The following is a 229,927-nucleotide window of genomic DNA, read 5'->3' on the forward strand; positions in this document are numbered from 1 at the left end:
CACCGGCGGCTCCGACGTCTCGTCCGTCGCAGCCGGTTGGTCACTCATTAAACCTGCCTTGGATCCTTCATCAGGTCGACCCAGGACTCGCCTGCGTCGCCGTTACTCGAGCCGGCGTTGAACACTCCCGTACCGCCGGCAGGGTCAGCGAAGACCCCGGTATTCGCATCGTACGTCGTACTCTGCGGCCCCTTCGGCCCGCTTGCCTGCGGCTGGCCCTCGGGGCCGGGCGCCGGCGGGTTGTTGATCGCGTACGGCGGAGTCACCTGATCCGGCGGTGCGAAGAACGGCCAGGGCAGCGGCTGCGGACCCGGATCACTCGGCGGGTACGGCAGCGGGAACGGCGCGTTGGGCGCAGGTCCCGGCCCGGCGGGCACACCCGGCGGCAGCTGCACCGACGGCGGACCCGGGTCGTAGTCGGCTCCCGGCGGGATGTTCGGGAACCGGTTCGGCGGCGTGATGTTCCGCGGGTCGGTGACCGGGGTGTCGTACGGCACCGGCGGACCACGCCACGGGTTGCTGCCGATCGGCACGTAACCACGCGGGTCACGGCAGATCTGGACGGTGGGGGCACGCTTGCCCGGGTACTCCATGCACGGGTAGTTGCGGGCACCGCGGACCGTGCTCGGATCGTTCTGCGCGGTCTTGCAGTACAGATCCTTCGGCAAGTCGCGCAATGTGGTGTCGGCCGGCGTGCGGATCTCCGGCGCCGGGACGAAGCCCGTCATGCACGGCGGCTGGCCCAGGCTGATCTTGAAGTCCAGCTTGCCGCCTTCGTCGATGGGCAACTGGCCTGCGTCCGTCAGCAGTGCCGCGATCAGCGCCGGGAAGATCACCAGGGCCTGCTCGATCGACTTGTGGTAAATCACGCCGATCCGGCCGAAGTTGGCGAGATTGGCGGCGAGGACCGGGAACGTCGGCCGGATGCCGTCGAAGGTCTCGTTGACGGTTTCGACGGCGCCCGGGACGGTCTTGAGCACCGACCGAATCTGCGGGTCGGCCTGGGCGGCTTCACCGGTCAGCGTCGCGAGGCTGCTGGCCATGGTCTTGAGATCGGCACCGGCGCGGATCTGCGCCTTCAGCAGCGGGCCGGCCTGATCGAGCAGCTTGTTGATCTCGTTGGTATTGGCATTGGCCTCGTCCACCAGCAGACGCGACGACTGGATCATCCGCGACAGTTCCGGACCCGATCCGTTGAACGCCTTGAACGACTCGCGCAACAGGTCCTGCAAGCGGGTGTTGCTGATGCTGCTCACCAGACTCTGGGCCTGGTTGAGCAGGTCGACGATGTCCTGACCGACGGCGGTGCGGTCGACGCCGATGGTGGCGCCGCCCTTGAGCATGTTCTTCGACGGGTTGGTCGGCGGTACCAGGTCGATGTACTGCTCACCGATCGCGGACACGCTCTTGACCGTGGCGGTCACGTTGTCCGGCACCGGGGTGTCGGTGTTGAGCCGCATCTGGGCCGTCACACCGTTGTCGGTCAGGCCGACGTTCGTCACGCGGCCGACGGTCACGCCGCGGTAGGTGACGTTGGCGTTCTGGTAGATGCCGCCACCGACGACGAACTTGGCGTCCACGTTGTAGACACCGAGACCGACGGCGGCAGGCAGGTGCAGGTACGACGTCGTGATCAGCGCGAGGCAGATGACGGTGACGACACCGAAGATCGCCAGCTGGAAACGCGCAAGACGGGTCAACAACATTACGGCTTCACCCCTCCATGTTGCGTCGCTTGGCCTGCTGGAATCTTGAACGGATCGGCGGCCTGTCCGGACAGGTTCGCCAGCGCACCCAACAGGAAGTCCGGCGGGTTGACGATCTCGTCCAGGTGCCGCATGTTCGGGTCGAAGGCCCCCGAGGTGGTGAAGACCGTCTCACCGAGACGGCGCAGCGTCAGGTCGAACGTGACGTACACGTTCAGGTAGTCGCCACGTACCGCGTTGCGGAAGTACTTGTTGGAGAACGGGAACGTCGGCAACAGGTCCAGGTCGTGGATGAATTCGTCGGCGTTGTCGTTGAACGCCTTGATCACCGGGAAGATGTCCTTGAAGTCCGCCGCGAAGTCGTCCTTCGTGGCGGTCATGACCTTCGCGCCGACCACCGCGAGCTTCCGCAATGCGGTGAACGCATCGACGATGTTCTTGCGGTTGTCGTTGAGGACCTTGATCGCGCCCGGCAGCGTGTCCAGCGTGCGGCCCAGGCTGTCCTTGCTCTTCGCCAGGATCGAGGCGAAGCGGTTCAGCCCGTCCATGGCGCCGATGATGTCGGTGGTCTGCTTGTCCAGGGACTGGGTGAGCTCAGCCAACCGCGGGATGAAGTCGACGAACTGCCCGGCCCGCCCGGCGACCGCGGCGTAGGCCTCGTCGGTGATGTCCTGCAGCGCACCGAGATTGCCCTTGTTCACGACCAGGCCCAGTGACGACAGCACCTCTTCGGTGGTCGGGTACCGGCCGGTGTTCGCCAGTGGAATCTCCGAGCCCTGCTTGAGCCGGCCCTGCGGCGCCTCCCCGACCGGTTCCGACAGCTGCACGTGCTGCGAACCCAGCAGCGACGTCTGCGCGACCTTCGCCCTGGCGTTCGCCGGCAGCTTCACGTCGCCGTTGATCGACAGCTTCACCGCGGCATAGAACGTGCCGTCGGGGCGCTGGACAGCGTCCAGGCCCGAGACGCTGCCGACGGTGACGTCGTGGACCATCACCGGTGAGTTCTGCGGCAACGTCGCGACGTCGGGGAGCTGCACCGTCACGGTGTACGAACCGGCGCCGTGGCCCTGGGTGCCCGGCATGTCCAGCGAGTTCAGGCCGCCGAACTGGCAACCGGCGAGCACCACGGCACTCGATCCGAGTGCCAGGACCTTCACAACCGTCTTCATCAGTTGCCTCCAGCTTCGGCGGGCAGCGGTGCGCCCACCGGCGCCGGGGCCGGTGCCGGGGCGGGTCCGGGCAGCGGGCCCGAACCGTTCAGCGGCGTCGAACCGGGTCCCATCGGCGGCGCGGCCGGCGAAATCTGGCCGACGACGGCCGGCGGCGGCAGGATCAGGTCGCTGAGCGTCCCGTCCGGCTGAACCTTCGGCGGCACCACGCCGGGTGCGGCGTTCCACTGCAGGTACGGCACCGGAGTCTGCGCCTTGGCCTCGGTCTGCGGGGTGTCGTAGATGACCTGACCCTTGTACGCCGTGATGCTGTTGATCGGGTGGAACAGCACCGGCGGGTAGTTCATCGCGATACGACGCAGCACCGGCCCCATGCGCTGACGGCAGATCTCCGACCGCTTGTAGTTGTCCGGAGTGGCGCCGACGTCGAAGTTACCGCCGCACAGGAATTGCACCGGGTTGGAGAAGTTCGGCAGCGACAGCAGACCGTCCAGGGAGCCCTGGGCCGGGTTGTAGATGTTGTAGAAGTTGGCCAGGCCGTTCGGCGTCACGTGCAGAATCTGCTCGATGTTGTCGCTGTTGTCGGTCATGATCTGGGTGAACTCGGCCAGCTTGCCGACCTGGTCGATCAGGGCCTTGTTGTTGTCCTTCAGCAGGCCTTTGACGTCGCCGAGCGCCTGGTTGAGGGCACCGAGGGTCTGGTCGAGACCGGCCGAGCTCTCCGCGAGTACCTGCGAAACCGATGCGACGTGGTCGGTGAACTGCACGATCTGCTCGTTACTGTTGGACAGCGCGTTGACCAGAATCTGCAGGTTCTTGATGGTGCCGAACAGGTCGCCACGCGAATCGCCAAGGCGCCCAGCGGTTTGCGACAGCTCGCGCAACGCGTTGCGGAACGAGTCGCCCTTGCCGTCGAGGGTGTCGGCGGCCTGGTTGATGAACGCACCCAGCGGACCCTGCGGCGCACCGTCCTGCGGACCGAGCTGCGCGCTGAGCTGGGTCAGCTGCTTCTTGACGTCGTCCCACTCGACCGGAACACCGGTCCGGCTCAGCGGCACCTCGGCGCCGTTGGCCAGTGCCGCGCCGCCGTCGTAGACAGGGGTGAACTGCACGAACCGGGCAGCCACGAGGTTCGGCGAGATGATGATCGCCCGGGCATCGGCCGGGATCTTCACGCCGTCCTTCACGGTCATGGAGACCTTGACTGAATTGGGCTGCGGCTCAACCGAATCGATGGTGCCCACCGGAACCCCGAGCACCCGCACATCGTCGCCGGCGTACAGGCCGACCGCATTGGTGAAGTAGGCCACCACCTTGTGGCCACCACGTGACGGCCACAGCAGGTAGGCGCCACCGGCGACGAGCGCCACCAGTGCGACCACCAGGGCGACAATCGCCCCGCGCGACTTCATGTTCTTCATCATGGCGACTTCGGCCTCACGACGATCCGTTCAGAGATGTAGCCCTTCAGCATGTCGCCGAGGCTGGCAGGCAGCTTGCCCGGCTGGAAGTACGTGTCGAGCAAGACTTCCGACATCGTCGCCGGCGGCAGGCCGTACAGGTTGATGTTGAAGCCCGGGCCGTTACCGACCACCTCGCCCAGCGCGGTGGCGTAACCCGGCAACCGCTTGAGCGCCTCGCTGATGTGCTCCTTGCGCTTCAGCAATTCGTCCAGCACCAGGTTCAGCTGCTTGAGGGCCGGGCCGAACTCCCGCTTGTTGTCGGCGACGAATCCGGAAAGCTGTTGCGAGACGCCACGGATACCGGAGATCAGCGTGCTGATCGACTGCCTGCGCTCATCGAGCGCGGCGAAGAGCTGATTGCCGTCGATCACCAGCTTGTTCACCTGGTCGGCGCGCTGCGCCAACGTGTCCGACACCTTCTTGGCGTGGCCCAGAAGTTGTTCGAGCGCCTGGTCGCGCTTGTTGAGGCTCCGCGACAGGGACGCCACGCCGTCGAGCGCGCCACGAAGCTGCGGCGTCGCGTCGTGCAACGTGTCGGTCAGCACCTTGAGGGCCTGCTCCATCTGGGGCTTGTCCAGCTCGCTGGTGTTCTGCCCGAGATCCTGCAGCGCGGTGTTGATCGTGTACGGAGTCGTGGTGCGGCCCAACGGGATAACCGTCGATTCCTTCGTCCCCTTCGGGGTCACCCAGAGGGACTTCTGGCCCAGCACCGTATCGGTCTTGATCGACACCAGCGACTGGTCGCCGACCCGGATCTGACGGTCGACGGTGAAGTTCACCTTCGCGGCCGTACCGGCGAGCTCCACGGTGCCCACCTTGCCGACCTTGATGCCCGAGACCCGGACGTCACTGCCCGGCGTGATGCCACCGGCGTCGCTGAAGAACGCCGAGTAGTTCTTGCCCTGCGGGTAGAACGGCAGTCCGGTGTACCCGAACGAGATCAGCACGAGGCACGTCACGATGAAGACGCCGAGTATGCCCGTGCGGACCGGATCCTTTTCCGGCTTAGCCATTTTCGGAGCACCTGCCCTTCGACGGATCCGCCGGGCCACCGAACGGCACGATCAGGTCGCTGCCCGCGGGGCCGCTCATCTTGATCTTGACCGAGCAGTAGTAGATGTTGAAGAACGCGCCGTACGCACCAAGTGCGTTGAGCCGCAGGTAGTTCTCCGCGAGGTTCTCGATGACCGGGTTCACTTCAGCCCGGCGCTCATACATGCGCTGCGCGAACGGGCGGGCGTTCTCGATGACGCCCTGCACCGGGCGCCGCGACTTCTGCAGCATCTCGGTCAGGTCGTTCTCGGCCGAGGCCAGCGGGCCGATGGCACCGGCGATCGGGTCGCGTCCCTCGGCCAGGCCGGTGATCAGCTGCTGCAGCTGGTCGATGCTGGTGTTGAACTGGGACCCCTTGGAGTCGACCGTGGCGAGCACCGTGTTGAGGTTGGTGATCGTGTCGCCGATCAGCTGGTCACGGTCGGCCAGGGTCTGGCTGAACGAACCGGTGTTGGACAGCAGGTCGGAGAGCGCGCCGCCCTGCCCCTGCAGGGCCTCGATCATCGCGGCGGTGATCTCGTTGACCTTCTTGCCGTCCAGGCCCTTGACGACGGGCCGCAGACCGCCGAGCAGGGCGTCGAGGTCGAGCGCCGGCTGGGTGTTGGCGAGGACGACGGTGCCGCCGGCCGGCAGCTTGCGCAGCTCGCCCGGACCGGAGGTGATCTCCATGTACCGGTCGCCGACCAGGTTCTGGTAGCGGATGACGGCCCGGCTCGAGCTGTACAGCTGGTAGCGGTCGTTCAGCGTGAACTTGACGTCGACGGTGTTGTCGTTCTTGAGCTTGACGCTCTTCACCGAACCCACCTGCACGCCCGCGATACGGACGTCCTCACCGGCCTTGAGCCGGGACGCGTCGGCGAAGTTGGCGTGGTAGGTGTTCGACGAGGCGAACCGGAACTGGCCGAACACGACGACCAGACCGGCGGCGACCAGCAACATCACGACGGTGAAGATCGTGACGTTGATCATCTCGCGTTTGTGTCTCATGGGCGGCCCCAGTCACTCGCGGACATCAGAAGCGGTCCCTCTCTGCGTAGGCACCGGAGAACAGGAACTGCAGCGTCGAGGGAGCGTCGAACTGCAACTCGGTGTTCGGCTGGAACGGGATGTAGGCGTTGTCGGTCACCAGGAACGGCGAGTGGTACCAGGAGCCACCGAACTGCTTGGACGGCAGGTCCGGAAGGCCACGGCAGTTCGGGCCACCGGAGGCGTTCACCATCGGCAGGCTCTCCGGGTAGGTGTAGTTGGGCGCGCCGGGGAAGAAGTTCGAGGACACGAACAGACCCGGCTTGACGCCACCGAACACCGGACCGAAGCGGTCCACGGCCTTCGACACACCTTGCAGCAGACACGGCAACTCGGGCGAGTAGTCGCCCAGGACCTTCAGCGGTGCGCGCAGTCGCTGGATGGCGGCGATGTAGTCATCGGCGGCCGGTGAGATGGTCGCGTAGGCGTTGTTGGCGAACCCGGCGGATGCGAGCAGCGCCGCGTTCAGGTCGTCCTTCTCGTCGATCAGCGTCTTGCTGACGGTCGGCGCGTTGTCGAAGACCTTGGCCAGATCGGGCGCGGCATCACCGTAGATGCCGGCCACGACGGCGGTGTCCTTGAAGTCCTGCTGCAGGGTCGGCAGCTTGGGGTTGAAGTACTGCAGGTACTTGCTCAGCCCGGCCGCTGCGGCACCGGCGTCGTCGCCATGGCCACGCAGGCCTTCACCGAGCGCGGTCACCGTGGCGTTCAGGTTGACCGGGTCGATCTTGTCGAGCAGGTCCGTCAGCGTCTGGAAGACGGTGTTCATCTCCAGCTGGACATCTTTGGCCTGCACCTGCGCGCCGGGACGCATCGATTCCTTCGACGGATGCTCCGGCGGGAGGAACTCGACCGACTTGGCGCCGAACACCGTCGTGCTGCCGAGCCGGACCCGGGCGTTCGACGGGATGTACCGCATCTGGTCGCTCAGGACGGCGAGCTTCAGCTTCGCCTGGTCACCGGCGTAGTCGATCTGCTCGACCTTGCCGACCTGGATGCCGCGGTACTTGACCTTGGCGTCGGGATCCATGACCAGACCGGCGCGGGGCGCCATCACCGAAACGGTGTCGGTGGGGGTGAATGCCGCGGTGTACGACAAATAGGTGAACACCACGGCGGCGACGATGATGCTGATCAGCACCGCCGCTGCGAGTCTCACATGACTGCGTTTGGGACCACCGGAGGACATCGTCTACACCCCCTATCCGGAGAGGTTGAAGTTGCCGGACGCGCCGTACACGGCCAGGGAGATGAGCAGGACGATGGTGACGACCACGATCAGCGAGGTCCGCACGGCCTGACCGACCGCGATACCCACGCCGACGGGTCCGCCGCTGGCGTTGTAGCCGTAGTAGGTGTGCACCAGCATGACCGCGACGGACATGACGATGGCCTGCAGGAATGACCACAACAGGTCGGTGGGCACCATGAAGGTGCTGAAGTAGTGGTCGTACAGACCGGCCGACTGACCGTTGATGTACACCGTCGTGGCCCGCGCCGCGAAGAACGATGCCAGGACGGCCAGGGCGTACAGCGGGATGACGGCGATCAGGCCCGCGATGATGCGCGTGGACACCAGGTAGGACACCGAGTGGACGGCCATCGATTCGACGGCATCGATCTCCTCGGCGACGCGCATGGCGCCCAGCTGTGCGGTACAGCCGGCGCCGATGGTCGCGGCCAGCGCGATGCCGGCGATGATCGGGGCGACGATGCGCACGTTGAGGAAGGCCGACAGGAAGCCGGTCAGGGCCTCGATACCGATGTTGCCCAGAGAGGAGTAGCCCTGGACGGCGATGACGCCGCCGGAGGCCAGCGTCATGAACGCGGCGACACCGACGGTGCCGCCGATCATCACCAGCGCGCCGGTGCCCATCGTCATCTCGGCGATGAGCCGGATGGTCTCGCGGCGGTAGCGGGTCAGCGCGTTGGGGATGTAGCGGAAGGACTCCCCGTAGAACAGGGCCTGCTCGCCGATGCCGTCGACGATGCCGGGCAGTGCCCGGAACATGCGTTTGAAACGGAGTGTCGCGTCGTAGCTCATGGCCGGATCACCTCACCAGTACTCGGACGCCGATGGCGGTCATGATCACGTTGATGACGAACAAGCAGATGAAGGCGTAGACCACGGTCTCGTTCACCGCGATACCGACGCCCTTGGGGCCGCCCTTGACGGTCAGGCCGCGGTAGCAGCCGACCATGCCGGCGAGCAGGCCGAACAGCACGGCCTTGATCTCGGCGAGCATCAGTTCACCCAGGCCGGTCAGCACCGTCAGACCGTTGATGAACGAGCCCGGGTTCACGCCCTGCAGGAAGACGGAGAAGACGTAGCCGCCGGAAATGCCGATGGCGCACACCAGGTTGTTGAGGAGCACGGCGACGAACGTCGACGCCAGGACGCGGGGCACCACCAGACGCTGGATCGGGTCGATGCCCAGCACCCGCATCGCGTCGATCTCTTCGCGGATGGTGCGGGCGCCGAGGTCGGCGCAGATGGCCGTGGCACCGGCGCCGGCGACGACGAGCACGGTGACGACGGGACCGAGCTGGGTGACGGTACCGAAGGCGGTGCCTGCGCCGGAGAGGTCGGCGGCGCCGATCTCACGCAGCAGGATGTTCAGCGTGAAAGCCACCAGCACTGTGAACGGAATGGCGACGAGCAGGGTCGGCACGAGCGATACGCGGGCAATCATCCAGGTCTGTTCGAAGAACTCCCGGAACTGGAACGGCCGGCGCCACATCTTGGTGAATGTGTCGAGGGCCATTTCGAAGAACCCGCCAACGGCCCTGGCCGGAGCCGCAAGCTGTTCGATCAACCTTCGACTCCATTCTCGGTCCTGATTCTGCAGTCACGGCGAAGAGTGGGATTTCCCTCGTTCGCAGCGGCCTGACAACCACGGTGTAATGCGTAGCTCTTGTGAGCCGGCTCATAGTAGCTAGAACACGTTCGCAGTGGCAAAAGAACAGCAAAATCACTGGGAAACGACATATAATCGCAGCTCAGCATATATTTTGACGTTGTCGTCACTGAAACAGGTTCTAGTGCTGACGCGACGCTTTCTGCGCCGCGTCAGCACTGAATCCGGGACGTTCAGTCCCTCGACTCCATCAGGGCAGTCGCAGAGAAATTCCGCTCCGGATCGCGGTCAGCAAAATATCCGCGCAACGTCGAACTCAGTTGTGTCATGTCCCACTCAGCGGACGGCGCTGTGAACTGGCTCTCTGCCGTCGGCGCTGCTACCAGGGTCACAGTCGGACCATAAACGATGAAGAGCTGGCCATTCACGTTTTCCGACGCGGGCGAGGAAAGGAAACGCACCAATTTCACAACGTGTTCGGGCGACAGCGGATCGACCTCACCCTCACCAGGAGCCGCACCGAACACATCGGCCGTCATCGCGGTACGTGCCCGCGGGGCGATCGCGTTGGCGCGCACGCCGTAACGCTCCAGGCCGCGGGCCGCGGTCAGGGTCAGCGCCGTGATGCCGGCCTTGGCGGCGCCGTAGTTCGCCTGGCCGACCGGACCGGCCAGACCGGCCTCGGACGAGGTGTTGACGATCCGGCCGTACACCTTGCCGTCGGCCGACTCCTTGGCCTTGGCGCGCCAGTAGGTGGCAGCGTTGCGGGTCAGCAGGAAGTGACCGCGCAGGTGGACCGCGATGACGGCGTCCCAGTCCTCGTCGGTCATGTTGAAGAGCATCTTGTCGCGGGTGATGCCGGCGTTGTTCACGACGATGTTCAGCCCACCCAGGCTGTCCGCGGTGGCGACCAGTTCGTCGGCGGTGCTTCGGGCGCTGATATCCCCGGCCACCGCAATGCCTTTGGAGCCGGCAGCCTCGATCTCGGCGAGCACGTCCGACTTGTCCAGCGCGCCGGCCATGTCGTTCACCACGACGGTGGCGCCGGCCTGCGCCAGGCCGATGGCCTCGGCGCGGCCCAGGCCCGCGGCGGCACCGGTGACCACGGCGACCTTGCCGGAGAGGTCGGTGGAGTCGATTTCGCTAGTCAATTTATGAATACCTCTAGTCTTTACGGAGAAGGGCTGCCCGGGGGCATTCGGCGATGGACTGCTCAGCCAGCGCTTCCTGGTCGGCAGGCACCGGATCGGCCTTGACTACCGCATAGTCGTTGTCGTCCAGATCGAAAAGGTCCGGCGCAATTCCCACGCAAACCGCGTTTCCTTCACAGCGGTCGTGATCAACTTCAACCCGCATGACACCCTCCTGACAGCCCGGATTTCGACGGTGAGGCCAACATAACGACCCCGCCATGGCGATGCCAGTGTGGCACGCTCTGGACCGCAAGACTAGAACGTGTTACAAGTTTGAGTAGGCATGGGTCGCCGAAAGCGACCTCAGCAACGTGACAAACGGACCGAAGACCTAGCCCAATTCAACTGATAAAGGATGAGTTCGATGCGGATCGGCTACACGCCCGAGCAGGAGGAGCTGCGGCGCGAACTGCGCTCGTACTTCACCAAGCTCATGACCCCGGAGCGCGCCGAGGCCCTGGCGTCCAACGACGGTGAGATGGGACGCGGCAACGTCTACCGCGAGACCGTCGAGCAGATGGGCAAGGACGGCTGGCTGACGCTGAGCTGGCCGAAGGAGTACGGCGGCCAGGCCCGGCCCCCGATGGACGGCCTGATCTTCAACGACGAGGCCGCCATCGCCAACGTCCCGGTGCCGTTCCTGACCATCAACTCCGTGGCGCCGACGATCATGCACTTCGGCACCGAGGAGCAGAAGAAGTTCTTCCTGCCCAAGATCGCCGCGGGCCAGCTGCACTTCTCCATCGGCTACTCCGAGCCCGGCGCCGGCACCGACCTGGCGTCGCTGCGCACCACCGCCGTCCGCGACGGCGATGACTACGTCATCAACGGCCAGAAGATGTGGACGTCGCTGATCGCCTACGCCGACTACGTCTGGCTGGCGGCCCGCACCAACCCCGAGGCCAAGAAGCACCGCGGCATCTCGATGCTGATCGTGCCGACCACCGCCGAGGGCTTCTCCTGGACCCCGGTGCACACCATGTCCGGCGTGGACACCAGTGCCACCTACTACCAGGACGTCCGCGTCCCGACCTCCAGCCTGGTCGGCGAGGAGCACGGCGGCTGGAAGCTGGTCACCAACCAGCTCAACCACGAGCGTGTGGCCCTGGTGTCGGCACAGCCGATCTTCGTCGCGCTGGACGGCGTCCGGGAATGGGCCCAGAACACCAAGGACCACCACGGCAAGCGTCTGATCGACTCGGAGTGGGTGCAGCTGAACCTGGCCCGCGTGCACGCCAAGGCCGAAGTGCTGAAGCTCATCAACTGGGAGCTGGCCTCGGCCACCGACTCCGCGCCCTCCCCCGCCGACGCGTCGGCGGCCAAGGTGTACGGCACCGAACTGGCCACCGAGGCCTACAGGTTGCTCATGGAGGTGCTCGGCACCTCGGCGACCCTGCGCCGCGACACCCCGGGCGCGCTGCTGCGCGGCCGGATCGAGCGCTGGCACCGGTCCTGCCTGATCCTGACCTTCGGCGGCGGCACCAACGAGATTCAGCGCGACATCATCGGCATGGTCGCGCTCGGCCTGCCCCGAGTGAATCGCTAAGAGAGAGCGGCGAGTAATGGACTTCAAGACAACCGAAGCATCTGAGGACCTCGGCGGCCTGGTCCGGTCCATCACCGAATCGGTGGTGACCTCGGAGCGCCAGAAGGAACTGGACAAGCTCGACGAGCGGTTCGACCGTGAGCTGTGGGCCAAGCTGATCGACTCCGACATCCTGTCCACCACCGCACCGGAGTCGGTGGGCGGCGGCGGTTTCGGTCCGCTGGAGCAGTCTGCCGTGCTGGTGGCACTGGGCCGTCAGCTCGCGGCGGTGCCGTACCTCGAGTCGACCATCCTGGCCGCCGGCGCCATCGCCGAGTTCGGTTCGGCCGCGCTGCAATCCGAGTGGGCCACCCCGGCGGTCGCCGGCACCAAGATCGTCGTGCCCGCGCTCGACGGTGAGATGGGTCAAGGCCCGGTGCAGGCCACCGGATCCGATGAGACCGGCTACAAGCTGACGGGCACGCGTACCCAGGTCGCGTACGGCCCGGTCGCCGATGCCTTCCTGGTGCCGGCCGAAAGCGATTCCGGCGTCAAGGTTTTCCTGGTCGCCGCCGCTGATGCGGGCGTCACCGTCACCTCGCTGGACACCACCGGGCACGGCAGCGTCGCGCACGTGGATCTGCAGGGCGTGTCCGTCGCGGCCGACCGTATCGTCGGCGGCGCGGAGGTGCTCGCCTGGCTGCAGCTGCGGGGTGCCCTGGGCCGCAGCGCATTCCAGCTCGGCGTGGTGGAACGAGCGCTGGAGCTCACCGCGCTGTACGCGCGTGAGCGCGAGCAGTTCGACCGCCCGATCGGCAGCTTCCAGGCCGTGTCGTCCCGGCTGGCCGACGGCTACATCGACGTCAAGGCGCTGCGCCTGACGCTGACGCAGGCCTCCTGGCGCGTGGCCGAGGGTCTGCCGGCCGAGATCGACGTGAACACCGCGGCGTTCTGGGCCGCCGAGGCCGGCCACCGGGTGGCGCACACCGCGGTGCACGTGCACGGCGGTGTCGGTATCGACATGGATCACCCGGTGCACCGGTACTTCCTGGCGGCCAAGCAGACCGAGTTCGCGGTCGGCAGCGCCACCGGGCAGCTGCTGCAGATCGGGCGCGAACTGGCCGAGACGCCGGTCTGATCAGTTGATGTCCAACCGTCCCACCGTCAGCGACCTGCTACGTCCGCTCGTCGGCGTCACCGACCGCGGGTTGTACGACTGCGTTGCGGCACCGGACGATTCCTCACCCGACGATGACGGCGGCCCGGCTGATCTGATCAGCTGGGCCGACCACATCGCCGCGGGCGCACAGTTGGCCGCGGCGTTGAAGGCGCGACTGGACCCGGCCAAGCCACCGCATATCGGTGTGCTGCTGAGCAATACGACGTTCTTCTCGTCGCTGCTGGTGGCCGCCGCGCTGGCGGGGCTGGTTCCGGTCGGCCTCAACCCGACCCGCCGCGGGGCGGCGCTGGTCGGCGATGCCGAGCGCTCCGACTGCCAGCTGGTGCTCGCCGACAATCCCGACCTGGTCCCGGCCGGGCTCGACGCCGCGGGCATCGACGTCATCGACGTCGAATCCGCTTCGTGGGCAACCGAACTCGCCGGTTTCGCCGGCACGCCCGTGCAGTTCGCCGATGTCGATCCCGACGACCTGTTCATGCTGATCTTCACCTCGGGCACCAGCGGTGACCCCAAGGCCGTCCGCGTCACGCACGACAAGGTGGCGTTCCCGGGACAGATGCTGGCCGACCGCTTCGGCCTCGGGCGCGACGATACGTTCTACCTGTCGATGCCGCTGTTCCACTCCAACGCGGTGATGGCCGGCTGGGCGGTCGCACTGGCGGCACAGGGCTCGATCGCGTTGCGCCGCAAGTTCTCCGCGTCGGGCTTTCTCCGGGACGTGCGCCGCTACGGCGCCACCTACGCCAACTACGTCGGCAAGCCGCTGTCGTACATCCTGGCCACCCCGGCCCGCCCGGACGACACCGACAATCCCCTGAAGTTCATGTACGGCAACGAGGGCGCCCCGCGTGACCTGAACCGGTTCGCACAGCGTTTCGGCGTCATCGTCGTCGACGGTTTCGGCTCCACCGAGGGCGGCGTCGCGATCGCCCGCACCCCGGACACGCCGGCCGGCGCGCTCGGTCCGCTGACCGACGAGGTGGCCATCGTCGACGTGGACACCGGCCTGCCGTGCCCGCCGGGCGTGGTCGGCGAACTGGTGAACCCGACGGGCCGCGGCTGGTTCCGCGGCTACTACAACAACGAGGCCGCCGAGGCCGAACGCATGGCCGGCGGCATCTACCACACCGGCGACCTGGCGTACCGGGACGAAGCGGGATACATCTATTTCGCTGGGCGCCTTGGCGATTGGATGCGCGTCGACGGTGAGAACCTCGGCACCGCACCCATCGAGCAGGTGCTGCTGCGGCACCCCGACGTGGTCGAGGCGGCCGTCTACCCGATCCCCGACCCTGCCGTCGGAGACCAGGTGATGTCGGCACTCGTCCTGCTCGACGACGCGACATTCTCCGCCGACGACTTCAGCGCTTTCCTTGCCGCCCAAGAGGATCTGGGTCCCAAGCAGTGGCCCCGGTTCATCCGTGTCGCCACGAACCTGCCGCGCACCGAGACCTTCAAGGTCATCAAGCGGCAGCTGTCGGCCGAGGGCACCGACTGCGCGGACCCGGTTTTCGCGATCGCCCGCTAGTCGTGGACCGGGACGGCCTCGACGAGCGACATCGGCCCGGCCGTCGGGACCACGCGGGTCTGCCGAAAGCCTGCGCGCGCCAACAGTTCCGCGTATTCCGAACCGGTGCGCTCCCGGCCGCCGGCAGCCACCAGCATCTCCAGGTCCAGCAGCATGCCGGGGTGGTTCGGCGTGCCTTCCGGCAGCACCAATTCGACGAGGGCCAGGGTGCCGGCGGGGTCGATCGCCTTGCGGACGTTCCGCAGGATCACCAGCGCGCTGTCCTCGTCCCAGTCGTGGATGATCGTCTTCAGCAGGTAGGCATCCCCGCCTTCGGGGACCGCGTCGAAGAACGAACCGCCGCTGACGGTCACCCGGTCGGATACGCCGGCCGCGTCCAGCACCGGGCCGGCTCCGGCCACGACGGACGGTAGATCGAACAGCACACCGCTGGCGTCGGTGGCCTGCTGCAGCACCGCGGACAGCAGGGCCCCGTGCCCGCCACCGACGTCGACGATATTGCGGAAACGCGTGAAATCGTATGCGGGCATGAGGGTTTCGATCGCCATGGCGGACACCGCGGTCATGGCGTTGTTGAAAACCGCGGCCAGGTCGCGATCCTTCTCGAGGTACGCGAAGATGGGCATGCCGCGCAGCATCTCCGCGGACGTCTTGCCGGTCTGCACCGAGTACAGCAACTGGCCCCAGTGCTCCCAGTGCTTGGGATGGCCGATGAACAGCAGCATCGGTGCCAGCGAGCCCGGCGCATCAGATCGCAGGGCGTCCCCCAGCCGGCTCAGCGCGAACCGGCCGTCGCGCCCGTGCTTGAGCAGCGAGTTGCCCGCCAGTGCCCGCATGAGCCGTGCGGTGGCCCCGGGGTGCGAACCCACCCGGCGCGCAACGTCGTCGGCCGATGCGGGGCCGGCCGCCAGGGCGTCGAAGATGCCCAGCTTGGCGCCGACGTACATGGCCTGGGTCAGCCAGGCGCCCTGTCCCAGCTCGAAGAGCGCGACGTTCGCCGGGACGACGGACCGGCGCAACTGGCCCAGCCCGTCACGGACGCGGCCGATGCCGTCGATGAGCCAGGCGGGCGGTGGTTTCTGCGCGTTTGCCACGGGCACACAGTAATGCCACAGCTAACACCCACGCTAGAGCCGATTTCGCGACGGCCCCGGTGCGGCTCACAGGATCAGCCCGGGAATTGTGGATTAGTCTCGGCCGTATGAGATTGTCCGCGATCACCGGCCTCGTCGCGGCAGCGACCGCACTGTCTGTGGTGCTGGCCGGTTGCGACTCCGGCAGCGATGCGAGCGCGTCGTCCGACAACGCGACGAGCGCCGCGCCGACCGCGGCGGACGCGGGCAACAAACAGGCAGCCGACGGCCCCAACCCGACGATTGCCAGCTACATCAAAGACCACAAGATCACCGAACAGCAGGTGCACCGCACCGATCCGGGCGAGCCGAAGGTCGACCTGCCGAAGCCGGACGGCTGGCGGGCCACCGGCGACGACAATCCGCCGTGGGCGTACGACTCGATCATCTACAACGGACCCGTCGACGCGGCGAACTACGCGCCGAGCGTGGTCGCGCTGCTGTCGAAGCTCACCGGTGACGTCGACGCCAAGGCGCTGATGGCCACGGCGCCCGGGGAGATTCAGAACCTACCGGGCTTCACGCCGTCGGGCCCCGGAACGGAAACCAAGGTGCGCGACTACCCCGCCTACCGGATCGCCGGCACCTGGGTGTCCGACGGCAAGACGAAATTCGTCGCGCAGCAGACGGTGATCTTCCCGTCTGACGGGGCAACCTATGTCCTGCAACTGAATGCGGACGGCGCGGCGGACCAGACGCCCATCATCCAGGCGGCCACCGATGTGGTGGCGCGGCAGGTGAAGATCACGCCGTAGCGCTGAAGCTCACCTGCCGCGCGCGAAATCAGTTGTCGCGGATGGCGTCCAGGCGCTTGGTGGCGGCCTCGAACTCGGCGACCAGTTCGGCGATGATGGTCTCGACCGGACGGATCTCGTTCATCCGGCCGACGATCTGACCGACCGGCATCGCGACGGCGGTCGGGTCACCGGACTCGTTCATGCGCTGATGGGCCTCGCTGACCAGGATGTTCTGCAGCGGCATCGGCAGCGGATCGGGCGCGCCCTCGGCGTCCCAGGCGTCGGTCCAGCGGCTCTTGAGCAGCCGGGCCGGCTTGCCGGTGTAGATCTTGCGGCGGACGGTGTCGGCCGAGGTCGCGTTCAGCATCGCCTGCTGCACAACGGAAACGCCCGACTCCAGACGCACACCGAGGTCGTATTCGGCCGACGTCAGGAACGCCGAGCCCATCCAGACGCCCTGTGCGCCCAGTGCCAGGGCGGCGGCCAGCTGCCGTCCCGTGCCGATGCCGCCGGCGGCCAGCACCGGGGCCGAACCACCAAGGGCATCAACGATCTCCGGCCACAGCACCATGGAGCCGATCTCACCGGTGTGGCCACCGGCCTCGTGCCCCTGGGCGACGACGATGTCGACGCCGTTCTCCACGTGCCGCGCCGCGTGCTTGGCCGAGCCGGCCAGTGCGGCCACCGGAACACCCGCGGCGTGCGCCTGGTCGATGACGTCCTTGGGCGGCGAGCCGAGTGCGTTGGCGATCAGCTTGATCGGGTGCTTGAGCGCCACCTCGACGTGGCTGCGCGCCACCGAGTGCAGCCAGCCGAGCACGCCTTCGTTCTTCTCCTCGTCCGCCGGCAGCGGCGGCACCCCGAGCTCGGCGAGGGTCTTGGCGACGAAGTCCTTGTGCCCCTGCGGGATCAGCTTGTTGATGTCGACGCTGGTGCCCTCGGTGGGGACCTTGGCCGGCATCACGATGTCGACGCCGTACGGCTTGCCGTCGGTGTTGGCGTCCATCCACTGCAGGACGTTCTCGAGGTCGTCGGCGTCGTTGAACCGGACGCACCCCAGCACACCCATGCCGCCGGCACGGGTCACGGCCGCGGCCACCTTCTCCGACGGCGTGAAGACGAAGATCGGGTATTCGATCTCGAAGCGTTCGCAGAGTTCGGTTTTCATTTCTCGTTCCTGACTAGGCTTGTGCGCCTGCGTGTTTCGCGTGCACCTCATCGGCGGGACGCGCCTCGGTCTGCTCCTTGGCCCAGCGGTAGTCGGGCTTGCCGGCCGGGGACCGCTTGACCTCGTCGACCAGCCACAGGCTGCGCGGCACCTTGTAGCCGGCGATCTCGCTGCGGACGAACGCATCCAGGTCGGCCAGCGCCGGCTTGGTGCCCTCGCGCGGCTGCACGACGGCCGCGACGTGCTGACCGAAGCGCGGGTCCGGAACGCCGACGACCAGGGCGTCGAACACATCCGGGTGCCCCTTGAGTGCGGCCTCGACCTCTTCGGGGTAGATCTTCTCGCCACCGGAGTTGATCGACACCGAGCCGCGGCCCAGCATCGTCACGCTGCCGTCGGCCTCGACCTCGGCGTAGTCGCCGGGGATCGCGTACCGGACCCCGTTGTAGGTGCGGAAGGTCTCGGCGGTCTTCTTCTCGTCCTTGAAGTAGCCGACCGGGATGTGGCCGCACTTGGCGATGATGCCGCGCACGCCCGAGCCCGGAACCACCTCGTTGCCGTCCTCGTCGAGGACCTTGGTGTTCTTGTCGATGGTGACGCGCGGTCCGCCGGTGTGCGACTGGCCCTTCGCCACGATGCTGGTGCCACCGAAGCCGGTCTCCGACGAGCCGATGGAGTCGGTGATGACGCGGTTCGGCAGCAGCTCGAGGAACTTCTCCTTGAGGCTGGTCGAGAACAGTGCGGCGGTGCTCGCGAGCAGGAACAGCGACGACAGGTCGTACTGGTTGCCGGCTTCCTGGTGCGCCAGCAGCGCGTCCAGCAGCGGCCGCGCCATCGCGTCGCCGGTAAAGAACAGCAGATTCACCTTGTGCTCGTGGATCATTCGCCACGCGGCGTCGGCGTCGAACTCCGGCATCAGCACCACGGTGTGGCCGGTGAACAGCGCCATCCAGGTGGCCGACTGCGTCGCGCCGTGGATCATCGGCGGGATGGGGAGCCGGATCATCGGCGGGTTGGCGGCGGCCTGCTTGGACAGGTCGTATTCGTCGGCGATGGGCTCGCCGGTCGCGAAGTCGGTGCCGCCGAACAGCACTCGGTAGATGTCCTCGTGGCGCCACATGACGCCCTTGGGGAATCCGGTGGTGCCGCCGGTGTACAGCAGGTAGATGTCGTCCTCGCTGCGCGGGCCGAAGTCGCGCTCGGGCGAGCTGTCGGCGATGGCCGAGTAGAACTCGACGCCGCCATATCTGAGGTAGTCGTTGTCGCTACCGTCCTCCACGACCAGGATGGTCTTGAGCAGCGGCAGCTCGGGCAGCACGTTGGCCACCCGGTCGGAGTACTGGCGCTCATGGATGAGGGCGACCATGTCCGAGTTGTCGAACAGGTACTTCAGCTCGCCCTCGACGTAGCGGAAGTTGACGTTGACCAGGATCGCGCCGGCCTTGACGATGCCGAGCATGCCGATCACGATCTCGATGCGGTTGCGGCAGTACAGCCCAACCTTGTCGTCTTTCTTCACGCCCTGCGACTGGAGGTAGTGGGCCAGGCGGTTGGCCTTCTCCTCCAATTGGGCATAGGTCAGTTGTTCGTCGCCACAGATGAGTGCGACGCGGTCCGGCACAGCATCGATGGCGTGCTCGGCGAGATCTGCGATGTTCAGAGCCACGTTACATAAACTAGAACGTGTTACATTTTGTGACAAGTCTAACGATCTCGAGACCGGAAGTTGGTACCCGTGAGCGAACCCGGCGATAGCAAATTGGCTGGCCCCGACGCCCTCATTGAGCAGCGCGGACACACCCTGATCGTCACCCTGAACCGACCTGAGGCGCGCAACGCCCTCTCGTCCGAGATGCTCTCGATAATGGTCGAGGCCTGGGACCGCGTCGACAGCGATCCGGAGATCCGCACCTGCATCCTCACGGGCGCCGGCGGCTACTTCTGCGCGGGCATGGACCTCAAGGGCGCCGCCAAGAAGCCGCCGGGCGACTCGTTCAAGGACGGCAGCTACGACCCGTCGCGCATCGACGGTCTGCTCAAGGGCCGCCGCCTGACCAAGCCGCTGATCGCCGCGGTCGAGGGCCCGGCCATCGCCGGCGGCACCGAGATCCTGCAGGGCACCGACATCCGCGTCGCCGGCGAGAGCGCCAAGTTCGGCATCTCCGAGGCCAAGTGGAGCCTGTACCCGATGGGCGGTTCGGCGGTGCGCCTGGTGCGCCAGATTCCGTACACCATCGCGTGCGACATGCTGCTGACCGGCCGCCACATCACCGCGCAGCAGGCCCTGGACTACGGGCTGATCGGCTATGTGGTGCCGGACGGCACCGCGCTGGAGAAGGCGCTCGAGATCGCCGAGGTGATCAACAACAACGGTCCGCTGGCGGTGCAGGCCATCCTGAAGACCATCCGCGAGACCGAGGGCATGCACGAACTGGACGCCTTCAAGCCCGATACCGCCAACGGTATCCCGGTGTTCCTGTCCGAGGACTCCAAAGAAGGCCCGCTGGCGTTCAAGGAGAAGCGCGCGCCGCAGTTCAAGATGCGCTGATGCACATCGCGGTGACGGGCGGCACCGGCTACGTCGGTGCCCACACCGTCCGCGCCCTGTTGGCGGCCGGGCATACCGTCCGGCTGCTGGTGGTTCCCGGCGGCAGTGACGACGCGGCGCTCGACGCGCTGGGCAGTGTGGGTCCGCTCGAGGTCCTGACCGGCGACATCCGTGATCCCGCAACGGTTTCCGAGCTGCTGACCGGATGCGACGCCGCGCTGCACGCGGCCGGTGTCGTCGGTACCGACAGCCGGCGTACACAGCTGATGTGGGACATCAACGCCTACGCCACCGAGGCCCTGTTGACCCGGGCTTGTGAGTTCGGGCTGGACCCCGTGGTCTCGGTGTCGTCCTACAGCTCACTGTTCCCGCCGACCGACGGTGTCATCGGCCCCGACACTCCCCCGGCACCGGGCCGCAGCGATTACGCCCGCACCAAGGCCTACGCCGACAACGCGGCGCGGCGGCTGCAGGCCGCGGGCGCGCCCGTCGTCGTGACGTACCCGTCGTCGGTCGTCGGCCCGGCATTCCACACAGCAGTTGGTGTGACACAACGTGGTTGGGACCCGATCGTGCGGTACCGCGTCGCGCCGCGGCTGCGCGGAGGCATGCAGATGATCGATGTCGGCGACGTGGCGCGGGTGCACACGGCGCTGATGCGGCCGGGCCGCGGCCCGAAGCGCTATGTCTGCGGCGGGGTGATGCTGACGTTCGATCAGATGGTCGACGCGCTGCAGTCGGCGCTGGGCCGCTCCATTCGGCGGATTCCACTGTCGCCCGGCCTGTTTCGCGGCGTCGGCCGGGTATCGGACTTCGCCGGGCGCTGGCTGCCGCTGGCGGAGGGGCTGAGCTACGAAGCCGCCCTGCTGCTGACGGCCGCCGTCCCCACCGACGACAGCCTGACCCTGGCCGACCTGAGCCTGACCTGGCGCGACCCCCGAGAGTCAATCGTCGAATCTTTTGCGTGATTTGTGCACGATTTTCCGCGGTCATCGCGGAAAATCGTGCACAAATCACGAACGCCGGGGGGATCAGGATGCCAACCACCGACACCTCGCTGGTGCGTGGCCTGCTGCTGCAGTTCGCGCTACGGGTGCTGTTGGCGGTGTTCGTCGGGTTCGGCCTGCTGCTGGAGCCCCCGAACGCGAACCTGCCGCTGCATTGGGGCATCTTCGCGTGCTACCTCGCGATGGTCGCGGCATGGGGTTGGTGGGGACGACGCTCGGCCGACCAGTCCGACCGGCGCACCCAGCGCGTGGTGGCACTGCTCATGCTGTGCGCGGATCTGACTGTGGTGGCGGTCATTTCAGTGGACAGCGGGCTGAGTTCGCCGGAAACCTGGACGTCCGACGTCCTGCAGCACGGGCTGTTCCTGATCCCGCTGATCGCGGCGGCTCAGCTCGATCCCATGGTCAGCGCCATGATCGCCATTCCCACCGTCGCCACGTTCTTCGTCGTCAACTGGATCGACCGGGAAGCCAACGGTGACGAGCCCTGGGGCTCCATCCTGTTGCGGACCGCCATCGTGTTCGGTCTGGCCGCCGGTTCGGTCGCGCTGTCGTGGGTGCAGCAGTCCAAGACCAGGACCATCGCCGGGCTGGCGCAGGAGCGGACCCGTCTGCTCGAAGAGGTGATCAGCCTGGAGAAGCGCGAACGCCAATCCCTCTCGGAGCGCCTGCACGACGGCGCGCTGCAGTACGTCCTGGTGGCGCGGCACGACATGGAGGACGTCCGCGACGGGTCGGTCGAGGGGATGGACCGCGTCGACTTCGCACTCGCGGAATCCTCCCGGCTGCTGCGCGACGTGGTGCGCGAACTGCATCCCGAGGTGCTGGCCCGGTCCGGCCTCAAGGCCGCGATCACCGCACTGGCCGACGGCATTGCCGCACGGACCAGCATCACGGTTCATCTGGACGCCGACGGCTGGCCCGACAGCCTGCGCACCGCCGCCGACCACCTGCTCTACAGCGCGGCCCGCGAGTTCTCGACCAACGCGATCAAACACGCGCACGCCGACAACCTGCGATTCACACTGGCGCACAACGGAAGCCGGGCCGAACTACGCATCGCCGACGACGGCGTCGGCATCCCGCCGGACCGGCTCGCCCAGAGCGTCGAAGACGGTCACATCGGGTTCGCGTCGATCTGCACGAAAGTGCTTGCGACGGGCGGCGAATTCACGGTCACGGGCTCGCCGGGCACCGTCATCTCGATGGCGGTGCCGGCGGCGAGCACGGTCGGCAGCTAGCTCAGAGCACCCGCGGGGCCGGGGTGAACACCACCGGCATGGCCTCGGGGCCGCTGACGAAGTTGGCGGCGCGCAGTGGGATCTCCGCGCCGTCGGCCAAGCGCAGGTCGGGCAGGCGCTGCAGCAGCCGCTCGGTCATCAGGCGCAGCTCCAGCCGGGCCAGCTGGTTGCCCATGCAGAAATGGGTGCCGAAGCCGAAAGCCAAGTGGCTGTTGGGGTTCCGGTCGATATGGAACTCGTCCGGGTTCGGGAACTGGTCACCGTCGAAGTTCGCCGACTCGAACATCAGCATGACCTTCTCGTCTTTCTTCAGCTCAGTGCCGTAGAAGACGGTGTCCGCAGTCAAGGTGCGGCACATGTTCTTGATGGGCGACGTCCAGCGCAGCATCTCCTCGATCGCGCCGGGCATCAGCGACGCATCCGCGACCAAGCGGTCCCACTGGTCGCGGTTGCGCATCAGCTGCTCGGTGCCGCCGGACAGCGTGTGCCGCGTGGTCTCGTCGCCGCCGATCAAGATCAGCAGCGTCTCCATGACGATCTCGTCATCGCTCAGCCGCTGACCTTCGACCTCGGAGTTGATGAACACCGAGAACAGGTCGTCGGTCGGGTTGGCCCGCCGGTCCTTGATGACGTCCATGGTGAAAGCGGTATATGCCGCAAAGGTTTCCATCAGCTTCTGGATCGACGACTCGTCCAGGTGCGACGACAGCCCCGACACCAGCTCGTCGGACCAGTCGAGCAACATCTCACGCTCTTCGGGCACGACACCGAGCATGTCGCCGATGACGGCCATCGGCAGCGGGGCCGCCAGGTCGCGGACGAAGTCGGCCTCGCCCTTCTCACAGACGTTGTCGATCAGCGCATCGACCAGACGCCCGATCGACGGCACCTTGTCCATGACGCGCTTGCGGGTGAAGCCGGCGTTGACGAGCTTGCGCCGCACCAGGTGGGCCGGATCGTCCATGTCGATCATGTACGGCATGCCCGGCTGGTCGGGGCGGATGCCGCCGGCGTTGGAGAACAGCTCGGCGTTGCGCTCGGCGTCGAGCACCGACTGGTAGGTCGTCACCGCGGCTTGTCCGGTGCGGTCCCGGAACACCGGCTCGTTGGCCCGCATCCAGCGGTACGCCTCGTGCGCGGCTGCCCGGTCGGCATAGAACCGGCCGTCGGCCAGGTCAACGTCGGGGCGGGTGATAACACTGGTCACTTGATCTCCTGAGCATCGGCGAAGGTCATGTCTACGTTGTCAGCGGAACCCGAGAGCATGGCGCGTTTCGGCAATCCGAGGGCCGCCAATTCCAGGGCATACGGGTGGTCACCGAGGCGCACCGTCACGCCGCCGGGCCGGTAGCGCACCCCGGACGGTCTCATCACGCCGACGGTCTCCCGGGTGACACCGTCGAGGTGCGAATAGGTCGGGGGCGCCTGGGGTTTCGACGGCGCGGGCACCGGGAAGCCGGGCCGGAAGTCCATCCCGACGGCGAACCGGCCGTCGATGGTGACGTCGAAACCGAAGTTCTTCTCATCGCGAACGACAAAGTCCGCCATGACCTTCGGATATCCCCAGATCGATCGGCCGGCCTCCAGCGTGAAGGTCTGATCGACGGGCAGGTGATGGATGAAGGCACCGGCGGACTGCAGGGCGCGCAGGCCCGAGGCGTCCGAGCCGGGCGGGTTCACCATGATGTTGGTGCCGTACTCGTAGTACTCACCGAGGTCGCTGTCGACGTAGTGCATGAGCATCAGCACGGCCACCGCCCGGCGCCGGCGATACCGGCACACCTGCAGGCCGCTGTAGTCGATCATGCGCTGGGCGGCATCGGCGTCGACCGAGAACATCGCCATGTGCTGCGTCGCCTTGCGGACGCGCACGGGCATGGTCAGCACCGTGCCGGCAATGACATGCTGCGACGGTGCGGACTCGGTGGCGTCTGTCACAGCACAAATCTAGAACACGTTATAGACACTTTGCAATAAGTGTCTACTGCGGACTTCGCCAGCAGACGTAAACCTGCACGTCGACAACCCAAAACGACAGTTTTACGTCTGCTCGCGAGGGAAACTAGACCAATTCAGCCAGCTGGTTGATCTGCTCGACCGACTTGGCCCCGACGACCATCATCGTCACGCCCGAGGCCTCCCAGGCCTTGATCTGTTCCTTGACGTAGTCGAGGTTGCCGACGATCGCCGAGTCGTCGACCAACTCGTCCGGAATGACCTTGGCCGCCTCGTCCTTACGGTCGCTGCGGAACAGCTTCGTGACGTCGTCGACGACCTCGGAGTAGCCCATGCGGCGGTACACCTCGGCGTGGAAGTTGGTGTCCTCGGAGCCCATGCCGCCCATGTAGAGCGCCAGGTGCGGCTTCATCATCTCCATGACCATCGGCCGGTCGTCGGTGACGATGATCTGCGCGGTCGCACAGATTTCGAACGTCTCACGGGTACGACGGGCACCGGCGCGGGCGAAGCCCTCGTCGAGCCATTCGTTGTACATGCCGGAGATGCGCGGCGAGTAGAAGATCGGCAGCCACCCATCGGCGATCTCGGCGGCCAGCGCGACGTTCTTGGGGCCTTCGGCGCCCAGCATCACCGGGATGTCCGCGCGCAGCGGATGCGTGATGGGCTTCAGCGGCTTACCCAGCCCCGTCGTGCCCTCACCCGAGAGCGGCAGCGGGTAGTGCGGGCCGGCGCTGGTCACCGGCGCCTCGCGGGCCCACACCTGGCGCAGGATGTCGATGTATTCGCGGGTGCGCGCCAACGGCTTCGGGAACTTCTGGCCGTACCAGCCCTCGACGACCTGCGGCCCCGAGACGCCGAGGCCCAGGATGTGGCGGCCGCCCGACAGATGGTCGAGGGTCAGCGCTGCCATGGCACACGCCGTGGGCGTGCGGGCCGACATCTGGATGACCGAGGTGCCCAGGCGCATCCGTGTGGTTTCCCGGCCCCACCAGGCCAGCGGCGTGTAGGCATCCGAGCCCCAGGCCTCCGCGGTGAAGACGGTATCGAAACCGGCTTCCTCCGCGGCGGCGACGAGCGTCGCGTGGTCGGTGGGCGCCTTGGCGCCCCAGTATCCGAGCTGCAAACCGAGTTTCATGGGGTCGCCTTTCCGAGGGTGCTTGCCACGATTGTTAGAACCTGTTCTACTCGATGCCGTGAGCGTTAGCCAAAGCAGCCCAGCCCAGATGGCAGGCCATGAGCCGCCCCTTTCGGCTCCGCTGAAACTGTCATTCGACTACACCCGTTCAGTCGGTCCGGTCCTGAGTCAGTTCTTCACCGCGCTGCGCGGACGACGCATCGTCGGCACCCGCGGTTCGGACGGCCGGGTACACGTCCCGCCCGCCGAGTATGACCCTGTCACGTACGAGGCCCTGACCGAGGTGGTTCCGGTTTCCAGTGTCGGCACCGTGGTGTCGTGGACCTGGCAGCCCGAGCCCCTGGAAGGCCAGCCCCTGCAGCGTCCGTTCGCCTGGGCGCTGATCAAGCTGGACGGCGCCGACACCCCGCTGTTGCACGCCGTCGACGCCCCGGAGGGGTCGCTGAAGTCCGGCGATCGCGTCCGCGCGCACTGGGTCGACGAGCCTGTCGGTGCCATCACGGACATCGCGTACTTCGTGCCCGGGGAAGACGCTGCAGAACCGTTGCCGGCCGACGATCGCGACCCCGTGACCATGCTGGTCTCGCCGTCGTCCATCGAAATCCAGCACACCGCTTCACTTCCCGAGAGCACCTTCCTGCGCGGCCTGCAGGAGGGCAAGCTGCTCGGTGGCCGCACCAAGGTCGGCCGCGACGGCAAGCCGGGCCCGGTGCTGTTCCCGCCGAAGGAGGCCGACCCGGCCACCGGCATGGTCCTCGACGAGTTCGTCGAGCTGCCCGACCGCGGCACCGTCACGACCTTCGCGATCATCAACATCCCGTTCCCGGGTCAGCGCATCAAGCCGCCGTATGTGGCCGCCTACGTGCTGCTCGACGGTGCCGACATCCCGTTCCTGCACCTGGTCACCGAGATCGACGCGGCCGACGTCCGGATGGGCATGCGGGTCGAGGCGGTGTGGAAGCCCCGTGAGGAATGGGGCCTGGGCATCGACAACATCTCGCACTTCAAACCGTCCGGCGAACCCGACGCCGACTACGACTCGTACAAGCACCACCTGTAAAGGGCCACAATGACTTCCAGCGATGTAGCTGTCGTCGGGTTCGCGCATGCGCCGCATGTGCGCCGCACCGACGGCACCACGAACGGCGTCGAGATGCTGATGCCGTGCTTTGCCAAGCTGTTCACCGAGTTGGGCCTGCAGCAGACCGACATCGGCTTCTGGTGCTCAGGTTCTTCGGATTACCTTGCCGGCCGGGCCTTCTCGTTCATCTCGGCCATCGACTCCATCGGCGCGGTGCCGCCGATCAACGAGTCGCACGTCGAGATGGACGCCGCGTGGGCGCTGTACGAGGCCTACATCAAGATCCTGACGGGTGAGGTCGACACTGCGCTGGTCTACGGCTTCGGCAAGGGCAGCGCCGGCACCCTGCGCCGGGTGCTGGCCCTGCAGACCGACCCGTACACCGTCTCGCCGCTGTGGCCGGACGCCGTCTCGATGGCGGGCCTGCAGGCCCGGTTCGGCCTGGACGCCGGCAAGTGGACCGCCGAGCAGATGGCGCAGGTGGCGCTGGACTCGTTCGCCGTCGCCGAGCGCGTCGACCGCCTCGAGTCCGCGTCCAGCGTCAGCGAGCTGCTGTCCCGGCCGTTCTTCGCCGACCCGCTGCGCCGTCACGACATCGCGCCGATCACCGACGGCGCGTCCGCGATCGTGCTGGCCTCGGCCGACAAGGCGCGCGAACTGCGCGAAAACCCGGCCTGGATAACCGGTTTCGAGCACCGCATCGAGACCCCGATCCTGGGTGCCCGTGACCTCACGGTCTCGACGTCGACCGCCGCTTCGGCCGCCGCCGCCACCGGTGGGGACCCCGGCTCGATCGACATCGCCGAACTGCACGCGCCGTTCAGCCACCAGCAGCTGATCCTCACCGAGGCGATCGGGCTCAAGGACTCCACCAAGATCAACCCGTCGGGCGGCGCGTTGGCCGCCAACCCGATGTTCTCCGCCGGCCTGGAGCGCATCGGCTTCGCCGCCGAGCACATCTTCAACGGCTCGGCGAACCGCGTGCTGGCCCACGCCACGAGTGGTCCTGCGCTGCAACAGAATCTGATTGCCGTCCTGGAGGGTAAGAACTGATGGCGAACAAAGCTGCCGTCCTCGGTACTGGACAGACCAAGTACGTCGCCAAGCGTTCCGATGTCTCGATGAACGGCCTGGTGCGCGAGGCCATCGATAGAGCGCTCGCCGACTCCGGTTGCACCATGGCCGATATCGACGCCGTCGTCGTCGGCAAGGCACCGGACTTCTTCGAGGGCGTCATGATGCCCGAGCTGTTCATGGCCGACGCCACCGGCGCCACCAACAAGCCGCTGATCCGCGTGCACACCGCCGGTTCGGTGGGTGGCTCGACCGCGATCGTCGCCGCCAGCCTGGTGAAGTCCGGCAAGTACCGCCGCGTGCTGACCATGGCGTGGGAGAAGCAGTCCGAGTCGAATGCCATGTGGGCGCTGTCGATTCCGGTGCCGTTCACCAAGCCGGTCGGCGCGGGCGCGGGCGGCTACTTCGCCCCGCACGTGCGGGCCTACATCCGTCGCTCGGGCGCGCCGGAGAACATCGGCGCCATGGTCGCGGTCAAGGACCGGCTCAACGGCGCCAAGAATCCGCTGGCGCACCTGCACCAGCCCGACATCACCGTCGAGAAGGTGATGTCGTCGCAGATGCTCTGGGACCCGATCCGTTTCGACGAGACCTGCCCGTCGTCCGACGGTGCGGCCGCGCTGGTGATCGGCAACGAGGAAGTGGCCGACGCCCGCGTCGCCGAGGGACATCCGGTGGCCTGGATCCACGCCACCGCGCTGCGCACCGAACCGCTGGCCTACTCGGGCCGCGATCAGGTGAACCCGCAGGCCGGCCGCGACGCGGCCGCCGCCCTGTGGCGCGATGCCGGGATCACCAGCCCGATCGACGAAATCGATTGCGCCGAGGTCTATGTGCCGTTCTCGTGGTACGAGCCGATGTGGCTGGAGAACCTGGGCTTCGCGCCCGAAGGTGAAGGCTGGAAGCTGACGCAGGCGGGCGAGACCGCCATCGGCGGCAAGATTCCGTTCAACGCCTCCGGCGGTGTGCTCTCGTCGAATCCCATTGGCGCATCCGGCATGATCCGCTTCGCCGAGTCGGCCATCCAGGTCATGGGTAAGGCCGGCGACCACCAGGTCGAGGGCGCCCGCAAGGCACTGGGCCACGCGTACGGCGGTGGCGCACAGTACTACTCGATGTGGGTCGTCTCGAGCGACAAGCCTGGAAAGAACTGACATGACGGTTTCCGATCCGAATCATCCCGCGCACCTGGCCGGCAAGCGGTCACGCGATGCCGTCGCCGCCCGCGACAAGGAGGCCTGGCTGGCCAACTTCGCCGACGACGCCATCGTGCAGGACCCGATCGGGCCGTCGTTCCTCGATCCCGAGGGCAAGGGACACCGCGGCAAGGAAGCCATCTCGGCCTTCTGGGACAAGGCGATCGCGCCCACCGACAGTCTCGTGTTCAACTTCGAGACCACCTACCAGTGCGGTGACGAGGAAGCCAACGTCGGCAACATCGTGACCACCATCGGCGGGCACGACTTCACCACCCACGGCGTCTTCACCTACCGCGCCAACGAAGCCGGGCAGCTACTGGCACTGCGCGCCTTCTGGGAAGCGCCGCGTACCTCGTGATTTGTGCACGATTTTCCGCGCTGGCCGCGGAAAATCGTGCACAAATCACCGGTTAGAAAGTCCAGGAACCCGACGGCTGCAGGACGAAGCCGTGGCCGCCGTCGGTGGTGTCGATACAGGCGGTGACGCCACCGGCTACCACGCCGCATGTCGTGGTCGCCAGAGTCACCTTCTCCCCGGGCGCCAGTAGTGGCGCGCCGGCCAGATCGGCCGGGACGTCGCCGCGGTAGTTGCTGACCGTCCCCGCATTGGCCGCGTGCAGCTGTGCCACCCCGAAATCACGTGGCGCCTTGGCGGTGGGATCGACCGTGACGCCCAGACCCGCCATCCCCGGCACCGGCCCGTAGCACCGCACGACCGGCCCGGTGCCGGACAACGTGCTGAGCAGACACGCCAGTCCGTCGGGCGTGGAGAACTTCACCATCTGCTGATCGGTGCGCTGGTACGTCGTCAGGTGCGTGTTCGTGACGACGTTGAACCCCGAGAAGTCGGGAAAGTTGGGCGGCGGCGCGGCGTGCGCCAACGGAGCCGTCAGCGCGATGGAGGCACCGGCCAGGACGAAGAGCGGCAGCTTCATGCGCCCAGTCTTGGCCGAACGTCGGCCGGATTGTCCGATTTCGGCGAAATCCGGGCTCTACAGCTCTTCCAGCCCCGCCAGGTAGCGCTCGGCCAGCTCGCGGTAGGCCTGCGGGTTGGTGTTGATCCACGTCTCGGCGCCGGTCCCGGCGATCGGGCCGCGAATCTTGGCCGGCGAACCCACGACCAGCACCTCGTCGGGGATCTTGGTCCCGGCGACCACCAGCGAGTGGGCCGCGACCAAGCTGCGCCGGCCGATCACCGCGCCGTCGAGGATGGTGCTGTTGTTGGCGATCAGCGCTTCGGCACCGACATGGGCGCCGTGCACGACGCACAGGTGGGCGATGGTCGCGCCGGGCCCGATGTCGACCGGAATGCCCGGCGGGGCGTGCAGCACGGACCCGTCCTGCACGTTTGCACCATTGCGGATGACGACGGGCGCGTAATCGGCGCGCAGAACCGCGTTGAACCACACCGAGGCCCCGGCTTCGACACGAACATCGCCGATCAGGACGGCGGTGGGGGCGATGAACGCCGTGGGGTCGACGACCGGGCTTCGGCCCTCGAACGAGTAAAGCGGCATGACATAGATATACCGCAGGTCGGGACGCTTGCATTGCGCTGCACCGAGGAAAAACTGTAACGTGTTCTAGTTACTAGGCACAGATTGGGAGGCCAAGGTGAGCACCGAAACCGCGGGGGTTCGCGAGATCGATACCGGCGCGCTGCCGGACCGCTTTGCCCGTGGATGGCACTGCGTGGGTCCTGTGAAGAACTTCCTGGACGGCAAGCCGCATTCTTTCGAGGCGTTCGGCACCAAATTGGTGGTGTTCGCGGACTCGAAAGGCGACCTGAAAATCCTGGACGGCTACTGCCGCCACATGGGCGGGGACCTGTCGCAGGGCACCATCAAAGGGGACGCGGTCGCCTGCCCGTTCCACGACTGGCGCTGGGGCGGGGACGGCAAATGCCAACTCGTGCCCTACGCCAAGCGCACGCCGCGCCTGGCCCGCACCCGCGCCTGGCAGACCGACGTCCGCGGCGGCCTGCTGTTCGTCTGGCACGACCACGAGGGCAACGCCCCCACCGACGAGGTCCGCATCCCGGAGATCCCCGAAGCCGCCAGCGACGAGTGGACCGACTGGCAGTGGAACTCGATGCTCATCGAAGGCAGCAACTGCCGCGAGATCATCGACAACGTCACCGACATGGCGCACTTCTTCTACATCCACTACGGCCTGCCGACGTACTTCAAGAACGTCTTCGAAGGCCACATCGCCAGCCAGTACCTGCACAACGTGGGCCGCCCCGACATCGGCGGCATGGGCACCCAGTACGGCGAAGCGCACCTGGATTCGGAAGCCTCGTACTTCGGGCCGTCGTTCATGATCAACTGGCTGCACAACAACTACAGCGGCTACAAGGCCGAGTCGATCCTGATCAACTGCCACTACCCGGTCAGCCAGGACGCCTTCGTGCTGCAGTGGGGCGTCATCGTCGAAAAGCCCAAGGGCATGGACGAAAAGACCACCCAGAAGCTCGCCGACGCCATGACCGACGGGGTCAGCAAGGGCTTCATGCAGGACGTCGAAATCTGGAAGCACAAAACCCGCATCGACAACCCGCTGCTGGTCGAAGAAGACGGCGCGGTCTACCAGATGCGCCGCTGGTACCAGCAGTTCTACGTCGACGTCGCCGACATCACCCCGGACATGACCGACCGCTTCGAGTTGGAGATCGACACCACCGTCGCCAACGAGAAATGGCAAGGCGAAGTGGCCGAGAACCTGCGCCTGCAGGCCGAGGCCAAGGAATCCGCAGAGCAGACCAGCTGATGACCCAGCACAGCGGGCGGGATCAGGCTCGGAGCCCATTTGTCGGCACCGCCGACGAAGCCGAGAGCCTGGCCCGTTCGATGCTGCAGCTGATGGGTCATGGCGAAGACGACGACCACGCCCATCCCGCATCCGATGCACCGGCGAACGGATCCTGGTCCAAAGCACCGGATTTCGCCGGTGACCCGGTGCGGCTGGCCGCGGTTCGTGAAGCCACCGCGGCCGACCGTCAGCGGTACCTGACCTCGGGCCTGGTTCCGGTGGACTGCCGGTTCTGCCACTCGACGGTATCGGTGAAGAAGTTGGGTCCGGAACACACTGCGGTGCAGTGGAATTCGGAGGCGACGCAGCGGTGCGCGTATTTCAGCGAGATCCGTGCCGAAGGCGGCGACCCCAGCCGCAGCCGCTCGTGCCCGAAGATGTCCGACAGCATCAAGCATGCGGTCGCCGAGGGGTGCCTGGAAGAGTTCTCCACCGCCCCCTCCCCCGGCGACGGCTGAGTTTCTCTCGCGCAGAAACGCGAAAACCCCCTGAATCGCTTGATTCAGGGGGTTTTCGCGATTGTTCAGCTGTTACAGGTTGGCGAAGCGCTCCTTGACCTGTTCCTCGGTCAGCCCGTAGTCGGACAGCGAGTAGGTGTGCTTCGGTGCGCGCGGACCCTGCTGACTCTGGGCGTGGCTCTCGCTGATGGCCTCGCGTGCGGCGTCGGTGAACTCGATGTCGAACGTGCGGTAGATGCCCTCGACGGCGCCGACCGGGTCCTTGATGAACTCGAAGTAGTCGACATCGCAGAACTGCTTGGGATCATGCTTGGCCCGTTCGGCGTTGAACAGCTCCAGGCCCCGTGACCACGTTTCCATCGAGTCGTCGCCGATCACCTTGCCCGTGAACGTGTTCGACCAACCCTCTGTGGTGTGCTGCGCGAGTGAGCACATCGACGCCATGATGGTCTCGGCCGGCCGGTGGCATTGCACCACCAATGCGTCCGGGTACACCTTGAACAGCGCATCCAGCGCGAACAGATGGCTGGGATTCTTGAGCACCCAGCGCTTTTCAGGCTCGTTCAGCCCGATCAACTGTAGGTTCTTGCGGTGCCGCTGGTAGGACTTGGTCCAGTCCTGCCGGGCCAGCCACTGCGCGTACGACGGGACGTGCGCCAGCGTCTCGTAGGACACCGAGTGCAGCGACTGACGCAGCAGCTGCCAGCATTCCTCGACCTCGTCGGCCGTCATGAAGTGCAGGCCCGTGTAGTCCGGGTTCTCTTCGTGAGCCTGCTTGAACCGCGCATCGAGTGCACTGAAAACCGGGTTGTCGGACCAGGTTTCGCGCGGTGGCCGGGGCTGCGGGAACTCGGCCAGCCACATCTCCAGGCCCTGGTGCCGCGGGTCGGCCGTCAGCAGCCGGTGGATCACCGTGGTGCCGGTGCGCGGCAGGCCGGTGACGAAGATGGGCCGCTCGATCGGCACGTCGGCGTGCTGCGGGTACTGCTTGAACGCCGCGTTGGACACCAGGCGGGCCACCAGCGCGTTGCGGGTGAAGAACCGCTGCATCTTGCTGCCGAGCTCGGTCAGGTCGGCCTCGCGCCGGTACGAATCCAGCAGCACGCCAAGAGCTTCCAGGTAGTTGTCGTCGTCGCCGCCGAAGTCGTCCAGGCCACAGGCCTTGACGGCCGAGGCGTGCAGGTCCTCGACAGTGCCGACGTTGGTCCGAAGTGCGCTCATGCCTTGTACTCCCCGCAGTTGACGTCGAGCGACTGGCCGGTGATGCCACTGGCCAGGTCACTGGCCAGGAACAGGATGGCAGAAGCCACCTCGTCCTCGGTCGGCAGCCGCTTGAGGTCGGAGCCGGCGGCCGACGCCGCGTAGATCTGCTCGACGGTGGTGCCGTACTTCTGGGCTTGATGGCTGAAGTAGCCCTCCAGGGTTTCGCCCCAGATGTAGCCCGGCATCACGGAGTTCACCCGGATGCCCTTCTCGCCCAGCTCGGTCGAGAGGGTCTGGGACATGGCCAGCAGGGCCGACTTCGCCATCTTGTAGGCGCCGTACTTGGCCTGCGAATGCCGCACGACCATCGAATTCACGTTCACCACCGAGCCTTTGGCGGTCTCGAGCGCCGGGGTGAAGCCCTGGGTCATGCGCAGCGCGCCGAACACCGTCAGCTCGATCGCATCGCGCATGTGCTCAAAGGTGGTGTTCGCGAAGGGCTTCATCGACGGCACCCGGAACGCGTTGTTGATCAACACGTCCGCCTTGCCGAACTCCTCCGTGGTGCGGGCCACCACATTGGCGACCTGCTCCTCGTCGGTGATGTCGGCGCCCACCACCAGTGCGCGGCGGCCCAGCTCCGTCACCTCCTTGGCGACGACCTCGAGTCGCTCCACCGTGCGGGCCACCAGCACCAGGTCGGCGCCGTTCTCCGCACATCGGCGCGCCAGCGTCGTCCCGAGCCCAGGCCCGACGCCGCTGATCACCACCACCTTGCTCGTCAGCAGTCCGCTCACGGTCAGCCCACCATCCTCTCGCCAATAAGCCTCTGGCGCAGCGCAATCCGCGCACGCCAATCTTCTTCGGAAATCTTGTTGGTCTCGTAGAACGGCAGCTTCGACGCCACCTCATCGAGGCCCACGACCTCGCACGTCGGGCCGTCCTCGGCCGTCAGCTCGCGGGACACCCGCTGCCAACGGAACTGCAGGTAGCCCTTGGCGTGGCCGAGGGTCTCGCACCAGTTGGTCACGCCCGGGTTGTTCTCGGACACCACGATCCGGATCTTGCCGTCCGGATCCGCCTGTGCCTGAGTGCCGTTCAGTGACGTCTGGTGATTGATGTAGTCCAGCGAGATGTACCAGAGGCTGCCGAGCTGGAAGCCCAGGTAGGGCGCATCCGACACCGGCAGCGTGATAACCATGGCCTGGTCGGGCGTCATGTCGTAGTGCCCGACGGACGAGTACTGGGTGGCCAGCCCGCCCGGGGTCAGTCGCGGCGCGGTGAGTGTGTTGACCGGCAGGTTGTCGTAGAACCACTTCGGGAACTGCAGCCAGGTCTTGACGCGCTGTACCAGCTGCTTGCCGGCGACCGCGTACCGCTTCTCGATCAGCTCGCGGGTCAACGGCTCCGGTGCGGTGCCCGCGGTGTCGGTGCGGGAGATCGCGAACGAACCGCGCTGCGCCGACCAATCGTTGTAGACCTCGCGGATCACCAGCTGCGCCGGGGTGGCCGGCGTGAACCGCCACTCGAACGTGCCGTCGGCCGCGATGTCGAGCTTGCGGTCGTCGAACGCCGTCTCGCTGTCCGGCACGTTGGCGTCGGTGTACTCACCGCCGAGCAGCTGGAAGCTGACGTCGGTGGTGGTGCCGCGACGCCCGGTGACGACGTACTCGTGGCCCGGCTGCACGCGCGTCCCGAAGTACATGGTGTCGGGGTTGTCGAGGCCCATCTTCTCGAACGGGCCGGTGCCGCTGTGCAGGAACGGGTGGTCCTTGTCGAAGTCGAACGCGACGTGCGTGCACGATGCGATACAACCGGCGAGGTATTGCAGGCCTTCGAGCAGATCGGCCTCGGTTTCGATGAACGGCGCCGCGGCGACAAGGCGCTCCGCCTCGGCGACGGCGTCGACGAACGACTGCGTGAACATACGGTCAGCACCCTTCCGTTCCAATATTGGAACGCATCGGTAGATATTCCGACTGAAGAGTAGAACGTGTTGCAGTTCGTCGTCAATGCCGCGCAGGTCGGCAGGAACGGCTGAATTACCGGCCGCCGGTCCATATTTGGACCGATGTCGTACATTCCTTGCCATGACTGACACCGGCCGCTCGTCGCCGCCCACCGCCCGCGTCGTCGCGGTGCTGGATTTCCTGGCCAGTCACCCCCAGGAACAATTCGGGCTGTCCGAGTTGGCGCGCCGGCTCGACCTCAGCAAGCCCACCTGCCTGGGCATCGTCACCACGCTTGCCGATGCCGGTTATCTGGTGCGTGATGCCGCCGAGAAGACCTACCGGCTGGGCCCGCGGTTGATCACGCTGGGCCACACCGCACAGGAGTCCATGCGCATCAGCCCGGCCGCGCGGGCGGAACTGCGCCGGCTCTCGGAGGCGTTCAACGCCACGGCGGCGTTGTCGGCGGTCGTCGACGACCGCATCACCCTGCTGGAACTCGTTGCCCCGCACGGCAGTCCGGAGCCGGTGCAGGTCGGGCAGAGCTATCCGTTCGCGCCGCCGGTCGGCCTGATGTTCGTGCTGTGGGATGAGCGTGCGGTGCGCGACTGGCTGGCCAAGGAGCCGACGATCCCGCTGCGCACCGACAGTGCGCGGCTGGAACGGGTCATCACCGAGTGCCGCGAATCGGGTTATCTCGTGGAGCGGCTGACACCGGGCGGCCGGCGGCTGTACGCCATGATGGCCGGCATGTCGAGCAACCTGCCCGACGAATTACGGGTTCTGCTGGGCGAACTCGTCTCCGACATCGGTGAGCGCGTATATCTGCCCAGCGAATCGAACACGGCGGCGGGTGCCCGGGCCAAGCACGACATCAGCGTCATCGCCGCACCGGTGTTCGACCATCACCAACGCCAGGTGATGGTGCTGTCACTGCAGATCGGCCATGCCCTGACCGACGCGGAGATCAGTAAGCGAGCGCGCGGGCTGGTTGCCACCGCCGAGACGCTGACGGCGCAACTCGGCGGGTCCCAGCCCGGCCGAACGTGAGCTCATGCGCGAAACCCGTTGACGGATAGACACATTCGCTCACGTTCAGCCAGCGGCGACTAGACGCCGTTGAGGACGGCCAGCGCGTCGGTCGGCGCGACCTGCAGGCCGCAGCGGTCCTTGAACGCGGCCAGCGGGGCCTGGATGCCGCGCAGCGCGTCGGCCTCGTCGGGGTGGGCCTTGAAGTAGTTGTCGAACTGGCTCATGGCGGCGAACGCCGACTGCCGGGTGGCGTCGAGCAGTGCGGCATCGGCATCCGGGTGCGCGGCGAAGTAGTCCGACAGCTGCAGCGTGACCGAGCTGATGGTCTTGGCGAGCGTCGCGGTGCTGCAGTCGGCGACCGTAGCCGCGGGGGCGACGGTGGTCGTCGTCGTGGTAGACGGTGCGGTGGCGGACGTGGTCGGCGTCGCCGAGGTCGTCGGGGTCGCGGCGGTGGTCGCGGTCGTGGTCGGCGAAGCGGTGGCCGACGTCGTCGGCGACGTCGGGCTCACGGGATCGGCCGATGCACGCGGCACGACAAGGGCGGCACAGGCGGCACCCAGGGCAATGAAGCCGAGGGTGGAACGGCCGAACGTAACGGCACGAGTCATGGAATCCTCCTTTGTTCTGGCCGCATCCGTCTTCCCCGGCCTCTGGGTATGTTTCGCTCAGCCCGGTACAGCTGTTACACAAGCGGCCAAAGTTGCAGGTCAGCATGGCCCGAAGCGGCAAATATTCGCTTTCGTGAATTAGCTCGGCTGTGCTGGTATTGGGGCATGCGCGCTTCGCCCTGGCCACTGGCGGAACTGGAGGTGATCACTCCGGTTCTGCGGCTCTGCCATGTGACCGACGAACTGGCCGACCAACTCGCCCGACTGGCCGCCCAGGGCATCCACGATCCGGCCACCATGCCGTTCTCGGTCCCGTGGACCGACGCGGTCTCCCCCGAACTGGAACGCAACACCGTCCAGTACTTCCGGCAGACCCGCGCCGAGGTGTCGACGGAGCACTGGGACGTGCCGATGGCCGTCATCGTCGGCGACGCAGCCGTGGGCGTCTGTGTGGTGACCGCCGACGGCTTCCCCGCCCGCCGGACCGTGTCCACCGGTTCTTGGCTGGGTCGTCGATATCAGGGCCGCGGCCTCGGCCGGGAGATGCGCACGGCCGCACTGCAGCTGATCTTCGCCGGATTCGACGCCGACCTGGCGACCACCCGGGCCTGGCACGACAACGCGGCGTCACTCGGCGTCACGCGGTCGCTGCCGTACGTACAGACCGGCTCGTCGCGGCAGTCGCGGCGTGGGGTCTTCGACACCATGCTGGAGTTCACCATGACGCGCGACCAGTGGAAGGCCTTGCGACGCGACGACATCCAGTTGGTGGGCGTCGACGCCGTACTCGATCAGCTGGGGCTGCGCCGGAACTGAACCGATGGGCGCCAGAAAAATTGGTGTCCGGAACCGGTGCGCCAGGCTCATAGGCTCGAGTAGTGACGTACGACGACGCCGAGTGGCACTACGACAGCGTCGGGGAACTCGACCTCGATGTGAGCGCGGCGAGCACCCACATCGGGATGTTCATGGCCTGGTTGGCGTTGCACGGCCTCACCCAACCTGATTGCAATCCAACCGAATTGCAGAGCCGGACCGTCACGCCCGGCGAGTACCTGCGGCGATACTGCGTCAATCAGATCGATCCGTCGATGCTGACCGACACCGGAAACGCCTTCGCCGCTGCCGGTTACCGGACCTACCTCTCGCAGTATCGCAACGTGCCCGCTGTCGCTCGTCATGGCGAGCGGTACGGCGAACCGGACACCTGGGATACCTACGACGAGGTCGCCGCGATGATCGACGAGCTGTACGCCGAGTGGCGTTCCGCCGTCAGCTGACCGCTGCGATCGCGAACGGCAGCACCGCCGGCGCACCGGCGGTGCGCAGCACCTGCGTCGCCATGGTCATGGTCCAGCCGGTGTCGACGAGATCGTCGACCAGCAGCACCGGACCGCTCACGTCCAGCGTGGGCGCTTCCCATGAATCCACCAGCGCCGCAACACGGTACGCAGAATTGGCCGCCGTCACGGGACGCCGCTGCGGCCGGTAGTACAGCGTGCCCAGGTTCTGCAGCCGGCCCAGCTCCGCCAGCCGGGTGACGAGCGACCCGATCAGCTGCGGGTGCCGCTCGGAGTCCAGACCCATCACCGCCACCGGGCGGTCTTTCCAGTTCCAGGCCTTGAGAACCGCAACCGCCGCCTGCACCACGGCGTCGGGGACCTCGGCGTCGGGCCCGTCGAGCAATTGGCGCAGCCGGGCGCCCCACCCCAGGTCGGTCAGTCGCCCGATGACGCGGCCCGGCTCGGCGCCACCGGATATGCGTCCGGACAACCCGATTCCCAGGGAGCCCAGCCCCGTCGGCCACTGTTTACGCGGGGCGAGCTCCACGCCGGGCCGCATCAGCTGGTCCCGCACCGTCGACGCGGCCTCCGCATCGACGTCGGCGGCGTAGCGCGCACCCGCACAGTTGTCGCACCGGCCGCAGCCCCGGCCGTCGAGCTCGGGATCGTCGAGTTGGCTGCGCAGGAACACCATTCGGCACTCGGTCGTCGCCTGGTAGTCCAGCATGGCCTGCTGCTCGCGCTGCCGCGCGGCATCCAGATTGCGGTAGCGCTCCTCGTCGTACGACCACGGCTCGCCGGTACTGATCCAGCCGCCCTTGACGCGGCGCACCGCACCGTCGACGTCGAGCACCTTGAGCACCATCTCGAGCCGGGACCGGTTGAGGTCGACCAACGGTTCCAGGGCCGCGGTCGACAGCGCCCGGTCCGGTTCGAGTTCGCCGATCACCTTGCGTACCAAGGCTTCCGACGGGAACGCGACCGACGCGAAGTACCGCCAGATGTCAGCGTCCTCTTTGCCCGGCAGCAGGATCACCTCGGCGCTCGACGTGGCGCGGCCGGCACGGCCAACCTGCTGGTAGTACGCGATGGGTGACGACGGAGCGCCCAGGTGCACGACGAAGCCCAGGTCCGGTTTGTCGAACCCCATGCCCAGCGCCGAGGTGGCGATGAGCGCCTTGACCCGGTTGTTCAGCAGGTCGGCTTCCAGCTGTTCGCGTTCGGCGGCTTCAGTGGATCCGGTGTAGGAGGCGACGGTGTGGCCCTGCTCGCGCAGCAGCGCGGCGATGTCATGTGCCTGCGACACCGTCAGGGTGTAGACGATGCCCGAGCCGGGCAGCGAATCCAGATGCGCCGCAAGCCATGCCGCCCGCTGCGCCGGGCCCCCGGCATGCACCACCGACAGGCGCAGCGACTCCCGGTCCAGCCCGCCGCGCAGCACCAGGGTATCCCCGCCGCCGACGCCCAGCTGGGCAGCCACATCCTGCACCACGCGGTCGTTGGCAGTCGCGGTGGTGGCGAGCACCGGTATGCCCGAACCCAACTCACCGATCAGGGTGCGGATGCGCCGGTAGTCGGGCCGGAAGTCGTGGCCCCAGTCGGAGACGCAGTGCGCCTCGTCGACGACGACGAGTCCGGCGTCGGCGGCCAGTGCGGGCAGGACGGCGTCACGAAAGTCAGGGTTGTTCAAGCGCTCCGGGCTGACCAGCAGCACGTCGAGGTCTCCGGAGGTGACCCGCTGGTGCACCTCGTCCCACTCGGTGACATTGCTGGAGTTGATGGTGGCGGCGCGGACGCCCGCGCGTTCGGCCGACGCCACCTGGTTGCGCATCAGCGCCAGCAGCGGCGAGACGATGACGGTCGGGCCGCGGCCGGCGGCCCGCAGCAGCTTGGCGGCGATGAAGTACACCGCGGACTTGCCCCACCCGGTGCGCTGCACCACCAGCGCTCGGCGACCCTGGACCACCAGGGCCTCGATGGCCACCCACTGATCGTCGCGCAGCACCGCGCCGGGGCCGGCGAGCTGTTCGAGCAGGGCCTGCGCGTCAGTACGCGTAGGTGTTGCGGGGCTTGGGGATGGGCTCGGCACTGGTCACTTCCATGGTCGGGACGAAATTCGTGGACGGATTGGACGTCCCGGGTACCACCTTGCCCTGCACCTTCAGCCAGGTGTCCTTCGGGTGCGGACCGGCCGCGCCGGTCAGGTGGATGCGGGCCAGTTGCGCGTCGGCGGCGCAACACACGATCACGACGCGGGCCAGGTCGTCGCCCATGGTGAACCCGGTGACGGTGATGGTCCGTCCCTCAAGGCTTTTCGTGGAATCCGCGGCGGCCCGCAGCACGACCTCCGGTAGCGACACCACACCGTCGGCCGGCAACGGTGGAAATGCCCGCTTCGGCGGCGCCACCGCGGCGGTGACGGTCTCGGCGCCGACGGCACTCATCGGTGGCACGGCGACGAACGCGGTGAGCGCCACCGGGATGAGCAGCAGCCACGCCAGCAGCCCGCGATGGTGATGCCCGCCGGGCGGCCCATGACGCAGGTCCCGCACCAGGCACACCACAGCGAGCGCCACCAACAGGACGGCCGCCACCACCAGCCACGGGAACAGCGCCGGTTTCACGAAATTGAGGTAGGTGCCCTTCACCGCGATCAGGCCTGTGCTCAGCCCGATCAACAGCACCAGGATGTTCTGGGTCTCCCGGCTCACGACGCGCCCCCGAGCAGCAGCAGCCCGACGGCCGTCGCGCAGACCGTGGCGACCACCAGCGTCAGCGGCGCGAATCGCACGGCGAACGGCCGGCCGAACACACCGGCCTGCATCGCGAACAACTTGACGTCCACGGCCGGCCCGACCACCAGGAACACCAGCCGCGGCACCAACGGGACCATGGTCAGGCTCGCCGCGACGAAAGCGTCGGCCTCCGAACACAGCGCCAGCACGACGGCCAACAGTGCCATCGTCACCACGCCGACCACCAGGTTGCCGGCCACCTGCTCGAACACCCACGGCGGCACGGCCGCACGCAGCACCGCCGCCGCGCCGGCACCAACGACGAGGTAGGCCGCGGACTGCAGGAAGTCGTGCCGGGCCGCCTCGGTGAAGACAGTGAAGCGCGATGCCCCCTCGTCGTGATGGGTGGGCAGCGTGCGGGTCACCCATTCGGTGCGGCCCCAGCGCTGCCACAACAGCCCCATCACCACCGCGGTCAGGAGCGACGCCACGCAGCGTGCCACCACCATCTGCGGCTGGCCTGGGAACGCAACCGCCGTCGCCACCAGCACCACCGGGTTGATCGCCGGTGCGGACAGCATGAAGGTCAAGGCAGCCCCCGCCGTCTCCCCGCTGAACAACCGGCGCGCCACGGGCACCGAACCGCATTCGCATCCGGGCAGCGCGGCGCCGCCGACACCGGCCACCGCCACCGCGAGCGCCGGCCGGCGCGGCAGCCGGCGGGCCAGCCGCTCCGGGGTGAGGTATGCGGCGACCAGGCCGCTGACGATGACGCCCAGCACCAGGAACGGCAGGGCCTGCACGAAGACGCCGCAGAACACCGTGGCCGCGGTGGCCAGGCGGGCGTGGTCGGTCAGGACACCGCTGACCCACGAGCCCGACAGCGCCAGTGCGGTGAGGGCGATGAGCAACAGCTCCATCGACCCGGCCCGCCGCCGGCGCTCCGGCGCCAGTGTGGATTCGTCCCCGGCCATGCGCCCATCTTGCCGGGGAAGTCTGACAAGTCGCTCGCTACGTCGCTTGTGGCTGGGTGGGCACGACCGGGATCCGGCCCGCGCTCGCGCCGCCGTCGACCGCCAGGTCCGCGCCCGTCATGTACGACGACGCGTCCGACGCGAGGAACGCCACCACCTCGGCGACCTCCTCGGGCGCGCCGACGCGCGTGAGCGGCGCACCCGGGTGCCCGCCGAGCCCGCGTTCGATCGGCAGGTGCGCCACCATCGGGGTGTCGATCATGCCGGGGTAGACGGTGTTGACCCGAATTCCCATGGGGCCCAATTCGATTGCGGCGACCTTGGAGAAGCCGCGCAGGCCCCACTTGGAGGCGCCGTAGGCGCTGTAGCCGGCCAGCCCCTGCAGACCGGCCTGCGAGGACACATTGATGATCGAGCCGCCACCGACCGCCTTCATGGGTTCGACGACGGCCTTGGTGCCCAGGAACGGCCCGATCAGGTTGACGCGCAGCTGCCGCTCCCACGACTCGGCGGTGTGGTCCATGAGCGGTTCGACGGTGCAGATAGCCGCGTTGTTGACCAGCGCGTCGATGCGGCCGAACGCACTGAGCGCGAGTTCGACCGTTGTCCGCCAATCACTTTCGTTGCCGACGTCGTGCCGCTGGAAGCGGGCGGCGGCGCCGATCGACGCGGCGACCGCCTCTCCCTCGTCGACCAGGACATCGGTGAGCACCACCTGCGCGCCGAGTGCGGCGAACAACCGCGCCTCGGCCTCACCCTGACCACGCGCCGCGCCGGTGATGATCGCGACCTTGCCGGCCAGGTCCATGACTAGTCGCTGTCCTGGTCGATGCCGGTCAGCATGAGCTCGGAGACCCGGCGCGGGGTCTCGGTGAGGTACGCCATCGCCGCGATGCGCTTGGGCAGGATGACGTGCTTCTTCTCCTTCTCGACGGCATCGGCGATGGCCTCGGCGACCATGTCGGCGTCCAGCGGCTCCTGCGGGATCATCCGGAACTTGAGCGACCGTTCGATGGTGCGGCGCGCCGGGCCGAACGACCGGATGTGATCGATCATGTCGGTCTTGACCTCACCGATCTGCACCAGCGTGGTGTTGACGGGCTTGTTGCGCAGCTCGGAGCGGATGCCGGCGGTGAAGTGGCTGAGGCCGGCCTTGGAGGCGCCGTACAGGGTGACGCCCGGTCCGGTGGAGATGGCGCCCATCGAGGACACGTTGACGATGTGGCCGCGGCCGCGCTTGATCATCCCCGGCATCACCTGGCGGCACAGCTCCATGGGAGCAATCAGGTTGACCTGCAACAGGTCTCGCACATCCGCCGACGACGCCTCGTAGAAGCGGCCGACGCGGTCCACACCGGCGTTGTTGATGATGACGTCGACGGGGCCGTCGGCCTCGACGCGGCCGATCAGCTCTTCGACCGCCGCCGGATCCATCAGGTCAGCGGGATATGCCTTGCCGCCCAACTCCTTTGCGAGCTCTTCGAGCTGCTCGGCGTTGCGGGCGACGAGTGCGACGTCGGCGCCGCGGCGAGCCATCGCCTGCGCGATGTTCCGGCCCAGGCCACGGCTGGCACCGGTGACCAGAACCCGGCTGTTCCTCAGTTGCATATCCCTACTCCATTCAGTCAGACACCGACCCGGCGGAGCCCTCGGGCTCCGCGTCGCGACGCCGAGTCAGCTCATGGTGAGCACGCTAAACGGGGTGTGAGCCGAAATTCAGAGGTAGTTCCCGATCACCGAGACAACATGTCCGCTGGCTCACATTTTTGGCCTCATAGTGATGTATGCGACGTTTATCGGGCGAGGACAACAGCTTCCTGGCGTGGGAGAGTGCCGTCCAGCCGCAGCACACCATCAAGGCCGTCGTACTCGATCCGGCCCAGGGCCACGAGCCCATCACCTTCGAAGCCGTGCGCGCCGCACTGCCCGGTCTCGTCGACCGCGTCGAACCCCTGCAGTGGCAGCTGATGTCGCCGCGTTTCGGCGCCGGCCGGCCGTGGTGGATCACCCGTGCCCGCGGCGACCTGAACTACCACATGAAGCGCGCCACCGCCGCCGCACCGGGAACCGATCGCGAGCTCGGCGCGGAGATCGCCAAACTCTTCGAAGAGCCGCTCGTCCGGGACCGCCCGGCCTGGCAGATGTGGTACATCGACGGCCTGGCCGACGGCCGCGTCGCACTCGTGCTCAAGATCCACCACGCGGTGGCCGACGGTATGGCGTCGCTGAACCTGCTCGAGCAGTTCTACAGCCAGGACCCCGCCGACCGGCTGCCCGAGCCGTCGGCCCGCCCGGCGCCCGACGAGCACCGCCCGCCGACCGCCGAGTGGCTGCCGATGGTGGCGCGCCAGCAGGTCAAGTCGCTGACCAAATTCCCGAAGGTCTTGGCCCGCACGGCGAAAGTCACGCGCACCATCCAGAACCGGCAGAAGTCGGGCAAGCCCGGCTACGCCGAGGCCTTCATCCCGCCGGCCCTGCCGTTCAACGAGCCGCTGACCGCGGGCCGCGGCTTCGCGTTCGTGAACGTCGAGATGGATCAGATCAAGCGGGTGTCGAAGGCGTTCGGCGTGAGCGTCAACGACGTCTTCCTCGCCATGTGCAGCACCGTGCTTCGCGAGTACCAGGCGTCCCGCGGCCCCGTCGGGGACGACACCATGACCGCCGTGGTGCCGGTGTCGATGCGCCCGCAGGACGGCGACCGGTGGGGTAACAAGGTCGCCCGCTGGAACGTCGAACTCGCGACCAACATCGCCGATCCGGTGGCACGGCTGAAAGCCATCTCGGCGAACACCGCCACCGCGCGCGAGGTGCAGAGCGAGCGCGATGCCTGGCTGCAGCACGACTGGATGGAGTACTGGCCGCTGTTCAAGGTCTACTCGCGGGTGCTGCCGACCATCGGGGCAAAGGTCAAGAAGCGCCCGATGTTCAGCATGATCGCGTCGAACATGCGTGGCCCGCAGAAGACGTTGTACTTCGGCGGCGTCCCGGTCGAGAAGCTGATCTCGACCGGCCCGCTGGTCTTCCCGATGGGCATGAACATCACCGGCTGGAGCTACGAAGGCGGCATGCAGATCTGCGTGCTCACCTGCACTGACCAGGTCAAGGATCCGCACGCTATCGCCGACCGGCTGCCCGCGGCACTGGCCGAGCTGGTGGTCCGCTGCGAGACCGCGACGGATTCCGTCACCAGCTGATCCGGCTACGCAAAACGCCGGCCGCCCCTTTCGGGACGGCCGGCGTTTTCGCTTGCGGCAGTTAGGCTTTGCCGTCGGCACGCTCGCGCTGGATCTCGAGCGCGATGTCGATCAGCTGGTCCTCCTGGCCACCGATCAGCTTGCGCTGGCCGACACGGAGCAGCAGCTCGTGCGCAGGCACGCCGTAACGTTCGCCCTGGCGCACCGCGTGCTTGAGGAAGCTCGAGTACACGCCCGCGTAGCCCATCACCAGTGCGTTGCGGTCCAGCAGGCACTCGGCGGGCATCGCCGGGGCGACAACCTCTTCCGCGGCGTCGGCGATGTCAAAGAAGTCGATGCCGGTCTTGACACCGATCTTGTCGAAAACGCCGACCAGCGCCTCGACCGGCGCATTACCGGCACCCGCACCAAACCGGCGGCACGAGCCGTCGATCTGCTTGGCACCGGCACGCACGGCCTCGACCGAATTGGCAACGCCCAGACCGAGATTCTCGTGTCCGTGGAAACCAACCTGCGCATCCGAACCCAATTCGGCGACCAGAGCGGCCACCCGGTCGGCGACACCTTCGAGCACCAACGCACCGGCGGAGTCCACGACGTAGATGCACTGGCAGCCGGCGTCGGCCATGATGCGGGCCTGCGCGGCCAGCTTCTCGGGAGAGATGGTGTGGCTCATCATCAGGAAGCCCACGGTCTCCAAGCCCAGTTCGCGGGCGAAGCCGAAGTGCTGGATCGAGACGTCGGCCTCGGTGCAGTGGGTGGCGATGCGGCAGATCGAGCCGCCGTTGCCCTGCGCGATCCGGATGTCTTCCTTGGTGCCGACACCCGGCAGCATCAGGAAGGCGATCTTGGCGTTCTTCGCGGTCTCGGCCGCGATGGTGATCAGCTCCTGCTCCGGGGTCTTGGAGAACCCGTAGTTGAAGCTCGAACCACCGAGTCCGTCGCCGTGGGTGACCTCGATGACCGGGACGCCGGCGTTGTCGAGGGCGCCGACGATAGCGCGCACCTCGTCAGCGGTGAACTGGTGACGCTTGTGGTGTGAACCGTCGCGCAGCGAGGTGTCCGTCATCCGGACGTCCCAGGCGGCGTCGAAGAAAATGTCTCCGGGTTGCAGTGCGGTGCTCATGCCTTAACTCCCACGATTTCCTTGGCGATCTCCTCGCCCACCTTGGTGGCCGCGGCGGTCATGATGTCCAGGTTTCCAGCGTAGGTCGGCAGATAGTCGCCGGCACCTTCCACCTCGACGAAGATGCTGACGACGTGCTGGCCACCGTTGACCACCGACGGCTCGTCGAACTGCGGCTCGTTGAGCAGCCGGTAACCGGGCACGTACGTCTGCACCTCGGCGACGACGTCCTTGACCGACTGCGTGATCGCAGCGTGGTCGGCATCTTCGGGGATGGCGCAGAAGATGGTGTCGCGCATGATCATCGGCGGTTCGGCCGGGTTCAGGATGATGATGGCCTTGCCGTCGCGGGCGCCACCGATGTTGCGCACGCCGGCGCTGGTGGTCTTGGTGAACTCGTCGATGTTGGCCCGGGTGCCGGGGCCGGCCGAAGCCGACGACACCGACGCCACGATCTCGGCGTAGGGCACGCCGCCCTGCGCCTCGACCGCACGCGACACGGCGTAGACCATCGGGATGGTGGCCTGGCCACCGCAGGTGACCATGTTGACGTTCATCGAATCCAGGTGCGCCCGCAGGTTGGCCGGCGGGATGACGCCAGGGCCGACGGCAGCCGGGGTCAGGTCGATGGCGCGGATGCCGGCTTCCTCGTACCGCGGCGCGTATGCCTTGTGCACGTAGGCGCTGGTGGCCTCGAAGATGAAGTCCGGCTTCTCGCTCTGGGCCAGGAGCCAGTCCGCCCCTTCGGCGCTGGTCTCCAGACCCAGCTTGCGGGCGCGGGCCAGGCCCTCGCTATCCGGGTCGATACCGATCATCCAGCGCGGCTCGAGCCAGTCCGACCGCAGCAGCTTGTACAGCAGGTCAGTACTGATATTTCCCGAGCCGACGATCGCGACGCTCGCTTTGGACGGCATGCTCACTCCTCTACAGAAACTTTGGGTATTACGCGAAAGACAGGTGGACGGAACCCAATCCGGCGAATTCGGCGACGAAGTCGTCACCCGGCTTGGCATCGAACGCCCGCATGCAGGCCCCCGGCAGCACCACGTCGCCGGCCTTGAGACGCACGCCGAACTGGTCGACCTTGCGCGCCAGCCAGGCCACCGCCGTCACCGGGTTGCCGAGCACCGCGTCGCTGCGGCCCTCGCCCAGCACCTCGCCGTTGCACTTGAGCACGGCGTCGATGTTGCGAATGTCGATGTCCTTGGGCGACACCCGCTCCTTGCCGAGAACCCAGCCGGCCGAGGACGCGTTGTCGGCGATGGTGTCGCACAACTTGACCTGCCAGTTGGTGATGCGGGTGTCGATCAGCTCGATGGCCGGCGCGAACGCGGCGGTGGCGGCCAGCACGTCGTCCTCGGTGCAGCCGGCGCCGGGCAGATCGTCGGCCAGCACGAACCCGACCTCCACCTCGACCCGCGGCAACAGGTACTTCGAGGTCAGCACGGGCTTGTCCTCGAATACCTGCATGTCGTCGAGGAGGTGCCCGTAGTCGGGTTCGTCCACATTCATCATTTTCTGCATGGCCTCGCTGGACAGACCAACCTTGTGTCCCACCACGCGGGCACCTTCCGCGACCCGCTGACGAATGTTGAGCAGCTGGATCTCGTACGCGTCCACGACGTCGATGTCGGCGTAGGTGTCGGTCATCGGCGACATCGCGACCCGGCTGCGCTCGGCTTGGGCCAGCGCGGCGGCGAGCTCGGCACGCACGTTGTCGGACAGCATTCGTGAATTCCCCTAACTTCATGGACCGGCGCAGTTGTCCACAGGCCGGGCAATTCTATAACGTGTTCTACATGACTGGACAGGAGTACGACGTTGTCGTCGTCGGCAGCGGTGCAGCCGGTATGGTCGCCGCCCTCACCGCAGCCCATCAGGGCCTTTCGACAGTAGTCGTAGAAAAGGCCCCACACTATGGAGGTTCCACTGCGCGGTCAGGTGGCGGCGTCTGGATCCCGAACAATGAGATTCTGCAGCGTGCGGGGGTCAAGGACACCCCGGAAGCGGCCCGCACCTACCTGCACAAGATCGTCGGCGACGTGGTGCCCGCAGAGAAGATCGACACCTACCTGCAGCGCGGCCCCGAGATGCTGTCCTTCGTTCTGAAGAACTCGCCACTGAAGCTGTGCTGGGTGCCGAACTACTCCGACTACTACCCCGAGGTCGAGGGCGGCCGCGCCGGCGGACGGTCCGTCGAGCCCAAGCCGTTCAACGCCAAGAAGCTCGGCGTCGACGAAAAGGGCCTGGAGCCGGCGTACGGCAAGGTCCCGCTCAACATGGTTGTGATGCAACAGGATTACGTCCGGCTCAACCAGCTCAAGCGCCACCCGCGCGGCGTGCTGCGCAGCCTCAAGGTCGGCATCCGCGCCACCTGGGCCGGCGCCACCGGCAAGAACCTGGTCGGCATGGGCCGCGCCCTGATCGCCCCGCTGCGCATCGGCCTGCAGAAGGCCGGCGTCCCGGTGCAGCTGAACACCGCGCTGACCGACCTGTACTACGAGAACGGCCGGGTCGCCGGCATCTACGTCCGTGACACCAACGCACCGGAAAGCGCTGAGCCGCAACTGATCCGGGCCCGCCGTGCGGTGATCCTGGGCAGCGGTGGCTTCGAGAAGAACCAAGAGATGCGCACCAAGTACCAGCGCCAGCCGATCACGACCGAGTGGACCGTCGGCGCCAAGGCCAACACCGGCGACGGCATCCTGGCCGCCGAAAAGCTCGGCGCCGCACTGGAAATCATGGAAGACGCCTGGTGGGGCCCGACGGTGCCGCTGCCCGACAACCCGTGGTTCGCGCTGTCCGAGCGCAACTCCCCCGGCTCCATCATCGTGAACATGAACGGCAAGCGGTTCATGAACGAGTCCATGCCGTACGTCGAGGCCTGCCACCACATGTACGGCGGCCAGTACGGCCAGGGCGAGGGCCCGGGCGAGAACGTGCCGGCGTGGTTGCTCTTCGACCAGCAGTACCGCAACCGCTACATCTTCGCGGGTCTGCAGCCGGGACAACGCATTCCGAAGAAGTGGACCGAGGCCGGTGTCGTCGTCAAGGCCGACACCATCGAGGAACTGGCGGAGCTCACCAACCTGCCCGTCGATGAGCTCAAGGCCACCATCGAGCGCTTCAACGGCTTCGCCCGCAGCGGTGTCGACGAGGACTTCGGCCGCGGCAACAGCGCCTACGACCGGTACTACGGCGACCCGACCAACAAGCCGAACCCGAACCTGGGCGAGATCAAGCACGGCCCGTTCTACGCGGCCAAGATGGTGCCCGGCGACCTCGGCACCAAGGGCGGCATCGTCACCGACATCCACGGCCGCGCTCTCCGCGAGGACGGCTCGGTGATCGAGGGCCTGTACGCATCTGGCAACGTCAGTGGACCGGTGATGGGTCACACCTACCCGGGCCCCGGCGGGACCATCGGCCCCGCCATGACCTTCGGATACCTCGCGGCACTGCACGTGGCAGGAAAGGGCTGACATGCCGATCAATCTCGATGAGGCCATCGGCGCCGAATTGGCGCCCGTCGAATTCTCGTGGAGCAGCAGCGATGTGCAGCTGTACCACCTGGGCCTGGGTGCCGGCGCGGACCCGATGAGCGAGCGCGAGCTGCGCTACCTGATCGACGACAAGCCGCAGGTGCTGCCGACCTTCGGCAACGTGGCGCAGAGCTTCCACGAGACCAAGGCGCCGACGGTCAAGTTCCCGGGCATCGACATCGAGCTCAGCCGGGTGCTGCACGCCAGCGAGGCCATCTACACCGACGCGCCGATCCCGCCGTCAGGCACGGGCCGTGCCGTCACCAAGTTCACCGAGATCTGGGACAAGGGCAAGGCCGCGGTCATCTGGTCGGAGACCACCGTGACCACCCTCGACGGCGCTCCGCTGTGGAAGCAGAAGCGGTCCATCTTCGCCCGCGGCGAGGGCGGCTTCGGCGGCGACCGTGGTCCGTCGACCTCGGCTGCCGAGCCCGACCGGGCGCCGGACCTGCAGATCGCGCTGCCGACGCTGCCGCAGCAGGCACTGCTGTACCGGCTCTGCGGCGACCGCAACCCGCTGCACTCGGACCCGGCGTTCGCCAAGGCCGCCGGCTTCGACCGCCCGATCCTGCACGGCCTGTGCACCTACGGCATCGGCTGCAAGGCCATCGTCGACAACGTGCTCGACGGCGACGCCGGCCGGGTCCGGTCCTACGGCGCGCGCTTCGCGGGCACCGTGATCCCGGGTGAAACCCTGCAGGCCAACCTTTGGCGTGACGGTGAACGAATCACCGGCGTGCTGACGGCACCGAGCCGGGACAATGTCGTCGTGCTTGCTGGAATCGAGCTCACCGCGTCCTGACCAGGACGTATTCGGAAGCGGCCGCTCATCCAGCGGCCGCTTTCGGCAAACCAGGGCCGGCGGTCGGGTCGCCGCCGGCGCGTCCGCCTCTATCCACAGCAGACGCTTAACCTGCTAGCTTTCGTAGTAGTCAGTAATTATCCAATTACTCGTGACTCAACTTCCGTGGGGGAAGCCGCCCGTCGGACGACTTGGAGACAAAGGAGCCACATCAACATGAGTACCCGCAAGATCACCATCGCCATCGGCGCAGCCGCCGCGTGCGGCCTGATCGCGACACCGTTCGCAGTGGCCGACCCCGCCCAGCCCGCAGGGGTGACGTCCGCACCCACCACGGTGGCGTTCGGCGCGGACGGCAAGCTCGTCGACGGGAACACCGTCGCGGAATGGCAGATCAGCAACCTCAAGCCCAGCACCGATGTGCTCTCGCAGCACCTCAACGGCACGCTGTGGGAAGCGACAGCGGAGTACACGGCCGAGCGCGGCAACTCGCAGCCGTTCGTGCCGAACCTGAACGCCCGCACCGCGGCCGGAGAGAACTACCGCGTGCTGTGGGGCGCTGCCACTCCGCAGGGCATCAACCCCGCCGGCCTCGCCGAAGGGCAAGAGTCCAAGGGCAAAATCTACTTCGACGTGACGGGCGCCGCTCCGACCAGCGTCGTCTACACGGACGGTGACCGCGAAGTGATCAAGTGGCAGGGCACCGAAGCCGCCACCGGTACCGCTCCCGCCGCTGCCCCGGCGCGTGGCACTGCTCCGGCCGCCACCACCCCGGCCCCGGCTGCCGCTCCCGCCGCCGCTCCTGCTGCCGCCCCGGCTGCTGCTCCCGCCGGTCTCGGCAGCGCCGTGCCCGGCGCCACCCCGGCCGGCGCTGTTCCGGCCGCCACGGGCACGCAGCCTCCGGCCGGCACCACCACCGGTGCGGTTCCGGCGGCTACGCCGAACGGTGAGACCCCTGCCGCGACCCCGGCCGGTACCCCGGCTCCGGCCGGTACTCCGGCAGTTGCTCCGGCCCCGGCCGGTACTCCGGCGGCGGCTCCGGCCCCGGCCGGTACTCCGGGCGCTGATGCTCCGGTTCCGGCAGGTGCCCAGGTTCCGGCAGGAACCCCGGCCGGCACCCCCGCGGGTACCCCGGCGACGGCTCCGGCCGCCGGCCCGGCTCCCGAGGCCGCTCCGATTCCCACCGCCGCCGAAAGCGGCCCGGGCACCGCTGCCACCGCCGGTGGCGCTGTCTCGCAGGCTCCGCTGACCCCGGCACCGGCTCCGGGCCCGAGCCAGGCCATCGCCGGCCAGCCCGCCTCCAGCGCGGGTCAGGGCACCGCCACCCCGGCCGGTAACCAGCAGGCCGCTCCGGCTGCTCCGGTCACCCCGACCCCGGCCCCGGCACCGGCCTCCTAACGGTCAACCATCGAATTGGGGCCAGTCGCGAGCATCGCGACTGGCCCCAATTTCGTTGTCCGGCTTGTTGTTTCAGGAACTACATCTGACGGCCGACGTCACCGCCACGCTGCGGCGGCGGAGCCACCGGGGCGACGGGCGCCGGACCGGCGTTGTGCGAACCGGCGCTGGGACCCGCCGCCGGCGGCGCCGCCTGGGCCGGAGCGGACGTGTGCCGACGGGAGTCGCGGGCGTCCTGCTGGGCCTCCCGGCGATCCTGCTGGGACTGCCGGTTGTCCTGCTGTTGCTGACGGGCGTCCTGCTGGGACTGCCGGTCGTTCTGCTGGTTCTCCCGGGCATCCTGCTGCGCCTGGCGCTGCTCTGGCGACATGGGGGCGCCACCGCCGCCCGGCCCGCCGGGCTGGCCCTCCGGCGGTTCCCCGCCCGGCATGCCGCCTTCCTTGCCGCCGCCCTTGCCCATGGCCTGCTGGATCATCTGACCGAACTGGCCGGCCTGCTGGCCGAGTTGGCCCATGCCGCCGCCCTGGCCCGCCATCTGACCAGCCTGCTGACCCATCTGCCCGAGCTGGCCGAGCATCTGCCCCATCTGGCCGACGCCCTCGCCGCCCTTGCTGTCGGCATTGTCGTAGGCCGACTGGGCCATGCCGACCTTGCCGGAGAACATGCCCTCCTTGGCCTGCAGCGACGCCACATTGGCGGTCATGTCGGCTGCCATGGCCGGCAGGATCGCGGCGATGGTCGCGCTCATGGCGTCCTCGCCGGGCTGGATCATCGGCATGTCAGGCAGCTCGACGGAAGCCGTGTTCCAGCTGATGTTGTCCGGTGTCTGCATCATCGACATCAGATATCCCCCCTATTCATTCACCAGTCGTCGTCGACGTCTTCGTCATAGGAACCGTGGTCGAGCGCTTCGGGCACCGCCAGCTGCGTGATACGGCCCCCGCCGCCGCCTTCACGGTGACCCATGCCGCCCATGGCACCCATCGCGCCACCGGCACCTGCGGCAGCTGCGACCGGAGCCAGGCCACCGGCGCCCATGCCGCCCGCGGCGCTCGCCGGCATCACGCCGGGTCCGGCCGCGCCAGGGCCGACCATCTTGGCCAGCAGCGGCGTCTGCACGGAGGCCGCACCCACACCGCCACCGCCGCCGGGCATGCCGCCCTTCATCAGGCCCGCGCCATGAGCCGCGCCGGAACCGCCGGCCAGCGGATGGTTGGAGAACGCACCGAACGGTGAGGCGCCGAGGCCGGCCTTGCCCTGCCCGCCGCCCTGGAACAGGGACGTCAACTGCTGCAGTGGCTGCGAAAGTTGTTGCAGCGGTTGCATGGCCTGCTGCGGCAGCTGCCCCAGCATCTGCGGGAGCTGACCGGCCATCTGCATCATCTGGCCCATCATCTGGCCCATCTGGTCGCCGCCCTTGCCCGCCGACTCCGCGGTCTTCTGCGCGGTCTGCGCCACCTGCGGCGGCACACCGGCCGTCGGGATGCTCGGCGGCGCACCGACGAAGTTGGCCACCTCGGTGGCACTGGCCGTCACCGCGGCGATGTTCTGGGACAGGCCCATCTTGATGCGGCTCTGAATCAGTTCCTGCACGTTGGGGAACGGCGCCGCCGACAGGGCCATGCACTCCGCCTGGACTTCCTCGGCGGTGGCGTTGACCAGGTTCTTGGTCTTGATGACCGCGGCCACCATCGACTGCAGTTTGGCGGCGATGGCCGCCGCCTGCGCGCCGTTGGCCTCATGGCCGCCGATGATGGTGCCGGCCTCGCCTGCCGCCGCCAGCGACGCCGCGCCCTGCCACTGGTCGGTGAGGTTCATCAACTGGCTGGTCTGCTGGGGCACCACTGATCCGCTGATCTTGGTGGCCAGCTTCGTGTAATGCGCAGCCGCTTCTTCGAGCTGCTCCTCATTGACGTTGGGCCACCCCGGGCCCGTCACCGTCTGCGATCCGAACGGACTGCTGTCCGGCTGAATCCCCATAGACACGGCCCCCTTCCCCAGACATACCGCGTCGGTTCGAGCCTACCGCCCCGACAGCTACCCACCCGACGCAAACTGACGGTCCGGATGCGGCTGATCCTGCCGGGCGAGCAACCGGGCATAACCGGTCCCCATGGCCAGCAGCACGAGGCCGACGACGATGAACACCGCCACCCGGAACATCCCGTTCAGGGTCCCGAGATCGAACAGGAACAGCTTGGCCATCGCCGCCGCCACCAGCGCCAGACCGCCGCCGATGGGCAGTGACCGCTGCGCCTTCGGCCCGCGCGCCGCGTACCCGAACAACGCTGCCGCGACCGCGATCCAGCCGATGGTCGCGACCATGTGGCCCGCGAAGAACCCGCCCTTCACGCCGCCGATCAGCACGCCGGCGGTCACGGTCGCCATGGTGGACGCGTACGCGGCGACCACGACCGCACCGGCCCACATCAGCCGCACCTCGTCGTCGTCACGCCGGCCGGCCCACGACCAGACGACGGCGACCGCACTGCCCACCGCCAAGATGCTGGAGACGATGGTGGACACGGCACTGTGCGTATTGAGCTCCACCGCGCGGAACAACAGGTCCGGCGGAGAGTAGCTGAGGTAGACGGCACCGCCCACGGCCCCGAACCCGGCGGCCACCCAGCGGGCGATGGCGTCGCGACGCCCGGCGACGGCCACCACGACGGACATCGCGAGCAAAACTGCACTGCCCGTACGGCCATCGAAGGCCACCAATACCGCGACCAGCGCGCAGACCGCGGCCGTCGCCGCCCAGATCCGCCGCACCACGTCGACGACGCCGGGCAGCCGATTGCCGGCCAGCACGATCGCCAGGAACACGGCCGCCACCGCGGCGATGATCGACGCGGCGATCAGCGGGCGGACCACCGCCGTGACGAACAGCACCGGCACCGCACCGCCGGCGGTGGCCAGGGCCAGCAGCGAACGGTTGACCGTCTTGGGCAGCAGGATCAACGCACCCACAACGGCCAGCACGGCCGCCGCCGCGCAGGCAGCCGCGAGTCCCGGATTCCGGTGCGTGCCGAATGTCGCCGAGGCCAGTGCCACCAGCAACGGAAAAGTGCAGACGGCGGTCCGGGCCACGAACATCGCGACCCAGTCCTTGCCGATCTGCACCGGCAACGACGCCGCGGACAGCGCCAGCATGAACCCGATCAGCAGCAGCGAGACGCCGTCGGCCACCACCGGCGCCAGCACGGCCAGAGGTACCAGCACCAGCAGCGCGAGCTGCTGGGAGTCCCAGCGCCGCGCCAAGGTCAGCCCGCCGCCGCCGATGACTGCCGCGAGCACCAAACCGACCGGCGCAGAAAGCCATTCGTAAATCGTGGTGACCGCGACGACGTAGATGTACGCCGCGGCGATGCCGGTGGCGGCCAGGGCAACTGCGCCCACCGTGCCGCCGGGCCGCGTCTTCAGGCGAGTCGCCCCGACCACCAGGCCGGCTGCCAGGACCGCCCCCGCGCCGACACGGAACTCGGGCCGCAACAGCCCGGCCTGCGCGGCGAGGACCAACAGCAGGGCGACGCCGATCAACGTCACCGCGACGCCGGCGGCGGCCAGTGCCTTGCCGATCCAGCCGTCCGAGCGCTCGGGTCGCGGCTGCGGGTACGGCGCCGTGGGCGGCTGTGGTTGAGGTGTCGGTGCCGCGACCGGCGGTGCCTGAGGCGGCTGCCAATACTGTTGCGGCGCAGCGTATGCGACGGGCTGCGCGGCCGGCTGCTGGTACGCCATCGACCGATCGAGTTCGGTGAGGCAGGCCGACACCCACGCCAGATGATGGGACATCGCGGCGACATCCTGCGAGAGCCGGGCCACCATCGCCCGCTGCGGTTCGGTCATGCAGGTCATCATCGCGCCGAGCCACGCGCGTCCGGATGAGTAGGACTACCTCTATTAGCCCGAGCAGACGCAAATGTCCCCGACACGCCGGGCGTGCGGGGACATTTGCGTCTGCTCGCGAGGGGAACTCAGCCCAGGATCAGACCTGACGTCGGGACGCCGGTGCCGGCGGTGACGAGCACGTGTTCGACATCGGGTACCTGGTTGACGGAGGTGCCGCGCAGCTGGCGGACGCCTTCGGCGATGCCGTTCATACCATGGATGTAGGCCTCACCGAGCTGACCGCCGTGCGTGTTGATCGGCAGCTTGCCGCCCAGCTCGATCGCACCGTTCGCGATGAAGTCCTTGGCCTCGCCCCGGCCACAGAAACCGAGCTCTTCGAGCTGGATCAGGGTGTACGGGGTGAAATGGTCGTACAGGATCGCAGTCTGAATGTCATTGGGCGTCAAGCCACTCTGGCCCCACAGCTGCTTTCCGACCAGGCCCATCTCGGGCAGGCCGAGCTCGTCGCGGTAGTACGAGTACATGGTGAACTGGTCCTCGCCTGCCGCCTGCGCCGCCGCCTCGACGACGACCGGACGCTGCTTGAGGTCCTTGGCTCGCTCCGGGGTGGTGACGACGATGGCCACGCCGCCGTCGGTCTCCTGGCAGCAGTCGAGCAGCCGCAGCGGCTCGGCGATCCACCGCGAGTTCTGGTGGTCCTCGATGGTGATCGGCTTGCCGTAGAAGTGCGCCTTCGGGTTGGTCGCCGCATGCTTGCGGTCGGCCACCGACACGACACCGAAATCGGCACTGGTGGCGCCGTATTCGTGCATGTATCGCTGCGCAACCATGGCGACCGAGGCGGCCGGCGTGCTCAGACCGTGCGGGTATGACCAGCTGTACTCGACACCACGGGAGTCGGCGTTGACGGTCAGCCCCGTCATCACCTGGCCGAAGCGGTGCTCCGAGCGCTCATTGAAAGCGCGGTATGCCACAACGACTTCGGCGATGCCGGACGCCACCGCCAGCACGGCCTGCTGCACGGTCGCCGCGGCGGCGCCGCCGCCGTAGCCGATCTGGCTGAAGAACTTCAGCTCTCCGATGCCGGTGGAGCGGGCCACCGCGGTCTCCAGGTTGGAGTCCATGGTGAAGGTCACCAGACCGTCGACGTCCTTGGGCGACAGGCCCGCGTCGTTCAGGGCGTCGGTGACGGCCTCGGCGGCCAGCCGCAGTTCACTGCGGCCGGAGTTCTTGGAGAAGTCCGTGGCGCCGATGCCGGCGATGACGGCCTTGCCGGAGATGCTCACTGCGCGACTCCCATCGTGAGCGTCGAGGTGGCGATGACGTGGTCGCCAAGGCTGTTGCTGCCCACCACTTTCAGCGTCACGAGGTCGCCCTCGACAGCGGTCACCTCACCACGGAAGGTGATGGTGTCGTAGGCGTACCACGGCACACCGAGACGCAGCTTGATCGACTTGATGATGGCGTTCGGGCCGGCCCAGTCGGTGACGTAACGCCCCACCAGACCGGTGTCGGTCAGGATGTTGACGAAGATGTCCTTGGAACCCTTGGCCTGTGCCTTGTCCCGGTCGTGGTGCACATCCTGGTAGTCCCGGGTGGCGATGGCGGTCGAGACGATGAACGTCGGGTCGCCGTAGATCGACAGTTCTGGCAGCTTGGTGCCCACGGTGGCACTGACGGTGGCGGTCACTTCGCTGCCTCCCATGCGTACAGGCTCCAGGCCGGACTGACGTCGCTGTCCGGGAAGTCGAGGAACGTTGCGCTGACCGGCATTCCGATCTTCACATCGTCGTGCTCGACGCCGCGCAGCTCACCGAGCATGCGCACGCCCTCTTCGAGTTCGACGAGCGCGATGATGAACGGCAGGCTGCGGCCGGGCACCTTCGGCGCGTGGTGCACGACGTAGCTGAACACCGTGCCGCGGCCCGAGGAGACGACGTAGTCGATCGGAGCGTCCTTGTCCTGCCAGATCGCCGGCACCGGCGGGTGCTGCAGCGAACCGTCGGGCCGCTTCTGGATCCGCAGTTCGTGCGCGTTGACGCCGTCCCAGAAGAACTGGGTGTCGCGCGACGACGACGGCCGCATCAGCTTGTCCGGGTCCAGATCCGATAGAGCGGAACCGGTTACATCCTTCTCCTCGGCCTCCTTACCCTGCTTGTTGGCGGGCAGGAACTTCATGATGCGCCAGTCCATGTCGGCGACTTCCTCGTCGCCGACATGCCAGCGGATCTTCTGGTTGACGAAGTAGCCCTCGCCCAGCGCCGTCTGCTTCGGACCCACCACGTCGGTGACCTCGGCGCTGATGCTGACGCGCTCACCCGGCTGCAGGTAGCGGTGGTAGGTCTGGTCGCAGTTGGTGGCGACGACGCCGACGTACCCGGCCTCGTCGAACAACTTCATGATCCGGGCCAGCGGATCGTCGTCGGACCGGGTGCGGCCCAGGCCCATCATGGTCCAGACCTGGATCATGGCGGGCGGCGCCACGATACCGGGGTGCCCAGCGGCCTTGGCCGCCACCTCGTCGACGTAGATCGGGTTCTTGTCGCCGATCGCGTCGGTCCAGTGGTGAATCATGGGCTGGTTCACCGGATCCCGGCTCAGGGTCGGTTTGCTGCGCCCGGATGCGACGATCTCGTCGATACCGGCCTGAAGATCAGTCATCGATCGCCCTCCTACCGCGAAACCCGCGGAACCTTGAGGCCCGATGCGGCGATCATCTCGCGCATGACCTCGTTGACCCCGCCACCGAAGGTGATGACCAGGTTGCGCTTGGCCATGGTGTCCAGCCACTGCAGCAACTGGGCGGTATGCGTGTCGGCCGGGTTGCCGAAGCGCCCAACGACCTCTTCGGCCAGCCGGCTCACTTCCTGAATGCGCTCGGTGGAAAAGACTTTCGTCGCGGCCGCATCGGCGACGGCGATGTTCTCGCCGGACGAGGCGACCTGCCAGTTGAGCAGTTCGTTGAGCCGCATGATCGTCTTGATCTGCCCCAGCAGCCGCTTGGCCTCCGGATTGTCCAGCGGGACAACGCCGTCGGAGCCCGGCTGAGAGGCCCAGCTGTGCACCTGCTCGTAGATGCCGGCCACGCGACCGGCCGGGCCCAGGCCGACGCGCTCGTGGTTGAGCTGCGTGGTGATGAGCTTCCAGCCGCCGTTCTCCTCACCGACCAGCATGTCGGCGGGCACCCGCACATCGTTGTAGTACGTCGTGTTGGTGTGGTGGGCACCGTCGGACAGGATGATCGGGGTCCAGGAGTAGCCCGGGTCCTTGGTGTCGACGATCAGGATCGAGATGCCCTTGTGCTTCGCCGCAGTCGGGTCGGTGCGACAGGCCAGCCACACGTAGTCGGCGTCGTGGGCGCCGGTGGTCCACATCTTCTGGCCGTTGACGATGTACTCATCGCCGTGCCGCACCGCGGTGGTCCGCAGCGACGCCAGGTCGGTGCCGGCTTCGGGCTCGGAGTAGCCGATCGCGAAATGAACCTCACCGGAAAGGATTCCGGGCAGGAACTTCTTCTTCTGTTCCTCGGTGCCGAGCAGCTGCAGGGTGGGTCCCACGGTCTGCAGCGTGACCATCGGCAGCGGGATGTCGGCGCGGTTGGCCTCGTTGATGAAGATCTGCTGCTCGATGGGCCCGAAGCCCAGGCCGCCGTACTCCTTGGGCCAGCCCACACCGAGCTTGCCGTCGCTGCCCATGCGCTTGATGACGGCGCGGTAGGCCTCGTTGTGCCGGTCGGTCTCCATCGCCGCCGCCTCTTCGGGCGTGATCAGCGTCGAAAAGTACTCGCGCAGTTCGGATTGCAGCTTGCGCTGTTCCGCGGTCAGGTCGATAAACATCAGGCTCCCACCAGATCGAGACGGTGCGACGGACCCCCGAGCAGGCGGTTCAGGTCCTTGATCGAGGAGTAGTAGCGGTCCATCGGGTAGGTGATGTCCATGCCCATGCCGCCGTGCAGGTGATGGCACAGCCGCATGGCCGGCGGGGCCTGCGAGGTCAGCCAGTAGCCCAGGATCGCCAGGTCCTCGGCTGCGTCGAGCCCCTCCGACAACCGCCACACCACGGAAGTGGACACGAGATCGATTGTCCGCGAGGCGATGTAGACCTCGGACAGCTGCGCCGCCACCGTCTGGAACGTGGACAGCGGCCGGCCGAACTGCTCGCGGGTCGCGGTGTAGTCGGCCGTCAGCCGCAGCGCACCGGCCACCAGGCCGGCACCGAACGCCCCGATCATGGCCAGCGCCAACTCGTTCACCCGCGCCACCGTGGCACCGGCCAGCACGTCGTCGTCGGCCACTGCCACGTCGGTGAAGGTGACGACGTATTCGTCCGAGCCGTTGGCGGTCGGGGTCTTCTCGACCGTCACACCGGCGGCCTTCGGTGACACGACGACCACACCACTGTCGGTGGTGACCAGCAGCCACTGCGCCGTCTCGGCATACGGCACACCGATTTTGGTGCCGTTGAGCTTGCCGCCGGCGTAGCTGGTCGACGGCTTCTCCGGCAGCTGGTTGCCGGCTTCGTTCAGTGCGGCGGACAGCACCGCGCCCTGCGCGACGCCCGCCAGGTACCGGTCCTGCTGCGCTTCGGTGGCCAGGTCGACCAGCGGCACCAGGGCGAGCCCGATGGTGGCGAGTGCCGGTCCGGTGGTGCCGCGCCGACCGATCTCGGTCAGCGCGGTGGCCGCCTCCGGCAGCCCCAACCCGTCACCGCCCAAGCGGTCCGGCACTGCCAGTGCCACGACGCCACCGGAAACCAGTGCGTCCCAAGTGTTTTCCCGCTCGAGCACAGAGGTCACCACATCGGCGACAGCCTGCTGCTCGGGGCTCGGTGTGAAATCCACCCGAATCCTCCTTGATTCGTGTTACCGGACTACTGCAGTCAGTCGCCGTCAGTGCTGGACGGGGCACTTACCCGTGTAGTCAACCTGCCAGTGCTTGATGCCGTTGAGCCAGCCCGACATGAGCCGCTCGGGCTCACCGACCGAGGCCAGGTCCGGCATATGGTCGGCGATGGCGTTGAACATCAGGTTGATGGTCATGCGCGCCAGGTTGGCGCCGATGCAGTAGTGCGCGCCGGTGCCGCCGAAGCCGACGTGCTGGTTAGGCGAGCGCAGGATGTTGAAGGTGTGCGGGTCCTCGAACACCTCTTCGTCGAAGTTGGCCGAACGGTAGGACATGACGACCCGCTCGCCCTTCTTGATCTTCACGCCACCGAGCTCGGTGTCCTCCAGCGCGGTGCGCTGGAATGCGGTAACCGGTGTGGCCCAACGGACGATCTCGTCGGCGGCCGACTCCGGACGCTCCTTCTTGTACAGCTCCCACTGGTCGGGGTTCTGGGAGAAGGCGATCATGCCGTGCGTGATCGAGTTACGGGTGGTCTCGTTACCGGCCACGGCCAGCATCACCACGAAGAAGCCGAACTCGTCGTCGGACAGTTTCTCGCCGTCGAGGTCGGCCTCGATCAGCTGCGTGACAATGTCGTCGGTCGGGTTCTTGGCCCGCTCTGCGGCCATGTTCATGGCGTAGGTGATCAGCTCGAACGACGATGCGGCCGGGTCGATGTGGGCGTACTCGGGGTCCTCGCCTGCGGTCATCTCGTTGGACCAGTTGAACAGCTTGTCGCGGTCTTCCTGCGGCACACCGAGCAGTCCGGCGATGGCCTGCAGCGGCAGTTCGCACGAGACCTGCTCGACGAAGTCACCGGTGCCCGACGCGGCGGCGGTCTCGGCGATCTTCTGGGCCCGCTCGTTCAGCTCGGCCTGCAGGCGGCCGATGGCTCGCGGGGTGAAGCCGCGGGAGATGATCTTGCGCAGCCGGGTGTGCTGCGGGGCGTCCATGTTCAGCAGCACGGCGCGCTGCACGTCGACGGCGTCACGCGTCATGGCCTGCGGCCACACCGGAATCGCGCCATCGGGCGCGCTGCCGAAGATGTCGTTCCGCTTCGACACCTCTTTGACGTCGTCGTAGCGGGTGACGATCCAGTAGCCCTTGTCACCGAAGCCACCGGTGCCGCCGGGCACGTCCACCCAGTGGATCGGCTCGGACTTGCGCAGCTCCGCGAGTTCCTCGACAGGCAGCCGCTCCAGGTTGAGGTTCGCGTCCAACAAGTCGAGATCGGACGGGATGGGGCAGGGCATGGTGTCTCCTTGGGGAATCCAACGCCTCAGAACAGGGTTCCGAGACAAATCCTTCTAGTTCGGCGTTGCGACCATTGAAACACGCCTTCACCGCAGATAAAAGGCACGTCCCGATGATTGCTTGTCAGAGTAATGAAACGTGTTCTAGCCTGAGGCCATGGGTAATCCTGTCATCGTTGAAGCCACTCGTAGCCCCATCGGCAAGCGAGGTGGCTGGCTGTCCGGCCTGCACGCGACCGAGCTTCTGGGCGCCACGCAGAAGGCTCTCGTCGAGAAGGCCGGGCTCGACGCCGGCGACGTCGAGCAGCTCATCGGCGGCTGCGTCACGCAGTACGGCGAGCAGGGCAACAACATCACCCGACAGTCCTGGTTGGTCGCCGGATTGCCCGAGCACGTCGGCGCCACCACCATCGACTGCCAGTGCGGCAGCGCGCAGCAGGCCAACCACCTCATCGCGGGTCTGATCGCCACCGGCGCCATCGACATCGGCATCGCCTGCGGCATCGAGGCCATGAGCCGGGTGCCGCTGGGCGCCAACGGCGGTGGCGCCCGCGCCGCCTCGTGGGACATCGACCTGCCCAACCAGTTCGAGGCCGCCGAGCGCATCGCCAAGCGCCGGGGCATCACCCGCGACGACATCGACGCGCTGGGCTTCGCCTCGCAGGCCAAGGCCAAGCAGGCCTGGGCCGAGGGCCGCTTCGACCGCGAAATCTCGCCCATCGAGGCGCCGGTCATCGACGAGAACAAGCAGCCCACCGCCGAGCTGAACCTGGTCAGCCGCGACCAGGGCCTGCGCGACACCACCCTGGAGGGCCTGGCGTCGCTGAAGCCCGTCATCGAGGGCGGTATCCACACCGCCGGCACCTCATCGCAGATTTCCGACGGTGCCGCCGCGGTGCTGTGGATGGACGAGGACAAGGCCAAGGCGCTCGGCTTCACGCCCCGCGCCCGGATCATCGCGCAGGCCAACGTCGGCGCCGAGACCTACTACCACCTGGACGGCCCGGTGCAGTCGACCGCCAAGGTGCTCGAGAAGGCGCGCATGTCGATGGCCGACATCGACCTGGTCGAGATCAACGAGGCGTTCGCGTCCGTCGTGCTGTCCTGGGCTCAGGTGCACAAGGCCGACATGGATAGGGTCAACGTCAACGGCGGCGCCATCGCGCTGGGCCACCCGGTGGGTTCCACCGGCTCGCGGCTCATCACGACCGCGCTGCACGAGCTGGAACGGACCGGCAAGTCGACGGCGCTGATCACGATGTGCGCCGGCGGTGCGCTGTCCACCGGCACGATCATCGAGCGCATCTAGAGCGAGGAGCAGGGTCGCCACCATGGCCGACGGGGAAATGAGCGACAGGCAGCTGAAGATCCTGAATTCCAAGGGAATGCAGGTCGGCTTCAAGTGGATGTCGCGGATCAACACCTGGGCATTCCGGGCCACCGACGGCCGGATCGGCGCCAAGTGGCGGCTGGGCTCCAAGCCCGTCGCCACTCCCCCGCCCGTCGGGATCCTGACCACGATCGGCCGCAAATCCGGCGAGCCCCGCGACAGCCCGTTGTTGTACCTGCGTGAAGGCGACCGCATCGTCGTCGTCGCCTCGCAGGGCGGCCGCGACACGCACCCGATGTGGTACCTGAACCTGGTTGCCAACCCGAAGGTGAAGTTCCAGGTGCGCGGCGAGAAACTGCAGCTGACCGCCCGTGAGGCCACCGATGCCGAACGCGACGAGTACTGGCCCAAGCTCGACGCCATGTACCCGGACTTCGTCGACTACCGCTCGCACACGGACCGGAAGATTCCGATCATCCTGCTCGACCCGGCCTGAGCACAGACCGAAAAAAACTCCCCTGGACGCCCGTCGTCCCAGGGGAGTTTTTTCGTGATCGGTGAACCGATCAGGCCCGGCGATCGTGATCCGAAAGGGGCTCTCACGATCGGAGAAATCTCATGAACCGCTCCATCATCCTCCCGTGTGTGGTCACCGCATTCGTCGCGCTGTCGCCCGCCGGCGTCGCCCTCGCCGACAACCCACACGCCCCCGGCACCACCGGCCAACCCGGCAAGGAGGCCAGCGACAACCCCGCTCTGAAGCCGCCGGGCTTCAGCAGCCAGGGATTCGCCAACGCTGAACAGCATTACGCGGGAAGCGAATTGAACCCGAACAGGGGAAACACGGACAAGGCCGTCAGCCAATACGACGTCGCCGGATTCCAATGGGAGCAGCACCACCCGGCAGGCTAGGCGCGGCGCCCTGTGCGCGCCAGCAAAGTTCATCCGGTAATTGACGGAAGAGACTAGACAGATTCATAGATGTGTACATAGTGTGGCCCTGCACACATCCAGGGCCAACACTATGGAGCCGTCTATGTCATCAATGGTCCGGCTGAACCACAGCCGAACATTCAAACGCGGGGCTCGAGCCGCGGCCGTTCTGGTCGCCGCCGTCTTCATGTTCCTCACCTCGGCCTTTTCGGCCTGGGCCACAACGAACATCACCATCACGTTCGTCCGGCACGGCGAATCCGAGGGGAACGCCTCGGGCCTCATCGACACCAAGATCCCGGGCCCCAACCTGACGACGACGGGCCAGACCCAGGCCCAGACGGTGGCCGGCGTCCTCGCCAATGACGGCCTGGCACACGACGCCATCTTCGCCTCGGACATGGTGCGCACCCAGCAGACCGCAGCGCCGTACGCGACCGCGACCGGCATGCCGGTGACGGTGCTGAGCGGTCTCCATGAGGTGCAGGCCGGCATCTTCGAAGGCCAGTCGCAGGACTCCGGCTTCGCCCGCATCCTCTACGCGCTGATCCCGCTGTCCTGGGCCACCGGCAACCTCCTGATGCCGATGCCCGGTTCGCCCGATGCCAATGGCGCGGTCTTCCAGGACCGGTTCAACGGCGCGGTCGACGACATCTACAACAGCGGCGCGCAGAACCCGGTGGCCTTCGCGCACGGCATGTCGATCATGGCGTGGACCCTGATGAACGTCGAGAACCCCGACCTCACCCTGATGCTGAAGCACCCGCTGGGCAACACCGAGATCGTCACCGTGACCGGCAACCCCGAGGACGGCTGGACCCTGGAGAACTGGGGCGGTATCGCCGTCACGCAGAACCCGGCCCTACCCACCAAGCTGTTCGTCAACGTACGCGACGCCGTCAAGGTGCCGCAGATGGCGCTCTACAACGTCGCGAAGGCCCTGCGGACCGGCAACATCGCCAACGTCGCCAACGCTATTCGGGACGGCGTGTTCGATACCGCCAAGGCCGTCGTGAACCTTCCGATCAACGTGGTCAAGAGCGTCGTGAAGTCCATCCAGACCGGCACCGTCTTCAAGGCGGCACCCCCGCCGGCGTCGGTGCAGGCCGTCACCCCGAATACCGCCGCAGCGAAAGAGGCCGACAGCGCCGACAAGCCCGCGGTGACGCCGACGCTCGCCAAGCAGGTCTCCGCCCTGAAGCCGGCCACCACCGGCACGAAGGACAAGACCGTCAAGACCACCAAGGTCGACGACACCCCGGCTGACACCACCAAGGCCGACGACGTCAAGGCCGGCGATACGAAGGCCGGTGATTCCAAGGCCGAGGACACCCCGAAGGCCGGCACCGGCGACAAGGGCGCCGAGGACAAGGGCACCAAGGTCAAGAAGGACAAGCCGAAGAAGGACAAGTCCGATAAGGCCGACAAGCCCAAGGCCGAAAAGCCGAAGAAGGCGGAGAAGCAGCAGAAGGACAAGGCCGCCAAGGCCGACGCCGCCAAGTAACAACAGCAAAGAGGCTCCCCCAGAACGAGTTTCGTTCTGGGGGAGTTTTTCTTTCCGCGCCGGAATCGGCGGCCGGGCCCCGTCGTTGTCGTTGATATGCCGACCGGAGTTGTGCTGGACCCCGACCGTACTTCCGCCAATCATGTCGCTGCCGCGATCGACCAGGCCCGCCGCGCCTACAACGCCGGCGTCGGCCAAGTGTGGATAGCCCAGCAGTTCGACCACGACGCGATCTCGCTCGCCGGATACGTCGGTGCCGCGGTGCCGGGCCTTGGCGTCGGCACCTTTGTCGTACCGGTCAACCCGCGCCACCCGCTGACGCTCGCCTCCCAGGCGCTGACCGCTCAAGCGGCCACTGGCGGAAACTTCAGCCTCGGCCTCGGGCTGGGTGCGCACGCTCCTGAACAGGTGGCTTTCGGTACCGCGTGGCCGAACACCATCGGCCGGCTGCGCGAACACCTGCAGGTGCTGCGGTCGATCCTGGATACCGGCACCGTCGACTTCCACGGCGAAGAATTCACCGCAGCCCCAGAGTTTCCGGTGACGGTCGCCGGTGGCACGCCCCTGCCCGTCTATGTCGCGGCCATGGGGCCCAAGGCATTACGTGTGACAGGGGAATTGGCGGACGGCACCCTGCCCTATCTGGCCGGGCCGCGCACCATCGAGGAATTCATCGTGCCGACCATCTCCGAGGCGGCAATCGCGGCCGGCCGACCCGCGCCCAAAGTGATTGCCGCGGTACCCGTTCTGGTGACCGACGACGTCGACGAGGGCCGCAACCGCGCGGCGGAGGCTCTCGAGTTCTACGCGACGATCCCGTCGTACGCCAAGGTGATCGAACGCGAAGGCGTCGACTCGGTCATCGATCTCGCGGCGGTCGGCACTGCTTCGCAGGTGTCCACTCAACTGCGCCGCTACCTCGCCGCAGGCGCGACCGATGTCGTACTCAGTCCGCTCGTCCGCACCGGCATCGCGGCGCTCGAACCGATCTGGGATGTCGCCGCCACGCTGTGATGCAGACCAAAAAAGCGTCCCCGCAACGTGATTCGTTACGGGGACGCTTTTGCGATCGCGGCTGTTACGAGCCGTAGACGGGCACCGCGGGACGCGCCTTGGCCAGCAGATCGGCGACCACGGGGCCCAGCTCGGCCGGGTCCCACTTGGCACCCTTGTCGATCTCGGGGCCGTGCGCCCAGCCCTCGGCAACACGAATCTTGCCGCCTTCGAGCTCGAACACCTTGCCCGTGACGTCGCGCGACTCCACGCTGCCCAGCCACACCACCAGCGGGGAGATGTTGTCGGGGGCCATGGAGTCGAACGCCTGGTCCTGGGTGTTCATCGCATCGGCGAAGACGGTCTCGGTCATCCGGGTACGAGCCGACGGCGCGATGGCGTTGGCGGTGACGCCGTAGCGGCCCATCTCGGTCGCGGCGACCAGCGTCAGCGCGGCGATGCCGGCCTTGGACGCACTGTAGGTGGCCTGGCCGACGCTGCCCTGCAGGCCGGCGCCCGAGCTGGTGTTGATGATGCGGGCGTCCACGGTCTCGCCGGCCTTGGCCTTGGCGCGCCAGTACGCGGCGGCGTGCTTCATGGTGGCGAAGTGCCCCTTGAGGTGCACCGCGGTGACGGCGTCGAATTCGTCTTCGGTGGCGTTGGCGAACATACGGTCGCGCACGATGCCGGCGTTGTTCACCAGCACATCGAGGGTGCCGTAGGTATCGACGGCCTGCTGGATCAGGGCCGCGGCCTGCTCCCAGTCGGCGACGTTCGAACCGTTGGCCACGGCCTCACCACCGGCGGCGACGATCTCGTCGACCACATTCTGCGCGGCGCTGCCGCCACCGGCGGGCGAACCGTCCAGGCCGACGCCGATGTCGTTGACCACGACGCGGGCACCTTCCGCGGCGAACGCGAGCGCGTGCTCACGCCCGATGCCGCCACCGGCACCCGTCACGATGACCACACGGCCGTCGAGCAATCCCATTGATCTCTCCTTATTTGTTGGCGCTAGACGTTTCCAGGTATTGCGGCGGCTCTCCGCCGCCGTGCACTTCGAGGGACGCACCGCTGACGTACGACGCGGCCTCGGAGGCCAAAAATGCTGCGGCCCAGCCGATGTCGGTGGGCTTGGCCAGCCGCTTGAGCGGCACGGTCGCGGCCACGGCGGCGACCGACTCGGCGTCGCCGTAGAACAGTTCGGACTGCTCGGTCTCGACCATGCCGACGATGACGGAGTTCACCCGGACCTTGGGCGACCACTCGACGGCGAGCGTCGTGGTCAGGCTGTCGATGCCGGCCTTGGCGGCGCCGTACGCACCGGTGCCCGGCGTGGGCCGGTGCGCGCTGACGCTGGAGATGTTGACGATCACGCCGCCGGTGTCCTGCTGCTGCATCACCGCATTGGCGTGCGTCGAAACCAGCAGCGGCGCAATCAGGTTGAGCTCGATGATCTTGGTGCTGAACTTGGCCGACGCATCGGCGGCCAGCGCGAACGGCGAGCCACCGGCGTTGTTGACCACGACGTCCAGCCGGCCGTGCTTGGCGACGATGGCGTCGATCATGGCCTTGACCGCCGCGTCGTCACGAACATCGCAGGCGTGGAACTCGTAGGGCAACCCCTCGACCTCGCGCCGCGCGCAGGTGATCACAGTGGCACCCTGCTCGGCGAACACCGCGCTGATGCCGGCGCCGACGCCGCGCACACCGCCGGTGACCAGCACCACGCGACCGGCCAATTGCAGATTGATTCCAGCAGTCACTGTGCTAGCGTACCAAGCAAGTGCTTGCTTAGGTACCCGTCCCCCAGGAAGTGACTGATGACCATCACCACCAAGACAGTCGAACCGGGCATCGTCTCGGTCACCGTGAACTACCCGCCGGTCAACGCCATCCCGTCGGCCGGTTGGTTCGAACTGGCTGACCAGATCACCGCCGCCGGGCGCGACAAGAGCACCCACGTGGTGATCCTGCGGGCCGAGGGACGCGGCTTCAATGCCGGCGTCGACATCAAGGAAATGCAGAACACCGAGGGCTTCGGCGCCCTGATCGATGCCAACCGCGGCTGCTACGAGGCGTTCCGCGCGGTGTACGAATGCCAGGTCCCGGTCATCGCGGCCGTCAACGGCTTCTGCGTCGGTGGCGGCATCGGCCTGGTCGGCAACGCCGACGTCATCGTCGCCTCCGACGACGCGAAGTTCGGCCTGCCCGAGGTCGAGCGTGGCGCGCTGGGCGCCGCAACCCACCTCTCGCGCCTGGTCCCGCAGCACATGATGCGCCGGCTGTTCTTCACCGCCGCGACCGTGCCCGCCTCGACGCTGCAGCACTTCGGTTCGGTGCACGAGGTCGTCCCGCGCGAGGAGCTCGACGAGGCCGCGCTGCGCGTCGCCCGCGACATCGCCAGCAAGGACACGCGCGTCATCCGGGCCGCCAAGGAGGCACTGAACTTCATCGACGTGCAGCCCGTCAACGCGCGCTACCGCATGGAGCAGGGCTTCACCTTCGAACTGAATCTGTCCGGCGTGTCCGACGAGCACCGCGACGAGTTCGCGGGGACCAACAAGGGGTCGAAATAATATGGCAGACAAGACAACAACTCTCGAGGCCGCAGTAGCCGAGATCGAAAGCGGCATGACCATCGGCATCGGCGGCTGGGGTTCGCGCCGCAAGCCGATGGCATTCGTGCGCGCGCTGCTGCGCACCGATGTCACCGACCTGACCGTCGTCACCTACGGCGGCCCGGATCTCGGACTGCTCTGTGCCGCAGGCAAGGTCAAGCGCGTCTACTACGGCTTCGTGTCGCTGGACTCGCCGCCGTTCTACGACCCGTGGTTCGCGCGGCGCCGCACCGAAGGCGCCATCGAGGCCCGCGAGATGGACGAGGGCATGCTGCGCTGTGGCCTACAGGCTGCCGCACAACGTCTTCCGTTCCTGCCGATCCGCGCCGGCCTCGGCAGCGACGTCCGTGCCTTCTGGGGTGACGAGCTCAAGACCGTCAAGTCCCCGTACCCGACCGGCGACGGCTACGAGGAACTCATCGCCATGCCGGCGCTGAACCTCGATGCCGCATTCGTGCACATGAACCTGGGCGACGTGAAGGGCAATGCCGCCTACACCGGCATCGACCCCTACTTCGACGACCTGTTCCTGATGTCGGCCGAGCGCCGGCACCTGTCGGTCGAGAAGATCGTCTCCACTGAAGAGCTGGTGAAGTCGGTTGTGCCGCAGCAGCAGATCATCAACCGCATGATGGTCGACACCGTGGTCGAGGCCCCGAACGGCGCCCACTTCACCACCAACGAGCCCGACTACCGGCGCGACGAGAAGTTCCAGCGCCACTACGCCGAAGCCGCCGGCTCGGACGAGACCTGGGCCGAGTTCGTCAAGACCTACCTGTCCGGAACCGAAGCCGACTACCAGGCCGCGGTCCGTAAGTTCGCCGAGGCTCAGAAGGAGGCCAACAAGTGACGATCGAGGCGAGCGGAGCGACGGGGAATGACTCAGTAACCCGCTCCGAAATTTGTGCCGTCGCCTGCGCCGAATTGTTCCGTGACGCAGGGGAAATCATGGCCAGCCCCATGACGACCGTCGTGCAGATCGGCGCCCGCCTGGCCCGGCTGACCTTCTCGCCCGACATCGTGATCACCGACGGTGAGGCCCGCATGCTGGCCGACACCCCGGCGATCGGCGCCCCGTTCGCCGTCGAGGGCTGGATGCCGTTCAACCGCGTCTTCGAGACGCTGGCCTGGGGCCGTCGGCATGTGGTCATGGGCGCCAACCAGATCGACCGCTACGGCAACCAGAACCTGTCGGCCTTCGGCCCGATCCAGCAGCCGACCCGCCAGATGTTCGGTGTCCGCGGCGCGCCCGGCAACAGCATCAACCACGCGACGAGCTACTTCGTGGGCAACCACACCAAGCGCGTGTTCGCCGAGTCGGTCGACATCGTCTCCGGAATCGGTTGGGACAAGGTCGATCCGGCCAACCCGGCGTACCGCTTCCTGAACGTGTACCAGGTGGTCTCCAACCTGGGTGTGTTCGACTTCAACGGCCCCGAGCACCAGATGCGCGCGGTGTCGCTGCACCCGGGTGTGACGGCCGACGAGGTCGCCGACAACACCTCGTTCGAGGTGCACGGCCTGGACACCGCCGGCGAGACCCGCCTGCCAACCGCCGACGAACTGCAGCTGCTGCGCGAGGTCATCGACCCGAAGTCGTTCCGCGACAAGGAAGTCAAGGCGTGAGCAAGCTCAAGACGCCGCTGACCGAACTGGTCGGCATCGAGTACCCGGTCGTGCAGACCGGTATGGGCTGGGTGGCCGGCGCGCGACTGGTCGCGGCCACCTCCAACGCCGGTGGTCTCGGCATCCTGGCGTCGGCGACGATGACGCTGGACGAGCTGCAGACCGCCGTCACCAAGGTCAAGGCGGCCACCGACAAGCCGTTCGGCATCAACATGCGTGCCGACGCCGGCGATGCGGATGCCCGCTGCGACCTCCTGATCCGCGAAGGAGTCAAAGTCGCCTCCTTCGCCCTGGCTCCCAAGCCCGAGCTGATCGCGAAGCTCAAAGATGCCGGCGTCGTGGTGATCCCGTCGGTCGGCCTGGCCAAGCACGCCAAGAAGGTGGCGAGCTGGGGCGCCGACGCGGTGATCGTGCAGGGCGGCGAAGGCGGTGGCCACACCGGCCCGATCGCCACGACGCTGCTGCTGCCGTCGGTGCTCGACGCCGTCAAGGACACCGGTATGCCGGTGATCGCCGCGGGTGGTTTCTTCGACGGCCGTGGCCTGGCGGCCGCGCTGTCCTACGGTGCCGCCGGCGTCGCGATGGGCACGCGGTTCCTGCTGACCTCGGACTCGACGGTGCCCGACGCCGTCAAGCAGCGCTACCTGGAAGCCGCACTGGACGGCACCGTGGTGTCGACCCGCGTCGACGGCATGCCGCACCGGGTGCTGCGAACCGGGCTGGTCGAGAAGCTCGAAAGCGGTTCTCCGGTGCGCGGTTTCGTCGCCGCGGTCGGAAACGCCCAGAAGTTCAAGAAGATGTCCGGCATGACGTGGCGTTCGATGATCAAGGACGGCCTGGCCATGCGCCACGGCAAGGACCTGACCTGGTCGCAGGTCGTCATGGCGGCCAACACCCCGATGCTGCTGAAAGCCGGTCTGGTGGACGGCAACACCGAGGCGGGCGTGCTGGCCTCGGGTCAGGTGGCCGGCATCGTGGCGGATTTGCCAGCCTGCTCCGAACTCATACCGCGGATCGCCGACGAGGCCATCGCCCACCTGCAGGCTGCGACGAGCTACATCGTCTAGGTCACGTTCTCTGCGCGAGCAGACGTAAGCCCCCCAAATCTCTTTGGATTTGGGGGGCTTACGCATGTGCGTGGCAGCGAGGTTCGCGTCGAGGGTGTGTACAGATCGTCAGATCCACTCTTGAGACGCGCTGGCGGCACAGTCGCGAGCCTCTGCATGCTGGCACCTGACAAGCAAATGCCTTGTGGGCGTCGAGTGTGCGCTTACGCAGACAAAGTTCGAGTAGCGAGGATCCTGGGCGCACGATCAACGCGAGCAGCAACATTCGCCCGGGCTGTCAACCCTGGCCGTAGACGTTGGCTTCTCGCGACAACATATCCGCGGAATTGCGCCGAATCTTCGGCTGCCGGGGATGTCGAAACTCCTCTCTGCGCTCCGTAGCGTAGCCATCGACCACAGCGGCAAGGTTCCTACCTGCTACAACAGGCTCGACAAACCGCACCAGAGAGGTAATCGGTCGGATGACTGTCATCGGTGGTGTGGCCTACATCGTCGTCACCTTGCTCCCCGTTCTGACCCTTGCCGCGATCAACGCCATAGTCCGCGCGGTCGGTAGGCGCCGCGGACGGCCCGACCCCGCAAACGAGGACTCATGACCACGCTGACCGCCGCCCCGCCTGCTCCCCCGAGCGTCCCCAACCCGACGTTCATGCGGTACGTCCAGAACCCGATCTGGAACTTCCTGTGCGACCACTATTTCCGGCTCGAGATCGACGGCTGGCACAAGGTGCCCGACGAACCGTCGCTGTTGATCGGTATCCATTCCGGCGGCTCCCTGACCATGGACGCCTGGACGCTGGTGCACTCCTGGTACCGGCACTTCGACGGGCAGCGTGTCCTGCACGGCACCGCGCACGACGTGCTGATGGGTGCCCCCGGTCTGGGTGACTACTTCCGCGCCGTCGGCGTCATCCCCGCGTCGCGTGACGGTGTGACGAGCGCGCTGGCCGCGGGGCATGACGTCGTGGTGTGGCCGGGCGGCGAGCTGGACGCGATGCGCAACTGGCGCGACCGTGACAAGGCGATCCTCGCCGGCCGCAAAGGCTTTGTGAAGCAGGCGATCCGGTCCGGTGTGCCAATCGTCCCAGTGGCCACGGTCGGTGGGCACGACACCGTCTTCGTGCTGAACGAGGGCAAGTTCCTGGCCAAGTGGAGCGGCCTCGGTAAGCGGTTGCGCGGCGCCAACATGCCGATCATCGCCGGCTTCCCGTTCCCGCTCGCCGTCGAGGTGCTGCCGATGCACCTGCCGCTGCCTGCGAAAATCCGCACCGAGCTGCTCGACCCCATCTACGTCGACAGCGACCCCGAGCGTGCCAACGATGTCGCCTACGTCGACAAGGTGTACGACGAGGTGCAGTTCGCCATCCAGTCCGGCATGGACCGGCTGGCCAAGCGCCGCAGCTTCCCTGTGCTGGGCTGACGCGGTCAAGCCGCGCGCTCGATAGGCGCCGCCGATCACTTGCTCGGTATTTCCACTTTGACGGTCACTCCCCGGGTACGACAACCTGTTTGAGTAAGTCGTTCATCGATCGGAGTGGGCCCATGCGCACCGTCTATATGCGCGTGCGCCGGGCCATGACCCCGCCGACGGAAGACCACCGGCCCGCGTTGCGGGTCGCGCTGGGGTTGGCCATCCCGGGTGTCGCACTGCTGGCCGCCGGACGCCCCGACCTGATCATCTACGCGGTGTTCGGTGCGATCACCGGCATGTACGGCCGCACCGAAACCCGCTCCCGGCGGTTCGCGCATCAGACCCAGGGCGGCGTGATCCTGGTTCTGGGCGTGGCCATCGGTGTGGCACTCGCCAATTCCCATGTGCCACGGGCTGTCCTGGTTGTCGCCGCGGTGGCGTTCGCGTCCGTCGGCTCGGTGGTGACCGACTACCTCGCGCTCAAGCCCGAGGGACCGTTCTACGGCGTCTTCGCGCTCGGCGCCATCGCCACGGTGCCGGCGGGCCGGGTCGCGCCCTCTTCGGCGATATTGCTCTGTGCCGCAACGGCTTTGTTGTGCGTCCTGTTGGGTGTGCTCGACGCACCGCGGGCCGTGAGGCCGGCCGCCCGGCTTTCCCCGCCGAACCGGCGCGACGTGCTGATCCACGCGGGCCGCTACGCGCTTGCCATCACCGCCGCCGGCACCGCCGGCCTCGCTTTGGGCGTCGACCATGCCAACTGGGCCATCGCCGCGGCAGCCGGGCCGTTGGCGGCCGCCGACGCCAGCGGCCGGATCAGACGCGGAATCCATCGCCTGGGTGGCACTTTCATCGGCCTGGCCGTGGCGGCCGCACTGCTGGTGCCGGGACCCAGTGAGTATGTGCTGGCGATTTGCGTCATGGTTCTGTTGTTCCCCACCGAGTTGTTCATGGCCCACCACCACGCGGTCGCACTGGGGTTCTTCACGCCGTTGATCATGCTGATGACCGACCTCGCGGCACCAACCGAACCGCTGGTGTTGCTGACCGCTCGTGGCATCGACACCGTCATCGGCGTCACCGCCGCGATCGTGGTGTCGATGCTGTTGCCGGGCACCCGGGATTAGAGGCCAAGGCGCCAGTTCTGTTGCCACCCGGCCTAGTTGGCAGGCGGTCTAGGTGGTGGTTCGAAGGGTTGGTACCACCACCATTGGGCGCGTTCCCCGGTGGGGCCGGGGCAGGGCGGCACATCAGGGCGGGCCGTGGTGGGTGGTCGGGCGAGGGATCCGCCGTCGAGTTGGCGGCCCGCTGCATCGGTGACGACGAGTCGGTCAGCCGGGCCGGTGATGGTGATGACCCGCTTGTGATGTAGGCGGTGGTGGTACGGGCACACCAGCACCAGGTTGTGCAGTTCGGTTTCCCCGCCGTTCTCCCAGTGAATGATGTGATGCGCATGCAAGCCGCGGGTGGCCCCGCACCCCGGTACCCGGCAGCACCGGTCCCGGTGCTCCAGCGCGCGGCGCAGCCGGCGACTGATGGTGCGGGTGCTGCGCCCGACGCCGAACGGCTGCCCGTGCTTCTCGAGCCACACCTCGCACGTCGCATCGCACAACAGCAGTTGGCGTTCCTCCTCGGTGAGCACCGACCCCAGATGCAAGGCGGCCGTGCGCTGTTCGAGGTCCATATGCACCACGACGGTGGTGCGCTGCCCATGCGGCCGCAGTGCCACGTCGGCATCCCAGCCGGCCTCGACCAGACTCATGAACCCATCGACCTGATTCGGGAACGGCGGCGCCTGCTCCGACACTTCCCCTTCGGTGTCCTCGTGGTCACGCTTCCAGTCCGCGACCAACGCATCCTGATGCGACGCCATCGCAGCATCGAACTTGGCGGCCTCCAACTTCGGCAGCCGAATCTTGTACGTCGTGGACCCGTCCTCATGCGTGGTCTTGCTGATCGACCGCGCCGGCTCTGGCTTCGCCTCCGGCTCAGGGTCCGGGCGCGGCTCCAGCTTCACTGCCGTCCGCAACTGCGTGACCGTGGCGCTGTCGGCGAACTGCGCGTAATGCTCATCAGAACCCTCGCCGGCATGCTCGGCGACCACCCCGACCTGATCCAACGACAACCGGCCCGCCCGCATCGCTTCAGCGCAGCGCGGGAACTCCTCCAGGCGGTGCGCCACCGCCACCATTACTTCCGCATTACGCGGCGACACCCCGGTTTTCCACGCCACCAACGACGCCATCGACCGGGCCCCTGTCGCGCCCCACAGTCCGTCGCGGTCGATCTCGGCCACGATCTCCACTAGCCGTGCGTCGATCGCGTTGCGCTGACCGGTCAACTCACCGATCTCCGCGTGCAACGCCTCAAGGCGCTCACACGGCGACACCTCAACATCCAAAGGTGTTGCGGTGGTAGACATGACACCATCAAAGCAGAAGGGTATGACAAATTTCGGACCCGAAACGCCAGCCGCCGAAAAACCAGAACCCGTCCCCCTAACCCGCCGACTTCGTCACCGTCACCTTGACGTTCTTCATGATGGGCTGGTCGCTCTGCGAGCTGAAATCGCCGATGGCACAGAGCACATTCATCTCCGGCATGTAGCCGGCCGCGTTGCCGCGCGGGATGCCGTACGGCACCGCCTTGTAGCGGTGCAGTGAGCGGACGCTGCCGTCGCGCGCGGTGGCGACGATGTCGACGTCGTCGAACTCCTTGATGCCGCGGTCGGCCATGTCGTGCTCATTCATGAAGATGAGCGTGCGCAGGTTCTTGATGCCGCGGTAGCGATCGTTGTCTGAGTAGATGGTGGTGTTCCACTGGTCGTGCGAGCGCAGCGTGGCCAGGATCAGCGTGCCTTCGCTGACGGTGTCGTCGGGCAACTCGACGGCCGAGAACTCCGCGCGGCCCGACGGGGTCAGGAAGATCAGTTCCCGCGCGGGCTGCTTGATCCGGAAGCCCAGCGGCAACCGGACCCGGCGGTTGAAGTCCTCGAACCCGTTGAGCACCTTGGCCATCGTGTCGCGGATGCGGTCGTAGTCCTCGACGTACCAGTGCCACGGTGTCTGGCTGTTCGGCAGCGCGGCCGCGGCGATCCCCGCGATGATCGCCGGCTCGGACAGCAGGTGCGGCGAGGCCGGCTTCTTCATCCCGACCGACAGGTGCACCATGCTCATCGAGTCCTCCACCGAGGTCGACTGGATGCCCTCCTTCTGATGGTCCTTCTCGGTGCGGCCCAGGCACGGCAGAATCAGCGCCTGACGGCCGTGAATCACGTGGCTGCGGTTCAGCTTTGTGCTGACCTGGACGGTGAGCTCGCACTTCTGCAGGCCCTCGAACGTGTACGCGGTATCCGGTGCGGCGCTGGCGAAATTGCCGCCCATACCGATGAACACCTTGACGTCACCGCTGTGCATGCCCTCGATGGTGTGGACGGTGTCGAGCCCGTGCGCGCGGGGCGGGTCGATGCCGCAGACCTCACCCAGACGGTCCAGGAACTCCTCGGTCGGCCGGTGGTCGATACCGCACGTGCGGTTGCCCTGCACGTTGCTGTGCCCGCGCACGGGCGACGGTCCGGCGCCTTCGCGGCCCAGATTGCCGCGCAGCAGAAGCAGATTCACGATCTCCCGGACGCTGTCCACACCGTGCTCGTGCTGGGTGACGCCGAGGCACCAGCTGATGATGCTGCGGTCCGCGTCGCGGTAAATCTTGGCGGCCCTGCGGATATCGCGCTGCGACACCCCGGATTTGTATTCGATCTCATCCCACGACGTGGCCTCGACTGCGGCCCGGTAGGCCTCGAACCCGGTGGTGTACCGCTCGATGAACTCGATGTCGAGCGCCTTCGGATCCGTCTCTGCTTGTTCCAGAACGGCTTTGGCGATGCCACGGATCAGGGCCATGTCGCCGCCGATCCGGGGCTGCAGGTTCAGCGTGCTGGTCTTGGTGGACTTGAACGTCGCCATCCGCAGGAAGTCATGCGGGATGATCGTCTTCGTGGCACCGGCCTCGACGAGTGGGTTGATGTGCACGATCTGCGCGCCGCGGCGGTAGGCCTCCGACAGCGCGGTGAGCATGCGGGGCGCATTGGAGGCGGCGTTGACGCCGATGACGAACAGCGCGTCCGCGGTCTCCCAGTCCTCGAGGTCGACGGTGCCCTTGCCGGTACCGAGGGACGCCTGCATGGCGCGGCCGCTGGCCTCGTGGCACATGTTGGAGCAGTCGGGCAGATTGTTGGTACCCAGCTCCCGGGCCAACAGTTGGTAGAGGAACGTCGCCTCGTTACCGAGCCGGCCCGATGTGTAGTACGACGCCTGGTTCGGGTCGTCGAGTTCCGCCAGCGCCCGGCCGATGAGGTCGAAGGCGTCGCGCCAGCTGATGGGCTTGTAGCGGTCGGTCGCCGCGTCGTACACCATCGGTTCGGTGAGCCGGCCGGTGTCTTCGAGCGCGAAGTCGCTCCACTCCGCCAGTTCCGAAACCGTGTGCTGGGCAAAGAACTCCGGCCCGCAGCGCTTGTGCGTCATCTCCCACGTGACGTGCTTGATGCCGTTCTCGCAGATGTCGAGCTTGAGGCCCTTCATGTCGTCGGGCCAGGCACAGCCCGGGCAGTCGAAGCCACCGTCCTCGTGGTTCATCTTCATGATCGCGTGCGGTCCGCTGATGGGCTCACGCTCGCGCGCCAGGAACTTCGTGACGCTGATGGCCGCGCCCCAACCGGCCGCGGGATGGTGGTAGGGATGGAACTCGGGCTCGCCATGACTGTCGGGCTGGCCCTCGGTATCGACTCGCTGCTCAATGCTCCGGTCGGTCATGCGACAAGTCTGCTCGGCGGAGGCCTCCTGAGTCCAAGGGCAATTTCCGTGAGCCTGATAGGCATCGCCTATCAACCATGGTCGAATAGTCCATGCTGTTTCGCCAGCTCGAATACTTCGTGGCGCTCGCCCGCGAGAAGCACTTCGCGCGCGCCGCTGCCGCCTGCTACGTCTCGCAGCCGGCGCTGTCCGAGGCCATCCGCAAGCTCGAGAACGAGCTCAAGGTTCCGCTGGTGCGGCGTGGGCAGAGCTTCGAGGGGCTGACGCCCGAAGGCGAACGGCTGGTGTTGTGGGCGCGCCGGATTCTGGCCGATCACGATGCCCTCATCCACGAGGTCACCGCGTTGCAGACGGGTCTGACGGGCGAGCTGCGGCTCGGCGTCATCCCGGCCGCGTCGGGCACGGTGGCCCTGCTGACCGATCCGTTCTGCCTCGAACATCCCTTGGTGCGAGTGCAGTTGGAGAGCAGCCTGCGCTCGGCGGGCATCATCGAGCGCATCCGCCGCTTCGAACTCGACGCGGGCATCATCTACCCCGACGGCATCGACACCACGGGCCTGACGGTCACACCGCTCTACGAAGAGCGGCAGGTGCTGATCGCCGGCGCCGAACTGCTTGCCAGCCAGCCGAATCCGCTGACCTGGTCCGACGCGCTGGAACTACCGCTGTGCCTGCTGAACACGGGGATGCGGGGCCGGCAACTGCTCGACGACGTCCTGGCGGCGCACAGCCTGACGGCGACGCCACGACTCGAAGCCGATTCGGTGGTGTCCCTGCTGGCGCACGTCAGCGGTGGCCACTGGGCGAGCATCGTCCCGCAGACCTGGCTGCACACGTTGCGCCCGCCCGACGGGGTGCGGGTGGTGCCGTTGGACGAACCTCAGGTGACGGCGACGGTCGCGCTGGTCAACAGCGCCGCCGAACCCGGCTCGGTGCTGGCGCGCGCGCTCGTCGCGACGGCACAGCGCGCGCCGATGAACCCCGACTAGCGATACCACTCGGGCAGCTCGGTGGGCCGCAGATCGGTGGTGTCACCCGGCCGGGTCAGGGTCAGCACGGCCCGCACGATCTCAGGGCGGTCCGCCAACGCGTCGGCGATGGCGTTGAGCCGCGCGGCGACGTTCGATTCGGCCGCGTCACCGATGAGGTCGACGGCGGCGACGAGATAAATCCGGTTCGCCCCAACCCATTCCATGTGCAGGTAGCTGACCCGCTCGATGTCGTGATGGTCGAGCAGCGCCAGCAGTGCGTTGTTGCGCGCGAGCGGGGTGACGGTCTCCCCCGTCAGGAAATCCATGTTCCGCCCGATGAGGAACAACGCCACGACCCCGAGCAGCAGGCCGACCAGGATCGAGCCGATGGCGTCCCAGACCGCATTCCCGGTGAGCTGGTGCGCCAAGATGCCGCACGTCGCGATCACGATGCCGATGAGGGCCGACAGGTCCTCGGCGAAGACGGCGCGCAGCATCGGGTTCGACGTGACGCGGATGTAGCGCAGTGGATGGATCCGCCGTTCGAGCGCGCCGGACTTCGTCTGCGAAAACGCTTGCAGGAACGACGATCCCTCCAAGATGAACGAGACCGCGAGCACCGCATAGGCCCAGCCGTACGACGTCGCCTCGGCTTCGCCCTTGAGGGACTGGATGCCGTGCCAGATCGACACCACGGCACCGACGGTGAACAGGCCGAAGGCCGCGAACATCGACCAGATGTAGCCGGCCCGGCCGTAGCCCAGCCGGTGTTCGGCATCGGCCGGCTTGTCCGACTGCCGGGTACCGATCAGCAGGAACACCTCGTTGCCGGTGTCCGCCCAGGAATGCGCGGACTCGGCGAGCATCGAAGCGCTGCCCGTGACGACGGCGGCGACGGTCTTGGCCACCGCGATCAGGGCGTTGGCGCCGAGCGCGACGACGACTGTCAGCAGACTCTCGTCGCCTGAACCACTCATGCCCTGAACACTAGAGCCCGTCAGTAGGCGTCGCCGGGCTGAACCACCCGGACCGGTCCGCGCCGCGGTGCCGCCGGTTGGGGCTCCTGCACCCATTCGGCGCCGCTGGCCTCCATCAGCCGGCCGATCTCGTCGATGTGCATGTCGGCCAGGTCCCACACGTCGGGCACCAGCTCGCGGTCGACGATGAAGCCGAAGTCCAGGCGGTCCAGATAGCTCACCACGGTGATGTTGAGCCCCTGTCCTTCGGTGACGATCGACACCGGGAACTGATGGACGAGTTGCGCGCCCGCGAAGTACAGCGGCTTGCGCGGACCCGGAACGTTGGAGATCACCAGGTTGAACGGCGTGGCCGCGATCCGGTGCGCCAGCCCGAAGCGCGACGCCAGCCGCATGGCGGACGTCGACAGCACGGGAGCCGAAACCTGCGCCATGTCGCCGAGTTGGCTGGCGGGCACCAGATCCAGCAGGCGCTTCGCGTCGAGCATCGCCTCGCGGCAGCGGGCCACGCGCTCGAGCGGGTCGGCGCAGTCGGTCGGCAGTTCGGGGAAGATCGCCGACACCCGGTTGGTCCACGGGTCCTCTTCGTCGCCGGTACGGATCGACACCGGCACCATGGCCCGCAGCGGGCCGTCGGGCAGCGCGTCGTGGGCCTGCAGATAGCTGCGCAGACCGCCGGCGCAGATCGCCATCACGATGTCGTTGACCGTGCCGCCCGTCGCGGTCTTGAGCTGCTTGACGTTCTCCAGCGACGCGGTGCGCATGGCAAACCGGCGATGCCCGGTGATGGGCTTGTTCCACGGCGTGGGCGGTGCGGCCGAGGTGGGCAACGGAATCTTCGGGCCGTCTTCTTTGCCAAGGCGCGCAATGGCTTTGATGGCCGAGCCGGCCTTGCTGGCGGCACTGCCGATGCTGTCGATGCCGGCGGCGTCGGCGAGCTGGCCGACCAGCCGGGTCTGGAATCGTAGTGCCTTGACCGGATGGCCCGCGAGGTTGATGACGGCTTTGCGCAGCAGGTCGATGTCGCTGGGCAGCGGTTCGGCTTCCCAGGCCGGGCTGGGTCCGGGTGGCGCGGCGTCCGGTTCGGTGTCGGTCAGGATGTTGAGCATCAACTGTCCGGCGGCACCGTCGATGGTGGCGTGGTGGTACTTCGTCAGCATCGCCCAGTTGCCGTCGTCCAGACCGTCGATGACGTAGACCTCCCACAGCGGCCGGCTCCGGTCCATCGGGCGGCCGACGATGCGGGACACCTGGTCGGCCAGCTGGTCGACCATTCCCGGCCGGGCCAAATGGATTTCGCGGATGTGGAAGTCGAGATCGAAGTTCGGGTCGTCCACCCAGTACGGGTGGTCGAGCCCCAGCGGCACTTCGACGAGCCGCCGGCGCAACGGTTCGAGTTCACCGATGAGCGACGCGTACTTCGCATGGACCGCGGTGTAGGGGTCGAACTCCTCGCTGGGCCGCTCGAAGATCATCAGCCCGGTGACGTGACCGAATGTCGTCGGCGTCTCCAGGTAGAGGAAGGTGGCGTCCATGCCGCTGAGCTGCTTCACGAGTGTTCTTCTCCTAGATGGGTTTTGGCGCTCAGGTGGTGAGCAGGCCGCCCTCGACGGGCAGGGTGATTCCGGTGACATAGCTGCTGGCATCACTGGCCAGGAAGATCAGCGCCGCGCTGAGTTCCTCTGTGCGCCCGAGCCTTCCGGCCAGGGTGCGTGGCAGGACGGTGGTCTCGAAGTAGCCGTCGTCGTACTGATCGGTCATCTCGGAGGCGAAGAAGCCCGGCGCCAGGGCGTTGACGCGGATACCCTTGCGGCCCGTCCACTGCTGGGCAAGGTCGCGGGTCAGGCCGATCAGGCCCGCCTTCGATGACGCGTAGGCCGCCTGCGGGAGGCCGGCGGTGGTCAGGCCGAGAATGCTGCTGACGTTGATGATCGAGCTGCCCGGCTGCATGTGCGCGGCACACGCCTGCGCCATCCAGTAGCACCCGTTCAGATTCAGGTCGATGACGGACCGGAACTGCTCGGGCGTTTCGCGCGTCGCCGGGACGGCTGTGCCCACTCCCGCATTGTTCACCAGAATGTCGACGCGCCCGAAGGAATCGACGGCAGCCTGCACGAGGGCTTTGCAGTCGTCGGGATCGGTGACGTCGGTGCGCACGGCGACGGCCCGGCGACCGGCGGCTTCCACCAGCGCCTTGGTGTCGGCCAGCCGGTCTTCGCGGCGCGCACCGAGCACGACGTCGGCGCCGGCCTGCGCCAATGCCTGCGCGAATCCGACGCCGAGGCTGCTCGAGGCGCCGGTGACGACCGCGACGCGGCCATCGAGACGGAAGAGATCAAGGATCGAAGCTGCGTCGCTCTGGGTCACTCGTGCATCATATCTAGATATGTTGCACAGACGAGACTGATCGAGATATATCTCACTCAGACATCAGCCGCTACCATGATGCGAAAGGCGGCGGATGAACAGGAGGTGCGCCATCAGCGAGACACCGTTGGGTCGCATGCTCGCGTCGACAGACCGACGCCCCGACCCACTCGAGGCGTTCCGCATCGCGCGCCGTTGGTTCATCGAGGGCCGTCGCATCGAAATGCAGGAATTGGCAACCGAACTCGGCATCAACCGGGCCACGCTGTTCCGCTGGGTCGGCGGCCGCGACGAACTGCTGGCCGAAATCCTGTGGTCGCTGGCCGAGCCCACACTCAAGGCCTCCATCGACGCGGCACCCGGGCACGGCGCCGCGCACATCGCACGGGCCGTCGGCCACTACGCCACCGTCATCGACGAATCCGGCTTCTTCCAGGCGTTCCTGCGGCGCGAACCCGAACGCGCCCTGCGGATTCTGGCCACCCGCGCCGGGACGTTGCAGGGCCGCCTCGTCGCCGCGATCGAAGAGCTACTCAACGACGAGATCGCCACGGGTCAACTCGATCCCCCACTGCCCCCGCGCGACCTCGCGTTCCTCATCGTCCGCATCGTGGAGTCGTTCCTCTACGCCGACATCATCACCGGCGAACCGCTGGAGGTCGGCAAGGCCGAGCAGGCCATCGGCGCACTACTGGGTCACCGACCCGCGTAGTTCCCTACCGCCCGGGGCCCATGGGCCCCGGCACAACCGGCACCGGCGGCGGATTCGGAACCGTCACACTGGGCGGCGGCACCGTGACCGTGACGGTGCTCGTGCTGGCCCGCGTCGACGGGGTCGTCGGCGGTGTCGACGGGCCGACCGGAACTCCCGGGATGATCTCCGTCGAAGTCACCGTCGTGCTCGTGCTGGAGGTGGGCTTGGACGGCGGCGGCGACTCGTCCGAGCAGGCGCTTGCACCGAGAGCAGCCGCTGCTGCCACGGACATCACGACGAGGGACTTCAGCATGATTGCCGAATGCCCGTTGATCCGAACCGGTAAACCCGCACAGACACAGAACTGCCCCTCTCCCGGAGGAAAGGGGCAGTTTCGCGTGGTATCAGAGGCGCTCGATGATGGTGACGTTGGCGGTGCCGCCGCCCTCGCACATCGTCTGCAGGCCGTAGCGACCGCCCGTGCGCTCCAGCTCGTTGAGCATGGTGGCGAACAGCTTGGCACCGGTGGCGCCCAGCGGGTGGCCCAGCGCGATGCCGCCGCCGTTGGGGTTCACCTTGGCCAGGTCGACGTTGAGTTCCTTGGCCCAAGCCAGCACGACGGACGCGAACGCCTCGTTGATCTCGACGACGTCGATGTCGTCCATGGTCAGGCCGGTCTTCTCCAGCGCGTACTTGGTCGCCGGGATCGGGCCGGTGAGCATCTTCACCGGGTCGTCGCCGCGGCAGCTGATGTGGTGGATGCGGGCCCGCGGCTTGAGGCCATGCGCCTTCACGGCAGCCTCGGAGGCCAGCAGCGTCGCCGACGCGCCATCCGAAATCTGGCTGGCCAGCGCGGCGGTCAGCCGGCCACCCTCGACCAGCACCTTCAGCGAGGCCAACTTCTCCAGAGTGCTCTCACGCGGCCCCTCGTCGACCTTGAAGCCGTCGATCGGGATGATCTCGTTGTCGAAACGGCCCTCACGGATCGCGGTGAATGCACGCTGGTGGCTGTTGAACGCGAACAGCTCCATGTCCTCGCGGGAGATGTCCCACTGCTCGGCGATCATCTCGGCGCCGCGGAACTGCGAAATCTCCTGGTCGCCATAGCGTTCCACCCAGCGCTTCGACTCGTTGGTCGGCGAGGTGAAGCCGAACTGCTCACCGACGATCATGGCCGAGCTGATCGGAATCTGGCTCATGTTCTGGATGCCGGCGGCCAGGATCAGGTCTGCGGTACCCGACATGATCGCCTGCGCACCAAAGGAAATGGCCTGCTGGGAGGAACCGCACTGCCGGTCGACGGTGGTGCCGGGGACGCCCTCGTCGTAGCCGGCGGCGAGCCAGGTCAGACGGCCGATGTTGCCGGCCTGCCCACCGATGGCGTCGACACAGCCGACGATCACGTCGTCGAACGCAGCGGGGTCGACGTCGTTGCGAGCGAAGATCCCGCGGTACGCCTCCACACCGAGATCGATCGGGTGGTAACCGGAGAGGCCACCACCCTTCTTGCCGACGGCGGTGCGCACAGCGTCGATGACGTACGCCTCAGATGCGGCCATTTCTCATCTCCTTCTTTGGGTGAAACTCATTTGGCGGCAAGGCGTTACGGGGCTACCGCAACGCCGCCGAGCACGATGGTCAGGTAGTGCTGACCGACGTCTTCCGCGGTCAACTTGCCGCCCGGCTGGTACCAGCGCACCGACACCCACGTGGTGTCACGGATGAACCGGTAGACCAGATCAACATTCAGGTCGGATCGGAAGACGCCTTCGGCCATGCCCTGCTTCAGGACGTCGACCCACATCTTGCGCTGCTGGCGATTGCGTTCGTCGACGAAGGCGAACTGGGGCAGGACGCCGAGGCGCTTGGCCTCGTCCTGGTAGATGACGACCTGCGCGTGCCGGTGCTCGATGGCATCGAACGACGCCATGAACAGACCTTTGAAACGCGCCAGCGGATCGGGCTCGGTGGCGATGATCTGCTCGTACCGGGCGAACAGCCAATCGAGGAAGTCACGCATGACCTCTTCGACCATCTGTTCCTTCGATTTGAAGTGATGGTAGAGACTGCCTGACAGGATTCCTGCCGAGTCTGCGATGTCCCGGACAGTGGTTGCCTTCAGCCCACGCTCAGCGAACATCGCCGCGGCGAGCTGAAGAAGCTCGTCGCGCCTGGTCGCCGGTTGACTGGGCGATGGAGACGCCATCGACACAGCATAGCAACCAAGCGCTTGTTAGGTCGATTGTGGAGGCTGGTGACTGTCACCACTTCGCATTTCCCCGCCGAAACTGCGCTTGTGTGCCACGAACCGGCGATTTTTCGCACACAAGCTCAGGGTCGGCGGCCCGCTAGTAGCGGGAGGACCAGTACTGATCGCAATACTTGGGCAGCTCCGTTCCCACCGGCCGGTCCGCGTTCGAGCGGGACAGGTTGAACAGGTACCACGGGTCGTCATGCGAGTAGTTCGATCGGACGCAGGCGCGGACACGCTCAGGTAGCCGATGCAGCGCCGGGTCGATGTCCGACGACAGCCGGGACAGGTACTCCGCATCGAGTTGGCCGGTCTGCTCGAAGCGGTCGATGTTGCGATCGGCGACGAGGCGCTCGGGATTGAGTGCCGCCAACCCCAGCAGCGCCACGACCCCAGCCGCCAGCACGGCGTGCGGCAGCCAACGCCCCGACATCCGCACACCCGCCACCGCGACGAGCAGGAACACCGCACCCAACCACAGTTCGATGGTGATCACCATCAACCGGTCGGTGCTGAAGCCGTACGCCTGCTGATAGAGCCACATGCGGTGGATCGCAGAGATGACGACGACAACCGAAGTCGCGCAGAGGATTCCGGCCAGCACTCGGAGTACACGGCGGTCACCCGCAGTGACACGACCCGCCACCCGGATCACGCCGCTCAGCACCAGCAGCGTCAGCGCCGACACCCACAACAACTGCCAGAAGCCCTGGCGCGCGTACTCGGCGTACGTCAGCCCCTCGGTTTCCAGCACGTGGGTATGACCGCCGAACAGCACCGCCGCCTGCACCGCGACGAACGCAATGAACAGCGCATCGAGCACCCCCAGCGGAACGGCCCACTCCCAGCGCGGCACCGGCTTCATCGGCTTGGGCGCGAGGACATCCAGCCGCGGCGCGAACCGGGTCAGGTAGGCACCACCGAGGACGAACGCGGCGACCATGCCGAAGACGACGACGCGGGCGACGACGTCGACACCGTCGAACCGCGGGACCAGCTTGCCCACCAGATGCGCGAAAGCCGCGTCCGCCGAGGCGAACAACGCGCCGAACACCAGAGTCAGCAGCACTGTGAGACCGCCAACAACGGCAACGCGAACCGGGTTTGTGATACCCACCCGACCGGACAATCCACGCCGCGTCCAACCGAGGACACGGGCCGGCAGCGCCCACGCCAGGAACGGCGCGGTCAGGACCGCGGTCCAGGTACGTCCGCCGAACAGCGTGCACCACCCGACGATCCAGGCCGCCATGATGCACAGCACGCCCAGCCAGTCGGCGGCAAGTAAGGCGGGAACTGCCAGCAGCGCCAACGTCAGTGCGATACCGGCCCATTCGGTGCGCGTCGGCCGGCGCTCGGCGGTGCCGTAGACGACAGCGAAGACCATCACCCCGACGGCCAGGTAGCCGGCGCTCAAAGACGACGGCCGCCACAGCGCAGTACCGAGCAGACCGGCTACCACGGCGAGCGCCACCACCCGGTGTGGCGCTGTCGCCAGCGGACTGATCGGCCACACCCGTCGCGGCAACATCGTCCAGCCGGGCTCACCGCGGCGCGGCAGTGCCGGCCCGATCAGCGGAGGGACCATCGGCGGCCCTGGATATCCCATCAACATCGTCATGCGGACCGCTCCTCTGATTCCGGAATGCTCACCCTGAAGCGGCATCCCACGTTCGTCTCCACCACGTCGATAGCTCCGCCGTGCAACTCGACCGCCCAGCGGGCGATCGCCAAACCCAGACCGGTGCCACCGTCAGAGGTGGCCCCGCGGGTGAACCGTTCGAAGACCCGCTCACGCTCAACCGGCGCGATGCCCGGCCCTTGATCGGCGACCTCCAGGCGCAGGCCCGCGGCGTCACGCGTCGCTCGCACCGTCACACTGCCGCCGGGCGGGCTGTGCCGAATCGCGTTGTCCACCAGATTGACCACCACCTGCCGTAGCCGCGCCGGATCGGCCAGCGCCGTCAGACCGGGTGGTGACACCTCGACCGCGACTGGCACGTCATCGGCGGAAACCGAGACGTGCTCGACGGCGGCACGCAGGAAGGCCTCGACGTCGAACCGGTTGATCCGCAAGGGAATTGCCCCGCCTTCGAGGCGAGACAGGTCCAGCAGATCGGTCACCAATTCGCCGAGGCGTTCGGTCTGCGACAGCGCTAACCGCATCGTCTGCGCATCGGGTTCAACGACTCCGTCGACCACGTTCTCCAGGACCGCCTGCAATGCGGTGATGGGCGTGCGTAGTTCATGGGACACGTTGCCGATCAGTCCGCGCCGGTATTCGTCGGCGGCACCGAGGTCGGCTGCCATCTGATTGAATGCCGTTGCGAGTTGGCCGACTTCATCACGCGACGTGGCGCGGACCCGAATGCTGTAGTCGCCCTTGGCCATCGCGCGGGCCGCGGCGGTCATCTGCCGCAAGGGTGACGTCATGCCGTGGGCCATGAACTGGGTGAAGAGCAGTGAGGTCAGCAGAGCGGACAGCAGCGCGTATCGGAACTGCCAGCTCGCGCCGATCCAGAAGGTGAACGACGCCAACAGGATTGCTCCGCCGACCAGCAGTCCCATCTTGATCTTGAAGGACGCGAACGGATCCAGTGGCCGGGGCAGCCGGTCCCATAGTTCGCCGAAGGTGCTCACCGTGGTACCTCTAGGGCATAGCCGACCCCATGCACGGTCCGGATGAGCTCGGCACCGAGCTTGCGGCGCAACGCCTTCACGTGGCTGTCGACCGTGCGCGTCTCGGCGCCCGACCCCCAGCCCCAGACGTGCTCCAGCAGCGTCTCGCGGTCCACCGCGGCTCTGGGACGACCGGCGAGGAAGGCCAGTAGATCGAATTCGGTTCGGGTGAGGTGGATTTCGATGTCACCCTGGTGCACCCGGCGCTCGGCGAGATCGATGCGGTACTCCCCCACCGACAGCGGCTGGTCCCCGGCCGCCCGGTCCACCCGACGCAGCAACACCCGCACCCGCGCAACCAACTCGCGCATGCTGAACGGTTTGGTGAGATAGTCGTCGGCCCCGATCCCCAGACCGATCAGCATGTCGGTCTCGTCCGTGCGGGCGGTCAACATCAGCACCGGCACCGGACGCTCGGCCTGGATGCGCCGGCAGACTTCCACCCCGTCGAAGCCGGGCAGCATGACGTCCAGCACCACCAGGTCGGGCCGTGTCGCTGCCGCCGCGGCCACTGCCGAAGGCCCGTCGACGGCCGTCTCCACCTGGAACGACTCGGCCCGCAGGCGGGTGGCGACCGAGGACAGGATGGTCGGCTCGTCGTCGACCACCAGGATTCGCTTCACGCTTTCCGACTGTAAGCGCGGTTTGTGGGGCTTACCGGCAGTGATTGTGAAGAAACTGTGGAGACTTCTCGCGAGCTTTCCGTCAGCTGCACTCAGCCCTACGGCGCTGGCGTAACCACCCCAAGGCGTGGTGGCAACTGCTGCTCGCGGTCGCGATATTCATGTACCCCGTGTTTGCGTTCGCGACAGGAAGAAGCGGACCGGGCCAAACGGCGGTCTCCGCCGGCGTGGCGATAGCGGCTGGAATCAGCTTCGGCTACCGGGATCGGTTCTTGCACAACCCGATTGCAGCAGGCCAACGCATCCAGTTCGCTCTGGTCTCCCTGATCACGCTCGGTGTGTTCCCGATCTGTTATCTAGGCGCGTACCACGCGAGCAGGCGATTCATCTCGAAAACCGAAGCGTACGGACGACATTCGCGTCGCCAAACGTGAGCGCGCTGGCTGGACGCCGAGATAATCTCGCCGGCCAGGTAGCTGGAGTAGTCGCCGGCCAGGAATGCGATGGTCGACGCGATCTCCCACGGCTCGGTGGCGATGATTTCTTCGTACCGGCTGAACAACCAATCAAGGAAGTCCCGCGTGACCTCTTCGACCATCTGTTCCTTCGACTTGAAGCGATGGTAGAGACTCGCCGCGGCGAGCTGAAGTAGCTCGTCGCGCCTGCTCGCGGGTTGACTGGCGATGGAGACGCCATCTCAACAGCATGGAAACCAAGCGCTTGCTAGGGTAGGTCGGGCCGGTGTTGACTTGGCCACTACGTACACAAAGATCGAGTGCTCACAGGGGTCGCGCACGTTGAGGCGATCGCGGCCCTGAGAGCGGGCGAGGTCACACGCGCGGTTCTCGACCGCGACCGATAGATGGGATGCGTAAAGCGTCGGGCGCTTCGATTCGAGCCCTATGCTTGCGCGCAGCACGACTCGAAATGGATGAGTAGCAGGAGATCATGAGCACGACACAGCGTGCCCTGGAGGGTATCCGGGTCATCGACATGACCCGCGTCTTCGCCGGCCCGATCAGCGCGCAGATACTGGGCGACCTCGGCGCTGACGTCATCAAGGTGGAGCGACCGGGCAGCGGTGACGAAGGGCGCGGTTACGGTCTTGCCTCGGTCGAGGGCAAGGACGGCAAGGACCTTCGCCAGTCCGGCTTCTTCACCGCGTCGAACCGCAACAAGCGGTCGATCACGGTCAACCACTCCAAGCCGGAGGGGCAGGACATCCTGCGTGCCCTGGTCAAGACCGCGGACATCCTGATCGAGAATTACAAGGTCGGCGACCTCAAGCGGTTCGGGCTGGACTACGAGAGCCTGAAGGCGATCAATCCCCGCCTCATCTACTGCTCGATCACCGGCTTCGGCCAGACCGGGCCAATGGCGGCGCGCGCGGGCTACGACGGGTTGTTCCAGGCGAGCGGCGGCATGATGGCCGTGACCGGCATCCCCGAAGGCCAACCCGGCGCGGGGCCAGTGAAAGCCGGTCCCAGCCTGGTCGATTTCGTGACCGGCCACAACAGCGCCATCGCGATCCTCGCCGCGCTGAACCATCGCAACAACACCGGCGAGGGCCAGTACATCGACATGGCGCTGCTCGACAGTTCCGTGGCGATGATCTGCCACATCATGCAGGACTACCTGATCAGCGGCGTCCAGGCGGAGCGTCTGGGCAATGGCGGCAACGGCGGCGGCCCCGCCGACCTCATCCATGCGCGCGACGGCATGACGTACATCACGGCCGGGAGCGACGCTCACTGGCGGCGCATGTCGGAGTTGATGGGCCAGCCCGAGCTCTACGACGACCCGCGCTTCGACACCAACGCCAAGCGGGCCAAGATCAATCGCGCGGAGTTGATCGACATCATCAACGTGTGGAGCCGGCAGTTCACGACGGAGGAGCTCCAGGCGAAGTTCGACAGCGTGGGCATCCCGGCCGCGCGCTATAACGATCTGGCGGAGGTCTGGGAAGATCCACAGGTGCAGCACCGGGGCCTGCGCGCGACGACGCCGCATGCATGGGCCGCCGCCGGATCGGTCGACCTGATCGGCAGCCCGCTGGCGGGCATGGGTGCCACGCCAGCGACGATCCGCCTCGCGCCGCCAGTGATCGGCGAGCACAACGCGGAGATACTCGGTGAACTGGGCTATGACGCGGCGCGGATCGCGGACTTGCAGGAGCAGGCGATCATCTGATCGAGAGGGTCCGCCACCAGGTCAGGCTTGCGAGATCGCGAGCCAGCCACACATGAAAATGCCCGCCTAATTGCGACAACGTTGTCGCAATTAGGCGGGCAAGTGCACATATCCGAACCTCGCGGCCGGATGAAAACTACGCCCGCTGGCTCGACACCGAAATGATCTCGCCGGTCAGGTAGCTCGAGTAGTCGCTGGCCAAATACGCGATGGTGGTGGCGATTTCCCACGGCTCGGCGGCACGGCCGAATGCCTCGTCCGACGACAGCCGGTCCAGCAGCGCGGCATCGGCCGACTTCTCCAGGAACTTGTGCCGCGCGATGCTCGGGGACACCGCGTTGATGCGGACGCCGTACTCGACGGCTTCGATTGCGCTGCAACGGGTCAGCGCCATGACGCCGGCCTTGGCGGCGGCGTAGTGCGACTGCGAGTGCTGCGCGCGCCAGCCCAGGACGCTGGCGTTGTTGACGATCACGCCGCCGTGCTCGACGCCGCGGAAGTACCGCAGGGCGGCGCGGGTCGCGCGCATCACCGAGTTCAGGGTGACGTTGAGGACGCGGTCCCACTCGTCGTCGGTCATGTCGACCAGCGGGGTCTCCCCGCCCAGGCCGGCGTTGTTGACCAGCACGTCCAGCCGGCCCATCTTCTCGACGGCCGCGGTGATCAGGGCGTCGACGGCCTCGGTGGAGGTGACGTCGCAGACGACGGCCTCGACCTTGCCCAGGCCGAGTGCGGCCAGCTGGTCACGCGTTTCGTTGAGGCGACGCTCGTGGTAGTCGGACACCACGACGTCGGCGCCTTCCAGCAGCGCGCGACGGGCGGTGGACGAGCCGATGCCGGTGCCGGCGGCGGCCGTCACGAGGACGACCTTGCCCTTCAGCAGGCCGTGGCCCTCAACCTCGGTAGGAGCAACTGAAAGATCCATCAGCCCTTGGCCTCTCGGGGTAGGCCGAGCACGCGCTCGGCGATAATGTTGCGCTGAATTTCGTTGGAGCCGCCGTAGATGGTGTCCGACCGGGAGAACAGGTACAGGCGCTGCCACTCATCGAACTCGCCGCCGGGCAGCGTCAGCCCCGCCATGCCCTGCACGTCCATGGCGATCTCACCGAGCTCGCGATGCCAGTTGGCCCACAACAGCTTTGACACGTTGTCCTGGCCCGGCTGCTCGACGTCCATGGTGGCCATCGCGTAGGACCGCATGGCCTGCAGGCCGGTCCACGATTCAGTCAGCTTGTGCCGGATCAGCGGATCGTCGATGGCGCCGGTGGTCTTCGCGACACCGATCAGACCCTCGAGCTCGCGCTTGTAACGAATCTGCTGACCCAGCGTCGAAACACCACGCTCGAAGGTCAGCGTCGCCATCGCCACGCCCCAGCCCTGCCCGGGCTCCCCGACCACCAGCGATGCCTCGGTGCGGGCGTCGTCGAAGAACACCTCGTTGAATTCGGAGTCGCCGGTCAACTGAACGATCGGGCGGATCTCGACGCCCGGCTGGTCCAGCGGCACCAACAGATAGGAGAGCCCGTGGTGACGCTTGGAGCCCTTCTCGGTGCGGGCCACCACGAAGCACCACTGCGCCCAGTGTGCCAGCGAGGTCCAGACTTTCTGACCGTTGATGACCCACTCGTCGCCGACGAGTTCGGCCGCCGTCGAGACGTTGGCCAGATCGCTACCGGCGCCGGGCTCGGAGTAGCCCTGGGCCCACAGCTCGGTGACGTTGAGGATGTTCGGCAGGAAGCGCTTCTTCTGCTCTTCGGTGCCGTACGCGATGAGCGTCGGCCCGAGCAGTTCCTCACCGAGGTGGTTGACCTTGTCCGGGGCGTCCGCCTTGGCGTACTCCTCGTAGAAGGCGACGCGGTGCGCGACCGACAAGCCGCGGCCACCGTGCTCCTCAGGCCAGCCCAGGCAGGTCAGGCCTGCCGCGGCCAGGTGCTGGTTCCACGCGCGTCGTTCTTCGTATGCCTCGTGCTCACGGCCGGGGCCACCAAGACCTTTGAGAGCTGCGAATTCACCGACGAGATTGTCTGCGAGCCATTGCCGGACCTCAGCCCGGAACGTCTGGACCTCTATCACCCTTATAGGCTAACCTACCAAGCACTTGCTTTGTTAGAGGGAGTTCCAATGAGTGGGTCCGACGGCACCCAGCAGCCCGGTCGGCAGACCCCACCGCAGACCTACACCAAAGAACATTTGGCTAACTTCAAGGCGCCGCGGTCGGTGGCGTTCCTGGACACCCTGCCGCGCGACCCTGGAGGCAAAGTGGTCAAACCACAACTGCGAGAGATGAATCGGTAACGCATGGACCTGACATTCGACGACGAAACCGAAGAATTCCGGGCCGAGGTCCGCGACTTCTTGGCGTCCAACAAGGACAAGTTCCCCACCAAGTCCTACGACACCCTCGAGGGCTTCGAGCAGCACCGTGTCTGGGACAAGGTGCTTTACGACGCCGGCCTGTCGGTCATCGCGTGGCCCAAGGAGTACGGCGGCCGCGACGCCACCATGCTGCAGTGGGTGGTGTACGAGGAGGAGTACTTCAAGTCCGGTGCCCCCGGCCGCGCTTCGGCCAACGGCACCGCGATGCTGGCGCCGACGCTGTTCGCGCACGGCACCAAGGACCAGCTGGAGCGCGTGCTGCCGAAAATGGCCTCCGGCGAGGAGATCTGGGCCCAGGCCTGGTCCGAGCCCGAGTCCGGTAGCGACCTGGCCTCGCTGCGCTCGACCGCGACCAAGGTCGACGGCGGCTGGAAGCTCAACGGCCAGAAGATCTGGAGCTCGCGCGCCCCGTTCGGTGAGCGCGGTTTCGGGCTGTTCCGCTCCGACCCGGAAGCGCAGCGCCACAAGGGTCTGACGTACTTCATGTTCGACCTCAAGGCCGAGGGCATCACGGTCCGGCCCATCGCCCAGCTGGGTGGTGAGACCGGCTTCGGTGAGATCTTCCTCGATGACGTGTTCGTCCCCGACGAGGACGTCATCGGTCAGGTGCATGGCGGCTGGACCGCCGCCATGAGCACCTCGAGCAACGAGCGCGGCATGTCGCTGCGCAGCCCGGCCCGCTTCGTCGCCCCTGCCGAACGCCTTGTCGCGCAATGGAAGGTCGAGCAGAACCCGGCCTACGCCGAGCGCGTCGCCGACGCCTGGATCAAGGCCCAGGCCTACCGCCTGCACACCTTCGGCACCGTCACGCGGCTGGCCAACGGTGGCGAGCTAGGCGCCGAGTCCTCGGTGACCAAGGTGTTCTGGTCCGACCTCGACGTCGCCCTGCACCAGACCGCACTGGACCTGCGCGGCCCCGACGCCGAGCTGTACGACCACTGGACCGAAGGATTGCTGTTCGCCCTGGGCGGCCCGATCTACGCCGGTACCAACGAAATTCAGCGCAACATCATCGCCGAGCGCCTGCTGGGCCTGCCCCGCAAATAAGAGGGATTGTTCACGTGTTCTTTGAATTGGACGAATCGCAGCGCGATTTCGCTGCGAGCATCGACGCCGCGCTGGGCGCGGCAGACGTGCCCGCCGCCGTTCGGGCGTGGGGTGGAGTCGAGAAGGCGGCCGACGCCGCACCCGGCCGCAAGGTCTGGTCAACGCTGGCCGACCTGGGTGTCACCGCGCTGAACGTGCCGGAGGAGTTCGACGGCATCGGCGCGCACCCGGTGGATCTGGTTGTCGCACTTGAGCGTCTGGGCTACTGGGCCGTGCCCGGTCCGGTCACCGAATCCATTGCGGTCGCCCCTGTGCTGCTGGCGTCAGATAAGCGTTCGGAAGGCCTGGCCTCGGGCGAGCTCATCGCCACCGTCGCCCTGCCGCCGCTGGCCCCGCGGGCCGTCGACGCCGACACCGCCGGTCTGATCCTGCTGGCCGGGGATGGTCAGGTGCAGGACGCCACCATCGGCGCCGAGCACCAGTCCGTCGACCCGGCCCGTCACCTGTTCGACGTGACCGCCACCGGCGAAGCCCAAACCGCGGACACGGCACAGGCTTTCGAGTTCGGCGCGCTGGCCACCGCCGCGCAGCTGGTGGGCGCCGGCCAGGCGATGCTCGACATGGCTGTCGAGTACGCCAAGCAGCGCACGCAGTTCGGCACCGTGATCGGGTCGTACCAGGCCATCAAGCACAAGCTGGCCGACGTGCACATCGCCGTCGAGCTGGCCCGCCCGCTGGTCTACGGCGCGGCCTTGGCCCTCGCCGACGGGTCGCCCACGCTGGCCCGCGATGTCAGCGCCGCCAAGGTCGCGGCCAACGAAGCCGCGCTGCTGGCCGCCCGGTCGTCGCTGCAGACGCACGGCGCCATCGGTTTCACGCAGGAACACGACCTGTCGCTGTTGCTGCTGCGCACGCAGGCGCTGCGCTCGGCGTGGGGCGACTCGGCGTGGCACCGGACCCGCGTACTGGAAGGGCTGTGACGATGAGCGAAGAACGGGACATGCTGCGCGCCACCGTCGCAGCGCTGGTCGAGAAGCACGCCAGCCCTGAAGCCGTCCGGGCTGCCATCGAGTCCGAGAAGGGCTACGACGAGAAGCTCTGGCAGATGCTGTGCGAGCAGGTCGGCGCCGCGGCGCTGGTCGTGCCCGAGGAGCTCGGCGGTGCCGGTGGTGAATTGGGTGACGCCGCAGTGGTTCTCGAGGAACTGGCCAAGGGCCTCGTCCCGACGCCGCTGCTCGGCACCACGCTCGCCGAACTGGCTCTGCTCGCCGTCGGCGACGAAGAGCCACTGGAGGGCCTGGCCGAGGGAACGTCCATCGGAACCGTCGTTTTCGATGCCGGCTATGTCATCAACGGCGACGTCGCCGACGTGGTGATCGCCGCGCAGGACGGCCAGCTGACCCGCTGGACCGACAACACCGTCACCCCGGCGATCGCGATGGACCCGACGCGTCGTCTCGCCGCGGTAGCTCCGGGCAGTACCACCGCCCTGGGCGCCGACCCCGGCCTGGCGGACACCGCGGCCATCCTGATGGCCGTCGAGCAGGTCGCCGCCGCGAGCCGCTGCCTGGACCTGACCGTCGCGTACTCGAAGGACCGCGTGCAGTTCGGCCGGCCGATCGGCAGCTTCCAGGCGCTCAAGCACCGCATGTCGGATCTGTACGTCAAGGTCTCGGCCGCCCGCTCGATCGTCAACGACGCCATCGCCGACCCGACGCCGACGAATGCGTCGCTGGCCCGCTACATGGCCACCGAGGCGTTCAATGCCGTTGCCGGCGAAGCGATCCAGATGCACGGCGGCATCGCGATCACCTGGGAGAGCGACATCCAGTTCTACTTCAAGCGTGCGCACGGCAGTGCGCAGCTGCTCGGGTCGTCGCGGGAGCACCTGCGGCGACTGGAGGCTCAGATCCTCTGACCGGCGTGCACCACATCGCGGATCAACGGCACCCCCGGCCGGTACGCGAGATGGATGTACGACGGCGCGTCGAGACACAGGAAGTCGGCGCGCTTACCGGGCGCCAGCGTTCCGACGTCGTCCCGGCGGAGCGCGGCCGCACCGCCGGCGGTCGCCGCCCACAATGCCTCCGCGGGAGTGAACTTCATGTCGCGAACGGCCACCGCGATGCAGAACGGCATGCTGGTGGTGAAGGAGCTCCCGGGGTTGCAGTCGGTGGCGATGGCGACCGTCACGCCGGCGTCGATCATCCGGCGCGCGTCCGGCCACGGTGCGCGCGTGGAGAACTCCGCTCCCGGCAGTAGCGTGGCGACCGTGCTACCGGAGGCCAGTGCCTCGATATCCGCGTCGGTGGCATACGTGCAGTGATCGACCGAGGCCGCCCCGAGTTGTACCGCCAGCTGAATCCCCTCGCTGGGGCCGAGTTGACCGGCGTGCAGCCGCGGTTGTAGGCCGGCCGCCATGCCCGCGGTGAGGATGGCACGGGATTCGTCGACGTCGAACGCTCCCCTGTCGCAGAACACGTCGATCCAGCGGGCCAGCGGTGCGCAGGCGTCCAACATCGGGCCGGTGACGAGGTCGATGTATCCGGCACGATCGTCACGGTATTCAGCAGGAACCACATGGGCTCCGAGAAATGTTGTCTCTCCGGTGTATTCGCGGGCGATGCGCAGGGAACGGGCCTCGTTCTGGATGTCGAGGCCGTATCCGCTCTTGCATTCGAACGTCGTCACCCCCGCGGCAGACAGTTCACCGGCCAGCCGGCGCACGCCCGCCGACAGAGTGGAATCGTCGGCTGCGCGGGTCGCCGCCACCGTCGTCGCGATACCGCCGGCGGCATAGGGCTGTCCGCTCATCCGGGCTGCGAACTCCGCCGACCGTTCACCGGCGAACACCAGGTGGGCATGACTGTCGACGAATCCGGGCACGACGCTCACGCCGCCGCAGTCGACGCGTCCGTCCGCAGCGGGCGCATCGCGGCGCCGGCCCACCCACTCGATCGTGTCACCGGCCACGAGCACGGCCCCGTCGCTGACCACACCGAGAGCGCTGCCGTCGCCCTGCGCCGGGTCGTTGGTGACCAGCTCGGCGATGCCGTCGTACAGGATGGTCATGAGTCCCCCAGCAGGTTCTCGATCGCCTTGCTCAATTCCGCGGCCACGTCGACGCGGACATGTCTACGGTCGGCGACCACCACCTGTCCGTCGATCACCACGTCGGTGACATCGGCGGCGGTGGCGGCGAACACGATCGTCTCCGCGGTGGCCCCGCCACCGGCAGTGCGTACCGAATTCAGGTCCACCGCAACCAGGTCGGCGCGCGCGCCGACCTGCAGCACGCCCGCATCCGCCCAGCCGATGGCGTGTTGGCCGTCGACGGTGGCGGCGCGTAACAAGGTCGGTGCGCCGATGATGCCGCGCTCCTGTCGGGCCAATCGTTCATCGAGTTCGACGGCGCGGGCCTCCTCGAACATGTCGATGACAGCGTGGCTGTCGGATCCCAGACTGAACAGTCCCGGTGTGTTCAGCAGGGCCGGCGCCGGGCCGATCCCGTCACCGAGATCCCGTTCGGTGGTGGGGCAAAAGCAGACACCGGTGGCCGAGGCACTCATGTCGGCGATATCGCCGGCGGTCAGATGGGTGGCATGGACGGCGGTGGTCCGCGGGCCGAGCGCGCCGGCGTCACGCAGCACCGCGGTGGGCGTGCGCCCGTGCACGGCCTGGCACTGCTCGATCTCAGCGCGCTGTTCGGACGAGTGCACGTGCAGCGGCGCCGAGTGCGCGGACGCCCACTCGACCACATCGGGCATCTGGTCGACGGGGACGCCACGTACGGAATGTAGCGCGGCGCCGACGAGAATGCCGGGCCTGGAACGTGTTTGGTCACGCAGGATTTCGGCGCGTTCGGCCCAGCCGGCCCCACTGCCGTCCCCGAACCGCTGTTGCGGCCCGTCCTGCAGCGCCGTGCCGTCCGGTGCGGAACTCAGATAGCAGGTGTCCAGCAGCGTCAGCCGCGGCCCCGCGTCTGCAGCGGCATCGATCAGCGCATGCCCCATCGCATTCGGGTCCGAATAGGGACGACCGCCGGTGCCATGATGCAGGTAGTGGAACTCCCCGACGGAGGTGATACCGGCCAGCGCCATCTCGGCGTACACGGCGCGGGCCAAGGCGCGGTAGCGATCCGGATCCAAGCGGTCGGCCACCCGGTACATGAGGTCACGCCACGTCCAGAACGATCCCCGATCGCGCTGGGTGCGCCCACGCAGTGCACGGTGGAAGGCATGCGAATGAGCGTTCGCCATACCGGGGATCACCAAGCCGGACAAGCGGTTCGACGCGCCGGTGGCCGGCGCACCCGCCACGATCGAGGTGATTCGGCCATCGTCGACGGTGATCAGCACGCCCGCCTGCACCGTGTCGCCGAGCCAGGCGTGCTCACACCACCAGGTGACCGTCACCGCGAAACCCACTCGGCCATCACGTCGGCAAGAGCAACCGCACCGCGGTTGCAGTCGGCGGGTTCCGCGTGCTCGACAGGCGAGTGCGACACCCCCGTCGGGTTGCGGACGAACAGCATCGCCGTCGGCACCTGAGCCGCGAGGATGCCGGCGTCGTGGCCGGCCGCCGTGGGCAGTACCGGGATGTCCCCCAGGTGGCGCAGGGCCTTGGTCAGCCGGCTGCGCGGCCCTTCCGGGAATTCGACGATCGGTGTGATCGATTCGGCGATGACGTCGAGGGTCACCGACTCGTGTTCGGCGTGCCGCCGTGCTTCCGCGGAGATGGCATCGACCAGTGCGCCGAGGGTGACCTCGTCCGCGGCGCGGGCGTCCAACCATGCCCGAATCTGCGACGGTATCGCGTTGGCTCCGTTGGGGGCCACGATCACCTTGCCGAACGTGGCCACCGCCTGATGTGCGGCGGCCTGCGCACGCGCGGTGTGCACCGAGGACGCGAAGGCCAACATGGGGTCACGGCGATCGACCAGACGTGTGGCACCGGCATGGTTGGCCTCACCGTCGAACGTGAACTCCCAGCGGCCGTGCGGCCAGATCGATGAAGCGACCGCGATGGGGGCGTCGACCAGATCGAGCGCCCGGCCCTGTTCCACGTGCAACTCGACGAACACGCCGACCCGCGCGGCCAGGTGCGGATCCGGGCCCAGGTGCCCGGGATCGCGCCCGGCGCGAATGAGGGCCTCCGCCAACGTGATTCCGTCGATGTCGCGCAGCCCGCGCGCCCGGTCGGCACTCAGCGCACCGGTCGACAGCTGCGAGCCCACGCAGGCCACCCCGAACCGTGCGCCTTCCTCATCTGAGAACGCCGCCACCCCGACCGGGATGGCGGGCACTACACCGCGCTCCCGCACGATATCGATCGCGGCGAAGGCCGAGACGATACCGAGCGGCCCGTCGAAGGCGCCACCGTCGGGCACCGAGTCCAGATGCGAACCGGTCACGAACGCGTCGCGCGGATCACCGGACCAGCCCGGCGGCAGCCACCAGGCCCACAGGTTGCCGTTGCGATCGACCTCGACGTCCATGCCACGCCGCTCGGCTTCGCCGATGAACCACTCGCGCAGGGTCAGATCGGCGTCGGTCCACGCGAACCGGCGATATCCGCCGTTGGCCGGGTTGCGGCCGACGTCGAGGATGGTCGGCCACAACTTGTCGAACGACGTGCCGGGCGATGTCACGCGTTCTCCCACATCGGGATCCGCACGCCCCGTTCGCGTGCCACGTCGGCGGCATGCTCGTAACCGGCATCCACATGCCGGATGACGCCCATCCCCGGATCGTTGGTCAGCACCCGCTCGAGCTTCTGTGCGGCCAGTTCGGTGCCGTCGGCCACGCACACCTGGCCGGCGTGGATCGAGCGCCCGATGCCCACGCCACCGCCGTGATGGATGGACACCCATGACGCGCCGGACGCGGTGTTGACCAATGCGTTGAGCAACGGCCAGTCGGCGATCGCATCGGAACCGTCGAGCATGGACTCGGTCTCGCGGTAGGGCGATGCGACCGATCCCGAATCCAGGTGGTCACGGCCGATCACCAGCGGCGCCGAGAGCTCACCGGAGGCGACCATCTCGTTGAACCGCAGGCCGGCCCGGTGCCGCTCGCCGTACCCGAGCCAGCAGATGCGTGCGGGCAGGCCCTCGAACGCGACCTTCTCACCGGCCATGGTGATCCAGCGCCGCAGATGGTCGTTGTCGGGGAACAGCTCCAGGATCGCCCGGTCCGTCGCGGCGATATCGGCGGGGTCTCCCGACAGAGCGGCCCAGCGGAACGGTCCCAGGCCCTCCTCGAACTGCGGGCGAATGTACGCCGGCACGAATCCCGGGAAAGCGAAAGCGCGGTCGTAGCCGGCCTTGCGCGCCTCGTCCCGGATCGAGTTGCCGTAATCGAACACCTCGGCGCCACGGTCCATGAAGCCGACCATGGCGGCGACGTGCTTGGCCATGGACAACTCGGCCTGCTCGGTGAAGTACGCGGGATCCTTGTCCGCCATCTTCTTCATGTCCTCGAAATCGACGCCCAACGGCAGGTAGGACAACGGGTCGTGGGCCGAGGTCTGGTCGGTGACGATATCGATCGGGGCTTCACGTTCCAGGAGTTCGGGGAACACCGCCGCCGCATTGCCGACGAGCCCGATCGACAACGGCCGCTTGGCATCCCGCGCTTCGATCGCCATCGCCAGGGCTTCGTCGATGTCGGTGGCCTTGGTGTCCAGGTAGCGGTGTGCGATGCGCCGGTCGATGCGGCTCTCGTCGCAGTCCACGCAGATCGCGACGCCCTCGTTCATGGTGACCGCGAGTGGCTGTGCCCCGCCCATGCCGCCCACGCCGGCCGTCAGGGTGATGGTGCCGGCCAGGGTGCCGCCGAATCGTTTGCGCGCCACCGCACCGAAGGTCTCGAACGTGCCCTGCAGGATGCCCTGGGTGCCGATGTAGATCCAGGAGCCGGCCGTCATCTGGCCGTACATCATCAGCCCTTCGGCTTCCAGCTTGCGAAACTGCTCCCAGGTGGCCCAGTCGCCGACCAGGTTCGAATTCGCCAGCAGCACACGAGGTGACCAGACGTTGGTCCGGAAGACGCCGACCGGTTTCCCCGATTGGATGAGCAGCGTCTCGTCGTCGGCCAGCGACCGCAGCGTGCGGACGATCGCATCGAAGGCCTCCCAGTTCCGGGCCGCGCGGCCCGTGCCGCCGTAGACGACGAGGTCCTCTGGATGCTCGGCCACCTCAGGATCGAGGTTGTTCATCAGCATGCGCAGGGCAGCTTCCTGTTGCCAACCGCGACAAGAGATTTCAGAACCGCGGGGGGCGCGGACGGGACGTGGGCCGGTGGTCACCGAATTGGTCATGAGAATGCAGATCCTTTGCCGAGAGAGTCGTTCACTGTCCGCCGATGCCGGCGCTCGCCAGCCACTTCTTGGCGATATCAGCGAGGTTGGCGCCGGTGGCGGCCTGGGCGTTCATCGAGATCAGGTCGTCTGTGGTGAGTTTCGCCGACACCGCGTCGAGGGTCTTGGTGACGGTGTCGTTCTGCTTGCCGGCCTTGATCAGTGGCACCACGTTCTCCGCCGCGAACAGATTCTTGTTGTCCTCCAGGGCCACAAGATGATTCGCCTTCAGGCCCGGGTCGGTGCTGAACAGGTCGCCCGCTTGGATCTGACCATTGGTGAGAGCTGTCATCGTCAGTGTTCCGCCTGCGTCGAGGCTGACGAAGTCCTTGAAGTTGAGTCCGTACACGTCGCGCAGGCCGACCACACCCTGCTGGCGGGTCTTCCATTCCGCAGGGCCGCCCAGCACCAGTTCCCCAGCGACCAGGCCCAGGTCGGAGATGGTCTTGAGCTTGTACTTGTCGGCCGTCGCCTGGGTGACCGCGACGACGTCCTTGTCCTCGGCGGCCGACGGGGTCAGCATGGCGATCCCGGCGGGGAGCTTGCCCTTGAGTTCGGTGGTCACCGCATCCTGCGTCGCGGCGGTCGACTTGGGGTCGAGATGGCTCAGCAACGCTCCGGTGTATTCGGGAACCAAGTCGATCGACCCGTCCTTCAAGGCCTGGAGGTAGACCTCTCGGCTGCCGATGTTGAACTGCTCCTTGACGCTGACGCCCTTGGCCTGCAACGCCTGCGAGTAGATGCTGGCGACGAGCTGGCTTTCGGTGAAGTCGGCGGATCCGATGATGATCTGCGATCCCGCGGAGCCCTTGTCGCTCCCGCCGCCGGAGAGCGGGTCTCCCCCACCTCCGCCACACGCGCTGAGCGCGAACACGGCAGCGGCGGCGACGATCGAGAGGATGCTGCGCTTCTTCATGGTGCTTTCTCCAAGGTGAAGGTGGTTACTGAGGTTTCGATGGGTGAGGCGGATTTGCTTGCGGCCCGGCGCAGGCCGGGAGACACGATGAGCCTGCCGATCCAGGCGAAGGTGAACTCGAGCACGATGGCGAGGAGGGCGACCAGGATTGCGCCGCCGGCCATTTCGCTGAAACTTGCTGTTGCCCGGCCGTCCAGGATGAACCGGCCGAGGCCCTGCAGACCGAGGTACGCAGCGATGGTGGCCGTCGAAACGATCTGCAGTGTGGCGCTTCTGACGCCGGACACCAGCAGCGGCAACGCACACGGCAGCTGCACACGCAGCAGGATCTGGGTTCTGGTGAACCCCATGCCGCGCGCTGCGTCCACCGCGTGCTGATCGGCGCTCTGGATGCCGGCGTAGGTGCCGGTGAGGATGGGTGGCACGGCCAGCAGCACCAGCACGACGATGGTGGGCAGGATGTACACCAACTTGCCGGCCACCACCGGTGAGATGATCAGGAACAGCAGCACGAGCAGACCGAGGGATGGCAAGGCGCGCAGCGCATTTGCAAATCCGGCGACCACCGCCTCGCCACGGCCGGTGTACCCGATCACGATCCCGAGCGGGACCGCGATCGCAAGTGCGGCCAGCAGTGCGATGCCGGAGTAGAGCAGGTGGTACCCGACCTGCACGGGGATGCCGCCCGAGCCGGACCAATTGGCCGGGTCGGTGAACCAGCCGACGATGTTCATGACGTCACCGTCCGCTGCCGCCATGGGGTGAGCAGCTTGTTCAGCCAGATGATCAGCCCGTCGAAGATGATCGCGAGCACCGCACACAGGACCACGCCGGTGATCAGCGGAACGTACAGCCGCAGCTGAAAGCCTTGTGTGAAAAGCGATCCGAGCTGAGGAATGCCCAGCAGGGCGGCCATGGTGACGATGCTGACGTTGGACACCACCGCGACGCGCAGGCCCGCGGCGATCACCGGCACCGCGACGGGAAGTTCTACGAGCAGTAGGCGCTGCCAACCGCGGTAGCCCATCGCCTCGGCGGCGGCCACAGTGTCGTGCGGTACCGAACCGAGACCGTCGGCGACGACGCGCACCAACAACGCCAGGGTGTACAGCGTCAGTGCGACAACGATATTCACCGGATCAAGGATCTTGGTGCCGAGGATCACCGGCAGGATGATGAACAGGGCCAGCGACGGGATGGTGTAGAGCAGGCCGGCGGTACCGACGATGGCGGCGTACCCGCGACCGGAGCGGTGCGCCCACCAGCCCAGCGGCAGAGCCAGCGCCAGCCCGATGACGGTCGGGACCAGAGTGAGCCAGGTGTGGCTGACGGTCAGCGAGACGATGCGGTCGATGTTCGACGAGAGCCAGTTCATGCCGACACCGACCTCGCGTCCTTGGCCCGTCGGATCGCGTCGATGATGTCGTGGTCGGTCGCGGTGCCGAGGAGCACACCCGATTCGTCGGTGATCACACCCCGCCCACTCGGGCTGGACAGCGCGGCGTTGAGCAGCTCGCGCAGCGGGTCGCCGCGGCGGGCGGTGGTACACAGTGTGATGTCGCCGTCGAGCACCGTGTCGCCGGACAGCGTCGTGGTGTCGACCCAGCCGAGCGGGGACCCGTGCGCGTTGACCGCGAGCACCCACCGCCCCGAGTCGGACGGGATCGCCGAAATCGATTGCCCCACAGCGATCGTCGGCTCCCGATGCAACGGCAGCCGGTCGTCGCCGGTGTGGAAGCCGAGCGCCCGGTAGCCGCGTGCCGACCCGACGAAGTCTGCGACGAAGGCGTCGTTAGGGGCCGCCAGCAGTTCGGCCGGCGTCGCCGCCTGGGCGAGGGTGCCTCCTTCGCGAAGCACGACGACCTGGTCACCCAGCTTGAGCGCCTCGTCGATATCGTGGGTGACCATCACGATGGTCTTGGAGATGTCGGCCTGCAGGCGCAGGAATTCGTCCTGCAACTGGTTGCGGACGATCGGATCCACGGCGCTGAACGGCTCGTCCATGAGCAGGAAGGGCGGGTCGGTCGCCAGCGCGCGAGCCACGCCGACCCGCTGTTGCTGCCCGCCGGACAGTTGCCACGGATACCGGTGGGCGAACTTGGCATCGAGGCCGACGCGTTCCAGCAGTTCCATTGCCGCCGAACGTGTTTCCTTCTTGCTGCCACCGAGCAGCCGGGGCAGTGCGGCGACGTTGTCGACCACCGTGCGATGCGGAAAGAGCCCCGCGTTCTGGATGACGTAACCGATCTTGCGCCGCAACGCCACCCGGTCCAGCGACTGGGTGTCGACACCGTCGAGTGCGATGGTGCCCGAGGTGGGTTCGATGAGCCGGTTGATCAACCGCATGGAAGTCGTCTTCCCGCATCCTGACGGGCCGACCAACGCGGTGATCTTGCCGCCCGGAGCAGTGATCGTCAGGTTGTCGACGGCGACCGTGCCGTCGGGATACACCTTGGAGACGGTGTCGAATGTGATCATGACTTTCTTTCCGGCGAGCCTTGTTTCGTGGGTCCGCTCAGCCGGGCGGAGACGTCCGCGGCGGCCGAGACCAGCATTTGGCCGTACCGCGCCGTTTCGGGCGCGGTGAGCCGATAGCTCGGGATCACGAGGCTGAGCGCCCCGACGATGCGAGCCTCCGAGAGCACGGGAGCCGCGATCGCGGTGACATCGGCTTCGACACCGCGTTCCACCACGACGTAGCCGTCGGCGGGGACGTCACCGCGCAATGCGTGCCCGGCTGCCGAGGCGTCCAGGGGTACGGTCCGACCCACCCAGTTGGCGTGCCGAACCGAATGCGTGCCCTCGACGATGTTGAGATAGAGCGCCGTTTGGCCGTGTCCTCGGACCGACAGATAGGCGGACTCGCCAGTTTCGGCAACCAGCGCGTCCATGGCCGGTTCGGCGAGATCGATCAGGAACTCGTTGCTCAGGGCCTGTGCGCCGAGCTGGATGATCCGCCCACCGGGCCGGTAGGTGCCGGACTCGTCCCGGCTGACGAAGCCGGTTGTTTCGAGCGTCCGCAACAACCGCAACGCCGTGCTCGGCGCGAGTTCACATTCCCGTGCGCTGTCGACGAGGTTCGTCGCACCGGACTCGCAGACCGTCGCGAGTAGTGCCAGTGCCCGTTCGACGGTCCGAGTGGACGCTTCCGCCACTGCGACCTCCTCTCCTTGACGACGAAATGTAGGAGCTCAACGTTTCGACCAACGCACTCAGCGTTGCCACTAAGTAAAATTCACTTTCCATCTAGCGGAAAGATATGGCTTTCGGCGATGATAGGACCGATCGCGCGCCTGCGGTAGAGAACGAGGAGAATTACATGATTGAGCTGACCGGAGCGGGCACGATTGCCGACGTCGTGACGCTCGCGGACCGGCGCGATCAGGTCTGCGTTGCACCGGCCGTGCTCGACGGGGTCACCGGGGCACACCGGCAGGCGGCCGACCTGAGTGCGCGGTTCGCCACCTACGGCCGCACCACCGGAGTCGGCGCGAATCGCAGCACGCCGGTGGCACCGGATGATGACGACTACGGGCTGCGCCTGTTGCGCAGCCACGCCGCCGATGCGGGTGATCCGCTCGACGACCGCACGGTGCGCGCCATGCTGGCCGTGCGGCTGATCCAACTGTGTGTCCCGGGCGCGGGCCTGGATCCGCGCATCCTGGGCGGCCTCGAGCGCATGCTCAACGACGATGCCCTGCCCGAACTGCGGCACTACGCGTCGATCGGCACCGGCGACCTGGCAGCACTGGCCGGCACCGCCCTCACGTTGATGGGCGAACGCCCGGCCAGCCGCCCGCTGACCCCGATGCCGCGGTGGGGCGCAGACAGCGCACTGCCCTTCATGAGCAGCAGCGCCCTCACCGTCGGCCGCAGCTGCCTCGCCGCCGACGAGCTGATCCGGCTGGAACGCGCATCGAGCGTCATCTACATGCTGAGTTTTCTTGCGCTGGAAGGTAATCCGTCGGCATTCGCCGCGGCGGCCGCACGCGCGGCCGCCGCACCGGAGGTGGACGCGCTGGCCGCCCGCCTGCGCACGTTGTTCGCCGGCGCGGGGCACCCTGAGCACCGTCCGGCACGCATCCAGGATCCGTATGGCCTGCGGGTCTACCCCGTCGCTCAGGCCAGCGTCGTCGCGACGCTGAATTCCCTTGTCGCACAGTTGGAGCGGACGCTCAACACGGCGCAGGAGAATCCGCTGTTCGACATCGAGGGCGACCAGGTGGTGCATCACGGCGCCTTCTACCAGGCGGCGCTGTCCCTGGAACTCGACGGCACCACGCTGGCGCTGGCGCTGACCGCGCCGATCACCCACTCCCGAATCCGGATGCTGAACGACCCGGAGACCAACGGCCGCAACGCTTTTCTGGCAGCGGCCGAAGACGGCTCATCCGGGCTCATGATGGTCGAGTACGTCGCTGCCGGGGCGATCGCCGAAATCCGGGCCGCCGCGCAACCCGCATCCGTCGGGACGCTCGTGCTGTCGCGGGGTATGGAGGAGGACGCCACGTTCGCCTCGCAGAGCGCGCTTCAGCTGGAGCGGTCGGTTGCCGCCTACCGGGTGTTGTTGTGCTGCGAGCTGGTCGGGGCCGTGCGCCTGTTGCGGCAGCGCGGCCTGCACCACCGCTTCACGGGTGTCGCCGGAGAGGCCATCGCCTTGGCGGCAGATCTGCCGTGGGACGACACCGACCGGGACCTGCGGGGTGACCTGGCCGCGGCCGAAGCGCTGCTCGACGACCTCGGCCGCCTCGTCACCGATCGGGTCAGCTGAGGCGGCCGATGACCGCCTCGGCCGCAGCCACCAGCGCCCCGTCCCCGGCCAATTCGACGACCGCTTCGATCTCGGGGGCCAGGTAGCGATCCGGGCCGGGGCCGGGGACCCGGTCCCGCACGGCGGCGATCACCGCCGCCGTGCCCGGCGCCGGCCGCAGCGGTGCCCGCATCTCGATTCCCCGTGCGGCGGTGAGCACTTCGATCGCCAGGACCCGGGTGAGCCCGTCGATGGACTTACGCAGCTTGCGGGCCGCCGACCAGCCCATGGAGACGTGGTCCTCCTGCATCGCCGACGATGGGATCGAGTCGACGCTCGCGGGCTGTGCCAGGCGCTTGAGTTCGGAGACGATGGCGGCCTGCGTGTACTGCGCGATCATGTGACCGCTGTCGACACCGGGATCGTCGGCCAGGAACGGGTTGAGGCCACGGCTGCGGGCCGCGTCGAGGAAGCGGTCGGTGCGCCGTTCGCTGATGCTGGCCAGGTCGGCGACGGCGATCGCGAGGAAGTCCAGCACATACGCGACCGGGGCGCCGTGGAAGTTGCCGTTGGACTCGACGGTCCCGGTATCAGTGATGACGGGGTTGTCGACGATGCTGGCCAATTCCCGGTCGGCGACCGTACGGGCGTGCGTCACCGTGTCGCGAACGGCGCCGGCAACCTGGGGTGCGCAGCGCAGCGAGTAGGCGTCCTGCACCAGCGGGCAGTCGGGTCCGCTGTGGCTGGCGACGATGGGCGATCCGGCCAGCACCCGCGTCATGTTCGCGGCGGCGACGGCCTGCCCGAGCTGGGGCCGCAAGGCCTGAAGATGCGCCGCGAAGACCCGGTCGGTACCGAGCAACCCCTCCACGCTCATCGCCGCAGCGATGTCGGCGAGTACCAGCAGCCGATCGAGATCTGCCAGCGCCAGCACCAGCTGGCCGAGCATTCCGTCGGTCCCGTTGATGAGCGCCAGGCCTTCCTTCTCGGCGAAGGTGACCGGCTCCAGCCCATGCTCGCGCAACGCGTCGACGGCCGGTAGGAGGGCGCCGTCTACGGTGCGGACCTGGCCTTCACCCATGACCGCGAGCGCGACGTGCGACAGCGGCGCGAGATCCCCCGAACAGCCGAGGCTGCCGTATTCGTAGACAACCGGCGTCAGTCCGGCCGACAGCAGTCCGGCGTAGGCCTGGGCGACCTGCGGTCGGACCCCGGTGCGACCCGTCGCCAGCGTCGACAGCCTGAGCAGCATCATCGCCCGGATGACCTCGCGTTCGATCTCAGGGCCCGACCCCGCCGCGTGCGAGCGAATCAGGCTGCGCTGCAGCTTCGTTCGCAGCTCATGGGGAATATGGCGGGTGGCCAGCGCACCGAAGCCGGTGGAGATTCCGTACGCCGGGGTGGGATTCCCCGCGAGCGCCTCGATGTGGGCCCGACTGGCCGCCATGGCGGCCACCGCATCATCGGCGACCATCACTTCCGCGCCGTCACGGGCCACCCGCACTACATCATCGGCACTGACGGGGCCGACACCCACCGCAACCTGGACCATCCGACGATTGTGCCTGCCGCCACCGGCCGGCCGGTATTGCCGCCGGGTGTTCTAGCCTGACTCAGGTGACCAACCCCGTGGCGCTGCGCGCAGGCATTCCACCGTTCTATGTCATGGACGTGTGGCTGGCCGCGGCCGAGCGGCAGCGCAGCCACGGCGACCTGGTGAACCTGTCCGCGGGCCAGCCCGCCGCGCAGGCACCGGCGCCCATCCGGGCGGCCGCTGCCGAGGCGCTCGCCAATGACAACCTCGGATACACCGTCGCGCTGGGCATTCCCGAGCTGCGTGAGGCCATCGCGAAGTCCTACCTCGACCGGCACGGCGTCGAGGTGGAGCCGGACGCCGTCGTCATCACCACCGGATCCACCGGCGGATTCTTGCTCGCGTTCCTGTCGTGCTTCGACGTCGGCGATCGCGTCGCAGTGGCGAGCCCCGGCTATCCCTGTTACCGAAACATCCTGTCGGCCTTGGGTTGCGAGGTCGTCGAGGTGCCGTGCGGACCCGAAACCCGTTTCCACCCAACCATTTCCATGTTGGAGCAGCTCGACCCGCCGGCGAAGGGGCTGATCATCGCCAGCCCGAACAACCCGACGGGCACCGTGCTGCCGGCCGAGGATCTGGCTGCCATCGCCACCTGGTGCGACGCCAACTCCGTGCAGCTCATCAGCGACGAGCTGTACCACGGGCTCATCTATGACGGCGCGCCCGCGACCAGCTGCGCCTGGGAGACCTCGCGCAATGCCATTGTGGTGAACAGCTTTTCGAAGTACTTCGCCATGACCGGCTGGCGGCTGGGCTGGCTGCTGGTGCCCGAACCGCTGCGCCGGGCCGTCGATTGCCTGACCGGCAATTTCTCCATCTGCCCGCCGACACTGCCGCAGTACGCGGCCGTCGCGGCGTTCACGCCCGAGGCCATCGCCGAAGCCGACGCCCTGGTGCACCACTACGCGGAGAACCGCGCGCTGCTGCTCGCCGGGCTGGCCGACGTCGGGCTCGACAAGCTGGCGCCCGCCGACGGCGCGTTCTACGTCTACGCCGACATTTCGGACTACTCCACCGACTCGCTGACGTTCTGCGAGAAGTTGCTGACCGACACCGGTCTGGCGATCGCGCCGGGCGTGGATTTCGACACCCAGCACGGCGGATCGTTCGTACGGTTGTCGTTCGCCGGACCGAAGTCCGACATCGAAGAAGCGCTGCGTCGGCTGGGTCCCTGGCTCGCCGCGTACCGACAGGGGTAGCTGTCGGGTTTGCCACACAAGGGGCGAGAACAAACGGCAGGCCGGTACCATCGGTCCGCAATGTCCCAGGAAACCGACAACCCAGAACCGGAAGTTACCGACGACTTACCGGTGAACCGCGAGGGCCTCGAACGGCACGGCATCAAGCTGTCCACGCCCATCGGTGAGATCGCCATCGCGATCTCGACGCCGCGTGGTGGTTTGGCGATCCCGAAGCGATTCGACCCGCTCGGCCTGGCCAACCGCGCCCTCGGCGTCGCGAAGTTCGGTTTCAAGCTGGCCGCCTGGGGTGGCGAGCAGATCGCGATCGCGACCAAGACCACCGTCGAAGCCATCGAGATGGCCCCCGAGCGCTCGCCGGCTCCCGCCCCGCAGAAACAGCCCGCCAAGGAGTCCCTGCACGGCAAGCTCGGTGGCCTGCTGGACCGCGCCCTCGACCAGAGCACGGCCGACGGGAAGACCGAGCTGTACCACCGGCTGCTCGATCAGCTGGTTGCCGACGAAGCCCGCATCATCGGCGCGCTGTCCGACAACGAGTCGTCACCGCTGGTGAACATCTACCCGCGGAACCGCAGCGTCGCGACGCTGGAGAACGCGTGCCTCATCGGCCGCACCGCCAACGTCGCGCTACCGCAGATGGTGCCGCAGTACGTCAGCCACCTGCTGGCGCTCGGGCTGGTCGAGACCGTCCCCGAGGATCCCGACCTGAAGGCCGACTACGAGATCCTCGGCGCGGAGTCGATGGTGCTCAAAGCCATCAAGGACGCCTCGCGGGGCCCCTTCCCGGCGCGCGTCGAGAAGCTCGCGCTGCGGCTGTCGGAGCTGGGCCGCGGCTTGTGGCAGGCCGCGATGCAGGACGGGTCGTAGTCGACCTTTTCCCGGTCGGCCTCGCGTTGATCGTGCGCCCTGGGTCTTCGCTTCTCGCACTTTGCATGCGCCCGCGCACGGTCAACGCCCACAAGGCGTTTGCTTGTCAAGCGCCCAGCATATTCACGTACACGAATGTGCAGTCAGAGCGGAGCAACCGCAAATTTCACTATCTGTATGCACATTCGTGGCGCGACCATCACGGACGGGGCACTCCGGCGGCAACCGCACGCTCACTATCCGCGAGATCCACGTCGGCCAGGTCGATGCCCTTGGTCTCGCGTGCGAACGCCAGCGCCACCAGCGTCACCACGCACGCGCCGGCCAGGTACAGCGCGATCGGCACCGACGAGTGGTAGTCCTTCAGCAGCCGGACCGCGATGATCGGCGCGAGTGACCCGGCGAAGATCGCCGTCACCTGATAGCCAAGGGAGACACCGGAATAGCGCATCCGGGTCGGGAACATCTCGGACATCAATGCCGGCTGGGGCGCGTACATGAACGCATGCGCGACCAGGCCCGCGGTGATCGCCGACATGATGACGAAGTAGTGCTTGCTGTCCATCATCGGGAACGCGACGAAGCCCCAGGCCGCGGTGAGCAGCGTCCCGATCAGGTAGACGGGGCGACGGCCGATGCGATCGGAGAGCCTGCCCACCAACGGGATTGCCACCAGGTGCGCGGCGTGGGCCACCAGCAGGTACCACAGGATCAGTGAAGTACCCACGCCCGCATGCACTTTCAGATAGGTGATCGAGAACGTGACCACCAGGTAGTACATGATGTTCTCGGCGAACCGCAGACCCATGGCGGTCAGCACCTTGCCCGGGTAGTACCGGAGCACCTCGACGACGCTCATCGACGACGCCTTGACGCGCTCGGCTTCTTCTTGTGCCGCAACGAAAATCGGCGCATCGGTGACCTTGGTGCGAATGTAGTAGCCGACCAGCACCACGACCGCCGACAGCCAGAACGCCACCCGCCAGCCCCAGGACAGGAACTCCGATTCCGGCAGCGTTCCCGTCAGCGTCAGCAGGACGACGGTGGCCAGGATGTTGCCGACCGGCACCCCGGCCTGCGGCCAGCTGGACCAGAATCCGCGGCTCTGCGCGGGACTGTGCTCGGCGACCAGCAGCACCGCGCCACCCCACTCGCCGCCGACCGCGAACCCCTGGATGAACCGCAGCACCACCAACAGCGCCGGCGCCCAGTAACCGATCTGGCCGTACGTCGGTAGGCAGCCCATGAGGAACGTGGCCGAACCGACCAGCAGCAGCGAGAACTGCAGCAGCGTCTTGCGACCGAACTTGTCGCCGAAGTGACCGAACACCACGCCACCGAGTGGTCGCGCGACGAAGCCCACCGCGTAGGTGACGAAGGCCGCGAAGATGGCATCGAGATCGCTGCCGCTCTGCCCGAAGAACACCTTGCTGAACACGATGGTGGCAGCGGTGCCATACAGGAAGAACTCGTACCACTCGACGACGGTGCCGGCCATGGAAGCCAGGACGACCCGACGCAATCCGGACCGGATCGGCGCGCTCATTGCGCGACTATAGCCAGGTGTCCTCGGTCGTCGTGGTGAGAAACGCATCCAGATCGTCGCGCCATTGCGCCGGGGTGTTCTTGTCCGGCTCGATGCCCGTGTACTCGCCGCGGTAGAACAGCAGCGGACGCGGCTTGATGGCCTGCGGCTCGGACATCGACTGCACCGCGCCGAACACCACGAAGTGGTCGCCGCCGTCGTGCACGGAGTGCACCGTGCAGTCGATGTGGGCGAGCGTGCCGTCGAGCACCGGCGAGCCCAATCCCGAAGGACTCCAATCGATCCCGGCGAACTTGTCCTCGGCCCTGGAGCCGAACTGCGCCGAGACGTGCTGCTGGTTCTCGTGCAGCATGTTGACGCAGAACTTGCCACTGGCCTCGATGGCCTTCCAGGCCCGCGATTGCTTCGTCGGGCAGAACAGCACCAGCGGCGGGTCCAGCGACAGAGCAGCGAACGACTGGCAGGCGAAACCGACCGGCACACCGTCATTCACGGTGGTGATGACGGTGATGCCGGTACAGAACTGCCCGAGCACATTTCGGAATGTGCGGGGGTCGATCTGCGGGGTCTGAGTCATGCCGCGCGAGCCTACTTGAACCCGACGCTGAAGTCGTGACCCCAGAGGCTGATGCCGACGCTCTCGCGGGCGATCCAGCTCTCGTCCTCGACTTCGAGTCCCTCGCAACCGAATTCCATGTCGAAGCCACCCGGCGTCTTCATGTAGAAGGACAGCATCTTGTCGTTGATGTGCCGGCCCAGCGTGGCCGACATCTTGACCTTCTTGCGGTTGGCGCGGTCCAGGCACAGGCCGACGTCGTCGGAGTTCTCCACCTCGACCATCAAGTGCACGATGCCCGTCGGGTTGGGCATGGGCATGAACGCCAGCGCGTGGTGGCGCGGGTTGCAGCCGTAGAACCGCAGCCACACCGGGTCGCCGTCGGCCGGGCGGCCCGCGATCTGCGGGGGCAGCCGCATCGAGTCGCGCAGCCGGAAGCCCAGCACATCCTGGTAGAACGCCTGCGCCGCGGCGTCGTCATTGCAGGTGAGCACGACGTGGCCGAGGCCCTGCTCGGCGGTGACGAACTTGTGGCCGTAGGGGCTGACGAAGCGACGACCCAGGTACTGGATGCCGTAGTAGACCTCGAGGGTGTTGTCGGCCGGATCCTGGAAGCTGATCATGCCCTCGACCTTGCGGTCGAGCAGTTCTTCCTTGGTCCCTTCCTTGAACGGGACGCCGTGGGCGCTGAGGTTTTCCTTCAGCTGCTCGAGGGCAGGCGCGTCCGCGACCTCCCAGCCCGAGGCCAGCAGCCGGTCCTTCTCGCCGGGCACGATCACCAGACGCGCCGCGACGTCGTCCATCCGCAGGTAGAGGGCATCCGGGTTGGTGCCCTCGCCCTCCATCATGCCGAGCACCTTGAGCCCGAACTCGCGCCAGGCCGCCACATCGGTGGCCTCGATGCGCATGTAACCAAGGGCCTTGATCGTCGTCATGCCATGTCTCCTCTAGCTGCCCAGAAAGTCGAGGGTCAGCTTGTTGAACTCGTCGAACTTCTCTAGTTGTGCCCAGTGGCCGCACTGACCGAACACGTGCAGCTGGACCCGCGGAATCTGTTTGAGCGCGACCAACGCGCCGTCGAGCGGGTTGACGCGATCCTCACGGCCCCAGATCAGCAGCACCCGCTGCCGAAGCTTGTGCACTTCGCGCCACATCATGCCGAGCTCGTAGTCAGGCCCCGCGAAGGACTTGACCATCGCGCGCAGCGCGGCGAGCGACTCGGGTGTGCTGGCGATGGCGAACCGCTCGTCGATCAGCTCCGGGGTGACCAGGCTCTGATCGAAGACCATGATCCGCACGAACGCCTCGAGGGTCTCGCGCGTCGGTGCGTAGGCGAACTTGCCGAGCAGCTTGACGCCCTCGGTGGGGTCGGGCGCGAAGAGGTTGACGCTCAACCCGCCCGGGCCCATCAGCACCAGCCGGCCGGCCCGCTCGGGATGATCCAGCGCGAACCGGACCGCCGTCCCACCGCCTAGCGAATTGCCCACCAGCGCAGCCCGTTCGATACCGAGGTGGTCGAACAGCGCCAGCAGCGCGGTGGCGCTGTGGCGGTGGTACTGCACGTGGTCGGTGGGCTTGTCCGAATATCCGTAGCCCGGCTGGTCGACGGCCAGCACATGGAACCGCTCGGCCAGCACCGCGATGTTCTTCGAGAAGTTCGACCAGCTCGACGCACCCGGGCCGCCGCCGTGCAGCAGCACGATCGTCTCGGCGGCCGGGTCGCCGGCCTCGTGGTAGTGCAGGCGCAAATCATCACTTACCTGCGCATACCGCGAGGTGGACTCGAAAGTGACCTCGGATACCGCGGCGGTCATCAGACCATGGTGTCGGCCGGGGGCAGACCGAACTCGTTGTTACCGAAGATCAGGTAGGCGCGCTCGGGCTCGTTGGCGGCGTGCACGCGGCCGGCGTGGGCGTCGCGCCAGAAACGCTGCAGCGGGGTGCCGTTGGCCAGCGCGGTGGCGCCGGCGGCCTCGAAGAGCCGGTCGACGGACGCGATGGCGCGGCCGGTGGCGCGCACCTGGTCACGGCGGGCGCGGGCCCGCAGCTCGAACGGGATCTCCTTGCCGGCGACCAGCAGGGCGTACTCGTCGGCGACGTTGCCGATGAGCTGGCGCCAGGCGGCGTCGATGTCGCTGGCGGCCTCGGCGATGCGGACCTTGGCGAACGGGTCGTCCTTGGACTTCTCGCCGGCGAACGCGGCGCGGACGCGCTTGCCCTGGTGTTCGACGTGCGCGGCGTAGGCGCCGTAGGCCATGCCGACGATGGGGGCGGAGATGGTGGTGGGGTGCACGGTGCCCCACGGCATCTTGTAGACCGGGGCGGTGTTGGTCTGGTAGCCGCCGGCGGTGCCGTCGTTCATCGCCTTGTAGGACAGGAAGCGGTGCCGGGGCACGAAGACGTCTTTGACGACGATGGTGTTGCTGCCGGTGCCGCGCAGGCCGACGACGTTCCAGACGTCGTCGATGGTGTATTCGGTGCGCGGGATCAGGAAGCTGCCGAAGTCGACCGGGTGGCCGTCCTTGATGACCGGGCCACCGAGGAACGCCCACGTGGCGTGCTCCGAGCCGGAGGACCAGTTCCAGGCGCCGTTGACGATGTAGCCGTCGCCGGTCTCCGTCACCACGCCCGCGCCCATGGGGGCGTAGGACGAGGAGATGCGGACGGTCGAGTCGTCGCCCCAGACGTCTTCCTGGGCCTGCTGATCGAACAGCGCCAGGTGCCAGTTGTGCACGCCGATGATCGACGCGACCCAGCCGGTGGAACCGCAGGCGCTGGCGATGCGGCGGACCGCCTCGTAGAACACGGTGGGGTCAGCCTCGAGGCCGTCCCACTGGGCGGGCTGCAGCAGTTTGAAGAAGCCGATCTCGTTCAGACTGTCGATAGACTCCTGCGGCACCTGGCGCAGGTCCTCGGTCAGCTGTGCGCGTTCGCGCAGCACCGGCAGCAGGTCGTCGATGCCAGCCAGCACGGCCTGCACGTCGAGTTGTTCAATTGACGTCACGGATTGCCTCCCGGGGAGTGGTCGTCTAGACAGAAGATTAGAACACGTTACGATTTGTGTCGAGCATGGCGGTGCTACAGCAGGTAGACCCGCATAACTGCACTTTTGTAACCTGTTCTAGTTACTGGCCGTCAGGCCGGTTCGAACGAAGGGTGATGGTTGTGGACGAGCCGCTGGGCAGCCACGTACTGGAACTTGTGGTGGCCGACGTCGTCGCCGAGACCAACGACGCGCGCGTCTTGGTGTTCGAGACGCCCGACGGCAGCGACATCCCGCCAGAGCGACTGAAGTACTCCCCCGGTCAGTTCCTGACCCTGCGCGTCCCGAGCACCCGCACCGGATCGGTCGCCCGCTGCTACTCCCTGTGCAGCTCGCCGCATGCCAACGAGGCACTGACCGTCGCGGTCAAGCGCACCGCGGACGGCTACGCGTCGAACTGGCTGTGCGACAACGCACATGTCGGCATGCGGATGCACGTGCTGGCCCCGTCCGGCACGTTCGTCCCCAAGAACCTCGACACCGACTTCCTGCTGCTGGCCGGCGGTAGCGGCATCACGCCGATGCTGTCGATCCTCAAGTCCGCGCTGTCCGAGGGCACCGGCAAGGTGACGCTGTTCTACGCCAACCGCGACGAGAAGTCGGTGATCTTCAGCAAGGCGCTGCGCGAACTGACGTCGCTGTACCCGGACCGGCTGTCCGTCGTGCACTGGCTCGAGTCGGTGCAGGGCCTGCCCAACCCGACCATCCTGGCCACACAGCTGGCGCCCTACACCACGCGCGAGACGTTCATCTGCGGCCCGGCCCCGTTCATGGCCGCCGCCGAAGAGGCGCTGCTCAAGTCCGGCGCCGACAAGAGCAATGTGCACCTCGAGGTGTTCCAGTCACTGGACTCCGACCCGTTCGCCGCCGTCGTGCTCGCCGAAGATGACAGCGATGAGGGCCCGGCCACCGCAATCGTCACGCTCGACGGCGAGACGCACGAGCTGCAGTGGCCGCGCAAGGCTGTACTGCTCGACGTGCTGCTCGACAAGGGACTGGACGCACCGTTCTCCTGCCGAGAGGGGCACTGCGGGGCGTGTGCGGTGCTGATGAAGAAGGGCGACGTCGACATGGCGATCAACGACGTGTTGGAGCCGTCCGACCTCGAAGAGGGCCTCATCCTCGGTTGCCAGGCGGTGCCCAAGACGGATTCCGTCGAAGTCACCTACGACGAGTAGCGAAGGGATACGTTCTTGAACGTGAAAGTGACTGTGCACGGGCTTACTGCAGCAACCGCGGCCGCTGTGCTGACCGCGACCGCGCTGATGTCCCCCGCGACGGCTGCTGCCGCAGTCAATTCGGCCGACGCCTTCGTGCCGGTCGACGACGCCACGAAGATTCAGATTCACGTGACGGCACAGTGCTCGGGTGGTGCGTGCACCTTCAACACCGCCGCCAACCTGGTGGTCGGGGGCAATCCGGTTCCGCTGCCGCCGAACACCTGGGCGCGCGAGAACATCACGCTGCGCAGCTCGAACCGCAATGTGTACCAAGACGTCTCGTACAGCGCGCCAACCGGAGCGCCGCCGATCAACCGCGGTTCCTGGAACGGCCCCGTGAACTCGCGACAGCTCAAGTCGCAGAACAGCGCTCTGGTCTCGGTCACGTTCAACGGTGGCGGCACGTTCGAGGAGTTCGCCGTCGACGGCACCTCGCTGACGCTCGACGTGCGCACCGGTAAGCCGAACACCGAGGCGAATTTCATCGCCTGCGCCGACATTCAGGTCACCTACCCCGGCGTGAACCTCACGACGCCGACGGCCTGCGCGACGACGCACTACAACTGAGCGCCGCATCGCCGAAAGTGAAGTAGATCGCGAACTTTCGGGCTGATGTGTCGCCATCGAATTCACGCTCGACCGTCAGTGAGTTGGTCCAAGCGTGCGAGCGCGGCGTCGAGGTTCGTCTCATCGTAGATTTCTCCACGACTGATCAAGTTGCCTTCGGTCGCGAGAACGTCGATGACTCGCCATTCGGCGGAAAGGCCCTCTGGCGAGGTTCCTTCCACAGCCACAGTGACGACGGCTCCGCAACCACTCAGTCGATGCACCGCCTCGATGCAGATTCTGACGTCCGGGATCATTTCCAGAACCGAATGAAGGGACGCAGCGAGCCCAACTGCCTCCATCGAGACGAGCGATCGCCGATCGATGTAGGCCGGATCCGGCGTCGTCGTGGGAAGTTCGTGCCGATTGAATCCGGCGACAGAGTCGGCAATCGTCGACCAGATCTGCGCATGGGCAGCGGCTTCACCCACGAGGTAACGAGCCTCGAGTTCTTGGAACGCGGCGTCGAGGTCGTCGATGTCGAACGAAACGACTGCGGTAATAAGGCCGCTCATATTGATCTCGACGACGGTCAACGTCTCGACGATGATCTCTTGCGACCGGTCACTGCCCGAAAACCGGTTACGACTGAGAACCAGGCGTTCACCGCGAATCGCCATGACCTCGGCCGTCAGGCTCCCCCCGAGATCGGCGATCACGCGCAAGTTCTCGATATCGGCATCCCGGCCGCGGCGGAGTCCGGCCCCGACCACGCGCCGCCAATCGTCGCCGCAGTGCTCTTCGCTCAGCACCGACACAATGCCGTCCCAGTCGCGGGCGGCGAAGTAGGCGATGAAGCGTCCATTGGCCCGGCTCGCCGCGTTCTCCAGTCGCGGTGTTGGCCGGCTCAACTCGTCGAAGCGTGCGAGGGCGGCTTCTAGGTCCGTCTCATCGAAGATCTCGGCGCGGCTGATCAACTCACCGGCGGTCAGGTAGATGCAGACCATCCGCCATTCGGCGCAAAAGCCCTCTGCCGAAGTCCCTTTCAGGGTTTGGGTCACCACCGCGCCGAGTCCGTTCAGTCGGTACACCGCGTCAATGGAAGCGCGGGCATCGGATACGACATCGAACACCGCACCGACAGATGCTGCCATTTCCACCGCCTCTGTCGACACCAGAGATCGCCGGTCGATGTGTACCGCATCCGGTGTGGACGTGGGTAATTCGTGTCGATTGAAAGCGCCGTTGGCCTGCTCGATCACCGACCAGACCGCGGCATGAGCGCCAGCGTCACCGGCCAGGAAACGAGCCTCAAGTTCCGCGAAGGCGGCGTGGACCTCTTCAGGATCGAAGGTCACAAAGGCCGCAATCCGTTCGGCAACATCGATTTCGGCGACGATCAGCATGTTGGCATAGAACGGCTCGGCTTCGTCCATGGTGCTCGCGAAGCGAGCCAAGATCAGCGCGAGCCGCTCGCCACGGGTAGCGATGATGCGCGACGTCGACAGTGTCACCGCGAATTCGGCGATCGCCCGCATGTTGCCCGTGGTGGCTTCGCGTCCTCGAAGCACCCCGGTACCGATCAGCGCGCGACGATCGTCGAGTACCACGTTCTCTGCACACATTTCGGCCATCGCCGCCCAGTCGCGGGCCCCGTACGAGCTGAAGTAGCGCGCATAGACGTGGCTGGCCGTGTTCTCCAAAGGTCTTGTCTGCACATGTAATTCCGCGAAGCGCGCCAGTGCGCCGGCGAGGTTGCCCTCATCGAACATCTCGCTCCGGTTGAACAGTTCACCATCGATCGTCATGAGGTGGATTTCGCGCCACTCGGCCTCGAAGCCATCGCGGGATGTGCCGCTCAACGCGTGGGTGATGACCGCCCCATCGTCAGCCAGCTGGTGTACCGACTCGATGCGGAAACTGATGTCCGGCACCTGTTCCCAGGCGAGGACGGTGTACTCCTTGATGCCGCCCGGGACGAATGACGCGATCAGCCTGTTGTCGATACTCACCATATCGACTGTCGTGTCGGGTAATTCGTGCCGATTGAGCGCGTCGTACGCACGGAGAACTGTCGACCAAGAGTGCGCGTGCGCAGCCCCTTCACCGGCAACATAGCGGGCATCGAGTTCAGCGGTTGCAGCGTCGACATCCTCGAGGTCGAAGGTTATCTTCGCCACTATCAATCCGTCGTCGTCGACTTCGGTGATCTCCAGTGTTTCGACGCAGAACGCCGCAGGCCCGGTGCGACGTTCTTCGAATCGCATGTGGCTGAGGCAAAGACGATCACCGCGCAGGGCGAGCGTCGTCTTCGTGACAGTGACATCGAAAGCTGCGATGGAACAGATGTTCTCGACCGCAGTCGAGCGCCCCTTGAACTCGCGTTGAACACCACGCCGTCTGTCATTGAGCAGGGTGTCCTCGGTGAACAGCGCATCAATCTCGTCCAGGCGACCGTCACCGAATAGCAGGATCAGTCGATCGTCCGCTTTGGTCGCAGCGTTCCCCTGCACAATGCCGGGTCGGTACCCCTCACGCCGGGCGTACCGGGCGTCGAGTTCGGCAATCGCGGCGTCCATGTCCTCCGGGTCGAACCACACCTGGAATATGACCCGACCCTCGGAGTCGACACCGTAGACCTGAAGAAACTCGTCTTGCGGCGCCCCAGCGCTCACGTCGGCGGTGCCCGCCCGCACGCGCGCGAGCGCCAGACATTCACCACGCACAGCGATGACATCGTGGGCCACCCGCATGGCCCCTGACTCGAGATCGCGCCGCGTCTGGCGTGTCACCTCAGGCAGGGTGAAGTCACCGCGCTTGAAACCGACAAGTTTTCGCCGGCTCTCAACAGACGCGTCGGGGGCGACCAGCCTCTCGAATTCGTCCCAGTCCGCACGGTCGTGAGCGGCCATCACGCGTTCGCTCAGGAGGACCGCTGCCGTGCGCACCCCGACAGTGGGCGGTTCAGGTTCGGCCGGAGCACTCGGGCGGCCAGGGTCGTCAAGGAGCCCGCGTGCTCTTTCGGCAAGCACCGCAGCACCTTTGCGCTCGTACAGACCTGCCGCCCGTTCAGCTGCCGCGCGCGCCCCCGCGGTATCACCGGCAGCCTTCAGAACCCCTGCCAGGCAATCGCACGCATCACCGTGATCCACCAATGCGTCGGTGCGTTGGGCGAGCGCGACAGCGGCCTCGGCCGTTTTCCGAGCCTCGGCGTGCTCCCCGCAGCGCGACAGCAGCTGCGCCCGCAGGGTCCGCCAGGCGATCGACGATTTGAATGCGTGGCCGGCACGCCGCTCGCTCTCCGTGCATAGTTCGTCAGCCTCGACAACTCGGCCGAGCATCAGGCAGGTGCGGCCCAGCAGGGCAGCCGTCTCGGCGATGTCGAGGTCCAGCCGCAGACGCCGAAATCCGTTGTAGGCCTTACGCAGAAATGGCTCGGCAGCAACCGGATCGCCACTGACCAGCTCGACGATACCGGCATGGTGCTCGACCTCTAGGCCCGCATGACGCAGCCCCAGTCCGTTAGCGGTGCGGCGGGCAGAGTCGATCATGCGCCGTGCTGCAGCGCTCCGCCCACGGAACGCCTCGAGCACTGCCTGACACCGCATCGAGGTGGCCTCGACCGCGGGCGATTCGGTCGTGATGCGCAGCAACCGAATCACATCCAGACACCGTCCACCGGCCCGCGGGACGGGGTTGGGCCCCCACAGCGCGGCCAGCGGCGCACCCGCCAGGACCGCGTTGACCCGGCGGTGATCACCTGAACGACGGGCCGCGGTCAGCGCCTCGTCAAGTGCCACCTCGCTGTCGCCGATCCGGCCAAGTCGGGCCAGGCACGCGGCACGGACGGTGTGCGCCTTGGCTTCTCCGGCGGCGTCGTTCAGTTCACCCAGCTTTCGGGCCGCCCCGTACAACGCCGATTCAATCTCGTCCAATCGCTCGGGGTGCGTCAGCATGGACAGCTGACCGTCGAAACACGTCGCCCAGGCCGCCCGGCGCGGGGAATCGACTGTAGCCGAATGCAATTGGGGCACCACGCTGGCGGCCGACGCCACGTCCCCCGCCGCCAGCAGAGCCTCGCAGCGAGCGATCAACAGGTCGGCAACCTGGTCGTCCCGGTCCGCCACTTCGTCGTCGAGTTCTTCCAGGGCGTGCAGGGCACGGTCGTACAGGTCGGCGGCACCCTCATACGCGAGCCGGGTCATCGCCTGGTCCGCCGCCAGACGGCAGTATTCAATGGCCTTGACGGCGTTGCCCGCCCACGCACATTCGAAGTAGTGGTGCGCCAGTTCGCCGAGCAGTTCGTCGTCCGCGCCAGGCTGGTCCTCCAGGGTGACGGCGATGCGCTGGTGCAACCGCATACGCCGCACCGACGGCAGTTCGGCAAGCAACGACTGCCGGACGATGGCGTGGTTGAACCGGTAACAACCGCCTGGCTCCTCGATCACGATGCCGGCGTGGCACGCCTCGTCGAACGCATCGATCAGGTCGTCTCCGACAACCTTCTCGACAAGATTCACGTGAAACCGACTCCCGATGACGGCGGCCGCGGCAAGCGCTTTGTTGGTCTCCGCGGGCAGGCGGGACAGCCGGCGGCTCACCGCTTCACGGACGCCCTGTGGCAAGGTACTCGGATCCCAATGGCCGCCGCTCTCCTCGACATGCCGTAGTGCCTCGATGAGGAAGAACGGATTGCCGCCGGTTACCGAGGCCAACGCCCGAGCCAGTTCTTCATCGTCGTAGCCGGTCTCGGCGACGTACGCCGTCACCTCGTTCACATCGAGACCACTCAGCGACAGGCGACTGGCCGTCCCGTCCCTGTTGAGGTCGGCGAGCATTGCCGCCAGCGGGTGAGACCGGTCCAGGTCGGTACTGCGATACGTCCCGACAATCTGCACGCGGGCGTGGTCGCCGAACCGCAGGAGATGCCGCAACAGCAGCAGCGTGGGCTTGGCCGCCCAGTGCAGGTCGTCAAGGATGAGCACCACCGGCGTACTCGCCGAGGCCACACCCATCACCGCGACGACAGCGTCGAACAGCGCGTAGCGCTCGGTGTCCGGGTCGGCACGGGTCGGCGCCGCCACATCGGGCAACACGTCGGCCAGACCAGGCACCAATGCCAGCAGCGCTTCCACGCCACGCAGCCCCCGTAGCCGGTCGGCCCCGAGACACGGCACCAGCGCGCGCAGGGCTTCGGCGAACGGCTGGTACGGCGCGCCGAGGTCCTCATCGCAGCGGCCGTAGATGACAAGGGCGCCTTGGTCATACGCCTGGCGTGACCACTCCCCGGCCAGGCGGGTCTTGCCGACCCCGGGTTCGCCGGCGATCAGCACCGAGTTCGCGGTCCCGGCGAGTGCGGTCTGCCACGCCGTGAACAACCGCTCCAGTTCGACGCCGCGCCCGACGAACGGACCGGAACCGGTCAGCACCGCAGGTAGCGCCGGGCGCTCGATCGAGGTCTCGGTGGTCGGCGGTTCGGGCGTGCCATCGGTGACGTCGCGACGGAGCTCGAAGACGTGCTCGGGGCGAGCCAGGTTCTTGAGCTGTCGCATTCCCAGATCGGCCAAGGCCACATCATCGGACAGCGAATCGATCACCAACTCGGCCGTCGCTCCGGAACACAGGATTTGGCCGCCCTCGGCGATCGACCGCAACCGGGCCGCCCGATTCACCGCCCGGCCGAAGTAGTCGCCATCGCGAAGCTCCGCCTCCCCGGTGTGCAGCGCCACCCGGATCCGCATCGGATCGACCAGCGCCCAGCCCTCGGCGGCCATGGCCTGCTGCAACTCGATGGCGGCCGCGGCAGCCGCCGATGGGCGATCGAAAACCGAGAACGTGGCGTCGCCCTCGCCGCGGGTCTTGATCAGCCGCCCGCCGTGCGAGGTGACGATCTGCCCGACCAGCTCGTCGTGCCTGGCCAGCGCCACCGCCATGGCGTCGGCATCGGTCTCCCAGGCGGCCGTCGACCCCTCGATGTCCGTCAACAGAAAGGTGACCGCCCGCGTGACCGACGGAACATGCTGCACCGCAGGCACTTCCAGTGAGCCGTCTTGCGCGACGATCGCCGCTTCGAGTCGGCGCAGGCCTGGTCCGGGGTCCACTCCGAGCTCATCGGCAAGCAGGGCCCGCGCCCGCCGGTAGGCACCGAGGGCTTCGCCCTGCCGGCCTGCGCGGTAGAGCGCGAGCATCAGCTGTCCCCAACGCCTTTCACGCAACGGCGCCTCAGCGACAGCGGCCTCGAGCTCGCCGATGATCTCGGCGACGCGGCCCGCGGCCAGCAGTGCATCGGCCCGATCCTCCACCAATGCGGCGTGGCTCTCGATCCATCGCGTCTTTTCCGATGTGCCGCGTCGGCCGTCGGGCAGTTCGGGGATGCCACGCCAAAGGGCGACCGCCTCGTCGAAACGGACGACGGCCTCGACGATGTCGCCAGTGGCCACGGCGTCGCGGGCCGATCGGGCGGCCGATTTGTACCGGGCGGCGTCGACTTCCGACTCGGCCAGCGTCCACCCTGCGCCCTCCGTCAGGATCAATCCGACGCCCAGTACGCGGCGCAGGGCCGAGATGTGGGTCTGCAGGGCCTTCGCGGCGGTACGCGGGGACTCGTCTCCCCAGAGCAACTCGAAGAATGCGTCAGCCGACACGACGGAGCCGCAGTGCAGCCCGAGCATCGTGAGGATCGCGCGCGGCTTGGCGCCCGGGATCGTGACGGGCGTACCGTCCCGCCGGACCTGCAGAGGTCCCAAAACCCCCAGCTCCACGGCTTGAAGCGTAATCACATCCGTCATCGTCGGTGCGGCGATTCAACGCGGAGTCAAGGTTTGGTCAAGGCTTATCGATCGTCGAGCAGATCACTCAGCCGCTGCAGTGCATCGACGACGCCGTCGACCTCGTCGACCCCGATGGCCTCGTCGATGTAACCGTTGACGGTCGCCAGCGCGGCCTCCAGTCGCCGGAGCGCGTCGGTGCCGGATTCGGTCGGCCACAACTCCCAGGCCCGGCCGTCGCTCTGACTGGCCCGGCGTTCGATGAACCCTGCGGTCTCCAGCCGGCCGACCATGGCCGTGACCGCCGATTCCCGCTGGCCGAGTTGTGCCGCGATGAGCGACTGTCGACACCCGGCGTGGTTCTCGATGAGCATGAGCGCGGCGGCCTGTGCCGTTGTGATGCCGGCTTCCTCGGCGAACAGCCGGTCGGCCGTGGTGCGCAGCCGCTGCGCGACGGTCTGCAGCTGGAAGTACGCCCGCCGCTTGCCTGCCGGTGACCTGTGTTTCGAAACCACCCTTGCATTATTACTTCACTAGTGAAGTAATTGAGGCATGACACGAGTAATCGACGCGTGGTCCCAGCAGCCGAACGAGTTGTTCATGCGTCAGCCATGGCTGCGGCCGCTGCTGCGCTGGACCCGCCAAGAAGACCTGCCGGCCCTGCCCATCGACGTCACACTGAAGGCGATGGATGACGCCGGCGTCGAGAAGTCGTTGCTGTGCGCGTGGTTCGGGCCGCATGGCGCATTGATCGACAACGACGAGACGGCGGCGCACGTGCGCGCGCATCCCGACCGGTTCGCCGGCGTCGCCTCCGTGGACCTCACCCGACCGGTCGACGCCGTCCGCGAATTACGCCGGGCGGTAACCGATCTGGGCATGGTTGCGCTGCGCGTGGTCCCCTGGCTGTGGAACCTGCCACCCAACGACCGCCGCTACTATCCACTGTTGCAGGCCTGCGTCGAACTCGGCATCCCGTTCTGCACACAGATCGGGCATACCGGCCCACTCTGTCCGTCCGAGCCCGGCCGGCCGATCCCCTACCTGGAGACGGTCCTGCTCGAGTTCCCGGAACTCGTGGTCATCGGGGGCCACGTCGGCGCACCGTGGATCGACGAAGTCCTGTTCCTGGCCAAGAAGTTTCCGAACTTCTACATCGACACCTCGGCCTACGCCACGCATCGTCTACCCGCGGCGCTCGTGGACTACATGCGCGGATCCGGCCGCAGCCGAGTGCTTTTCGGGACCAACTGGCCGATGTTGTCGGCCGAGCGGTGTCTGGAGCGACTGGACGATCTATGCCTCGACGCCGAGGCGCGCGACCTCTACCTCGGCGGGAACGCGGCGCGGGTTTTCGGGGTGTGACAGTTCGGCCGAGGCGGGCGAGATGATCTGCGGCAACGAATCACCCGCTGCCGCAGATCAAATGCCTCGCGTCAGGACTTCGCGTCGGTTCCATCGAGCGACCGGACAGCGCCCACCAACGCATCTGCTGCCAAGATGCCGAGATTGTTCGATGCCAACGGGCTGTCACCGGTGAGCAGCTTGCGGTCCTGGTGGACCTTGCCCGTCATATCCTCATTCACGATGGTCAGCCCCTGCTTGGCGAGCAGGTCGGCGACCAGCCACCGCAAATGCCCTGGCAGGTAACCGATCTCGAGATTGGGACCCTCATCGAGCGCATCGGGGAACACACAGACCGAATAGCCCTTGAACGGCGAGACCTTGCCGCCCTGCCCGACGGACAACAATGCGGCCGGGCCGTGACACAGGGTGACGATGAACTTGTCATTGGCCAACGCCCATTCCAGCGTTTGTGCGACCGCCTCGGCGGCCGGCAGGCCGACAACGGCCCCATGCCCGCCGGGAATGAAGACCGCGATGTAATCCGAGTCCGCGCCCAGCTCGTTGGCGACGACGTCGGCGAGCTTCTTCGGTTGCTTGAGCTTCGGCTTGAGCGCTTCGTAGGTCCGCAGGACCGCCTCATCTTCGCCCGGCATTGCCCACAATTCGAGTTTCGCCGGGTACCCGGCGACCGTGGCGACGTCGACATCGAAGCCGGCCGCCATGATGTGATGCAGAGGAAGGAGCATCTCGACCGGATGATTGCCGGTGGAGAACATCTTGTCGTTCTCGCACAGCACATAGCGTTCCTCGGTGGCGATCATGAGCACCTTCCACCTGCCCCCGGTGTAGGCGTTTTCATGCTTCACGCCGTCGAAGTCCGTCTTCGACTGGGTGTATTGACTCAACGAATACGGCGAGGGCAGAAATGCGTTGTCCTCGACCGGATCTGGCGTGGGGTCCTTGCTGAGATCAGCTGGATTGTGCGGCATGTCGTGTACCCGTTTCCTTTGCGGTATCGCGGATCCTGGGACCGGTGCCGGCCCCAGTTTCAGGTGCGGCGGCTATTTCTCAACCGCCGACCTCTCGGTACCGGGTCGCCTCTAATCTCAAACGTCTTCGCTGGAAATGGCGCGTACGCTGGTCTCGTCGCGCGCCTGGCGGGCCACCCGCGACAACAGCGACCTGAACAGCGACTGCTCCTCAGGATCCAACGCCGATAGCACGGCTTGTTCTGCCGGGCCGACCTCGTCCCGTAACCGCTGGAACGTTTCGACTCCGCGCGCAGTGGCGACGACCTTCCTGGCCCGACGGTCCGCCGGGTCCGGCTGCCGTTCGACCAGTCCGGCCTTCACCAAATCATCGATGACGTACGGCAGAACCGTACGGTCGATGCCCAGGTACTCCGCCATCTGCAATTGATTGGGCAAGCTCTTGCAGATCACGGTGTAGAGCACCTGGTACCCACGCTCGCCGCGGGGCAGGTCGGCAACACGCGGCTGAACCTGCGCCCGGTAATGGCGCATCAGCATCGCCGCCGACCAACCCAGATCGCAATCGGCCTCCTCGCCGTTTACCGCATCTTCCGTTGAAGCCATGGCCTCGACATTAGAGGCCCCGGTAGAACGACCATAACCCAATAATGAGTTGTGATGCAAATCAGTTGTAGAACATACTGTTTTTTATCCGGCGACAGCTATCGGTTCCCAGGAGGTTATTCACTCGCGCGGCACACCCGAGCGTGCCGCTGCTGGTATCAGCGCTGCGCGGCCGCGAGCTCTTCTTCCGCCGCCTCGGCGTCGGCCTGCCGCCCCCACCGCCCGGCCAGCATCGCGCAGGTGATGAGCTGAATCTGGTGGAAGATCATGAGCGGCAACACGATCAGGCCGATCGGATGTCCGGCGAACAGCACAGTGGCCATCGGCAATCCGGTGGCGAGGCTCTTCTTCGATCCGCAGAAGACGATCACGATGCGGTCGGCGCGATCGAACTTCAGCAGCCGCGCCACCCCGGCGGTGATGCCGAGCACCACGGCGAGCAGCACCACGCTGACCGCGATCACCGCGAGCACGTTGGTGACCTTCATTCCCGTCCAGATGTGTTCGGCCATACCGGCACTGAACGCCGCATAGACGACGAGGTAGACCGAACCGCGGTCGACGACCTTGGTGAGCGTGGTGTGCGCCAGCACGCGGTGCAGCCTGGACCGCAACAGCTGGCCGGCGACGAACGGCAGCAACAGCTGCACGACGATCTCGAGGACCGAGTGCACCGACACCGTGGCGGCGCCGGTGGTCTGCATCAGCAGGGTCACCAACAACGGGGTGAGGAAGATGCCCAGCAGGTTCGACGCCGATGCACTGACGACGGCCGCCGCGACGTTGCCGCGGGCGATCGAAGTGAACGCGATGGATGACTGCACCGTGGACGGCAGCAGGCACAGATACAGCATGCCGACGTAGAGATCGTCGGTCAGAACCGACGGCACGAGCACCTTCATCGCCAGCCCGAGCAACGGGAACAGCACAAAGGTCGCCGCCAGCACCGTGGTGTGCAGCCGCCAGTGCTTCAGCCCTTCGAGCGCCTCGCGCGGCTCCAGGCGGGTGCCGTACAGCAGGAACAACACCGCGATCGCGACTTTTGTCGCCGTCTCGACCGCCTGGCCGGCGTCGCCGCGGGCGGGAAGCAGCACGCCGATGGCCATCGCGGCGAACAGCCCGAGCAGGAAGCCGTCGATGCGGAGCTTGGCGAGCAGGTTCACCGGAAAAACGTACTGCCGCCGCAACTCATAGCGCCAGGCGATATATCCGATATCTCTGAACGGATATTGTGATCAATATGTTGGACCCCGAACTGCTGCGCACCTTCCTCGCGGTAGATCGCGCCGGCGGATTCACCGCGGCCGGCCGCCTGCTGGGCCTGCGCCAGTCGACGGTGAGCGGGCACATCGCCCGTCTGGAGCAGGCCGTCGGCCGCGAGCTGTTCCGGCGCGACACCCGTAACCTGGCCCTCACCGCCGACGGCGCCGCGATGGTGGGGTTCGCGCACGACATCTTGGACGCGCAGACCAAGGCCGACCGCTACTTCTCCGAATCCCAACCCACGGGCCTCATCCGGCTGGGCGCCTCGGACGATCTGGTCGGCCGCATGCTCTCGGATGTGCTGGTCGAGTTCCGGCGGTCCTACCCCGGCGTCGACCTGGAACTGGTCGTGGGCCTGAGCGAGAACCTGAAAACCCGCATGGCGGCAGGCGAATTGGACCTCATGGTGGCCAAACGACTGCCCGGCGAACAACACGGCGAACTGCTGTGGCGCGATCGCCTCGTGTGGGCCGGCCGCCCCGGGCCGACCGACATCACCGACCCGGTGCCGATCGTGACGTACCCGCCGCCGAGCCTGACCCGGCACATCGCACTACGCGAACTGGAACGCGAGCGCCGCAGTTGGCGCGTCGCGTGCGTCAGCGACAGCCTGCTCGGCCTGCAGGCCGCGGCACTCGCCGGGCTCGGCATCATCGCGCACTCCGAATCGGTTCTGCCACAGGGACTTCAACCGATCACCGACAGCCGGCTACCGAACCTCGGCCACCTGGAATTCGTCCTGCTGCACCGGCGGAGCACGCCATCCGACGCCGAGATCGCGCTGCACGACGCCATCGTCGCCGGCGCGCACCGCATGCGGCGCTAGCAGACTCGACGCGGTCAGGGCAGGATTTCGAGTGCGTCGGCAAGTGTTTCGTAAGTCCGAAATATCGCGTCGTCATACACCTGAAGCAGCACATCCGGCATGGCGTCATACGGGGTTGACTGCTCGCCAATGACCTGAATCTGCACGTGGTCAGCACCCGCATCCAGGTGCGCTCGCAGGCCACGAACAATCTCGGCCGGTGTACCGTGCAGCGCCAGAGCGTCGATCAGACGGTCACTGCCGTTCGCGGCAAGGTCCTCGTCGGCAAAACCCAACCTACGCAGGTTGTTCCGATAGTTCACCAGACCCAGGTACGGATGCTTGATGCGAGGCCGCGCCAGGTCGCGGGCATGGGCTGCGTCGGTGTCGAGGACCACCTTGTGTTCGGGTGCAAGGAATTTCCGGGGACCGAGTGCCGCACGGGCCCGACGAGTATGCTCCGCCGTCACCAGATAGGGCACCGCGCCACCGGCACGATCATGCGCGAGCTGCATCATCTTCGGCCCGAGAGCGGCCAGGGCGCGCCGATCCCGGGGCAACGAACAGGCGTCCAACTCATCGAGGAAGGACCGCATCGCCGCCATCGGCGTGCCATAGCCGACGGTCTGCTCGGGATGCCCGACGCCGATCCCGATCAGCAGTCGATCCGGGAATTTCTGTTCGATACGTCGATACGCTTCGACAAGCCGCTTCGCATCCCCGTTGTAGACGTTATAGATGCTGGTGCCCACGACCAGGCGTCGCGTTGCCGCCAGAAGGTCGTCGATCCCGCTGAGATCTACATCCGGGCCGCCGAGCCACACCGCTGAATACCCAAGCTGCTCAATCTTTTCCGCCATTTCCGGTGTGGTTACGTGGGCGGGCTGCCACAAACCGAATTGTCCGATGTCCACGTCAGCCTTTCGATTCGATGAGGTCGCCTGGACATCTTGGCGTGTATTTTCTGGACTTACGAGTCCATTACCTTACGTCGCCGAATCTGCAGATCCGAGCGCTGACAGGCGCGCCGCCGCCACTGGGGACTCGCCTCGAGGTCACCGTGAGTGCGTCTGCGCGTGCTCGCGAAGGTTGTCGCGCAGAGTGACTACAGCCTTTTGCAGCTTGTCGAACTCTTCGGACGGCAAGCCGGTCGCTGCCACCAGGTTCATCGGCAGGGCCTTCTCACGCAGCGCCCGGCCCGCGTCCGTGAGGCTGACGATGACCTGACGCTCGTCGGACGGATCGCGCTGGCGGCGCACGTACCCCTGGGACTCGAGCTTCTTGAGGATCGGCGTCAGCGTGTTCGACTCCAGGAACAGGTTTTCGCCCAGGCTGCGGACGGTTTGATGATCGTTCTCCCAGAGCGCGACGATGGCGATGTACTGGGTATATGTGACGCCGAGCTCGTCGAGGATCGGCTTGTACGCCTTGCCGTAGGCGAGATTCGCCGAATAGATCGCAAAGCACATGAAGTCGGCAAGCCGGGGACCGGCGGCCTCAGTTGGGCGCTCGACAGTCATCGACAACTCCTGACGCTTTCAGTGACATCCGAAGCGATTCTATCGGATGCGATTCAATCGGATGGGTTGACATCTCGACGCCTTGCGATAGTCTCATCGCATCCGAGTTAATCGGATGCGATTAATCTTCGACCTTCGTCCCCAAGGAGCCACACATGAGCACCAGCACCCACGACGCCGTCCTCTACACCGGCAAGACCCACACCACGGGCGGCCGTGACGGACACGCCCAGAGTTCCGACGGACGGCTCGATATCCGCCTCGATCCCCCGGGCAGCAATCGGGCCGGCACCAATCCCGAGCAGCTGTTCGCGGCGGGATGGTCCGCATGCTTCATCGGCGCAATGCACATCGCGGCCGGCAAGACGAACGTCAAACTGCCCGCCGATACCGCTGTCGACGCCGAAGTCGACCTCTGCAACATCGACGGCGACTACTTCCTACGGGCGCGCCTGAACGTCAGCCTGCCCGGCGTCGAGCGGGACACGGCCCTGGCCATCGTGGAGGCCGCACATCAAACCTGCCCGTATTCCAAGGCCACCCGAGGCAACATCGACGTCGCGCTCAGCGTGGCCTGACCAGACTCGGCCCCACACCGAAATGTCAACTCCACCAACGGAAGCCGCACTGACCAACCACCAGGAGACACACGTGAGCATCACCTCAACCGGCACGGCCAGAATGCCCGCGATCCCGTTCCACTCCATCACGCTGGTAGTCGCCGGCGTCGCGGCCGTCGTCACGTTCGGTACGAATTGGGCGATGCTCTCGGCTCCTGCGATGTTTCTCGGCTGGGTCGCCTACGGCGTCACCGGCGAAACCGTGCGTCACCGCTATGCCAATCTGGCGTCGTACGTGGTCGGCCTGGCCTTCGGCGCCGGAACGACCTTGGTGATCAATCGTCTGCAGCCATCACTCGGTCTGGCCGCCACCGGCATTGCGATATTCGCCCTGGTCGCCATCGTCATGTGTCTGCGAGCGCTGCCCATGTTTCAACTATCCGCCCGCATACTTTCTCGGCATCACCAGCTTCTTCTATTCGGGGCACCCGCCGACCGTCGCAACGGTGATCGTGCTCGGCACGGCGGGAGCGGTCGGAGCAACCGGCGCAGCACTTTCCGACTACTGTCAGAGCCGCTTTCTCGCCCGGTGAATCACCGCATCCGCCGGTGTCAGAAAATTCAGAAGGGAAACGAATGACGAAGCTGCCGCGCCTCATTGGCTGTGCGGTCATCGCGGCCACTGCGGGGCTCATCGCATCATGTGGCACGACCGTCGAGAGCTCGGACCACGCGAGTCACGAGAGTTCTTCTCCCCCCACGACTTCGCGCGCCGCCGGAGGACCCAGCGCCGCGGACGTGCTCGGCCCTCCGGGAGTGGTGCCGCTGACCGAGCCGCAGCCGCCAGCCAAGCTGATCGTCGATCCGCCAGTTCCCGAGGCTCTCGCCAAAGGGCAGGTATTCATCCAATACCGCGCCGAAAACCTGCGCATCGAACCGGTTTTCGGCCCCGAGGCACTCAAGGTGACTCCGCGCATCGGCCACATCCACGTCGTCGTCGACGGGGCCCCGTGGCACTGGGCGGACGCCAGCGGTGAACCGGTGATCCTGGTCGGCTTGCCGCACGGACCGCACAAGGTGGAGATCATCCTCGCGGATGCCAACCACCATCCGCTCGACCACGTGGTCACCGATTTCGTGGTCCCCTGACCTGAGGCGCGGCTGGTGCCGCATGCGACACCAGCCGAGATCGACGAAATGGTCGCTCACCGAAGGGCTTTCGCAACCATTTCGCCGATCTCGTCCCCCCATCTAACCCGCGTTGGCTGACTGCTGCGTCGACGACGCCTTCTTCGGCTGCTTGGCGACCTTTGGCGCCTTCGGGGTCTTCTGCGCCTTCGGTGCCTTCTCGGCCTCCTGCCCATTCCCGGCCGGCTTGTCCGACTTATCCGACTTGCCTGCCGCATCGGCGTCAGACGAGGTTGAACCTGCCGCCTTGGTCCCCGACTCGGACGTGGTGGTGTCGTTGTGAACCGGTTTCGTGGTCTCGACCTTGACCGGTTCGGCCGACACCGGGTCGGCAGCGGGCGTCGACACCTCCACCTTCACCGGCTCCGTCTTCACCGGCTCGGCAACCTTCACCTGTTCCGTCTTCGGAGTCTCCGCCTCGGTCGCGACCGGGGTTACGGTCTTCGGATCTGCCTTGGCCACAGGCGCTTTGGCTTTCTCCGGAGCTTCCTTCACTGTCGCAGCCGTGTCCACCGCAGCGGTGGTCTCCGACGCCAGCGCCTTGCTGGCCGAGGCCGGCACCGCGGCCGGGCCATCCACGGTCGCCGCCACCGGAGCCTCCGGAGCCGGCGGCTTGATGGCATCGGCAATCGTCTTGAACCCCTGCATCACCGCGGCGACGACCCCGAACGACCCGAAGATGCCGTACACGCCCTTACTGCCTTCGCCCCACCCGTTCAGCACGGCCCCTGTCAGGTTTGCCGGAGCATTGATCAATTCGCTTGCGGCGGTGACGATATCCCCGACCTTGGCGGCGTTGTAGAAGTTCTGAGCGATGTCACCGAAGGCGTCGGTAGCTTGGTACATGGTGTTCAGCACCGCAAACCCCACCTGGGCGATAACCGGGGTGAGCGCCTTGACCACGTTGGCGACGTTCTGTGTGACCTGCTGCGGGATGTCGAGCCCCAGAACCGGGAACATGACGCCGACGACGCCGTTCACGAAGATGCCCCAACCCGACATCACCGCATCGGAGACCTGGCCGGCAGCCAGCTGCTGTGCCATGGTCCGCAGGGAATCAGGGACGGTGTTCGCCCAGTTGATCAGACCCTTGGCCATGCCCTGGCCGATCGTCAGGATCTGGTTCGCGTACCGGATCTGATTGGCGATCACCTGTTTCGCGAGGGGGAACGGGTCGGCAGCGAACGCCTGCCCCAGCTTCCCGATGTCAGTGAGCGTCGTCGTCAGCACGTCACCCCACACCGCGAGCGGGTTGACGAACCCGGTGAGGTCCACGGTCCGGGTCGATGCGACGGTCGTCGGCGCCGGTAGGTGAAGGTCCGGCGACGGAATCGTCAGCGGACTTAGAGCGATGACGCCGGCGGATGCCAGCGCGATCCCCGCAGTCGAATATCGGCGCAACTCGAATGCCATACGTTCTCCTTGGACTCTGAGGTGTCAGCACTTCTGGCCGCGCAGACGGTAGTGACCAAGCCGAAAACAAACATTCAAAATCTGCAACAAGTTCTAATTTCTGCTCACCACGGTATTGACGCTCTCGACGATTTCTCACAGGATTTTCGGAGAAAACTCTCCTGAGCCGCTGGCCCGGGGCGCATGATCATGGCCAAGCTGGACATTCGGAGGTTCGGCATGGCACTCAAGCCATGGAATGACGACCGCCCCATGACGCCCCGCATCGTCGTCGGCGAGAGGTCCGTCGACAGTCGCGGCATGTCGCTGCGATTCGCCACCGAGCGCATCGAGCAGCCCGCCGACTGGTGCTGTCACGATTCGAGTCGCCATCTGATCTACGTCCACCGACATGGCGAACTGCGATCCATGGAGACCAACCTGGACTGGGGCCCGACCGATCGCACGCTGCCGCGCATCGGCGATACCTGGGTGGTACCGGCGGGCGTGCGCTGCACCTCGGTCGTCACGGGAGACATCTCGGGCTTCTGCGAAATCTCGATACCCGAGAACGCACTCGGCGAGGTGGTGCACGTCCCGCGGCGCAAGCATCACGATCCGCTGATCCTGCAGCTGGTGACCAAGATTCGCAGCGTCGCGGGCCGCGACGACGCGCTCGCCCGGCTGCTGCTCGACTCCGCCGGCGAGACACTGCGATTGCTGATCCGGGACACCTACACGACGACGCCACCGGCCACGGAATCCGAGCGTGACACCCTGCCCCCGTCGGCGCGCGAGTCGATCGTCGAATTCCTGGAGACCAGCCTCGAAACCGACATCAACCTGGAATCGCTTGCGCACCTTGCCCAGATGTCCGTGGCGACGTTCATCAAGGCATTCCGCGGTGCGTTCCACACCACGCCGTACCAGTTCCTGCTCGACCGCCGCATCGACCGCGCCAAGACGCTACTGTCGTCGACCCGGTTGTCGATCACCGAAATCAGTGCGGCGGTGGGGTTTTCGACGCCCAACCACTTCGCCACCACATTCCGGCAGCGCGTCGGCCTGACCCCGAGGGACTTCCGCAGGGGCCGCTAGCGCGGCAGGCCCAACAGGCGCTCGCCGGCCACGGTCAGCAGAATCTGTTCCGTGCCACCGGCAATCGACAGGCAGCGGGTGTTGAGGAAGTACCGGACGTCGGGCGAATCCTCGATGCCCGAACCGTCGTGGGCATCCATGATGGTCTCGGCCAGCGTCTGGCGGTAGCGCACGCCGATCAGCTTGCGCACGCTCGACGGCGCACCCGGATCGTGGCCACCGACGGCCATCTGCGCCGTCAACTGATCCAGCAGTGAACCCACCTGGGCCGCAACGATAAGTGCGCCAAGGCGTTCCGATTCGGCGGCGTCCAACTCGCGGTCACCGAGCACGTCCAGCAGGTGCTCCATGCCCTTGTCCAGGGCGCCACCGGCGGCCATGGCGACGCGTTCGTTGGCCAGCGTGGTGCGGGCCAGGGCCCAGCCGCCGTCGACGGGGCCGATGACGCAGTCGTCCGGCACGAACAGGTCGTCCAGGAAGACCTCGTTGAACAGCGCCTCGCCGGTGATCTCGCGCAGCGGACGGATGTCGATGCCGGGCGAGCTCATGTCGACCACGAAGTAGGTGATGCCCTTGTGCTTCGGCGCGTCAGGGTTGGTGCGCGCCAGGCAGATCCCCCAGTTGGCGCGGTGCGCGTTGGAGGTCCACACCTTCTGGCCGGTGAGCTTCCAGCCACCGTCGACCTTGACGGCCTTGGTGCGCAGGGCCGCCAGGTCCGAGCCGGCGCCGGGCTCGCTGAACAGCTGGCACCAGTACACGTCGCCGGTCAGCGTGCCGGGGATGAAGCGGTCGATCTGCTCGGGGGTGCCGTGCCCCAGGATGGTCGGCGCGGCCCACCAGCCGATCGAAATGTCCGGGCGCACAACGCCTGCGGCGCTGAGCTCGTCGTCGATCACGAGCTGCTCGCCCGGCGACGCGGCACGGCCGTACGGCGCGGGCCAGTGCGGCGCCATCAGCCCGGCCTCGGCCAGCGCGGCCTGATGCTTCTCGACGGGCAGCGCGGCGATCTGGGCGACGGTGGCGGCGATCTCGGGACGGATCGTCTCGGCCGCACCGGTGTCGACGTGCAACTGGCGACGCAGCCCCGAGCGGGTCAGCGCCGCCACGCGGCGCAGCCACGTGCCGTGGCCACCGAGAATCTGCGCGGTGGCGTACGCGCGCCGCAGGTACAGATGGGCGTCGTGCTCCCAGGTGAAGCCGATGCCGCCCAGGACCTGAATGCAGTCGCGCCCATTGTGTTTCGCGGCGTCGATGGCGGCCGCGGCAGCCACCGCGGCGGCGATGGAGAGTTGCGTGGCGTCGCCTTCGACGGCGGCCTCGGCGACGTCGCTCGCGGCGACCGCAACCTGCTGCGAACGCAGCAGCATCTCGGCGCACATGTGCTTGACGGCCTGGAAGCTGCCGATCGGCTTGCCGAACTGCTCACGCACCTTGGCGTAGTCGGCGGCCGTCTCGAGCTGCCAGCGGGCCAGGCCCGCGGCCTCGGCGGCCAGCACCGTCACGGCCAGATCGGCCACTGGCGCGTCGAGGGCGGTCGCCGCGGCGCCGGCCAGCTCGACGCGGGCCAGCGGGCGTGAGAAGTCGGTGGCCTCGAGCGGCGTGACGGTGACGCCGGCCACGGTGGCGTCGACGAGCAGCCAGACGTCGCCTGCGGGCAGGATCAGCAGGCCGTCGGGCAGGGCGCCCAGGACAAACTTGGCGGTGCCGGTGGCGGTCTGCCCGTCGAAGGCGATGTCGGAGCTCAGGGCCAGGCCTGCGGTGCGCTGCCCGGAGGCCAGCGCCTCCAACAGCCCGGCGTCGGTGATGACGAGAGTTGCCAGGGCGGTGGTGGCGACGGGGCCGGGCACCAGCGCCGCAGCGGCTTCGTCGACCATCACGCACAGGTCGGCGATGGACCCGCCGGCGCCGCCGAGGTCCTCGGGCACCGCGACGCCGAAGGTCCCTAGTTCGACAAGACCGTCATACGGGCCCCGCCAGGCGTCAGCGCTATTCTCCTCGGCAGCGCGGACCGCGGCGATCGAACCCGACGCGACAGCCCAGCTACGGACCATTTCGCGAACCTCGGCCCGCTCCGCATCGACGGTTGTGGAAGTGATGGACACCATGCGCTCCTAGCGTTTGGGCGAGAAGAACACGCTTCTCACTAGAACGTGTTCTAATGGTGACAGCAATCAGACGTCAAGTCGATCGCCATTACAGCAGGACACTTGGGTGTCCCGGGGCGCCTGGAGGTGGGAAATTACCGATCACTTTGCGTATCGTTTTCACCCAATGCGCTACCCGAAGGAGCTGACCGCCGCATGCCGACGCCAGCAACACCCGAGTCCGATTCCGCTGTTCGCCCGAGGGAGGTGACGACCATGGCTGTACTCGCCGAATCCGAGCTCGGCTCCGAAGCGCAGCGCGAGCGGCGCAAGCGCATTCTCGATGCCACCCTGGCGATCGCCTCCAAGGGCGGCTACGAGGCAGTTCAGATGCGTGCGGTGGCAGAACGTGCCGACGTCGCCGTCGGCACGCTGTACCGCTACTTCCCGTCCAAGGTGCACCTGCTGGTGTCGGCGCTGGGCCGCGAGTTCGAACGCATCGACGCCAAGACCGATCGTGCCGCGCTGACCGGTGGCACGCCGTACCAGCGGCTCAATGCGATGGTCGGCAAGCTGAACCGGTCGATGCAGCGCAACCCGCTGCTGACCGAGGCCATGACGCGTGCATTCGTGTTCGCCGACGCCTCCGCGGCCGGTGAGGTTGATCACGTCGGCAAGCTCATGGACTCGATGTTCGCGCGCGCCATGAGCGAGGGCGAGCCCACCGAGGACCAGTACCACATCGCCCGCGTCATCTCCGACGTGTGGCTGTCGAACCTGCTGGCCTGGCTCACCCGACGCGCCTCGGCCACCGACGTGAGCAAGCGGCTCGATCTGGCGGTCCGGCTGCTGATCGGTGACGGGGAGCACCCTAAAGTCTGACCGGTGCTCCCGGCTGATCTGATCGCGGCGCTCGACACCGTCGCCGCCACCCCCCGACTGCTCGTCACCTCGGATTTCGACGGCACGCTGTCGCCGATCGTGAACAACCCTGCCGACGCGCGGGCTCTACCCGCCGGATCGGCCGCCCTGCTCGACCTGGCGGCCCTGCCGGACACCTTCGTCGCGCTGGTGTCAGGACGTGCCCTCGACGTCCTGCGCGAGCTGTCCGGCATGCCAGACTCGGTGCACCTCGTGGGCAGTCACGGCGCGGAGTTCAACACCGGCTTCACGCAGACCGTCGACACCGCGCTGCTGGCCGAGATCGTGGATTCGCTCACCGAGATCGCAAGCCGGTACCCGGGCACGGCAGTCGAGACCAAACCGGCCAGCGCCGCCCTGCACGTACGCAACGCCACGGCGGCCGACGGCGAGGCCGCCCTCGCCGCTGCGCGCAAGGCGGGGACGCAGTGGGCCGCCGAGCCCACCGAGGGCAAGGCGGTGCTGGAGTTCGCGGTGGTCACCACCAACAAGGGCTCGGCCATCGACGTCCTGCGGGAGCGCGACGGCGCGACCGCCGTGGTCTTTCTGGGCGACGACGTCACCGACGAAAAGGCCTTCGCCCGGCTGCGCGACGGCGACGTCGGCGTGAAGGTCGGTCCGGGGCCGTCGGCCGCGCAGTACCGCGTCGACTCCCCTGAGGACGTCGCGGAGGCGCTGGCGTACCTGGCGGCGCGCCGGGCGGGTTAGGCGGGCGGGCCCGAGGTGCGGCCGCGGACCAGTTCGGTGTCGAGCACCTCGATCACCGGGATCCCGGACCGCGGCGGATTGTTCAACAGGTATCCGGCCCGGCGGCCCTTCTCCAGGCTGGGCTGCGCGACGGTCGTCAGGCCGCGCGCCAGTGCCTCGGGGACACCGTCGAATCCGGTGACGGTCATCTGGCCGGGCACGTAGATACCGCGCGATCGCAGGTGGTCCATCGCCGAGAGCGCCAGCACGTCGGCAGTGCACATCAGCGCCGTGATGCGCGGATTTGCTTGCAGTGCAACGGCCGCCGCCGCCCCGCCGGAACTCGGCAGGTGCTCGAAGGTCTCGACCACTGTGAGGGCACCGGGATTGAGGCCGGCATCGGACATCGCGTCGCAGACGCCGAGGATGCGCTCGCGCTGCACGTGGAAGTGCGGCGAGGTGAGCCGCTCGGGGTCCGCGACGGCCGACTGCGCGTCGCCGTGCGGCCACTGCCGCCCGAGCCGCATGGTCAGCAGGCCGATCTCCCGATGACCAAGGCCGACAACGTATTCCGCGATCCCGCGCATGGCCGCCCGGTCGTCGATGCAGACCCGCGACGCGCCCTGGACGTCCTTCGGCTGGTCGACGACCACGATCGGCACGCCCCGCTGCTGGACCACGGGCAGGTACGGATCGTCGTCCGAGGCCGCGTACACCGCGAAGCCGTCGACCCCGGCGGACAGTATCGCCGCGGTGCCGTCCTCGACCGACCGGTTGGGCCCGGCCGCCACCAACAGCAGACCCTGCCCGGCCTCCTCGCACGATTCGGCAAGTCCGGCAACGAAATCCAGCGCCGCCGGGTCGCGGAACGAGTAGTTGAGCGACTCGGTGATCATGAGCCCGAAGGCACCGGCTCTGCGGGTGCGCAGAGAACGCGCCACCGGGTCGGGGCCGGGGTAGCCCATCTCCTTGGCCGCGGCGAGCACGCGCTCACGCAGCTCCGGCGAGAGCTGATCCGGCCGGTTGTAGGCATTCGAGATCGTGGTGCGCGAGACCTTCAACTCAGCAGCGAGCGAGGCCAGCGTGGCCCGACGCCTCGGGTTGGGGCTCCTCGGCATATTTGTGACGCTAGCGCATCCGATTCGCGCTGCACGGCTACGGTGCACTAGATTTATTGCAAACGGTTTTCATTAACACTAGCCCACAGGAGCACACATGACCCGGACCAGGCTCATCGCACTGTCCGCCCTCACTGCGCTGGCCTCGGTCACCGGGTTGGCCGCCTGCGGGTCGCAAGGCGACTCCGGCCACGCCAACGGCGCCGCCAAGGTCGTCACCACCACCAACGTCTGGGGCAGCGTCGCTACGGCAGTGGCCGGCGGACACGCCGACGTCAAGGCCCTCCTGACCAGCGACGTCGACGACCCGCACTCGTACGAGGCCACCCCGGCCGACGCCGCCGCCATCGCCGACGCGTCGCTCGTCGTCATCAACGGCGGCGGTTACGACCACTGGGCCGACGACGTGTTGAAGAACCACAAGAACGTCACCACCGTGGACGCGTACTCGCTGCTGCCGCACAGCGCGCCCGGCGAGGCCAACGAGCACGTCTTCTACAACATGGCCGTCGCCAAGGCCGTCGCCGCCAAGATCGCCGAGGACCTGGCCAAGTCCGATTCCGCAAACGCCGACGCCTACCGGGCCAACGCCACGGAATTCGGCAAGAAGACCGACGCGATCGCCGCCACCGAGCACGCCATCGGACAGAAGCACCCGGGCGCAGCGGTCGTCTCCACCGAACCCGTCGCGCATTACCTGCTGGCTGCCGCGGGCGTCGTCGACAACACCCCACACGGCTTCGCCGCCGCCGCCGAAGAAGGCCACGACCCCGCCCCGGCCGACGTGGCCGCGGTACTCGACCTCATCAACGGCCACAAGGTCGACGCACTGGTGGTGAACAAGCAGACCGAGACCGCCGTCACCAAGCAGCTGCAGGACGCCGCGCGTAAGGCCGCGGTGCCCATCGTCGAGGTCACCGAGACCCTGCCCGCCGGACAGGACTTCCTGACCTGGCAGCGGCAGACCGCGGAGGCATTGGCCCACCAGCTCGATAGCGCCGCGGCGCCGGGTCGATAATCAGTAACCGTGCCTTCTGAAGCGGTCGCCGAACTCACCGGCGCACGACTGTCGTTCGGCGACCGCGTGCTGTGGGACCGGCTGGATCTGACGGTGCGCCGCGGCGAGTTCATCGCGGTGCTCGGCCCGAACGGCACCGGCAAGACCTCGCTGCTCAAAGTGCTGCTGCGCCAACAGTTGCTGACGGCCGGCCGGATGACCACCACCGGCGCCATCGGCTACGTGCCGCAGCACCGCTCACTGGACACCGGGCTGACGCTGCGCGGCCGCGACCTCGTCGGCCTCGGCTGCGACGGGCACCAGTGGGGTTTCGCCGGTCCACGGAAGCGCGCGCAGCGCCGCGCCGTGGTGACCAAGGCACTCGGCCAGGTCGACGGCGCCCGGCTGGCCGACGTCCCCGTCTCGGTGATGTCCGGCGGCGAACTGCAACGGGTCCGCATCGCGCAGGCCCTGGCGTCCGACCCCGCACTGCTGCTGTGTGACGAACCGCTGCTGAACCTCGACCCGGCCAACGCGAAACTGGTGTCGAGCCTCATCGACCAGCGCCGCAAGGACGCCGGTACCGCGGTCCTGTTCGTCACCCACGAGGTCAATCCCGTGCTGCCGTACGTCGACCGCGTGCTGTACCTGGTCGACGGCCGCTTCCGGATCGGCACCGTCGAGGACGTCATGACGTCCGAGACGCTGTCCGCGCTGTACCGCGCCGACATCCAGGTCGCCCAGATCGGCGGACAGTACGTCGTCGTCGGTCAGGACGGTGCGGTCGTGGACAACTCCGAGCATGCGAGCGGACACTGCTGTGAATAACTTCGTCGACACGGCACTGACGGCCGACCTGCTCGGCCGCGATTTCGTCCAGCAGGCCGTGCTCGCGGCGGCGCTGCTGGCGCTGCTCGGTGGTCTGATCGGACCGTTCATCGTGATGCGGCAGATGTCGTTCGCCGTTCACGGCTCGAGCGAGCTGTCCCTCACCGGCGCGGCCTTCGCACTGCTGACGGGGCTCAACGTCGGCCTCGGCGCCCTCGTCGGGAGTGCCCTGGCGGCAATCCTTTTCGGCATCCTCGGGCAACGCTCGCGCGAGCGGGACTCGGCCATCGGTGTCGTACTGGCTTTCGGGCTGGGCCTGGCCGTGTTGTTCATCCACCTGTATCCCGGCCGCACCGGCACCAGTTTCGCGTTACTCACCGGACAGATCGTCGGCGTCGGCTATTCGGGTCTGGCACTGCTGGCGGTGGTGACCGTGTTGGTGGTCGCGATCCTGGCGGCCTGTTACCGGCCGCTGCTGTTCGCCACCGCCGACCCGGAAGTGGCTGCCGCCCGCGGCGTTCCGGTGCGGGCGCTGGGCATCGTGTTCGCCGCACTGGTCGGTGTCGCGGCCGCGCAGGGCGTGCAGATCGTCGGGGCACTGCTGGTGATGTCGCTGTTGATCACCCCCGCCGCCGCGGCCGGACGCGTGTTCAGCTCCCCCGTCACGACGATGGTGGCCTCCGTGGTGTTCGCCGAGATCGCCGCGGTCGGCGGCATCGTGCTGTCCCTCGCCCCAGGCGTCCCGGTCTCGGTATTCGTGACGTCGATCTCGTTCGGCATCTACCTGCTGTGCTGGGGCGCGGGTCGGGTCCGTCGCCGGTAACAGGATCAACCACCCCGTCGCTACGCTCGCCCCACCGGTCGCCCCGGCTCGTTGCTCCACTGCGACCACGAACCGGGGAACAGCGCCACGTCCCGGCCGGCGGCCGCCAGCGCGGCCACCGCCACCGCGGCGGTGACACCCGACCCGCAGTACACGCCATCCACGTCGGCGCCGTCGGTGCGCAGCGTGCCGTCGGCCGCCAGCACGCTGGGCAGGTTGATCGCCCCCGGAATGTGCCCGGCGATGGGATCGATGGGTTCGACGTCGCCGCGGAACCGTTCCGGCGCGCGGACATCGCCCAGGCGCGGGCCCAGGGCCGCCGCCTCGTCGGCGGTCAGCGTCGGCATGGCACCGGCGTACAGGTCCTGATGCGTGACGGTGATGTCGCCCGGCGCCGGTTCGACGTCGCCGCGGTCCAGCGGACCGCCCGAGGTGGTCCACGCGGCCAGCCCACCGTCCAGGATGCGCACGTTCTCGACGCCCGCCGCGCGCAGCACCCACCAGGCGCGCGCCGAGCCGGCACGGTTCCAGTCGTCGTAGATGACCGTCGGCACGCCGACCCGCACGCCCCAGCGACGCGCGGCCTCCTGCACCGCGGCGCCCGACGGCAGCGGATGACGGCCGCGCCCCGTGACGGTGTGATCCGACAGGTCGTCCTCCAGCGAGACGTACACCGCATCGGGGATGTGCCCGGCCAGGTACTCGTCGCGACCGTCGGGCTTGGCCAGCTGCCAGCGCACGTCGAGCAGCGTCACGTCGCCGGCGGCGATCAACTGGGCGAGGCCGAACGCGGTGATCAGAATGTCGTCACGAGTGGACATGGCGGCCAGCCTAGGCTGGCTGACATGTCAGCGGTGGACCTCAATGCCGATCTCGGCGAAAGCTTCGGGGTGTGGAGTCTGGGTGACGACGACGCGATGCTCGATCTGGTCACCAGCGCCAACATCGCCTGCGGGTTCCACGCCGGCGACCCGGCCGGGCTGCTGCGGGTCTGTCACGCGGCCGCCGAGCGCGGCGTGCGCATCGGTGCTCAGGTGGGCTACAACGACCTGGCAGGCTTCGGCCGCCGCTACATCGACGTCAGCCCCGAAGACCTGACCGCCGAGGTGATCTACCAGATCGGCGCGTTGCAGGCGCTGGCACAGGTCGCCGGGTCGACCGTCAGCTACGTGAAACCCCATGGCGCCCTTTACAACACGATCGTCACCGATCACGTGCAGGCGCGGGCGGTGGCTGCCGCGGTGCACGCCGTGGATCCGGCGCTGCCCGTGTTGGGACTGGCCGGTTCGGCGTTCTTCGCCGCCGCCGACGAACTCGGGTTACGCACCGTTCCCGAGGCCTTCGCCGACCGCTCCTATCGCCCCGACGGACAGCTGGTGCCGCGCACGCAACGCAACGCGGTGCTGCACAACGTCTCGACCATCGCCGACCGGGTGGCGTCCATGGTGACCGCCGGTCGCGTCGGCGCCGTCGACGGTTCCACCATCAAGATCACCGTGAAATCAATTTGTGTACACGGCGATTCGCCCGACGCCGTCGACATCGCCCGGGCGGTCCGCGAACGGCTGACCACTGAGAACGTACAGATCGAGGCATTCTGCTGATGCGACCGAAACTCGGACGGCCCGACCTGGCCGCATACACCCGCTACTTCGACCAGCCGGCCGCCGGCTCCGACTCCCCACTGACCGTCACCTGGGCCGGCGTCACCACCATGCTGGTGTCCGACGGGTCGTCGGCGCTGCTGACCGACGGCTTCTTCTCCCGGCCGAGTCTCTTGGCCGTCGGGCTGGGCAAGTTGAGCCCCGCGCTACCACGCATTGATGGCTGCCTGCACCGGCTCGGCATCGACCGGCTCGACGCCGTGCTGCCGGTCCACACGCACTTCGACCACGCCATGGACTCCGCGGCCGTCGCCGCGCGGACCGGTGCCCAACTGGTGGGCGGCACCTCGGCCGCGAACATCGGCCGCGGCGGCGGACTCCCCGATTCGCAGTTGACGGTGGCCACTCCCGGCGAGTCGATCACGTTGGGCGCCTTCGACGTAACGCTGTTCACCGGGCACCACTGCCCACCCGACCGTTTCCCCGGCACCATCACCGCACCGGTGGTGCCGCCGGTGCGGGCGTCGGCGTACAAGTGCGGCGAGGCGTGGTCCACGCACATCCATCACCGCAGCAGTGGCCGCCGTCTGCTCGCCGTCGGCAGCGCCGGGTTCGTGCCGGGTGCCCTCGCCGGACAACGCGCCGAGGTCGTGTATCTCGGGATCGGTCAGCTCGGTCTGCAACCCGAGCAGTACCTCGTCGACTACTGGAACGAGACGGTCCGGACCGTCGGTGCGCGCCGGGTGGTGCTGACGCACTGGGACGACTTCTTCCGCCCGCTGCACGAGCCGCTGCGCGCGCTGCCGTACGCCGGTGACGACCTGAACGTGTCGATGCGGGTGCTGAGCCGGCTGGCCGCCGAAGACGGCCTGCCGCTGCACCTGCCGACGCTCTGGCAACCCGCCGATCCCTGGCTGTGAACACCGCACTCCACGAGATCGGCCGATTGCTGCCGGTCGTCGGGTTCCTGGCCGCCGTCCTGGTGCTGGCCAAACTCTGCGACGACGAAGGGCTGTTCCACGCTGCCGGTGTCTACATGGCCCGGCACAGTTGGGGCGCCGGACAGTCGGCGGCACGCCGGCTCCTGGTCACCGTCTTCGTCATCGCGGCCGGGACGACCGCCGTGCTGAGCCTCGATGCCACCGTCGTGCTGCTGACACCCGTCGTGCTGTCGACCGCACGGACCCTGGGCGTACCGGCACGGCCACACGGCTATGCCGCGGCCCACCTGGCCAACACCGCGTCGCTGCTGCTGCCGGTGTCGAACCTGACCAATCTGCTGGCCTTCACGACCGCCGGCCTGAGCTTCACCAGATTCACCGCGGCAATGTCCCTGCCCTGGCTGTTCGCCGTCGCCGCCGAATATGTGTTGCTGCGGTGGTACTTCCGGCGTGAGCTGCAGGCCGGCGCCGCCGACCGGCCGGCACCACCCGCACCCGAGATCCCCTATTTCGTCCTGACCGTGCTGGTGCTGACGCTCATCGGCTTCGGCGCCACCTCGCTGCTCGGTCTGGAACCGGCGTGGGCCGCGTTCGCCGGTGCCGCGGTACTGGCGGTGCGCGCCGTCGTGCGCGGTCACGAGACGATCCTGGGCATCGTGCGGGCGGCCAACGTGCCGTTCCTCGTCGCCGTGCTGGCGCTGGGCGTCCTGGTGAGCGTCGTACTGGACCTCGGCCTGGGCCGGGTCATCTCGCAGGTGTTGCCACACGGCGCCACCCTGCCGGCGTTGCTCGGTATCGCCGCCATCGCGGCGGTGCTGTCGAATCTGATCAACAACCTGCCCGCCGTGCTGGTGCTGCTGCCGCTCGTCGCGGCCGGCGGGCCGGTCGCGGTGCTGGCGGTCCTCATCGGCGTGAACATCGGGCCCAACCTGACCTACCCCGGATCGCTGTCGAACCTGTTGTGGCGCAAAGTCGTCCGCGACGAGATGCCGGCAGGGGCCCGGGAGTTCACCACCGTTGGACTGGTGACGGCGCCGGTCACCCTGATTCTGGCCGTGACCGGATTGTGGTTGACCTGTTCGATGTTGGGACTGCGATGAGCGGGGAAGAAGACCGACCGGCCATCTCGGTCGTCGAGTTGCAGCGGCGCTGAACCAGCGCGGTTACCGCAGCGAGAACAGCACACGTCGATTCGTGGCCGGGCGGCGTCGCCGCCGGGCCGGCGGTCCGCATCACAGGCAAGATGGCTGTCGTGGACGTGAGCCGCAGATCGTTGATCGTGGGAGGCACGTCGGCTCTCGTCGGCGCGGGCCTCGGAGCCGGCGCCACCGGATACGTCACGACCAGGCGCACCGGTCCCATGCTGTGGCAGCGGGCCGACCGCGGCGGCGCGCCACCGGTCACCGGTTTGCACACCCAGTTCGGCTCCGACGCGGCCACCGAGGTCGTGGTGTCCTGGCACACCGCTGCCGCCGTGCAGAACCCCCACGTCATGGTGGGCACCCCGGACGACGGGGTCGGCAATATCGTCACGGCCGAGACCGTCACCTACCGGGATGCGTTGTCACGCAGCGAGATTCGCGTCCACCATGCCCGATTGACCGGCCTCGCGCCAGACACCGACTACATCTACGCCGCCGTACATGACGGCGCGAGTCCCGAACTGGGCTCGGTGCGCACCGCACCCCGCGGCCGCGCACCCATCCGGTTCACCAGCTTCGGCGATCAGTCGACTCCCATGCTCGACGCCAAGGTGGCGGCATCCTTCGGCAGCGATCACGTCGGATCGCCGGCCGCCGGTGACATCACCACCGCGGTCGAACGGCTGGCCCCGCTGTTTCATCTCGTCAACGGCGACCTCTGCTACGCCAACCTCGCGCACGACCGGGTTCGCACCTGGTCGGAATGGTTCGAGAACAACACCCGCTCCGCGCGGCACCGACCGTGGATGCCGGCGCCGGGCAATCACGAGAACGAGCTGGGCAACGGCCCGATCGGCTACGGCGCCTACCAGGCCTACTTCGGGCTGCCGGACTCCGGTGCCGACCCCGAACTCCGTGGACTCTGGTACGCCTTCACCGCCGGCTCGGTCCGCGTGATCATCCTGGCCAACGACGACGTCTGCTACCAGGACGGCGGCAACTCGTATGTGCGCGGCTACTCCGGTGGCGCCCAAAAACGTTGGCTCGAACAAGAACTCGAGCGCACCCGCAGCAACAAGGAGATCGACTGGGTGGTGGTGTGCATGCACCAGACGGCCGTCTCCACGGGCAACAAGACCAACGGCGCCGACCTCGGCATCCGGGAGAACTGGCTGCCCCTCTTCGACCGGTTCAACGTCGACCTCGTGGTCTGCGGGCACGAGCACCACTACGAACGCAGCCATGCGATCCGCGGCACCTTGCCGACCGACACCCTCACACCGAATCCGGTTGACGCACAATCGGGTTCGATCGACACCAGCAAGGGCACCGTGCACCTGGTCATCGGCGGGGGCGGCACGTCGATTCCGTCGAACACGATGCTGTTTCCCGAGCCGCGGTGCCGCGTCCTCATGTCCGTGGGCGAGGTGAATCCCGGCACCGGCAGGAAGACGCCGAACTACATCGAGGAAGCCGCGCCCTGGTCCGTCTTCCGCGATCGGGAGAACCCCTGCGGCTTCGTGGCTTTCGATGTCGACCCGGGCCGGCCGGGCGGCAATACCTCGATGGACGCCACCTACTACGCGGTGAGCGGTCCGTTCGGCGAGGTGCGGGCCGTCGACAGCTTCAGGCTGACGCGGCCCCGCACCGACCGCTGAATCAGCGCCGCTGCCGGGCGATCTCGGCCAGCACCACGCCGGCGGCCACCGACGCGTTGAGCGACTCGGTGGGCCCGGCCATCGGGATCGAGACGATGTGGTCGCAGTTCTCCCGCACCAGTCGTGACAGGCCCTTGCCCTCGGAACCCACAACGACGACCGTCGGCCCCGAGGCGTCCAGTTCGTCCAGGGTGGTGTCGCCGCCGGCGTCCAGTCCGACGATGGTCAGGCCGGCGTCGGCCCAATCCTTGAGCGTCCGATTGAGATTCGTCGCCCGAGACACCGGCAGCCGGGCCGCGGCACCGGCGCTGGTACGCCAGGCCACCGCACTGACCGACGCCGAACGCCGCTGCGGGATCACCACGCCATGCCCGCCGAACGCCGCCACGGACCGCACGATGGCGCCCAGGTTGCGCGGGTCCGAGATGTTGTCGAGCGCGACGAGCAGGGCCGGGCTCGAGTCAGAGGTCGCCGACTTCAGCAGATCGTCCGGGTGCACGTACTGGTACGGCGGCACCTGCAGCGCGATCCCCTGGTGCATGCCATTGCTGGTGATGCGGTCCAGATCGTGGCGCTGCACCTCCATGATGGCGATGCCGGCATCGGCCGCGCGCGTCACCGATTCGGTGAGCCGCTCGTCGGCTTCGGTGCCCAGCACGACATAGAGCGCGGTGGCCGGGACGCCGGCGCGGAGGCATTCCACGACGGGGTTGCGGCCGACCACGACCTCGACGTCATCGGTCTTCTTGTGCCGTCCCTGATTCGACCGGGCCGCCTTCTGCGCGACCTTGTACGCCTTGTGGTTGGGGCGCTGTTCGGCGCGCGGCGTCGCGCCCTTGCCCTCCAACCCACGCCGGCGTTGGCCACCGGAGCCTACTGTCGGGCCCTTCTTCGTGCCCGCCTTGCGAATTGCGCCGCGGCGCTGGGAGTTTCCGGCCATGGTCAGGCCCCATCAGTCAGGGCCCATTGCGGGCCATCAGCGGTATCGGTGACCTCGATGCCGGCCAGCTTCAGCTGGTCGCGGATCGCGTCGGCGGCAGCCCAGTCCCGGTTCTCCCGGGCCTCGGCGCGGCTCTTGAGGGCCCACTGCACCAGGGCGTCAACAGCATTCAGCGCTGCCGATGTCTCGTCACGGGTTTCCCAGCGCTCATCGAGCGGATCGCACCCGAGGATGCCCATCATGGCCCGGATCGACGTCGCTGCGGCCATCGCGCCGGCGTGGTCGCCGGCGTCCAGTGCGCGGTTGCCGTCGGCGCGGGCGGCGTGCACCTCGGCCAGTGCCGCGGGCACCGCCAGGTCGTCATCCAGTGCGGCCGCGAACTTCTCGGTCCAGGTACCTACCTCGACGGCACCCACCCGGGTGCGGACCCGGTGCAGGAATTCCTCGATGCCGGTGTAGGCCTTGGCCGCATCCTGCAGCGAGTTCTCGGAGAACTCCAGCATGGACCGGTAGTGCGCACTGCCCAGGTAGTAGCGCAGCTCGGCGGCACGAACCCGTTGCAGCACAGCCGGGATCGCCAGCACATTGCCCAGCGACTTGCTCATCTTCTCGCCACCCATGGTGACCCATCCGTTGTGCAGCCAGAACCGCGCGAACTCGTCGCCGCAGGCGTTGGCCTGCGCGGTCTCGTTCTCGTGGTGCGGGAAGATCAGGTCCATACCGCCGGCGTGGATGTCGAACACGGAGCCCAGGTACTCCTGGCACATCGCGACGCACTCGGTGTGCCAGCCGGGGCGGCCCCGGCCCCACGGCGTCGGCCACGACGGCTCGCCGGGCTTGGCACCCTTCCACAGGGTGAAGTCCCGCGGGTCGCGCTTGCCGGTCGCCAGGCCCTCGCCCTGGTGGACGTCGTCGATGCGGTGGCCCGAGAGCTTGCCGTAGTCGGGCAGGCTCAGCACGTCGAAGTAAACGTCGCCGTCGGCCGCGTAGGCGTGCCCGCGCTCGATCAGCTTCTCGATGACCTCGACCATCTGAGTGATGTGCCCGGTGGCCCGGGGCTCGGCCGACGGCGGCAGGACGCCCAGCGCGTCGTAGGCGGCCGTGAAAGCCCGCTCGAAGGTGGCGGCCCACTCCCACCAGGGCCGGCCGGCTTCGGCGGCCTTGTTGAGAATCTTGTCGTCGATGTCGGTGACGTTCCGGATGAACGCGACGTCGTAGCCCTTGGCCGTCAGCCAGCGCCGCAGCACGTCGAACGCGACGCCACTGCGGACGTGGCCGATGTGGGGCAGGCCCTGCACGGTTGCGCCACACAGGTAGATGGATGCGTGTCCGGGCCGCACCGGGGTGAAGTCCCGCACGGCACCGGTCATGGTGTCGTAGAGCCGCAGGCCCTCGAGACGGTTTTCGGTCACGACGGGCCAGCTTACCGGCCTAATCCAGCGAGACCACCAGCGCCGTCGCAATCGCCGCCAGACCCTCGCCCCGACCGGTGAGCCCGAGCCCATCGGTGGTGGTCGCCGAAACGGAGACCGGAGCATCCAGAAGCGCCGACAGCACCTGCTGGGCCTCTTCCCTGCGGGGCGCGATTTTCGGGCGGTTGCCGATCACCTGGACCGCCGCATTGCCCACCCGAAAACCGGCAGCCGTCAGCAGCGTGGCGACATGTTTGAGCATGTCGGTACCGGTGACGCCGCGCCATTCGGGACGGTCGGTCCCGAAGACGCTGCCCAGGTCACCGAGGCCCGCAGCGCTCAGCAGGGCATCACAGAGTGCATGCGCGGCGACGTCGCCGTCGGAATGCCCGGCGCAGCCGTCGGCATCGTCAAAAGACAGGCAGAGCAGCCAACACGGCCGCCCTGCCTCGATGGGATGTACATCGGTACCAAGACCGATACGGAAGTTCACTGCTCCGTTGGAGATGGCGTTCAGGACGCCGCGGCGAGAACCTCGTCCAGGATGGTGGCGGCCTTCGCGTCATCGGTGTTCTCGGCCAGGGCCAGCTCACCGACAAGGATCTGACGAGCCTTGGCCAGCATCCGCTTCTCGCCGGCGGACAGACCGCGCTCCTGGTCACGACGCCACAGGTCACGAACGACCTCGGCGACCTTGTTCACATCACCGGAAGCCAGCTTCTCCAGGTTCGCCTTGTAACGACGGGACCAGTTGGTCGGCTCCTCGGTGTGCGGGGCGCGCAGCACCTGGAACACCTTGTCGAGGCCTTCCTGACCCACCACGTCGCGAACACCGACGTATTCAGCGTTTTCTGCGGGTACTCGAACGGTCAGATCGCCCTGCGCAACCTTGAGGACGAGATATTCTTTCTGCTCGCCTTTGATGGTCCGGGTTTCAATCGCCTCGATCAATGCTGCACCGTGGTGTGGGTAAACGACGGTGTCTCCGACCTTGAAAATCATCAGATTCGGGCCCCTTTCACATAGCAATGTTAGCACGGGCGTCAGACACCCGCGGATCAACAATGCAGGTCAGGGGCCATACAGATGCGTGAAAGGGGTTGACAGCGCAGCGTTTACGTGCAGTGGCGGGGGCCACAATCCGGCCGAATTCCCCCGGATTCACGTCCCATTCACCGGTCATTCGCGGCCGGAAAGACGCCCGAACCAGGCAGATGGCGGGCCTCCGCTACCGCCGCCAACCGCCACCTACTACTCTGCATAGTCGAACGCCGGACCAGTCCGGGGACACAGCAGGACATACCCAAGGCCGTCACGCGCATCGCCGCTGGCGCCCAAGCAGGAGGCTTGAGTGAACCGCATGAAATCGCGCACTTCTGCCGTCACGCTGGCCGCCTTCGGGCTGGCCACCGCGGTGACGCTCACCGGCTGCAGCAGCGGCCAGGTCTCACAGAGCGCGAACCAGCTGCCTGCGGTCAACGGCACCGCCACCACCATCGGCAACGAGAAGGCCGGCGTGGACCTGCGCAACGTCTACCTGCGCGCCCCGCAGACCCGCGACTTCGTCAAGCCCGGAACCATGGTCGAGCTGCTGTTCGTCGCGACCAACAAGTCGCCCGACAACGCCGACAAGCTGGTCGGCATCACCTCCGACACCGGCGAGGTGCTGGTCAACGGCGGCACCACGGTGCCCGCGGGCGGCGTGCTGCTGGTCGGCACCCCGGACGGCCAGAAGCAGACGCTGCCGCGGTCCGAGGACGCCACGACCTCCATCGCGATGGTGGCGCTGACCAAGCCCATCAGCAACGGCCTGAACTACAACTTCACGTTCAAGTTCCAGAACGCCGGCGAGAAGACCATCTCGGTCCCGATCTCCGCAGGCGAAGCCCCGCGCCGCGAGGCCGGCGAAGCCGCTCCGGCACCTGCCGGCGGCGGCGAGGGACATCACTAGCCTCGTTTCGTTCCTCGCAGCCACCACCGGTCGCGCTGCGGGATGCACCGTCGTCGAACTCGGAACGGTGCAGGTCAGCACCGGCGCATTGATCGCGCGCGATCCGTTCGGCCCGAGAAGCGGCGGTTGCGTACTTGCCGTCCCGAATGGCTCGTACCGGGTTTGGGCAACGGTGGTCGACGTGAGCGACGACGGCATCCCTGAACCCCGCCAGGCATATTTGAGCGTGGCGATCGGCGACGGCCAACCAGCCCTACTCGGTTCCGCCGACGAATTACTGGTGCCGCCCGTCCCAAGCTTCGGCGCGTTCACCGGCACCGACCACGGGCTGCTCGCGGTTCACGATGCGGCGGTCGAGGATTCCGTGCTCGCAACTCGCACCGAGGCCGTCGACCGCGGCCTGTGGGCACCGGATATCGGCCCGGGCTACGCCAATGTGCCACTCGACCCGGCCTCCGGCGCCAATATCGTCGTCAGCGGATCCGGTTGGGGCGACGGCGGTTTCCCGGTCCTTGCGACGTACGACCGCGACGACAGGCCCGTTGCCGTACACGTGGATTTCGGTGTCATCGGGGACCACCCGGATGATCAACCCGGCTTGATGCGAAAACTGGCCAGGCGTCTCGGATTCGGACGCCGAGCCTGACGCAATCTGTCGGTACCAGCGACTAAGTTCGCGGCATGGCCAGAACCGGTTCGAAAGTACGTTCGCAGTTTCGCTGCTCGGAGTGCCAGCACACCACGGCGAAATGGGTGGGCCGCTGCCCGGAGTGCGGCACCTGGGGCACGGTCAACGAAGTCGCCGTTCTGAGCTCTCTGACGCCAGCGACGCACCGCGCTGTCGCGCCGGCCTCCCCCGCGGTGCCGATCAGCTCGATCGATCCCGGCACGACCAGGCATTTCCACACCGGGATCAGCGAATTGGACCGCGTGCTGGGCGGTGGTGTGGTGCCGGGTTCGGTGACGCTGCTGGCCGGTGATCCCGGCGTCGGCAAGTCGACGCTGCTGCTCGAGGTCGCACACCGCTGGGCCATGTCCGGGCGGCGTGCGCTGTATCTGTCGGGCGAGGAATCCGCCGGGCAGATCCGGTTGCGCGCCGAGCGCACCGGCTGCACGCATGACGACGTCTTCCTGGCCGCCGAATCCGACCTGCAGACCGCACTCGGCCACATCGAGGCGGTCCGGCCCACGCTGGTGGTGGTGGATTCGGTGCAGACCATGTCTACCGCCGAGGCCGACGGCGTCACCGGCGGCGTGACGCAGGTTCGGGCCGTCACCACCGCCCTCACCATGGCCGCCAAGACGACGGGCATCGCGATGGTCCTGGTCGGCCACGTCACGAAGGACGGCGCCATCGCCGGGCCGCGCTCACTGGAGCACCTGGTGGACGTCGTGCTGCACTTCGAGGGCGACCGCGCCTCGGCACTGCGCATGGTCCGCGGCGTGAAGAACCGCTTCGGCGCGGCCGACGAGGTCGGCTGTTTCATGTTGCACGACAACGGAATCGAATGCGTTGCCGATCCGTCGGGGCTCTTCCTCGACCAGCGGCCGGCACCGGTGTCCGGCACTGCGGTGACCGTCAGCCTCGACGGCAAGCGGCCACTCATCGGCGAGGTGCAGGCCCTCATCGGCTCGCCGTCGGCGGGATCGCCGCGCCGCGCGGTCAGCGGTATCGACTCGGCCCGCGCGGCCATGATCACCGCGGTACTCGAGAAGCGGGCGCGGCTGCCCGTCGGCACCAACGACATCTACCTGTCCACGGTGGGCGGCATGCGGTTGACCGATCCGTCGTCGGATCTGGCGGTGGCGCTGGCCATCGCATCGGCGTACACCGACCTGCCGCTGCCGGCCACCGCGATTGCCATCGGCGAGGTGGGTCTGGCGGGCGATCTGCGGCGGGTGACCGGCATGGACCGCCGGCTCGCCGAGGCCGCCCGGCTCGGATTCACGACGGCCGTGGTGCCCACCGGAATCGAGTCGCCGCCGCGCGGGCTTCGGGTGCTGCCGGCCGACAACATCACCGCGGCGTTGCGGGTGTTACGCAAGATCACAGAGAATGTGGACCGGACCGGGTAGAGCCCGGCCGGAAAACCACCGAGGAGTGCACCGATGTCGGTGAAAGCGGGAACCCGGGCCGGGCGCGGCAACGTCGTGCATCTGACCCGACCGACACTGCGTGAGACGTTGGGCAAGCTGGCGCCCGGCACCCCACTGCGGGACGGCCTCGAGCGCATCCTGCGCGGCCGTACCGGCGGGCTGATCGTGCTGGGCTACGACGACAGCGTCGAGGCCATCTGCGACGGCGGCTTCCCGCTGGACGTCCGGTTCGCGCCGACCCGGCTGCGGGAGCTGTCGAAGATGGACGGCGCCGTGGTGCTCTCCAGCGACCTCACCCGAATCCTGCGGGCCAACGTGCAGCTCGTGCCCGACCCGTCGATCCCGACCGACGAATCCGGTACCCGGCACCGCTCCGCCGAGCGCGCCGCCATCCAGACCGGTTTCCCGGTCGTGTCGGTCAGCCACTCGATGAGCATCGTGACGGTGTACGTCGCCGGCGAGCGGCACGTCGTACCGGAAACTCCGACCATCCTGTCGCGCGCCAACCAGACCGTCGCCACACTGGAGCGCTACAAGTTCCGCCTCGACGAGGTCAGCAAGCAGCTGTCGATGGCCGAGATCGAGGACTTCGTGACCCTGCGCGATGTCATGACCGTCGTGCAGCGCATGGAGATGGTCCGCCGGATCAGCCTGGAGATCGACGCCGACGTCGTCGAGCTCGGTACCGACGGGCGCCAGCTCAAGCTGCAGCTCGACGAACTGGTCGGCGACAACGACGCGGCCCGCGAACTGATCGTGCGCGACTACCACGCCAACCCCGATCCCCCGACCGCCGATCAGGTGACCGCGACGCTCGAGGAGCTCGACGCGCTCAGCGACAACGAACTGCTCGACTTCACCACGCTCGCCAGGGTTTTCGGTTACCCGTCGACGCCCGAGGCGCAGGATTCGGCGATGAGTTCACGCGGCTACCGGGCGATGGCCGGCATCCCGCGCCTGCAGTTCGCGCACGTCGACCTGTTGGTGCGGTCGTTCGGATCGCTACAGGGCCTGCTCGCCGCGAGCGCCGACGACCTGCAGTCGGTGGAGGGCATCGGGTCCATGTGGGCCCGCCACATTCGCGAGGGTTTGTCGCTGCTCGCCGAGTCGACGATCGCTGATCGGCTGGCCTGAGATCAGTTGGCGGGGCCGGGCAGCGTCGGCTCGCCGGGCGCCGGGGCCGCCGGCGCCGGGGGCGGTGCCTCGCCCGCCGGCGGTGCACCCGCGCCGGGCTGCTGCGCCTCCGACAGTACGAACGGCACGGGAGCCGATCGCAGGTTGCCCAGCTGGACGACCAGGTTGTAGGTGCCGGGACCGATCGCCTGGCGCGGCAGCGGGCAGTTCGGCGCCGAGCCCATGCCGGTCCAGGTGACCTCGGTGGTCACCTGCTCGCCGGGCTTGAAGCCCCGGACCAGGGTCTCGTTCGACGGCGCGCAGTCCAGGTTGGACCACAGCCGGTTGTTGTCCAGTGAGTAGACGTAGGCGGCCAGTACGGCGGCACCGACGTCACGCTTGCACTCGACCAGACCGATGTTGGTGACGACCATGGTGAACTTCGGCTGGTCACCGATCACATAGGTCGGCTGGTTGGTGATGCCCTTGGCCGCCAGTGTGGTGTCCGGGCAATCGTCGCCCGCCTTGAGCACCGGCGGCGGCGTGACCGCCGTGGTCGGGGTGGGCGTCGGGGCCGGAGCCGCGTTCGGCGGCGGCGCGATCGGGCTCTTCACCCCGGGCGTCTCACCGGGTAGTGGGGTCGCGGACGTCGACGTCTTGGCGGTGGGCTGAGTCTCTTTGGAATCGCCCGTGCTGTTGCTGAAGACGACGACCCCGATGATCACGACGAGGAGCAGGACGACTGCGGCGACACCGATCGCCAGCATCCGCCGACGGAAATAGATCTGGGATGGCAGCGGGCCATGCGGTTCTAGATCCGGCACATTGTCACGGTAAGGGCACAAAACGCGGTGGGCTCTGACCTGGTGCGGCGTGTCGTCTGTGAACTGGGGTGGTGTTCGCCACCCCAGCCCCACCGACTATTCGCCGATATCGCCGACGTGGTCGCGCTTGGTGACCCGGCCCTCGGCCAGGTGGTAGGTGGCGCCGACGATGGCGACCTTGCCCGACTGCAGCTTCTCGGCCACGATGCTGGATCGCGTGCTCAGCAGGTGCACCGTCTCGTTGACGTGCCGGGCCTCGAGTTCGTCGACCTCGGTGAGGCCCTCACGGCGGCCGACCAGGATCGACGGCGTGACCCGCTCGACGATGTCGCGGACGTAGCCACCCGGCACCGCGCCGTCGTCGAGAGCGGTGATGGTGGCCTTGACCGCGCCGCAGCTGTCGTGGCCGAGCACGACGATCAGCGGCACTTCGAGGACCGCCACGGCGTACTCGATCGAGCCGATCACGGCGGAATCGAGAACGTGGCCCGCGGTGCGCACGACGAACATGTCGCCGAGGCCTTGATCGAAGATGATCTCGGCGGCGACGCGGCTGTCAGCACATCCGAACAACACGGCGGTCGGCTTCTGGCCACCGGCCAACTGCGTCCGACGCTCGATGCTCTGGCTGGGGTGCGCTGGTTCACCGGCAACGAATCGCTCGTTACCCTCTCTCAGTGCTTTCCAGGCATTTATCGGGTTTGAGTTGGGCATGCCGCCCATTGTGCCCTGCTTGCATAGTGGGTGTGCAATGAGTTCAGGGCAAATTCTCATCCCGGCCGGCGAGCTCCTGGAGTGGTACCGCACGGCGCAGCGCGACCTGCCGTGGCGGGCGCCGGATGTCACCGCGTGGCAAATTCTGGTCAGCGAATTCATGCTGCAGCAGACCCCGGTGTCGCGGGTCGAACCGATCTGGCGGGACTGGATCGCCCGCTGGCCGACACCGTCCGCCACCGCCGCGGCCGGGGCCGCCGACGTGCTGCGCGCGTGGGGCAAATTGGGCTACCCGCGGCGCGCCAAGCGATTACACGAATGCGCCGAGGTGATCGCCAATGAACACGGCGACGAAGTCCCCCGCGACGTCGAGACGCTGCTGACGCTGCCGGGTGTGGGCGCCTACACCGCGCGGGCTGTCGCCTGCTTCGCCTATCAGCAGGACGTCCCCGTCGTCGACACCAACGTGCGCCGGGTGGTGGCGCGCGCGATTCGCGGCGTGGCCGACACCCCCGCACGCTCGCGCGACCTCGACGACGTCGCCGCGCTGCTGCCCGAAGATGGCACGGCACATGTGTTTTCGGCCGCGTTGATGGAACTCGGCGCGATCGTCTGCACCGCCCGCACCCCGAAATGCGGAGTCTGCCCGTTGACCGTCTGCGCGTGGCGCAGCGCCGGCCATCCGGAGCTGGACGCGCCGACCCGTCCCGTGCAGAAATACGCGGGGACCGATCGACAGGTCCGCGGCCGGCTGCTGGATGTGTTGCGCGGCAGCGCAACTCCGGTGACGCGGGCACAATTGGATGTGGCGTGGCTCACCGATACCGCGCAGCGCGACCGGGCGCTGGACTCGCTGCTTGTCGACGGCCTGGTCGAGCAGACCGCCGATGATCGGTACGCGCTGGCGGGTGAGGGCGAGCGCTAAAAACCCCGTTTCAATGAGAACGGCATGAAATCGCATGCTTTCCGATGAGAACGGCATGAGTCAGTACCACATGCGGTGATGCTCGGATAGAACGGAAGCATGACCGCATACCGAATTTCAGGTGAACAGAAAGCAAACAACAAGCGACGCGGCCTCGTTATCGTCGGAGCCGCCGCAGCAGCAATCGCTGCCGGGGCACTCGCCCCGGCCACGGCCTCCGCGCTGCCGACCGGCGGCGGCTCGGCCGTCGACACCGTCAACGAGCTGCAGTCCCGCGGCTATCACGTCCAGGTCAACACCAGCACCTCCGGCCCGCTGTCCGCGTGCTCGGTGACCGACGTGCACGGGCTGACCGGCTCCAACATCGACGGCCGGGGCCAGCGCATCAACTCCGGCCAGTTCGACACCGTGTACGTCAACGTGCAGTGCAGGCCGCAGGGCTAGTCAACCGGTTGCGGCGCAACCAGATTGGGACACGCGAAGCGCCGCCGATAGTCGGACGGGTTGACGCCGACAACGCGCCGGAAATGGTGCCGCAGCAAGGTTGCGGTACCAAATCCGGCCTTGTCCGCCACGCGATCGACATCGAGATCCGTCTCCTCCAGCAGCGTGCGGGCGTACAGCACGCGCTGGTCGGTGACCCACTGCATGGGCGTCCGCCCGGTCTCCTCGACGAACCGGCGTGCGAACGTGCGGCCCGACATGCTGGCCCGTTTTGCCAGGCTCGCCACCGTGTGTGGCTGCCGCAGGTTGGTCAGAATCCAATCCAGATGCGGCGCAAAGCCTTCCGAGCACCGCACCGGGATGGGCTGCTCGATGAACTGCCGCTGACCACCGTCGCGCTGCGGCGGTACCACCATGCGGCGCGCGATCTTGTTGGTGATCTCGCTGCCCATCTCGCGGCGCACCAGGTGTAGGCAGGCGTCGATACCGGCGGCGGTCCCCGCGCTGGTGATCAGATTTCCGTCGTCGACGAACAGCACGTCACGGTCGACGCGGGCGGTGGGAAACATGCGCGCCAACTTGTCCGCGTGCATCCAGTGCGTGGTACACGCACGGCCGTCGAGCAGCCCCGCGGCGCCGGCGACGAACACCCCTGAGCAGATGGTCAGGATCATCGAACCCGAATCCGCGGCATTGCGGACGGCGTCCAACGCCGCCTGCGGATAGACCGGACCCGCCACTGCCGGAATGGCGACCAGATCGGCCCCCAGCAGCTGGTCGATGCCGTGGTCGGGGATCAATGAAGCGCCCACCGACGTGCGCACGGGCCGTCCGGCCTCCGGCCCGCACACCTTGAAATCGAAGTTCGGCACACCGTCGGCTGACCGGTCGATGCCGAAGACCTCGCACACCACGCCGAACTCGAACGGCGCCACTCCGTCCATCACCAGGACCGAGACACTGTTGATCATGGCAGTATTTTATCGAATGCCGTCCGAACTGCCACTGTTTATTCAGTTGCCCCGGATTCGAGAATTATCGGTATGAACACCATCCTGACTCTCGTCGCGATGGTCGCGATCATGGTCGCCCCCTTCGCACTCGGCGCCCTGTTGAGCGCCATCACCCGAAATCCCGGTGCACGCAACGGCTTCGGCAACTTCAACTGGACCGACGTGGGAGACTCCCGCGACCTGGACCGCGTCGCGCACGACCTCGCCGCGGCACGGTCCCGATACGAATAGTCAGACGGACGCGAGGAAATCCTCGACCGCGCGGCGGTAGACCTCGGGCGCGTCGTCGTGCACGAGGTGACCGGCCCCCGGAACTTCCACATACGTTGTCCGGTACCCGATCTCGGCCATCTTGCGCATCTGCCCCGGCGGCGCGACCCCGTTGCCGGCCTCGATGAGCAACGTCGGCGCCCGCACTGCCGTCCACTGCTGCCAGTAGTCCCGGGTGCCCCACTCGGCGGCGATCGCCACCCAGTGCGCCGCCTCGCCGTGCAGCCGCCAACCGGTCTCGGTGCGATCGAACGCGTCCAGGAAGTACTGGCCGGCGACCGGGCCGAAGAGATCCAAAACCTGTTGCGCCGAATCGAATTCGACCGGAATCGAATGGGTCCAGGGATCCCAGGCACCGATGGTGAAGCCGACGAAATCCGCTGCCATGTCCTCGACCACCAGCGCGGTGACCAGTTCCGGATGCTCGGCGGCCACACACCAGCTGTGCAGCCCACCCATCGAGTGCCCGATCAACCGCGCCGGACGCCCCAACGAGCCGACCGCGTCGGCCAGGTCAGCGACGAACCGTTCGGTGCTGATCGGCTCGGAATCATGGACACCGCGCCCGCGGTGCCACGGCGCGTCGTACGTATAGACCTCGCCCAATTCGGTCAACCACGGCAACTGCCGCTCCCACGTCGTCCCGCGGCCCATCAATCCGTGCACCAGCACAATCGGCTCGCCGGTGCCGCCCCGGGCGGTGAGCAGGTCGGTCGTCATGGCCCCATCCTGCCTGTCGAGTAGCGCGGTAACCTGAACCACATGCCTGTGGTGAAGATCAATGCGATCGAAGTTCCGCCCAACGCCGGCCCGGAATTGGAGAAGCGGTTCGCCAACCGCGCTCACGCAGTGGACGGCCAGCCCGGCTTCCTCGGATTCCAGCTGCTCCGCCCGGTCAAGGGCGAAAACCGCTACTTCGTGGTGACGCAGTGGGAGTCCGACGAGGCATTCCAGGCCTGGGCCACCGGCCCGGCCGTCGAGGCCCACGCCGGGCAGCGGGCCAACCCCGTCGCCACCGGAGCGTCACTTCTCGAATTCGAGGTTGTGTTGGACGTTGCTGGTTCCGGCCAGCAGGCATAAGACCCGGGCTGCGCTGGCCACGGCCGGCGCAGTCATCGTCGTCTTAGGCGGCTGTAGCAGCACGCCCGCAGCCGTCGCGCCACCATCGAGCGCTGCCTACGGCGCCCTGATCGACATGAGCACCCCGCAGGGCATGCGGTCCCGGCAGACGATGGACATGCTCAACTCGGACTGGTCCATCGAGCCGGCCGGGGTGAAGACGCTCGCCGCACCCGACCAGGTCGACGACATCACCTACCGGATGAAGTGGATCTGGTGGGACCGCCCGTTCAAGCTCACCGGCATCGACATCGGCGCCGGGCAGTCCACGCTGCACGTCACCAACTCGTACGGCGTGAACCAGGACATCCAGCTGCACGTCGACGGCAAGGGCACCGTCGACCGCATGGAGGTCTCGCTGCGTCCGCCGCCCGTCAAGTCCTGGGCTGACGTCGACGCGGCCATCGCGAAGTCCGGCGCCCACTACTCGTATCAGGTCGCCAAGGTCGTCGACGGCAAGTGCGTCAAGGTCGCCGGCACCAACGTCGACGAGCCGATGCCGCTGGCGTCGATCATGAAAATCTATGTGCTGCTTGCCGTTGCGCGAGCGGTGTCGGCCGGCACCCTCAGCTGGGACGACAAGGTCACCGTCACCGCCGAAGGCAAGAAGCTCGGTTCGGCCGGCATGGACAACCTGGCCCCGGGCACACAGGTGACGGTCCACGAGGCGGCCCAGCAGATGATCTCGGTCAGCGACAACATGGCCACCGACATGCTGATCAACAAGGTCGGCCCCGCCGCGGTGGACGAGGCACTCGTGGTCGCCGGGCACCACGACCCGGCGAGTCTGACGCCGTACCCGACCATGCACGAGCTGTTCTCCATCGGCTGGGGCAAGCCCGATGTGCGTGACCAGTGGAAGAACGGCGACAAGGCGCAGCGCACGGCGCTGTTGCAGCAGGTGAGTTCGCGGCCGTACGAGCCCGACCCGTACCGCACCCGCACGCCGGCCTCGAGCATCGGGGCCGAGTGGTACGGCAGCGCCGCCGACATCTGCCGCGAGCACGTCGCGGTGCAGGCCGCCGCTGTCGGGCCCGCCGCTCCGGTCCGGGACATCATGTCGAAGGTCGCCGGCATCGATCTGGACCGTGCCAAGTGGCCCTACCTGGGCTCCAAGGGCGGCAATCTGCCCGGCGACCTCGGCTTCAGCTGGTACGCCGTCGACCACACCGGCCAGCCGTGGGTGGTGAACTTCCAGCTGACCTGGCCGACGTTCAAGGGTCAGACCGCGGCGCAGTGGCTGCTGAGCATCATCAAGCAGGCGTTCGATCTGATCCCGGTGCGGTGAGCACGCAGTCGCCGCAGCACGCCGCCCTGTCGCCTGCCAGCTGGTAGATCAGGCAGCAGCTGCTCCGCCGAAAATCCGGCCCTGAGCGCAACACTCCCCCGTCGACCCTGGGGTCCGCGAGCACGACGTCGGCCGCTTGTCGCGCCTGCTGTCCCAAGTCCGGCCGGGCCCGGCTGATCTGCTGGGCCGCACTGTTGGCCGCTGATCCCACGTTGCCCCACAACACTTTCGGGCTGACGCCGAATCGCCCGAACGCGTTCGTGAGCGCCTCGACGGCGGGTGGGCCACCCGTCGACTCGGTGGAGACCGACAGCGGATAGGGGCCGCCCAACTGGTCCTGCCAGGCGAGGTCGCCCAATGACCACGACACCGGCTCGCCGAGGGCAGCGGTACCGATCATCGGCGCGATCAGCCGGGCCACCAGTCCCAGGTGTGCGACGGACGCGGCAACGCGAATCTCGGGCTCGCCGTTGCCCATCAGCGCCGACCTGACCTTGTGCACGCGCGCGGTCAGCGCGTCCGGATCGTCGATGAGCTCGGACATCGGCCGCCACGGCTGCGTCGGCGAAACCTGGTGCCGTGCAACGGCAAAGAACGGGCCGAACCCGTCCAGGTCGTCACTCACCGGCGGGCTGCTGAACCAGCCGGCGCGCGGCCTCGGCGACGGCGGCACGCCGGACGGCCGCGGTTTCCGGCGACAGCGGCTGATCGACGATGCGGTCGATGCCGAATCCGCCCGCGGCGAGCGCGTAGGTCATGTCGTTGAGCAGCACCAGCAGATCCATCGGCCGCCACGACGCGTCGATGATCCCGCTGCGTTGCGCATCGGCGATCCGGTCCAGCTTGGACTGGAAGATGCGACGCAGCACGTGGTCACCGAACATCCCCTCGGCGGCCTCCAACTCGATCCAGCGCTGCAGCCGGGCCCCGACCGGGTCGGCCACCATGTAATCGAAGAGCGCGACCGCGTACGCCGGGACGTCGTCGGGCTTGAAGATCGCGTCGTACGGCGCGTCCTGAATCCACTGCTCGACGACGGCCTCGAACAGGTTCTGCTTGCTCTGGAAGTAGCTGTACAGCCGCTCCTTGCTGGCATTGGCTTCGGCAGCAATGCGATTCAGCCGGGCGCCGGCAAATCCGAGGGCGGAGAACTCCACTTTGGCGGCAGCCATGATGCGCTCGCGTGTCGCATGTCCGGCTGCTCTCATAGCATCCGCCAGGGTAACAGCCAGCTACCTCACTGGTCGCGTTCGAGAAGGAAGTAGAACAGCTTGTCGTCGGTGCGCTGCCGCTTGCCGTTCATGATGCCCATCAGGGTGTCGCTGTCGACCCGCTTGAAGTGGTCGAACACCGGCTGCCCGTCGTAGACCATGGTCCCGGTCACCTCACCGCGAAACTCGATGTCCCACAACGTCGCGCCGCCACGGCTCAGGTCCCTGTTCGAAAACAGTTGCCCCGCTTCGTCGTAGCAGACGATGGGCTCGACTTCGTTGATCGATTTGAAGATTTTGCCGTACCACCGGGCCGCCTGCAGCTGGCCGTTCATCTTGTGGCCGGTGTCGAACTCGTCGCCTTTCCAGTTGCCGACCATGTCGACGGCGCGGACCGGTTCCAGCGAGGCCCAGATTTCGTCCAACTCGGCCGGATCGACATGAGCCTGACCCCGCAGTTCGGCGAAACGAGCGCGGGCGGTATCGACGTCCACAAGGACCTCCCAAGTCAGTTGGTTCGGAAACTGACTGTAGTCCCGAACCAACCGGTTCGGCAAGCCTCAATATTGACGTCTGCAGATATTCATTCAGCCGCCCTACGGCGACGACGAGTAGGGCAGGTCGCTGCTGGTGTGCCGGTCGACCTGCACCGGACGCCCGATGTAGGGAAACGCCCGCTGCGGACAGGCGGGGCGATCACAGATCTTGCAGCCCGCACCGATCGGCACCGCGGCCTCGGGGTCGGCCAGATCGATGCCGGCCGAATAGATCAGCTTGTCGGCGTGCGCCAGGTCGCAACCGAGACCGATGGCGAATCGCTTCCGCGGCCCCCGGAACCGGCTCGGGGTCGACGTCGTCGTGCGCGCGATCCAGAAATACGACCGCCCGTCGGGCATCTGCGCCACCTGGGTGATGAACTCCCCCGGTCTCGCGAAGGCGTGGTGCACCACCCACAGCGGGCAGTTGCCGCCCACCCGAGAGAAGTGAAAGGCCGTGGCGGACTGACGTTTCGAGATGTTGCCCGCACTGTCGGTGCGCACGAAGATGAAGGGCACGCCCCGGGCATCGGGGCGCTGCAGCGTCGAGAGCCGATGGCACACGGTCTCGAATCCGACCTCGAACCGGCGCGCCAACCTGTCGATGTCGTACCGCAGTTCCTCGGCCGCCGCCAGGAACAGCCGGTACGGCATCAGCAGCGCGCCGGCGAAGTAGTTCGCCAGCCCGATCTGCGCGACTTCCCTTGCCTCGGAACTCAATTGGTCGTCGCCGGCCACCAGCGCCGCGATCAGGTCGGCATACATCAACAGCGCCACCTGAGTGGCCAGCTGGAACGCGCGCTGCCCCGGATGCAGCCAACGGGCCAGATGCAGAACGCCGACGTCCTCCCGGTAGAACCGTTTGACGTTGGGGCCCAATACATCCCCGTCGTCGATGACCACAGTGATGCCGAGCTCTGCGGTCAACAGGTCGGCAAGTTGCGCGTCCAGACCGCCGAGCCGCATGCCGGACCGGTCGAACAACGACTCGGCCGCCGCGTCCAGTTCGCCGACGTGGTTCTTCCGGTCGTAGAAAAAGTCGCGGACCTCTTCGAACGGCATCGGCTGCGGCAACGGCGCCGACGTGTCGACAGTGGCGCGGGTATGCATGGCGTCGAGTTCGGTTGTGGCATCAAATAATCGGCGGTTCATGCTGACCAGCATCTGACCAACCGCCGGCATTCTGGCCACCAGCTCCTCGATCTGGCCGGCAGTCGCCGAGGTGTCGGCGAGAATCTCGCGCAGGTCGGAAACCAGCCGCGCATCGGAATCGGGGGCGAAGTAGTTGGTCGGCAGATCGAAGCGCTCCGCCAGGGTGAGCAGCACCGGTACCGTCACCGGGCGCTGGTCGTTCTCCAGCTGGTTGACGTAGCTCGTCGACAGATCCAGGGCGCGCGCCAGCGCGACCTGCGTCAGGCCCTGTTCCTCGCGCAGCCGTCGCAGACGGGCGCCCACGAATGTCTTTGCCACTGCCGCGAGCCTAACCCCGGCGGCTTACACAAAGTTCGCAAACCACGGCCACCAAGGACGCAAAATTACGCAAATACAGGGTCTTTCCGGCTCGCGACCAGCTGCGTAGCGTGCGAATCATGCAGACACACGAGGTACGCACCCGACGCAGCGCGGAGGAATTCCCCCGCTCGGAACACCTGGCGTGGAAGATCGCGGAGGTCGCCGCCGATCCGGTCGACGTGACGCCCGAGGTGGCGGCGATGGTCGTCAACCGGATCATCGACAACGCCGCGGTCTCGGCCGCATCGGTGATCCGGCGTCCCGTCACCGTCGCCCGGACCCAGGCACAGGCGCACCGCACGCCGCGCGGTGCCACGGTATTCGGCATCGACGGCACCTACTCGCCCGAGTGGGCCGCCTGGGCCAACGGGGTGGCCGTCCGCGAACTCGACTTCCACGACACCTTCCTGGCCGCCGAGTACTCGCACCCGGGGGACAACATCCCGGCCCTGGTCGCGGTGGCCCAGCAGCTCGACGTCCGCGGCGCCGACCTGATCCGCGGCATCGCCACCGCATACGAGGTGCAGATGGACCTGGTCCGCGGAATCTGTTTGCACGAACACAAGATCGACCACGTTGCGCACCTCGGCCCGTCCGTCGCGGCCGGCCTCGGCACCATGCTGCGGCTGGACCCCGAGACCATCTATGCCGCGGTCGGCCAGGCGCTGCACCTCACCACCGCCACCCGCCAGTCCCGCAAGGGTCTGATCTCCAGCTGGAAGGCCTACGCCCCGGCGCTGGCCGGCAAGGTCGCCATCGAGGCCGTCGACCGGGCCATGCGCGGTGAAGGCTCCCCGGCCCCCATCTGGGAAGGCGAGGACGGCGTCATCGCCTGGCTGCTGTCCGGGCCCGAGCACACCTACCAGGTGCCGCTGCCGGGTCCCGGCGAACCCAAGCTCGCCATCCTGGACAGCTACACCAAGGAACACAGCGCCGAATACCAGAGCCAGGCCCCCATCGACCTGGCGCGCCGGATGCGTTCGCGGATCGGCGATCTGGACCAGATCGCCACAATCGTGCTGCACACCAGTCACCACACGCACGTGGTGATCGGCACCGGCTCGAACGATCCGCAGAAGTTCGATCCGGATGCAACACGAGAAACCCTCGACCACTCCGTGATGTACATCTTCGCGGTCGCACTGCAGGACGGTGCGTGGCACCACGAGCGGTCGTACGCCCCCGAACGCGCACACCGGCCGGACACCATCGAGCTCTGGAACAAGATCTCGACCGTCGAGGATCCGGAGTGGACCCGGCGATACCACTCGAATGACCCCGCCGAGAAGGCATTCGGCGCCCGGGCCGTGGTGACGCTCAAGAGCGGCGAGGTGATCGTCGACGAGCTGGCCGTGGCCGACGCCCACCCGCTGGGCGCGCGCCCGTTCGAGCGGGCGCAGTACCGCCACAAGTTCACCGCGCTCGCCGACGGCGTGATCGCCAACACCGAGCAGGAGCGTTTCCTGACCGTCGTCGATGGTCTGGCCACCATGAAGCCGGGCAGCCTCGACGCCCTCAACCTGCGGGTCGAACAGGTCGTGCTGGACAAGGCTCCGACCATCCCGTCGGGGATTTTCCGATGAGCGCCGGCCTGCTCGGTTCGCGGGTCTCGGCGGCCGACAAGCGGGCGGCGTTACGGGCGGCACTGAATTCCGGCCGGCTGCAACGCTATCCGGGCGCATTCTCGCCACTGGTGGCAAAGCTGGTGTCGGAGATCGGCTTCGAGGGGGTCTACGTCTCGGGCGCGGTCCTGTCGGCCGACCTGGGCCTGCCCGACATCGGGCTGACCACCTTGACCGAGGTGGCCGGACGCAGCGCCCAGATCGCCGCGGCAACCGATCTACCCACCCTGGTGGACGCCGACACCGGCTTCGGCGAGCCGATGAGCGCCGCGCGCACCATCACGGTCCTGGAGGACGCCGGGCTGGCCGGCTGCCACCTCGAGGACCAGGTGAACCCCAAGCGCTGTGGCCATCTGGACGGCAAGGCCGTCGTGCCGGCCGCCGAGATGATCAAGCGACTGCGTGCCGCCGTCGCCGCGCGCCGGGACCCGAACTTCGTCATCTGTGCCCGCACCGATGCCGCCGGGATCGAGGGCATCGACGCCGCCATCGACCGCGCGAAGGCCTACGCCGACGCCGGCGCCGACCTGATCTTCACCGAGGCACTCTCCACCCCGGAGGAATTCGAGCGCTTCCGGGCGGCCGTCGACACTCCCCTGTTGGCCAACATGACCGAGTTCGGCAAGTCGGAACTCGTGACGGCTCAGCAGTTGTCCGACATCGGCTACGACATGGTGATCTACCCGGTCACCACCCTGCGCCTGGCGATGCACGCGGTCGAGGCCGGCCTACGCGAAATCCATACCGCCGGAACCCAAGCCGGCCTATTGGACCGGATGCAACACCGCAGCCGGTTGTACGAACTGCTGCGCTATGCCGACTACAACCAATTCGATTCAGACATCTTCAATTTCACCCTCCAGGACGTGAAATCATGACCACAGAAACGCCCCACATCCACAAGGGCCTGGCCGGTGTCGTCGTCGATACCACCGCCATCTCCAAAGTCGTGCCCGAGACCAACAGCCTGACCTACCGGGGCTATCCCGTGCAGGATCTGGCGACGCACTGCACGTTCGAGCAGGTGGCCTACCTGCTGTGGCACGGCGAGCTGCCGACCGAACACGAGCTGGCGATGTTCTGCCAGCGCGAGCGGGCGTCCCGGCGGATCGACCGGTCGATGTACTCGCTGCTGGCCAAGCTGCCCGAGAGCTGCCACCCGATGGACGTGGTCCGCACCGCGATCAGCTATCTCGGCGCCGAGGACCCGGAAGAGGACGACAGCACGGTTCCGGCCAACTACGCCAAGTCACTGCGCATGTTCGCCGTCCTGCCGACCATCGTCGCCGCCGATATCCGCCGCCGGCAGGGACTTTCGCCCATCCAGCCGCACAGCCAGCTGGGATACGCCGAGAACTTCCTGAACATGTGCTTCGGATCGGTCCCCGAACCGGCGATCGTCGACGCCTTCTCCCAGTCCATGGTGCTGTACGCCGAGCACAGCTTCAACGCATCCACGTTCGCGGCCCGGGTGGTGACTTCCACGCAGTCGGACATCTACAGCGCGGTCACCGCGGCCATCGGCGCCCTCAAGGGCTCGCTGCACGGCGGCGCCAACGAGGCCGTCATGCACGACATGCTGGAGATCGGCTCGGCCGAGAACGCCCCGAAGTGGTTGCACGGCAAGTTGTCCCGCAAAGAGAAGGTGATGGGCTTCGGACACCGCGTCTACAAGAACGGTGACTCTCGGGTGCCGACGATGAAGGCGGCACTCGACCGGGTGGTGGCTGCTCGCGGCGGCCAGCGGTGGCTGGACATCTACACCGTGCTGGAGCGCGAGATGTTCACCGCCACCAGGATCAAGCCGAACCTCGACTTCCCCACCGGGCCGGCCTACTACCTCATGGGCTTCGACATCCCGGTCTTCACACCGCTTTTCGTGATGGCCCGCATCGTGGGCTGGACCGCGCACATCATGGAACAAGCGTCGTCGAACGCACTGATCCGTCCCCTGAGTGAATACTCGGGCCAACCACAGCGTTCCATTGCCTGAGCGCGCCATCACCAAAGTCCTCGTCGCCAACCGGGGTGAGATCGCGATCCGGGCCTTCCGGGCGGCCTATGAGCTGGGTATCGCGACGGTGGCGGTGTACGCCCACGAGGACCGGAACTCCCCACACCGACTGAAGGCCGACGAGTCCTACCAGATCGGCGAGCCGGGCCATCCCGTTCGCGCCTATCTGTCGGTGCCCGAAATCATCCGGGTGGCGCAGCTGTCCGGCGCCGACGCGGTGTACCCGGGATACGGATTCCTGTCGGAGAACCCGGAACTCGCGTCAGCGTGCGCCGCGGCGGGCATCACGTTCGTCGGCCCGAGTGCCGGCGTCCTGGAGTTGACCGGCAACAAGGCCAGCGCCATCGCCGCGGCCCGAACCGCCGGCCTGCCGGTGCTCGCATCGTCGGAGCCGTCGGCTTCGGTCAGCGAATTACTCACGGCCGCAGCCGGTATGGAGTTTCCGCTGTTCGTCAAGGCCGTCTCGGGTGGTGGCGGACGTGGCATGCGGAGGGTGACCGAGCCGGCCGCCCTGGCCGAGGCCATCGCGGCGGCGTCGCGCGAAGCGGAATCTGCTTTCGGTGACCCGAACGTCTACCTCGAGCAGGCGGTCCTCAACCCACGCCACATCGAGGTGCAGATACTGGCCGACGGAACCGGCGAGGTGATCCACCTCTTCGAACGGGACTGCAGTGTGCAACGCCGGCACCAGAAGGTGGTCGAGCTGGCCCCCGCCCCGAACCTCACCGACGAACTGCGGAACCGAATCTGTTTGGACGCGGTGACATTCGCGCGCCAGATCGGTTACTTCTGCGCCGGAACCGTCGAGTTCCTGCTCGACGAGCGCGGGCACCACGTGTTCATCGAGTGCAATCCGCGCATTCAGGTCGAGCACACGGTGACCGAGGAGATCACCGACGTCGACCTGGTGGCCGCCCAGTTACGGATCGCGGCCGGCCGGTCGTTGGCCGAGCTCGGGCTGAGCCAGGATCGCATCAGAATCCGTGGCGCCGCCATGCAGTGCCGCATCACCACCGAAGATCCCGCCAACGGTTTCCGCCCCGACACCGGCCGGATCACCGCCTACCGTTCTCCCGGTGGTGCCGGCGTCCGGTTGGACGGCGGCACCAACGTCGGTGCGGAGATCAGCGCCCACTTCGACTCGATGTTGGTCAAACTCACCTGCCGCGGTCAGGATTTCGCGACGGCGGTCAGGAGGGCCCGACGCGCTCTCGCGGAGTTCCGCATCCGCGGGGTGTCGACGAACATTCCTTTCCTGCAAGCGGTTCTCGATGATCCGGACTTCGCCGCGGGCAAGGTGTCGACATCGTTCATCGACGAGCGTCCGCAACTACTGACGGCCCACACTCCAGGGGACCGCGGCACCCGCATCCTCAACTACCTCGCGGACGTGACGGTGAACCAGCCGCACGGCGGTCGTCCGTCGACTGTGTATCCACGTGACAAGCTGCCGAAGATTGATCTCGACGGTCCGGCGCCGGCGGGCAGCAAGCAGCTGCTGACCGAGCTCGGCCCAGAGCGCTTTGCGGCCGCCCTACTGGAGTCGCCGCGGCTGTGGGTCACCGACACCACGTTCCGCGACGCCCATCAGTCGCTACTCGCCACGCGAGTGCGTACCTCGGGCCTGGTCAAGGTGGCACCGTACGTGGCCCGCATGACGCCGCAGCTGCTGTCGGTCGAGTGCTGGGGCGGCGCGACTTATGACGTGGCGCTTCGGTTCCTGAAGGAGGACCCGTGGGAGCGGCTGGCCGCGCTGCGGGAGGCGATGCCCAACATCTGTCTCCAGATGCTGTTGCGCGGCCGAAACACCGTGGGTTACACACCCTATCCGGCATCGGTCACGTCGGCATTCGTGCAGGAGGCCACAGCCACCGGCATCGACATCTTCCGGATCTTCGACGCGCTGAACAACGTGGAATCGATGCGGCCGGCGATCGACGCAGTGCGTGAAACCGGTTCCGCGGTGGCCGAAGTCGCGATGTCCTACACCGGCAACCTCTCCGACCCCACGGAGACGCTGTACACGCTCGACTATTGGCTGAAGCTGGCCGAGCAGATCGTCGATGCCGGTGCCCATGTGCTGGCCATCAAGGACATGGCCGGTCTGCTGCGACCGCCCGCGGCGGCAGAACTCGTGTCGGCGTTGCGATCCCGGTTCGACCTGCCTGTACACGTCCACACCCACGACACCCCGGGTGGACAGCTGGCCACGTACGTCGCGGCCTGGCAGGCCGGCGCCTCGGCAGTCGACGGGGCGGCGGCACCGCTGGCCGGCACCACCAGCCAGCCTGCCCTGTCGTCGATCGTTGCGGCAGCCGCGCACACCACGCACGACACCGGTCTGTCGTTGGCGAACGTCTGTGAGCTGGAACCGTATTGGGAGGCGTTGCGCCGCGTCTACGCGCCTTTCGAGGCGGGCCTGCCCGCACCGACCGGCCGCGTGTACACCCACGAGATCCCGGGCGGGCAGCTCAGCAATCTGCGTACCCAGGCCACCGCCCTCGGGCTGGGCGGCCGCTTCGAGGACATCGAAAACGCCTATGCCGGAGCAGATCACGCTCTCGGCAGGCTGGTGAAGGTGACGCCGTCGAGCAAGGTGGTAGGTGACCTTGCGCTGGCGCTCGTCGGCGCCGGGATGAGCGCCGGGGAGTTCGCCGCCGACCCGCACCGCTGCGACATCCCGGATTCGGTGATCGGCTTCCTCCGCGGCGAGCTCGGCGACCCGCCCGGCGGCTGGCCGGAACCCTTGCGCAGCAAGGCCCTTCACGGAAGGTCCGACACCAGGCCGACGGCAACCCTCACCGTCGAGGACTACGCCGAACTGGCGGAGCCCGGACTTACCCGCCGAGCCGCCCTGAATCGGCTGCTCTTCCCCGGTCCGACCCGCGAATTCCTGACGCATCGAGAACAATTCGGCGACACCTCCCGCCTGAGCGCCAACCAGTTCTTCTACGGGCTGCGCCGCGGCGAGGAGCACCGCGTCAAGTTGGAGAAGGGCGTCGAGCTGCTCATCGGTCTCGAGGCCATCTCCGAGCCCGATGACCGCGGCATGCGGACGGTGTTGTGCCTGTTGAACGGTCAGCTGCGCCCGATCCTGGTGCGGGACAGGTCGATCGACAGCGCAGTCCCCGTCGCGGAGAAAGCGGACCGCGGCAACCCGGACCACGTTGCGGCGCCGTTCGCCGGTGTCGTGACGATCGGGGTGACCGTTGGCGAGCGGGTCAGCGCGGGCCAAACGGTCGCCACCATCGAGGCGATGAAGATGGAGGCAGCCATCACGGCGCCGAAGGCCGGTACCGTCACGCGGATCGCGTTGGCGCCCACCGCGAGCGTCGAAGGCAATGACCTGCTCGTGGTGGTCAGCTGACCAACGCCGTGTTCACGGCACGACGACGAGCTTGCCGTGCACGTGGCCCGCCGTGCTCGCCGAGAGCGCGGCACCGGCTTCGGTCAGCGGGTACGTCTCGCTGATCGAGATGGTGAGGCGTCCCTGCGCGACAAGCGTCGCCAGTTCCCGCAGGGCGGCGCCCAGTTCGCTTCCGGAACCACCGACATGCACCTGGATTCCGGTGGCGGCCTGGTCGAAGGCGACCAGCGTGAGAACGCGCGCCGGGTCGCCGGTGAGCTCGATGGACAACGGAATCTCGCCGCGGCCGGAGGCGTCGAGAACGGCGTCGACCCCGTCGGGTGCGACGGCCCGGACCCTGTCGAGCAGACCATCGCCGTAGGTGACCGGCGTCGCGCCGAGCGAACGCAGGTATTCGTGGTTGGATTCACCCGCCGTGCCAATGACATTGACGCCTTGCGCCTTTGCGAGCTGGACGGCAAAAGTACCGACGCCGCCCGCGGCCGCGTGGATGAGCAGGGTGTCGCCCGCCTTGACGCCGAGCTTCCCCAGCACCGTGTACGCAGTGCCGCCCGCGCCTGCCAGCGAGCCCGCCACTTCCCAGCTGACGCCCTCAGGCTTACGGACGAGCTCGGCAGCTTCCGCCAGCGCGAGATCCGCGAACGAACCTGTCGTCGACCGTCCCAGAACCTCGTCGCCGACCGCCCATTCGGTCACCTCGGACCCGACAGCGTCGACGACACCTGCCACGTCGGACCCCACACCGGCGGGCAGCTCGAGCGGAATCAGTTCGCGCATGTACCCGGCGAGGATCTTCCAGTCGATCGGGTTGACGCCCGCGGCGCGCACCGCGATCCGCACCTGAGTGGGTCCGGGAGCCGGCGGCTCGACGTCGACCACTCGCAAGACCTCAGGTGTGCCGTATTCGGCGAACTGCACTACTCGCGACATCGGTTCGTCTCCAATCGGTTTCCGGGCACTGGCCCAGCAAGGTCAAGGCCCGAGGAGGCGGTTTTATTTCAGTGGGCGCGCCGCTGCGTGACCTCGAAATGAACTGCGCCCCGGAACCTGAACCAGATTCCGGAGCGCAGTCATCGGAGTACTACCCGGCGCGAACCAACTGTGCCGCCTGCACCATGTGCCGCAGCGACTCGGTCACCTCATCGGTTTTGCGGGTCTTCAGCCCACAGTCCGGGTTCACCCAGAGCCGTTCTGCCGGAACGGCATCCAGCGCACGGCGCAGCGATGTCGCCATCTCGCCGGTGGTGGGAACCCGCGGTGAGTGAATGTCGTACACACCGGGGCCGACGCTGTTCGAGAACCCGATGCCGTTGAGGTCGTCGAGGACCTCCATGTGGGAGCGGGCCGCCTCGATCGACGTCACGTCGGCATCGAGATCGGCAATGGCACCGATCACCTCACCGAACTCCGAATAGCACAGGTGCGTGTGAATCTGCGTGGCGTCGCTGACGCCCGACGTCGAGAGCCGGAACGCCTCGACCGCCCACTGCAGGTAGGCCGCCTTGTCGGCATTGCGCAGCGGCAGCAGCTCTCGCAGTGCCGGCTCGTCGACCTGGATGATCGCGATGCCGGCGGACTGCAGATCGACGGTCTCGTCCCGGATGGCCAGCGCCACCTGGTTGGCCGAGTCCGCCAGCGGCTGATCGTCGCGAACGAACGACCAGGCCAGGATCGTCACCGGACCGGTGAGCATGCCCTTGACCGGCTTGTCGGTCAGCGTCTGCGCGTACGTCGCCCACTCGACCGTCATCGGCTGCCGCCTGGTGACGTCACCGAAGAGGACCGGCGGGCGCACGCAGCGGCTGCCGTACGACTGCACCCAGCCGTTCTTGGTGGTCAAGAAGCCGTCGAGCTGCTCGGCGAAGTACTGCACCATGTCGTTGCGCTCGGGCTCGCCGTGCACCAGCACATCGAGGCCGAGTTCCTCCTGCAACCGGATCACCGTCTCGACTTCGGATTTCATCCGGCCGGTGTAATCGGCCTCGTCGATCTCGCCGGCGACGAACGCCGCCCGGGCCTTGCGGATCTCGACGGTCTGCGGGAACGAACCGATCGTGGTGGTCGGCAGTGCCGGCAGGTGCAGCCGGGCATCTTGTGCCTTACGCCGTTCGGCGGCCGGCCCGCGGCTGATGCCACCGGACAGGACCGTGTCGAGCCGGGCTCGGACGGCGGCGTTGTGCAGTCGCGGGTCGTGCGTGCGCGACGCGACCGCCCGGTTCGACGCCTCGAGCTGCGCAGTCACCGAGCCCCGGCCGTTGCGCAGCGCCGTCGCCAGCGTCGCGACCTCGCCGACTTTCTCGGCACCGAACGCCAGCCAGCCGCGGAGCGCGTCGTCGAGCCCGTCCTCAGGTTCGAGCGAGTACGGGACGTGAAGCGTCGAGCACGACGTGGACACAGCCACCGAACGTGCCGACTCCTGCACTGACTCCAGCCGGACCAGTGCGGCCTCCAGGTCAGTGCGCCAGACGTTGCGGCCGTCGACTACGCCGGCCACCAGCAGCTTGTCCGCGAGGCCTGGAACACCGGCCACCGGCTGGTCGCCACCGGAAACGAAATCGACTGCGACGCCGTCGATCTGGGTACGAGCCAGTGCCGGCAGCACGGGCCCCAGTTCGCCGAAGTAGGTCGCGACCAGGATCGCCGGGCGCTTGGTGGTTGCCGCGAGCGTGGCGTAGACGTGCTCGGCCAGTTCGGCGGCGTTGGCAGCGTCGCCCAGGATGTCGGTGACCAAGACGGGTTCGTCGATCTGCACCCACTCGGCACCGGCCGCGGCGAGCCGGCCCAGCAGTTCGGCATACAACGGCAGCAGCTCACCGAGGCGCCCGATGGGCGCCTCTGCGCCGTCGACGGCCTTACTCAGCGCCAGGAACGTGATCGGCCCGACGATCACAGGCCGGGCCGGAATACCCTGCGCCTGAGCCTCTTTGAGCTCGGCCAGCACCTTGTCCGGATGCAGCGCGAACGTGGTGTTGGGGCCGATCTCCGGGACCAGGTAGTGGTAGTTGGTGTCGAACCACTTCGTCATCTCGAGCGGTGCAATGTCCGCCGTCCCGCGAGCCGCCGCGAAATAGCGGTCGAGATCGTCGGCAATGCCGCTCACGCGACTCGGCAGGGCGCCGAGCAGCACCGCGGTGTCGAGCACCTGGTCGTAGTAGGAGAACGTATTGACCGGAACGGAATCCAGTCCGGCGGCCGACAACGCGGCGACGGTCTCGCGGCGCAGGCCCGCGGCGATTTCCTCGAGCGCGGCCCGGTCGATCCGGCCCGCCCAATAGCGTTCGACGGCCCGTTTGAGTTCACGGTTCGGACCGATGCGGGGCGCGCCGAGAATGGTTGCGGTGAATGGTGTTGACAACTGACGTCCTTCAAATGCGACGGAAGTGCGCACCGCCCAAGGACATTCATCGAGGACAGCACAAACCGCCCTCGGCGATCAGCCCATTCCACGAGGCGATGCACCGCCGGACGCGGCGCATCCGGCACAGCTGGCAGGTCTTCGGACTCGCGGGCACGCACCCTCGGGTGCACCTAGTGGCCGTCGCTTCCCAGTTCGATACGAACCAGTGCCGATGACGGCGGTCGTTCCTGCTCACCGCTGCGGGACAGTCCCGGATTCTCACCGGGTTCCCTCTCATGGCGGATTTCCGCCATTCGATGCCGCAGACGCCGAAGCGTCATTGGCAAACCAGCTGCGCCGTGGAGATTACCCTGTCGTGCCCGGACCGCCGGGGCCAACCGGGCCGGCCGGGCCCGGACCGCCGCCGTAACCCAACTGCTGTGCGGTGTAGCGGGCCGCGTCGGTGACCGGAACCGCTTGTACCGCAGTGCCGTACGCGCAGATCTCGGTCCACACATCGCCGATCTCGGTGGTGTCGAACCGCATCCCGATGATGGCATTGCCGCCGCGGGCGTGACACTCCTGGAGCAGCCGGCCCATGGCTTCGTTGCGGCTCTCGGCGAGATTCTTGGTCATGCCCTGCAGCTCGCCGCCGAACATCGCCTTGAAGCCGGCGCCCATCTGCGCGAAGGCGTTCCGGGACCGGACGGTGAGGCCGAACACCTCACCGCAGACCCGCTGAATCTCCCACCCGGGCAGGTCATTCGTCGTGACAACCAGCATGCTGCCGCCTTTCTGTGTCGGTATGCCTCGAACTGTAGTGCGCGGCAACCGCAATCGTCAGAGCGCGGCTGCCACGTCCTGCATCGGTGCGGCCTTCCTGGTGCCACCGAGGTAGCGCTCGACGAGCCCGCCGAACACCAGCCCGATGACCGTCCAGATCAACGCCTGGTCGATCAGCGAGTACCACCGGAACTTCCACAGCAGGTCGGCGTCGAATCCGGGGTAGATCAACTGCCCGGGGGCATAGACCTTGCCGTCGACTGTGACCGGCGTATCGAATGTGTTGGTGATCGGCTGCGGCGTCTCGGTCGCGGCGCGCGCGAAGCCGAACTCGCCCGCGTGCTCGACGTTGGCGGCCAGATCACCCAGCGACGGCAGCGCCGCCAGCAGACCGCCGTACACCACGAAGAATCCGAGCACCGAGATTCCGACGGCACGCGCCCAGCCGACCTTCGCGGACAGCTTGCGCGCGGCGAACACCGCGAGGCCCAGCAGGGTCAGCGATCCCCACACCATGCCCAGGTACAGGAAACCGCGGGCCTCCATGGTGAATTCGTGGCCGATGGCAGGCGGGTTCGACGGGTATTTCACGAACGGCAGCAGGTACACACCCAGGAAGCCGAAACCGGCGACGGTCCAGCCCAGCACCTTGGGCCGCACGCCGAACCGGCCGTGCAGCACCAGATACGCGACGGCGACCAGCGCGCCCATCGCCACGGAGAACGCGATGATGCCGGTGGCCGCACCGATACCCGACTGGATGGACCGGCTGAACAGCTCCGGCCCGTCCGGCTCGACCGGATGACCCATGGCCGTATGAACGGTCGAGAGCACGTTCATGCGGCCGGATTCGTAGTCGATGGCCTTGTCGATGGTGGGTTCAGCAAAAATCCGGGCAAACAGGAACCCCAGAATGCCGGCGATCAGACCGGCGAGGGCTCCGCGCCCGATGACGCGGATTTCCACAAGAAGTCCCGTGGATCAGTGGCAGGGGAAGCCGAGGAAGTGCCGCGAGTCGTGCACCCACTCGTGGACCACGACGGTCTTACCGAACATCGACATCATGCCCTCGTCGATGCCGACGAGGTAGTACGCCAGCATCGCCAGGAAAATCGTCACCCCGAGCAGCACTGCCACCCGGGTGGCCGAAAGCGCCTTGGTCGATACGCCCGGCTTGGAAACCGCAATACTCGTCATGGTCAAACCTCCTACGGGGTCACGCGCCCCTACATTGTTCGGTTCTGCACGACGGCGAAAGATCTGACTCGCCGCAGAGGGCTCACAGTGGCGCAACCGTGCCGGATTTCCACCGGCTTCCATGCACCGTCGTACGGGATGAACATACACGCCCAACGAAAAATACCCTCCCCCGATGTTCGGGGAAGGGTATTTTTCGTGATCGATTACGGCACGTTTACTCCGAGGCAGTCGCAGCGGCCTCGGCCAGGTCGGCCGATTCCTTGCGGCGGCCGGCGAAGGTGAACACCGCATCCTCGGTGTTGTTGCTCTCGCCGTCCCAGTTCTCGACGTCCACGGTGACCAGCTGACCAGGGCCGACCTCCTCGAAGAGAATCTTCTCGGAGAGCTGGTCCTCGATCTCGCGCTGGATGGTCCGGCGCAGCGGGCGGGCACCCAGGACCGGATCGAAGCCGCGCTTGGCCAGCAGTGCCTTGGCCTTGTCGGTCAGCTCCATCTCCATGTCCTTGGCCTTCAGCTGCTTGCCGACCCGGCCGATCATCAGGTCGACCATCTGGATGATCTCGTCCTGCGTCAGCTGGTGGAACACGATGATGTCGTCGATACGGTTCAGGAACTCCGGGCGGAAGTGCTTCTTCAGCTCGTCGTGCACCTTGAGCTTCATCCGCTCGTAGTTGTTCTCGCCGCCGCCCTGGGTGAAGCCGAGGCCAACCGCCTTGCTGATGTCGCTCGTACCGAGGTTCGAGGTGAAGATCAGCACGGTGTTCTTGAAGTCGACGGTGCGACCCTGACCGTCGGTCAGGCGGCCGTCTTCGAGGACCTGCAGGAGGCTGTTGTAGATCTCCTGGTGGGCCTTCTCGATCTCGTCGAACAGCACGACGCTGAACGGCTTGCGGCGCACCTTCTCGGTGAGCTGGCCGCCCTCTTCGTAGCCGACGTAGCCCGGAGGGGCACCGAACAGCCGCGACGCGGTGAAGCGGTCGTGGAACTCGCCCATGTCGATCTGGATGAGCGCGTCGTCGTCACCGAACAGGAACTCGGCCAGCGCCTTCGACAGCTCGGTCTTACCGACACCGGACGGGCCGGCGAAGATGAACGAGCCCGACGGACGCTTCGGGTCCTTCAGGCCGGCGCGGGTACGCCGGATGGCCTTCGAGACCGCCTTGACGGCGTCGACCTGGCCGATGATCCGCTTGTGCAGCTCATCTTCCATGCGCAGCAGGCGCGTGGTCTCGGCCTCGGTCAGCTTGAAGACCGGGATGCCGGTCCAGTTGCCCAGGACCTCGGCGATCTGCTCGTCGTCGACCTCGGCGACCACGTCGAGATCACCCGAACGCCACTGCTTCTCCCGCTCGGCACGCTGGGCGACCAGCGTCTTCTCCGAGTCGCGCAGCCGGGCTGCCTTCTCGAAGTCCTGCGCGTCGATGGCCGATTCCTTCTCCCGGCGGGCATCGGCGATCTTCTCGTCGAACTCGCGCAGGTCTGGCGGAGCGGTCATCCGGCGGATGCGCATGCGGGCGCCGGCCTCGTCGATGAGGTCGATGGCCTTGTCCGGCAGGAACCGGTCGTTGATGTAGCGGTCGGCCAGGGTGGCCGCGGCCACCAGCGCACCGTCGGTGATGGAGACGCGGTGGTGCGCCTCGTAGCGGTCACGCAGACCCTTGAGGATCTCGATGGTGTGCTCGACGGTCGGCTCACCCACCTGCACCGGCTGGAACCGGCGCTCGAGGGCGGCGTCCTTCTCGATGTACTTGCGGTACTCGTCGAGCGTCGTCGCACCGATGGTCTGCAGCTCGCCACGGGCCAGCTTCGGCTTCAGGATGCTGGCGGCGTCGATGGCGCCCTCGGCGGCACCCGCACCCACGAGCGTGTGCAGCTCGTCGATGAACAGGATGATGTCGCCGCGGGTGTTGATCTCCTTGAGGACCTTCTTGAGGCGCTCTTCGAAGTCACCGCGGTAGCGGCTGCCGGCGACCAGCGAACCCAGGTCCAGCGTGTAGAGCTGCTTGTCCTTGAGGGTCTCGGGGACCTCGCCGTGCACGATGGCCTGCGCCAGGCCCTCGACGACGGCGGTCTTACCGACACCGGGCTCGCCGATCAGCACCGGGTTGTTCTTGGTGCGGCGGCTCAGCACCTGCATGACCCGCTCGATTTCCTTCTCGCGGCCGATGACCGGATCGAGCTTGCCCTCGGCGGCGGCTGCGGTCAGGTTGCGACCGAACTGGTCGAGCACGAGCGACGTCGACGGGTTGCCCGTCTCGCCACCGCGGCCACCGGTACCGGCTTCGGCGGTCTCCTTGCCCTGGTAGCCCGAGAGCAGCTGGATGACCTGCTGACGCACGCGGGTCAGCTCGGCGCCCAGCTTCACGAGCACCTGGGCGGCGACGCCCTCACCCTCGCGGATCAGGCCGAGCAGGATGTGCTCGGTGCCGATGTAGTTGTGGCCGAGCTGCAGCGCCTCGCGCAGCGACAGCTCGAGCACCTTCTTGGCGCGCGGCGTGAACGGAATGTGGCCGGACGGCGCCTGCTGGCCCTGGCCGATGATCTCCTCGACCTGGCTGCGCACACCCTCCAGCGAGATGCCCAGCGATTCCAGCGACTTGGCAGCTACGCCCTCGCCCTCATGGATGAGGCCAAGCAGGATGTGCTCGGTGCCGATGTAGTTGTGGTTGAGCATCCGGGCTTCTTCTTGAGCCAAGACGACGACCCGGCGGGCCCGGTCGGTGAATCTCTCGAACATCGGTGTTACCTGCTCTCCCTCGTAGCGCAGCTCCTGCCACGTCACTTCGCGTGTCGCGACGCTGTGCGCCTACCGTCCACTCTAATGGGCGGCGACCATGCGTGCCCTGCGGTATCCCCTAGCTCGCAAGGCCACTCAGCGCTGCGAAAAGGCCAACGCGCTGCGGCGACGAAACGTTTCCCGGATCAGCCTGACCGGGCTACGCCGAAAGCGAACAGGCAATCCCTGATTATGTTGCCCGGAGGATTTAAGTCGCGGCGTGGAACGCGTCGATGATCTCCGCCGGAATACGGCCCCGGCTGGAGACATTGTGGCCGTTGCGGCGCGCCCATTCCCGGATGGCGGCGCTCTGCTCACGGTCGATGGACGCGCGGCCCCGCCCCGTGGCACCGGTGCTGGCGCGGCCGCGACGGCGACCACCGACACGACGGCCGGCCTCGACCCATTTCTTCAAATCATTCCGAAGCTTGGTGGCGTTCTTGGTGGTGAGGTCGATCTCGTAGTTCACCCCGTCGAGAGCAAATTCGACCGTCTCATCCGCCGCACCTTCACCGTCGAAATCGTCGACGAGCGTGACAGTCACTTTCTTTGCCATCGGCCCACACTAACCCTTCTGCCTCGGAAAAATGCAGAATCGACTCTGCCATAACAATGCTGGCATAGGAGTTCAATTCCTTCAACAAGTCTCAGGGTCAGCTCAGTTTTCAGTCCGCTTGACGCCGCACAATCGGGAACAAAACCGTGTCCCTAATCGTCAACCCCGTCAACGCCATCAGCAAGCGGTCGAGTCCCATTCCTGTTCCGGTCGTCGGCGGCATCGCATACTCCAATGCGATAAGGAAATCCTCATCAAGTCGCATTGCCTCGTCGTCACCGGCCGCGGCGGCACGCGCCTGCGCCTCGAAACGCTCGCGTTGAATCACCGGATCGATCAACTCCGAATAGCCGGTGGCGAGCTCGAACTTCCGGACATACAGATCCCACTTTTCCGTAACGCCCGGAATAGTGCGGTGGGCGCGAGTGAGCGGCGTGGTCTCCACCGGGAAATCCCGGACGAACGTCGGCGCCCAAAGGTGATCACCGACGGTGTGCTCCCACAGTTCCTCGATCAATTTCCCGTGGCCGTATCCACGGTCGCGGGGAATCTCGGCGCCCAGCCGTTCGGCCACCTTCCACAGGTACTCGACGGAAGTCTCCGGGGTGATCTCCTCACCCAGCGCTTCCGACAACGACGGATACATTTCGACGGTCGCCCATTCACCGTCGAGGTCATAGGTGGAACCGTCCGGCAGCGGGACCATTCGGGTCCCAATGGCCTCGTCGGCAACCTCCTGAATAAGCTCACGCGTCACAATCGCGGAATCGTCATATGTGCCGTAGGCCTGATATGTCTCCAACATCGCAAATTCCGGTGAATGCGTGGAATCCGCGCCCTCGTTGCGAAAGTTCCGATTAAGCTCAAAAACCTTCTCGAAGCCACCCACCAGGCAACGCTTCAGGAACAACTCGGGCGCGATGCGCAGGTACAGATCCGCATCGAGCGCGTTGGAGTGCGTGATGAATGGCCGCGCCGCGGCGCCACCGGGCAGCGTCTGCAACATCGGGGTCTCGACTTCGAGAAAACCGCGACGCTCCAATGCCGAGCGCAATGCCCGCACCACCGCAATGCGCTGCCGGGCGACATTGCGGGCCTCGGGGCGCACGATCAGGTCGATGTACCGCTGCCGGACCCGGGTCTCTTCATTGAGTTCCTTGTGCGCGACGGGAAGCGGTCGCAGGGCCTTGGACACAATTTGCCAGTTCTGGGCAAGCACAGATAATTCACCGCGGCGGGAACTGATGACCTCGCCCTCGATGAACACGATGTCGCCCAGGTCGACGTCGGCCTTCCAGGCGTCGAGCGACTCCTGGCCCACCTTGTCCAGGCTCAGCATGGCCTGCAGCTGCGTGCCGTCGCCCTCCTGCAGCGTCGCGAAGCACAGCTTTCCCGAGTTCCGGGCGAACACGACGCGCCCTGCCACACCGACGATGTCGCCGGTCGCGGTGTCCGCGGCGAGCTCCGGGTACGCCGCCCGCAGCTCTGCCAGGGTGTGGGTACGCGGCACCTCGACCGGATACGGATCGCGCCCCTCGGCCAGCAGCCGCTCACGCTTGGCCTGGCGGATGCGGAACTGCTCGGGAATGTCGGGGCTGTCGGCTTCGCTCACGAAATGCCAGCTTAAATGAAGCCCATGGCCACCAGTTTGGAGCAGTCCGCCGTAGACGCGCTGGACCACGAGCCGATCGACTGGAAATTCAAAGGACTGCCGGCCTCGTGGTGGGGCCAGACCCCTGCTCAGGTGTGCCGTCGACGCCCCAGTCTGTTCGCCGACGGCGCGGTATCGCCGGTGTGCACGCTGCGTACGCAGCCCCTGGTGCACAACATGGTCACCATGGCGCGCTGGTGCCGCCGCCGGGGCGTACAGCTCGCGCCGCACGGCAAGACCCACATGTCACCGCAGCTGCTGGCCCGCCAGCTCGGCGCGGGTGCGGTGGCCGTCACGGCCGCCACCATCAGCCAGGTCCGGGTGTTCCGCGCGTTCGGGGTGCGCCGGATCATCCTGGCCAACGAACTCGTCGACGTCACCGGGCTGCGGTGGCTGGCCGCCGAACTGGACGCCAACCCCGACTTCGAGCTGACGTGCTGGGTGGACTCGGTGCGCGGCGTGCAGCTCATGACGTCCGCGCTCACCGGCCGTCGCCGCCAGGTGGACGTCTGCGTCGAGGTCGGTCAGCCGGGCGGCCGCACCGGCTGCCGCGACGCCGAGACCGCCGACGCCGTGGCGCGCGCGGTGGTGGACTCGGACCGGCTGCGGCTCGTCGGCGTCGCCGGATACGAGGCGGCGACGGGCCATGAGATCGGCGACGCCGCGGTGGCTGCCGTCACGGGCTACCTGCAGACGATGCGGGACACCGTCATCCGGTTGCACCCGCTGTTCGAGACCGACGAGATCTTGGTGACGGCCGGCGGCAGCACGTACTTCGACCTGGTCGCCGACATCCTGACCGGCTGGCCCGAGGGCATGACGGTGCACACCGTCCTGCGCAGCGGCTGCTACCTGACGCACGACGACGGTCTGTACGCCCGCACGACACCGCTGGGCCGTACCGACGACGCCCACCTGGAGCCCGCGCTCAGCGTGTGGGCGCAGGTGCTGTCGCGGCCCGAACCCGACCTCGCCATCGTGGGCATGGGCCGCCGGGACGTGTCGTTCGACCAGGACCTGCCCGTGCCCTACGGACGGCCCGACAGCCGCGTCGAGAAGCTCAACGACCAGCACGCCTACCTGCGGCTGGCACCGGCCGACCAGGACCTGGCCGTCGGCGACTGGCTGGAATTCGGCATCTCACACCCCTGCACGGTGTTCGACAAGTGGCAACTGATCCCGGTGCTCGACGCCGACCACCGGGTGGTCGAGTTGGTCCGGACGTTCTTCTAGCCGCGGCGGGCGTTGCGCTGGTTGCGCTCGAAGACCAGTCGGAGTCCGTCGAGGGTGAGGTTCTTGTCGTAGTGCTGCACGGTCCGCAGATCGGGCAGCACCAGCTGCGCGGTGTGCCCGGTGGCGACGACCGTGACGTTGTGGCCGTCGAAGCCGTCGACGTCGTCACGTACCCGGTTCACCAGACCGTCCACCAGGGCGGCGAAACCGAACACCGCACCGGCCTGCATGCACTCGACGGTGTTCTTGCCGATCACCGATCGCGGCCGGGTCAATTCGACGCGGCGCAGCGCCGCCGACCGCGCCGCCGCGGCGTCCGAGGACACCTGGACACCGGGCGCGATGGCACCGCCGAGGAACTCACCCTTGGCCGAGACGACGTCGACGCAGATCGACGACCCGAAGTCGACGACGATGGCCGCGGTGCCGTACTTGTGGTACGCCGCAAGGCAGTTGACGATGCGGTCGGCCCCGACCTCTTTCGGGTTGTCGACCAGCAGCGGGATGCCGGTGCGCACCCCCGGCTCGATCAGCACGTGCGGCACCTTCGGCCAGTACTGGTCCAGCATCACCCGGATTTCGTGCAGCACCGACGGCACTGTCGACAAACCCGTTGCGCCGAGCAGGTTTTCGGCGTCGTCACCGATCAAGCCGTCGATGGTCAGCGCGAGCTCGTCGGCCGTCACCTCCGACTCGGTCCGAATCCGCCAGTTCTGCACCACTTTTGCGTGATCTCCGGAGCCGGAGATCAACCCGACGATGGTGTGGGTGTTGCGGACATCGATTGCCAGCAGCACCGGCGTTACCGCGGCGACAGCAGGCCGTCGACACCGTCCGGGACGTGCGCGGCGTCGTGCGAGAAGTCGATCTGCCGGTTCTGCGCGTCGACGAAGATGACGTTCGGCTGGTAGGTGCGGGCCTCGGCGTCGTCCATGGTGGCGTAGGCGATGAGGATCACCAGGTCACCCGGGTGGATGAGATGCGCTGCGGCGCCGTTGATCCCGATGATGCCGGTACCGCGCTCACCGGTGATGGCGTAGGTGACCAGCCGGTTGCCGTTGTCGATGTCGACGATGGTGACCTGCTCGCCCTCGAGGATGTCGGCGGCGTCCATCAGGTCGGCGTCGATGGTCACCGAACCCACGTAGTGCAGGTCCGCCTGCGTCACCGTGGCCCGGTGAATCTTGGACTTCAGCATGGTGCGAAACATCAATTCCTCCAAGGTAATTCGTGGCTACCGTCATTGCCGATGGCAGACCCCACATTGGGGTGACCGTCGATCCCTGCGGATGCACCGATATCGATGGCGATGTTGTCCAACAATCTGGTCGTGCCGAGCCGGCCCACCACCAGCAAGCGGGCCGGGCCCGAAGCCGGTGCCGGACCCAGCCATGGGTCCCGGACCTCCAGATAGTCGACGTCGATGGCGGGTACCTCATCGAGGACCGCCCGGGCCGCATCGAGTGCGGCGGCCGCGCCGTGCGACGCGGAGTACTTGCCGGCGAGCAGCGCCGCGGACAATGCCCCGGCCTGTTCGCGCTGTTCAGCATCGAGGTAGCGGTTGCGCGACGACATGGCCAGTCCGTCGGACTCGCGCACGATCGGCACCGCCTGGATGCGCACGTCGAGGTCGAGGTCGTCGACCATCTGGCGCACCAGAACCAGCTGCTGGTAATCCTTTTCGCCGAAGAACGCGCGATCGGGTCGCACGATGTTCAGCAGCTTGAGCACCACCGTCAGCATCCCGGCGAAGTGCGTCGGCCGCGAGCCGCCCTCCAGCTCGGCACCCAGCGGGCCCGGGACGACGGTGGTGCGCTGGCCGTTGGGGTACATCGCGGCAGCGCTGGGCGCGAAGACGATGTCGACGTCCTCGCCCCGCAGCAGCTCGACGTCGGAGTCCAGCGTCCGCGGGTAGGCGTCCAGGTCCTCACCCGCGCCGAACTGCAAGGGGTTGACGAAGATCGATACCACCACGACGGCGCCGGGCACCTTCTTGGCCGAACGCACCAGCTCCAGGTGACCCTCGTGCAGCGCGCCCATGGTCGGCACGAGCATCACGCGGCGCCCTGTCGCGCGCAGCACCCGCGACACATCCGACACGTCGGTCGGGTTGGTGTAGAGGTTCAGCTCGCCGGCGGTGAACTTCGGCGGCCTGCGATCGGTCACTGCGCTCTCCCTGAGTCGTTCAACACGGCGAAAACCTCTTCGGGTGCGTGGGCACGTTGTGCGGTGCGCAGCGACATGGCCCGATATGCCTGCGCCAGTTCGGGATTCACTTCTTCCATGACGCGCAGGTGGGCCGCGACAGCGGCGCCGTCACCCCGGGCCACCGGGCCCGTCAGCGCACTCTGCCCGCGCTGCAGCGCGTTCTCCAGGGAAGCCCGCGCCAGCGGCGCGAGGATGCGCTCGGCGATGCCGGCGGGGTCGCCCGTGACGAGTTCCTGTCCCAGCAGTTCCTGCCCGGCCAGCGCATCGCGCAGGGCTTCGACGGCATCGAGGACGACGGTGATGACGTGATTGCCGGCGTGCGCCAGGGCCGCGTGATAGAGCGTGCGGGCGTCTTCGCGAACCCGGAACGGTTCGCCGCCGATTTCGAGAACAAGGGATTGGGCGATGGCGTAGCCGATGTCGTCGGCCGCGGTGATGCCGAAACAGGTCTCCGACAGCCGGGTGATGTCTTCGTCCGCGCCGGTGAACGTCATGGCCGGGTGGATGGCCAGCGGGATACAGCCCTGCTCGGTCAGCGGGGCCAGCACGGCGATGCCGTTGGCGCCCGAGGTGTGCACGACGATGGTCCCGGGCCGGACCGAACCGGTGGCCGCCAGGCCGGCGACGACGGACGTCAGCTCGGCGTCGGGCACGGCCAGCAGCAGAAGTTCGGCCTTGGCGGCGACGTCGTGCGCGGGCAATACCTGGGTGTCGGGCAGCCGGCGCTCGGCACGGCCGCGCGACGCGTGGGAGATCGCGCTACACGCGACGACGACGTGGTCGGCGCGCTCGAGCGCCACACCCAGCGCACTGCCGACCCGCCCTGCGGAAATGATTCCGACAGTGAGCCGGGCCGGACGCAGTCCGTCGAGCTGCTTCATTGCAGCGACCTCACAATTGGTGGTTTCTCCTCGTTCCAGTCCTGCTCGGCAGGTACCGGACGGTCACCGCAGAGCGTAGCTCAGTCCTCGCGGCGACGTCGACGGCCGCCGCCGCTGGTGTTGGCCTGCAGCCGCGCCAGCAATTCCGCCGCCGGTTGCCCGCCAACGTGCTGACCTGCGGGTTCGTCGTCCGGTTCGGCGCGGCGCCGACGACCGGATGTGACAGGGGTCTCTGTCGCGGGCGGCTCGACGGGGGCCCCGTGGCGGCCGCGGCGCGGCGGTTCGGGGGTCGGCTCGGGAGCGGGCGGGACGACCGGCAGGGTCATGGTCGGCTCGGGACCACGGTCCTGGACCGGCGGCGGAGGCGGCGTCGGTTCCGGCGTCACCGGGGCCCAGTTGCTGCCGGGCTGACCGGCCGGAATCCACTGGCCCTCGGCCGGGGTGGGCTGCCAGTCGGACGGCGCCGGCTGCGGGGGCAGACGGTGCGCGCCACCGAACGGCGGCTGCGGCGGCGGGGGCGGCGGTGCCCAGGGATCCGGCGGTACGTGCGGCTCGGCCGCCACGTCGATGATGGGGCTCTCTTCGGTGTTCGGCTCCGACATCAGGTCCGGCCGGTCCTCGGTGTCGATCCGGCTGGCGACGACGCGGCCGACCGGCGCGGACTGCCCGCTGCGGTCGGTCTCGAGCGCCGGGCGGTGGGCCAGATCGGTGTCGAAGTAGAACTCGAGGTTGGCGCGCAGCGCGGCCAGCTCCGCACGCAGCGCCGCGACCTCGTCGGCCGACTGGGCGCGCAGTTCGGAGGCCAGCTCACGGCGCAGATGCGATTCCAGCGACAGTTCGTATTCGCGACGCGCCGCGATCTCGCGGTCCAGCTGCAGGTCGTACACGAGCTTGAGGTCGCGGGCCCGGGCCTGGTCCAGATCGGCCTGGCGCCGGTAGATGAACGAGGCGAACGCCGCCGCCACCGCGGCCCACAGGGCAATGACCACGGCGAGTTTCAGCAACTCGACCTGATCGGTGAACACCAGCGCGGAACTGGCGATGATCGCGAGCACCAGCAACGCCGTCAGCAGCAACCAACCCGGCCTGCGGTTCGCACGCCTGCCGCGCGCAGCCCGGGTCGGATCGATCATGGGCTGACTGTACCGTTTTGCCTTCCCATCGCAGGTCGACCGACACCCCGTCCGGACGGATCGTTACCTATTCGGTTGCGCCGTCGGACTTCTCCGGCGGGTCCAGCGGTGCGCGGCAGCAATGCTGCAACCACAGACTCGCCACCACCAGGGCCAGCGCACTCACCGCGGCGACCGTCACACCCGGGAAATCGGCCGCGGCCACCCGCAGTACACCGCGCCGCGGGAGCACGTAACCGAGCACGCCGAGCCACCAGCCGAGGGCCAGCGCACCGACCCAGGCCGACGCCTTGGCCACCACCACCGACCGCGCGACCGCCAGCGGATGGATCCGGCCGGCCCCCACCCCGATGGCACCGTCGCGGATCTTGGCCCGCAGGAAGAACGCCCAGCCCGCCTCCACGGCGGCAAAAACCAACAGCGACAAGCCCGTCCACACCGTGATCGGTGGGAACCAGCGGTACACCACGATCACCAGCAGGTACGCGACGACCGTGGCCAGCGCCGTGCCGATCGCCAGGTCCCGCTTCCGGGTGGGTCCCATCAGGGCACCAGCGCCAGGTCGGTGCGGCGCACGCCGTCGCGCTCGCCGGCGTCGATGGCGGCCAGCAGCTCGGTGACCGGAACACCTCGCAGTTGGGCGGCGGGGTCGGCGGCCAGCCACGGCACCAGCACGAAAGCGCGCTGGTGCGCCAGCGGATGCGGCAATGTGAGGACCGGATCGTCAGAGCGCACTTCGCCGTCGCCGTCGTGGCAGCTGACGATGTCGACATCGAGAGTTCGTGGGCCCCAACGCTGTTCGCGCACCCGGTCCGCCGCGTTCTCGAACTCGTGGGCCCGCCGCAGCCAGCCGGGACCGTCGAGGCCGGGATCGTCGGCCAGCAGCACGGCGTTGAGGAACGGCCCCTGCTCGACACCGCCCCAGGCCGCCGTCTCGTAAACCGGGGAGACGGCCCGGACCCCACCGCGCAGCCCCGAGACCACCGACTGCAGGTGAGCGAGCCGGTCGCCCAGGTTGGAGCCGATGGAAAGAACGACGCTAGCCACGACCGCCCCGCCTCGACCGGCGCGCCACGACCGCAACGTCCTTGAACGTCAACGGGATCGGCGCACTGGGCTTGTGCAGCACCACCTCGACGGCGTGGACGCGCTGGTCGGTCATCACCGAGTCGGCGATCTCGGCCGACACCGTCTCGATCAGATTCCGCGGCGGCCCCGCGATGATGTCGGCGGCCTGCTGCGCCAGCGCGCCGTAGTCCAGGGTGTCCGACAACTCGTCGCTCATCGCGGCCGCGACCAGGTCGATCCACACCGTGATGTCGACAATGAAGTCCTGCCCGTCCTGCCGCTCGTGGTCGAAGACGCCGTGGTTGCCACGAACGGTCAAGCCCCGCAGTTCGATTCGATCAGCCATGCCAGGCCCCCACCACCTTCACCGCATCAACCGACGCCTGCACATCATGCACCCGCACTCCCCACGCGCCCTGCTGCGCCGCCAGCGCCGAGATCACCGCGGTGGCCGTCTCCCGGCCGTCGGGTGCGCGCGGCGTGCCGTCGGCATCGGCCAGCAGGGTGCCAAGGAACCGCTTGCGCGACGCCCCGACCAGCACCGGGATGCCGGTGGCCACGAATTCGGGCAGCGCCCGCAGCAGCGCCCAGTTGTGCTGCGCCGACTTGGCGAAGCCCAGACCCGGATCGATGATCAGGTTGCCCGGATCGACGCCGGCCGCCACCGCGTCGTCGACCGCGGTGAGGAGTTCGGCCCGGACATCGGCCACGACGTCGGCGTACTCCGGGATCCGGTGCGGCTGCTCGGCATCGACCTCGCGCCAGTGCATCAGCACCCACGGCACCCGCGCGCCCGCCAGCAGCGGGGCCATGTTCGGATCGGCCCGGCCACCTGAAACGTCGTTGACGATGTGCACGCCGCATTCCAGTGCGGCCTCGGCCACGTCGGCGTGCATGGTGTCGACGCTGACCGTGATGCCTTGTGCGACAAGCTCTCTGATCACCGGCAGGATGCGGCCGCGTTCGACCTCGGGATCCAGCCGGGCGGCGCCGGGCCGGGTGGACTCCCCACCGACGTCGATGATCTGCGCTCCCTGGGCCGCCAGCGCCAGACCGTGCTCGATCGCGCGATGGTGGTCGAGGAAGCGTCCACCGTCGGAGAACGAGTCGGCCGTGACGTTGACGACGCCCATGACCTGCGTGGAAAGTGTCACGGCCTGGGCGAGCGGAGCGACGGGATTCACTTCCGCAGGATCAGATCCAGCGCCTCGGCTCGCGACGACGCGCAGGTCTTGAACTGGCCGCGCACCGCCGAGGTGGTGGTCACCGCGCCGGGCTTGCGGACCCCGCGCATCGCCATGCACAGGTGCTCGGCCTCGATCACCACGATGGCGCCCTGCGGGTTCAGCTTGCGCATCAGGGCGTCGGCGATCTGACCGGTCAGCCGTTCCTGCACCTGGGGCCGCTTGGCGTACAGGTCGACCAGGCGGGCGATCTTGGACAGCCCGGTCACCCGGCCGTCCTCGCCCGGGATGTAGCCGACATGCGCGACGCCGTGGAACGACACCAGGTGGTGCTCACACGTCGAGTACATCGGGATGTCCTTGACCAGCACGAGCTCGTCGTGGCCCTCGTCGAAGGTGGTGTCGAGCACCGAGTCGGGGTCGGTGTACAGCCCGCCGAAGATCTCCTCGAAGGCGCGGGCGACGCGGCCGGGGGTGTCCCGGAGCCCGTCCCGGTCCGGGTCCTCGCCCACGGCGAGCAGCAGCTCACGCACTGCTGCTTCGGCTCGATCGTGATCGAACTTCGGCGGGGTGAGCCTGGCCGAATGGATCTGCGACCGCGTCATCTATGCGCCTACTCGTCGTTGGGCTTGGCAGGCGGCGGTGCCGGCTGCTGCGGATACGGCTGGTAGCCCTGCGACGGGCCGGGTTGTCCCCAGCCCGGCTGCGGGTACCACTGGCCCTGCTGGCCGTGGTGGCCATGGCCATGCTGCGGCGGCCAGCCCGGGGCCTGCCAGCCCGCGGGTGCGCCGTAGTTCGGCTGGGTCTGGCCGTGCTGGGGCTGGCCGTTCGGCGCGGCGTGCGCGCCGTTGGTGCCGTTCACCCCGGCTCCGGCCGCGGCCTGGCTGGCCGCGGCGATGGCCGCCTTGAACGCCGGCTCCTTTACAGGCGGCGGCCACGGCTCGCCGCGCTCGATGGCCAGCTCGCCCGGCGTCTTGATGGGCGGCTTCTCCGACGGGATCCGGCCACCGAAGTCGTCGAACATCGTCAGGCGGGGCCGCTTCTCGACGTCGACCAGGATGCGCTCCAGGTCGGGGCGGTGCAGCGTCTCCTTCTCGAGCAGCTCGCCGGCCAGCGTGTCCAGCTGGTCGCGGTACTGCGTCAGCACGTCCCAGGCTTCGGTGTGCGCGGCCTCGATGAGCTTGCGGACCTCGTCATCGATGAGCTGCGCGACCTCGTGGCTGTAGTCGGCCTGCGTGCCCATGGTGCGGCCCAGGAAGGGGTCGCCGTGTTCGGTGCCGTACCGGACCGCGCCCAGCCTCGCGCTCATGCCGAATTCCGTGACCATGGCACGCGCGATCTTGGTGGCGTTCTCGATGTCGGACACCGCGCCCGTGGTGGGCTCACGGAAGATCAGCTCCTCGGCGGCGCGGCCGCCGATGGCCATCACCAAACGCGCGATCAGTTCGGAGCGGGTCTGCATGCCCTTGTCGTCCTCGGGGACGGCGACGGCGTGCCCGCCGGTGCGGCCGCGGGCCAGGATCGTCACCTTGTACACCGGGTCCAGGTGCGGCATGGCCCAGCCGGCCAGCGTGTGCCCGGCCTCGTGGTACGCGGTGATCTTCTTTTCCAGCTCGCTGATGATGCGGCCCTTGCGGCGCGGACCACCGACGACGCGGTCGACGGCTTCCTCCAGCGCCGGACCGGTGATCACGGTGGCGTTCTCGCGGGCGGTCAGCAGCGCGGCCTCGTTGATGACGTTGGCCAGGTCGGCGCCGGACATGCCGACGGTCCGCTTGGCCAGGCCGTCGAGGTCGGCGTCGGGGGCGATGGGCTTGCCGGCCGAGTGCACCCGCAGCACGGCCTTGCGGCCGGCCAGGTCGGGCGCCGAGACCGGGATCTGCCGATCGAAGCGGCCGGGACGCAGCAGCGCCGGGTCCAGGATGTCGGGCCGGTTGGTGGCGGCGATCAGGATGACGCCCTGGCGGTCGCCGAAGCCGTCCATCTCGACCAGCAGCTGGTTCAGCGTCTGCTCGCGCTCGTCGTGGCCACCGCCCAGGCCGGCGCCGCGCTGGCGGCCGACAGCGTCGATCTCGTCGACGAAGATGATGCACGGGCTGTTCTGCTTGGCCTGCTCGAACAGGTCGCGGACGCGGGAGGCACCGACGCCGACGAACATCTCGACGAAGTCCGAGCCAGAAATCGTGAAGAACGGAACCCCGGCCTCACCGGCGACGGCGCGCGCCAGCAGCGTCTTACCCGTTCCGGGCGGGCCGTAGAGCAGCACGCCCTTGGGGATCTTGGCGCCGAGGGCCTGGTAGCGGCTCGGGTTCTGCAGGAAGTCTTTGATCTCGTAGAGCTCTTCGACGGCCTCGTCGACACCGGCGACGTCGGCGAAAGTCGTCTTCGGCATGTCCTTGCCGAGCATCTTGGCGCGCGACTTGCCGAAGCCGAAGCCCATGCGGCCGCCGCCCTGCATGCGGGAGAACATGAAGAACAGGCCGACGAGCAGCAGCAGCGGCAGCAGGTAGATCAGCAGCGAGCTGAGGATGCTGCCCTGGTTCACGACGGTCTTGGTCTTGACGTTCTTCGCGTTGAGCGCATCGAACAGCGGCACCGCGTAGCCCGTCGGGAACGACGTGATGATCTTGTTGCTGTTGTCGGTGTCGGCGCTGACGCTCTTCAGGTCCAGCCGGACCTGCTGTTCGCGATCGTCGATCTGGGCGCCGGTGACGTTCCCGGCGTTGATCTGAGCGACCGCCACAGACGTGTCGACCTGGTGATAACCACGCGTGTCATCACTGAAATAGAAGAAAGACCAACCCAGCAGCAACACGACCGCGACGACGGTCAGGGTGCGGATGACGTTTTTTCGCTTCATCGACATATTTCGGCCGGCGAATACTCGTCGGCCAGGTCCTTCCGATACACAGATGCGGGATAGTTCACAGGTTACCGCTATGCAAACGATCGGCAGTTCCCGGAGGGAAACCTGTGCTTTGGTGAAACGGTGATGACGTCCACCAAACGGTCAGTCGAGACCAATGGCGTGCAGTTGCAGGTCACGGAGGCGGGTGACCGTGGCGCTCCCGTCGTGGTGCTGGCGCACGGGTTCCCGGAACTCGCACACTCCTGGCGGCATCAGATTCCCGCGCTCGCCGCGGCCGGCTACCACGTGCTCGCACCCGACCAACGCGGCTACGGCGGCTCATCACGCCCGCCGGCCATCGAGGACTATGACATTGTCCACCTCACCGGGGACCTGGCCGGCCTGCTCGACGACGTCGGCGCCGAGCGCGCGGTGGTCGTCGGGCACGACTGGGGCTCCCCGGTGGTGTGCAACTTCGCGCTGTTGCACCCGGACCGGGTGACGGCCGTCGCGACGCTGAGTGTGCCGCCGGTGCCGCGGGCGTCGGCGCCGCCGACCGAAATCTGGCGCCGGCGGGTCGGCGACAACTACTTCTACATGCTGTATTTCCAGGAACCCGGCGTGGCCGACGCGGCCCTGGGCCGCGATCCGTACAGCTCGATGCGCCGGATGGTCGCCGAGGAGGGCTTCGCGGCACCACCAGACACGCTCGTCGACCACCCGCTGCCGCCGCTGCCCGACTGGCTCACCGAAGACGAATTCGAGCCGTATGTCACGGCTTTCACCGAGAGCGGCTTCACCGGACCACTGAACTGGTACCGCAACTTCGACCGCAACTGGGAGCTGACGGAGACCACCCCCGCACCGACCATCACGGTGCCGACGCTGTTCGTGGCCGGCAGCGCCGACCCCGTACTGACCTTCACGCCACGCGACCGGGTCCGGGACGTCGTCGCCGGCGACTACCGCGAGGTCATGATCGACAGCGCCGGGCACTGGCTGCAGCAGGAACGTCCCGACGAGGTCAACGCGATACTCATCGAATTCATCGACGGATTAGGACTGAAATGACTGGTCGCCCACTGGATTTCGGAGCTTTCATCACACCGTTCCACCCGGTCGGCCAATCTCCCACCACCGCACTGGAATACGACCTGGAGCGCACCACGGCGCTGGACCGGCTGGGGTACGACGAGGTCTGGTACGGCGAACATCATTCCGGCGGTTACGAATTGATCGCCTGCCCCGAGGTTTTCATCGCCACGGCGGCCGAACGCACCAAGAACATCCGGTTCGGAACCGGCGTGGTGTCGCTGCCGTACCACCACCCACTGATGGTCGCCGACCGCTGGGTGCTGCTCGACCATCTGACCCGCGGCCGGGTGATGTTCGGGACGGGCCCGGGTGCGCTGCCGTCGGACGCCTACATGATGGGCATCGACCCGGTGAACCAGCGGCCGATGATGCAGCAGTCGCTCGAAGCCATCCTGGCCCTGTTCCGGGCCGGCCCCGACGAACGCATCTCGCGGGAGACCGACTGGTTCACGCTGCGCGACGCCGCACTGCACATCCGGCCGTACACCTGGCCGTATCCCGAAATATCTACGGCGGCAATGGTTTCCCCATCCGGGCCGCGACTGGCCGGACAGCTGGGCACGTCGCTGCTGTCGCTGTCGATGTCGGTACCCGGCGGCTACGCCGCCCTCGAGACGACGTGGGACCTGGTGTGTGACCAGGCCAAGAAGGCCGGCCGGCCCGAGCCGGACCGGCGGAGCTGGCGGGTGCTTGGCGTCGTGCACCTGGCCGACACCCGGGAGCAGGCCATCGAGGACTGCACCTACGGCCTGGAGGACTTCTCGAATTACTTCGGCGCGGCCGGCTTCGTCCCGCTGGGCAGCCAGACCGGTCCGGCGCCGACGTCCCGGCAGTTCGTCGAAGACTATGCGGCCAAAGGCAATTGCTGTATCGGCACGCCCGCCGACTGCATCGGCTATATCCAGGACATGCTGGACCGTTCCGGCGGCTTCGGCACGTTCCTGATGCTGGGCCACGACTGGGCGCCGCCGGCGGCCACCATGCACTCGTACGAACTGTTCGCCCGTGAGGTGATCCCGCATTTCAAGGGTCAGCTCACCGCGCCGCTCGCCTCGCACGAATGGGCAAAAGGCCTGCGCGACCAGCTGTTCGGCCGGGTCGGCGAAGCCGTCGGCAACGCGATCGCCGAGCACACCAAAGACGCGTCGGTACGCTGAAAACCATGCCATTTGCGACCCGACGTACTGCCGCCCTGACCCTTGCCGGAATAGCGATCGCCACGGCTGTCGGCGTCGCCGGTTGTGGTTCCGACGACGCCAAGCCGGAGAGCCGCCAGGTCACCGTCGTCGGCAACGGCAAGGTCCAGGGCACGCCGGACACCCTGAACGTCACCGCGTCCATCGAGGCGACCGCGCCCGACGTCACCGCCGCCATGAACCAGACCAGCAGCCGCCAGCAGGCGGTGATCGATGCACTGACCGGGGCCGGTATCGACAAGAAGGACATCGCTACCAAGCAGGTCGAGCTGCAGCCCGACTACCGCGACTCCGTCATCACCGGATACCGGGCCAGCAACACCATCGACATCAAGGTCCGCAAGCTCGATACCGCGTCGCAGGTGCTGGCGAAGATCGTCACCGCGGGCGGCAATGCCACGCGGATCAGCAACGTCGCCTACTCGATCGACGACGACTCGCAGCTGGTGAAAGATGCCCGCACGCATGCCTTCAACGACGCCAAGGACCGCGCCCAGCAGTACGCGCAGCTGTCCGGGCTGAGCCTGGGCAAGGTCGTCTCGATCTCCGAGGCCACCGGCGGCACCACCCCGACGCCCATGCCGGTGCCGCGGATGGCCATGGCCGAATCCGTGCCGCTGTCCCCCGGCCAGCAGACCGTCAGCTTCTCGGTGACGGTGATCTGGGAGCTGGGTTAACCCGCCGCCGAGATTTCCACCGGAATCCCGTTGAGCACCGCGGTACCCGACAGCCGGTCCAGGTGGGTGCCGTCGTTGAGCTGGTTGACGTTGACGCCGGGATGGCTGCTCGCGAGCTGCTGACCGGTGCCACCGCGGTTGTGGCCCCAGCCGTGCGGCAATGACACCACGCCGCGCCGCATCACGTCGGTCACCTCGATCGGCGCGAGCAGTTCGCCGCCCGGGCCCTTGATGATGGCGATGTCGGTGAGACCGAGATCGGCGGCGTCGTCGGGGTGAATCTGCAGGGTGCAGCGGTTGGAACCACCCGAGAGCGCGGGCAGGTTGTGCATCCAGCTGTTGTTGGAGCGCAGGTGGCGGCGGCCGATCAGCAGGAAACCGCCCGCCGAGCGGCTCAGCGCCTCGCGTAGCCGCACCACGTCCGCCACGATCGGTTCCGGCGCGAGTTCGATTCTGCCGCTGGGGGTTCGGAGCACCTCGGGGATTCTCGGCTGCATCGCGCCCAGATCGATACCGTGCGGATTGGCCTTGAGCTTCTCGAGTGTGAGGCCGTCGGGCTTGGCGCCGAATGTGTCACCGTAGGGCCCGAGCCGCAGCATCATGTCGAGGCGGCGCTCGTAGCCGGGGGCCGCGGGGAGCCTGGCGGTCAGTTCGTCGACGTCGCGTCCGGCGACCGGCGAATCGGGGTCTTGCGTCTCCTTGGCCAAGGTCATCGCGATCACCTGCGCATCGACCAGTGCGGGATCCGCTTGTGCCCCAAGGCCGGACAGGACCAACGCGATACGCGACAGAATCTCGGCCTCGCCGGGCCGGTCGTCCAGCGGCAGCACCGGCGGCGAGTAGCGCACGTTGTTGCGCACCGCGAGGTTGTTCAGCAGGACGTCGAAATGGGGACTCTGCGAGGGCGGGGGCGGGGGCAGGATGACGTCGGCATGCCGCGTGGTCTCGTTGAGATAGGGGTCGACCGACAGCATGAATTCGACACTGTCCAAGGCCTTGTCGAGCCGGTCGCCGTCCGGCGCGGACAGCACGGGATTCCCGGCGATGGTGATCATCGCCTTGATCTGCCCGTCGCCCGCGGTATCGATCTCCTCGGCGAGCGCGGTGGCCGGCAACTCGGACATCACCTCGGGGTACCCGGACACCCGGCTGGCCCACCGGCCCGTCCGGAACCCGCGGCCGGGCTTCGGTGGCCGCGGCGCCGGGACCGCCGCACCCAGCGGGAACATCACCCCGCCGGGCCGGTCCAGGTTGCCGGTGAGGATGTTGACGACGTCGACGAGCCAGCTGCCGATCGTGCCGAATTCGACTGTGGAGGTGCCGATCCGGCCGTACACCGCCGCCGTCGGCGCCGCCGCGAGTTCGCGGGCCAATTCGCGGATCTCGTCGGCACCGACGCCGCAGGCCTGTTCGACCGCTTCGGGCGCGAAGTCGGCGGCCAGCGCCCGGACCTGCTCGACGCCGATGACGTACTCGGCGTTCGCACCGAGATCGACGAGGCCCTCGTCGAACAGCACGTGCACGACGGCCAGCAGCAGCGCGGCGTCGGTCCCGGGGCGCGGCGCCAGGTGCCGGTCGGCGAGCTTGGCGGTCTGGGTACGCGCCGGGTCGATCACGACGAGCTTGCCGCCGCGCTTCTTCAGCGCCCGCAGCTTGCCGGGGAAGTCGGCGGCCGTCGTCACGCTGCCGTTGGACACCAGCGGATTCGCGCCGATGATCACCAGGTGGTCGGTGCGGTCGAGGTCCGGCACCGTGAACGCGCCCGGGCTGCCGAACATCAGGCCCAGCGCAACGTGTTTGGGCATCTGGTCGAGGGTGCTGGCGCTGAACACCTGGCGGGTGCCCAGGGCTTTGAGGATCAGCGGGGCATACAGCGCGCCCGCGATCGTGTGCGCGTTCGGGTTGCCCAGGTACACCCCGACCGACGCGCCACCGTGCGCGGCGATGACGGCGCCGAGCCGTTCGGCGACGACGGCGTAGGCCTCGTCCCAGGTGGCCTCGGTCAGCACGCCGTCACGGCGGACGAGCGGGCGGGTCAGCCGGTCGGGATCGTTGTCGAGCTCACCGAAGCTCGCGCCCTTGGGGCAGATGAAGCCCGCGCTGAAGACGTCGTCGTGGTCACCACGCGCGCCCGTGACACGGCCGTCGTCGATGGTGAGGGTCAGGCCGCAGGTGGCTTCACAGAAGGGGCAGATCCGGAGCGCGGTAGGCATGCCTGCGATTCTGCGCCCATTAGCGCTGTTCGTACACCTTCGGATCGAGCGTGCCGATGTACGGCAGGTCGCGGTAGCGCTCGTCGTAGTCCAGGCCGTAGCCGACGACGAACTCGTCCGGGATGTCGAACCCGATGTGCGCGACGTCGATGTCGGCGCGCATGGCGTCGGGCTTGCGCAGCAGCGTGCACACGCGCAGCGTGCGCGGGCCGCGGGTCGCCAGGTTGCGCAGCAGCCACGACAGCGTCAGGCCGGAGTCGATGATGTCTTCGACGATCAGCACGTCGCGGCCGCTGATGTCGCGGTCGAGGTCCTTGAGGATGCGCACGACGCCCGACGACGAGGTCGACGACCCGTACGAGCTGACCGCCATGAACTCCAGCTGCGTCGGCAGCGGGATCGCGCGGGCCAGGTCGGTGACGAACATGACCGCGCCCTTGAGCACCGTGATCAGCAGGAGGTCCTGGTCGCCGGAGTCGGCGCGATAGTCCTCGGCGATGAGCGCGGCCATCTCGGCGATGCGCGCCTGAACCTGCTCCTGAGACAGGAGAACCGACTTGATGTCACCCGGATACAGCTCCACGGCAACAGCGTGCCACGTTGCCTCGCCGAGTACCAAGACCGTCCCATTCGGCGGTCGCTCACACGGGCCTGGCGGCGACGGTGAGCAGTCCCGCGCGGCGGGTGACGATCAATCGCTGGTACCGCAGCGGCGAGCTCACGGCGGCGCCGCCCTGCCCGTGCCAGTCCGCCACGAGCGCGTCGACGGCGCGCAGCTGTACGTCCGTGAGTGTGGTGGCGCCGACGCTCAGCAGCCAGCCGCGGATCACCCGGCGCCGCAGCGCGGCGGGGAGGTCCTCGAGGCCGGCGACGGTGAGGCCCTCGCTTTCGCGCAGGGCGGCCAGGTGCCCGGCGGCCAGGGCATCGAGGGCATCGTTGTCCTCCCGCAGCGCAGCGGCCGTGCGGGCCAGCGCCGGCGCGACGCCACCGGCCAGCACGTCCTCCAGCAGCGGCAGCACCTCGGTGCGCAGCCGGACCCGGGTGTAGCGCGGGTCGGTGTTGTGCGGGTCCTGCCACGGCGTGAGTCCCAGCTCGGCGCAGACGGCTTCGGTGTCGGCGCGCCGCACCTCCAGCAGGGGCCGACCCCACGGCGGGTCCCAAACCCGCATGCCGGCAATGGATCTCGGGCCCGAACCGCGGCCCAGGCCGAGCAACACCGTCTCGGCCTGGTCGTCGAGGGTGTGCGCGAGGAGCACCGGTGCCTCACCACGGGCGGCGTCCAGGGCGGCATAGCGTGCGGTGCGGGCCGCGGCTTCCGGCCCACCGTCGGTGCCGACGTCAACAGAGATCACTTGTGCGTCAACGCAACCCAGCTGCCGGGCCTGTGCCGCCGCAGTGGCGGCCACGTCGGCCGATCCGGCTTGCAGGCCGTGGTCGACGATCAACGCGACGGTCGGCTTGAGGGCGGCGGCGACGGCGGTCAGTGCCAGCGAGTCGGCGCCGCCAGAGAGCCCGACGCACCACCGGTCGGCCGGGTGCCGGCGCGCGAAGGCGGTGACGGCCGCGCGCAGCGGGGTCAGAGCACTCGATCGATCCATCGCCGCGGCTCGTCGATTTCGGTTGGCAGCGGCAAGGTTTCGGCATCGGTCCAGACCGCGTTGAACCGCTTCATGCCGACGGTCGACACCACCTCGTCGACGAACTTCTTGCCGCGGGTGTACTGGGCGATCTTGGCGTCGACACCGAGCAGGGCGCGGACGATCCGTTGCAGCGGAGACTGTTTGCGATGCCGGCGCTCGTCGAACCGGCTACGGATGGTGGCGACCGACGGCACCACCGCCGGACCGACGGCGTCCATCACATGGTCGGCGTGCCCCTCCAGCAGCGTCCCTAGCACCAGCAGCTGATCCAGCGCGCGCTGCTGCTCGTCGGACTGCATGATGCGCATGATGCCAAGGATGCCTTGCGAATTCGCGTCGGCGTCGCCGTCACGCTGCGCCCGCACGTACTCGGCCAGCCGGCCGATGACGTCACCGGCATCCAGACCGGATTCGTCCGTCAGCACAGCGAGCGCCTGCGACATGTGTTCGGTGAGCCACGGATTGGCGCGGAACTGCACGCGGTGCGTCACCTCGTGCAGGCAGACCCAGAGCCGGAAGTCGGTGGGATCGACCTTCAATTGCCGTTCGGCGGCAAGCACATTCGGCGCGACCAGCAGCAGCTCTCCACCATTGGCGGCGAACGGGTCGTACTGCCCGAGGATGCCCGACGACACGAACGCCAGCACCGCGCCCGTCTGCGCGCCGGTGATACGTCCGCCCAGCTTCGCGGCCAGGCCTGTGGGGCTCGAGGTTTCGCCGCCCGTCATCACCCGCATGGACTCGGTCGCGGCGCGCACCCAGTCCTGCCGATCGACGACGCGCGCTTCGGGCACTTCAGCGCCCTCGTTGAGCAGCGTCACCTCCCGCACCGGGAGCTCGGCCCGCCGCGCCGAATCGGCGAGCTGCGCGCGCACCTGGTTGCGGGTGTAGTCGGTGGTCTCCGGTTCCGGGCGGGTCAGCTTCGCCCCGACCGTGGCGGCGAAGCCCCAGTCGACGGCGCGGCCGACGGTCGGCGTCCGGCTCACGTGCCGCACCCGCAGGACCGGAACGCCGCGGCGAGGGCGTCCAGCGCGGTGCGTCCCTCCGGACCGGCGTTGTTCGAGATGAGCGCGAAGGTCAGGACCCGTCCGCTCTGGTCGGTGACGATGCCCGCCAGGGCGTTGGTGCCGGTCAGCGAACCGGTCTTGGCGCGCAGGTAGCCGGCCGACGAGGTGTCGGCGTAGCGGTTCCACAACGTGCCGCTGCCGCCGGCGATCGGCAGGACGTCGAGCAGCGGACGCAGACGGGGCTCGCTGGTGCCCGCGGCGGCGTTGACGACGTCGTCGAGGACCGCCGCGGTGAGCCGGTCGTTGACCGACAGACCGCTGGCGTCGAACAGCGTCGCACCCGAGGTGGTCAGTCCCGCCTTCGCCAGCTGCCCGAGGACGGCGCGGACCCCGCCGTCGAAACTCTGCGGCTGGTTCACCGCGGCGGCGACCTCCCGGCCGATCGACTCGGCCATCACGTTGTCGGAGGCGCCCATCATCTCGCGCAGGCGCTCGATCAGCGGCGGGGACTGCACCGCGGCGAGCTGCTGACCACCGGCGGGGGTGGTGCGGAGCGTCACGTTGGCGGGGTCAACCCGCAGGGCGGCCGCCAGTGCGCGGCCGGCATCGAGGGCCGGTGTCGTCGAGCGCTTGGACTCGACCGTGGTGGGCTGGACGCGACCGGCGTCGACCATGACCGATTGGATCGGGGCCCAGTCGCCGCCCTCGATGTCGGCGACGTCCCAGCCCGGCGCCATGGTCGGGCCGGAGTAGAGGCTGGTGTCGACCTGAATGGCGCGAGGTGTGACGCCGGCCTTGCGGACCTGGTCGGCCAGGTCGGAAATCCGGGCCGCATCGCCGTACCAGGTGTCGGTGCCCGGCGACGCCGCCGACAGCGTCGGGTCGCCGCCGCCCTTGAGCACCACGACGCCCGGGCTGTCGCCGGACACGACCGTGGTGGTCAGCCGGGCGTTGCGGTCGAGAGTCAGCAGGGCCGCGGCCGCCGTGAGGGTCTTGTTGGTGGATGCCGGCTGCAGCGGGATGTTCGCGCCCTGCGCCCACAGCTCTGTCCCGGTGATGGCATCGGTGATCCGGCCACCGAGCATGCCGAGATTCGGGTTGGCGGCCAGCGGCGCCAGCACGGCGGCCAGCTGCGCGGGGACCACTTGCGGGGCGGCGTCGGAGACCGGTTGCACCGCAGGTCGGGGCGAGACGAGCGCGGGTTGCGGCTTGGCCGTCGCCCCGGCTGCCGGGACGGCGTCGTGCCGCGTCATCACCGCGGCGGCCGCCACCAGCGCGGCAACCAGCACGAGAACTGCCACACCGATCACCAAGTGGGTCGATCGGCGCCACCGGGTGGGCCGCATGTTGCTCCTGAACTCGTACGGGTCACTCAGCAGGGTATCGCTCGTCTAAGGTGTAGCCCGTTATCAGCACAGAGCTAAGGAGTCTCCCGGTGGAGCACGAAGTCGTCATCGAGATCCCCAAGGGTTCGCGGAACAAGTACGAAGTGGACCACGAAACCGGGCGAGTGAAGCTCGACCGCTACCTCTTCACCCCCATGGGTTACCCCACCGATTACGGGTTCTTCGAGAACACCCTCGGCGAGGACGGCGACCCGCTGGACGCGCTGGTGCTGCTGACCGAGTCGGTCTTCCCGGGCTGCATCGTCGTCGCCCGCCCGGTCGCCATGTTCAAGATGACCGACGAGGCCGGCGGCGACGACAAGCTGCTGTGCGTGCCGGCCGGTGACCCGCGCTGGGACAACGTCCAGGACCTGAGCGACATCTCGGAGTTCGAACTGGACGCCATCAAGCACTTCTTCGTCCACTACAAGGACCTGGAGCCGGGCAAGTTCGTCAAGGCCGCCGACTGGGTCGGCCGCAAAGAGGCCGAAGAAGAGCTGGCCCGCTCGATCGCCCGGTTCGAAGAGCAAGAGCACTAACTTTCGTTTTCACCGAGCCTGACCCGCCGTACCCTGGAAAGCAGCGGCGGGTCAGGAATCGGCGATGGATTGGTTCACAGCACCCGAATACTGGTTCAGCCGGCTGGTGCTGGAGCGCGGCATCGCCGGCGTCTATCTGATTGCTTTCCTCTGCGCCGCAAGGCAATTCCGCGCCCTACTCGGCGCACAGGGCATGTTGCCCATTCCGCGATATCTGTCGGCGGTGTCGTTCCGGCAGGCGCCCAGCATCTTTCACTGGCATTACTCCGACAGGTTCTTCGCGACCGTCGCCTGGTCGGGTGCCGCACTCAGTACCGCGCTGGTCGCGGGCGCCGGCGACGTCGTGCCCCTGTGGGCGGCGATGCTCCTGTGGCTGTTGCTGTGGGTGCTGTATCTGTCGATCGTCAACGTCGGGCAGCGGTGGTACGCCTTCGGCTGGGAGTCACTGCTGCTGGAGGCCGGCTTCCTCGCGGTGTTCCTCGGCAACGACTCCGTGGCGCCACCGGTCCTGGTGATCTGGCTGGCACGGTGGCTCGTCTTCCGGACCGAGTTCGGTGCGGGGCTGATCAAGCTTCGCGGTGACCGGTGCTGGCGCGATCTGACGTGCCTCTACTACCACCACGAGACCCAGCCGATGCCGGGCCCGCTGAGCTGGTTCTTCCATCACCTGCCCAAGCCCTTGCACCGCGTCGAGGTTGCGGTCAACCACGTCACGCAGCTGGTGGTTCCGTTCGGATTGTTCGCACCGCAGCCCGTCGCCACTGTCGCGGGCGCGATCGTGGTGGTCACGCAGCTCTGGCTGGTGATCTCCGGCAACTACGCGTGGCTGAACTGGTTGACGATGGTGCTGGCGTTCAGTGCGATCGCCGGGCCGGCGCCCGGCTCGCCGCTGCCCGCCGCACCGCCGACGTGGTTCGTGGTGCTCGTCATCGGCTTCAGCGTCCTGGTCGTGGTGCTGAGCTACTGGCCGGTGCGCAATCTGCTGTCGCCGCGGCAACGCATGAACGCATCGTTCGACCCACTGCACCTGGTGAACAGCTACGGCGCCTTCGGCTCGATCGGCCGCATCCGGCGGGAGGTGGTGATCGAGGGCACCGACGATGACGACATCACCGACGAAACCGTCTGGCGCGAATACGAATTCCAGGGCAAGCCCGGCGCCGTGGGCCGCCTGCCGCGGCAGTGGGCGCCCTACCATCTGCGGCTCGACTGGCTGATGTGGTTCGCCGCGATCTCGCCGACCTACGGCCGTCAGTGGTTCGTCGGCTTGCTGGAGCGATTGCTGCGCGGTGACGCGGACACGCTGAAACTGTTGCGGCACAATCCGTTTCCGGATAGCCCGCCGCGCTATGTCCGCGCGCGGATCTTCCGCTACCGCTACGCCACTCCCCACGAACTGCGGCAGGAACGCGTGTGGTGGCACCGGACGCCGGAAGGCGAGTACTTCCCGCCGGTCACGCTGCCCGACTAGCGGGCCGCTTCGATGCGGCCGGCCAGCATCGCGGTCCAGTCCGCGATGTACTCATCGTCGGGGATGTCCACCTCCGGGGCGTGAAAGACGACGCGCGTCGCCTGCTTGCCCAGCAGCGCGTTGACCCCGACCACGGCGATCCGCCGGGCCTCGGCCGGATCGAGGCCGGGCGCGCAACCCCCGATCCAGTCGGCCAGCTCGCTGTAGAGGCCGTCGACGAGAGCGGCGTAGGCGGCGTTGACGCGGTCCGACTGGTCCGCCGGCGTGCGGGCCGCCACCTGTAGAAACTGGCTTTCCTGGTTCAGGACACTCAGCACGTACCGGCCGAGCAGCGTGAGCTCGGTCCGCAGTTCTCCTTCCCCGGCGAACAGCGCGCTGATGTCGTGCATCGCGCGGCGCCGGTCGAGTTGCCGGTCGATCCCCGCCGCGAGCACGGCCTCTTTGGTCTTGAAGTGGTTGTAGAGGGCGCCGCAGCCGGGCACCAGGCCGGCCGCTTTCTCGATCTGCGTGATGCTGGTGGCTTTGTAGCCCTGCTCACCGAACAGCCGCATGGCCTCGGTGACCAGCCGTTCCTTGGTCCGTTCCCGGGTCGACGTTTCCACCACTGACTCCCCACCATTGACCGCATATAAGAAGGGTCATATATTTCGTACTAGGTCACCATACAACGCTGGGAGGCGCAATGACCGGGAATGTGCCGCGCGGACGCATCCGCCGCACCATGCCGGTCGCCGGCTTCACCGCGCGCGCCGCCGGTGGACGGATGGTCGCCGCGCTGCGAGAGAAGGCCGGCAACACCGGCGCCGTCGAACGGTTCCACGAGCGCACCGCCGAGCAGTACGCCGAACTCCTCGGCCACTCCAAGGGCGTGTTGATGAAGGCCGGCCAGCTGGTATCGATGGTCGATGCCAATGCCATTGGCGCCGGCGAACTCTCGCCATACCAGCGGGCGCTGACCCGACTGCAGGCCGACGCGCCGCCGATGGACTCGGCGCTGGCTCGGCGCGTCGTCGAGGACGACCTGGGCCGCCCGATCTCCGCCGTCTTCGCGTCGTTCTCCGACGAACCGATGGCCGCGGCGTCCATCGGACAGGTACACCGGGCCGTCCTGCACGACGGCCGCGACGTCGCGGTGAAGGTGCAGTATCCCGGTGTGGCACAGGCCATTCGCGATGATCTGTCGAACACCGAACTGCTGGCGACGATGTTCCGGTTCGCGGCCGGGGCGGCGAGCACGTTCGGCGGCGCGATCCTGCCCGATATCGCCCCCGTCGCCGCGGAGATTTCGGAGCGCATCTCCGAGGAGATCGACTACCGCCGCGAGGCCGACCACATCACCGCGTTCCATGAGCTGTACCGCGATCATCCGTTCATCCGGGTACCCAAGGTCGTTCGCGAGGCATCCGGCGACCGTGTCCTCACCATGACGTATCTGAACGGATTGGACTGGGCGGCAGCGCAAGACGTCGATCAGAACTTGAAGGACACCTGGGCCGAGGTGATCACCCGATTCATCGCCGGAGCGTACCGGCACGGCAATCTGTTCCACGCCGACCCGCACCCGGGCAATTACCGATTCGGCCTTGACGGCACGGTCGGATTCGTCGACTTCGGCTGCGTGAAGGTACTCACCGAGCATCAACGCGGCCAGATCGTGCACATGCTCCGCACTGCGGTAGACGGACAGCGGGACCATCTTCGAGCAGCAATGGTCGAAAGTGGTTTCTTAACAGCCGATTCCGTACTCACTGCCGATGACGCCTACAACTGGTACCAACAGATCATCTACGAATTGCTTGTCCCGCAGCCGGTGACCTACACCGAAGAGACGTCGCGGCGTGCCATCGCCTCGATGCTGGACGTCCGCGACGCCGACCACCCCATGCGGCACATCACGGTGCCCGCCGACTTTGTGTTCTTCTCCCGCCTCAACCTGTCGATGAACGCCATCTTCACCGCCTTACATGCGACCTTCCACGCTCGGGCCGCCGTCGACGACATGGACGGCGTCGCAGAGCCGATCACGGAGTTGGGCCGTCAGCACGTGGCCTGGGTTCGCGAGCGTGGTTTGCCTTTCGGGACCGACGATCATGTCGGCTAACGACGTCAGCGCGGCCCGGCTGCCCTGGGATGCCACCGATCCCTACCCGTTCTACGAGGCCCGGCGGCGCGACGGAGATGTCGTGTGGGACAACGCCGCACAGGGTTGGTTGGTGCTCGGCTACGACGCGGCCCGGCAGGTGCTCGGCGGGTCCGGCTGGACGAGCGACCCGCTGGCCAACCCGGTGGCACGCGCGTCGATGACCATGATGGCGCCGGAGTTCGCCAAGGCGTCGATGCTTTTCACCGACGGCGCCGACCACGACCGGCTGCGCGGCGCGGTCCGGGATGCGTTCACCCGCAGCACGATATCCGGGCTGACCGAGGGCGTGGAGACCATCGCCGCCGAGGTCATCGCACAGGCGCCCACCGGTGAGCCGTTCGATTTCATGTCGCGGATCGCACTGCCGCTGCCGATCGCCGTGGTGGGTGAATGGCTCGACCTCGACCCGGCCCACGCGGCGTCGCTGCGTGAGCTGTCGCCGGCGATCATCCGCATGCTCGGCACCTTGGCCGATCCCGTGGAGGTGGCCGAAGGCTTCGGCGCCGCCGCCGCACTCATGGCGGAGTTCCTGCCACTCGCCGCCGATCGACGGGCTCATCCCGGCGATGACCTGCTCAGCTTCATCGCCACCGATCCAGAGTTGTCCCTCGAAGATGTCGTGGTGACCGCCATCCTGATCGCGGTCGCCGGGCACGAGACCACGGCGAATCTGCTTGGCGCCGGGCTGATTCGACTGGTGCACGAACACGTCGACACCGTTGACGGGGTGGTGATCACCGAGCTGCTGCGGCTCGACGGTCCGGTGCAGTCGACGGTGCGCACGGCGACCGAGAACCACACGGTCGCCGGCGTCGATATCGCCGCCGGCGACAGCGTCGTGGTGGTGGTGGCGGCCGCCAACCGCGACCCGGCGGTGTTCGACGACCCCGACCGCTTCCGATTGGGCCGCACCGGGCCCGCTCCTGTGGCCTTCGGATACGGCGCGCACTACTGCCTGGGTTCGGCGCTGGCCCAACTGGAGTTGACCGTCGCATTGCGTGAAGTCCTTGCCCGCCAACCCGTTATCCGCGGAGAGGTCACCTGGCGCGACACACCCGCCATTCGGGGACCGCAGACGTTGCCGGTGGCGTTCAGCTGATGCGGGTTTTCGTCACCGGAGGGACGGGCGCCATCGGCGTCCACACCGTGCCCGCCCTGGTCGCGGCGGGGCATGCCGTCACCGCCTTGGCTCGCGGCGACGCGAAAGCCGCCTGGTTGCGAAGCCAAGGCGCTGAGCCGGTTTCGGTGTCGCTGTTCGACCGTCGCGGGCTGGCCGACGCTTTCGCCGACCACGACGCGGTGATCAATCTGGCGTCGGCGTTGCCGTCGACCACGGCGTTCATCCGTAAATCCGCCTGGGCGGAATGCGAGCGGGTACGTATGGAGGGGTCCGCGACCGTCGTCGATGCCGCGCGGGATGCGGGCGTTCCCAACCTGATTCAAGAATCCGTGGTGATGATCTACCGCGACGGCGGCAGCGACTGGATCGACGAAGACCAGCCTGTCGACCATTACCCGATCACCCGCGGCAACCACGCCGCCGAAGCCAGCGCACATCGGTTCACCGCCGCCGGCGGGCAGGCGACGATCCTGCGGTTCGGCGTCTTCTACGGTCCGCACGCGGCACATAGTGAACAGATCCTCGACATGGCCAAGTGGCACATCGGGTTCTCCCCCGGGCGCCCCGGCACCTACCTGTCGTCGATCCACGTCGCGGATGCGGCGAACGCCGTCGTCGCGGCACTCACGACACCCGGCGGCACCTACAACGTCGTCGACGACCGGCCACTCACCAAGCGCGAGTACGCCGAGGCCTGCGCCGCCGCCGTCGGGCGCCGCATCTGGATCAGCGGGCCAGGACGGCTGGGACTCCTGCTCGGTGACCGACTCACGTCGATAACGAGGTCACTTCGGGTGAGCAACAAGCGTTTTCGCGAGGCTTCGGACTGGCGTCCCCGCTACCCCAGCGCAGTCGAGGGTTACCGCGTGATGGCGCAGCTACGCTGAAGTACATTCCGACGGCGCGGATTCGCACCACGGTGTGACGCCGCGGAAGTGGTAGCGGTGGGTGGCCACCCAGCGGTAGATCCGCTCTTGGAGCGCACCGACTCCCGGGATGCCGTAAACCCACAACGGCAACCGGGTGCCGATCGCCGCGGCCACGGCAGCGTTTGCCGCCTTGGCGCCGCCGAGCACTTCGCCGGAGGAATCCAGCCACCACACCGATTCCATCAGGTGCTCGGGTGCCACGCCGAGTCGTTCGGCGGTGCCGGGCTTCTGCAGTGGTTCGGTGCGAAGCCGGCCGGTGCGATTCATCCGCAGCAACTGATTGCGGGCGCGGGTACACATTCCGCACTTGCCGTCGAAGAACAGCACACCGTCCATGACTTCATCATGCGCCGCCGAGCGCCGCCGGAAACCGTGAGTCGCCACACAGGTGGGCTAGCTGCGCATCACCCGCGGGCGCGATCCCTCGTCGATGATCGCGAGATGGACCCTGCGGGTCAGGATTTGCAGTCCTGTCGGCATCGGCGGCGCGGCGGAGGTGTAGACCGCACCGGTCGGAGTGGTCAGTGTGACGGTGTGGCGGCCGTGCCGGTCGTAGGTTGTGGCCGCGTGCCAGCAGGGTTCTTCTTTGACGTAGTTGCAGTGCGCACATTGGCCTTGACCGTTGTGCACGCTGGTCGGGCCATGCTGCGCGTGCGGCCGGATGTGGTCGGTGTGCCGAATCCTGGCGTTGCAGTACGGGGTCCGGCAGATCTGATCCCGCAACGCGATGAACCGGGCCAGGGCTTTCGGGAACGCCCGGGATTTCGACTCCATCGCCACCAGCTTGTTGGTGCCCGGCTGGGCGTACAGGCGCCGCACCGCGGCCGCGCCCTGCGCATCGAGCGCGCCGACCACGACGAGATCCCGCGCTATTTCGGCCGGGATCGGCCCGTACCCCTCCAGATGCGCCGGTTCTGAGCCACCGCCGAGCAGGGTCTCATCCGAGAGCACCAGGTTCGCCGTCACCGGCACCGGCGACTGCACCGGGTTGCGGCCCGTGACCCGCTGCAGCATCACGTCGGCCATGATCTGGTCGTGGGTGCGGCCCAACCCGGCCGGTACCGTCGTGCCCGGCAGTGTCGAGGCCAGCGTGCTCGCCGCCTCATCGGACAGCGCGGTATGCATGGCGCGGCCTTCGGCAGCCGGCAGCCGCACGCTCACGGTGGCCATGCCGTCACCAGCAGGCCGGAACCGGACATGACGCCCGGCCGGCGCGCGGCGCACCCGCTGCACGATCGCCTCCTGATCGAGCCGGTAGGCGATCCGCTTGGCCTCGGCGGTGATCTCGGCATCACCCTTACCATCGAGGGTGGCAGGGTCCGAGCACAATTCGGCATCCAGCAGCCGGCGATCCAACACCGACAGGCACTCGGCCTCTTTGGTGATCAGCTCGGCCCGGTGCTCGGAGAGCACACCCGACTCCAACGCGGCCAGCGTGCACGGCATGTCCGCGACCAGGATGCGGGCCATCGCCATCAACCGCTCACCCCGATGCGGCGACTCGCGCCGCGCCAACCCGATCTCCGAACCCAGCGCGGCCCGCGACACCCGCGGCCCACCCGCCGCGGCCGCCGCCACCCGCCGCGCCTCCAGTTCGGCCGCAATCCGGGCCTGCTGGGCCGCCGCACGCGCCTTGACCCGTTCGAGCTCCGCCATGCGACCCGACAACGCCGCCTCATCGGCCTTGGAATCTACCGACAGAATCTCGAACATACGTTCGATTCTATCGGATACGTATGGTGCACGCCATACCCCAGATAAATGAATTTGCCCCGCTGTAACACGAGGAAATCTGCTCGTACCCTGCAGATTCGATGATGTCCTTGTGTTGATGCATCAGGGAATCGGTCTCGACGCGTTCAACGCCATGCCGAAGCAGCGGGCGGTGCACGCACTGTACGAATGCTGCTACAGCGTGCCGCTGGCCGGCAGCCTGGCCGACGGACGCGCCTACGAAGACCACGACCACCTGTTCCGGCGGGCCGACGACCTCCTCTTCGCGCTCGGCGATTCCTCGGTGGACGCGATCCTGCAGGCCTATCCGCAGCTCGGGCGCCGCCCCGGCAGCGCCCGCTCGCAGTTCGAGCAGTGCGCGGTGTGCGATCGCGACCCCGACCTGATGGCGACCCTGACCGCACACGCCGCGACCTACCGCGACCACTTCGGCTTCGACTTCGTGATGTTCGTCGGCGCTATGAGCGCCAACGAAGTGCTGACCCACATGGCCGACCGCATGCACAACGACCACGAGACCGAGCGCAAGGTGGTCCGTAACGAGCTGGCCCGCATCAACCGGACCCGGCTGGAACGCATGCTCGGGCCTGAAGGCGGCTACAACAACTGGTAACGAAGCCGCCACGGCGTGCCCGCCGCCAGGAAGCGTTCGCCAAGCCTTAGTAGTTTGTACCCGTGCATCAGGAGATCCCCCCGCAGTACGTGCGTTCGGCGAACGCACCGCAGGCCCGGACCCTCATCGACATCCTCTACGCCACGGCCGACCAATATCCCGATGCACCCGCCATCGACGACGGCACCGTCCAGCTCACCTACGCCGAGCTGATCGCCGACGTCGAGGAAAGCGTCGCCTGGCTGGCCGCGCGCGGCATCGGCCGCGGTGACCGTATCGGCATCCGCATGCCGTCGGGCAGCTACGCGCTGTACGTGTCGATCCTGGCGACCCTCGCGACCGGCGCCGCATACGTCCCCGTCGACGCCGACGATCCCGAGGAACGCGCCGCGCTGGTCTTCGGCGAGGCCGGCGTCGTCGGCATCATCACCGAAGCCGGTCTGGTCCGCGGTCCCGGTTCGACCCGCGGCTGGCAGGCCGGCCGCCCGCTGACCCGCGACGACGCCTGGATCATCTTCACTTCCGGCTCCACCGGCACCCCGAAGGGCGTCGCGGTGACGCACCGCAACGCCGCCGCCTTCGTCGACGCCGAGGCCGAAATCTTCCTGAAGGACAACCCGCTGGGCCCGGGCGACCGGGTGCTGGCCGGGCTGTCTGTGGCGTTCGACGCGTCCTGCGAAGAGATGTGGCTGGCCTGGCGCCACGGCGCCTGCCTCGTCCCGGCCCCGCGCTCGCTGGTGCGCAGCGGCATGGACCTCGGCCCGTGGCTGGTGTCGCGCGACATCACCGTCGTCTCGACGGTGCCGACGCTCGCCTCGCTGTGGCCCGCCGAGGCGCTGGAGGCCGTGCGCCTGCTGATCTTCGGCGGCGAGGCCTGCCCGCCCGAGCTCGCCGAGCGCCTGGCCGTCGAGGGCCGCGAGGTGTGGAACACCTACGGCCCCACCGAAGCCACGGTCGTCGCCTGCCTTGCGCCGCTCGGCGGTGGCCCGGTCAGCATCGGCCTGCCGCTGCCCGGCTGGGATCTGGCCGTCGTCGACAAGGACGGTCTGCAGGTTGGCTACGGCGAAATCGGCGAGCTGGTGATCGGCGGCGTCGGCCTGGCCCGCTACCTCGACCCGGAGAAGGACGCCGAGAAGTACGCGCCGATGGAGACCCTCGGCTGGGGCCGCGCGTACCGCAGCGGTGACCTGGTCCGGCTCGAGGCGGACGGTCTCTACTTCCAGGGTCGCGCCGACGATCAGGTCAAGGTCGGCGGCCGGCGCATCGAACTCGGCGAGGTCGACGCCGCACTCGTCAACCTGCCGGGTGTCAGCGGCGGCGCGGCCGCGGTGCGCAAGACCGCCACCGGCACTCCCCTGCTCGTCGGCTACATCGCCAGCACCGACCCCGAATTCGATATCACCAAGGCCCGCAAGACACTTGCCGAGTCGCTGCCCGCCGCGCTGGTGCCGCGCCTCGTCCTGGTCGACGAATTGCCCACGCGCACATCAGGAAAAGTCGACCGCAACGCGCTGCCGTGGCCCGTCGACGGGGCGGGCGACGACAGCCCCGACCTGGACGGCACCATGGGCTGGCTCGCCGGGCTGTGGCGCGACGTACTGGCCTCCCCGATTGACGGACCCGGAGCCGATTTCTTCGCGCTCGGCGGCGGCTCGCTGTCCGCCGCGCAGCTCGTGTCGCTGCTGCGCGAGAAGTACCCGCAGGTCACCGTCGCCGACCTCTACGACCACCCACGCCTGGGCTCGCTGGCCGGCTATCTCGACGAACTCGACCCACCACCGGTGGTCGAAACCCGAAGCGTCACACCGGTTCCGCTGACGACACAGCTGATCCAGACCGCCGCCGCCATCCCGCTCGCGACCCTCGCCGGCATGCAGTGGGTCGTCTGGCTGGCCATCCTGAACAACGCCGCCGCGGCGCTGCACCTGCTGCCCTGGGCCCACACCGTGAACTGGTGGGTGATCCTCGTCGGGTTCCTGGTGTTCGTCACGCCGATCGGCCGCATGGGTATCGCCGTGTTCGCCGCCCGCGCCCTGCTGTCCGGCCTGGAACCGGGCACCTACAAACGCGGCGGCTCCGAGCACCTGCGGGTCTGGCTCGCCGAACGGCTCGGCGAGGCCAGCGGCGCCGAAAACCAGGCCGGCGCACCCTGGTTGGTGTACTACGCCCGCGCCTTGGGCAACCGGGTCGGCGACGGCGTCGACCTGCACTCGACACCACCGGTCACCGGCATGCTCACCCTCGGCGACCGCTGCTCGGTCGAGCCGGAGGTCGACCTCACCGGGCACTGGATCGACGGCGACCTGTTCCATGTCGGACCCATCAGCATCGGCAACGACGCCACCATCGGCGCCCGCACGACGCTGCTGCCGGGTGCGGTGGTCGGCAAGAACGCCGACGTCGCACCGGGTTCCGGCGTGATCGGCAAGGTCAAGGCCGGTCAGTACTGGAAGGGCTCGCCGGCGGTGAAGTCCGGCAAGGCCCACCACCCGTGGCCCGACGAGCGGCCGGGCCGCGCGCCCATCTGGGTCGCGATGTACGGGGTGACGTCGGTGCTGCTCGGCGGACTGCCGATCCTGGCCCTCGCGGCGGGACTCGCGGTGCTGATTCTGCCGGTGCGCCATACGCATTCGCTGCCGGAGGCGGTCCTGCCGGTCGCGTTGTGGACGCCCGTCGCCGCGGTGGTCGCCATGGCGGTGTACGCCGCGCTGACCGTGATCGGGGTGCGGCTGCTGGCCCTCGGCCTGACCGAGGGCTACCACCCCGTGCGCAGCCGCGTGGGCTGGCAGCTGTGGGCCACCGAGCGCCTGATGGACGCCGCCCGCAACTACCTGTTCCCCATCTACGCCAGTCTGTTGACGCCGTGGTGGCTGCGGATCCTCGGCGCGAAAGTCGGTAAGGACACCGAGATTTCGACGGCCCTGCTGACGCCGAAGTTCACCGAGGTGCTCGACGGCGCGTTCTTGGCCGACGACACCATGGTGGCGTCGTACGAACTGGGTGGCGGCTGGATTCACGTCGCCAAGGCGACCGTCGGCCGGCGCGCGTTCCTCGGCAACTCCGGCATCACCCAGCCCGGGCGCCGTGTCCCCGACGACGGGCTGGTCGCGGTGCTGTCGGCGACGCCGCACAAGGCCAAGGCCGGATCATCGTGGCTGGGCAGTCCGCCGATCCGGTTGCGCCGCCAGCCAACCGAAGCCGACGCGGTGCGCACCTTCCACCCGTCACTGCGCCTGAAGGTGATGCGGTCGACGGTCGAGACCCTGCGGATCGTCCCGGTGATGGTGACGTTCGGCATCGGCGTGGCCGTCCTCGGCGTCCTGCAGGCCCTCGCCGGCGAATTGGGCTGGCTGTGGGCATCATTGGGCGCCGGCCTGGTGCTGCTGAACGCGGGCGCCATCGCGGGCGCCATCGCCGTGGTCGCGAAATGGTTGATGGTCGGGCGCATCCGGGCCGTCGAGCATCCGCTGTGGTCGCCGTTCGTGTGGCGCAACGAGGTGTCCGACACCTTCGTCGAGACCGTCGCCGGCCCGTGGTTCGCCCGCGCGGCCAGCGGCACCCCGGTGATGAACCTGTGGCTGCGGGCCCTCGGCGCCGCGATCGGCCGCGGCGTGTGGTGCGAAACCTATTGGTTGCCAGAGGCCGACCTGGTGACGCTGGGCCGGGGCGCGACGGTGAACCGGGGCTGCGTGGTGCAGACCCACCTGTTCCACGACCGCATCATGCAGCTCGACACCGTGGTGCTGGACGAGGGCGCGACGCTCGGTACCCACTGCGTCGCACTGCCCGCCGCCAGCATCGGTGCGGGTGCGACGGTCGGCCCGGCCTCGCTGGTGATGCGCGGCGACGCGGTGCCGGCCTCGACGCGCTGGCAGGGCAATCCGATCGCCCCGTGGGTCGGCAAGAAGCGCAAGTCCGGCGGCCGAAATAAGGCGCAAGCCGCGTGACCCGAACAAACAAGAAGGACCGCAAAAGCGTTGCGCCGGTGATCGATCCGTACCTGCCCAACAACGGCAACTTCGGTTTCCGCGTCTCCCGCTACGAGCTGGGCCTCGAATACAAGGTGGAGAGCAACCGGCTGACGGGCATCGCCCACATCACCGCGGTCACCCTGGCGTCGCTGAACTGGTTCACCCTGGACCTGTCCGACGACCTGTCGGTGGCCAAGGTCGAGGTCAACGGCCGGCGCCCGGCCAAGTTCCGCACCGTCAACGGCAAGCTGCACATCACGCTGGCCGACCAGCTGCCCGCCGGCGCCGCGATGAAGGTGACGGTGCGCTACGGCGGCAACCCGCGCCCCATCAAATCCATCTGGGGCACAGTCGGTTTCGAGGAGCTGACGGAAGGGGCCCTGGTCGCCGGGCAGCCGAACGGCGCGGCCTCGTGGTTCCCGTGCGACGACCACCCGAGCAGCAAGGCGAGCTACCGCATCGCGATCAGCACCGACAGCCCGTACCGGGTCATCGCCAACGGCGAGCTGGTGAGCCGGAAAACCCGTGCGGCACAGACCTTGTGGGTGTACGAGCTCGCCGAGCCGACGTCGACCTACCTGATCACCCTGCAGATCGGCCGCTACGAATCGGTGCGCCTGTCCAAATCACCGGTGCCGATGTCCGCCGCCCTGCCGCAGCGGCTGATCCGCAACTTCGAATACGACTTCGGCCGCCAGCCGCAGATGATGCAGCTGTTCACCCGGCTGTTCGGGCCGTATCCGCTGTCGACCGGCTACACCGTCGTCGTCACCGACGACGACCTGGAGATCCCGCTGGAGGCGCAAGGCATTTCGATCTTCGGCGCCAACCACTGCGACGGCCGCCGCAGCGCCGAGCGGCTCATCGCGCACGAGATGGCGCACCAGTGGTTCGGCAACTCGGTGACGGTACGACGCTGGCGCGACATCTGGCTGCACGAAGGATTTGCCTGTTACGCGGAGTGGCTGTGGGCCGAGGAGTCGGGCTGGCGCACCGCCGACCAGCTGGCCGCCCACAATCTGCAGAAACTCCGGGGCCTGCCGCAGAACCTGCTGTTGGCCGATCCCGGGCCCGAGGACATGTTCGACGACCGCGTGTACAAGCGCGGCGCACTGACCCTGCACGCCCTGCGGCGCACCATCGGCGACGCGAATTTCTTTGCGCTACTACGTGATTGGACCACCCGGTACCGGCACTCGACCGCACTGACCGATGACTTCACCGGCCTGGCCGCCAACTACACCGACCAGTCCCTGCGCGGACTGTGGACCGCGTGGCTCTACACGACGGAGCTACCGGCACAGTGAAACCCAGCGGTGTGGCGCGGGTCGCCGTCGCAACGGTGCTCAGCGCGCTCTGCGGCTACGCGATCCTCTACCTCGCCGCGCGCGATCTGGCCCCCGCCGGGTTCTCGGTGTTCAGCGTCTTCTGGGGCGCCTTCGGGTTGTTCACCGGCGCGGCCAACGGGCTGCTGCAGGAGGCCACGCGTGAGGTCCGCGTCGCCCGCGCGGCCGAGCCCCAACCCGGGCCGCATCTGCAGCCCCTCCGGGTGGCCGCGCTCGTGGCCGTCGCCGCGGGCCTGCTGATCGCCGGCACCGCCCCGCTGTGGGCGGCGCACGTGTTCGTCGAATCCACCCCGCTGAGCGTGACGCTGCTGAGCGTCGGCCTGGCCGGCTTCTGCTTGCACGCCACGCTCCTGGGCGTGCTGGCCGGGGCGGACGGCTGGACCCAGTACGGCACGCTCATGGTCACCGACGCCGGTATCCGGGTCGCCGTCGCGGTCGCCGCGTTCGTCCTGGGCTGGGGGCTGGACGGCTATCTGTGGGCCACCGTTGCCGGGTCGATGTCGTGGCTGATCCTGCTGCTGGCCTCCCACGTGGCCCGGTCCGCGGCCGCCATCCACACGCCCGGCACCCCGCGAACGTTCCTCACGGGCTCGGCGCACTCGATCGCCGCCGCGGGCGCCAGCGCCGTGCTGGTGATGGGCTTCCCGGTGCTGCTGCAGGCCACGTCCCGGGACCTGGGTGCCACCGGCGGCGTCATCATCCTGGCGGTGACGCTGACCCGCGCCCCGCTGCTGGTTCCGCTGACCGCCATGCAGGGCAACCTGATCGCGCATTTCGTCGACAACCGCAGGCTGCGGGCCCTGCTCACGCCGACCCTCGTCCTCGCCGGGCTGGGCGCGCTGGCGGTGGTGGCCGCCGGGCTGCTCGGGCCATGGCTGCTGCGCACGCTGTTCGGGCCCGAGTACGCCGCGAGCGGCGCGCTGCTGGCCTGGTTGACGGCCGGCGCCGTCGCCATCGCCTTTCTGACCCTGACCGGGGCCGCCACCGTCGCCGCCGCGCTGCACCGCGCCTACGCGGTGGGCTGGGTGAGCGCCACGGTGGCCGCGGCACTGTTGTTGCTGCTGCCGCTGGACCTCCAGACCCGGACCATCGTCGCGCTGATGTGCGGACCGCTGGTCGGAATCGTCGTCCACCTGGCCGCGCTCGGCGCGATCCGGCGTCCCTGAGCGTGTAGTTTCGGCAGCAACATGTCCCTTTACCGCGACGTCTGGATCGTCATCCCCGCGTACAACGAGGCGAGCGTCATTGCCGACGTCGTCGCCGACGTGCGCGCCGTCTTCCCCAACGTCGTCGTCGTCGACGACGGCGGCCGCGACGACACCGGCGACCGCGCCTTTGCCGCCGGTGCCCACGTCGTGCGTCACCCCGTGAACCTCGGGCAGGGCGCGGCCATCCAGACCGGCGTCGAATACGCCCGATCCCGCCCCGGGGCACAGTTCTTCGCCACGTTCGACGCCGACGGTCAGCACCAGGTCAAGGATGTCGTGCGGATGCTCGACCGGCTGCAGGCCGAGGACCTGGACATCGTCATCGGCACGCGGTTCGCCGACCAGCCGCCCGACCGCATGCCGATGCTCAAACGGCTGCTGCTGCCGATCGTCGCCAAACTCAGCCGGTCCAGCCGCCAGCTGCACCTGACCGACGCGCACAACGGGCTGCGGGTGTTCAACAAGACCGTCGCCGACGGATTGAACCTGACCATGAACGGCATGAGCCACGCCAGCGAGTTCGTCGCGCTGATCGTGGAGAACCAGTGGCGGATCGCCGAACAGCCGGTGCAGATCCTGTACACCGACTATTCGATGTCGAAGGGTCAGCCGCTGGTCAACGGCGTCAACATCGTCGTCGACGGGCTGCTGCGCGGGAGGTTGCGCCGATGATCTGGACCAAGGCATTACTGATCGGCGCGGTGGTCCTGCTGCTGGCCTACCTGTTCTCGTCGCGGCGCAACGCGCAGTCGCGGGCGTGGGTGAAGGTCGGCTACGTGTTCTTCGTGCTCGGCGCCATCTACGCGATCCTGCGCCCCAACGACACCACGGTGGTGGCGCACTGGCTCGGCATCGGCCGCGGCGCCGACCTCTTGTTGTACGCGCTCGTCATCGCGTTCCTGTTCACGACGATCAGCGCGTACATGCGCTTCAAAGACCTGGAATTGCGGTACGCCCAGCTGGCCCGCGCGGTGGCGCTGGAAGGCGCGCGGGTGCCCGATCCCGAGCCGCCGACCCGTCAGGTCTGAACGCCCAGACTCCCCAGCATCGTGGCCAGCAGTTGGATGCGGCCATCCTCGAGTTCGGGCTGCGGCAGCACGGCGCGGATCAGCGCCGCGCCGTCGAAGGTGTTGACCATGACGGCGACGATCAGCATCAGCAGCTCCGGCGGCAGCTGATCGGCGCCGGGCATCTCCTGCGCGGTCTCGTAGATGTTGCGGCCGTACTCGACGAGGGCGCCCTGCAGCGTCGTCCGCAGCTTCTCGTCGGTGCGCGCCGCGACCATCAGCTCGTACATCACCGCATTGGTCGCGTTGCCGCTGATGTCACGCAGCGCGATCAACGCGCCTTCCAGAGCCGGCCGGTCCGAAGGGATTTCGGCGATCTGCTTGCTGAACTGCTCCAGCTGACGGCGCATGACCTCCAGCGCCGTGGCGGCCATGAAGTCGCCCATGGTGGCGAAATGCTTGAACAGCGCGCCGTCGGAGACCTCGGCCCGACGCGCGATCACCGCCGCCGAGGCGCGGGCATAGCCGACCTCGACGATGGTGGCGATCGCGGCGTCGAGAAGCCGGGCCCGCGTCTCTTCGCGGCGTTGCTGTTGGGTTCTGGCCATGTCAGACCGCTTGCGCCACCGGCAGTTTCGCGCCACGCGCCGGCAGGTAGTGGCCGGACTTCACCGTGTCGCCGTAGCCCTCGACGAATTCACCGTCGCGGAACACCACCTGACCACCCACACCGGTCGCCACCACGGCGGCGTCGCTGCGGTTGACCATGCGGCTCAGGCCACCGTAGAACTCGACCGAATCCTCGTGGTACGCCTCGAGTCCGGCGTCGAGGCCGGCGGGGTCGATCACCACGAAATCGGCGCGCTCACCCTGACGCAGCGTGCCGGCCTCCAGGCCGAACCAGTCGGCGACCTCACCGGTGAGCCGGTGCACGGCGTGCTCGGTGGTCATGAACGGGCGGCCGGCCTTGTCGGCGTCCTGCACGCGGCGCAGCATCCGCAGCGCGTAGTTGTAGAACGCCATATTGCGAAGGTGCGCACCGGCATCCGAGAAGCCCATATGCACGGACGGTTCGACGGCCAGCTTGTCGAGCTGCTTGGGACGGTGGTTGGCCACGATGGTTGTCCAGCGCGTGTTGCGCTCGCCGTGCTCGACCAGGACATCGAGGAAGGCATCGAGCGGGTGGATGCCGCGCTCGTCGGCGATCTGGCCAAAGCTCTTGCCGATCAACGACTTGTCCGGGCATTCGACGATGGTCGAGTCGTGGAAGTCGCGGTGCCACAGCGTCGGGCCCAGCACCTTCTTGTCGAACGACTTGCGGAACCGGCGCCGGTACTCCGGGTCGGCCATCAGCTTGTTGCGCTCCAGCTGGTCGCGCAGATGCAGCGCGGCGGTGCCCGCACCGAACTCCTCGAAAACCGGGAGATCGATTCCGTCCGAATACAATTCGAACGGCACCGGCAGGTGCTGGAAGCGGACCTTCGAGTTCAGGACCTTGTTGGCCAGGCGCGTCACCGGACCCAGCAGGTACACCGCGCCAGGCGAGGACTTGGCATCGGCGGCCACCAGCAGGCTCATGCGCACGCCGGCGCGACGGCCGAACCAGCCGCTGCTCTCGAGGAAGAAGTTCAGTGCCTCTTGCAGTTTCGCGACGTTGGGCGCGCTCTGCAGGATGCGGCCGCGCTTGCGCAGCACCTTGATCAGGCGGCGGCGCTCACGCCACGTCGCGAAGGTCGACGGCAGCGCGCGGGACCGGAAGCGGTCACCGTCGAGCTTGTCGATCGCGGCGTCCATGCCGGACATGCCGAGCATGCCGGCGTCCAGGGCGGCCTCGAGCCGCGACGCCATGGTCTCGAGCTCGGCGTTGGTCGGGGTGACGTTCGGGGTCGTCGCGCGGTCCAGGCCCAGCACCGAGGTGCGCAGGTCGGAGTGGCCCAGCAGCGAGCTGACGTTCGGGCCCAGCGGCAGGGCCTCGAGTGCCTGCACGTACTCGGCGGGTCCGGACCACGACCGGTTCTCCTCGAGCGCGCCGACGACGAACTTGCGCGGCACCGCCTCGACGCGGCTGAACAGGTCGGCGGCGTCGTCGTTCTCGGCGTAGACCGTCGACAGCGAGCACATGCCCAGCAGCACGGTCGTCACACCGTGGCGGACGGACTCCCGCAGGCCCGGATCGAGCAGCACCTCGGCGTCGTAGTGGGTGTGGACGTCGATGAAGCCCGGCGTCACCCACTTGCCCTTGGCGTCGATGACGTCGGGGCAGCCCGTCTCATCGAGCGGCTGTGCCGACACCGTCGCGACGACGCCGTCGCGGATACCCAGATTGCGCAATTGCGGCGTGCGGCCGGTGCCGTCGAACCACAAGCCGTCTTTGACGATCACGTCGTAGGTCATGACGTGAGACTAGGACAGAAAGTGAGTGCTTACAATCTTTTTCTGTGTAATCGCAGGTCAGGGACGGAAGAAGTTCACCGTCCGGGCCACGCCCTCAGCCAGCGCGACCTTGGGGCTCCACCCCAGCACCTGCTGCGCACGGGTGTAGTCGAGGCGGGATTTGCGCAGGTCACCGAGGCGCGGCGGGTGCATCTCCGGGGCGTCTGGCACGCCGACGGCCGCGGCGATCGCGGTGTGCAGCTGCGCCGTCGACGTCTCGACGCCAGTGCCGACGTTGAACCGCTGCCCACCGCCGGCTTCGCCGCCGGCTCGCACGAAGGCGTCGACGACGTCGTCGACGAACACGTAGTCGCGGGTGTCGGTGCCGTCACCGAAGATCTTGGTGGGCCGCCCGGCCAGCAGCGCCTGGCTGAAGATCGCGACCACACCGGCTTCGCCGTGCGGGTCCTGGCGCGGGCCGTAGACGTTGGCGGGCGCGATGTGCGAGCAGTCCAGGCCGTACAAGTTGCGGAACATGTTGAGGTAGACCTCGCCGCACACCTTGCTGGCGGCGTACGGGGACGACGGATCGACCGGCATGTCCTCGTTTGTCGGGTAGCCCGGCGGGACGCCGTAGATGGACCCGCCCGACGATGTGTGGACCACCTTGCGCACGCCGTTGCTGCGCGCCGCCTCGGCCAGCCGCACGGTGCCGACGACGTTGACCGAGGCGTCGAACGGAGCGTCCGTCACCGACCGTGCGACGGAGATCTGCGCGGCCAGGTGGAAGATCACCTCGGGCTGCTCTTCGGCGACGATGGCGTGCAGATCAGCGTCGACGATGTCGGCCTTCACGAACTCGAATCGCGGGTTGCCCTCGGCATCAGCGAGGTTGTCGACCTTGCCGCTGCTCAAGTCGTCGAGCCCGACGACGTCGTGTCCCTCAGACAGGAGCCGATCGACGAGGGTCGACCCGATGAACCCGGCAGCACCAGTGACAAGTGTTCGCACGGCGCAACCATACCGACGGTTGCTGCGTGACGCCCCGTACAGTCGACAAGAGTGAACTGGGTCGCCCGAACTGCCGCCGTACTCGTGGTGCTGCAGCTGGTACTGCGGGCGGTTCTGGCATTCGGCGGCTACTTCTACTGGGACGATCTGATCCTGATCGGCCAGGCCGGCACCCATTCCCTGCTGTCGCCCGACTTCCTCTTCAACGACCATGACGGGCACGTCATGCCCGCCGGATTCCTGCTCGCCGGGGTGCTGACGCGGCTGGCACCACTGAACTGGTTCTGGCCGGCCCTGAGCCTGGTGCTGCTGCAACTCGTCGCGTCGGTGGCGCTGGTGCGCGCCCTGCGCGTGATGCTCGGGTGGCGCCCGGTACTGCTGGTGCCGCTGACGTTCGCGCTGTTCACGCCTTTGGGCGTGCCGGCGTTCGCCTGGTGGTCGGCCGGGCTCAACGCGCTGCCGATGGCGGCGGCCATGGCGTGGGTGTGCGCCGACGCCATCCTGCTGGTCCGCACCGGAAATCCGCGGTACGTGTGGACCGGCTGCCTCGCTTATCTGGGCGGGCTGGTGTTCTTCGAGAAGTCCGCGGTGATTCCGTTCACCGCGTTCGCGGTGTGCTGGCTGCTGGTGTACGTCACGGGCGCACGTACCTCGGTATGGCGCAAGGGCCTGCGGCTGTGGCTGGGGCTGCTGACCATCACGATCGGCTGGGTCGGGGTCTATCTACTGGTGGTCAACCAGAAGCGCTGGACGCTGGACCTGGCGATGACGTGGGAGCTGTTGGCGCGGTCCGTCACACACGGACTGGTGCCGACGCTGGCCGGCGGGCCGTGGGACTGGCAGCGCTGGGCGCCCGCCTCCCCGTGGGCGACGCCCGGCCCGGTCGTCATGGTGCTGGGCTGGCTGGTGCTCGCCGCCGTGCTCGCGGTGTCGCTGCTGCGCAAGCGCCGGCTGGGCCCGGTCTGGCTGGCCGCCGTCGGGTACGTGGTGGCGTGCCAGGTGCCGATCTACCTGATGCGGTCGTCGAAGTTCACGGCCCTTGAGCTGGCGCAGACGTTGCGCTACCTATCCGATCTCGTCGTGGTGCTGGCACTGCTGGCCGCCGTCGCCTTCTGCGCGCCCAACCGGAGTGCGCGGTTCGACGACTCCGCGCGACGACGGTTCGTCGTCGCTTGTGCCGCAACACTATTCGTGGCCAGCAGCCTGTACTCGTGGGCGACCTTCCTGCCCAGCTGGCGCGACAACCCCACGCGCGCCTACCTCGTCAACGTCGAGGCGGCGCTGGCCAACGCGCCCCGCGGCGTGCCGCTGCTGGATCAGGAAGTCGATCCCCTGGTGTTGCAGCGCGTGGCATGGCCACAGAACCTGGCGAGCCACATGTTCGCACTGCTGCGCGACCGGCCTGAATTCGCTTCCAGCACAACCTCTTTGCAGATGCTCACTGCGACGGGTCAACTGGTACCGGCCAAGGTGACGTGGACGCGCACCATCGCGCCCGGCCCGGCACCGAACTGCGGCTACCTGGTACAGACCGACGCACCGGTCACCATGCCGCTCGACGGCCCGCTGCTGCCGGCCGACTGGACCGCCGAGATCAACTACCTCGCCAACAGCGACGGGTCCCTGACGATGTCCCTGCCCGAGGGACGCGAGGCCCGCGTGCCGGTACACCCCGGCCTGAACCGGGTGTTCGTCCGGCTGCCCGGCGCCGGGGCCGCGATCCAGGTGAAGGCCAACACGTCGGCGCTGTCGGTGTGCGTCGCCTCCGGGCCGGTGGGGTTCCTGGCGCCCAAATAGCCGCGCAAAAAACTGTCCCCTTTGGGGGCGGTGCCCACTCCTACCTGTGTCAGCAAGTCCACAAGGGCCTGTGACCACCGGAAAAGGAGAACTCCCATGACCACCACCACCGGGACCGCAAACGGCAAGCGCATCGCACTGGCCGCGCTCATCGGCACGGCTGCGCTGTACGTGGCCCCGCTGGCGCTGACGACGCCGATGGCAAGCGCAGATTCCTTGACAGAGCGCTGTGTAAAAGGCAACGGCACCTTGGCCCTCGGCACCCGGTCGAACGGGTCGATCGTCGAGAGCTGCACAACGACCGACAAGGACGGCGTCAAGACCCAGTGCACCGAGGTCGATCACAAGCCCCAGGGCTGCATCACGGTGCCGCGGACGGCGGTAAAGGGCCCCCACATCCCGACCGGTGACCTCGTCCCGGTTCAGGTCGATCGCTCCTGACCCCCGTCGTCCACCACCCGCAAAGGAATCCAGCAATGAACACGAACTCGATGATCAAGCCGACCTTGGCCGCCCTGCTGAGTGCTGCCGCGCTGTACGCCGTTCCGGCGATCCTGTCCGCACCAGGCGCCAACGCCACGGTCGGCAGCGATTGCATGGGTTCGAACCAGACCTACGAATCCAAAGTCGCGGGCGGGCACTCCTACGAGGCCTGCACCACGACCGACAAGAACGGCGACAAGACGAAGTGCTCGTACGTCGACGGAAAAGCTCAGGGCTGCATCGCCGTCCCGATGCGCAAGCCGAAGTTCAACCTGGACCCGAGCGTGGTGACGCCGGTTACGGAGACGCCGTCCGCGGGCCCGCACGTGCAGCCCGACCAGCGCCGGTAGCGCAAAAAGTTGTGGAGCCACCCAGGGGAATCGAACCCCTGACCTATTCATTACGAGTGAATTGCTCTACCGACTGAGCTAGGGTGGCGCGCCCCACCGAGGCGGGGCGGGACGAGTCTACGGGACGCGTCCGGCGCAACCAAAGTCAGTTCCGTTGTCCGGCCCGGAGCGCCTGGCCCATGGTCGCCACCATGGCGTCGACCGCGAACTTCGGCTTGACGTTGGTGGCCAGTGCCTCGCGGCAGGCCAGCACCGCCTCGATGCACCGCAGCAGCTGGTCGGCGGGCACGTGAGCGGCCATCGCGGCGGCCTTGTCACTCATGTCCGGATGGTTGGCGGCGGCCACGCCCGTCGCCCCAGACGACACCAGCAGCGCATCGCGGAAATAGGTGGCCAGGTCGATCAGCGCCCGGTCCAGCGCGTCGCGCGACGCCCGGGTCTGGCGCGACTTCTGCCGCTTCTCCAGGTCCTTCAGCGCGCCCGCGGCGCCCCGCAGCGCCCCCGCCGCGCCTTTACCGGTGCCACCGGCGCCCAGCGCCGTCTTGAGCTCCTCGGTCTCGGCCTCGTTGCGGCCGGCCGTCAGCGCCACCGCTTCGGCCTCGGCCGAGGCGACAAGCTCCTCGACGGCCGCATACGCACGCGCCGGTGTCGCGGCGTCCCGGGCGAGGCCCAGCGCCCGCTCCCGGCGCGACCGTGCGTCGGGGTCGGTCGCGAGCCGGCGCGCCCGGCCGACGTGCCCCCCACTGACCGACGCCGCCCAGCGCGCGTCGGTCTCGGACAGTCCGTCGTTGTCCATCAGGACCTGCGCGATGGCGTCGGCCCGCGGCGTCGTCAACGCCACGTGCCGGCACCGCGACCGCAGCGTCACCGCGATGTCCTCGGGATCAACCGACGGCGCGCACAGCAGGAACACCGTCGACGGCGGCGGCTCCTCGACGACCTTCAGCAGCGCGTTGGCGGCGCCCTCGGTGAGCCGGTCGGCGTCTTCGACGACGACGATCTGCCAGCGGCCGGTTCCGGGCCGCCGGGACGCGGTCTGCACGATGGCGCGCATCTCGTCGACACCGATCGACAGCCCCTCGGGAATCACGCGCCGGACATCGGCGTGCGTGCCCGCCATGGTCGTCGTACACGCGCGGCAGGCGCCGCAACCCGGACCGCCTTCGGCGGCCTCCGCAGTGCACTGCAGCGCCGCAGCAAAGCACACAGCGGCGATGGACCGGCCCGAACCGGGCGGCCCCGTGATCAACCACGCATGCGTCATGCTGCCGGTTGTGAGCCCGCTGTGAGCCGAATCACCCCGGGCCGCCCGCGCTGCGGCCACCAACTCGGCTTCCACGGCATCCTGGCCGACCAAACGCGAGAAAACTCCGCTCATCGCGCCCCACAGTAACCGTCGCAGGCGACACGAACCTGCGCGCAGCGGCAATATCCGTCGCCCCGGCCGGATACGGTTAGCGGGTGGCCACCGATGTAGAGCACATCGGGCGAATCAGGGGGTTCGTCCGATGGGTGGCGCGCACGCCGTGGCCGGTGTTCACGCTGAGTCTGCTGCAGGCCGACATCATCGGTGCGCTGTTCGTTCTGGGCTTCCTGCGGTTCGGTCTGCCGGCCGAAGATCGCATCCAGCTCCAGGACCTGCCGGCGGTGAATCTGGCGGTGTTCCTGGCCGTCCTGTTCGTCTCGTTCGTCGTGGCGGCCTGGCTGAGTCTGCGGCTGCTGATCCCGGTGATCCGCTGGCAACGGCGGGACACCCTGCACGGCGACGCCGACGACCCCGCATTCACCGAGCTGGCCCGGACCCGGGCGCTCAAGATGCCGTACTACCGGACGCTGATCAGCGTCGGGAACTGGTTCCTCGGCTCGGTGGTGTTCATCATCGCCAGCTGGCCGGTGGCGAGCCGCTCGGCGCCGTTCGTCGCCGTGGCCAGCGCGCTCGGCGCCACCGCGACCGCGATCATCGGCTACCTGCAGTCCGAGCGGGTGCTTCGGCCCGTCGCGGTCGCCGCGCTGCGCGACGGGGTGCCGGAGAACTTTCGGGCCCCCGGCGTCATCCAGCGCCAGGTGCTGACCTGGGTGCTGTCGACGGGCGTGCCGCTGCTGGCGATCATCGTGGCCCGACTGGCCGGCCAGTACACGACCTTCATCGCCCAGAACGACCAGCTCAACACCCCGATCCTGCTGCTGGCGATCACCGCGCTGGCCGTCGGCCTGGCCGGCAACGTGCTGGTCGCCATGTCCATCGCCGACCCGCTGCGCCAGCTGCGGTGGGCCCTGGGTGAGGTGCAGCGCGGTAACTACAACGCGCACATGCAGATCTACGACGCCAGCGAGCTGGGCCTGCTGCAGGCCGGGTTCAACGACATGGTGCGCGACCTGTCCGAGCGGCAACGTTTGCGCGACCTGTTCGGCCGTTACGTCGGCGAGGACGTCGCGCGCCGGGCCCTGGAGCGCGGCACCGAGCTGGGCGGCCAGGAGCGCGATGTCGCGGTGCTGTTCATCGACCTGATCGGGTCGACGCAGCTGGCCTCGACGCGGCCTGCCGCCGAGGTCGTGTCGATCCTCAACGAGTTCTTCCGGATCATCGTCGACACGGTGAACCGGCACGGCGGGTTCGTCAACAAGTTCCAGGGTGACGCGGCGCTGGCCATCTTCGGCGCCCCCATCGAGCACCCGGACGCCTCCGGTGCCGCGCTGGCCGCCTCCCGCGAGTTGCACGACGAACTCGTGACGGTGCTGGGCACCACGGAATTCGGCATCGGCGTCTCGGCGGGCCGGGCCATCGCCGGCCACATCGGCGCGCTGGCCCGCTTCGAGTACACCGTGATCGGCGACCCCGTGAACGAGGCCGCCCGCCTGACCGAGCTCGCCAAGCTCGAAGAGGGCCACGTGCTGGCGTCCGCGATCGCGGTCAGCGGCGCGCTGGACGCCGAGGCCCTGTGCTGGGATGTCGGCGAGACCGTCGAGCTGCGCGGCCGGTCCGCGCCGACACAGCTGGCGCGGCCGCTGTCGCTGGCCTCGCCGCGGCCGGCTCCAGAAACCGAAGCCGCGAGTTAGGCCTTCTTCGCGGCAGCCTTCTTCGCCGGTGCCTTCTTGGCGGCCGTCTTCTTCGCCGCCGTCTTCTTGGCAGCGGTCTTCTTGGCGGCCTTCTTCACCGGGCCACGAGCACGCCTGTCGGACAACAACTCCGAGGCCCGCTCATCGGTGATCGACATGACGTCGTCGCCCTTGCGCAGGCTCGCGTTGGTCTCACCGTCGGTGACGTACGGGCCGAAGCGGCCGTCCTTGATCACCATCGGCTTGCCCGACACCGGATCGGTGCCCAGCTCACGCAGCGGCGGCGTGGCCGCGCCTTGGCGCCCACGGCGTTTCGGCTCGGCGTAGATCTTCAGCGCCTCTTCGAGCGTGACGGTGAACATCTGCTCTTCGGTGGCCAGTGAGCGAGAGTCGCTGCCGCGCTTGAGGTATGGGCCGTAGCGGCCGTTCTGCGCGGTGATCTCCTCGTTGCTCTCCGGATCGACACCGACGACGCGCGGCAACGACAGCAGCTTCAGCGCGTCGTCGAGCGTGACGGTCTCCAAATCCATTGAGCGCAAGAGAGATCCGGTGCGCGGCTTGGGGCCGACGGGCTTCTTGGTCTTCTTCGCGCCGGTGCCGGCATCCGGCTCCTCCGGTGGCGCCGGCAGCACCTCGGTGACGTACGGCCCGTAACGCCCGTCCTTGGCGACGATCTCGTGCCCGGTCTCCGGGTCGACACCCAGGACCCGGCCCTCTTGCGGTGTGGCGAAGAGCTTTTCGGCCAGTTCGAGGGTCAGCTCGTCGGGCGTCAGATCGTCATTGAGGTTGGCGCGCTGCGGTTTCAGCTCACCGGGATTCTCGTCATCGGCGATCATCCGCTCCAGGTACGGCCCGTTGCGGCCGACGCGGACGTTGATCGCACGTCCTTCGGCGTCGTCGAACAGCTTGATGGAGTTGACTTCTCGCGCGTCGATACCTTCGAGATTGACGCCCACCAGCTTCTTCAGGCCACCCTCGCGGGCCACCGAGCCCTCGACGCCGTGGTCGCCACCGAAGTAGAAGTTGGTCAGCCAGTTGGTGCGCTGCTCGTTGCCGGCGGCGATCTCGTCGAGTTCGTCCTCCATGGCGGCGGTGAAGTCGTAGTCGACCAGGCGCCCGAAGTGTTGTTCGAGCAGCCCGACGACGGCGAACGCCACCCAGGCCGGCACCAGGGCGCTGCCCTTCTTATAGATATAGCCGCGGTCCTGGATGGTCTTGATGATCGACGAGTACGTCGACGGGCGACCGATGCCCAGGTCTTCCAGCGCCTTGATCAGCGAGGCCTCGGTGTACCGGGCCGGCGGATTGGTGGTGTGCCCGTCGGCGGTGAGCTCGGCGGCATCCACGCGCTGACCCTGGGTCAGGTTCGGCAGGCGGCTCTCTGCGTCGTCGGCCTCGCCTCCGGCCTGTTCGTCGAGGCTCTCGACGTAGGCCTTGAGGAAGCCGGCGAAGGTGATGGTGCGGCCGGAGGCGCTGAAGACGACCTGCTCGCCCGTGCGGGCCTGGCCGGAGATCCGGAGCGACAGCGTCGTACCCCGGGCATCGGCCATCTGGGAGGCGACGGTGCGCTGCCAGATCAGCTCGTAGAGCCGGAATTCGTCGGTATCCAGCGCGCCGTGCAGCTGACCTGGGGTCTGGAACACGTCACCGGCGGGACGGATGGCCTCGTGTGCCTCCTGGGCGTTCTTGACCTTGCGGGTGTACTGCCGCGGCGTCGGGTGCACGTACTCCGGGCCGTACAGCTGCCCGGCCTGGGTGCGCGCGGCGTTGATCGCCGACTCCGACAGCGTCGTGGAGTCGGTACGCATGTAGGTGATGTAGCCGTTCTCGTACAGCCGCTGCGCGAT

214 protein-coding genes, 1 tRNA gene, 4 pseudogenes and 2 riboswitches (2 of these 221 running past the window's edge) are annotated in these 229,927 nt (G+C 67.6%); of the genes and pseudogenes, 91 read left to right on the forward strand and 128 right to left on the reverse strand.

The features are described from left to right. The 11 genes from H289_RS0110490 to H289_RS0110540 all read right to left on the reverse strand — a co-directional run. On the reverse strand, positions 1–48 hold the 5' end (the start) of the coding sequence (locus H289_RS0110490) for an Rv1363c family protein (protein ID WP_020100743.1). Its footprint begins 681 nt before the window's first position; only the first 48 of its 729 coding nucleotides appear in the window; it begins with the start codon at positions 46–48; its stop codon lies off the left edge, out of view. Next, the gene (locus H289_RS0110495) at positions 48–1,703 is read right to left on the reverse strand and encodes an MCE family protein (protein WP_029105065.1); all 1,656 of its coding nucleotides are present in this window, start codon (positions 1,701–1,703) and stop codon (positions 48–50) included. The genes H289_RS0110490 and H289_RS0110495 overlap by 1 nt, the downstream gene beginning before the upstream one ends. Before the next feature lie 2 nt (positions 1,704–1,705). Further along, positions 1,706–2,875, reverse strand: coding sequence for an MCE family protein (locus H289_RS0110500; protein WP_020100745.1), 1,170 nt, complete (start codon positions 2,873–2,875; stop codon positions 1,706–1,708). Next, positions 2,875–4,296, reverse strand: coding sequence for an MCE family protein (locus H289_RS0110505; RefSeq protein WP_020100746.1), 1,422 nt, complete (start codon positions 4,294–4,296; stop codon positions 2,875–2,877). Before H289_RS0110505 ends, H289_RS0110500 begins: the two co-directional genes overlap by 1 nt. Further along, positions 4,296–5,351, reverse strand: a complete 1,056-nt coding sequence (locus H289_RS0110510; RefSeq protein WP_020100747.1) for an MCE family protein — start codon at positions 5,349–5,351, stop codon at positions 4,296–4,298. Before H289_RS0110510 ends, H289_RS0110505 begins: the two co-directional genes overlap by 1 nt. After that, the gene (locus H289_RS0110515; protein WP_020100748.1) at positions 5,344–6,378 is read right to left on the reverse strand and encodes an MCE family protein; all 1,035 of its coding nucleotides are present in this window, start codon (positions 6,376–6,378) and stop codon (positions 5,344–5,346) included. Before H289_RS0110515 ends, H289_RS0110510 begins: the two co-directional genes overlap by 8 nt. Before the next feature lie 25 nt (positions 6,379–6,403). Further along, on the reverse strand, positions 6,404–7,606 hold the full coding sequence (locus H289_RS0110520; RefSeq protein WP_029105066.1) for an MCE family protein: 1,203 nt from the start codon (positions 7,604–7,606) through the stop codon (positions 6,404–6,406). 12 nt (positions 7,607–7,618) lie between these two features. Further along, positions 7,619–8,461 (reverse strand): MlaE family ABC transporter permease, encoded by an 843-nt coding sequence (locus H289_RS0110525; RefSeq protein ID WP_020100750.1) that lies wholly within the window; start codon positions 8,459–8,461, stop codon positions 7,619–7,621. 7 nt (positions 8,462–8,468) lie between these two features. After that, the gene (locus H289_RS0110530; protein WP_029105067.1) at positions 8,469–9,233 is read right to left on the reverse strand and encodes an MlaE family ABC transporter permease; all 765 of its coding nucleotides are present in this window, start codon (positions 9,231–9,233) and stop codon (positions 8,469–8,471) included. Between the two features lie 275 nt (positions 9,234–9,508). Then, positions 9,509–10,426, reverse strand: coding sequence for a 3-oxoacyl-ACP reductase (locus tag H289_RS0110535; RefSeq protein WP_020100752.1), 918 nt, complete (start codon positions 10,424–10,426; stop codon positions 9,509–9,511). Positions 10,427–10,439: 13 nt separating this feature from the next. After that, the gene (locus tag H289_RS0110540; protein ID WP_029105068.1) at positions 10,440–10,631 is read right to left on the reverse strand and encodes a ferredoxin; all 192 of its coding nucleotides are present in this window, start codon (positions 10,629–10,631) and stop codon (positions 10,440–10,442) included. A 201-nt stretch (positions 10,632–10,832) separates the two neighbouring features. Between H289_RS0110540 and H289_RS0110545 the strand changes: the two genes are divergently transcribed. Genes H289_RS0110545 through fadD17 form a run of 3 tightly spaced genes read left to right on the forward strand, consistent with a single transcriptional unit; the run spans position 10,833 to position 14,701 of the window. Continuing rightward, positions 10,833–12,014 carry an acyl-CoA dehydrogenase family protein gene (locus H289_RS0110545; protein WP_029105069.1) on the forward strand — a complete coding sequence of 394 codons (1,182 nt, stop codon included), beginning with the start codon at positions 10,833–10,835 and terminating at the stop codon, positions 12,012–12,014. Between the two features lie 16 nt (positions 12,015–12,030). Then, positions 12,031–13,131 carry an acyl-CoA dehydrogenase family protein gene (locus tag H289_RS0110550; RefSeq protein ID WP_020100755.1) on the forward strand — a complete coding sequence of 367 codons (1,101 nt, stop codon included), beginning with the start codon at positions 12,031–12,033 and terminating at the stop codon, positions 13,129–13,131. Between the two features lie 7 nt (positions 13,132–13,138). Beyond that, on the forward strand, positions 13,139–14,701 hold the full coding sequence (gene fadD17 / locus H289_RS0110555; RefSeq protein ID WP_020100756.1) for a long-chain-fatty-acid--CoA ligase FadD17: 1,563 nt from the start codon (positions 13,139–13,141) through the stop codon (positions 14,699–14,701). Here the strand turns inward: fadD17 and H289_RS0110560 are convergent. Continuing rightward, positions 14,698–15,801 (reverse strand): methyltransferase, encoded by a 1,104-nt coding sequence (locus H289_RS0110560; protein WP_020100757.1) that lies wholly within the window; start codon positions 15,799–15,801, stop codon positions 14,698–14,700. The two genes, fadD17 and H289_RS0110560, sit on opposite strands and share 4 nt — an antisense overlap. A gap of 101 nt (positions 15,802–15,902) precedes the next feature. On the opposite strand from H289_RS0110560, the gene H289_RS0110565 reads away from it, so the two are divergent. Next, positions 15,903–16,589, forward strand: coding sequence for an LpqN/LpqT family lipoprotein (locus tag H289_RS0110565; protein WP_020100758.1), 687 nt, complete (start codon positions 15,903–15,905; stop codon positions 16,587–16,589). Positions 16,590–16,617: 28 nt separating this feature from the next. On the opposite strand, the gene H289_RS0110570 is transcribed toward H289_RS0110565, so the two are convergent. After that, a complete protein-coding gene (locus tag H289_RS0110570) occupies positions 16,618–17,739 on the reverse strand; it encodes an NAD(P)H-dependent flavin oxidoreductase (protein ID WP_020100759.1) in 1,122 nt (373 codons plus the stop codon). Positions 17,740–17,752: 13 nt separating this feature from the next. Next, complete coding sequence (locus tag H289_RS0110575; protein ID WP_020100760.1) at positions 17,753–19,405, reverse strand: acyl-CoA synthetase; 1,653 nt, start codon at positions 19,403–19,405, stop codon at positions 17,753–17,755. 93 nt (positions 19,406–19,498) lie between these two features. On the opposite strand from H289_RS0110575, the gene H289_RS0110580 reads away from it, so the two are divergent. The 3 genes from H289_RS0110580 (at position 19,499) to H289_RS0110590 (ending at position 22,535) form a co-directional block, all read left to right on the forward strand. Continuing rightward, positions 19,499–20,287: a crotonase/enoyl-CoA hydratase family protein gene (locus H289_RS0110580; RefSeq protein ID WP_090562900.1), complete on the forward strand. Its 789-nt coding sequence runs from the start codon at positions 19,499–19,501 to the stop codon at positions 20,285–20,287. Then, positions 20,287–21,255: an NAD-dependent epimerase/dehydratase family protein gene (locus tag H289_RS0110585; RefSeq protein WP_020100762.1), complete on the forward strand. Its 969-nt coding sequence runs from the start codon at positions 20,287–20,289 to the stop codon at positions 21,253–21,255. The genes H289_RS0110580 and H289_RS0110585 overlap by 1 nt, the downstream gene beginning before the upstream one ends. 68 nt (positions 21,256–21,323) lie before the next feature. Next, the gene (locus H289_RS0110590; RefSeq protein WP_020100763.1) at positions 21,324–22,535 is read left to right on the forward strand and encodes a sensor histidine kinase; all 1,212 of its coding nucleotides are present in this window, start codon (positions 21,324–21,326) and stop codon (positions 22,533–22,535) included. Position 22,536: 1 nt separating this feature from the next. Here the strand turns inward: H289_RS0110590 and H289_RS0110595 are convergent, their stop codons facing one another. From H289_RS0110595 to H289_RS0110605, 3 genes are all read right to left on the reverse strand, one after another. After that, complete coding sequence (locus H289_RS0110595) at positions 22,537–23,742, reverse strand: cytochrome P450 (protein WP_020100764.1); 1,206 nt, start codon at positions 23,740–23,742, stop codon at positions 22,537–22,539. Then, positions 23,739–24,413, reverse strand: a complete 675-nt coding sequence (locus tag H289_RS0110600; protein ID WP_051128467.1) for an acetoacetate decarboxylase family protein — start codon at positions 24,411–24,413, stop codon at positions 23,739–23,741. Before H289_RS0110600 ends, H289_RS0110595 begins: the two co-directional genes overlap by 4 nt. A gap of 184 nt (positions 24,414–24,597) precedes the next feature. Further along, positions 24,598–25,629, reverse strand: coding sequence for an LLM class F420-dependent oxidoreductase (locus H289_RS0110605; RefSeq protein ID WP_020100766.1), 1,032 nt, complete (start codon positions 25,627–25,629; stop codon positions 24,598–24,600). A gap of 58 nt (positions 25,630–25,687) precedes the next feature. Between H289_RS0110605 and H289_RS0110610 the strand changes: the two genes are divergently transcribed. Genes H289_RS0110610 through H289_RS0110625 form a run of 4 tightly spaced genes read left to right on the forward strand, consistent with a single transcriptional unit; the run spans position 25,688 to position 29,341 of the window. Further along, positions 25,688–26,689, forward strand: coding sequence for a Zn-ribbon domain-containing OB-fold protein (locus H289_RS0110610; RefSeq protein WP_029105070.1), 1,002 nt, complete (start codon positions 25,688–25,690; stop codon positions 26,687–26,689). Between the two features lie 9 nt (positions 26,690–26,698). Then, a complete protein-coding gene (locus tag H289_RS0110615; RefSeq protein WP_029105071.1) occupies positions 26,699–27,763 on the forward strand; it encodes a thiolase family protein in 1,065 nt (354 codons plus the stop codon). Further along, positions 27,763–28,938, forward strand: coding sequence for a thiolase family protein (locus H289_RS0110620; protein ID WP_020100769.1), 1,176 nt, complete (start codon positions 27,763–27,765; stop codon positions 28,936–28,938). The genes H289_RS0110615 and H289_RS0110620 overlap by 1 nt, the downstream gene beginning before the upstream one ends. 1 nt (position 28,939) lies before the next feature. Further along, a complete protein-coding gene (locus H289_RS0110625) occupies positions 28,940–29,341 on the forward strand; it encodes a nuclear transport factor 2 family protein (protein ID WP_020100770.1) in 402 nt (133 codons plus the stop codon). A gap of 52 nt (positions 29,342–29,393) precedes the next feature. Here the strand turns inward: H289_RS0110625 and H289_RS0110630 are convergent, their stop codons facing one another. After that, positions 29,394–29,918 carry a hypothetical protein gene (locus tag H289_RS0110630; protein WP_020100771.1) on the reverse strand — a complete coding sequence of 175 codons (525 nt, stop codon included), beginning with the start codon at positions 29,916–29,918 and terminating at the stop codon, positions 29,394–29,396. Positions 29,919–29,975: 57 nt separating this feature from the next. Next, the gene (locus tag H289_RS0110635) at positions 29,976–30,500 is read right to left on the reverse strand and encodes a gamma carbonic anhydrase family protein (protein WP_020100772.1); all 525 of its coding nucleotides are present in this window, start codon (positions 30,498–30,500) and stop codon (positions 29,976–29,978) included. A gap of 97 nt (positions 30,501–30,597) precedes the next feature. On the opposite strand from H289_RS0110635, the gene H289_RS0110640 reads away from it, so the two are divergent. Together H289_RS0110640 and H289_RS0110645 are read left to right on the forward strand one after the other, a co-directional pair. Further along, positions 30,598–31,752 (forward strand): 3-ketosteroid-9-alpha-monooxygenase, oxygenase component, encoded by a 1,155-nt coding sequence (locus tag H289_RS0110640; protein WP_029105072.1) that lies wholly within the window; start codon positions 30,598–30,600, stop codon positions 31,750–31,752. After that, positions 31,752–32,252 carry a hypothetical protein gene (locus H289_RS0110645; protein WP_020100774.1) on the forward strand — a complete coding sequence of 167 codons (501 nt, stop codon included), beginning with the start codon at positions 31,752–31,754 and terminating at the stop codon, positions 32,250–32,252. The genes H289_RS0110640 and H289_RS0110645 overlap by 1 nt, the downstream gene beginning before the upstream one ends. 72 nt (positions 32,253–32,324) lie before the next feature. Here the strand turns inward: H289_RS0110645 and H289_RS0110650 are convergent, their stop codons facing one another. The 3 genes from H289_RS0110650 to H289_RS0110660 are packed head-to-tail and all read right to left on the reverse strand — an operon-like array spanning position 32,325 to position 35,382. After that, on the reverse strand, positions 32,325–33,473 hold the full coding sequence (locus H289_RS0110650; protein WP_020100775.1) for a sulfotransferase family protein: 1,149 nt from the start codon (positions 33,471–33,473) through the stop codon (positions 32,325–32,327). Then, a complete protein-coding gene (locus H289_RS0110655; protein WP_020100776.1) occupies positions 33,470–34,252 on the reverse strand; it encodes an SDR family oxidoreductase in 783 nt (260 codons plus the stop codon). The genes H289_RS0110650 and H289_RS0110655 overlap by 4 nt, the downstream gene beginning before the upstream one ends. A 2-nt stretch (positions 34,253–34,254) precedes the next feature. After that, positions 34,255–35,382, reverse strand: coding sequence for a hypothetical protein (locus H289_RS0110660; RefSeq protein WP_020100777.1), 1,128 nt, complete (start codon positions 35,380–35,382; stop codon positions 34,255–34,257). 163 nt (positions 35,383–35,545) lie between these two features. Here H289_RS0110660 and H289_RS0110665 point away from each other — a divergent pair, with 163 nt between their 5' ends. Next, a complete protein-coding gene (locus H289_RS0110665) occupies positions 35,546–36,454 on the forward strand; it encodes an IclR family transcriptional regulator (protein ID WP_020100778.1) in 909 nt (302 codons plus the stop codon). Between the two features lie 59 nt (positions 36,455–36,513). Here the strand turns inward: H289_RS0110665 and H289_RS0110670 are convergent, their stop codons facing one another. Next, entirely contained in the window at positions 36,514–37,044 is a 531-nt protein-coding gene (locus tag H289_RS0110670) for a hemophore-related protein (RefSeq protein ID WP_141772274.1), read from the reverse strand. Between the two features lie 165 nt (positions 37,045–37,209). Between H289_RS0110670 and H289_RS0110675 the strand changes: the two genes are divergently transcribed. Together H289_RS0110675 and H289_RS0110680 are read left to right on the forward strand one after the other, a co-directional pair. Beyond that, entirely contained in the window at positions 37,210–37,860 is a 651-nt protein-coding gene (locus H289_RS0110675; protein ID WP_020100780.1) for a GNAT family N-acetyltransferase, read from the forward strand. 62 nt (positions 37,861–37,922) lie between these two features. Further along, on the forward strand, positions 37,923–38,324 hold the full coding sequence (locus H289_RS0110680) for a DUF7832 domain-containing protein (RefSeq protein ID WP_020100781.1): 402 nt from the start codon (positions 37,923–37,925) through the stop codon (positions 38,322–38,324). On the opposite strand, the gene H289_RS0110685 is transcribed toward H289_RS0110680, so the two are convergent. Genes H289_RS0110685 through H289_RS0110705 form a run of 5 tightly spaced genes read right to left on the reverse strand, consistent with a single transcriptional unit; the run spans position 38,317 to position 43,644 of the window. Then, a complete protein-coding gene (locus H289_RS0110685; protein WP_036420419.1) occupies positions 38,317–40,416 on the reverse strand; it encodes a RecQ family ATP-dependent DNA helicase in 2,100 nt (699 codons plus the stop codon). The two genes, H289_RS0110680 and H289_RS0110685, sit on opposite strands and share 8 nt — an antisense overlap. Then, entirely contained in the window at positions 40,373–41,038 is a 666-nt protein-coding gene (locus H289_RS0110690) for a TIGR03943 family putative permease subunit (protein ID WP_020100783.1), read from the reverse strand. Before H289_RS0110690 ends, H289_RS0110685 begins: the two co-directional genes overlap by 44 nt. After that, positions 41,035–42,036 carry a permease gene (locus H289_RS0110695; RefSeq protein WP_020100784.1) on the reverse strand — a complete coding sequence of 334 codons (1,002 nt, stop codon included), beginning with the start codon at positions 42,034–42,036 and terminating at the stop codon, positions 41,035–41,037. Before H289_RS0110695 ends, H289_RS0110690 begins: the two co-directional genes overlap by 4 nt. Positions 42,037–42,073: 37 nt before the next feature. After that, complete coding sequence (locus H289_RS0110700; RefSeq protein ID WP_020100785.1) at positions 42,074–42,844, reverse strand: glucose 1-dehydrogenase; 771 nt, start codon at positions 42,842–42,844, stop codon at positions 42,074–42,076. Positions 42,845–42,846: 2 nt separating this feature from the next. Next, a complete protein-coding gene (locus tag H289_RS0110705; RefSeq protein ID WP_020100786.1) occupies positions 42,847–43,644 on the reverse strand; it encodes an SDR family NAD(P)-dependent oxidoreductase in 798 nt (265 codons plus the stop codon). Between the two features lie 176 nt (positions 43,645–43,820). On the opposite strand from H289_RS0110705, the gene H289_RS0110710 reads away from it, so the two are divergent. Next, positions 43,821–45,230, forward strand: a complete 1,410-nt coding sequence (locus H289_RS0110710; protein WP_020100787.1) for a wax ester/triacylglycerol synthase family O-acyltransferase — start codon at positions 43,821–43,823, stop codon at positions 45,228–45,230. 61 nt (positions 45,231–45,291) lie between these two features. Here the strand turns inward: H289_RS0110710 and dmpG are convergent, their stop codons facing one another. Genes dmpG through H289_RS0110725 form a run of 3 tightly spaced genes read right to left on the reverse strand, consistent with a single transcriptional unit; the run spans position 45,292 to position 48,084 of the window. After that, entirely contained in the window at positions 45,292–46,356 is a 1,065-nt protein-coding gene (dmpG, locus tag H289_RS0110715; RefSeq protein WP_020100788.1) for a 4-hydroxy-2-oxovalerate aldolase, read from the reverse strand. Continuing rightward, positions 46,353–47,270, reverse strand: coding sequence for an acetaldehyde dehydrogenase (acetylating) (locus tag H289_RS0110720; RefSeq protein ID WP_020100789.1), 918 nt, complete (start codon positions 47,268–47,270; stop codon positions 46,353–46,355). The genes dmpG and H289_RS0110720 overlap by 4 nt, the downstream gene beginning before the upstream one ends. Positions 47,271–47,298: 28 nt before the next feature. Next, complete coding sequence (locus H289_RS0110725) at positions 47,299–48,084, reverse strand: 2-keto-4-pentenoate hydratase (RefSeq protein ID WP_020100790.1); 786 nt, start codon at positions 48,082–48,084, stop codon at positions 47,299–47,301. A 71-nt stretch (positions 48,085–48,155) separates the two neighbouring features. On the opposite strand from H289_RS0110725, the gene kstD reads away from it, so the two are divergent. From kstD to H289_RS30305, 3 genes are all read left to right on the forward strand, one after another. After that, positions 48,156–49,838: a 3-oxosteroid 1-dehydrogenase gene (gene kstD, locus H289_RS0110730; protein WP_029105074.1), complete on the forward strand. Its 1,683-nt coding sequence runs from the start codon at positions 48,156–48,158 to the stop codon at positions 49,836–49,838. 1 nt (position 49,839) lies between these two features. Next, positions 49,840–50,700, forward strand: coding sequence for an enoyl-CoA hydratase ChsH3 (gene chsH3, locus H289_RS0110735; RefSeq protein ID WP_020100792.1), 861 nt, complete (start codon positions 49,840–49,842; stop codon positions 50,698–50,700). A 216-nt stretch (positions 50,701–50,916) separates the two neighbouring features. Next, the gene (locus tag H289_RS30305) at positions 50,917–52,098 is read left to right on the forward strand and encodes a DUF1942 domain-containing protein (RefSeq protein ID WP_020100793.1); all 1,182 of its coding nucleotides are present in this window, start codon (positions 50,917–50,919) and stop codon (positions 52,096–52,098) included. A gap of 79 nt (positions 52,099–52,177) precedes the next feature. Here the strand turns inward: H289_RS30305 and H289_RS0110745 are convergent, their stop codons facing one another. The 9 genes from H289_RS0110745 to H289_RS0110785 form a co-directional block, all read right to left on the reverse strand. Continuing rightward, complete coding sequence (locus tag H289_RS0110745) at positions 52,178–52,939, reverse strand: hypothetical protein (RefSeq protein WP_020100794.1); 762 nt, start codon at positions 52,937–52,939, stop codon at positions 52,178–52,180. Positions 52,940–52,959: 20 nt separating this feature from the next. Next, positions 52,960–54,078 (reverse strand): hypothetical protein, encoded by a 1,119-nt coding sequence (locus tag H289_RS0110750; RefSeq protein ID WP_020100795.1) that lies wholly within the window; start codon positions 54,076–54,078, stop codon positions 52,960–52,962. A 57-nt stretch (positions 54,079–54,135) separates the two neighbouring features. Then, on the reverse strand, positions 54,136–55,944 hold the full coding sequence (locus tag H289_RS0110755) for a DUF2339 domain-containing protein (RefSeq protein ID WP_036420449.1): 1,809 nt from the start codon (positions 55,942–55,944) through the stop codon (positions 54,136–54,138). 128 nt (positions 55,945–56,072) lie between these two features. Next, positions 56,073–57,227, reverse strand: coding sequence for a 17-hydroxy-3-oxo-4-pregnene-20-carboxyl-CoA lyase (gene ltp2, locus H289_RS0110760; protein ID WP_029105075.1), 1,155 nt, complete (start codon positions 57,225–57,227; stop codon positions 56,073–56,075). Positions 57,228–57,229: 2 nt separating this feature from the next. Continuing rightward, on the reverse strand, positions 57,230–57,652 hold the full coding sequence (locus H289_RS0110765; RefSeq protein WP_081633371.1) for a MaoC family dehydratase: 423 nt from the start codon (positions 57,650–57,652) through the stop codon (positions 57,230–57,232). Continuing rightward, on the reverse strand, positions 57,634–58,608 hold the full coding sequence (locus H289_RS0110770) for a bifunctional MaoC family dehydratase N-terminal/OB-fold nucleic acid binding domain-containing protein (RefSeq protein ID WP_020100799.1): 975 nt from the start codon (positions 58,606–58,608) through the stop codon (positions 57,634–57,636). Before H289_RS0110770 ends, H289_RS0110765 begins: the two co-directional genes overlap by 19 nt. 11 nt (positions 58,609–58,619) lie before the next feature. Then, positions 58,620–59,783 carry an acyl-CoA dehydrogenase FadE29 gene (fadE29, locus tag H289_RS0110775; RefSeq protein WP_020100800.1) on the reverse strand — a complete coding sequence of 388 codons (1,164 nt, stop codon included), beginning with the start codon at positions 59,781–59,783 and terminating at the stop codon, positions 58,620–58,622. Then, positions 59,783–60,787 (reverse strand): acyl-CoA dehydrogenase family protein, encoded by a 1,005-nt coding sequence (locus H289_RS0110780; protein ID WP_020100801.1) that lies wholly within the window; start codon positions 60,785–60,787, stop codon positions 59,783–59,785. The genes fadE29 and H289_RS0110780 overlap by 1 nt, the downstream gene beginning before the upstream one ends. A gap of 48 nt (positions 60,788–60,835) precedes the next feature. After that, the gene (locus H289_RS0110785; RefSeq protein ID WP_020100802.1) at positions 60,836–62,083 is read right to left on the reverse strand and encodes a cytochrome P450; all 1,248 of its coding nucleotides are present in this window, start codon (positions 62,081–62,083) and stop codon (positions 60,836–60,838) included. 157 nt (positions 62,084–62,240) lie between these two features. Here H289_RS0110785 and H289_RS0110790 point away from each other — a divergent pair, with 157 nt between their 5' ends. The 5 genes and pseudogenes from H289_RS0110790 (at position 62,241) to H289_RS0110810 (ending at position 66,864) form a co-directional block, all read left to right on the forward strand. Continuing rightward, positions 62,241–63,392: a steroid 3-ketoacyl-CoA thiolase gene (locus H289_RS0110790; RefSeq protein ID WP_020100803.1), complete on the forward strand. Its 1,152-nt coding sequence runs from the start codon at positions 62,241–62,243 to the stop codon at positions 63,390–63,392. A gap of 22 nt (positions 63,393–63,414) precedes the next feature. Then, positions 63,415–63,909 carry a nitroreductase family deazaflavin-dependent oxidoreductase gene (locus H289_RS0110795; protein WP_020100804.1) on the forward strand — a complete coding sequence of 165 codons (495 nt, stop codon included), beginning with the start codon at positions 63,415–63,417 and terminating at the stop codon, positions 63,907–63,909. 122 nt (positions 63,910–64,031) lie between these two features. After that, complete coding sequence (locus H289_RS0110800) at positions 64,032–64,325, forward strand: hypothetical protein (protein WP_020100805.1); 294 nt, start codon at positions 64,032–64,034, stop codon at positions 64,323–64,325. Between the two features lie 208 nt (positions 64,326–64,533). Beyond that, positions 64,534–65,166: pseudogene (locus H289_RS34070) on the forward strand (histidine phosphatase family protein); the annotation flags it as partial. 780 nt (positions 65,167–65,946) lie between these two features. Then, positions 65,947–66,864, forward strand: a complete 918-nt coding sequence (locus H289_RS0110810; protein ID WP_020100807.1) for an LLM class F420-dependent oxidoreductase — start codon at positions 65,947–65,949, stop codon at positions 66,862–66,864. A gap of 64 nt (positions 66,865–66,928) precedes the next feature. On the opposite strand, the gene H289_RS0110815 is transcribed toward H289_RS0110810, so the two are convergent. Together H289_RS0110815 and H289_RS0110820 are read right to left on the reverse strand one after the other, a co-directional pair. Beyond that, entirely contained in the window at positions 66,929–67,834 is a 906-nt protein-coding gene (locus H289_RS0110815; protein WP_020100808.1) for an SDR family oxidoreductase, read from the reverse strand. 10 nt (positions 67,835–67,844) lie between these two features. Next, entirely contained in the window at positions 67,845–68,609 is a 765-nt protein-coding gene (locus tag H289_RS0110820; protein ID WP_036420420.1) for an SDR family oxidoreductase, read from the reverse strand. Between the two features lie 57 nt (positions 68,610–68,666). On the opposite strand from H289_RS0110820, the gene echA20 reads away from it, so the two are divergent. The 7 genes from echA20 (at position 68,667) to H289_RS30315 (ending at position 74,692) form a co-directional block, all read left to right on the forward strand. Then, positions 68,667–69,422: a (7aS)-7a-methyl-1,5-dioxo-2,3,5,6,7,7a-hexahydro-1H-indene-carboxyl-CoA hydrolase gene (gene echA20 / locus H289_RS0110825; protein WP_020100810.1), complete on the forward strand. Its 756-nt coding sequence runs from the start codon at positions 68,667–68,669 to the stop codon at positions 69,420–69,422. A 1-nt stretch (position 69,423) separates the two neighbouring features. After that, on the forward strand, positions 69,424–70,314 hold the full coding sequence (ipdA, locus tag H289_RS0110830) for a cholesterol ring-cleaving hydrolase subunit IpdA (RefSeq protein WP_029105077.1): 891 nt from the start codon (positions 69,424–69,426) through the stop codon (positions 70,312–70,314). A gap of 2 nt (positions 70,315–70,316) precedes the next feature. Further along, the gene (gene ipdB / locus H289_RS0110835; RefSeq protein ID WP_029105078.1) at positions 70,317–71,090 is read left to right on the forward strand and encodes a cholesterol ring-cleaving hydrolase subunit IpdB; all 774 of its coding nucleotides are present in this window, start codon (positions 70,317–70,319) and stop codon (positions 71,088–71,090) included. Next, complete coding sequence (gene ipdC, locus H289_RS0110840; RefSeq protein WP_020100813.1) at positions 71,087–72,157, forward strand: (3aS,4S,5R,7aS)-5-hydroxy-7a-methyl-1-oxo-octahydro-1H-indene-4-carboxyl-CoA dehydrogenase; 1,071 nt, start codon at positions 71,087–71,089, stop codon at positions 72,155–72,157. The genes ipdB and ipdC overlap by 4 nt, the downstream gene beginning before the upstream one ends. Before the next feature lie 461 nt (positions 72,158–72,618). Continuing rightward, positions 72,619–72,753 (forward strand): hypothetical protein, encoded by a 135-nt coding sequence (locus H289_RS33860; RefSeq protein ID WP_020100814.1) that lies wholly within the window; start codon positions 72,619–72,621, stop codon positions 72,751–72,753. Continuing rightward, the gene (locus tag H289_RS0110850) at positions 72,750–73,577 is read left to right on the forward strand and encodes a lysophospholipid acyltransferase family protein (protein WP_020100815.1); all 828 of its coding nucleotides are present in this window, start codon (positions 72,750–72,752) and stop codon (positions 73,575–73,577) included. The genes H289_RS33860 and H289_RS0110850 overlap by 4 nt, the downstream gene beginning before the upstream one ends. A 122-nt stretch (positions 73,578–73,699) precedes the next feature. Beyond that, positions 73,700–74,692 carry an FUSC family protein gene (locus H289_RS30315; protein ID WP_020100816.1) on the forward strand — a complete coding sequence of 331 codons (993 nt, stop codon included), beginning with the start codon at positions 73,700–73,702 and terminating at the stop codon, positions 74,690–74,692. A gap of 32 nt (positions 74,693–74,724) precedes the next feature. Here H289_RS30315 and H289_RS0110860 read toward each other — a convergent pair whose 3' ends face one another. Then, the gene (locus H289_RS0110860; RefSeq protein WP_029105080.1) at positions 74,725–75,987 is read right to left on the reverse strand and encodes an HNH endonuclease signature motif containing protein; all 1,263 of its coding nucleotides are present in this window, start codon (positions 75,985–75,987) and stop codon (positions 74,725–74,727) included. Between the two features lie 76 nt (positions 75,988–76,063). Beyond that, the gene (locus H289_RS0110865) at positions 76,064–78,376 is read right to left on the reverse strand and encodes an FdhF/YdeP family oxidoreductase (RefSeq protein ID WP_020100818.1); all 2,313 of its coding nucleotides are present in this window, start codon (positions 78,374–78,376) and stop codon (positions 76,064–76,066) included. Between the two features lie 92 nt (positions 78,377–78,468). On the opposite strand from H289_RS0110865, the gene H289_RS0110870 reads away from it, so the two are divergent. Further along, positions 78,469–79,365 (forward strand): LysR family transcriptional regulator, encoded by an 897-nt coding sequence (locus tag H289_RS0110870; protein ID WP_020100819.1) that lies wholly within the window; start codon positions 78,469–78,471, stop codon positions 79,363–79,365. Here the strand turns inward: H289_RS0110870 and H289_RS0110875 are convergent. Genes H289_RS0110875 through H289_RS0110885 form a run of 3 tightly spaced genes read right to left on the reverse strand, consistent with a single transcriptional unit; the run spans position 79,362 to position 82,691 of the window. Continuing rightward, positions 79,362–80,324 carry a cation diffusion facilitator family transporter gene (locus tag H289_RS0110875; protein ID WP_020100820.1) on the reverse strand — a complete coding sequence of 321 codons (963 nt, stop codon included), beginning with the start codon at positions 80,322–80,324 and terminating at the stop codon, positions 79,362–79,364. The genes H289_RS0110870 and H289_RS0110875 overlap by 4 nt on opposite strands. A 20-nt stretch (positions 80,325–80,344) precedes the next feature. Beyond that, positions 80,345–81,877: a WS/DGAT/MGAT family O-acyltransferase gene (locus tag H289_RS0110880; RefSeq protein ID WP_020100821.1), complete on the reverse strand. Its 1,533-nt coding sequence runs from the start codon at positions 81,875–81,877 to the stop codon at positions 80,345–80,347. Positions 81,878–81,908: 31 nt separating this feature from the next. After that, a complete protein-coding gene (locus tag H289_RS0110885) occupies positions 81,909–82,691 on the reverse strand; it encodes an SDR family NAD(P)-dependent oxidoreductase (RefSeq protein ID WP_020100822.1) in 783 nt (260 codons plus the stop codon). A gap of 136 nt (positions 82,692–82,827) precedes the next feature. Here H289_RS0110885 and H289_RS0110890 point away from each other — a divergent pair, with 136 nt between their 5' ends. Further along, positions 82,828–83,403 (forward strand): QsdR family transcriptional regulator, encoded by a 576-nt coding sequence (locus tag H289_RS0110890; RefSeq protein ID WP_020100823.1) that lies wholly within the window; start codon positions 82,828–82,830, stop codon positions 83,401–83,403. Positions 83,404–83,407: 4 nt separating this feature from the next. Here H289_RS0110890 and H289_RS0110895 read toward each other — a convergent pair whose 3' ends face one another. From H289_RS0110895 to H289_RS33390, 8 genes and pseudogenes are all read right to left on the reverse strand, one after another. Then, positions 83,408–83,698: a hypothetical protein gene (locus H289_RS0110895; RefSeq protein WP_020100824.1), complete on the reverse strand. Its 291-nt coding sequence runs from the start codon at positions 83,696–83,698 to the stop codon at positions 83,408–83,410. 91 nt (positions 83,699–83,789) lie between these two features. After that, a complete protein-coding gene (gene fadA6, locus H289_RS0110900; protein ID WP_020100825.1) occupies positions 83,790–84,944 on the reverse strand; it encodes a steroid 3-ketoacyl-CoA thiolase FadA6 in 1,155 nt (384 codons plus the stop codon). Positions 84,945–84,988: 44 nt separating this feature from the next. Continuing rightward, positions 84,989–85,591, reverse strand: a complete 603-nt coding sequence (locus tag H289_RS0110905; RefSeq protein WP_020100826.1) for a TetR/AcrR family transcriptional regulator — start codon at positions 85,589–85,591, stop codon at positions 84,989–84,991. A 142-nt stretch (positions 85,592–85,733) separates the two neighbouring features. Then, complete coding sequence (locus tag H289_RS0110910) at positions 85,734–87,257, reverse strand: DUF4153 domain-containing protein (RefSeq protein WP_155944103.1); 1,524 nt, start codon at positions 87,255–87,257, stop codon at positions 85,734–85,736. Next, positions 87,254–88,276 (reverse strand): HAMP domain-containing sensor histidine kinase, encoded by a 1,023-nt coding sequence (locus H289_RS0110915; RefSeq protein WP_020100828.1) that lies wholly within the window; start codon positions 88,274–88,276, stop codon positions 87,254–87,256. The genes H289_RS0110910 and H289_RS0110915 overlap by 4 nt, the downstream gene beginning before the upstream one ends. Then, a complete protein-coding gene (locus H289_RS0110920) occupies positions 88,273–88,938 on the reverse strand; it encodes a response regulator (RefSeq protein WP_020100829.1) in 666 nt (221 codons plus the stop codon). Before H289_RS0110920 ends, H289_RS0110915 begins: the two co-directional genes overlap by 4 nt. A gap of 439 nt (positions 88,939–89,377) precedes the next feature. Further along, positions 89,378–89,473, reverse strand: a pseudogene (locus tag H289_RS33995) (short chain dehydrogenase); the annotation flags it as partial. Continuing rightward, positions 89,456–89,623: pseudogene (locus H289_RS33390) on the reverse strand (TetR family transcriptional regulator); the annotation flags it as partial. The pseudogenes H289_RS33995 and H289_RS33390, both read right to left, overlap by 18 nt. 263 nt (positions 89,624–89,886) lie before the next feature. Between H289_RS33390 and H289_RS0110930 the strand changes: the two are divergent. Further along, entirely contained in the window at positions 89,887–91,128 is a 1,242-nt protein-coding gene (locus H289_RS0110930) for a CaiB/BaiF CoA transferase family protein (protein WP_020100831.1), read from the forward strand. Positions 91,129–91,264: 136 nt separating this feature from the next. Here H289_RS0110930 and ipdF read toward each other — a convergent pair whose 3' ends face one another. Next, a complete protein-coding gene (gene ipdF / locus H289_RS0110935; RefSeq protein ID WP_020100832.1) occupies positions 91,265–92,053 on the reverse strand; it encodes a (5R,7aS)-5-hydroxy-7a-methyl-1-oxo-2,3,5,6,7,7a-hexahydro-1H-indene-carboxyl-CoA reductase in 789 nt (262 codons plus the stop codon). Further along, complete coding sequence (ipdE1, locus tag H289_RS0110940) at positions 92,053–93,201, reverse strand: acyl-CoA dehydrogenase IpdE1 (protein WP_020100833.1); 1,149 nt, start codon at positions 93,199–93,201, stop codon at positions 92,053–92,055. The genes ipdF and ipdE1 overlap by 1 nt, the downstream gene beginning before the upstream one ends. A gap of 102 nt (positions 93,202–93,303) precedes the next feature. Between ipdE1 and H289_RS32955 the strand changes: the two are divergent. The 4 genes and pseudogenes from H289_RS32955 to ipdE2 form a co-directional block, all read left to right on the forward strand. After that, positions 93,304–93,423, forward strand: a pseudogene (locus H289_RS32955) (hypothetical protein); the annotation flags it as partial. A gap of 3 nt (positions 93,424–93,426) precedes the next feature. Further along, positions 93,427–94,551 carry an acyl-CoA dehydrogenase family protein gene (locus H289_RS0110950; protein ID WP_020100835.1) on the forward strand — a complete coding sequence of 375 codons (1,125 nt, stop codon included), beginning with the start codon at positions 93,427–93,429 and terminating at the stop codon, positions 94,549–94,551. A 14-nt stretch (positions 94,552–94,565) separates the two neighbouring features. Further along, entirely contained in the window at positions 94,566–95,531 is a 966-nt protein-coding gene (locus H289_RS0110955) for an acyl-CoA dehydrogenase family protein (RefSeq protein ID WP_020100836.1), read from the forward strand. 2 nt (positions 95,532–95,533) lie between these two features. Continuing rightward, positions 95,534–96,469, forward strand: a complete 936-nt coding sequence (gene ipdE2 / locus H289_RS0110960; protein ID WP_029105081.1) for an acyl-CoA dehydrogenase IpdE2 — start codon at positions 95,534–95,536, stop codon at positions 96,467–96,469. Here ipdE2 and hutI read toward each other — a convergent pair. From hutI to H289_RS0111005, 9 genes are read right to left on the reverse strand one after another with little or no spacing between them, the layout of a single operon-like run. After that, complete coding sequence (hutI, locus tag H289_RS0110965; RefSeq protein ID WP_020100838.1) at positions 96,457–97,623, reverse strand: imidazolonepropionase; 1,167 nt, start codon at positions 97,621–97,623, stop codon at positions 96,457–96,459. The genes ipdE2 and hutI overlap by 13 nt on opposite strands. Then, positions 97,620–98,966 carry a formimidoylglutamate deiminase gene (locus H289_RS0110970; protein WP_036420454.1) on the reverse strand — a complete coding sequence of 449 codons (1,347 nt, stop codon included), beginning with the start codon at positions 98,964–98,966 and terminating at the stop codon, positions 97,620–97,622. The genes hutI and H289_RS0110970 overlap by 4 nt, the downstream gene beginning before the upstream one ends. After that, a complete protein-coding gene (locus tag H289_RS0110975) occupies positions 98,963–100,201 on the reverse strand; it encodes an allantoate amidohydrolase (protein ID WP_036420455.1) in 1,239 nt (412 codons plus the stop codon). Before H289_RS0110975 ends, H289_RS0110970 begins: the two co-directional genes overlap by 4 nt. Then, on the reverse strand, positions 100,198–101,871 hold the full coding sequence (gene hutU / locus H289_RS0110980) for a urocanate hydratase (RefSeq protein WP_029105082.1): 1,674 nt from the start codon (positions 101,869–101,871) through the stop codon (positions 100,198–100,200). The genes H289_RS0110975 and hutU overlap by 4 nt, the downstream gene beginning before the upstream one ends. A 31-nt stretch (positions 101,872–101,902) precedes the next feature. Beyond that, the gene (locus tag H289_RS0110985) at positions 101,903–102,826 is read right to left on the reverse strand and encodes an ABC transporter substrate-binding protein (protein WP_020100842.1); all 924 of its coding nucleotides are present in this window, start codon (positions 102,824–102,826) and stop codon (positions 101,903–101,905) included. Beyond that, positions 102,823–103,584, reverse strand: coding sequence for an ABC transporter permease (locus tag H289_RS0110990; protein ID WP_020100843.1), 762 nt, complete (start codon positions 103,582–103,584; stop codon positions 102,823–102,825). The genes H289_RS0110985 and H289_RS0110990 overlap by 4 nt, the downstream gene beginning before the upstream one ends. After that, positions 103,557–104,201 (reverse strand): ABC transporter permease, encoded by a 645-nt coding sequence (locus H289_RS0110995; protein ID WP_020100844.1) that lies wholly within the window; start codon positions 104,199–104,201, stop codon positions 103,557–103,559. Before H289_RS0110995 ends, H289_RS0110990 begins: the two co-directional genes overlap by 28 nt. After that, positions 104,198–105,304, reverse strand: coding sequence for an ABC transporter ATP-binding protein (locus H289_RS0111000; protein WP_020100845.1), 1,107 nt, complete (start codon positions 105,302–105,304; stop codon positions 104,198–104,200). The genes H289_RS0110995 and H289_RS0111000 overlap by 4 nt, the downstream gene beginning before the upstream one ends. After that, positions 105,301–105,981 carry an IclR family transcriptional regulator gene (locus H289_RS0111005; protein ID WP_020100846.1) on the reverse strand — a complete coding sequence of 227 codons (681 nt, stop codon included), beginning with the start codon at positions 105,979–105,981 and terminating at the stop codon, positions 105,301–105,303. The genes H289_RS0111000 and H289_RS0111005 overlap by 4 nt, the downstream gene beginning before the upstream one ends. A gap of 164 nt (positions 105,982–106,145) precedes the next feature. On the opposite strand from H289_RS0111005, the gene H289_RS0111010 reads away from it, so the two are divergent. Beyond that, positions 106,146–107,597: an aromatic amino acid lyase gene (locus H289_RS0111010; RefSeq protein WP_020100847.1), complete on the forward strand. Its 1,452-nt coding sequence runs from the start codon at positions 106,146–106,148 to the stop codon at positions 107,595–107,597. Here the strand turns inward: H289_RS0111010 and hutH are convergent. Further along, on the reverse strand, positions 107,590–109,128 hold the full coding sequence (gene hutH / locus H289_RS0111015; RefSeq protein ID WP_020100848.1) for a histidine ammonia-lyase: 1,539 nt from the start codon (positions 109,126–109,128) through the stop codon (positions 107,590–107,592). The two genes, H289_RS0111010 and hutH, sit on opposite strands and share 8 nt — an antisense overlap. 65 nt (positions 109,129–109,193) lie before the next feature. On the opposite strand from hutH, the gene H289_RS0111020 reads away from it, so the two are divergent. Both H289_RS0111020 and H289_RS0111025 read left to right on the forward strand, forming a co-directional pair. Further along, on the forward strand, positions 109,194–110,369 hold the full coding sequence (locus H289_RS0111020) for a pyridoxal phosphate-dependent aminotransferase (RefSeq protein ID WP_020100849.1): 1,176 nt from the start codon (positions 109,194–109,196) through the stop codon (positions 110,367–110,369). Positions 110,370–110,429: 60 nt separating this feature from the next. Beyond that, on the forward strand, positions 110,430–111,236 hold the full coding sequence (locus H289_RS0111025; RefSeq protein ID WP_020100850.1) for an Abi-alpha family protein: 807 nt from the start codon (positions 110,430–110,432) through the stop codon (positions 111,234–111,236). A 199-nt stretch (positions 111,237–111,435) separates the two neighbouring features. On the opposite strand, the gene H289_RS0111030 is transcribed toward H289_RS0111025, so the two are convergent. From H289_RS0111030 to hsaA, 5 genes are read right to left on the reverse strand one after another with little or no spacing between them, the layout of a single operon-like run. Beyond that, a complete protein-coding gene (locus H289_RS0111030) occupies positions 111,436–112,782 on the reverse strand; it encodes an MFS transporter (RefSeq protein WP_020100851.1) in 1,347 nt (448 codons plus the stop codon). A gap of 7 nt (positions 112,783–112,789) precedes the next feature. Further along, positions 112,790–113,359 (reverse strand): 3-hydroxy-9,10-secoandrosta-1,3,5(10)-triene-9,17-dione monooxygenase reductase subunit, encoded by a 570-nt coding sequence (gene hsaB, locus H289_RS0111035; RefSeq protein WP_029105084.1) that lies wholly within the window; start codon positions 113,357–113,359, stop codon positions 112,790–112,792. A gap of 11 nt (positions 113,360–113,370) precedes the next feature. Then, on the reverse strand, positions 113,371–114,273 hold the full coding sequence (gene hsaC, locus H289_RS0111040; RefSeq protein WP_020100853.1) for an iron-dependent extradiol dioxygenase HsaC: 903 nt from the start codon (positions 114,271–114,273) through the stop codon (positions 113,371–113,373). A 12-nt stretch (positions 114,274–114,285) separates the two neighbouring features. Continuing rightward, a complete protein-coding gene (gene hsaD / locus H289_RS0111045) occupies positions 114,286–115,152 on the reverse strand; it encodes a 4,5:9,10-diseco-3-hydroxy-5,9,17-trioxoandrosta-1(10),2-diene-4-oate hydrolase (RefSeq protein WP_020100854.1) in 867 nt (288 codons plus the stop codon). Continuing rightward, on the reverse strand, positions 115,152–116,342 hold the full coding sequence (gene hsaA, locus H289_RS0111050; RefSeq protein WP_029105085.1) for a 3-hydroxy-9,10-secoandrosta-1,3,5(10)-triene-9,17-dione monooxygenase oxygenase subunit: 1,191 nt from the start codon (positions 116,340–116,342) through the stop codon (positions 115,152–115,154). Before hsaA ends, hsaD begins: the two co-directional genes overlap by 1 nt. Positions 116,343–116,497: 155 nt before the next feature. On the opposite strand from hsaA, the gene H289_RS0111055 reads away from it, so the two are divergent. Continuing rightward, the gene (locus H289_RS0111055; RefSeq protein ID WP_036420421.1) at positions 116,498–117,559 is read left to right on the forward strand and encodes a ferredoxin--NADP reductase; all 1,062 of its coding nucleotides are present in this window, start codon (positions 116,498–116,500) and stop codon (positions 117,557–117,559) included. A 21-nt stretch (positions 117,560–117,580) separates the two neighbouring features. Then, entirely contained in the window at positions 117,581–118,168 is a 588-nt protein-coding gene (locus tag H289_RS30320) for a hypothetical protein (protein ID WP_231387992.1), read from the forward strand. Between the two features lie 62 nt (positions 118,169–118,230). Here H289_RS30320 and H289_RS30325 read toward each other — a convergent pair whose 3' ends face one another. After that, on the reverse strand, positions 118,231–124,908 hold the full coding sequence (locus H289_RS30325; protein ID WP_020100858.1) for a BTAD domain-containing putative transcriptional regulator: 6,678 nt from the start codon (positions 124,906–124,908) through the stop codon (positions 118,231–118,233). 71 nt (positions 124,909–124,979) lie between these two features. Continuing rightward, entirely contained in the window at positions 124,980–125,429 is a 450-nt protein-coding gene (locus H289_RS31800) for a MarR family winged helix-turn-helix transcriptional regulator (RefSeq protein ID WP_020100859.1), read from the reverse strand. Positions 125,430–125,466: 37 nt separating this feature from the next. On the opposite strand from H289_RS31800, the gene H289_RS0111070 reads away from it, so the two are divergent. Then, entirely contained in the window at positions 125,467–126,279 is an 813-nt protein-coding gene (locus H289_RS0111070) for an amidohydrolase family protein (protein ID WP_029105086.1), read from the forward strand. Between the two features lie 71 nt (positions 126,280–126,350). Here H289_RS0111070 and hchA read toward each other — a convergent pair whose 3' ends face one another. The 3 genes from hchA to H289_RS0111085 form a co-directional block, all read right to left on the reverse strand. Beyond that, on the reverse strand, positions 126,351–127,250 hold the full coding sequence (gene hchA, locus H289_RS0111075) for a glyoxalase III HchA (protein WP_020100861.1): 900 nt from the start codon (positions 127,248–127,250) through the stop codon (positions 126,351–126,353). 117 nt (positions 127,251–127,367) lie between these two features. Next, a complete protein-coding gene (locus tag H289_RS0111080; RefSeq protein ID WP_020100862.1) occupies positions 127,368–127,856 on the reverse strand; it encodes a MarR family winged helix-turn-helix transcriptional regulator in 489 nt (162 codons plus the stop codon). Positions 127,857–128,014: 158 nt separating this feature from the next. Next, a complete protein-coding gene (locus tag H289_RS0111085; protein WP_029105087.1) occupies positions 128,015–129,019 on the reverse strand; it encodes a bile acid:sodium symporter family protein in 1,005 nt (334 codons plus the stop codon). Between the two features lie 71 nt (positions 129,020–129,090). Here H289_RS0111085 and H289_RS0111090 point away from each other — a divergent pair, with 71 nt between their 5' ends. Beyond that, positions 129,091–129,945, forward strand: a complete 855-nt coding sequence (locus H289_RS0111090; protein WP_029105088.1) for a LysR family transcriptional regulator — start codon at positions 129,091–129,093, stop codon at positions 129,943–129,945. Positions 129,946–129,959: 14 nt separating this feature from the next. On the opposite strand, the gene H289_RS0111095 is transcribed toward H289_RS0111090, so the two are convergent. Next, a complete protein-coding gene (locus H289_RS0111095) occupies positions 129,960–130,838 on the reverse strand; it encodes a TIGR03620 family F420-dependent LLM class oxidoreductase (protein ID WP_020100865.1) in 879 nt (292 codons plus the stop codon). A 141-nt stretch (positions 130,839–130,979) separates the two neighbouring features. After that, on the reverse strand, positions 130,980–131,444 hold the full coding sequence (locus tag H289_RS0111100) for a MarR family winged helix-turn-helix transcriptional regulator (protein ID WP_020100866.1): 465 nt from the start codon (positions 131,442–131,444) through the stop codon (positions 130,980–130,982). Between the two features lie 155 nt (positions 131,445–131,599). Here H289_RS0111100 and H289_RS0111105 point away from each other — a divergent pair, with 155 nt between their 5' ends. The 3 genes from H289_RS0111105 (at position 131,600) to H289_RS0111115 (ending at position 133,153) form a co-directional block, all read left to right on the forward strand. Further along, entirely contained in the window at positions 131,600–132,022 is a 423-nt protein-coding gene (locus tag H289_RS0111105; RefSeq protein WP_020100867.1) for an organic hydroperoxide resistance protein, read from the forward strand. A 73-nt stretch (positions 132,023–132,095) separates the two neighbouring features. Beyond that, positions 132,096–132,644 (forward strand): DUF1097 domain-containing protein, encoded by a 549-nt coding sequence (locus tag H289_RS30335; protein WP_051128455.1) that lies wholly within the window; start codon positions 132,096–132,098, stop codon positions 132,642–132,644. After that, positions 132,641–133,153: a DUF6130 family protein gene (locus tag H289_RS0111115; RefSeq protein ID WP_196810016.1), complete on the forward strand. Its 513-nt coding sequence runs from the start codon at positions 132,641–132,643 to the stop codon at positions 133,151–133,153. Before H289_RS30335 ends, H289_RS0111115 begins: the two co-directional genes overlap by 4 nt. Before the next feature lie 102 nt (positions 133,154–133,255). Here the strand turns inward: H289_RS0111115 and H289_RS0111120 are convergent, their stop codons facing one another. Next, positions 133,256–134,605 (reverse strand): hypothetical protein, encoded by a 1,350-nt coding sequence (locus H289_RS0111120; protein WP_020100869.1) that lies wholly within the window; start codon positions 134,603–134,605, stop codon positions 133,256–133,258. 219 nt (positions 134,606–134,824) lie between these two features. Here H289_RS0111120 and H289_RS0111125 point away from each other — a divergent pair, with 219 nt between their 5' ends. Then, positions 134,825–135,682: a helix-turn-helix transcriptional regulator gene (locus H289_RS0111125; RefSeq protein WP_051128470.1), complete on the forward strand. Its 858-nt coding sequence runs from the start codon at positions 134,825–134,827 to the stop codon at positions 135,680–135,682. On the opposite strand, the gene H289_RS0111130 is transcribed toward H289_RS0111125, so the two are convergent. Beyond that, positions 135,679–137,787, reverse strand: coding sequence for an acyl-CoA dehydrogenase family protein (locus H289_RS0111130; RefSeq protein WP_020100871.1), 2,109 nt, complete (start codon positions 137,785–137,787; stop codon positions 135,679–135,681). The genes H289_RS0111125 and H289_RS0111130 overlap by 4 nt on opposite strands. Before the next feature lie 255 nt (positions 137,788–138,042). On the opposite strand from H289_RS0111130, the gene kstR reads away from it, so the two are divergent. Both kstR and otsB read left to right on the forward strand, forming a co-directional pair. Continuing rightward, complete coding sequence (gene kstR / locus H289_RS0111135; RefSeq protein ID WP_177127349.1) at positions 138,043–138,648, forward strand: cholesterol catabolism transcriptional regulator KstR; 606 nt, start codon at positions 138,043–138,045, stop codon at positions 138,646–138,648. Positions 138,649–138,651: 3 nt separating this feature from the next. Then, positions 138,652–139,395, forward strand: coding sequence for a trehalose-phosphatase (gene otsB / locus H289_RS0111140; protein ID WP_020100873.1), 744 nt, complete (start codon positions 138,652–138,654; stop codon positions 139,393–139,395). On the opposite strand, the gene H289_RS0111145 is transcribed toward otsB, so the two are convergent. Then, entirely contained in the window at positions 139,392–140,492 is a 1,101-nt protein-coding gene (locus H289_RS0111145) for an Rv3575c family transcriptional regulator (RefSeq protein WP_029105091.1), read from the reverse strand. The two genes, otsB and H289_RS0111145, sit on opposite strands and share 4 nt — an antisense overlap. Before the next feature lie 97 nt (positions 140,493–140,589). Between H289_RS0111145 and H289_RS0111150 the strand changes: the two genes are divergently transcribed. The 3 genes from H289_RS0111150 to H289_RS0111160 are packed head-to-tail and all read left to right on the forward strand — an operon-like array spanning position 140,590 to position 143,140. Continuing rightward, complete coding sequence (locus H289_RS0111150; RefSeq protein ID WP_020100875.1) at positions 140,590–141,510, forward strand: metal ABC transporter solute-binding protein, Zn/Mn family; 921 nt, start codon at positions 140,590–140,592, stop codon at positions 141,508–141,510. A 9-nt stretch (positions 141,511–141,519) separates the two neighbouring features. Further along, on the forward strand, positions 141,520–142,317 hold the full coding sequence (locus tag H289_RS0111155) for a metal ABC transporter ATP-binding protein (protein ID WP_020100876.1): 798 nt from the start codon (positions 141,520–141,522) through the stop codon (positions 142,315–142,317). Beyond that, positions 142,310–143,140, forward strand: coding sequence for a metal ABC transporter permease (locus tag H289_RS0111160; protein WP_020100877.1), 831 nt, complete (start codon positions 142,310–142,312; stop codon positions 143,138–143,140). Before H289_RS0111155 ends, H289_RS0111160 begins: the two co-directional genes overlap by 8 nt. 20 nt (positions 143,141–143,160) lie before the next feature. Here H289_RS0111160 and H289_RS0111165 read toward each other — a convergent pair whose 3' ends face one another. Further along, the gene (locus H289_RS0111165; RefSeq protein ID WP_020100878.1) at positions 143,161–143,961 is read right to left on the reverse strand and encodes a sulfurtransferase; all 801 of its coding nucleotides are present in this window, start codon (positions 143,959–143,961) and stop codon (positions 143,161–143,163) included. A gap of 24 nt (positions 143,962–143,985) precedes the next feature. On the opposite strand from H289_RS0111165, the gene H289_RS0111170 reads away from it, so the two are divergent. The 4 genes from H289_RS0111170 (at position 143,986) to H289_RS0111185 (ending at position 148,485) form a co-directional block, all read left to right on the forward strand. Beyond that, positions 143,986–144,744, forward strand: a complete 759-nt coding sequence (locus H289_RS0111170; protein ID WP_020100879.1) for a LamB/YcsF family protein — start codon at positions 143,986–143,988, stop codon at positions 144,742–144,744. Next, entirely contained in the window at positions 144,744–145,664 is a 921-nt protein-coding gene (locus H289_RS0111175; protein WP_020100880.1) for an MBL fold metallo-hydrolase, read from the forward strand. Before H289_RS0111170 ends, H289_RS0111175 begins: the two co-directional genes overlap by 1 nt. Beyond that, positions 145,637–146,785, forward strand: coding sequence for an SLC13 family permease (locus H289_RS30340; protein ID WP_155944106.1), 1,149 nt, complete (start codon positions 145,637–145,639; stop codon positions 146,783–146,785). Before H289_RS0111175 ends, H289_RS30340 begins: the two co-directional genes overlap by 28 nt. Positions 146,786–146,928: 143 nt before the next feature. Then, positions 146,929–148,485 (forward strand): fibronectin type III domain-containing protein, encoded by a 1,557-nt coding sequence (locus H289_RS0111185; protein ID WP_020100882.1) that lies wholly within the window; start codon positions 146,929–146,931, stop codon positions 148,483–148,485. 1 nt (position 148,486) lies between these two features. On the opposite strand, the gene rlmB is transcribed toward H289_RS0111185, so the two are convergent. Genes rlmB through carD form a run of 4 tightly spaced genes read right to left on the reverse strand, consistent with a single transcriptional unit; the run spans position 148,487 to position 151,839 of the window. Further along, positions 148,487–149,425 carry a 23S rRNA (guanosine(2251)-2'-O)-methyltransferase RlmB gene (gene rlmB, locus H289_RS0111190; RefSeq protein WP_029105093.1) on the reverse strand — a complete coding sequence of 313 codons (939 nt, stop codon included), beginning with the start codon at positions 149,423–149,425 and terminating at the stop codon, positions 148,487–148,489. A gap of 2 nt (positions 149,426–149,427) precedes the next feature. Further along, the gene (gene cysS, locus H289_RS0111195) at positions 149,428–150,837 is read right to left on the reverse strand and encodes a cysteine--tRNA ligase (protein WP_020100884.1); all 1,410 of its coding nucleotides are present in this window, start codon (positions 150,835–150,837) and stop codon (positions 149,428–149,430) included. Between the two features lie 19 nt (positions 150,838–150,856). Further along, on the reverse strand, positions 150,857–151,330 hold the full coding sequence (gene ispF, locus H289_RS0111200) for a 2-C-methyl-D-erythritol 2,4-cyclodiphosphate synthase (protein WP_020100885.1): 474 nt from the start codon (positions 151,328–151,330) through the stop codon (positions 150,857–150,859). 20 nt (positions 151,331–151,350) lie between these two features. Further along, positions 151,351–151,839 (reverse strand): RNA polymerase-binding transcription factor CarD, encoded by a 489-nt coding sequence (gene carD / locus H289_RS0111205; RefSeq protein ID WP_020100886.1) that lies wholly within the window; start codon positions 151,837–151,839, stop codon positions 151,351–151,353. A 358-nt stretch (positions 151,840–152,197) separates the two neighbouring features. Between carD and H289_RS0111210 the strand changes: the two genes are divergently transcribed. The 4 genes from H289_RS0111210 (at position 152,198) to disA (ending at position 156,019) form a co-directional block, all read left to right on the forward strand. Next, entirely contained in the window at positions 152,198–152,788 is a 591-nt protein-coding gene (locus tag H289_RS0111210) for a copper chaperone PCu(A)C domain-containing protein (RefSeq protein ID WP_020100887.1), read from the forward strand. 67 nt (positions 152,789–152,855) lie between these two features. Further along, positions 152,856–153,434 carry a DUF4241 domain-containing protein gene (locus H289_RS31805; protein ID WP_020100888.1) on the forward strand — a complete coding sequence of 193 codons (579 nt, stop codon included), beginning with the start codon at positions 152,856–152,858 and terminating at the stop codon, positions 153,432–153,434. Between the two features lie 35 nt (positions 153,435–153,469). Next, the gene (radA, locus tag H289_RS0111220; protein WP_029105095.1) at positions 153,470–154,864 is read left to right on the forward strand and encodes a DNA repair protein RadA; all 1,395 of its coding nucleotides are present in this window, start codon (positions 153,470–153,472) and stop codon (positions 154,862–154,864) included. A 75-nt stretch (positions 154,865–154,939) separates the two neighbouring features. Further along, positions 154,940–156,019: a DNA integrity scanning diadenylate cyclase DisA gene (gene disA / locus H289_RS0111225; RefSeq protein WP_177127355.1), complete on the forward strand. Its 1,080-nt coding sequence runs from the start codon at positions 154,940–154,942 to the stop codon at positions 156,017–156,019. A gap of 2 nt (positions 156,020–156,021) precedes the next feature. Here the strand turns inward: disA and H289_RS0111230 are convergent, their stop codons facing one another. Then, positions 156,022–156,765, reverse strand: a complete 744-nt coding sequence (locus tag H289_RS0111230) for a hypothetical protein (protein ID WP_020100891.1) — start codon at positions 156,763–156,765, stop codon at positions 156,022–156,024. A 153-nt stretch (positions 156,766–156,918) separates the two neighbouring features. Further along, positions 156,919–157,536 (reverse strand): carbonic anhydrase, encoded by a 618-nt coding sequence (locus H289_RS0111235; protein WP_029105097.1) that lies wholly within the window; start codon positions 157,534–157,536, stop codon positions 156,919–156,921. 37 nt (positions 157,537–157,573) lie between these two features. Here H289_RS0111235 and H289_RS0111240 point away from each other — a divergent pair, with 37 nt between their 5' ends. Beyond that, positions 157,574–158,461 carry an iron-sulfur binding domain-containing protein gene (locus H289_RS0111240; protein WP_020100893.1) on the forward strand — a complete coding sequence of 296 codons (888 nt, stop codon included), beginning with the start codon at positions 157,574–157,576 and terminating at the stop codon, positions 158,459–158,461. 99 nt (positions 158,462–158,560) lie between these two features. Further along, entirely contained in the window at positions 158,561–158,905 is a 345-nt protein-coding gene (locus H289_RS0111245; protein WP_020100894.1) for a hypothetical protein, read from the forward strand. Here the strand turns inward: H289_RS0111245 and H289_RS0111250 are convergent. Continuing rightward, positions 158,902–159,876: a helix-turn-helix domain-containing protein gene (locus tag H289_RS0111250; RefSeq protein WP_020100895.1), complete on the reverse strand. Its 975-nt coding sequence runs from the start codon at positions 159,874–159,876 to the stop codon at positions 158,902–158,904. The genes H289_RS0111245 and H289_RS0111250 overlap by 4 nt on opposite strands. A 72-nt stretch (positions 159,877–159,948) precedes the next feature. Between H289_RS0111250 and H289_RS0111255 the strand changes: the two genes are divergently transcribed. Continuing rightward, positions 159,949–160,149, forward strand: coding sequence for a hypothetical protein (locus tag H289_RS0111255; RefSeq protein WP_020100896.1), 201 nt, complete (start codon positions 159,949–159,951; stop codon positions 160,147–160,149). On the opposite strand, the gene H289_RS0111260 is transcribed toward H289_RS0111255, so the two are convergent. Further along, positions 160,150–160,908, reverse strand: a complete 759-nt coding sequence (locus H289_RS0111260) for an alpha/beta fold hydrolase (protein ID WP_020100897.1) — start codon at positions 160,906–160,908, stop codon at positions 160,150–160,152. A 42-nt stretch (positions 160,909–160,950) separates the two neighbouring features. Here H289_RS0111260 and mhuD point away from each other — a divergent pair, with 42 nt between their 5' ends. Next, a complete protein-coding gene (gene mhuD, locus H289_RS0111265; RefSeq protein ID WP_020100898.1) occupies positions 160,951–161,268 on the forward strand; it encodes a mycobilin-forming heme oxygenase MhuD in 318 nt (105 codons plus the stop codon). Next, the gene (locus H289_RS0111270) at positions 161,231–162,595 is read left to right on the forward strand and encodes a serine hydrolase (RefSeq protein WP_081633376.1); all 1,365 of its coding nucleotides are present in this window, start codon (positions 161,231–161,233) and stop codon (positions 162,593–162,595) included. The genes mhuD and H289_RS0111270 overlap by 38 nt, the downstream gene beginning before the upstream one ends. Here the strand turns inward: H289_RS0111270 and H289_RS0111275 are convergent. From H289_RS0111275 to H289_RS0111290, 4 genes are all read right to left on the reverse strand, one after another. Next, entirely contained in the window at positions 162,561–163,220 is a 660-nt protein-coding gene (locus H289_RS0111275) for a (2Fe-2S)-binding protein (RefSeq protein ID WP_029105100.1), read from the reverse strand. The genes H289_RS0111270 and H289_RS0111275 overlap by 35 nt on opposite strands. Next, a complete protein-coding gene (locus tag H289_RS0111280; RefSeq protein WP_020100901.1) occupies positions 163,213–163,767 on the reverse strand; it encodes a TetR/AcrR family transcriptional regulator in 555 nt (184 codons plus the stop codon). The genes H289_RS0111275 and H289_RS0111280 overlap by 8 nt, the downstream gene beginning before the upstream one ends. A 65-nt stretch (positions 163,768–163,832) precedes the next feature. Continuing rightward, positions 163,833–164,300: a DUF4334 domain-containing protein gene (locus H289_RS0111285; RefSeq protein ID WP_020100902.1), complete on the reverse strand. Its 468-nt coding sequence runs from the start codon at positions 164,298–164,300 to the stop codon at positions 163,833–163,835. A 102-nt stretch (positions 164,301–164,402) separates the two neighbouring features. After that, a complete protein-coding gene (locus H289_RS0111290) occupies positions 164,403–165,812 on the reverse strand; it encodes a short-chain fatty acyl-CoA regulator family protein (RefSeq protein WP_020100903.1) in 1,410 nt (469 codons plus the stop codon). A gap of 119 nt (positions 165,813–165,931) precedes the next feature. On the opposite strand from H289_RS0111290, the gene prpD reads away from it, so the two are divergent. From prpD to H289_RS0111310, 4 genes are read left to right on the forward strand one after another with little or no spacing between them, the layout of a single operon-like run. Further along, complete coding sequence (gene prpD / locus H289_RS0111295; RefSeq protein ID WP_020100904.1) at positions 165,932–167,437, forward strand: 2-methylcitrate dehydratase PrpD; 1,506 nt, start codon at positions 165,932–165,934, stop codon at positions 167,435–167,437. Beyond that, the gene (gene prpB / locus H289_RS0111300) at positions 167,434–168,354 is read left to right on the forward strand and encodes a methylisocitrate lyase (protein ID WP_020100905.1); all 921 of its coding nucleotides are present in this window, start codon (positions 167,434–167,436) and stop codon (positions 168,352–168,354) included. Before prpD ends, prpB begins: the two co-directional genes overlap by 4 nt. Then, positions 168,351–169,469: a bifunctional 2-methylcitrate synthase/citrate synthase gene (locus tag H289_RS0111305; protein WP_020100906.1), complete on the forward strand. Its 1,119-nt coding sequence runs from the start codon at positions 168,351–168,353 to the stop codon at positions 169,467–169,469. The genes prpB and H289_RS0111305 overlap by 4 nt, the downstream gene beginning before the upstream one ends. A 7-nt stretch (positions 169,470–169,476) precedes the next feature. After that, positions 169,477–172,857 (forward strand): pyruvate carboxylase, encoded by a 3,381-nt coding sequence (locus tag H289_RS0111310; RefSeq protein ID WP_036420461.1) that lies wholly within the window; start codon positions 169,477–169,479, stop codon positions 172,855–172,857. Positions 172,858–172,869: 12 nt separating this feature from the next. On the opposite strand, the gene H289_RS0111315 is transcribed toward H289_RS0111310, so the two are convergent. From H289_RS0111315 to lysS, 8 genes are all read right to left on the reverse strand, one after another. Continuing rightward, a complete protein-coding gene (locus H289_RS0111315; protein WP_029105102.1) occupies positions 172,870–173,787 on the reverse strand; it encodes an NADP-dependent oxidoreductase in 918 nt (305 codons plus the stop codon). Between the two features lie 151 nt (positions 173,788–173,938). Continuing rightward, positions 173,939–176,212, reverse strand: coding sequence for a 5-methyltetrahydropteroyltriglutamate--homocysteine S-methyltransferase (gene metE / locus H289_RS0111320; RefSeq protein ID WP_020100909.1), 2,274 nt, complete (start codon positions 176,210–176,212; stop codon positions 173,939–173,941). Between the two features lie 115 nt (positions 176,213–176,327). Further along, positions 176,328–176,534: riboswitch (cobalamin riboswitch) on the reverse strand. Between the two features lie 26 nt (positions 176,535–176,560). Beyond that, on the reverse strand, positions 176,561–176,977 hold the full coding sequence (locus tag H289_RS0111325; protein ID WP_020100910.1) for a YbjQ family protein: 417 nt from the start codon (positions 176,975–176,977) through the stop codon (positions 176,561–176,563). Positions 176,978–177,034: 57 nt separating this feature from the next. Continuing rightward, entirely contained in the window at positions 177,035–177,943 is a 909-nt protein-coding gene (locus H289_RS0111330; protein WP_020100911.1) for a CbtA family protein, read from the reverse strand. 15 nt (positions 177,944–177,958) lie between these two features. Continuing rightward, complete coding sequence (locus tag H289_RS0111335; RefSeq protein ID WP_020100912.1) at positions 177,959–178,174, reverse strand: CbtB domain-containing protein; 216 nt, start codon at positions 178,172–178,174, stop codon at positions 177,959–177,961. 1 nt (position 178,175) lies between these two features. Then, positions 178,176–178,322, reverse strand: a riboswitch (adenosylcobalamin (AdoCbl) riboswitch). A gap of 69 nt (positions 178,323–178,391) precedes the next feature. After that, positions 178,392–180,914: an ATP-dependent protease ATP-binding subunit ClpC gene (gene clpC1 / locus H289_RS0111340; RefSeq protein ID WP_029105103.1), complete on the reverse strand. Its 2,523-nt coding sequence runs from the start codon at positions 180,912–180,914 to the stop codon at positions 178,392–178,394. A gap of 247 nt (positions 180,915–181,161) precedes the next feature. Next, positions 181,162–181,509 (reverse strand): histone-like nucleoid-structuring protein Lsr2, encoded by a 348-nt coding sequence (lsr2, locus tag H289_RS0111345; protein ID WP_020100914.1) that lies wholly within the window; start codon positions 181,507–181,509, stop codon positions 181,162–181,164. Positions 181,510–181,618: 109 nt separating this feature from the next. Then, positions 181,619–183,121 (reverse strand): lysine--tRNA ligase, encoded by a 1,503-nt coding sequence (gene lysS / locus H289_RS0111350; RefSeq protein WP_020100915.1) that lies wholly within the window; start codon positions 183,119–183,121, stop codon positions 181,619–181,621. A 24-nt stretch (positions 183,122–183,145) separates the two neighbouring features. On the opposite strand from lysS, the gene H289_RS0111355 reads away from it, so the two are divergent. Then, on the forward strand, positions 183,146–184,393 hold the full coding sequence (locus H289_RS0111355; RefSeq protein WP_029105104.1) for an alanine racemase: 1,248 nt from the start codon (positions 183,146–183,148) through the stop codon (positions 184,391–184,393). Here H289_RS0111355 and H289_RS0111360 read toward each other — a convergent pair. The 11 genes from H289_RS0111360 to ftsH all read right to left on the reverse strand — a co-directional run bounded on the left by H289_RS0111360 (position 184,390) and on the right by ftsH (position 193,727). After that, entirely contained in the window at positions 184,390–185,190 is an 801-nt protein-coding gene (locus H289_RS0111360) for a type III pantothenate kinase (protein ID WP_020100917.1), read from the reverse strand. The two genes, H289_RS0111355 and H289_RS0111360, sit on opposite strands and share 4 nt — an antisense overlap. A gap of 5 nt (positions 185,191–185,195) precedes the next feature. Continuing rightward, a complete protein-coding gene (panD, locus tag H289_RS0111365; RefSeq protein WP_020100918.1) occupies positions 185,196–185,603 on the reverse strand; it encodes an aspartate 1-decarboxylase in 408 nt (135 codons plus the stop codon). Then, on the reverse strand, positions 185,603–186,559 hold the full coding sequence (gene panC / locus H289_RS0111370) for a pantoate--beta-alanine ligase (protein ID WP_020100919.1): 957 nt from the start codon (positions 186,557–186,559) through the stop codon (positions 185,603–185,605). The genes panD and panC overlap by 1 nt, the downstream gene beginning before the upstream one ends. Next, complete coding sequence (locus H289_RS0111375) at positions 186,556–187,482, reverse strand: Rossmann-like and DUF2520 domain-containing protein (protein ID WP_020100920.1); 927 nt, start codon at positions 187,480–187,482, stop codon at positions 186,556–186,558. Before H289_RS0111375 ends, panC begins: the two co-directional genes overlap by 4 nt. A gap of 80 nt (positions 187,483–187,562) precedes the next feature. Continuing rightward, positions 187,563–188,615 (reverse strand): DUF6779 domain-containing protein, encoded by a 1,053-nt coding sequence (locus tag H289_RS0111380; RefSeq protein WP_020100921.1) that lies wholly within the window; start codon positions 188,613–188,615, stop codon positions 187,563–187,565. 67 nt (positions 188,616–188,682) lie between these two features. Further along, positions 188,683–189,159, reverse strand: a complete 477-nt coding sequence (locus H289_RS0111385; protein ID WP_020100922.1) for a DUF3180 domain-containing protein — start codon at positions 189,157–189,159, stop codon at positions 188,683–188,685. Then, positions 189,159–189,662: a 2-amino-4-hydroxy-6-hydroxymethyldihydropteridine diphosphokinase gene (gene folK / locus H289_RS0111390; RefSeq protein WP_020100923.1), complete on the reverse strand. Its 504-nt coding sequence runs from the start codon at positions 189,660–189,662 to the stop codon at positions 189,159–189,161. Before folK ends, H289_RS0111385 begins: the two co-directional genes overlap by 1 nt. Then, positions 189,655–190,029, reverse strand: coding sequence for a dihydroneopterin aldolase (gene folB, locus H289_RS0111395; RefSeq protein WP_020100924.1), 375 nt, complete (start codon positions 190,027–190,029; stop codon positions 189,655–189,657). The genes folK and folB overlap by 8 nt, the downstream gene beginning before the upstream one ends. Then, on the reverse strand, positions 190,022–190,816 hold the full coding sequence (gene folP / locus H289_RS0111400; protein ID WP_029105105.1) for a dihydropteroate synthase: 795 nt from the start codon (positions 190,814–190,816) through the stop codon (positions 190,022–190,024). Before folP ends, folB begins: the two co-directional genes overlap by 8 nt. Before the next feature lie 47 nt (positions 190,817–190,863). Then, entirely contained in the window at positions 190,864–191,472 is a 609-nt protein-coding gene (folE, locus tag H289_RS0111405) for a GTP cyclohydrolase I FolE (protein WP_020100926.1), read from the reverse strand. A gap of 8 nt (positions 191,473–191,480) precedes the next feature. Beyond that, positions 191,481–193,727, reverse strand: coding sequence for an ATP-dependent zinc metalloprotease FtsH (gene ftsH / locus H289_RS0111410; protein WP_029105106.1), 2,247 nt, complete (start codon positions 193,725–193,727; stop codon positions 191,481–191,483). A gap of 132 nt (positions 193,728–193,859) precedes the next feature. On the opposite strand from ftsH, the gene H289_RS0111415 reads away from it, so the two are divergent. Genes H289_RS0111415 through H289_RS0111425 form a run of 3 tightly spaced genes read left to right on the forward strand, consistent with a single transcriptional unit; the run spans position 193,860 to position 196,683 of the window. Beyond that, entirely contained in the window at positions 193,860–194,786 is a 927-nt protein-coding gene (locus H289_RS0111415) for an alpha/beta fold hydrolase (RefSeq protein WP_020100928.1), read from the forward strand. Further along, entirely contained in the window at positions 194,783–195,967 is a 1,185-nt protein-coding gene (locus H289_RS0111420) for an LLM class flavin-dependent oxidoreductase (RefSeq protein WP_020100929.1), read from the forward strand. The genes H289_RS0111415 and H289_RS0111420 overlap by 4 nt, the downstream gene beginning before the upstream one ends. A 5-nt stretch (positions 195,968–195,972) precedes the next feature. Continuing rightward, positions 195,973–196,683 (forward strand): SIMPL domain-containing protein, encoded by a 711-nt coding sequence (locus tag H289_RS0111425; RefSeq protein WP_020100930.1) that lies wholly within the window; start codon positions 195,973–195,975, stop codon positions 196,681–196,683. Here the strand turns inward: H289_RS0111425 and H289_RS0111430 are convergent. The 5 genes from H289_RS0111430 to dacB are packed head-to-tail and all read right to left on the reverse strand — an operon-like array spanning position 196,680 to position 202,889. After that, positions 196,680–198,896, reverse strand: a complete 2,217-nt coding sequence (locus H289_RS0111430; RefSeq protein ID WP_020100931.1) for a molybdopterin-dependent oxidoreductase — start codon at positions 198,894–198,896, stop codon at positions 196,680–196,682. The genes H289_RS0111425 and H289_RS0111430 overlap by 4 nt on opposite strands. A gap of 19 nt (positions 198,897–198,915) precedes the next feature. Beyond that, the gene (hpt, locus tag H289_RS0111435) at positions 198,916–199,515 is read right to left on the reverse strand and encodes a hypoxanthine phosphoribosyltransferase (RefSeq protein WP_036420423.1); all 600 of its coding nucleotides are present in this window, start codon (positions 199,513–199,515) and stop codon (positions 198,916–198,918) included. Positions 199,516–199,537: 22 nt separating this feature from the next. After that, complete coding sequence (tilS, locus tag H289_RS0111440) at positions 199,538–200,494, reverse strand: tRNA lysidine(34) synthetase TilS (protein WP_020100933.1); 957 nt, start codon at positions 200,492–200,494, stop codon at positions 199,538–199,540. After that, entirely contained in the window at positions 200,473–201,522 is a 1,050-nt protein-coding gene (locus tag H289_RS0111445; protein ID WP_029105108.1) for an Rv3626c family coenzyme F420 biosynthesis-associated protein, read from the reverse strand. The genes tilS and H289_RS0111445 overlap by 22 nt, the downstream gene beginning before the upstream one ends. Continuing rightward, entirely contained in the window at positions 201,519–202,889 is a 1,371-nt protein-coding gene (gene dacB / locus H289_RS0111450) for a D-alanyl-D-alanine carboxypeptidase/D-alanyl-D-alanine endopeptidase (RefSeq protein WP_029105109.1), read from the reverse strand. Before dacB ends, H289_RS0111445 begins: the two co-directional genes overlap by 4 nt. A gap of 89 nt (positions 202,890–202,978) precedes the next feature. Here dacB and H289_RS0111455 point away from each other — a divergent pair, with 89 nt between their 5' ends. Continuing rightward, positions 202,979–203,467 carry an inorganic diphosphatase gene (locus tag H289_RS0111455; RefSeq protein ID WP_020100936.1) on the forward strand — a complete coding sequence of 163 codons (489 nt, stop codon included), beginning with the start codon at positions 202,979–202,981 and terminating at the stop codon, positions 203,465–203,467. A gap of 64 nt (positions 203,468–203,531) precedes the next feature. Further along, positions 203,532–204,938 carry a lipase maturation factor family protein gene (locus H289_RS0111460; RefSeq protein ID WP_020100937.1) on the forward strand — a complete coding sequence of 469 codons (1,407 nt, stop codon included), beginning with the start codon at positions 203,532–203,534 and terminating at the stop codon, positions 204,936–204,938. Here the strand turns inward: H289_RS0111460 and H289_RS0111465 are convergent. Then, positions 204,935–205,489 (reverse strand): TetR/AcrR family transcriptional regulator, encoded by a 555-nt coding sequence (locus H289_RS0111465; RefSeq protein ID WP_051128473.1) that lies wholly within the window; start codon positions 205,487–205,489, stop codon positions 204,935–204,937. The two genes, H289_RS0111460 and H289_RS0111465, sit on opposite strands and share 4 nt — an antisense overlap. Positions 205,490–205,620: 131 nt before the next feature. On the opposite strand from H289_RS0111465, the gene H289_RS0111470 reads away from it, so the two are divergent. Genes H289_RS0111470 through H289_RS0111480 form a run of 3 tightly spaced genes read left to right on the forward strand, consistent with a single transcriptional unit; the run spans position 205,621 to position 209,088 of the window. After that, positions 205,621–207,039, forward strand: a complete 1,419-nt coding sequence (locus H289_RS0111470; protein WP_020100939.1) for an ABC1 kinase family protein — start codon at positions 205,621–205,623, stop codon at positions 207,037–207,039. Beyond that, positions 207,029–208,180, forward strand: coding sequence for a cytochrome P450 (locus H289_RS0111475; RefSeq protein ID WP_020100940.1), 1,152 nt, complete (start codon positions 207,029–207,031; stop codon positions 208,178–208,180). Before H289_RS0111470 ends, H289_RS0111475 begins: the two co-directional genes overlap by 11 nt. Then, positions 208,180–209,088 (forward strand): NAD-dependent epimerase/dehydratase family protein, encoded by a 909-nt coding sequence (locus H289_RS0111480; RefSeq protein ID WP_020100941.1) that lies wholly within the window; start codon positions 208,180–208,182, stop codon positions 209,086–209,088. Before H289_RS0111475 ends, H289_RS0111480 begins: the two co-directional genes overlap by 1 nt. On the opposite strand, the gene H289_RS0111485 is transcribed toward H289_RS0111480, so the two are convergent. Next, entirely contained in the window at positions 209,080–209,466 is a 387-nt protein-coding gene (locus tag H289_RS0111485) for a thiol-disulfide oxidoreductase DCC family protein (RefSeq protein WP_020100942.1), read from the reverse strand. The genes H289_RS0111480 and H289_RS0111485 overlap by 9 nt on opposite strands. A gap of 57 nt (positions 209,467–209,523) precedes the next feature. Beyond that, the gene (locus H289_RS0111490) at positions 209,524–210,843 is read right to left on the reverse strand and encodes an HNH endonuclease (protein ID WP_020100943.1); all 1,320 of its coding nucleotides are present in this window, start codon (positions 210,841–210,843) and stop codon (positions 209,524–209,526) included. A 112-nt stretch (positions 210,844–210,955) separates the two neighbouring features. Between H289_RS0111490 and H289_RS0111495 the strand changes: the two genes are divergently transcribed. The 6 genes from H289_RS0111495 to H289_RS0111520 all read left to right on the forward strand — a co-directional run bounded on the left by H289_RS0111495 (position 210,956) and on the right by H289_RS0111520 (position 219,030). Then, positions 210,956–211,477, forward strand: coding sequence for a 2-oxo-4-hydroxy-4-carboxy-5-ureidoimidazoline decarboxylase (locus H289_RS0111495; RefSeq protein ID WP_020100944.1), 522 nt, complete (start codon positions 210,956–210,958; stop codon positions 211,475–211,477). Positions 211,478–211,539: 62 nt separating this feature from the next. Then, a complete protein-coding gene (locus H289_RS0111500) occupies positions 211,540–215,424 on the forward strand; it encodes a Pls/PosA family non-ribosomal peptide synthetase (RefSeq protein WP_020100945.1) in 3,885 nt (1,294 codons plus the stop codon). Next, positions 215,421–216,755 (forward strand): M1 family metallopeptidase, encoded by a 1,335-nt coding sequence (locus H289_RS0111505; protein WP_020100946.1) that lies wholly within the window; start codon positions 215,421–215,423, stop codon positions 216,753–216,755. The genes H289_RS0111500 and H289_RS0111505 overlap by 4 nt, the downstream gene beginning before the upstream one ends. Next, a complete protein-coding gene (locus tag H289_RS0111510) occupies positions 216,752–217,960 on the forward strand; it encodes a polysaccharide biosynthesis protein (protein WP_020100947.1) in 1,209 nt (402 codons plus the stop codon). Before H289_RS0111505 ends, H289_RS0111510 begins: the two co-directional genes overlap by 4 nt. Positions 217,961–217,981: 21 nt before the next feature. After that, positions 217,982–218,674: a polyprenyl-phospho-N-acetylgalactosaminyl synthase PpgS gene (gene ppgS / locus H289_RS0111515; protein WP_020100948.1), complete on the forward strand. Its 693-nt coding sequence runs from the start codon at positions 217,982–217,984 to the stop codon at positions 218,672–218,674. Then, complete coding sequence (locus tag H289_RS0111520; RefSeq protein ID WP_020100949.1) at positions 218,671–219,030, forward strand: DUF2304 domain-containing protein; 360 nt, start codon at positions 218,671–218,673, stop codon at positions 219,028–219,030. The genes ppgS and H289_RS0111520 overlap by 4 nt, the downstream gene beginning before the upstream one ends. Here H289_RS0111520 and H289_RS0111525 read toward each other — a convergent pair. From H289_RS0111525 to H289_RS0111535, 3 genes are read right to left on the reverse strand one after another with little or no spacing between them, the layout of a single operon-like run. After that, complete coding sequence (locus H289_RS0111525) at positions 219,021–219,617, reverse strand: TetR/AcrR family transcriptional regulator (RefSeq protein ID WP_020100950.1); 597 nt, start codon at positions 219,615–219,617, stop codon at positions 219,021–219,023. The two genes, H289_RS0111520 and H289_RS0111525, sit on opposite strands and share 10 nt — an antisense overlap. Position 219,618: 1 nt before the next feature. Beyond that, on the reverse strand, positions 219,619–221,403 hold the full coding sequence (locus tag H289_RS0111530) for an N-acyl-D-amino-acid deacylase family protein (RefSeq protein WP_020100951.1): 1,785 nt from the start codon (positions 221,401–221,403) through the stop codon (positions 219,619–219,621). A 57-nt stretch (positions 221,404–221,460) separates the two neighbouring features. Continuing rightward, positions 221,461–222,393, reverse strand: a complete 933-nt coding sequence (locus H289_RS0111535; RefSeq protein WP_020100952.1) for an NAD-dependent epimerase/dehydratase family protein — start codon at positions 222,391–222,393, stop codon at positions 221,461–221,463. A gap of 51 nt (positions 222,394–222,444) precedes the next feature. Here H289_RS0111535 and H289_RS0111540 point away from each other — a divergent pair, with 51 nt between their 5' ends. The 3 genes from H289_RS0111540 to H289_RS0111550 all read left to right on the forward strand — a co-directional run bounded on the left by H289_RS0111540 (position 222,445) and on the right by H289_RS0111550 (position 225,023). Further along, positions 222,445–224,190: a hypothetical protein gene (locus tag H289_RS0111540; protein ID WP_020100953.1), complete on the forward strand. Its 1,746-nt coding sequence runs from the start codon at positions 222,445–222,447 to the stop codon at positions 224,188–224,190. Positions 224,191–224,286: 96 nt separating this feature from the next. Beyond that, a complete protein-coding gene (locus H289_RS0111545) occupies positions 224,287–224,631 on the forward strand; it encodes a hypothetical protein (RefSeq protein ID WP_020100954.1) in 345 nt (114 codons plus the stop codon). A 35-nt stretch (positions 224,632–224,666) separates the two neighbouring features. Further along, positions 224,667–225,023 (forward strand): hypothetical protein, encoded by a 357-nt coding sequence (locus H289_RS0111550; protein ID WP_020100955.1) that lies wholly within the window; start codon positions 224,667–224,669, stop codon positions 225,021–225,023. A 12-nt stretch (positions 225,024–225,035) separates the two neighbouring features. Here the strand turns inward: H289_RS0111550 and H289_RS0111555 are convergent. Beyond that, a tRNA-Thr gene (locus H289_RS0111555) sits at positions 225,036–225,111 on the reverse strand. A 57-nt stretch (positions 225,112–225,168) separates the two neighbouring features. Further along, positions 225,169–226,401, reverse strand: coding sequence for a DNA polymerase III subunit delta' (locus H289_RS0111560; protein ID WP_020100956.1), 1,233 nt, complete (start codon positions 226,399–226,401; stop codon positions 225,169–225,171). Positions 226,402–226,484: 83 nt separating this feature from the next. On the opposite strand from H289_RS0111560, the gene H289_RS0111565 reads away from it, so the two are divergent. Then, positions 226,485–228,080 carry an adenylate/guanylate cyclase domain-containing protein gene (locus tag H289_RS0111565; RefSeq protein ID WP_029105111.1) on the forward strand — a complete coding sequence of 532 codons (1,596 nt, stop codon included), beginning with the start codon at positions 226,485–226,487 and terminating at the stop codon, positions 228,078–228,080. Here the strand turns inward: H289_RS0111565 and topA are convergent. Further along, positions 228,077–229,927 carry the 3' portion of a type I DNA topoisomerase gene (gene topA / locus H289_RS0111570; RefSeq protein ID WP_020100958.1) on the reverse strand. The gene runs 975 nt beyond the window's last position, so the window shows 1,851 of its 2,826 coding nt (coding positions 976–2,826); the start codon falls outside the window, past its right edge — the gene reads right to left on this strand; its stop codon occupies positions 228,077–228,079. The genes H289_RS0111565 and topA overlap by 4 nt on opposite strands.

The sequence above is a fragment of the Mycobacterium sp. 360MFTsu5.1 genome (assembly GCF_000383495.1).
Classification (GTDB): domain Bacteria; phylum Actinomycetota; class Actinomycetes; order Mycobacteriales; family Mycobacteriaceae; genus Mycobacterium; species Mycobacterium mucogenicum_B.

Bases quoted from the DNA above. Each gene is read 5' to 3' on its own strand.
- H289_RS0110755 (WP_036420449.1), bottom strand. From the start codon at position 55,944: ATGACCGAACCGCAGCGGGCGATGGTGGCCCGGCTCTCGCAGGATGTC.
- H289_RS0110875 (WP_020100820.1), bottom strand. From the start codon at position 80,324: ATGAGTGGTTCAGGCGACGAGAGTCTGCTGACAGTCGTCGTCGCGCTC.
- H289_RS0110870 (WP_020100819.1), top strand. From the start codon at position 78,469: ATGCTGTTTCGCCAGCTCGAATACTTCGTGGCGCTCGCCCGCGAGAAG.
- H289_RS0110770 (WP_020100799.1), bottom strand. From the start codon at position 58,608: ATGACTGATCTTCAGGCCGGTATCGACGAGATCGTCGCATCCGGGCGC.
- H289_RS0110705 (WP_020100786.1), bottom strand. From the start codon at position 43,644: ATGCAACTGAGGAACAGCCGGGTTCTGGTCACCGGTGCCAGCCGTGGC.
- hchA (WP_020100861.1), bottom strand. From the start codon at position 127,250: ATGCCGCACAATCCAGCTGATCTCAGCAAGGACCCCACGCCAGATCCG.
- H289_RS30305 (WP_020100793.1), top strand. From the start codon at position 50,917: ATGAGTACCCGCAAGATCACCATCGCCATCGGCGCAGCCGCCGCGTGC.
- H289_RS0110890 (WP_020100823.1), top strand. From the start codon at position 82,828: ATGCTCGCGTCGACAGACCGACGCCCCGACCCACTCGAGGCGTTCCGC.
- H289_RS0110540 (WP_029105068.1), bottom strand. From the start codon at position 10,631: ATGCGGGTTGAAGTTGATCACGACCGCTGTGAAGGAAACGCGGTTTGC.
- H289_RS0110745 (WP_020100794.1), bottom strand. From the start codon at position 52,939: ATGTCGATGATGCAGACACCGGACAACATCAGCTGGAACACGGCTTCC.
- prpB (WP_020100905.1), top strand. From the start codon at position 167,434: ATGAGCGCCGGCCTGCTCGGTTCGCGGGTCTCGGCGGCCGACAAGCGG.
- H289_RS0110930 (WP_020100831.1), top strand. From the start codon at position 89,887: ATGAGCACGACACAGCGTGCCCTGGAGGGTATCCGGGTCATCGACATG.
- H289_RS0111355 (WP_029105104.1), top strand. From the start codon at position 183,146: ATGGCCACCAGTTTGGAGCAGTCCGCCGTAGACGCGCTGGACCACGAG.
- H289_RS0110725 (WP_020100790.1), bottom strand. From the start codon at position 48,084: ATGCTGTCCGACAACGTGCGTGCCGAGCTCGCCGCCGCGCTGGCCCAA.
- H289_RS0111030 (WP_020100851.1), bottom strand. From the start codon at position 112,782: ATGAGCGCGCCGATCCGGTCCGGATTGCGTCGGGTCGTCCTGGCTTCC.
- H289_RS0111385 (WP_020100922.1), bottom strand. From the start codon at position 189,159: ATGGGACCCACCCGGAAGCGGGACCTGGCGATCGGCACGGCGCTGGCC.
- H289_RS0110520 (WP_029105066.1), bottom strand. From the start codon at position 7,606: ATGTCCTCCGGTGGTCCCAAACGCAGTCATGTGAGACTCGCAGCGGCG.
- H289_RS0110700 (WP_020100785.1), bottom strand. From the start codon at position 42,844: ATGGACCTGGCCGGCAAGGTCGCGATCATCACCGGCGCGGCGCGTGGT.
- H289_RS0111485 (WP_020100942.1), bottom strand. From the start codon at position 209,466: ATGGACGGTGTGCTGTTCTTCGACGGCAAGTGCGGAATGTGTACCCGC.
- H289_RS0111230 (WP_020100891.1), bottom strand. From the start codon at position 156,765: ATGCTGGCGATCGGTGTCGCCGCAGTCGTCCTGCTCCTCGTCGTGATC.
- H289_RS0110675 (WP_020100780.1), top strand. From the start codon at position 37,210: ATGCGCGCTTCGCCCTGGCCACTGGCGGAACTGGAGGTGATCACTCCG.
- H289_RS0111475 (WP_020100940.1), top strand. From the start codon at position 207,029: ATGTCGGCTAACGACGTCAGCGCGGCCCGGCTGCCCTGGGATGCCACC.
- H289_RS0111470 (WP_020100939.1), top strand. From the start codon at position 205,621: ATGACCGGGAATGTGCCGCGCGGACGCATCCGCCGCACCATGCCGGTC.
- rlmB (WP_029105093.1), bottom strand. From the start codon at position 149,425: ATGGCCGGAAACTCCCAGCGCCGCGGCGCAATTCGCAAGGCGGGCACG.
- H289_RS0111560 (WP_020100956.1), bottom strand. From the start codon at position 226,401: ATGAGCGGAGTTTTCTCGCGTTTGGTCGGCCAGGATGCCGTGGAAGCC.
- H289_RS0110810 (WP_020100807.1), top strand. From the start codon at position 65,947: ATGCCGACCGGAGTTGTGCTGGACCCCGACCGTACTTCCGCCAATCAT.
- hsaB (WP_029105084.1), bottom strand. From the start codon at position 113,359: ATGACTCAGACCCCGCAGATCGACCCCCGCACATTCCGAAATGTGCTC.
- H289_RS0111250 (WP_020100895.1), bottom strand. From the start codon at position 159,876: ATGATCAACAGTGTCTCGGTCCTGGTGATGGACGGAGTGGCGCCGTTC.
- H289_RS0111480 (WP_020100941.1), top strand. From the start codon at position 208,180: ATGCGGGTTTTCGTCACCGGAGGGACGGGCGCCATCGGCGTCCACACC.
- H289_RS0110720 (WP_020100789.1), bottom strand. From the start codon at position 47,270: ATGCCGTCCAAAGCGAGCGTCGCGATCGTCGGCTCGGGAAATATCAGT.
- fadA6 (WP_020100825.1), bottom strand. From the start codon at position 84,944: ATGGCCGCATCTGAGGCGTACGTCATCGACGCTGTGCGCACCGCCGTC.
- chsH3 (WP_020100792.1), top strand. From the start codon at position 49,840: ATGCCGATCAATCTCGATGAGGCCATCGGCGCCGAATTGGCGCCCGTC.
- folE (WP_020100926.1), bottom strand. From the start codon at position 191,472: ATGACGCGGTCGCAGATCCATTCGGCCAGGCTCACCCCGCCGAAGTTC.
- H289_RS0110600 (WP_051128467.1), bottom strand. From the start codon at position 24,413: ATGCCCGTGCGCGTCCGCAAGGCGACGCAGCACATGGCGATGTTCTCG.
- H289_RS0110950 (WP_020100835.1), top strand. From the start codon at position 93,427: ATGGACCTGACATTCGACGACGAAACCGAAGAATTCCGGGCCGAGGTC.
- H289_RS0111325 (WP_020100910.1), bottom strand. From the start codon at position 176,977: ATGCTGGTTGTCACGACGAATGACCTGCCCGGGTGGGAGATTCAGCGG.
- folB (WP_020100924.1), bottom strand. From the start codon at position 190,029: ATGGCTGATCGAATCGAACTGCGGGGCTTGACCGTTCGTGGCAACCAC.
- H289_RS0111280 (WP_020100901.1), bottom strand. From the start codon at position 163,767: ATGGCTGCCGCCAAAGTGGAGTTCTCCGCCCTCGGATTTGCCGGCGCC.
- radA (WP_029105095.1), top strand. From the start codon at position 153,470: ATGGCCAGAACCGGTTCGAAAGTACGTTCGCAGTTTCGCTGCTCGGAG.
- H289_RS0110905 (WP_020100826.1), bottom strand. From the start codon at position 85,591: ATGGCGTCTCCATCGCCCAGTCAACCGGCGACCAGGCGCGACGAGCTT.
- H289_RS0111235 (WP_029105097.1), bottom strand. From the start codon at position 157,536: ATGCCCAACTCAAACCCGATAAATGCCTGGAAAGCACTGAGAGAGGGT.
- H289_RS0111055 (WP_036420421.1), top strand. From the start codon at position 116,498: ATGGTTGTGGACGAGCCGCTGGGCAGCCACGTACTGGAACTTGTGGTG.
- panD (WP_020100918.1), bottom strand. From the start codon at position 185,603: ATGTTTCGCACCATGCTGAAGTCCAAGATTCACCGGGCCACGGTGACG.
- fadE29 (WP_020100800.1), bottom strand. From the start codon at position 59,783: ATGTTTATCGACCTGACCGCGGAACAGCGCAAGCTGCAATCCGAACTG.
- ppgS (WP_020100948.1), top strand. From the start codon at position 217,982: ATGTCCCTTTACCGCGACGTCTGGATCGTCATCCCCGCGTACAACGAG.
- H289_RS0111150 (WP_020100875.1), top strand. From the start codon at position 140,590: ATGACCCGGACCAGGCTCATCGCACTGTCCGCCCTCACTGCGCTGGCC.
- kstR (WP_177127349.1), top strand. From the start codon at position 138,043: ATGGCTGTACTCGCCGAATCCGAGCTCGGCTCCGAAGCGCAGCGCGAG.
- H289_RS0111120 (WP_020100869.1), bottom strand. From the start codon at position 134,605: ATGGCATTCGAGTTGCGCCGATATTCGACTGCGGGGATCGCGCTGGCA.
- H289_RS0110670 (WP_141772274.1), bottom strand. From the start codon at position 37,044: ATGACTCGTGCCGTTACGTTCGGCCGTTCCACCCTCGGCTTCATTGCC.
- H289_RS0111165 (WP_020100878.1), bottom strand. From the start codon at position 143,961: ATGTCCACTCGTGACGACATTCTGATCACCGCGTTCGGCCTCGCCCAG.
- hutH (WP_020100848.1), bottom strand. From the start codon at position 109,128: ATGGTCCAGGTTGCGGTGGGTGTCGGCCCCGTCAGTGCCGATGATGTA.
- H289_RS0111315 (WP_029105102.1), bottom strand. From the start codon at position 173,787: ATGTCGCGAGTAGTGCAGTTCGCCGAATACGGCACACCTGAGGTCTTG.
- carD (WP_020100886.1), bottom strand. From the start codon at position 151,839: ATGATTTTCAAGGTCGGAGACACCGTCGTTTACCCACACCACGGTGCA.
- H289_RS0110645 (WP_020100774.1), top strand. From the start codon at position 31,752: ATGACCCAGCACAGCGGGCGGGATCAGGCTCGGAGCCCATTTGTCGGC.
- H289_RS0111420 (WP_020100929.1), top strand. From the start codon at position 194,783: ATGACTGGTCGCCCACTGGATTTCGGAGCTTTCATCACACCGTTCCAC.
- H289_RS0110895 (WP_020100824.1), bottom strand. From the start codon at position 83,698: ATGCTGAAGTCCCTCGTCGTGATGTCCGTGGCAGCAGCGGCTGCTCTC.
- H289_RS0110650 (WP_020100775.1), bottom strand. From the start codon at position 33,473: ATGAGCGCACTTCGGACCAACGTCGGCACTGTCGAGGACCTGCACGCC.
- H289_RS0110985 (WP_020100842.1), bottom strand. From the start codon at position 102,826: ATGAAGAAGCGCAGCATCCTCTCGATCGTCGCCGCCGCTGCCGTGTTC.
- H289_RS0111115 (WP_196810016.1), top strand. From the start codon at position 132,641: ATGACGAAGCTGCCGCGCCTCATTGGCTGTGCGGTCATCGCGGCCACT.
- H289_RS0111100 (WP_020100866.1), bottom strand. From the start codon at position 131,444: ATGACTGTCGAGCGCCCAACTGAGGCCGCCGGTCCCCGGCTTGCCGAC.
- H289_RS0110800 (WP_020100805.1), top strand. From the start codon at position 64,032: ATGAACCGCTCCATCATCCTCCCGTGTGTGGTCACCGCATTCGTCGCG.
- H289_RS0110910 (WP_155944103.1), bottom strand. From the start codon at position 87,257: ATGACGATGTTGATGGGATATCCAGGGCCGCCGATGGTCCCTCCGCTG.
- ipdF (WP_020100832.1), bottom strand. From the start codon at position 92,053: ATGGATCTTTCAGTTGCTCCTACCGAGGTTGAGGGCCACGGCCTGCTG.
- H289_RS0110790 (WP_020100803.1), top strand. From the start codon at position 62,241: ATGGGTAATCCTGTCATCGTTGAAGCCACTCGTAGCCCCATCGGCAAG.
- folP (WP_029105105.1), bottom strand. From the start codon at position 190,816: ATGGGCGTCGTCAACGTCACGGCCGACTCGTTCTCCGACGGTGGACGC.
- H289_RS0111375 (WP_020100920.1), bottom strand. From the start codon at position 187,482: ATGAAGCAGCTCGACGGACTGCGTCCGGCCCGGCTCACTGTCGGAATC.
- H289_RS0111520 (WP_020100949.1), top strand. From the start codon at position 218,671: ATGATCTGGACCAAGGCATTACTGATCGGCGCGGTGGTCCTGCTGCTG.
- hsaD (WP_020100854.1), bottom strand. From the start codon at position 115,152: ATGACCGCCGCGGTATCCGAGGTCACTTTCGAGTCCACCTCGCGGTAT.
- H289_RS0111465 (WP_051128473.1), bottom strand. From the start codon at position 205,489: ATGCGGCTGTTCGGTGAGCAGGGCTACAAAGCCACCAGCATCACGCAG.
- H289_RS0110665 (WP_020100778.1), top strand. From the start codon at position 35,546: ATGACTGACACCGGCCGCTCGTCGCCGCCCACCGCCCGCGTCGTCGCG.
- H289_RS0110545 (WP_029105069.1), top strand. From the start codon at position 10,833: ATGCGGATCGGCTACACGCCCGAGCAGGAGGAGCTGCGGCGCGAACTG.
- H289_RS0111010 (WP_020100847.1), top strand. From the start codon at position 106,146: ATGATTGAGCTGACCGGAGCGGGCACGATTGCCGACGTCGTGACGCTC.
- H289_RS0111025 (WP_020100850.1), top strand. From the start codon at position 110,430: ATGTCCCAGGAAACCGACAACCCAGAACCGGAAGTTACCGACGACTTA.
- H289_RS0110585 (WP_020100762.1), top strand. From the start codon at position 20,287: ATGCACATCGCGGTGACGGGCGGCACCGGCTACGTCGGTGCCCACACC.
- H289_RS0111125 (WP_051128470.1), top strand. From the start codon at position 134,825: ATGGCACTCAAGCCATGGAATGACGACCGCCCCATGACGCCCCGCATC.
- H289_RS0111240 (WP_020100893.1), top strand. From the start codon at position 157,574: ATGAGTTCAGGGCAAATTCTCATCCCGGCCGGCGAGCTCCTGGAGTGG.
- H289_RS0111415 (WP_020100928.1), top strand. From the start codon at position 193,860: ATGACGTCCACCAAACGGTCAGTCGAGACCAATGGCGTGCAGTTGCAG.
- mhuD (WP_020100898.1), top strand. From the start codon at position 160,951: ATGCCTGTGGTGAAGATCAATGCGATCGAAGTTCCGCCCAACGCCGGC.
- prpD (WP_020100904.1), top strand. From the start codon at position 165,932: ATGCAGACACACGAGGTACGCACCCGACGCAGCGCGGAGGAATTCCCC.
- H289_RS0110815 (WP_020100808.1), bottom strand. From the start codon at position 67,834: ATGGGATTGCTCGACGGCCGTGTGGTCATCGTGACGGGTGCCGGTGGC.
- H289_RS0111145 (WP_029105091.1), bottom strand. From the start codon at position 140,492: ATGCCGAGGAGCCCCAACCCGAGGCGTCGGGCCACGCTGGCCTCGCTC.
- H289_RS0111070 (WP_029105086.1), top strand. From the start codon at position 125,467: ATGACACGAGTAATCGACGCGTGGTCCCAGCAGCCGAACGAGTTGTTC.
- H289_RS0111490 (WP_020100943.1), bottom strand. From the start codon at position 210,843: ATGTTCGAGATTCTGTCGGTAGATTCCAAGGCCGATGAGGCGGCGTTG.
- H289_RS0110515 (WP_020100748.1), bottom strand. From the start codon at position 6,378: ATGAGACACAAACGCGAGATGATCAACGTCACGATCTTCACCGTCGTG.
- H289_RS0111550 (WP_020100955.1), top strand. From the start codon at position 224,667: ATGAACACGAACTCGATGATCAAGCCGACCTTGGCCGCCCTGCTGAGT.
- H289_RS30315 (WP_020100816.1), top strand. From the start codon at position 73,700: ATGCGCACCGTCTATATGCGCGTGCGCCGGGCCATGACCCCGCCGACG.
- H289_RS0111255 (WP_020100896.1), top strand. From the start codon at position 159,949: ATGAACACCATCCTGACTCTCGTCGCGATGGTCGCGATCATGGTCGCC.
- H289_RS0110750 (WP_020100795.1), bottom strand. From the start codon at position 54,078: ATGGGGATTCAGCCGGACAGCAGTCCGTTCGGATCGCAGACGGTGACG.
- H289_RS0111000 (WP_020100845.1), bottom strand. From the start codon at position 105,304: ATGATCACATTCGACACCGTCTCCAAGGTGTATCCCGACGGCACGGTC.
- H289_RS0111335 (WP_020100912.1), bottom strand. From the start codon at position 178,174: ATGACGAGTATTGCGGTTTCCAAGCCGGGCGTATCGACCAAGGCGCTT.
- fadD17 (WP_020100756.1), top strand. From the start codon at position 13,139: ATGTCCAACCGTCCCACCGTCAGCGACCTGCTACGTCCGCTCGTCGGC.
- ftsH (WP_029105106.1), bottom strand. From the start codon at position 193,727: ATGAAGCGAAAAAACGTCATCCGCACCCTGACCGTCGTCGCGGTCGTG.
- kstD (WP_029105074.1), top strand. From the start codon at position 48,156: ATGACTGGACAGGAGTACGACGTTGTCGTCGTCGGCAGCGGTGCAGCC.
- H289_RS0110785 (WP_020100802.1), bottom strand. From the start codon at position 62,083: ATGCCCTGCCCCATCCCGTCCGATCTCGACTTGTTGGACGCGAACCTC.
- H289_RS0110795 (WP_020100804.1), top strand. From the start codon at position 63,415: ATGGCCGACGGGGAAATGAGCGACAGGCAGCTGAAGATCCTGAATTCC.
- H289_RS0110590 (WP_020100763.1), top strand. From the start codon at position 21,324: ATGCCAACCACCGACACCTCGCTGGTGCGTGGCCTGCTGCTGCAGTTC.
- H289_RS0111530 (WP_020100951.1), bottom strand. From the start codon at position 221,403: ATGACCTACGACGTGATCGTCAAAGACGGCTTGTGGTTCGACGGCACC.
- H289_RS0111080 (WP_020100862.1), bottom strand. From the start codon at position 127,856: ATGGCTTCAACGGAAGATGCGGTAAACGGCGAGGAGGCCGATTGCGAT.
- H289_RS0110635 (WP_020100772.1), bottom strand. From the start codon at position 30,500: ATGCCGCTTTACTCGTTCGAGGGCCGAAGCCCGGTCGTCGACCCCACG.
- H289_RS0110510 (WP_020100747.1), bottom strand. From the start codon at position 5,351: ATGGCTAAGCCGGAAAAGGATCCGGTCCGCACGGGCATACTCGGCGTC.
- lsr2 (WP_020100914.1), bottom strand. From the start codon at position 181,509: ATGGCAAAGAAAGTGACTGTCACGCTCGTCGACGATTTCGACGGTGAA.
- H289_RS0111305 (WP_020100906.1), top strand. From the start codon at position 168,351: ATGACCACAGAAACGCCCCACATCCACAAGGGCCTGGCCGGTGTCGTC.
- H289_RS0110565 (WP_020100758.1), top strand. From the start codon at position 15,903: ATGAGATTGTCCGCGATCACCGGCCTCGTCGCGGCAGCGACCGCACTG.
- H289_RS0111170 (WP_020100879.1), top strand. From the start codon at position 143,986: ATGTCAGCGGTGGACCTCAATGCCGATCTCGGCGAAAGCTTCGGGGTG.
- H289_RS0110865 (WP_020100818.1), bottom strand. From the start codon at position 78,376: ATGACCGACCGGAGCATTGAGCAGCGAGTCGATACCGAGGGCCAGCCC.
- H289_RS0111460 (WP_020100937.1), top strand. From the start codon at position 203,532: ATGGATTGGTTCACAGCACCCGAATACTGGTTCAGCCGGCTGGTGCTG.
- H289_RS0111425 (WP_020100930.1), top strand. From the start codon at position 195,973: ATGCCATTTGCGACCCGACGTACTGCCGCCCTGACCCTTGCCGGAATA.
- H289_RS0110500 (WP_020100745.1), bottom strand. From the start codon at position 2,875: ATGAAGACGGTTGTGAAGGTCCTGGCACTCGGATCGAGTGCCGTGGTG.
- H289_RS0110695 (WP_020100784.1), bottom strand. From the start codon at position 42,036: ATGGCCGGGGACGAATCCACACTGGCGCCGGAGCGCCGGCGGCGGGCC.
- hutU (WP_029105082.1), bottom strand. From the start codon at position 101,871: ATGACCAATTCGGTGACCACCGGCCCACGTCCCGTCCGCGCCCCCCGC.
- H289_RS0110570 (WP_020100759.1), bottom strand. From the start codon at position 17,739: ATGAAAACCGAACTCTGCGAACGCTTCGAGATCGAATACCCGATCTTC.
- H289_RS33860 (WP_020100814.1), top strand. From the start codon at position 72,619: ATGACTGTCATCGGTGGTGTGGCCTACATCGTCGTCACCTTGCTCCCC.
- H289_RS0110615 (WP_029105071.1), top strand. From the start codon at position 26,699: ATGACTTCCAGCGATGTAGCTGTCGTCGGGTTCGCGCATGCGCCGCAT.
- ipdE2 (WP_029105081.1), top strand. From the start codon at position 95,534: ATGAGCGAAGAACGGGACATGCTGCGCGCCACCGTCGCAGCGCTGGTC.
- H289_RS0111105 (WP_020100867.1), top strand. From the start codon at position 131,600: ATGAGCACCAGCACCCACGACGCCGTCCTCTACACCGGCAAGACCCAC.
- H289_RS0110525 (WP_020100750.1), bottom strand. From the start codon at position 8,461: ATGAGCTACGACGCGACACTCCGTTTCAAACGCATGTTCCGGGCACTG.
- echA20 (WP_020100810.1), top strand. From the start codon at position 68,667: ATGACCATCACCACCAAGACAGTCGAACCGGGCATCGTCTCGGTCACC.
- H289_RS0110625 (WP_020100770.1), top strand. From the start codon at position 28,940: ATGACGGTTTCCGATCCGAATCATCCCGCGCACCTGGCCGGCAAGCGG.
- H289_RS0111245 (WP_020100894.1), top strand. From the start codon at position 158,561: ATGACCGCATACCGAATTTCAGGTGAACAGAAAGCAAACAACAAGCGA.
- H289_RS0110620 (WP_020100769.1), top strand. From the start codon at position 27,763: ATGGCGAACAAAGCTGCCGTCCTCGGTACTGGACAGACCAAGTACGTC.
- clpC1 (WP_029105103.1), bottom strand. From the start codon at position 180,914: ATGTTCGAGAGATTCACCGACCGGGCCCGCCGGGTCGTCGTCTTGGCT.
- ipdA (WP_029105077.1), top strand. From the start codon at position 69,424: ATGGCAGACAAGACAACAACTCTCGAGGCCGCAGTAGCCGAGATCGAA.
- H289_RS0110660 (WP_020100777.1), bottom strand. From the start codon at position 35,382: ATGTTCACGCAGTCGTTCGTCGACGCCGTCGCCGAGGCGGAGCGCCTT.
- H289_RS0110990 (WP_020100843.1), bottom strand. From the start codon at position 103,584: ATGGCGGCAGCGGACGGTGACGTCATGAACATCGTCGGCTGGTTCACC.
- H289_RS0111545 (WP_020100954.1), top strand. From the start codon at position 224,287: ATGACCACCACCACCGGGACCGCAAACGGCAAGCGCATCGCACTGGCC.
- H289_RS0111210 (WP_020100887.1), top strand. From the start codon at position 152,198: ATGAAATCGCGCACTTCTGCCGTCACGCTGGCCGCCTTCGGGCTGGCC.
- H289_RS0110860 (WP_029105080.1), bottom strand. From the start codon at position 75,987: ATGTCTACCACCGCAACACCTTTGGATGTTGAGGTGTCGCCGTGTGAG.
- H289_RS0111525 (WP_020100950.1), bottom strand. From the start codon at position 219,617: ATGGCCAGAACCCAACAGCAACGCCGCGAAGAGACGCGGGCCCGGCTT.
- H289_RS0111430 (WP_020100931.1), bottom strand. From the start codon at position 198,896: ATGCCTACCGCGCTCCGGATCTGCCCCTTCTGTGAAGCCACCTGCGGC.
- H289_RS0111130 (WP_020100871.1), bottom strand. From the start codon at position 137,787: ATGGTGTCCATCACTTCCACAACCGTCGATGCGGAGCGGGCCGAGGTT.
- hsaC (WP_020100853.1), bottom strand. From the start codon at position 114,273: ATGACGACGATCAAGGCCCTTGGTTACATGCGCATCGAGGCCACCGAT.
- H289_RS0110630 (WP_020100771.1), bottom strand. From the start codon at position 29,918: ATGAAGCTGCCGCTCTTCGTCCTGGCCGGTGCCTCCATCGCGCTGACG.
- H289_RS0110710 (WP_020100787.1), top strand. From the start codon at position 43,821: ATGCGACGTTTATCGGGCGAGGACAACAGCTTCCTGGCGTGGGAGAGT.
- H289_RS0110850 (WP_020100815.1), top strand. From the start codon at position 72,750: ATGACCACGCTGACCGCCGCCCCGCCTGCTCCCCCGAGCGTCCCCAAC.
- H289_RS0111260 (WP_020100897.1), bottom strand. From the start codon at position 160,908: ATGACGACCGACCTGCTCACCGCCCGGGGCGGCACCGGCGAGCCGATT.
- H289_RS0111185 (WP_020100882.1), top strand. From the start codon at position 146,929: ATGGCTGTCGTGGACGTGAGCCGCAGATCGTTGATCGTGGGAGGCACG.
- H289_RS0110550 (WP_020100755.1), top strand. From the start codon at position 12,031: ATGGACTTCAAGACAACCGAAGCATCTGAGGACCTCGGCGGCCTGGTC.
- H289_RS0111175 (WP_020100880.1), top strand. From the start codon at position 144,744: ATGCGACCGAAACTCGGACGGCCCGACCTGGCCGCATACACCCGCTAC.
- H289_RS0111380 (WP_020100921.1), bottom strand. From the start codon at position 188,615: ATGATCGATCCGACCCGGGCTGCGCGCGGCAGGCGTGCGAACCGCAGG.
- H289_RS0110765 (WP_081633371.1), bottom strand. From the start codon at position 57,652: ATGGGAGGCAGCGAAGTGACCGCCACCGTCAGTGCCACCGTGGGCACC.
- dacB (WP_029105109.1), bottom strand. From the start codon at position 202,889: ATGCGGCCCACCCGGTGGCGCCGATCGACCCACTTGGTGATCGGTGTG.
- H289_RS0110605 (WP_020100766.1), bottom strand. From the start codon at position 25,629: ATGAAACTCGGTTTGCAGCTCGGATACTGGGGCGCCAAGGCGCCCACC.
- hutI (WP_020100838.1), bottom strand. From the start codon at position 97,623: ATGACCATCCTGTACGACGGCATCGCCGAGCTGGTCACCAACGACCCG.
- H289_RS0110995 (WP_020100844.1), bottom strand. From the start codon at position 104,201: ATGAACTGGCTCTCGTCGAACATCGACCGCATCGTCTCGCTGACCGTC.
- tilS (WP_020100933.1), bottom strand. From the start codon at position 200,494: ATGGATCGATCGAGTGCTCTGACCCCGCTGCGCGCGGCCGTCACCGCC.
- dmpG (WP_020100788.1), bottom strand. From the start codon at position 46,356: ATGAGCACCGCACTGCAACCCGGAGACATTTTCTTCGACGCCGCCTGG.
- H289_RS0110505 (WP_020100746.1), bottom strand. From the start codon at position 4,296: ATGAAGAACATGAAGTCGCGCGGGGCGATTGTCGCCCTGGTGGTCGCA.